210 protein-coding genes and 7 pseudogenes (2 of these 217 running past the window's edge) are annotated in these 226,680 nt (G+C 66.0%); 90 read left to right on the top strand and 127 right to left on the bottom strand.

Features of this window, described 5'->3' with window-relative positions:
* Positions 1 to 203, top strand: partial view of a CBS domain-containing protein gene (locus FXF75_RS16245; protein ID WP_163522898.1) — the 3' end only. Its footprint begins 223 nt before the window's first position; the window shows 203 of its 426 coding nt (coding positions 224–426); its start codon lies beyond the left edge, outside the window; the stop codon is at positions 201 to 203.
* A gap of 82 nt (positions 204 to 285) precedes the next feature.
* Here FXF75_RS16245 and FXF75_RS16240 read toward each other — a convergent pair whose 3' ends face one another.
* The 4 genes and pseudogenes from FXF75_RS16240 to FXF75_RS16225 form a co-directional block, all read right to left on the bottom strand.
* Positions 286 to 456 carry a hypothetical protein gene (locus FXF75_RS16240; protein ID WP_163522897.1) on the bottom strand — a complete coding sequence of 57 codons (171 nt, stop codon included), beginning with the start codon at positions 454 to 456 and terminating at the stop codon, positions 286 to 288.
* Between the two features lie 42 nt (positions 457 to 498).
* The gene (locus FXF75_RS16235; protein ID WP_163522896.1) at positions 499 to 2,061 is read right to left on the bottom strand and encodes a cobyric acid synthase; all 1,563 of its coding nucleotides are present in this window, start codon (positions 2,059 to 2,061) and stop codon (positions 499 to 501) included.
* A gap of 21 nt (positions 2,062 to 2,082) precedes the next feature.
* Positions 2,083 to 2,775 carry a cob(I)yrinic acid a,c-diamide adenosyltransferase gene (locus tag FXF75_RS16230; RefSeq protein WP_163522895.1) on the bottom strand — a complete coding sequence of 231 codons (693 nt, stop codon included), beginning with the start codon at positions 2,773 to 2,775 and terminating at the stop codon, positions 2,083 to 2,085.
* Positions 2,772 to 4,069: pseudogene (locus tag FXF75_RS16225) on the bottom strand (cobyrinic acid a,c-diamide synthase). The gene FXF75_RS16230 and the pseudogene FXF75_RS16225 overlap by 4 nt, the downstream one beginning before the upstream one ends.
* Positions 4,070 to 4,704: 635 nt before the next feature.
* Here FXF75_RS16225 and cobA point away from each other — a divergent pair.
* Positions 4,705 to 5,448 carry a uroporphyrinogen-III C-methyltransferase gene (cobA, locus tag FXF75_RS16220; protein ID WP_309221849.1) on the top strand — a complete coding sequence of 248 codons (744 nt, stop codon included), beginning with the start codon at positions 4,705 to 4,707 and terminating at the stop codon, positions 5,446 to 5,448.
* A gap of 164 nt (positions 5,449 to 5,612) precedes the next feature.
* Positions 5,613 to 6,392: a CbiX/SirB N-terminal domain-containing protein gene (locus tag FXF75_RS16215; protein ID WP_163522893.1), complete on the top strand. Its 780-nt coding sequence runs from the start codon at positions 5,613 to 5,615 to the stop codon at positions 6,390 to 6,392.
* 56 nt (positions 6,393 to 6,448) lie between these two features.
* Here the strand turns inward: FXF75_RS16215 and FXF75_RS16210 are convergent, their stop codons facing one another.
* From FXF75_RS16210 to cobN, 4 genes are all read right to left on the bottom strand, one after another.
* Entirely contained in the window at positions 6,449 to 7,306 is an 858-nt protein-coding gene (locus tag FXF75_RS16210) for a TrmB family transcriptional regulator (protein WP_163522892.1), read from the bottom strand.
* 126 nt (positions 7,307 to 7,432) lie between these two features.
* Positions 7,433 to 8,206: a cobalt-precorrin-7 (C(5))-methyltransferase gene (locus FXF75_RS16205; RefSeq protein WP_163522891.1), complete on the bottom strand. Its 774-nt coding sequence runs from the start codon at positions 8,204 to 8,206 to the stop codon at positions 7,433 to 7,435.
* Complete coding sequence (locus tag FXF75_RS16200; protein ID WP_163522890.1) at positions 8,203 to 8,952, bottom strand: precorrin-8X methylmutase; 750 nt, start codon at positions 8,950 to 8,952, stop codon at positions 8,203 to 8,205. The genes FXF75_RS16205 and FXF75_RS16200 overlap by 4 nt, the downstream gene beginning before the upstream one ends.
* Positions 8,942 to 12,811, bottom strand: a complete 3,870-nt coding sequence (gene cobN, locus FXF75_RS16195; RefSeq protein ID WP_163522889.1) for a cobaltochelatase subunit CobN — start codon at positions 12,809 to 12,811, stop codon at positions 8,942 to 8,944. The genes FXF75_RS16200 and cobN overlap by 11 nt, the downstream gene beginning before the upstream one ends.
* Positions 12,812 to 12,845: 34 nt before the next feature.
* Between cobN and FXF75_RS16190 the strand changes: the two genes are divergently transcribed.
* The 4 genes from FXF75_RS16190 to FXF75_RS16175 are packed head-to-tail and all read left to right on the top strand — an operon-like array spanning position 12,846 to position 16,359.
* Positions 12,846 to 15,020 (top strand): VWA domain-containing protein, encoded by a 2,175-nt coding sequence (locus FXF75_RS16190; protein WP_163522888.1) that lies wholly within the window; start codon positions 12,846 to 12,848, stop codon positions 15,018 to 15,020.
* Between the two features lie 52 nt (positions 15,021 to 15,072).
* Entirely contained in the window at positions 15,073 to 15,261 is a 189-nt protein-coding gene (locus FXF75_RS16185; protein ID WP_163522887.1) for a CbtB domain-containing protein, read from the top strand.
* A gap of 1 nt (position 15,262) precedes the next feature.
* On the top strand, positions 15,263 to 15,991 hold the full coding sequence (locus FXF75_RS16180; RefSeq protein WP_163522886.1) for a CbtA family protein: 729 nt from the start codon (positions 15,263 to 15,265) through the stop codon (positions 15,989 to 15,991).
* Complete coding sequence (locus FXF75_RS16175; protein ID WP_163522885.1) at positions 15,991 to 16,359, top strand: ferredoxin; 369 nt, start codon at positions 15,991 to 15,993, stop codon at positions 16,357 to 16,359. The genes FXF75_RS16180 and FXF75_RS16175 overlap by 1 nt, the downstream gene beginning before the upstream one ends.
* Positions 16,360 to 16,394: 35 nt before the next feature.
* Here the strand turns inward: FXF75_RS16175 and FXF75_RS23160 are convergent, their stop codons facing one another.
* From FXF75_RS23160 to cbiT, 12 genes and pseudogenes are all read right to left on the bottom strand, one after another.
* On the bottom strand, positions 16,395 to 16,517 hold the full coding sequence (locus tag FXF75_RS23160) for a hypothetical protein (protein ID WP_275897427.1): 123 nt from the start codon (positions 16,515 to 16,517) through the stop codon (positions 16,395 to 16,397).
* A 390-nt stretch (positions 16,518 to 16,907) separates the two neighbouring features.
* Positions 16,908 to 18,248, bottom strand: coding sequence for a transcriptional regulator (locus FXF75_RS16170; protein WP_163522884.1), 1,341 nt, complete (start codon positions 18,246 to 18,248; stop codon positions 16,908 to 16,910).
* On the bottom strand, positions 18,245 to 18,619 hold the full coding sequence (locus FXF75_RS16165) for a DUF3209 family protein (protein ID WP_163522883.1): 375 nt from the start codon (positions 18,617 to 18,619) through the stop codon (positions 18,245 to 18,247). The genes FXF75_RS16170 and FXF75_RS16165 overlap by 4 nt, the downstream gene beginning before the upstream one ends.
* A gap of 25 nt (positions 18,620 to 18,644) precedes the next feature.
* Positions 18,645 to 19,868, bottom strand: coding sequence for a CbiX/SirB N-terminal domain-containing protein (locus FXF75_RS16160; protein ID WP_163522882.1), 1,224 nt, complete (start codon positions 19,866 to 19,868; stop codon positions 18,645 to 18,647).
* A pseudogene (locus tag FXF75_RS16155) lies at positions 19,865 to 20,543 on the bottom strand (cobalamin biosynthesis protein). Before FXF75_RS16155 ends, FXF75_RS16160 begins: the two are co-directional and overlap by 4 nt.
* Entirely contained in the window at positions 20,536 to 20,796 is a 261-nt protein-coding gene (locus FXF75_RS16150) for a ferredoxin (RefSeq protein ID WP_163522881.1), read from the bottom strand. The pseudogene FXF75_RS16155 and the gene FXF75_RS16150 overlap by 8 nt, the downstream one beginning before the upstream one ends.
* A complete protein-coding gene (gene cobJ, locus FXF75_RS16145; protein WP_163522880.1) occupies positions 20,796 to 21,839 on the bottom strand; it encodes a precorrin-3B C(17)-methyltransferase in 1,044 nt (347 codons plus the stop codon). Before cobJ ends, FXF75_RS16150 begins: the two co-directional genes overlap by 1 nt.
* Positions 21,840 to 21,842: 3 nt before the next feature.
* Positions 21,843 to 22,727, bottom strand: coding sequence for a precorrin-3B C(17)-methyltransferase (locus FXF75_RS16140; protein WP_163522879.1), 885 nt, complete (start codon positions 22,725 to 22,727; stop codon positions 21,843 to 21,845).
* A 1-nt stretch (position 22,728) separates the two neighbouring features.
* Positions 22,729 to 23,703: a cobalt-precorrin 5A hydrolase gene (cbiG, locus tag FXF75_RS16135; protein ID WP_163522878.1), complete on the bottom strand. Its 975-nt coding sequence runs from the start codon at positions 23,701 to 23,703 to the stop codon at positions 22,729 to 22,731.
* A 1-nt stretch (position 23,704) separates the two neighbouring features.
* The gene (locus FXF75_RS16130) at positions 23,705 to 24,613 is read right to left on the bottom strand and encodes a cobalt-precorrin-4/precorrin-4 C(11)-methyltransferase (RefSeq protein WP_163522877.1); all 909 of its coding nucleotides are present in this window, start codon (positions 24,611 to 24,613) and stop codon (positions 23,705 to 23,707) included.
* A complete protein-coding gene (locus FXF75_RS16125) occupies positions 24,610 to 25,383 on the bottom strand; it encodes a cobalt-factor II C(20)-methyltransferase (RefSeq protein WP_163522876.1) in 774 nt (257 codons plus the stop codon). The genes FXF75_RS16130 and FXF75_RS16125 overlap by 4 nt, the downstream gene beginning before the upstream one ends.
* Positions 25,380 to 25,991 (bottom strand): precorrin-6Y C5,15-methyltransferase (decarboxylating) subunit CbiT, encoded by a 612-nt coding sequence (gene cbiT / locus FXF75_RS16120; RefSeq protein WP_163522875.1) that lies wholly within the window; start codon positions 25,989 to 25,991, stop codon positions 25,380 to 25,382. The genes FXF75_RS16125 and cbiT overlap by 4 nt, the downstream gene beginning before the upstream one ends.
* Before the next feature lie 148 nt (positions 25,992 to 26,139).
* Between cbiT and FXF75_RS16115 the strand changes: the two genes are divergently transcribed.
* The 4 genes from FXF75_RS16115 to FXF75_RS23150 all read left to right on the top strand — a co-directional run bounded on the left by FXF75_RS16115 (position 26,140) and on the right by FXF75_RS23150 (position 30,251).
* Positions 26,140 to 26,949, top strand: a complete 810-nt coding sequence (locus FXF75_RS16115; RefSeq protein ID WP_163522874.1) for a MarR family transcriptional regulator — start codon at positions 26,140 to 26,142, stop codon at positions 26,947 to 26,949.
* Positions 26,950 to 27,167: 218 nt separating this feature from the next.
* Positions 27,168 to 29,762, top strand: a complete 2,595-nt coding sequence (locus tag FXF75_RS16110; protein WP_163522873.1) for a heavy metal translocating P-type ATPase — start codon at positions 27,168 to 27,170, stop codon at positions 29,760 to 29,762.
* A 144-nt stretch (positions 29,763 to 29,906) separates the two neighbouring features.
* Positions 29,907 to 30,029: a hypothetical protein gene (locus FXF75_RS23155; protein ID WP_275897426.1), complete on the top strand. Its 123-nt coding sequence runs from the start codon at positions 29,907 to 29,909 to the stop codon at positions 30,027 to 30,029.
* Positions 30,030 to 30,125: 96 nt separating this feature from the next.
* On the top strand, positions 30,126 to 30,251 hold the full coding sequence (locus tag FXF75_RS23150; protein ID WP_275897425.1) for a hypothetical protein: 126 nt from the start codon (positions 30,126 to 30,128) through the stop codon (positions 30,249 to 30,251).
* 205 nt (positions 30,252 to 30,456) lie between these two features.
* Here FXF75_RS23150 and FXF75_RS16105 read toward each other — a convergent pair whose 3' ends face one another.
* Positions 30,457 to 31,422, bottom strand: coding sequence for a hypothetical protein (locus tag FXF75_RS16105; protein ID WP_163522872.1), 966 nt, complete (start codon positions 31,420 to 31,422; stop codon positions 30,457 to 30,459).
* Between the two features lie 147 nt (positions 31,423 to 31,569).
* On the opposite strand from FXF75_RS16105, the gene FXF75_RS16100 reads away from it, so the two are divergent.
* Positions 31,570 to 31,962, top strand: a complete 393-nt coding sequence (locus FXF75_RS16100) for a CopG family ribbon-helix-helix protein (protein WP_163522871.1) — start codon at positions 31,570 to 31,572, stop codon at positions 31,960 to 31,962.
* A 127-nt stretch (positions 31,963 to 32,089) separates the two neighbouring features.
* On the opposite strand, the gene FXF75_RS16095 is transcribed toward FXF75_RS16100, so the two are convergent.
* Genes FXF75_RS16095 through FXF75_RS23380 form a run of 4 tightly spaced genes read right to left on the bottom strand, consistent with a single transcriptional unit; the run spans position 32,090 to position 36,922 of the window.
* Complete coding sequence (locus FXF75_RS16095; RefSeq protein ID WP_163522870.1) at positions 32,090 to 33,598, bottom strand: hypothetical protein; 1,509 nt, start codon at positions 33,596 to 33,598, stop codon at positions 32,090 to 32,092.
* Positions 33,595 to 35,106 (bottom strand): DUF58 domain-containing protein, encoded by a 1,512-nt coding sequence (locus tag FXF75_RS16090; RefSeq protein WP_240334715.1) that lies wholly within the window; start codon positions 35,104 to 35,106, stop codon positions 33,595 to 33,597. Before FXF75_RS16090 ends, FXF75_RS16095 begins: the two co-directional genes overlap by 4 nt.
* On the bottom strand, positions 35,103 to 35,867 hold the full coding sequence (locus tag FXF75_RS16085) for a hypothetical protein (protein ID WP_163522869.1): 765 nt from the start codon (positions 35,865 to 35,867) through the stop codon (positions 35,103 to 35,105). Before FXF75_RS16085 ends, FXF75_RS16090 begins: the two co-directional genes overlap by 4 nt.
* On the bottom strand, positions 35,864 to 36,922 hold the full coding sequence (locus tag FXF75_RS23380) for a DUF4129 domain-containing protein (protein ID WP_163522868.1): 1,059 nt from the start codon (positions 36,920 to 36,922) through the stop codon (positions 35,864 to 35,866). Before FXF75_RS23380 ends, FXF75_RS16085 begins: the two co-directional genes overlap by 4 nt.
* Before the next feature lie 68 nt (positions 36,923 to 36,990).
* Between FXF75_RS23380 and FXF75_RS16075 the strand changes: the two genes are divergently transcribed.
* Positions 36,991 to 38,118 (top strand): M48 family metallopeptidase, encoded by a 1,128-nt coding sequence (locus tag FXF75_RS16075; protein WP_163522867.1) that lies wholly within the window; start codon positions 36,991 to 36,993, stop codon positions 38,116 to 38,118.
* A 97-nt stretch (positions 38,119 to 38,215) separates the two neighbouring features.
* On the opposite strand, the gene FXF75_RS22770 is transcribed toward FXF75_RS16075, so the two are convergent.
* Both FXF75_RS22770 and FXF75_RS22765 read right to left on the bottom strand, forming a co-directional pair.
* Complete coding sequence (locus tag FXF75_RS22770; protein ID WP_240334714.1) at positions 38,216 to 38,731, bottom strand: transcriptional regulator TrmB; 516 nt, start codon at positions 38,729 to 38,731, stop codon at positions 38,216 to 38,218.
* The gene (locus FXF75_RS22765) at positions 38,668 to 39,012 is read right to left on the bottom strand and encodes a TrmB family transcriptional regulator (RefSeq protein ID WP_240334713.1); all 345 of its coding nucleotides are present in this window, start codon (positions 39,010 to 39,012) and stop codon (positions 38,668 to 38,670) included. The genes FXF75_RS22770 and FXF75_RS22765 overlap by 64 nt, the downstream gene beginning before the upstream one ends.
* Before the next feature lie 525 nt (positions 39,013 to 39,537).
* On the opposite strand from FXF75_RS22765, the gene FXF75_RS16065 reads away from it, so the two are divergent.
* Positions 39,538 to 39,861 carry a hypothetical protein gene (locus FXF75_RS16065; RefSeq protein WP_163522866.1) on the top strand — a complete coding sequence of 108 codons (324 nt, stop codon included), beginning with the start codon at positions 39,538 to 39,540 and terminating at the stop codon, positions 39,859 to 39,861.
* A 99-nt stretch (positions 39,862 to 39,960) separates the two neighbouring features.
* On the opposite strand, the gene FXF75_RS16060 is transcribed toward FXF75_RS16065, so the two are convergent.
* Both FXF75_RS16060 and FXF75_RS16055 read right to left on the bottom strand, forming a co-directional pair.
* The gene (locus FXF75_RS16060; protein ID WP_163522865.1) at positions 39,961 to 40,551 is read right to left on the bottom strand and encodes a halocyanin domain-containing protein; all 591 of its coding nucleotides are present in this window, start codon (positions 40,549 to 40,551) and stop codon (positions 39,961 to 39,963) included.
* Between the two features lie 3 nt (positions 40,552 to 40,554).
* A complete protein-coding gene (locus FXF75_RS16055) occupies positions 40,555 to 41,694 on the bottom strand; it encodes a multicopper oxidase domain-containing protein (protein ID WP_163522864.1) in 1,140 nt (379 codons plus the stop codon).
* Positions 41,695 to 41,873: 179 nt separating this feature from the next.
* On the opposite strand from FXF75_RS16055, the gene FXF75_RS16050 reads away from it, so the two are divergent.
* Entirely contained in the window at positions 41,874 to 42,251 is a 378-nt protein-coding gene (locus FXF75_RS16050) for a helix-turn-helix domain-containing protein (RefSeq protein ID WP_163522863.1), read from the top strand.
* Complete coding sequence (locus FXF75_RS16045) at positions 42,248 to 42,535, top strand: hypothetical protein (RefSeq protein WP_163522862.1); 288 nt, start codon at positions 42,248 to 42,250, stop codon at positions 42,533 to 42,535. Before FXF75_RS16050 ends, FXF75_RS16045 begins: the two co-directional genes overlap by 4 nt.
* 12 nt (positions 42,536 to 42,547) lie before the next feature.
* On the opposite strand, the gene FXF75_RS16040 is transcribed toward FXF75_RS16045, so the two are convergent.
* Positions 42,548 to 42,898 carry a hypothetical protein gene (locus tag FXF75_RS16040; protein WP_163522861.1) on the bottom strand — a complete coding sequence of 117 codons (351 nt, stop codon included), beginning with the start codon at positions 42,896 to 42,898 and terminating at the stop codon, positions 42,548 to 42,550.
* A gap of 80 nt (positions 42,899 to 42,978) precedes the next feature.
* Entirely contained in the window at positions 42,979 to 43,431 is a 453-nt protein-coding gene (locus tag FXF75_RS16035) for a type IV pilin N-terminal domain-containing protein (RefSeq protein WP_163522860.1), read from the bottom strand.
* A gap of 268 nt (positions 43,432 to 43,699) precedes the next feature.
* Here FXF75_RS16035 and FXF75_RS16030 point away from each other — a divergent pair, with 268 nt between their 5' ends.
* Positions 43,700 to 45,484, top strand: a complete 1,785-nt coding sequence (locus FXF75_RS16030) for an ABC transporter substrate-binding protein (protein ID WP_163522859.1) — start codon at positions 43,700 to 43,702, stop codon at positions 45,482 to 45,484.
* 217 nt (positions 45,485 to 45,701) lie between these two features.
* Here FXF75_RS16030 and FXF75_RS16025 read toward each other — a convergent pair whose 3' ends face one another.
* The 3 genes from FXF75_RS16025 to FXF75_RS16015 all read right to left on the bottom strand — a co-directional run bounded on the left by FXF75_RS16025 (position 45,702) and on the right by FXF75_RS16015 (position 51,073).
* The gene (locus FXF75_RS16025; RefSeq protein WP_163522858.1) at positions 45,702 to 46,460 is read right to left on the bottom strand and encodes a hypothetical protein; all 759 of its coding nucleotides are present in this window, start codon (positions 46,458 to 46,460) and stop codon (positions 45,702 to 45,704) included.
* Positions 46,461 to 46,961: 501 nt separating this feature from the next.
* The gene (locus FXF75_RS16020) at positions 46,962 to 49,163 is read right to left on the bottom strand and encodes a hypothetical protein (RefSeq protein ID WP_163522857.1); all 2,202 of its coding nucleotides are present in this window, start codon (positions 49,161 to 49,163) and stop codon (positions 46,962 to 46,964) included.
* 119 nt (positions 49,164 to 49,282) lie between these two features.
* Entirely contained in the window at positions 49,283 to 51,073 is a 1,791-nt protein-coding gene (locus FXF75_RS16015; RefSeq protein ID WP_163522856.1) for an alkaline phosphatase, read from the bottom strand.
* A gap of 132 nt (positions 51,074 to 51,205) precedes the next feature.
* On the opposite strand from FXF75_RS16015, the gene FXF75_RS16010 reads away from it, so the two are divergent.
* Together FXF75_RS16010 and FXF75_RS16005 are read left to right on the top strand one after the other, a co-directional pair.
* Entirely contained in the window at positions 51,206 to 51,652 is a 447-nt protein-coding gene (locus FXF75_RS16010; RefSeq protein ID WP_163522855.1) for a universal stress protein, read from the top strand.
* Positions 51,653 to 51,798: 146 nt separating this feature from the next.
* On the top strand, positions 51,799 to 52,827 hold the full coding sequence (locus tag FXF75_RS16005; RefSeq protein ID WP_163522854.1) for a hypothetical protein: 1,029 nt from the start codon (positions 51,799 to 51,801) through the stop codon (positions 52,825 to 52,827).
* A 2-nt stretch (positions 52,828 to 52,829) separates the two neighbouring features.
* On the opposite strand, the gene FXF75_RS16000 is transcribed toward FXF75_RS16005, so the two are convergent.
* Both FXF75_RS16000 and FXF75_RS15995 read right to left on the bottom strand, forming a co-directional pair.
* Positions 52,830 to 54,362: a PAS domain S-box protein gene (locus FXF75_RS16000; protein ID WP_163522853.1), complete on the bottom strand. Its 1,533-nt coding sequence runs from the start codon at positions 54,360 to 54,362 to the stop codon at positions 52,830 to 52,832.
* A 364-nt stretch (positions 54,363 to 54,726) separates the two neighbouring features.
* Positions 54,727 to 55,245 (bottom strand): macro domain-containing protein, encoded by a 519-nt coding sequence (locus FXF75_RS15995; RefSeq protein ID WP_163522852.1) that lies wholly within the window; start codon positions 55,243 to 55,245, stop codon positions 54,727 to 54,729.
* 169 nt (positions 55,246 to 55,414) lie between these two features.
* On the opposite strand from FXF75_RS15995, the gene FXF75_RS15990 reads away from it, so the two are divergent.
* Positions 55,415 to 56,842 (top strand): aryl-sulfate sulfotransferase, encoded by a 1,428-nt coding sequence (locus FXF75_RS15990; RefSeq protein ID WP_163522851.1) that lies wholly within the window; start codon positions 55,415 to 55,417, stop codon positions 56,840 to 56,842.
* Between the two features lie 44 nt (positions 56,843 to 56,886).
* Here the strand turns inward: FXF75_RS15990 and FXF75_RS15985 are convergent, their stop codons facing one another.
* The gene (locus tag FXF75_RS15985; RefSeq protein ID WP_163522850.1) at positions 56,887 to 57,099 is read right to left on the bottom strand and encodes a hypothetical protein; all 213 of its coding nucleotides are present in this window, start codon (positions 57,097 to 57,099) and stop codon (positions 56,887 to 56,889) included.
* An 83-nt stretch (positions 57,100 to 57,182) separates the two neighbouring features.
* Between FXF75_RS15985 and FXF75_RS15980 the strand changes: the two genes are divergently transcribed.
* On the top strand, positions 57,183 to 57,599 hold the full coding sequence (locus FXF75_RS15980; protein ID WP_309221842.1) for a KTSC domain-containing protein: 417 nt from the start codon (positions 57,183 to 57,185) through the stop codon (positions 57,597 to 57,599).
* Positions 57,600 to 57,684: 85 nt separating this feature from the next.
* Here FXF75_RS15980 and rtcA read toward each other — a convergent pair whose 3' ends face one another.
* Positions 57,685 to 58,740 carry an RNA 3'-terminal phosphate cyclase gene (rtcA, locus tag FXF75_RS15975; RefSeq protein ID WP_240334711.1) on the bottom strand — a complete coding sequence of 352 codons (1,056 nt, stop codon included), beginning with the start codon at positions 58,738 to 58,740 and terminating at the stop codon, positions 57,685 to 57,687.
* Between the two features lie 214 nt (positions 58,741 to 58,954).
* On the opposite strand from rtcA, the gene FXF75_RS15970 reads away from it, so the two are divergent.
* A complete protein-coding gene (locus FXF75_RS15970; RefSeq protein ID WP_163522849.1) occupies positions 58,955 to 59,197 on the top strand; it encodes a hypothetical protein in 243 nt (80 codons plus the stop codon).
* 38 nt (positions 59,198 to 59,235) lie between these two features.
* Here the strand turns inward: FXF75_RS15970 and hflX are convergent, their stop codons facing one another.
* Entirely contained in the window at positions 59,236 to 60,531 is a 1,296-nt protein-coding gene (gene hflX / locus FXF75_RS15965) for a GTPase HflX (RefSeq protein ID WP_163522848.1), read from the bottom strand.
* A gap of 412 nt (positions 60,532 to 60,943) precedes the next feature.
* Here hflX and FXF75_RS15960 point away from each other — a divergent pair.
* The 3 genes and pseudogenes from FXF75_RS15960 (at position 60,944) to FXF75_RS15950 (ending at position 66,924) form a co-directional block, all read left to right on the top strand.
* Positions 60,944 to 62,529, top strand: a pseudogene (locus FXF75_RS15960) (acetolactate synthase large subunit).
* A gap of 98 nt (positions 62,530 to 62,627) precedes the next feature.
* A complete protein-coding gene (locus FXF75_RS15955) occupies positions 62,628 to 66,182 on the top strand; it encodes a PAS domain S-box protein (RefSeq protein WP_163522847.1) in 3,555 nt (1,184 codons plus the stop codon).
* 67 nt (positions 66,183 to 66,249) lie between these two features.
* The gene (locus tag FXF75_RS15950) at positions 66,250 to 66,924 is read left to right on the top strand and encodes a halocyanin domain-containing protein (RefSeq protein WP_163522846.1); all 675 of its coding nucleotides are present in this window, start codon (positions 66,250 to 66,252) and stop codon (positions 66,922 to 66,924) included.
* A 4-nt stretch (positions 66,925 to 66,928) separates the two neighbouring features.
* On the opposite strand, the gene FXF75_RS15945 is transcribed toward FXF75_RS15950, so the two are convergent.
* Complete coding sequence (locus FXF75_RS15945; RefSeq protein WP_163522845.1) at positions 66,929 to 68,332, bottom strand: NAD-dependent succinate-semialdehyde dehydrogenase; 1,404 nt, start codon at positions 68,330 to 68,332, stop codon at positions 66,929 to 66,931.
* Between the two features lie 45 nt (positions 68,333 to 68,377).
* Complete coding sequence (locus FXF75_RS15940) at positions 68,378 to 68,950, bottom strand: DUF998 domain-containing protein (RefSeq protein WP_163522844.1); 573 nt, start codon at positions 68,948 to 68,950, stop codon at positions 68,378 to 68,380.
* Positions 68,951 to 69,431: 481 nt separating this feature from the next.
* On the opposite strand from FXF75_RS15940, the gene FXF75_RS15935 reads away from it, so the two are divergent.
* Complete coding sequence (locus FXF75_RS15935) at positions 69,432 to 71,537, top strand: BGTF surface domain-containing protein (protein WP_163522843.1); 2,106 nt, start codon at positions 69,432 to 69,434, stop codon at positions 71,535 to 71,537.
* Between the two features lie 204 nt (positions 71,538 to 71,741).
* The gene (locus FXF75_RS15930; protein WP_163522842.1) at positions 71,742 to 73,118 is read left to right on the top strand and encodes an MmgE/PrpD family protein; all 1,377 of its coding nucleotides are present in this window, start codon (positions 71,742 to 71,744) and stop codon (positions 73,116 to 73,118) included.
* Positions 73,119 to 73,136: 18 nt separating this feature from the next.
* On the opposite strand, the gene FXF75_RS15925 is transcribed toward FXF75_RS15930, so the two are convergent.
* Positions 73,137 to 75,554 carry a PQQ-binding-like beta-propeller repeat protein gene (locus FXF75_RS15925; protein ID WP_163522841.1) on the bottom strand — a complete coding sequence of 806 codons (2,418 nt, stop codon included), beginning with the start codon at positions 75,552 to 75,554 and terminating at the stop codon, positions 73,137 to 73,139.
* A 178-nt stretch (positions 75,555 to 75,732) separates the two neighbouring features.
* On the opposite strand from FXF75_RS15925, the gene FXF75_RS15920 reads away from it, so the two are divergent.
* Positions 75,733 to 76,065 carry a CGCGG family rSAM-modified RiPP protein gene (locus tag FXF75_RS15920; RefSeq protein WP_163522840.1) on the top strand — a complete coding sequence of 111 codons (333 nt, stop codon included), beginning with the start codon at positions 75,733 to 75,735 and terminating at the stop codon, positions 76,063 to 76,065.
* A gap of 57 nt (positions 76,066 to 76,122) precedes the next feature.
* On the opposite strand, the gene FXF75_RS22190 is transcribed toward FXF75_RS15920, so the two are convergent.
* Complete coding sequence (locus FXF75_RS22190; protein WP_205427794.1) at positions 76,123 to 76,266, bottom strand: hypothetical protein; 144 nt, start codon at positions 76,264 to 76,266, stop codon at positions 76,123 to 76,125.
* 42 nt (positions 76,267 to 76,308) lie between these two features.
* A complete protein-coding gene (locus FXF75_RS15915) occupies positions 76,309 to 77,736 on the bottom strand; it encodes an FAD-dependent oxidoreductase (protein WP_163522839.1) in 1,428 nt (475 codons plus the stop codon).
* 186 nt (positions 77,737 to 77,922) lie between these two features.
* Between FXF75_RS15915 and FXF75_RS15910 the strand changes: the two genes are divergently transcribed.
* The 4 genes and pseudogenes from FXF75_RS15910 to FXF75_RS15895 all read left to right on the top strand — a co-directional run bounded on the left by FXF75_RS15910 (position 77,923) and on the right by FXF75_RS15895 (position 84,117).
* Positions 77,923 to 78,747: a phosphosulfolactate synthase gene (locus FXF75_RS15910; protein WP_163522838.1), complete on the top strand. Its 825-nt coding sequence runs from the start codon at positions 77,923 to 77,925 to the stop codon at positions 78,745 to 78,747.
* 150 nt (positions 78,748 to 78,897) lie between these two features.
* Complete coding sequence (locus tag FXF75_RS15905; RefSeq protein ID WP_163522837.1) at positions 78,898 to 80,640, top strand: MBL fold metallo-hydrolase; 1,743 nt, start codon at positions 78,898 to 78,900, stop codon at positions 80,638 to 80,640.
* 116 nt (positions 80,641 to 80,756) lie between these two features.
* Positions 80,757 to 81,763, top strand: a pseudogene (locus FXF75_RS23520) (Gfo/Idh/MocA family protein).
* 53 nt (positions 81,764 to 81,816) lie between these two features.
* Complete coding sequence (locus FXF75_RS15895) at positions 81,817 to 84,117, top strand: cation-translocating P-type ATPase (protein WP_163522836.1); 2,301 nt, start codon at positions 81,817 to 81,819, stop codon at positions 84,115 to 84,117.
* Positions 84,118 to 84,123: 6 nt separating this feature from the next.
* Here the strand turns inward: FXF75_RS15895 and FXF75_RS15890 are convergent, their stop codons facing one another.
* The 5 genes from FXF75_RS15890 to FXF75_RS15870 all read right to left on the bottom strand — a co-directional run bounded on the left by FXF75_RS15890 (position 84,124) and on the right by FXF75_RS15870 (position 89,232).
* Positions 84,124 to 85,764, bottom strand: a complete 1,641-nt coding sequence (locus FXF75_RS15890; RefSeq protein ID WP_163522835.1) for an alkaline phosphatase family protein — start codon at positions 85,762 to 85,764, stop codon at positions 84,124 to 84,126.
* Between the two features lie 2 nt (positions 85,765 to 85,766).
* On the bottom strand, positions 85,767 to 85,985 hold the full coding sequence (locus FXF75_RS15885) for a hypothetical protein (RefSeq protein ID WP_163522834.1): 219 nt from the start codon (positions 85,983 to 85,985) through the stop codon (positions 85,767 to 85,769).
* A gap of 2 nt (positions 85,986 to 85,987) precedes the next feature.
* Positions 85,988 to 86,761 carry a glycosyltransferase family 2 protein gene (locus FXF75_RS15880; protein WP_163522833.1) on the bottom strand — a complete coding sequence of 258 codons (774 nt, stop codon included), beginning with the start codon at positions 86,759 to 86,761 and terminating at the stop codon, positions 85,988 to 85,990.
* 291 nt (positions 86,762 to 87,052) lie between these two features.
* Positions 87,053 to 87,979, bottom strand: a complete 927-nt coding sequence (locus FXF75_RS15875) for a glycosyltransferase family 4 protein (RefSeq protein WP_309221839.1) — start codon at positions 87,977 to 87,979, stop codon at positions 87,053 to 87,055.
* A complete protein-coding gene (locus FXF75_RS15870) occupies positions 87,976 to 89,232 on the bottom strand; it encodes a DUF354 domain-containing protein (RefSeq protein WP_163522832.1) in 1,257 nt (418 codons plus the stop codon). The genes FXF75_RS15875 and FXF75_RS15870 overlap by 4 nt, the downstream gene beginning before the upstream one ends.
* 245 nt (positions 89,233 to 89,477) lie before the next feature.
* Here FXF75_RS15870 and FXF75_RS15865 point away from each other — a divergent pair, with 245 nt between their 5' ends.
* Positions 89,478 to 89,771, top strand: coding sequence for a PadR family transcriptional regulator (locus FXF75_RS15865; protein ID WP_163522831.1), 294 nt, complete (start codon positions 89,478 to 89,480; stop codon positions 89,769 to 89,771).
* A 168-nt stretch (positions 89,772 to 89,939) separates the two neighbouring features.
* Here FXF75_RS15865 and FXF75_RS15860 read toward each other — a convergent pair whose 3' ends face one another.
* Positions 89,940 to 91,253, bottom strand: coding sequence for an RDD family protein (locus FXF75_RS15860; protein ID WP_163522830.1), 1,314 nt, complete (start codon positions 91,251 to 91,253; stop codon positions 89,940 to 89,942).
* Between the two features lie 157 nt (positions 91,254 to 91,410).
* Between FXF75_RS15860 and FXF75_RS15855 the strand changes: the two genes are divergently transcribed.
* On the top strand, positions 91,411 to 91,953 hold the full coding sequence (locus tag FXF75_RS15855; protein ID WP_163522829.1) for a 20S proteasome subunit A/B: 543 nt from the start codon (positions 91,411 to 91,413) through the stop codon (positions 91,951 to 91,953).
* Positions 91,954 to 92,215: 262 nt separating this feature from the next.
* The gene (locus tag FXF75_RS15850) at positions 92,216 to 92,854 is read left to right on the top strand and encodes a halocin C8-like domain-containing protein (protein ID WP_163522828.1); all 639 of its coding nucleotides are present in this window, start codon (positions 92,216 to 92,218) and stop codon (positions 92,852 to 92,854) included.
* A 337-nt stretch (positions 92,855 to 93,191) separates the two neighbouring features.
* Here FXF75_RS15850 and FXF75_RS15845 read toward each other — a convergent pair whose 3' ends face one another.
* Positions 93,192 to 93,443: a hypothetical protein gene (locus FXF75_RS15845; protein ID WP_163522827.1), complete on the bottom strand. Its 252-nt coding sequence runs from the start codon at positions 93,441 to 93,443 to the stop codon at positions 93,192 to 93,194.
* Between the two features lie 536 nt (positions 93,444 to 93,979).
* On the opposite strand from FXF75_RS15845, the gene FXF75_RS15840 reads away from it, so the two are divergent.
* Complete coding sequence (locus tag FXF75_RS15840) at positions 93,980 to 94,216, top strand: SelT/SelW/SelH family protein (protein ID WP_163522826.1); 237 nt, start codon at positions 93,980 to 93,982, stop codon at positions 94,214 to 94,216.
* 18 nt (positions 94,217 to 94,234) lie between these two features.
* Here FXF75_RS15840 and FXF75_RS15835 read toward each other — a convergent pair whose 3' ends face one another.
* Positions 94,235 to 95,056 (bottom strand): hypothetical protein, encoded by an 822-nt coding sequence (locus FXF75_RS15835; RefSeq protein ID WP_163522825.1) that lies wholly within the window; start codon positions 95,054 to 95,056, stop codon positions 94,235 to 94,237.
* Positions 95,057 to 95,405: 349 nt separating this feature from the next.
* Here FXF75_RS15835 and FXF75_RS15830 point away from each other — a divergent pair, with 349 nt between their 5' ends.
* Complete coding sequence (locus FXF75_RS15830) at positions 95,406 to 96,578, top strand: tubulin/FtsZ family protein (RefSeq protein WP_163522824.1); 1,173 nt, start codon at positions 95,406 to 95,408, stop codon at positions 96,576 to 96,578.
* A gap of 91 nt (positions 96,579 to 96,669) precedes the next feature.
* Here FXF75_RS15830 and FXF75_RS15825 read toward each other — a convergent pair whose 3' ends face one another.
* From FXF75_RS15825 to FXF75_RS15810, 4 genes are all read right to left on the bottom strand, one after another.
* Positions 96,670 to 98,322, bottom strand: coding sequence for a glycosyltransferase family 39 protein (locus tag FXF75_RS15825; RefSeq protein WP_205427718.1), 1,653 nt, complete (start codon positions 98,320 to 98,322; stop codon positions 96,670 to 96,672).
* 245 nt (positions 98,323 to 98,567) lie between these two features.
* The gene (locus FXF75_RS15820) at positions 98,568 to 99,830 is read right to left on the bottom strand and encodes an ABC transporter permease (protein WP_163522823.1); all 1,263 of its coding nucleotides are present in this window, start codon (positions 99,828 to 99,830) and stop codon (positions 98,568 to 98,570) included.
* A 156-nt stretch (positions 99,831 to 99,986) separates the two neighbouring features.
* Positions 99,987 to 101,618, bottom strand: a complete 1,632-nt coding sequence (locus FXF75_RS15815; protein ID WP_163522822.1) for a TrkA family potassium uptake protein — start codon at positions 101,616 to 101,618, stop codon at positions 99,987 to 99,989.
* A gap of 88 nt (positions 101,619 to 101,706) precedes the next feature.
* Positions 101,707 to 102,282: a GbsR/MarR family transcriptional regulator gene (locus FXF75_RS15810; RefSeq protein ID WP_205427716.1), complete on the bottom strand. Its 576-nt coding sequence runs from the start codon at positions 102,280 to 102,282 to the stop codon at positions 101,707 to 101,709.
* Between the two features lie 62 nt (positions 102,283 to 102,344).
* On the opposite strand from FXF75_RS15810, the gene FXF75_RS15805 reads away from it, so the two are divergent.
* The 4 genes from FXF75_RS15805 to thiC all read left to right on the top strand — a co-directional run bounded on the left by FXF75_RS15805 (position 102,345) and on the right by thiC (position 106,183).
* A complete protein-coding gene (locus FXF75_RS15805; protein WP_163522821.1) occupies positions 102,345 to 103,136 on the top strand; it encodes an ABC transporter ATP-binding protein in 792 nt (263 codons plus the stop codon).
* A gap of 106 nt (positions 103,137 to 103,242) precedes the next feature.
* The gene (locus FXF75_RS15800; RefSeq protein WP_163522820.1) at positions 103,243 to 103,917 is read left to right on the top strand and encodes a hypothetical protein; all 675 of its coding nucleotides are present in this window, start codon (positions 103,243 to 103,245) and stop codon (positions 103,915 to 103,917) included.
* Positions 103,914 to 104,666: an ABC transporter permease gene (locus tag FXF75_RS15795; protein WP_163522819.1), complete on the top strand. Its 753-nt coding sequence runs from the start codon at positions 103,914 to 103,916 to the stop codon at positions 104,664 to 104,666. Before FXF75_RS15800 ends, FXF75_RS15795 begins: the two co-directional genes overlap by 4 nt.
* Before the next feature lie 86 nt (positions 104,667 to 104,752).
* Entirely contained in the window at positions 104,753 to 106,183 is a 1,431-nt protein-coding gene (thiC, locus tag FXF75_RS15790) for a phosphomethylpyrimidine synthase ThiC (RefSeq protein WP_163522818.1), read from the top strand.
* Positions 106,184 to 106,261: 78 nt separating this feature from the next.
* Here the strand turns inward: thiC and FXF75_RS15785 are convergent, their stop codons facing one another.
* From FXF75_RS15785 to FXF75_RS15775, 3 genes and pseudogenes are all read right to left on the bottom strand, one after another.
* A complete protein-coding gene (locus tag FXF75_RS15785) occupies positions 106,262 to 106,867 on the bottom strand; it encodes a hypothetical protein (RefSeq protein WP_163522817.1) in 606 nt (201 codons plus the stop codon).
* A gap of 85 nt (positions 106,868 to 106,952) precedes the next feature.
* Positions 106,953 to 107,260 (bottom strand): annotated as a pseudogene (locus tag FXF75_RS15780) (hypothetical protein).
* Between the two features lie 39 nt (positions 107,261 to 107,299).
* The gene (locus tag FXF75_RS15775; RefSeq protein ID WP_163522816.1) at positions 107,300 to 107,581 is read right to left on the bottom strand and encodes a winged helix-turn-helix transcriptional regulator; all 282 of its coding nucleotides are present in this window, start codon (positions 107,579 to 107,581) and stop codon (positions 107,300 to 107,302) included.
* Positions 107,582 to 107,762: 181 nt separating this feature from the next.
* On the opposite strand from FXF75_RS15775, the gene FXF75_RS15770 reads away from it, so the two are divergent.
* The 4 genes from FXF75_RS15770 (at position 107,763) to FXF75_RS15755 (ending at position 110,180) form a co-directional block, all read left to right on the top strand.
* Positions 107,763 to 108,557 carry a creatininase family protein gene (locus tag FXF75_RS15770; RefSeq protein ID WP_163522815.1) on the top strand — a complete coding sequence of 265 codons (795 nt, stop codon included), beginning with the start codon at positions 107,763 to 107,765 and terminating at the stop codon, positions 108,555 to 108,557.
* Positions 108,558 to 108,621: 64 nt separating this feature from the next.
* A complete protein-coding gene (locus tag FXF75_RS15765) occupies positions 108,622 to 108,885 on the top strand; it encodes a hypothetical protein (RefSeq protein WP_163522814.1) in 264 nt (87 codons plus the stop codon).
* 47 nt (positions 108,886 to 108,932) lie between these two features.
* Positions 108,933 to 109,334, top strand: coding sequence for a hypothetical protein (locus FXF75_RS15760; RefSeq protein WP_163522671.1), 402 nt, complete (start codon positions 108,933 to 108,935; stop codon positions 109,332 to 109,334).
* 63 nt (positions 109,335 to 109,397) lie between these two features.
* Positions 109,398 to 110,180, top strand: a complete 783-nt coding sequence (locus FXF75_RS15755) for an SDR family NAD(P)-dependent oxidoreductase (RefSeq protein WP_163522813.1) — start codon at positions 109,398 to 109,400, stop codon at positions 110,178 to 110,180.
* Positions 110,181 to 110,209: 29 nt separating this feature from the next.
* Here the strand turns inward: FXF75_RS15755 and FXF75_RS15750 are convergent, their stop codons facing one another.
* From FXF75_RS15750 to FXF75_RS15740, 3 genes are all read right to left on the bottom strand, one after another.
* Positions 110,210 to 110,956, bottom strand: a complete 747-nt coding sequence (locus FXF75_RS15750) for a hypothetical protein (RefSeq protein WP_163522812.1) — start codon at positions 110,954 to 110,956, stop codon at positions 110,210 to 110,212.
* A 71-nt stretch (positions 110,957 to 111,027) separates the two neighbouring features.
* Positions 111,028 to 111,699 carry an O-methyltransferase gene (locus tag FXF75_RS15745; RefSeq protein WP_163522811.1) on the bottom strand — a complete coding sequence of 224 codons (672 nt, stop codon included), beginning with the start codon at positions 111,697 to 111,699 and terminating at the stop codon, positions 111,028 to 111,030.
* A 120-nt stretch (positions 111,700 to 111,819) separates the two neighbouring features.
* Positions 111,820 to 112,395 (bottom strand): hypothetical protein, encoded by a 576-nt coding sequence (locus FXF75_RS15740; protein ID WP_163522810.1) that lies wholly within the window; start codon positions 112,393 to 112,395, stop codon positions 111,820 to 111,822.
* 259 nt (positions 112,396 to 112,654) lie between these two features.
* On the opposite strand from FXF75_RS15740, the gene radA reads away from it, so the two are divergent.
* A complete protein-coding gene (radA, locus tag FXF75_RS15735) occupies positions 112,655 to 113,668 on the top strand; it encodes a DNA repair and recombination protein RadA (protein WP_163522809.1) in 1,014 nt (337 codons plus the stop codon).
* A gap of 369 nt (positions 113,669 to 114,037) precedes the next feature.
* Complete coding sequence (locus FXF75_RS15730; protein ID WP_163522808.1) at positions 114,038 to 115,858, top strand: sorbosone dehydrogenase family protein; 1,821 nt, start codon at positions 114,038 to 114,040, stop codon at positions 115,856 to 115,858.
* 123 nt (positions 115,859 to 115,981) lie between these two features.
* Here the strand turns inward: FXF75_RS15730 and FXF75_RS15725 are convergent, their stop codons facing one another.
* The 4 genes from FXF75_RS15725 to FXF75_RS15710 form a co-directional block, all read right to left on the bottom strand.
* Complete coding sequence (locus tag FXF75_RS15725) at positions 115,982 to 117,232, bottom strand: Zn-dependent hydrolase (protein ID WP_163522807.1); 1,251 nt, start codon at positions 117,230 to 117,232, stop codon at positions 115,982 to 115,984.
* A 22-nt stretch (positions 117,233 to 117,254) separates the two neighbouring features.
* Positions 117,255 to 118,382 (bottom strand): CNNM domain-containing protein, encoded by a 1,128-nt coding sequence (locus FXF75_RS15720; protein ID WP_163522806.1) that lies wholly within the window; start codon positions 118,380 to 118,382, stop codon positions 117,255 to 117,257.
* A gap of 100 nt (positions 118,383 to 118,482) precedes the next feature.
* Positions 118,483 to 118,779 (bottom strand): HalOD1 output domain-containing protein, encoded by a 297-nt coding sequence (locus FXF75_RS15715; protein ID WP_205427714.1) that lies wholly within the window; start codon positions 118,777 to 118,779, stop codon positions 118,483 to 118,485.
* A 188-nt stretch (positions 118,780 to 118,967) separates the two neighbouring features.
* Positions 118,968 to 119,462 carry a hypothetical protein gene (locus tag FXF75_RS15710; RefSeq protein ID WP_163522804.1) on the bottom strand — a complete coding sequence of 165 codons (495 nt, stop codon included), beginning with the start codon at positions 119,460 to 119,462 and terminating at the stop codon, positions 118,968 to 118,970.
* A 249-nt stretch (positions 119,463 to 119,711) separates the two neighbouring features.
* Between FXF75_RS15710 and FXF75_RS15705 the strand changes: the two genes are divergently transcribed.
* Positions 119,712 to 121,091, top strand: coding sequence for a tryptophanase (locus tag FXF75_RS15705; RefSeq protein ID WP_163522803.1), 1,380 nt, complete (start codon positions 119,712 to 119,714; stop codon positions 121,089 to 121,091).
* Positions 121,092 to 121,165: 74 nt separating this feature from the next.
* Here the strand turns inward: FXF75_RS15705 and FXF75_RS15700 are convergent, their stop codons facing one another.
* Positions 121,166 to 121,444: a hypothetical protein gene (locus FXF75_RS15700; RefSeq protein ID WP_163522802.1), complete on the bottom strand. Its 279-nt coding sequence runs from the start codon at positions 121,442 to 121,444 to the stop codon at positions 121,166 to 121,168.
* Positions 121,445 to 121,561: 117 nt separating this feature from the next.
* On the opposite strand from FXF75_RS15700, the gene FXF75_RS22185 reads away from it, so the two are divergent.
* On the top strand, positions 121,562 to 121,717 hold the full coding sequence (locus FXF75_RS22185) for a hypothetical protein (protein ID WP_205427712.1): 156 nt from the start codon (positions 121,562 to 121,564) through the stop codon (positions 121,715 to 121,717).
* A gap of 181 nt (positions 121,718 to 121,898) precedes the next feature.
* Here FXF75_RS22185 and FXF75_RS15695 read toward each other — a convergent pair whose 3' ends face one another.
* The 7 genes from FXF75_RS15695 to FXF75_RS15665 all read right to left on the bottom strand — a co-directional run bounded on the left by FXF75_RS15695 (position 121,899) and on the right by FXF75_RS15665 (position 130,451).
* Positions 121,899 to 124,226 (bottom strand): pentapeptide repeat-containing protein, encoded by a 2,328-nt coding sequence (locus tag FXF75_RS15695; RefSeq protein WP_163522801.1) that lies wholly within the window; start codon positions 124,224 to 124,226, stop codon positions 121,899 to 121,901.
* A 146-nt stretch (positions 124,227 to 124,372) separates the two neighbouring features.
* On the bottom strand, positions 124,373 to 125,329 hold the full coding sequence (locus FXF75_RS15690) for a hypothetical protein (protein WP_163522800.1): 957 nt from the start codon (positions 125,327 to 125,329) through the stop codon (positions 124,373 to 124,375).
* A complete protein-coding gene (locus tag FXF75_RS15685; protein ID WP_163522799.1) occupies positions 125,326 to 125,937 on the bottom strand; it encodes a DUF2617 family protein in 612 nt (203 codons plus the stop codon). The genes FXF75_RS15690 and FXF75_RS15685 overlap by 4 nt, the downstream gene beginning before the upstream one ends.
* 32 nt (positions 125,938 to 125,969) lie before the next feature.
* Positions 125,970 to 127,739 (bottom strand): spermidine synthase, encoded by a 1,770-nt coding sequence (locus FXF75_RS15680; RefSeq protein WP_163522798.1) that lies wholly within the window; start codon positions 127,737 to 127,739, stop codon positions 125,970 to 125,972.
* A 20-nt stretch (positions 127,740 to 127,759) separates the two neighbouring features.
* A complete protein-coding gene (locus FXF75_RS15675) occupies positions 127,760 to 128,389 on the bottom strand; it encodes a hypothetical protein (protein WP_163522797.1) in 630 nt (209 codons plus the stop codon).
* 173 nt (positions 128,390 to 128,562) lie between these two features.
* Positions 128,563 to 129,261: a hypothetical protein gene (locus FXF75_RS15670; protein ID WP_163522796.1), complete on the bottom strand. Its 699-nt coding sequence runs from the start codon at positions 129,259 to 129,261 to the stop codon at positions 128,563 to 128,565.
* Between the two features lie 215 nt (positions 129,262 to 129,476).
* Complete coding sequence (locus FXF75_RS15665) at positions 129,477 to 130,451, bottom strand: aldo/keto reductase (RefSeq protein WP_163522795.1); 975 nt, start codon at positions 130,449 to 130,451, stop codon at positions 129,477 to 129,479.
* Between the two features lie 221 nt (positions 130,452 to 130,672).
* On the opposite strand from FXF75_RS15665, the gene FXF75_RS15660 reads away from it, so the two are divergent.
* Genes FXF75_RS15660 through FXF75_RS15650 form a run of 3 tightly spaced genes read left to right on the top strand, consistent with a single transcriptional unit; the run spans position 130,673 to position 133,197 of the window.
* On the top strand, positions 130,673 to 130,951 hold the full coding sequence (locus FXF75_RS15660; protein ID WP_163522794.1) for a hypothetical protein: 279 nt from the start codon (positions 130,673 to 130,675) through the stop codon (positions 130,949 to 130,951).
* On the top strand, positions 130,948 to 132,153 hold the full coding sequence (locus tag FXF75_RS15655) for a DUF4350 domain-containing protein (protein WP_163522793.1): 1,206 nt from the start codon (positions 130,948 to 130,950) through the stop codon (positions 132,151 to 132,153). The genes FXF75_RS15660 and FXF75_RS15655 overlap by 4 nt, the downstream gene beginning before the upstream one ends.
* Before the next feature lie 51 nt (positions 132,154 to 132,204).
* Complete coding sequence (locus tag FXF75_RS15650) at positions 132,205 to 133,197, top strand: MoxR family ATPase (protein ID WP_163522792.1); 993 nt, start codon at positions 132,205 to 132,207, stop codon at positions 133,195 to 133,197.
* A 56-nt stretch (positions 133,198 to 133,253) separates the two neighbouring features.
* On the opposite strand, the gene FXF75_RS15645 is transcribed toward FXF75_RS15650, so the two are convergent.
* The 3 genes from FXF75_RS15645 to FXF75_RS23365 are packed head-to-tail and all read right to left on the bottom strand — an operon-like array spanning position 133,254 to position 136,159.
* Entirely contained in the window at positions 133,254 to 134,213 is a 960-nt protein-coding gene (locus FXF75_RS15645) for a hypothetical protein (protein ID WP_205427710.1), read from the bottom strand.
* Entirely contained in the window at positions 134,210 to 134,698 is a 489-nt protein-coding gene (locus FXF75_RS15640; RefSeq protein ID WP_163522791.1) for a hypothetical protein, read from the bottom strand. Before FXF75_RS15640 ends, FXF75_RS15645 begins: the two co-directional genes overlap by 4 nt.
* A gap of 9 nt (positions 134,699 to 134,707) precedes the next feature.
* Positions 134,708 to 136,159, bottom strand: a complete 1,452-nt coding sequence (locus FXF75_RS23365; protein WP_163522790.1) for a DUF58 domain-containing protein — start codon at positions 136,157 to 136,159, stop codon at positions 134,708 to 134,710.
* Between the two features lie 378 nt (positions 136,160 to 136,537).
* On the opposite strand from FXF75_RS23365, the gene FXF75_RS15630 reads away from it, so the two are divergent.
* Both FXF75_RS15630 and FXF75_RS15625 read left to right on the top strand, forming a co-directional pair.
* Complete coding sequence (locus FXF75_RS15630) at positions 136,538 to 138,739, top strand: hypothetical protein (RefSeq protein WP_163522789.1); 2,202 nt, start codon at positions 136,538 to 136,540, stop codon at positions 138,737 to 138,739.
* 2 nt (positions 138,740 to 138,741) lie between these two features.
* The gene (locus tag FXF75_RS15625; protein WP_163522788.1) at positions 138,742 to 139,866 is read left to right on the top strand and encodes a DUF1616 domain-containing protein; all 1,125 of its coding nucleotides are present in this window, start codon (positions 138,742 to 138,744) and stop codon (positions 139,864 to 139,866) included.
* 10 nt (positions 139,867 to 139,876) lie between these two features.
* On the opposite strand, the gene FXF75_RS15620 is transcribed toward FXF75_RS15625, so the two are convergent.
* From FXF75_RS15620 to FXF75_RS15610, 3 genes are all read right to left on the bottom strand, one after another.
* Positions 139,877 to 141,220: an aminotransferase class III-fold pyridoxal phosphate-dependent enzyme gene (locus FXF75_RS15620; RefSeq protein ID WP_163522787.1), complete on the bottom strand. Its 1,344-nt coding sequence runs from the start codon at positions 141,218 to 141,220 to the stop codon at positions 139,877 to 139,879.
* A 49-nt stretch (positions 141,221 to 141,269) separates the two neighbouring features.
* Positions 141,270 to 142,013 (bottom strand): cytidylyltransferase domain-containing protein, encoded by a 744-nt coding sequence (locus FXF75_RS15615; protein ID WP_163522786.1) that lies wholly within the window; start codon positions 142,011 to 142,013, stop codon positions 141,270 to 141,272.
* Between the two features lie 98 nt (positions 142,014 to 142,111).
* Complete coding sequence (locus tag FXF75_RS15610; protein WP_163522785.1) at positions 142,112 to 143,128, bottom strand: Gfo/Idh/MocA family protein; 1,017 nt, start codon at positions 143,126 to 143,128, stop codon at positions 142,112 to 142,114.
* 270 nt (positions 143,129 to 143,398) lie between these two features.
* Between FXF75_RS15610 and FXF75_RS15605 the strand changes: the two genes are divergently transcribed.
* A complete protein-coding gene (locus FXF75_RS15605; protein WP_163522784.1) occupies positions 143,399 to 144,364 on the top strand; it encodes a hypothetical protein in 966 nt (321 codons plus the stop codon).
* A 42-nt stretch (positions 144,365 to 144,406) separates the two neighbouring features.
* On the opposite strand, the gene FXF75_RS15600 is transcribed toward FXF75_RS15605, so the two are convergent.
* A complete protein-coding gene (locus FXF75_RS15600; protein ID WP_163522783.1) occupies positions 144,407 to 145,099 on the bottom strand; it encodes a bifunctional 2-polyprenyl-6-hydroxyphenol methylase/3-demethylubiquinol 3-O-methyltransferase UbiG in 693 nt (230 codons plus the stop codon).
* A gap of 281 nt (positions 145,100 to 145,380) precedes the next feature.
* Between FXF75_RS15600 and FXF75_RS15595 the strand changes: the two genes are divergently transcribed.
* A complete protein-coding gene (locus tag FXF75_RS15595; RefSeq protein WP_163522782.1) occupies positions 145,381 to 146,463 on the top strand; it encodes a GNAT family N-acetyltransferase in 1,083 nt (360 codons plus the stop codon).
* A 65-nt stretch (positions 146,464 to 146,528) separates the two neighbouring features.
* On the opposite strand, the gene FXF75_RS15590 is transcribed toward FXF75_RS15595, so the two are convergent.
* On the bottom strand, positions 146,529 to 147,545 hold the full coding sequence (locus FXF75_RS15590; RefSeq protein WP_163522781.1) for an SDR family NAD(P)-dependent oxidoreductase: 1,017 nt from the start codon (positions 147,543 to 147,545) through the stop codon (positions 146,529 to 146,531).
* Between the two features lie 241 nt (positions 147,546 to 147,786).
* Between FXF75_RS15590 and FXF75_RS15585 the strand changes: the two genes are divergently transcribed.
* From FXF75_RS15585 to FXF75_RS15575, 3 genes are read left to right on the top strand one after another with little or no spacing between them, the layout of a single operon-like run.
* Positions 147,787 to 148,740, top strand: a complete 954-nt coding sequence (locus FXF75_RS15585) for a dTDP-glucose 4,6-dehydratase (protein WP_163522780.1) — start codon at positions 147,787 to 147,789, stop codon at positions 148,738 to 148,740.
* Entirely contained in the window at positions 148,737 to 149,924 is a 1,188-nt protein-coding gene (locus FXF75_RS15580) for a DegT/DnrJ/EryC1/StrS aminotransferase family protein (protein WP_163522779.1), read from the top strand. Before FXF75_RS15585 ends, FXF75_RS15580 begins: the two co-directional genes overlap by 4 nt.
* 45 nt (positions 149,925 to 149,969) lie before the next feature.
* Positions 149,970 to 151,019 carry an N-acetylneuraminate synthase family protein gene (locus tag FXF75_RS15575; RefSeq protein ID WP_163522778.1) on the top strand — a complete coding sequence of 350 codons (1,050 nt, stop codon included), beginning with the start codon at positions 149,970 to 149,972 and terminating at the stop codon, positions 151,017 to 151,019.
* A gap of 29 nt (positions 151,020 to 151,048) precedes the next feature.
* On the opposite strand, the gene FXF75_RS15570 is transcribed toward FXF75_RS15575, so the two are convergent.
* The 4 genes from FXF75_RS15570 to FXF75_RS15555 all read right to left on the bottom strand — a co-directional run bounded on the left by FXF75_RS15570 (position 151,049) and on the right by FXF75_RS15555 (position 154,618).
* A complete protein-coding gene (locus tag FXF75_RS15570) occupies positions 151,049 to 152,071 on the bottom strand; it encodes a PseG/SpsG family protein (protein ID WP_163522777.1) in 1,023 nt (340 codons plus the stop codon).
* Positions 152,071 to 152,256 (bottom strand): winged helix-turn-helix domain-containing protein, encoded by a 186-nt coding sequence (locus FXF75_RS15565; protein ID WP_375335545.1) that lies wholly within the window; start codon positions 152,254 to 152,256, stop codon positions 152,071 to 152,073. Before FXF75_RS15565 ends, FXF75_RS15570 begins: the two co-directional genes overlap by 1 nt.
* A 5-nt stretch (positions 152,257 to 152,261) precedes the next feature.
* Positions 152,262 to 153,446: a DUF4910 domain-containing protein gene (locus tag FXF75_RS15560; RefSeq protein WP_163522776.1), complete on the bottom strand. Its 1,185-nt coding sequence runs from the start codon at positions 153,444 to 153,446 to the stop codon at positions 152,262 to 152,264.
* 80 nt (positions 153,447 to 153,526) lie between these two features.
* Complete coding sequence (locus FXF75_RS15555) at positions 153,527 to 154,618, bottom strand: polysialyltransferase family glycosyltransferase (protein ID WP_163522775.1); 1,092 nt, start codon at positions 154,616 to 154,618, stop codon at positions 153,527 to 153,529.
* Between the two features lie 615 nt (positions 154,619 to 155,233).
* Here FXF75_RS15555 and FXF75_RS15550 point away from each other — a divergent pair.
* Positions 155,234 to 156,535: a glycosyltransferase family 2 protein gene (locus FXF75_RS15550; protein ID WP_163522774.1), complete on the top strand. Its 1,302-nt coding sequence runs from the start codon at positions 155,234 to 155,236 to the stop codon at positions 156,533 to 156,535.
* Here the strand turns inward: FXF75_RS15550 and FXF75_RS15545 are convergent.
* Positions 156,501 to 158,351 carry a hypothetical protein gene (locus tag FXF75_RS15545; RefSeq protein WP_163522773.1) on the bottom strand — a complete coding sequence of 617 codons (1,851 nt, stop codon included), beginning with the start codon at positions 158,349 to 158,351 and terminating at the stop codon, positions 156,501 to 156,503. The genes FXF75_RS15550 and FXF75_RS15545 overlap by 35 nt on opposite strands.
* A 554-nt stretch (positions 158,352 to 158,905) precedes the next feature.
* Here FXF75_RS15545 and FXF75_RS15540 point away from each other — a divergent pair.
* Positions 158,906 to 160,630 (top strand): hypothetical protein, encoded by a 1,725-nt coding sequence (locus FXF75_RS15540; RefSeq protein WP_163522772.1) that lies wholly within the window; start codon positions 158,906 to 158,908, stop codon positions 160,628 to 160,630.
* A 28-nt stretch (positions 160,631 to 160,658) separates the two neighbouring features.
* On the opposite strand, the gene FXF75_RS15535 is transcribed toward FXF75_RS15540, so the two are convergent.
* The 9 genes from FXF75_RS15535 to FXF75_RS15495 form a co-directional block, all read right to left on the bottom strand.
* Entirely contained in the window at positions 160,659 to 161,864 is a 1,206-nt protein-coding gene (locus FXF75_RS15535) for a glycosyltransferase (protein ID WP_163522771.1), read from the bottom strand.
* Between the two features lie 44 nt (positions 161,865 to 161,908).
* Entirely contained in the window at positions 161,909 to 163,198 is a 1,290-nt protein-coding gene (locus tag FXF75_RS15530; RefSeq protein WP_163522770.1) for a glycosyltransferase family 2 protein, read from the bottom strand.
* A gap of 126 nt (positions 163,199 to 163,324) precedes the next feature.
* A complete protein-coding gene (locus tag FXF75_RS15525) occupies positions 163,325 to 164,599 on the bottom strand; it encodes a polysaccharide lyase (RefSeq protein ID WP_163522769.1) in 1,275 nt (424 codons plus the stop codon).
* A 113-nt stretch (positions 164,600 to 164,712) separates the two neighbouring features.
* The gene (locus FXF75_RS15520) at positions 164,713 to 166,509 is read right to left on the bottom strand and encodes an ABC transporter ATP-binding protein (RefSeq protein ID WP_163522768.1); all 1,797 of its coding nucleotides are present in this window, start codon (positions 166,507 to 166,509) and stop codon (positions 164,713 to 164,715) included.
* A 162-nt stretch (positions 166,510 to 166,671) separates the two neighbouring features.
* Complete coding sequence (locus FXF75_RS15515) at positions 166,672 to 167,943, bottom strand: CDP-glycerol glycerophosphotransferase family protein (RefSeq protein WP_163522767.1); 1,272 nt, start codon at positions 167,941 to 167,943, stop codon at positions 166,672 to 166,674.
* Positions 167,944 to 167,952: 9 nt separating this feature from the next.
* Complete coding sequence (locus FXF75_RS15510; RefSeq protein ID WP_275897435.1) at positions 167,953 to 168,708, bottom strand: NTP transferase domain-containing protein; 756 nt, start codon at positions 168,706 to 168,708, stop codon at positions 167,953 to 167,955.
* Positions 168,709 to 168,951: 243 nt separating this feature from the next.
* Positions 168,952 to 170,172: a glycosyltransferase family 4 protein gene (locus FXF75_RS15505; RefSeq protein ID WP_163522765.1), complete on the bottom strand. Its 1,221-nt coding sequence runs from the start codon at positions 170,170 to 170,172 to the stop codon at positions 168,952 to 168,954.
* Positions 170,165 to 171,067, bottom strand: coding sequence for an ABC transporter ATP-binding protein (locus FXF75_RS15500; protein ID WP_163522764.1), 903 nt, complete (start codon positions 171,065 to 171,067; stop codon positions 170,165 to 170,167). The genes FXF75_RS15505 and FXF75_RS15500 overlap by 8 nt, the downstream gene beginning before the upstream one ends.
* A gap of 138 nt (positions 171,068 to 171,205) precedes the next feature.
* Positions 171,206 to 171,925, bottom strand: coding sequence for a class I SAM-dependent methyltransferase (locus FXF75_RS15495; protein WP_163522763.1), 720 nt, complete (start codon positions 171,923 to 171,925; stop codon positions 171,206 to 171,208).
* 373 nt (positions 171,926 to 172,298) lie between these two features.
* On the opposite strand from FXF75_RS15495, the gene FXF75_RS23515 reads away from it, so the two are divergent.
* Complete coding sequence (locus FXF75_RS23515; protein ID WP_375335544.1) at positions 172,299 to 173,789, top strand: polysaccharide lyase; 1,491 nt, start codon at positions 172,299 to 172,301, stop codon at positions 173,787 to 173,789.
* Here FXF75_RS23515 and FXF75_RS15485 read toward each other — a convergent pair.
* The 5 genes from FXF75_RS15485 to FXF75_RS15465 all read right to left on the bottom strand — a co-directional run bounded on the left by FXF75_RS15485 (position 173,786) and on the right by FXF75_RS15465 (position 178,290).
* On the bottom strand, positions 173,786 to 174,436 hold the full coding sequence (locus FXF75_RS15485) for an SIMPL domain-containing protein (RefSeq protein ID WP_163522761.1): 651 nt from the start codon (positions 174,434 to 174,436) through the stop codon (positions 173,786 to 173,788). The two genes, FXF75_RS23515 and FXF75_RS15485, sit on opposite strands and share 4 nt — an antisense overlap.
* A 52-nt stretch (positions 174,437 to 174,488) precedes the next feature.
* Entirely contained in the window at positions 174,489 to 175,700 is a 1,212-nt protein-coding gene (locus FXF75_RS23360) for an ABC transporter permease (protein ID WP_163522760.1), read from the bottom strand.
* Positions 175,701 to 175,799: 99 nt separating this feature from the next.
* On the bottom strand, positions 175,800 to 177,038 hold the full coding sequence (locus FXF75_RS15475; protein WP_163522759.1) for an ABC transporter permease: 1,239 nt from the start codon (positions 177,036 to 177,038) through the stop codon (positions 175,800 to 175,802).
* A 58-nt stretch (positions 177,039 to 177,096) separates the two neighbouring features.
* On the bottom strand, positions 177,097 to 177,855 hold the full coding sequence (locus tag FXF75_RS15470) for an ABC transporter ATP-binding protein (RefSeq protein ID WP_163522758.1): 759 nt from the start codon (positions 177,853 to 177,855) through the stop codon (positions 177,097 to 177,099).
* A 117-nt stretch (positions 177,856 to 177,972) separates the two neighbouring features.
* Positions 177,973 to 178,290 (bottom strand): HalOD1 output domain-containing protein, encoded by a 318-nt coding sequence (locus FXF75_RS15465; protein WP_163522757.1) that lies wholly within the window; start codon positions 178,288 to 178,290, stop codon positions 177,973 to 177,975.
* A 355-nt stretch (positions 178,291 to 178,645) separates the two neighbouring features.
* Here FXF75_RS15465 and FXF75_RS15460 point away from each other — a divergent pair, with 355 nt between their 5' ends.
* A complete protein-coding gene (locus FXF75_RS15460) occupies positions 178,646 to 180,382 on the top strand; it encodes an alpha-amylase family protein (protein WP_163522756.1) in 1,737 nt (578 codons plus the stop codon).
* A gap of 102 nt (positions 180,383 to 180,484) precedes the next feature.
* Here the strand turns inward: FXF75_RS15460 and FXF75_RS15455 are convergent, their stop codons facing one another.
* Complete coding sequence (locus FXF75_RS15455) at positions 180,485 to 180,874, bottom strand: DUF4112 domain-containing protein (protein ID WP_240334709.1); 390 nt, start codon at positions 180,872 to 180,874, stop codon at positions 180,485 to 180,487.
* Between the two features lie 165 nt (positions 180,875 to 181,039).
* Here FXF75_RS15455 and FXF75_RS15450 point away from each other — a divergent pair, with 165 nt between their 5' ends.
* A complete protein-coding gene (locus FXF75_RS15450) occupies positions 181,040 to 182,497 on the top strand; it encodes a sulfatase (RefSeq protein ID WP_163522755.1) in 1,458 nt (485 codons plus the stop codon).
* A 119-nt stretch (positions 182,498 to 182,616) separates the two neighbouring features.
* Here the strand turns inward: FXF75_RS15450 and FXF75_RS22180 are convergent, their stop codons facing one another.
* Both FXF75_RS22180 and FXF75_RS15440 read right to left on the bottom strand, forming a co-directional pair.
* A complete protein-coding gene (locus FXF75_RS22180) occupies positions 182,617 to 184,392 on the bottom strand; it encodes a hypothetical protein (RefSeq protein ID WP_205427708.1) in 1,776 nt (591 codons plus the stop codon).
* 141 nt (positions 184,393 to 184,533) lie between these two features.
* Positions 184,534 to 185,091 carry a metal-dependent hydrolase gene (locus FXF75_RS15440; RefSeq protein WP_163522754.1) on the bottom strand — a complete coding sequence of 186 codons (558 nt, stop codon included), beginning with the start codon at positions 185,089 to 185,091 and terminating at the stop codon, positions 184,534 to 184,536.
* Between the two features lie 198 nt (positions 185,092 to 185,289).
* Here FXF75_RS15440 and aglF point away from each other — a divergent pair, with 198 nt between their 5' ends.
* Positions 185,290 to 186,045, top strand: a complete 756-nt coding sequence (gene aglF / locus FXF75_RS15435; RefSeq protein ID WP_163523010.1) for a UTP--glucose-1-phosphate uridylyltransferase AglF — start codon at positions 185,290 to 185,292, stop codon at positions 186,043 to 186,045.
* A 40-nt stretch (positions 186,046 to 186,085) separates the two neighbouring features.
* On the opposite strand, the gene FXF75_RS23135 is transcribed toward aglF, so the two are convergent.
* On the bottom strand, positions 186,086 to 186,217 hold the full coding sequence (locus tag FXF75_RS23135) for a hypothetical protein (RefSeq protein ID WP_275897424.1): 132 nt from the start codon (positions 186,215 to 186,217) through the stop codon (positions 186,086 to 186,088).
* Positions 186,218 to 186,355: 138 nt separating this feature from the next.
* Between FXF75_RS23135 and FXF75_RS15430 the strand changes: the two genes are divergently transcribed.
* Positions 186,356 to 187,054, top strand: coding sequence for a hypothetical protein (locus FXF75_RS15430; RefSeq protein ID WP_163522753.1), 699 nt, complete (start codon positions 186,356 to 186,358; stop codon positions 187,052 to 187,054).
* A gap of 40 nt (positions 187,055 to 187,094) precedes the next feature.
* Here FXF75_RS15430 and FXF75_RS15425 read toward each other — a convergent pair whose 3' ends face one another.
* Complete coding sequence (locus FXF75_RS15425) at positions 187,095 to 187,655, bottom strand: D-lyxose/D-mannose family sugar isomerase (protein ID WP_309221837.1); 561 nt, start codon at positions 187,653 to 187,655, stop codon at positions 187,095 to 187,097.
* Positions 187,656 to 187,699: 44 nt separating this feature from the next.
* Positions 187,700 to 188,023, bottom strand: a complete 324-nt coding sequence (locus FXF75_RS15420; protein WP_163522752.1) for a HalOD1 output domain-containing protein — start codon at positions 188,021 to 188,023, stop codon at positions 187,700 to 187,702.
* A gap of 173 nt (positions 188,024 to 188,196) precedes the next feature.
* Here FXF75_RS15420 and FXF75_RS22175 point away from each other — a divergent pair, with 173 nt between their 5' ends.
* The 4 genes from FXF75_RS22175 (at position 188,197) to FXF75_RS15405 (ending at position 190,764) form a co-directional block, all read left to right on the top strand.
* Positions 188,197 to 188,367: a hypothetical protein gene (locus FXF75_RS22175; RefSeq protein ID WP_205427706.1), complete on the top strand. Its 171-nt coding sequence runs from the start codon at positions 188,197 to 188,199 to the stop codon at positions 188,365 to 188,367.
* Between the two features lie 241 nt (positions 188,368 to 188,608).
* On the top strand, positions 188,609 to 188,794 hold the full coding sequence (locus FXF75_RS15415; protein ID WP_163522670.1) for a hypothetical protein: 186 nt from the start codon (positions 188,609 to 188,611) through the stop codon (positions 188,792 to 188,794).
* 63 nt (positions 188,795 to 188,857) lie between these two features.
* On the top strand, positions 188,858 to 189,481 hold the full coding sequence (locus FXF75_RS15410; protein ID WP_163522751.1) for a phosphoribosyltransferase: 624 nt from the start codon (positions 188,858 to 188,860) through the stop codon (positions 189,479 to 189,481).
* A gap of 284 nt (positions 189,482 to 189,765) precedes the next feature.
* Positions 189,766 to 190,764, top strand: a complete 999-nt coding sequence (locus FXF75_RS15405; RefSeq protein WP_163522750.1) for a transcription initiation factor IIB family protein — start codon at positions 189,766 to 189,768, stop codon at positions 190,762 to 190,764.
* Between the two features lie 61 nt (positions 190,765 to 190,825).
* On the opposite strand, the gene FXF75_RS15400 is transcribed toward FXF75_RS15405, so the two are convergent.
* Positions 190,826 to 192,448: an ATP-binding protein gene (locus FXF75_RS15400; protein ID WP_275897423.1), complete on the bottom strand. Its 1,623-nt coding sequence runs from the start codon at positions 192,446 to 192,448 to the stop codon at positions 190,826 to 190,828.
* 158 nt (positions 192,449 to 192,606) lie between these two features.
* Between FXF75_RS15400 and FXF75_RS15395 the strand changes: the two genes are divergently transcribed.
* Positions 192,607 to 193,209: a DJ-1/PfpI family protein gene (locus tag FXF75_RS15395; RefSeq protein WP_163522748.1), complete on the top strand. Its 603-nt coding sequence runs from the start codon at positions 192,607 to 192,609 to the stop codon at positions 193,207 to 193,209.
* 74 nt (positions 193,210 to 193,283) lie between these two features.
* Positions 193,284 to 193,679 (top strand): DUF2267 domain-containing protein, encoded by a 396-nt coding sequence (locus FXF75_RS15390; protein WP_163522747.1) that lies wholly within the window; start codon positions 193,284 to 193,286, stop codon positions 193,677 to 193,679.
* Positions 193,680 to 193,727: 48 nt separating this feature from the next.
* On the opposite strand, the gene FXF75_RS15385 is transcribed toward FXF75_RS15390, so the two are convergent.
* The 3 genes from FXF75_RS15385 to FXF75_RS15375 all read right to left on the bottom strand — a co-directional run bounded on the left by FXF75_RS15385 (position 193,728) and on the right by FXF75_RS15375 (position 195,891).
* On the bottom strand, positions 193,728 to 194,786 hold the full coding sequence (locus FXF75_RS15385) for an iron transporter (RefSeq protein ID WP_163522746.1): 1,059 nt from the start codon (positions 194,784 to 194,786) through the stop codon (positions 193,728 to 193,730).
* A 73-nt stretch (positions 194,787 to 194,859) separates the two neighbouring features.
* Entirely contained in the window at positions 194,860 to 195,096 is a 237-nt protein-coding gene (locus FXF75_RS15380; RefSeq protein ID WP_163522745.1) for a hypothetical protein, read from the bottom strand.
* A gap of 63 nt (positions 195,097 to 195,159) precedes the next feature.
* Positions 195,160 to 195,891 carry a fumarylacetoacetate hydrolase family protein gene (locus FXF75_RS15375; protein WP_163522744.1) on the bottom strand — a complete coding sequence of 244 codons (732 nt, stop codon included), beginning with the start codon at positions 195,889 to 195,891 and terminating at the stop codon, positions 195,160 to 195,162.
* Between the two features lie 183 nt (positions 195,892 to 196,074).
* Between FXF75_RS15375 and FXF75_RS15370 the strand changes: the two are divergent.
* Positions 196,075 to 197,108 (top strand): annotated as a pseudogene (locus FXF75_RS15370) (sodium:calcium antiporter).
* A gap of 85 nt (positions 197,109 to 197,193) precedes the next feature.
* On the opposite strand, the gene FXF75_RS15365 reads toward FXF75_RS15370, so the two are convergent.
* Positions 197,194 to 198,546, bottom strand: coding sequence for a Tat pathway signal protein (locus tag FXF75_RS15365; RefSeq protein WP_240334708.1), 1,353 nt, complete (start codon positions 198,544 to 198,546; stop codon positions 197,194 to 197,196).
* Positions 198,547 to 198,738: 192 nt separating this feature from the next.
* Here FXF75_RS15365 and FXF75_RS23355 point away from each other — a divergent pair, with 192 nt between their 5' ends.
* Positions 198,739 to 199,425, top strand: a complete 687-nt coding sequence (locus FXF75_RS23355; protein WP_163522743.1) for a bacterio-opsin activator domain-containing protein — start codon at positions 198,739 to 198,741, stop codon at positions 199,423 to 199,425.
* A gap of 95 nt (positions 199,426 to 199,520) precedes the next feature.
* Here FXF75_RS23355 and FXF75_RS15355 read toward each other — a convergent pair whose 3' ends face one another.
* The 3 genes from FXF75_RS15355 to FXF75_RS15345 form a co-directional block, all read right to left on the bottom strand.
* Positions 199,521 to 200,033, bottom strand: coding sequence for a winged helix-turn-helix transcriptional regulator (locus tag FXF75_RS15355; protein WP_163522742.1), 513 nt, complete (start codon positions 200,031 to 200,033; stop codon positions 199,521 to 199,523).
* Entirely contained in the window at positions 200,030 to 200,434 is a 405-nt protein-coding gene (locus tag FXF75_RS22170) for a hypothetical protein (RefSeq protein ID WP_205427702.1), read from the bottom strand. Before FXF75_RS22170 ends, FXF75_RS15355 begins: the two co-directional genes overlap by 4 nt.
* Before the next feature lie 144 nt (positions 200,435 to 200,578).
* Complete coding sequence (locus FXF75_RS15345) at positions 200,579 to 200,719, bottom strand: hypothetical protein (RefSeq protein WP_163522741.1); 141 nt, start codon at positions 200,717 to 200,719, stop codon at positions 200,579 to 200,581.
* 261 nt (positions 200,720 to 200,980) lie between these two features.
* On the opposite strand from FXF75_RS15345, the gene FXF75_RS15340 reads away from it, so the two are divergent.
* Positions 200,981 to 202,042, top strand: coding sequence for an mRNA 3'-end processing factor (locus FXF75_RS15340; protein WP_205427700.1), 1,062 nt, complete (start codon positions 200,981 to 200,983; stop codon positions 202,040 to 202,042).
* 68 nt (positions 202,043 to 202,110) lie between these two features.
* On the top strand, positions 202,111 to 202,665 hold the full coding sequence (locus FXF75_RS15335) for an NAD(P)/FAD-dependent oxidoreductase (RefSeq protein WP_163522740.1): 555 nt from the start codon (positions 202,111 to 202,113) through the stop codon (positions 202,663 to 202,665).
* Positions 202,666 to 202,688: 23 nt separating this feature from the next.
* Here FXF75_RS15335 and FXF75_RS15330 read toward each other — a convergent pair whose 3' ends face one another.
* Together FXF75_RS15330 and FXF75_RS22745 are read right to left on the bottom strand one after the other, a co-directional pair.
* The gene (locus FXF75_RS15330; protein WP_163522739.1) at positions 202,689 to 203,099 is read right to left on the bottom strand and encodes a hypothetical protein; all 411 of its coding nucleotides are present in this window, start codon (positions 203,097 to 203,099) and stop codon (positions 202,689 to 202,691) included.
* 50 nt (positions 203,100 to 203,149) lie between these two features.
* The gene (locus FXF75_RS22745) at positions 203,150 to 204,469 is read right to left on the bottom strand and encodes a hypothetical protein (RefSeq protein WP_163522738.1); all 1,320 of its coding nucleotides are present in this window, start codon (positions 204,467 to 204,469) and stop codon (positions 203,150 to 203,152) included.
* 263 nt (positions 204,470 to 204,732) lie between these two features.
* Here FXF75_RS22745 and FXF75_RS15320 point away from each other — a divergent pair, with 263 nt between their 5' ends.
* Positions 204,733 to 204,933, top strand: a complete 201-nt coding sequence (locus tag FXF75_RS15320; protein WP_163522737.1) for a hypothetical protein — start codon at positions 204,733 to 204,735, stop codon at positions 204,931 to 204,933.
* An 88-nt stretch (positions 204,934 to 205,021) separates the two neighbouring features.
* On the opposite strand, the gene FXF75_RS15315 is transcribed toward FXF75_RS15320, so the two are convergent.
* Entirely contained in the window at positions 205,022 to 206,290 is a 1,269-nt protein-coding gene (locus tag FXF75_RS15315) for a hypothetical protein (protein ID WP_163522736.1), read from the bottom strand.
* A gap of 1,111 nt (positions 206,291 to 207,401) precedes the next feature.
* On the opposite strand from FXF75_RS15315, the gene FXF75_RS15310 reads away from it, so the two are divergent.
* Positions 207,402 to 209,189 carry a cbb3-type cytochrome c oxidase subunit I gene (locus FXF75_RS15310; protein ID WP_163522735.1) on the top strand — a complete coding sequence of 596 codons (1,788 nt, stop codon included), beginning with the start codon at positions 207,402 to 207,404 and terminating at the stop codon, positions 209,187 to 209,189.
* Positions 209,190 to 209,220: 31 nt separating this feature from the next.
* Here FXF75_RS15310 and FXF75_RS15305 read toward each other — a convergent pair whose 3' ends face one another.
* On the bottom strand, positions 209,221 to 209,370 hold the full coding sequence (locus FXF75_RS15305) for a hypothetical protein (protein ID WP_163522734.1): 150 nt from the start codon (positions 209,368 to 209,370) through the stop codon (positions 209,221 to 209,223).
* A 156-nt stretch (positions 209,371 to 209,526) separates the two neighbouring features.
* Complete coding sequence (locus FXF75_RS15300) at positions 209,527 to 210,057, bottom strand: DUF6789 family protein (RefSeq protein ID WP_163522733.1); 531 nt, start codon at positions 210,055 to 210,057, stop codon at positions 209,527 to 209,529.
* Between the two features lie 96 nt (positions 210,058 to 210,153).
* Here FXF75_RS15300 and coxB point away from each other — a divergent pair, with 96 nt between their 5' ends.
* From coxB to FXF75_RS15280, 4 genes and pseudogenes are all read left to right on the top strand, one after another.
* Positions 210,154 to 210,975: a cytochrome c oxidase subunit II gene (gene coxB / locus FXF75_RS15295; protein WP_163522732.1), complete on the top strand. Its 822-nt coding sequence runs from the start codon at positions 210,154 to 210,156 to the stop codon at positions 210,973 to 210,975.
* Positions 210,972 to 213,568: pseudogene (locus FXF75_RS15290) on the top strand (cbb3-type cytochrome c oxidase subunit I). The gene coxB and the pseudogene FXF75_RS15290 overlap by 4 nt, the downstream one beginning before the upstream one ends.
* A gap of 52 nt (positions 213,569 to 213,620) precedes the next feature.
* Positions 213,621 to 213,884 (top strand): cytochrome C oxidase subunit IV family protein, encoded by a 264-nt coding sequence (locus FXF75_RS15285; protein WP_163522731.1) that lies wholly within the window; start codon positions 213,621 to 213,623, stop codon positions 213,882 to 213,884.
* Positions 213,885 to 214,009: 125 nt separating this feature from the next.
* Complete coding sequence (locus FXF75_RS15280; RefSeq protein WP_163522730.1) at positions 214,010 to 214,180, top strand: hypothetical protein; 171 nt, start codon at positions 214,010 to 214,012, stop codon at positions 214,178 to 214,180.
* Between the two features lie 39 nt (positions 214,181 to 214,219).
* Here FXF75_RS15280 and FXF75_RS15275 read toward each other — a convergent pair whose 3' ends face one another.
* The gene (locus tag FXF75_RS15275) at positions 214,220 to 214,507 is read right to left on the bottom strand and encodes a hypothetical protein (RefSeq protein ID WP_205427698.1); all 288 of its coding nucleotides are present in this window, start codon (positions 214,505 to 214,507) and stop codon (positions 214,220 to 214,222) included.
* 2 nt (positions 214,508 to 214,509) lie between these two features.
* Positions 214,510 to 214,944, bottom strand: coding sequence for a hypothetical protein (locus FXF75_RS15270; protein ID WP_163522728.1), 435 nt, complete (start codon positions 214,942 to 214,944; stop codon positions 214,510 to 214,512).
* A 175-nt stretch (positions 214,945 to 215,119) separates the two neighbouring features.
* On the opposite strand from FXF75_RS15270, the gene FXF75_RS15265 reads away from it, so the two are divergent.
* The 5 genes from FXF75_RS15265 (at position 215,120) to FXF75_RS15245 (ending at position 218,238) form a co-directional block, all read left to right on the top strand.
* Positions 215,120 to 215,299 carry a hypothetical protein gene (locus FXF75_RS15265; RefSeq protein WP_163522727.1) on the top strand — a complete coding sequence of 60 codons (180 nt, stop codon included), beginning with the start codon at positions 215,120 to 215,122 and terminating at the stop codon, positions 215,297 to 215,299.
* A 389-nt stretch (positions 215,300 to 215,688) separates the two neighbouring features.
* Complete coding sequence (locus FXF75_RS15260) at positions 215,689 to 215,994, top strand: hypothetical protein (protein ID WP_163522726.1); 306 nt, start codon at positions 215,689 to 215,691, stop codon at positions 215,992 to 215,994.
* Between the two features lie 107 nt (positions 215,995 to 216,101).
* Positions 216,102 to 216,410 (top strand): hypothetical protein, encoded by a 309-nt coding sequence (locus FXF75_RS15255; protein ID WP_163522725.1) that lies wholly within the window; start codon positions 216,102 to 216,104, stop codon positions 216,408 to 216,410.
* A gap of 182 nt (positions 216,411 to 216,592) precedes the next feature.
* A complete protein-coding gene (locus tag FXF75_RS15250; RefSeq protein WP_163522724.1) occupies positions 216,593 to 216,916 on the top strand; it encodes a hypothetical protein in 324 nt (107 codons plus the stop codon).
* Positions 216,917 to 217,023: 107 nt separating this feature from the next.
* Complete coding sequence (locus FXF75_RS15245) at positions 217,024 to 218,238, top strand: glycoside hydrolase (protein WP_240334706.1); 1,215 nt, start codon at positions 217,024 to 217,026, stop codon at positions 218,236 to 218,238.
* Here the strand turns inward: FXF75_RS15245 and FXF75_RS15240 are convergent.
* Positions 218,235 to 219,563, bottom strand: a complete 1,329-nt coding sequence (locus FXF75_RS15240; RefSeq protein ID WP_163522723.1) for an arylsulfotransferase family protein — start codon at positions 219,561 to 219,563, stop codon at positions 218,235 to 218,237. The genes FXF75_RS15245 and FXF75_RS15240 overlap by 4 nt on opposite strands.
* A 530-nt stretch (positions 219,564 to 220,093) precedes the next feature.
* Here FXF75_RS15240 and FXF75_RS15235 point away from each other — a divergent pair.
* Complete coding sequence (locus FXF75_RS15235; RefSeq protein ID WP_163522722.1) at positions 220,094 to 220,978, top strand: DUF6498-containing protein; 885 nt, start codon at positions 220,094 to 220,096, stop codon at positions 220,976 to 220,978.
* A gap of 128 nt (positions 220,979 to 221,106) precedes the next feature.
* On the opposite strand, the gene FXF75_RS15230 is transcribed toward FXF75_RS15235, so the two are convergent.
* Positions 221,107 to 222,003, bottom strand: coding sequence for a hypothetical protein (locus FXF75_RS15230; protein WP_163522721.1), 897 nt, complete (start codon positions 222,001 to 222,003; stop codon positions 221,107 to 221,109).
* A 419-nt stretch (positions 222,004 to 222,422) separates the two neighbouring features.
* Between FXF75_RS15230 and FXF75_RS15225 the strand changes: the two genes are divergently transcribed.
* Positions 222,423 to 224,846 (top strand): alkaline phosphatase D family protein, encoded by a 2,424-nt coding sequence (locus tag FXF75_RS15225; RefSeq protein ID WP_163522720.1) that lies wholly within the window; start codon positions 222,423 to 222,425, stop codon positions 224,844 to 224,846.
* 19 nt (positions 224,847 to 224,865) lie between these two features.
* Here FXF75_RS15225 and FXF75_RS15220 read toward each other — a convergent pair whose 3' ends face one another.
* From FXF75_RS15220 to FXF75_RS15210, 3 genes are all read right to left on the bottom strand, one after another.
* Complete coding sequence (locus FXF75_RS15220; protein WP_163522719.1) at positions 224,866 to 225,189, bottom strand: tRNA-binding protein; 324 nt, start codon at positions 225,187 to 225,189, stop codon at positions 224,866 to 224,868.
* Between the two features lie 56 nt (positions 225,190 to 225,245).
* Positions 225,246 to 225,824, bottom strand: a complete 579-nt coding sequence (locus tag FXF75_RS15215; protein WP_163522718.1) for a right-handed parallel beta-helix repeat-containing protein — start codon at positions 225,822 to 225,824, stop codon at positions 225,246 to 225,248.
* Positions 225,825 to 226,102: 278 nt separating this feature from the next.
* Positions 226,103 to 226,246 carry a hypothetical protein gene (locus tag FXF75_RS15210; protein WP_163522717.1) on the bottom strand — a complete coding sequence of 48 codons (144 nt, stop codon included), beginning with the start codon at positions 226,244 to 226,246 and terminating at the stop codon, positions 226,103 to 226,105.
* Positions 226,247 to 226,407: 161 nt separating this feature from the next.
* Here FXF75_RS15210 and FXF75_RS15205 point away from each other — a divergent pair, with 161 nt between their 5' ends.
* A protein-coding gene (locus FXF75_RS15205; RefSeq protein ID WP_163522716.1) for a DEAD/DEAH box helicase crosses the window boundary here: on the top strand, positions 226,408 to 226,680 show its 5' end (the start). 1,653 nt of this gene lie beyond the right edge of the window; 273 of the gene's 1,926 nt are visible here — the first part of the coding sequence; its start codon is at positions 226,408 to 226,410; its stop codon lies off the right edge, out of view.

The raw sequence follows: 226,680 nt of genomic DNA, 5'->3' as shown, positions 1-226,680 counted from the left end.
CCGCCACGATTCGGGAAGACGCCGAAGCGATGGAGATATCCCGGACAATCGACGAACAGAACGTCCGGCGCATCCCGGTCGTGGACGAGAACGACCAGCTGACCGGCATCGTCACGCTCGACGACCTCGTCGCCACGATAGGCGAACAGCTAGACCACGTCTCGGAGACCATCGAGTCCCAGTCGCCGGACTACCGACCGTAAATTCTCGTCTCGACCCCGCAGACCCTCTTTCCGACCCCTTCTTCCCAACGTCCGGTCTCCGGAGCACGCCGCAACCCCGCCGCTACTCGTCCGACGCGAAGACGAGCAGTATCGTCATTCCGTTCCCGTCCAGCGATATCTCTTGGTCCACGAGGTCGTAGCCGTCGGCCTCGAACTCCTCGATGCGGTTGTTGGCCGAACTCTCGACCTGCTGTCTGCTCCCCGACTGAACGAGTTCTATCTGCCTGTTCACGCTGTCCGTATCGTCGTTCTGGACTGTAAGTAGCGCGGCCCGCTACGCCTCGGGCACCCCGAGCGCCGACAGGTCCACGTGGTCTCGGAGCAACTCCGCCGCGGCGTCGTAGGGCGATTCGTCGGTCGCCTCGCGCTCCGGAGGCGTCTTCCCGGCGGACTCGAACGCGCGGGCGACGAACGCCGACCTGACCGTCTCGTTCTCGAAGAGACCGTGGAGGTAGGTCCCCAGCGCCTCCTCGGTCGCCGCGCTCCCCTCGCCGAGGGGCCGGGCCACCTCCTCGGTGGGTTCCGAGTCGCCCATGTGAATCTCGTAGCCCGAGACCTCTCCCGTCGCGTCGGCGATGGGGCCGACGCCCTCGACCGCTCGGACGACCTGCTCGACGCGCTTGTCGGTCGAGAACCGCGTCTCCACCGGGAGCAGGCCGAATCCCGCCACCTCGTCGCGGTCGCCCGTGCTCTCGACTCCGGCGTTCGTGATTCGCTCGCCGAGCATCTGATAGCCGCCGCAGAGGCCGACCACCGGCCCGTCGAACGCCGCCAGCGCGTCGCCGAACCCCGTGTCGCGGAGCGCGAGCAGGTCGTCCACGGTGTTCTTGGTACCCGGGAGGACCACGGCGTCGGCGTCCGCGATGGCGGCGTCGGGCGAGACGTAGGCCACCTTGACGCCCGCCTCGCGTTCCAGCGGTCCGAGGTCGGTGAAGTTCGACACGCGCGGGAGTCGGGGCACCGCGACCGTGACCGACCGGTCGTCGGGTGCGTCGTCGCCCCGAACCGCGCGTTCGCCGGGGGCCGGGAGTGAGACGCTGTCCTCTTCGGGGAGTCCCGGGTCGTCGTAGGGCAGGACGCCGAGTATCGGGACGCTCGTCCTGTCCTCGAACTCCGCGACTCCGGGTTCGAGGATGGACTCGTCGCCCCGGAACTTCGTGATTACCGCCCCGACGACTCGCTGGCGCACGTCTTCGGGCATCAGTTCGAGGGTCCCGTAGAGACTGGCGAAGGCTCCGCCGCGCTCGATGTCGGCGACGAGCAGCACGTCGGCGTCCGCGAACCGCGCGGTCTCGACGTTGGCGAGGTCGCGGTCGTGGAGGTTGATTTCGGCGATGCTCCCCGCGCCCTCCGCGACGACGACGTCGTGGTCGTCGGCGAGTCGCCGGTAGGACTCGACCGCTGCTTCGCGCGCCGCCTCCCAGTGGTCGTCGTAGTACGACCCCGCCTCGAAGTGACCGACGGCCTCGCCCTGTACGACGAGTTGGCTCTCTCCTTCGCCGCGGGGCTTGAGGAGGACCGGGTTCGTGTCGGTTGTCGGCGTCACTCGGGCGGACTCCGCCTGCACGTACTGGGAGACGCCGATTTCGCCCCACTCGGCACGCTGCGCGTCTGAATCATCCCCGTCTGCTCCCTCGCCCGATTCCTCGCCCCTCCCCGACTTCCTGTCACTCCCCGACCCCGGCGAGAGGACCGCTCGCGCGTTGTTACTCATGTTCTGGGCTTTGTACGGCGCGACCGAGACCCCCGCGTCGGCGAGCAGTCGGCAGAGTCCGGCGGCCACGGTGCTCTTGCCGACGTGGCTCGCGGTTCCGGCGACGAGTAGGCTCCGGGTCACTGGTCGGTCGTTCGGGCCATCTCAGTACTCGGTCCCCTTCCGCGCGCCGTGGCCCGCGTCCATCGGATGGGTCTCCTTCTCGACGTGCGTGACGAGGTCCGCGAGGTCGCAGGCGAACGCCGGGCGGTCGTGGCCGCCGGTCAGGACCAGTTCGAGGTCGTCGGGCTTGGACTCGACGAGGTCACGGACCGCCTCGGCGTCGAGCAGGTCGCGGTTGACCGCGTAGAGGATTTCGTCGAGTATCAGCATGTGGACGCCCTCCTCCGGGGGCGCGTCGAGGGCCACGGGGCCGGGGTCCGCCGAGGCCGCGACTATCTCCTCGGCGCGGGCGAGACCGCCGCTGGCCTTGGCCGCGTGTTCGTCGTCGTCGGAGCCGTCCAGAAAGCCGTGCCAGCCGTAGTGGCCGGTGTTCTCGTAGCTGAACCCCGGGAAGTTCTCGATGGCGTTGTACTCGCCGCGCACGTCCTCGACGCTCCCCGCGCCGCCCTTCATGAACTGGACCATGTGGACGCGGTAGCCGTGCCCCGCGGCCCGGAAGCCCATGCCCATCGCGGCGGTGGTCTTGCCCTTCCCGTCGCCCCACCAGACCTGCACCAGTCCGAACTCCTCGGGGGCCGCTGGTTCTATCGCACTGGCAGTCGGTGCGGTGGCGTCCTCGTCGGTCTCGCTCTCGATTCCTCGCTCGCTCGAATCGTCGGTGGTGTCGTCGGTCATAGATTCTCGATGAAGGCGTCGAACGCGCCGCTCTCCGCGTGGACGTGGCAGTAGGTGCCGAGCGTCCGGTACTCGGTCAGTCCGTCGCGGTCGCCGTCGATGCCGTCGCCCCGCTCGACGTCGAAGGCGAACCGGGCGTCGGTGTCGGGGTCGGCCTCTGAGTAGTGGAACTCGTGGCCCCGTAGCCGACCGCCCGCGGGGGCGGTGAGCGTCCCGTCGCGTGCCCGGAGTTCCACGTGGTCGAGCGCCTGATACCGGTTGCGCATCTCCACGTCGGCGGGGAGGACGCCCGCCATCTCGCGGGTCTCGCCCTCGGTGGTGGTCAGCGACTCGCAGAGCGCCATCAGACCGCCGCACTCCCCGAGGACCGGCAGGCCCTCGCTCGCGCGGTCGGACAGCGTCGCGAGCGCCGGACTCGATTCGAGTTCGTCGGCGCGGAGTTCCGGGTAGCCGCCGGGGAGGTAGACGCCGTCGCAGTCGGGCAGGTCGTCGCCCGCGACCGGCGAAAACGTCGTCACGTCGGCGCGCGCCCGGAGTCGCTCGGTCGTGGCGGGGTAGCAGAACCGGAAGGCGGCGTCGCGGGCGACCGCGATTCGCGCCTCGGTCCGCCCCCAATCGTCGTCGTCGGCCGGTCGGGGCGGTTCGCGCGCGGCGTCCAGCAGTCGGTCGGTCCGGACGTTCTCGGCCGCCGCGGCGAGCGCCTCGTCGCTCAGCGGGCGCTCCTCGCCCATCTCCAGACCGAGGTGGCGGTCCGGGATTTCGAGGTCGGAGTTCGGCGCGATTCGACCGAAGTACGTCAGGTCCTCGGGCAGGGCCTCGCGGATGCCCTCGGCGTGTCGGCCGCCGTGGGCGCGCTGGACGAGGACGCCAGCCACGTCGATGTCCCGGCCCGCACGCTCGGCGTACTCCCGGAAGCCGAGGGCCGTCGCGGCCACGCTCTCCATCCCGGCGCTCGCGTCCGCGACGAGAACGACCGGGAGGTCGAGCGCCTCCGCGACCATCGCGGTGCTGGACCCGTCGCCGTCGTAGAGACCCATCACGCCCTCGACCACGCAGATATCGCCCTCTCCGCGGTCGTAGTTGCGCCGCAGGCCGTCGGTCCCTTCGAGCCACAGGTCCAGCGTCCGGGAGGGCCGTCCCGCGACTTGCTCGTGGTGGCTCGGGTCGATGAAGTCGGGACCGCCTTCGCGGGTTGGACCTCCCTCCCGGCGTCCTGTAGCGCCCGCGTCACGGCGAGGGCGGCCACGGTCTTGCCGACGCCGGAACTCGTCCCGCCGAGAACGAACCCCCTCACGTCTCGGCCCTCCGTGTTCGGCCGTCGTCTGCGCGTTCAATAGCTCTCTCGCGGGCGAGTTCGTCCGACCCGCCCCACCGCGGCCGGTCGCTCGGCGACCGCGGCGGTCCCGCACTCGGGTTGCTCCGCGCCGAAGTACCATCGTCCCGTAGTTAACACAAGCTAAGTTTAATTAACTGCCGCTTCGCGGTCCCCGGCCGTCGGCGCGGCACAGTTCTGCCCTCTCGGTGGCGTCGTCGCGCCTCGTTCGAGTTCACACCCTCCGGTAGTAGCCACTGACCACAGCACGTCGCCGTCTCACCTCGACGAGAGTACAAGCCAAGTAGTACAAGCAAGATTGAAGTAAATCAAAACTCGTTGTAGTAACGATGGACGAAGACAGCGGTGACCGCTACAGGGCCGACGCCGAGGAGGGCCAACGCTCCGACCGCCCGTTGGGAGACTCGATACCGGGAGCTACCCGGCCGAGCGACGGGTTCGAGACGCTCGCCGCCGACTCGACCGCGGGGACCGACCCCGGCGGGGTCTCTCGGCAGGGGGACTCGGTCGGCGGTCGCGCTCCCGGCGACTCCGACCCCGAGGGCGACCCGGCCGCGGCGTCGGGGTCGGTCGCGGATTCGGCCGCGGGCGGCAAGGTGTTCCTCGTCGGGTCGGGACCGGGCGACCCCGAACTGCTCACCCGGAAGGCGTGGCGACTCCTCACGGACGCGGATTTCGTCCTCCACGACTCGCTGGTGGACGACGCGCTCCTCGACCAACTCCCCGCCTCGGTCGAGGTCGTGGACGTGGGCAAGCGTCCGCCCGACCGGACCTCGCAGGCCGACATCAACGACATGCTGGTGGACCTCTCGCGCGACGGCGCGGCGGTCGTCCGCCTGAAGGGCGGGGACCCCCACGTCTTCGGCCGGGGCGGCGAGGAGGCCCAGCACCTCGCGGCCGCCGACGTGCCCTTCGAGGTCGTCCCCGGCGTGTCAAGCGCGGTCGGGGCACCCGGCGTCGCGGGCATCCCCCTGACCCACCGCGACTGCGCGTCGAGCGTGACCGTCGTCACGGGCCACGAGACCCCCGACAAGGACGAGAGCGCACTCGACTGGGACGCCCTCGCCGACACGATAGTCAGCGGCGGCACCTTGGTCGTACTGATGGGAGTCCGACGACTCTCGAACAACGTCGCCGCGCTCCGCGACCACGGCGTCCCGGCCGAGACCCCGGTGGCGATGGTCCAGAAGGCGACGTGGCGCGAGGAACAGACGGTGTCCGGGACGCTCGCGACCATCGAAGCCGAGAAGGAGGCGGCGGGAATCGAACCGCCCGCGGTCACCGTCGTCGGCGACGTGGTGGACGTGAGAGCCGACACGCGAGAGTGGCTCGACCGGTGACCCGGCCGTTTCGCCCGCTTTCCAGTAGATTTTCTCCTCGCCTCTCGTTCGACTGACCTCTCTCCTCCGGTGTCAAAACATATTTGGGGGACGCTCGCGTTGACGGAATCAAGCCCAATTGTAGTAACTAAAGCAAAGTTGATTGGGCGGTGCGAGGTCCACTAATGACAGAGGAAGCAATCGTACTCGTCGGCACGGACACCCCGGACGCACGCGAGGTACTCCGAACGCACGCCCGCCGTCTCCGCGACCGAGCGGTAACGGACGCAGTTCACACCGGTTTCTACGGTTCGGAACCGATTCGTGACCTGCGCGACACTCTCGAATCGGTCGCGGCCGACGCGGCCTACGTCGTCCCGATGCGGGCCGCCCACACTCACGAGACGACCGACGACGTTCCCGCGGCGCTCTCGTATCTCCCGTGTGACGCCCGGTACTGCGAACCGGTCGGCCGGAGTTCGGCGACCACCGGCGTCCTCGCGGAGCGGGCCGCCGCCCGCGTCACGCCCGGCGAGGACGCCACCCTCGTCCTCGTCGCCTTCGGGAGCAGTTCGCTGCCCTATCAGCGACAGACCGCGGAGTACCACGCCGCTCGACTCCGCGAGCAGTCCGACTACGGCGAAGTCGTTACCAGTTTCCTCGTCCAGAACCCCGCCGTCGAGTGCGCCCGCTACAACGTCTCGAACGACCGCGCGGTGGCGGTCCCGCTGTTCGTCCACCGCAGCGAGGCGACCGACGAGCGGATTCCCGCCAAACTCGAACTCGACCGCGGCGGCGTCGAGTACGCCGACCCCCTCGGCGCGCATCCCCGAATCACCCGGGCGATTCGGGCCGAGGTCGAGAAGCAACGAATTCTGGCGACCGACGACGGTCCCGCCTCGTTCGAAGCCTCGCTCGCGCAGGCCCGGCGTCCGGTAGCGACCGACGGACACGGCGCGCTCTGACGGGGTCGGTCCTCCAACCGAGAGAATCGAAGCCCTCTCGTGATACACCGGGCAAATCAGTCGGAATCCCCCGACTCGGAATCCCCCGACTCGGAATCCCCCGACTCGGAACTGCCCCGCGAGTAGACCTCCTCGACGTTCTCCTGCAATTCGTACGTCAACACTCGCTCCGTAAAGGTCGCCATCCCGTGGTTGATACCGTCGCTCCACGCCGCCGTCTCGTTGGGCACGCCCGGCAGTCGCTCGTCGTGAAGCGCGCTCACCAACACCGGTCCCCGGTCCACCATCAGCAACCGCCCGACTCGCGGGGCACCGCTCATCTCTTGGAACCACTCGATTAGCCCGGTCGAGAAGACGCTGGCATCGAACTCGGCGTCCGCGACGCGCTCCCGGACGGAATCGACGACCGTCCCGACGTTGATGGCGACGCCGCGTTCGTCTGCCTCCGTGAGATACGCGAGGAGTTCGTCGTCGAGGAGCGCGTCGTCCAGCACGACTAGCACTATCTCGTCGCTCGCCTCGGAGACGAGGTCCACGACGCGCTCGGTGACCTGCTCGTGGTCGCTGAGCGCCCAGACCGCCTGTTGGACTTCTTTGTATATCGGCTCCATGCGACGGAGCGACCGCTCCATGGTCTCGAAGTGCGAGTCGTACTCCTTCCGAAGCACCCGGACGGCGGTGTCGATGGAGACGCTCTGGAACGTCCGGGGTTCGCCTTCCTGTATCTCCACCAGTCCCCGCTCCTGAAGGCGGTCCATCGTCTCGTACACCCGCGAACGGGGGATGTCGGCCACCTGTCCGACCTCCTTGGCCGTCGCGTGGGGCAGTCGCGTGAGCGCCACGAAGCACCGCGCCTCGTATTCGGTCAGACCGAGTTGCTCCAGCGAGTCGATTGCGGTCTCCGCGTCGTCCATACCCGCACCGAAGTTCCGAGAAAATATGACATTGTGGATGTTCGCTATGTGTGAACTTTAGGCAGAATCCGACGGGTTGCCGCCGAATCGTAACCTATCGGGAAGCTCGGGTGGGGCGACGAGAGTTCAGTCCGCCCGGACGACCAGCACCGAGAGGTCAGAGAACGGCGTGTCCTCCCGTCCGGTCCCGCCCGATTCCTCGGCGAGGTCGCCGAGCGTCGTCCGCGTAATCGCCTCGTCGTCGTGGGTCAAGCGCTCGCAGACGATTGCCTCCAGCGACGCGGACGCGCCCGCGTCGAGCAGGTCCGCCGCGACGTCGCCCGGCATCCAGTCGAACGGTCGGGGCAGCACGAGCAGGTGTCGCTCGCCCGCCGCCGACCGGAGTCGGTCGAGGTCGGCCGACACGTCGCCGCTCTTGTGGAGGGTGACGAACGCCGAGTCCTCCATCGGCGTCCGCGCCCTGCTCGCGGCCATCTGGAGCGACGAGATGCCCGGAACTACGCGGACCGGACGGTCGATTGCCCGCTCGACCTTGCCGACGAACTGGTAGCCCGAGTGGTTCGGGTCGCCCATCAGCACCGCGGTCCCGGTCTCGCCGTCGGCCACGCGCTCGGCGAACCGCTCCAGCGTCTCGCCCTCGTCGGCGTAGCCGCAGGTCAGCAGGTCGGCCTCGGTCCGGTCGGCGACGAACTCCACGACCGTCTCGAAGCCGACGACCACGTCGGCCTCCCGAATCGCGCGCTCGCCCCGCGGCGTCAGGTAGTCGAGGTTCCCCGGTCCGATGCCGACCGCGCGGAACGACCGCGCGGCGTCGTCCGCGCTCTCGGAGGCCGACTCCGGTTCCGCCGCCGCGAACGACGCGGGGTCTGGTCCCGAATCGAGGTCGTAGTCGTCGCTCATTCGAGGTCTACTCCGTCGTCCCGCCGCCGTTCGCTCGACTTCTCGGCGGTCTCGCCGAGGTCGACCTCGCCGTCCCGCACGTCGCTGGCGACGTGAATCAACTCGTTCGTCAGTCCGGCCGCGAGACCGCTCCCGCCGCGCCGACCGACGTTGGTGACGACCGGCACGCCGTGGTCCGCCGCGACCTCGCGCAGTCGTTCGCGGCTCTCGGCGGCCTTCACGAAGCCGACAGGGGTGGCGACCACGACCGCGGGGCGAGTCCCGTCTTCGATGCAGTCGGCCAGCGCGAGCGCCGCGGTCGGCGCGTTGCCCACCGTGGCGATGGCGCCGTCGTAGACGCCGCGCTTGTCGAGTTCGAGCACCGACGCGGCGGTCCGGGTCATCCCGGTCTCGGCCGCCAGTTCCGCGCCGTTGCCGATGGCCTTCCGGACCTCGCAGTCGTGTCCGCGGCCGGTGATTCCCTCCTTGACCATCGTGATGTCGGTCACGATGGGTCGCTCGTCGAGGACGGCCCGCGCTCCCGCGCGGACGGGTTCGCTCTCGTCCGTGCCCGTGAACCGCAGCAGGTGCTGGAACTCGGGGTCACCCGTGGCGTGGACCGACTTCTGGCGGACTCGGTCGGCCAGCGTCTCGTCGGGCACGAGTTCCCGCACCCGGTCCATGCTGGTCTCGGCTATCTCCATGGCGTTCGACGTTGTCGCGCCGAGGTCGGCGTACTCCTCGAAGTCGCCGTCCTTAGTCGTCATCGCCGGTCACCTCCGCGGGAGTCGCCTCGCTAGCACGCGCTTCCAAGTCACCGTCCACGTCGAGATTGAGGTCCCGCAGGCGGTCGGCGGTCTCCTCGTCGGCGTCCCAGAGACCGCGCTCGATGGCCTCCAAGAGGGTGTCGGTGATGCTGTCGAGCGCCCACGGGTTCACGTCCCGGAGCCACTCCTGTCGCTCCTCGTCGAACGCGTACTTCTCGGCGACGTCCTCCCAGAGGGTGTCGCTGACGACGCCCGTGGTCGCGTCCCACCCGAGGGCCACGTCCACCGCGGACGAGAGGTCGCCCGCGCCCTTGTAGCCGTGGTCTTCCATGCTGTCGAGCCATTCGGGGTTCAGAACCCGGGCGCGCATCGCCTTCCGGACCTTCTCCTCGTTGGTGTAGACGTCCACGTTGTCCGGGTCGCTGGAGTCGCCGACGTAGGAGGCCGGTTCCTCCCCGGCGGTCTCCGCGACAGCCGTGATGAATCCGCCGTGGAAGGCGTACCAGTCCGAGGAGTCGAACTCGTCCTGCTCGGCGGTGTCCTCGATTTTCACGGTGGCCTCGACGTTGCCGAGTCGCCGCTCGAACGCGTCGTGGGCGTCCGAGACCGTGCCGCGCGACCCCATGGCGTAGCCGCCCCACTGCTTGTACACCTCCGCGAGGTCGGCGCGGTCGTCCCAGTTGCCCTCGTCCACGGCCTTGTTCGTCCCCGCGCCGTAGCCGCCGGGCCGGGTGGTGAACACGCGGTGTTTGGCGGCCTTCTCGGGGTTCTCGACTCCCTCCTCGGCCAGTTCTTCGGCCTCCTCCTCGACGTGCTTCTTCACGTAGTTCATCTCGTGAGGTTCGTCCAACTCGACCACGGCGTCCACCGCGTCGTGAATCACGCCCGCGGCCTGCGGGAAGGCGTCCCGGAAGAGTCCCGATACGCGGGTCGTCACGTCGATTCGCGGCCGGTCGAGTTCGTCCAGCGGAATCGGAGCCACGTCGTCCACGCGCCCGGCGTCGGTCCACTCGGGTTCGACGCCCATCAGCGCGAGGACCTGCGCGATGGTCTCCCCGCGCGTCCGGACCGTCGGGGTGCCCCACGCCACGACGCCGACCTCCTCGGGGTACTCGCCCGCTTCGGAGCGGTGGCGTTCGGCCACTCCGTCTCCGACTTCCCGCCCGACGCGCCACGCCGACTTCGCGGGCACCTTCCGCGGGTCGAGCGTGTAGAAGTTCCGCGCGGTCGGGAGCAGGTCCACCCCGCCGCGGGTCGGCGCGCCGCTCCCGCCCGGCGGGACGTACTCGCCCGACAGCGCCTCCGCGGTCCGAGGAATCTCGTCCTCGGCACCCGCGACCCGCGGGGCGGCCTCCTCGCAGATGTATTTCAGGGCCTCGCGCAGGTCGTCGTGTGCGCCGCTCTTCGCGCGCCCGTCGCCGAGTTGGTCGATGTCTACCACGAGCAGGTTCCAGTTGATGGACTCGGCGTCGAAGTCGTTCTCCGCGAGGTGCGTGACCAGTTCGAGGCTGGTCTCGTACACCTCGTCGGCGGCCTCGGCGTAGGTCATCCCGAGGTCGTCGTCGTACGCGCCCGGTTCGTCGAGCATCCGCTGGTACTCGACGCCGAGCACGCCCGCCACGCTCTCGCGGAGACTCGGTGCGCCCGGATTTTCGAGACGGGTGAGCGCGACGAGGTACTCGACCAGTCGCTCGTCCGCTGGCGGTTCGCCCATGGTGTGGAGACCCAGCCGAATCTGGGTCGTCTTCACGTCGGTCACGTACTCGTGGACGCGCTCGACCAGTTCGTCGATGTCAACCTTGTCGCCCGCAACGTCGCCCTCGGCGAGCGTGGTCCCGGCTTCCTCGGGACCCCGCACGTCGGCCGTCTCGTCTATCTGCCCCTCGATGCCGAGTTCGACCGCGAGGTCCAACTCGTCCACCAGCGCCCGAATCTCGTCGGCCAACTTCTCGCCGTCGTCGGCGCGGGCGTCCTCCATCCCGGCCTCTCGGTACTGGCGGGCGAGTTCTTCGAGTTCGCCGATTTCGTCGTAGGTGCCCGCGTTGGACATGACCGGCGTGAGGTAGTCCACGATGGCGGCGTACGACCGGCGCTTGGCCTGCGTCCCTTCACCGGGGTTGTTGACGATGTAGGGGTAGACGTTCGGGATGTCCTCGATTAGCTGGTCGGGCGCACTCTCGCCGTCCAGTCCGACCGTCTTGCCCGGGAGCCACTCCAGACTGCCGTGAGTGCCCAAGTGGACCACCGCGTCGGTCTCGAACTCGTCGCGGAGCCACGAGTAGAACGCCACGTAGTCGTGGGGCGGTTGGAGGTCAGAGTCGTGGTACACCTTCGAGGGGTCCATGCCGAACCCGCGCGGCGGTTGGACCGTGACGAGGACGTTGCCGAACTCGACGCCGGGGATGGCGAACGGTCGCTCGGGCGGGTCGCCCCACTCCTCGACGACGTTCTCGCGGAAGCGCTCGTCCTTGGCCTCGAACCAGTCGCGGTACTGGTCGGAATCGACCACGTCCACGCTCAGGTCGCGCACGTCCTCGGGCGCGACCCAGCGGTCGTCCAGCGTGAGCTGAGCGGTCAGCTTCTCCACGAGCTTCTGGCCGCTCTCGGGCGTCTCGCCGCCCGTATCGTACCCTCTCCCGTCGAGTTCTTCGAGCAGGTTGACCGTGCTCTCGGGGCTGTCGAGTCCGAACGCCGTCCCGATGCCGTCGTCGCTCGGCGGGTAGTTGTGGAGGACCACCGCGACCCGCTTGTCGTCGTTCGGGGTGTGGCGCAACTCGGCCCAGTTGACCGCGAGGGAGACGGCGTGTTCGACCCGGTCCTCGATGGGGAAGTGCTGTTTCGGGGCGCTGCCGATGTCGGCCTCGTCGTCGGTGCGCTCCTTGCCCGAGATGGGATGAGTAATCACGTTCCCGTCGAACTCCGGCAGGGCGACCGAGAGCGCGAGTTCGAAGCCCATGACGCCCGTGTCCGACGACTGGTAGCGCGAGCGCGAGCGCATCGTCGTGACCGTCTGGAGGACGGGGACGCCGAGTCTGTCGAGGAACACCTCCTCGGCCCCGTCGCCCTCGTCCGCGGCGCTCCGGCCGCGCTCGTCCATCGACAGCGAGAACATGAACGACGAGAGGACCGCGTCCACGACCGGTTCCCCGTTCCCGTCGGTGAACCACTCGTCGGTGACCCACTCGGCGTCCTCCTGCTCGTCGCTGTCGGTCGCCGGGTTGCAGAACACCGGGAGGGCGTTCGCGCCCTCGGATTCGATTTCCCGGACGAGCGCGTCCACGTACCGGGTGTTCTCGTGGGTCCAGTGGGACTCGTAGAACCAGACGCCCACGGTCGGTTTCCCGTCGTCCAGTTCGGCCCGGAGGTCGTCGTACGTCGCGCCGGGGTAGTCGGGGTGGTAGACGCCCTCGGTCGGAAGTTCGACCGGGTCCTCGGGGTCGAACGCCTCGCCCGTGTCGCCACCGGCGTACTCCGCGACGAGGAACCGACAGAGGTTGGCGACGTTGACCGCACCGCCTCGCTCCAGATACTCGTAGGCCCGGTCACGGTCGGCGTCGGCCACGCTGGTGTCCTCGAACGCGAAGGCGTCACCGGTGGACTTCACGACGAGGGGGACGCCCGCCTGTCGCAATCGTTCGACCGCGTGGTCGTAGCCCGGCATGCTGTCTTCCGCGCCGTGGAGCCAGAACACCGCGGCCGTCGCGTCTTCGATTTCGTCCACGAACGCGTCCACGTCGGTCCCGTCGTCGAAGTCGCTCTCCGACCGGGCGACGAGGTCGATGCCCTCTAGTCTGTCGGCGGCCCGCTGTACTGCCCCGAGTTCGTTCTCGGTGGCGGTGTAGAGTCCGATGGTTGGCATAACGTTGTTAAACCTCCATTGTAGTAGTACAAGTATGATTGAATTACGCGGCTCCAAAAAGGCTTCGACCGTCCCCTTTCCGGCGATAGTCGGACAGGAACGCCTGAAGCGGGCGTTGCTCGCGGTCGCAACGGACGACGGTCTCGGCGGGTTACTGGTCTGCGGCGAGAAGGGGACGGCCAAATCGACCGCAGTACGGGCGCTGGTGGACCTCCTCCCCGACCAGCGGGCGGTCGCTGACTGCCCGTACGGGTGTCCGCCGGACGACCCCGGAGCGCAGTGCGCGGACTGCCGGACACGGACCGACCCGCCGGTCGAGACCCGGGGCGTTCCGCTCGTGACCCTCCCGCTGGGCGCGACCCGCGAGCGCGTGGTCGGCACGCTCTCGGTGGCCGACGCGCTCGATGGCGAGGCGGAGTTCGACCCCGGACTGCTCGCCCGGGCGAACCGCGGCATCCTCTACGTGGACGAGGTGAACCTGCTGGACGACCACCTCGTGGACGTGCTCCTCGACGCGGCGGCGTCCGGGGTCAACCGCGTCGAGCGCGACGGCGTCAGCGTCTCCCACCCCGCGAACTTCACGCTGGTCGGGACGATGAACCCAGAGGAGGGCGACCTGCGACCGCAACTGAAGGACCGCTTCGCCCTGCAGACCACCGTCACCGGGTGCGAGGACATCGAGGACCGCGTGACGATTCTCGACCGGGCGCTGGGCGAGACGGGCGACCTCCGCGAGGGGTTCGCCGACGAGACGGCCGACCTCGCCGACCGCCTCGCGGACGCCCGCGAGACCCTCGGGGGCGTGACCCTCCCCGAACAGTTCAAGGCCGACATCGCCGAACTCTGCCGAGACGCGGGCGTCGAGGGCCACCGCGCGGACATCTCGGTCGCCCGCGCGGCCCGGACCGTCGCGGCGCTCGACGGGCGGGCGAAGGTCGTCGAGTCCGACGTCCGGGAGGCCGCCGAACTCGCGCTCCCCCACCGCCTCCGGAGTCGCCCGTTCGAGGACGCGCCCGACCCCGACGACGTTCTCGACGACCACTTCGACGACGAGGCGGACGCCGCGGAGGACGAAGGAGACGAGCCACAGGGAGACTCGGACGCCGAGGACTCCGCCACCGAGGGCGGGCCGAACGACGACTCCGGCAACGCCGACGATTCCGGTCCTCACGCCGAGGCGGACTCCGAGGATTCCGACAGCCCCGAATCCCAATCGGGGAACTCGGACGCCGAGGACTCGACGAGCGACGATGACGACTCCCACCGCGGCGACCGACCCGGCGCGGAGTCGCCCGCCGACGTGAAGACCGGAGACGGCGACGAGCCTGACGCCGCAGACGAGGACCGCGAGAACTCGGAGTCGGGGGGCGACTCTGAGGGTGGCTTCGACGAGTCCGAGGAGGGAGTACCGCTGGTGCCCGGACAGGCCCGTCGCGGCGTCGGCGAGGCCGAACGCCCGGACATCGACAGTGTGGAGGCCGACGCAACTTCGACCGCGACCCGCAACGGGGACGGTTCGCGGGCGGCCGCGACGCCGAGTTCCGAAGGCCGGGGTGCGCAGGTCAGAACCGAGCGCGCCGAGGCGGGCGACGCCGTGGACGCCGCCGCGTCGGTCCGCGCCGCGGCGAGTCGCGGCGCGGACGCGGTGGCCGAGCGCGACCTCCGCACGTCCGTCCGGACGCGCGAGCAGTCGGCGCTGGTCGTCTTCGCGGTGGACGCCAGCGTCTCGATGCGGTCGGCGATGCGGACCGCGAAGGGAGTCGTGCTGGAACTGCTGCGGGACGCCTACGAGCGCCGCGACGAGGTCGCCTTCGTCGCGTTCGCGGGCGAGGACGCCGAGGTGTTGCTCCCGCCGACCGACAGCACCGACCTCGCCGCCCGCCACCTCAAGGACCTGCCGGTCGGCGACCGGACGCCGCTCCCCGCGGGACTCCGGACCGCGGGCGAGGTGGTCGAGCGGGCCGACGCGGCGGCGAGCGTCGTCGTGGTCGTCACCGACGGCCGGGCCAACGTGGCGTCGGGGAGTCCGACCGAGGCGACCCGACGGGCCGCCCGCGGACTCGCCGAACGGGACGCCCACGTCGTGGTGGTGGACGCGGGCGATAGCGACCGCGGACTGGTCGGCGAGATAGCTACGGCCGCGGACGGCGAGCGAATCCCCTTGGAGTCGCTGTCGCCCGAGCGAGTTCTCGCCGCCACCGACCGATAGCGCAGACGGAAGTTTTACAAACATACTTGTATAATAAGCAAATGAATTTGCAATGACGACTGCAAACGACACCGTCTACGGTCGAATCGAACGTGCGCGAGTCGAACTCACACCGTTGAAGGCGGCGCTCGGAATCGCTCTCCTCGCGGCCGTGGGGTTCGCGCTCCTGTTCGGACAGGACCCGATGCTCCACGATTCGATGCACAACTTCCGACACGCCGCGGGAATCACCTGCCACTGACATGTTCGCGGACTACGTCCTCCGCGGGCTGAAGGCCGGTCTGGTCGCGGGACTCGCCTTCGGGCTGTTCGTCGCTCTCGTCGGCAATCCCATGGTGGGGTTCGCGGAGACGGCGGGCCACGACCACGCCGAGCACGACCATGCCGACGCGGCCGTCTCGGAACACGCCACCGAACTGGTCAGCGTCGCCGCCGGTGTCTGCTTCGGGGGGCTGCTCGGTGCCGTGTTCGGACTGGCGTACTACTTCCTCGAACCCGGTCTTCCGGGCGGGGACGCCGCGAGCTACGTGCTGGCGGCCGCGGGATTCGTCACCGTCTCGGGCGCACCGTGGCTCGTCCTGCCTCCGCGACCCGCGGGCGTCGAGCAGACGCTCGGGGCCGACGCTCGACTGTCGTGGTACGCGGCGATGATGGTCGCTGGCGCACTGACGTGCGCGTTCTCCGGATACGCGTATCGGCGACTCGAATCCCGTTCCGGTCGCCCGGCCGCGGTGGCGGGGGCCGCTGTACCGCTCGCACTGCTCGCCGTGTCGGCCGGGTTCGCGCCCGCGAACCCGACCCACGGTGCGGTTCCAGCGGGCCTCGCGGCCTCGTTCAGCGGTCTCGTCGTCTTCGGTCAGGTCGGTCTCTGGTCAGTCCTCGCGAGCGGGCACGCGTGGTTGCTCCGCCGCGACCGGCGGTCACCCGACGTGGATTCTCGCTCGGTCGGAGCGGGGCGTCACGCCGACTGATGCGCGAACGCACCGAGGAAGTCCGTGTGAACGGGTTCACCGACCATGTGCTGGTTTGCACGCACGCCCGCGACTCCGAACACGCCTGCTGTGGGGACGCTCACGGTCCCTCGGTCTTCGAGGCGACGACGGCGTGGCTCCGAGAGCGCGACGTGCTCTGGTCGCGGGTCCACCTCGTCGAGACGAGTTGCCTCGGTCTCTGTAGCGCCGACGGGACCGCAGTGGCCGTCCAGCCCCGCGGTCGGTGGTTCTCGGGAGTGACGCCCGACGAGGTGCCGGAGGTACTCGCCGACGTGTTCGGCCCAGACGCGACTCGGTTGGGTGTCGGCCCGTCTGACTCCGACGGGTCGCCGTCTGACGGGTGCTGAAGGCGGGACGCTTCCAACTCCTTTTCGCAGTCGAACTACTCGCAGTCGGTCTCGCGGAACTGCGAGAGGCAGTCGAAGTCCGCGCCGCAGTCCTCGCACTCCCAGCGGTCGTTGACGCGATGGTCGCCGATTTCTCGCGGCCAGTTCTCCGTGGACATGTTCGGTGGTTGGCGGTCAGAGGGGGTAAAGATTCGGCGTCGAACGCGCGTTCCGCGATGGAATTTCTACAGCGTCGCTGTGCGGGCGGTCGAAGCGGTCGCCGACTGCTACCTGTTCGAAGCCCCGAGAGACCGGCCTGTGCGTATCGAACGCCGATTCTCCGACGATAGCGTACGAAGCGGACGTGGAGCGAACGAGGACACTGGCTCTCCGAATCACGCCACTCGTGGGATAGGAGTATCGTCGCACTGCGAACGTCGGTATCGTTCGGTTCGGTAGCGAAGTGAAAGTTCGACCGAGAAGCGGGGGCTTCGCGTCGAGCGGACCGTGGCGGGACCTCTCGGTAGGAAAAACTGATACGAGGAGAGTCAGACGGGTCAGTCTGCTGCTCAGACCGCTTCGATTCGCAGTCGGTACTCCCCGCGAACCTCGCCCTCGTCGTGGTACTCCACTGGCTCCTCGACGAAGGCGACGCGGTCGCCCGAGAGCGCGGCGGCGGTCACGATGCCCTCCGCAGCGACTTCTCTGGCGGGTCCCTCTCGGGCGTCGAACACCCGCAGCGCGTGGGCCTCGGCGTCGCGGTCTCGGAAGTGCTGTGCGCAGGGCACCGCGACGCGCCCGTCAGATGCCGACAACTCCGCGACGAACCCGCCGACGGGGGCCGTCCAGAGGCGCTCGCCACCCTCGCGTCCGAGCGCGGCGATGGTGTGTTCGTTCGGGTGGCGTCCCTCGGCCTCGCGGCCCTCCTCGGGGAAGGTGTTGCCCGTGACGAACAGCGCGACCTCGTCCGCGAGGTGGACGTGGTTCGGGTAGGCGTACAGCGTCTCCTCGCCGACCTCGCGTTCGACGCCGAGGTCCGCGGCCCACCGCTGTTCGGCGCGCTCCGCATCGAGCGCGTACCCACGGTAGTCGCCGTGACTCGCCGCCGCGACGACGCCGCCGGAGAGCGACGCGTCCCCGACGCGACGCTCGCCGTCGGTCTCCGGGTCCCAGTCCGAGACGGGGGTACCGGACTCGGCGTCCAGCACGACGAGACCCCGGTCGTGGTCGCCGCCGCAGCGGTTGTAAGCCACCGCGAGACGCTTCGCGCGGTCATCGTCGTCGGACGACGACTGTCGGTCGCCGAGCGAGAGCGCGATGGGAGAGGCGTCGGTCTCGTACCGCCAGCGGACCCCGCCGTCGGGGCCGAACGCGTACACGGCGCTGTTCCAGACGCGCTCGTCGCCGTCGCGCTCGTACCGCCGGGCCGCGACGTAGAGTCGGCCCTCTGCGGTCCCGTCGGACGCGTCGTCGCCCTCGACCGGCCCGTCGGCGACCATATCGACCACGAAGGGGTACCAGAACAGGCTCTCCTTCGCGGGACCCCCGAGGTCGTCCGCGGTGTCGTAGCGCCACCGCTCGCTCCCGTCGCCGTCGAGCAGTCGAATCCGGCCGCGGTCGCCCCGGGTGCCGACGGCGACGCCGCCGTCGGACCGACGGTCCGACGAGGTTCGCGAACCGTCGGTCCTCTCACCGCCCGCGAACTCGGTGAGCGCGACGGCCATCTCCTCGCCGGGCGCTCGCCACCGCTCCCGTCCGTCGGCGTCCAGCGACCGGATGGTCCCGTCGGCGGTCCCGACAGCGAAGCCACCGTCTCCGAGCGCGGTCACGCTGGACCGCCGCCACTGCTGGCGACTTCCGCGAGCCGTCGCCTCGCCCAGACCGACCGAGACGCTTCGGTCGAGGCTCATTCGTCTTCGACCGGGAACGCCTCGTGGAGCACGTCGTGGGCCTCGCCGAGACCGTCCAGTACGCTCTCGCCCTGCGTCGTCAGGCGCTGGACCGCGCGCTCGGCGTCACGGACCGCGACCAGTCGCCCGCGGAGGTAGTCGTACTCCGGGGCGTCGTCGCTGGTCTCGGCGATTTCCGCTTCGAGGTCCACCAGCGCGGCGTCGAGGTGGCGCTCGATTTCGGCCAGCGTCTCGGCCGCCGCGAGCGCGCCGACCGGCCCGTCGAGGTGGCCCTCCAGTTCCTTCTGTGCGTGTCGGCGCGCGCTCTCGTCTTCGGTTCCCAGTACGTTCATCAGTCCGAGTCGTAGTGCTTCGATTTCGTAACAGCTCATGGTTGAATGGTTTCGGAATCCGTTTTCAGAGCGTCTGGTCCACGATGTCGCTCACGATGCGGTCCCTGTCGAGGTGGGACGAGACGATTCGCTCGGCGTCGTCCTCGCCGACGCCGCCGTACCAGACGCCGTCGGGGTAGACGGCGACCATCGGGCCTTCGCCGCACTGGCCGAGACACGACGACCGGGTGATGCGGGCGTCGGCCTCCTCGGAGTCGCGTACTTCCTGTCGCAGGCGTTCCAGCACGGCGGCCGACCCGTCCGCGGCGCAGGTCTGGTTCGTGCAGACCGCGACGTGCTTGTCCGGCGCGTCGTGGACGTGCGGGTCGTCGTCCACGTCCTCGCGGTCGGCGTGGGTCTCCTGATGGGTCAGCGCCCGGAGCATCGCCCGCGCACCGCCTTGGTCTTCCTCGTAGCCGTCGAGTTCGACCTTGTACTTGCAGGTGTCACAGGACATCTCCACGCTGCCGGTCCGGGCCTCCTGCCAGCGGTCGGCCAGCACGTCGAGCAGGCGCGAGTCGGTCCCGAGCGGGTCGCCCGCCGCGGCGTCGACGTAGGGGTACTCCTCGGCGAACTCGTCGGTCCAGTCGCGGACCCGCTGGGTCAGCACCCCGTCGCCGAGCATGTACGGCAGCGCGACCACGGCGTCGGGTCGCTCCTTGGCGACGCCGTGGAGCGTCTCGTCGAGCGTCGGTTCCGTGACGCCGATGAACGTCGCTTCCACCGACGAGAACTCCCGGCCCTCGTAGAGCAGGCGAGCGAGTTTGTGCACGTCGGCGTTGGCGTCGGGGTCGCTGGACCCGCGGGCGCAGAGCGCGACCGCCACGTCGTCGTCCTCGCGGTCCACGCCGAGTTCCGCTTCGACTTCGGCCGCCCGGTCGTCCAACAGGTCGAGCAGCGCCGGGTGGACCCCGAGGTGCGACCCGACGTCGAACGTCGTCTCGGGGTGGTCCCGGCGGGCCTGCTCCACCGCCAGCGGCACGTCGTTCTTGACGTGACTGGCGGCGAACAGCGACAACTGGACGACCGACACCTCCTCGACGGCGGGCGCGAGGGCGTCTATCGCATCCGGTATCGACGGCTCCGCGAGTTCGAGGAACGCCGCATCGACCGCCACGCCGATGCGCTCCTCCAGCGCGGCCGCGAGTTCGCGAACCTGCTCGTTAGATTTCTCGCGCCGGGACCCGTGGCCGACCAGCAGGACGGCCTCGCCCGCGAACTCCGTCGCGGTCCCTTTAGCGCGACTCATCCCTCGGCCCGTTCGAGGCTCTTCCGCAGTTTCCGCCGCCGGGACGGCGAGAACAGCCCCGATTCCTCGGTTCCCTCGTAGAGCCATTCCCCGAATCGGCCCGCGGCGTCGTCGTCCACGCCGAACCAGTACCGCCCCGACGAGGCTTCGGCCACCTCGCCGGTGGGGGGCGTCCGGCTCCGAACGCTCGACGAGACCCCGAACGGTCTCCACCAGCGTCCGGTCATCGTGGACGAACGAGATTCCGACGGTCCCGCTGGAACTCTTGAGGCAGATGGTGCCGCATCCCTCCGAGAGTCCCCGGAGCAGTTGGCGGTCGTGGTCGGCGAACGCGCCGAACCGGTAGCCGCCGGGTTGGTCTTCGACCGGGAGACCGAGGGCGGCGCTCGCGCGGTCGGCGAGCGTGCGTCCGACGACCTGTACCGTGAACTCGTCCTCTGTCCGGGTGACGGCGGTGTCGTGCGCGTAGTCGCGCTCGGAGATGCGGTGGTCCACGCGCTCGGCCCCGGCGATAGCGGCCAGTCGTCGGGCCGCGGTCTCGTCGCTGGTTCTCACCTCAACGGCGTCCCGTGTCACGTCGCCGTTCCCGGCGACCCGGCCCCAGAAGTAGGCCAGTTCCGGGTGGCTCGCCAGCACGTCGTCGGGCGCGCTCGCGCCGACCTCGGCGTCACTCATTCCCGCCACCTCCCGCTTCGCCCACGGTCTCGACGCGAATCGCGCTCGGGGGACAGGCCGCGGCGGCCTGCTCGGCGTCCGCGCGCCGGTCGTCGTCGAACTCCGCGACGACGCGGCCGTCTTCCCGGCGGACGTTCTCCCCGTCCGCCTCGATGGTCGCGAGACCGTCCTCGCCCTCGGCGAACCGGTCGTCGCGGGTCAGGCACGCGAAGATACCGTCGCACGCGTCGGTGTCGATGGTCACTCTGTACATCAGTAGTCGTACTTGGTCTCGTACCCGCGCGGGGTGACCATCCGGTCGTCCCACACGTACGTCTCCTCGTTGCCGACGAGGAGGGTGGTCGTCATGTCTATCAGGTCGGTCTCGCCGAGTTCCGGGAGGTCGCCGAGCGTGGTGATTTCGACCTGCTCGTCGTCTCTGCCCGCGCCGTGGACGACGCCGACAGGGGTGTCCGCGTCGCGGTGTTCCAGCAGAATCTCGCAGCACTTCTCGAAGTTCTCCCGGCGCTTGCGACTCCACGGGTTGTAGATGGCGATGGTGAACCCCTCCTTCGCGGTGGCGTGAAGCCGCGACTCGATGGTCGGCATGTCGGTGAGGTGGTCCGAGAGGCTGATGCTCACGGTGTCGTTGACCAGCGGCGCGCCGACCCGCGCCGCGCACGACTGGGCGGCCGGGACGCCGGGCACGACCTCGAAATCGACCATCGAGGCCGTCCCGCCCTTGGATTCGAGGATTTCGAGCGCGAGGCCCGCCAGCGCGTAGACGTTGGGGTCGCCGCTCCCGATGATGGCCACGTCGTTGCCCGCCAGCGCCCGGTCGATGGCTTCCTCGGTCCGGGACACCTCGCCGCACATCGGCGTCGAGTAGATGTCCTCGGCGTCGTCGGTGATGTCGTCGGGCAGGAGGTCCACGTAGGTCGTGTAGCCGACGATTTGCTCGACCTCCGCGAGCGCGGTCTTCGCGCGAGTGGTCATCCCCTCGGCCTCGCCGGGTCCGAGACCCACCGCCACGAGGCGGCCGGGGTCGCCGTCGAAGTCCTCGACGGTCGAACCGACCTCCTGCTCGTCGTCGTCGCTACTCGCACCGCACTTCGAACTCGAAGACGACGAACTGCTCGACGCGCCGCACTTCGATTCGGAACTCGTCTCGGTCTTGGTCGCGCTCGCGGCTTCGCCGCTTGCGTTCGAGGCGCTACGCGCCTCGCTAGCGCCGCACTTCGATTCGGCCGTTTCCGTCTCGGTACTCGATTCGCCGGTCGATGCGCCACACTTCGATTCAGTATTATCCGTACTCATGGTTCAGAAGTCGTCTACGTCACGCCCGCCGCGCGGGGTGACGAGGAAGTCTCGGTCGTCGTTGCTCCACACCTTCGTCTCGTGGTTGCCGACGAGGATGGAGGTGCCCATTCCGCCGACCTTCTCGTCGTGGTCGGTCGCTTCGCCGAGCGTCGTGATGGTGTGGGTCTCGTCGTCGAGGTTCCGCCCGGACTCGCCCCGGCCCGCGTCGTTGAAGATGCCGACCGGCACGTGGTCGGCCCGCTCCTCGCGGACGACCTCGATTGCGCGCTCGTAGTCGCGCCAGCAGTTGTAGAGGACGATGACGAAGCCGCTGATGGCGGCCGCCCGTAGCTTCTCCTCGATTTCGTCCCAGCCTCGCCACTTGTCCGACAGCGAGACCGTGCAGAAGTCGTTGCTGAGCGGCGCGCCGAGGTTGGCCGCTCCGCCGAGCGCCGCCGTGACGCCCGGCACGATTTCGATGGGAACGTCGGTGGCGTCCTCCTCCTCGGCCATCGTGAACACGAGGTCGCTCTTGCCGTACACGTTCGGGTCGCCGCCCGAGACGTGGGCCACGTCCTGCCCGTCGCGGACGCGCTCGAACGCCTCGCGTGCGAGTTCGACCTGCTGGCCCATCGAGGAGCGGACGATTTCCTGCTCGCTCCCGTCGGACTTGGTCGCGACTCCGCCGTCCGTCGCCGTCTCCGGGGGAATGGTGCCGTCCTTCCGCAGGAACTCCTGATACAGGTTCGAGGCGACCACGCAGTCGGCGGTCGAAATGACGTCCTTCGCCTCTTGGGTCATCGCGTGGGGCAGGCCGGGTCCGATGCCGACGACGTAGAGGGTGCCGGTCCCCTCGCCGTCGTCGGTCGCTCCCCCGGTGTCGTCAGTCGCTCGGTCGCCCGCCATGCTACCGCCCCACCGCCACGGTCACGGCGTCGTCGTACCGCGTCTTCTCGGCTTCGAGTTCGTGGTTGCGTCCGCCAGCGATGGCCGATGCCTCGGAGATGCCGGGCCACCCGATGAGTTCCTTGGACTTGGACGGGGAGGGTCCCTCGAACTCCTCCAGCGTCTCCTTCTCGAAGGCGACCACGCCGAGGTCCAGCGCCTCGGCCGCCGCGAGCAGGCCCTCCTCGTCCTCCTTGCGGGTCGCGGTGGCGACGAACTCCACGTCGCCGAGGTCGTACTCGGTCGATTCGAGGGCCTGCTCCCACGCCGAGACGAACTGGTCTTCGGTCGCGCCGGAGACGCTCCCGGTCCCGAGGACGACGCCCTCTTCCCCGTTACGCTTGAGGACCGTCACGTCGTCGCCAACGAGGACCGCCTTCGGCCCGTCGAGTCGCTCGACGGGGCCGAGTTCGTCGTCCAGCACCGCGAGGTTGGTCGCGACCGTCGAGTCGCCGTTGACGACGTGGGCGTCCAGCGCCTTGGCCTGCTTCTCGACGCCCTGCTTGTCGGCGGCCTCCGAGGCGGTCGTCATCGCGGGCACCGCGCCCATCGTGGCGAGGTCGTCGGCGACCTGATTCGCGCCGTGGTGGCCGCCCGTGATGGGGATGGCCCACGTCAGTTCCTCGTCCACGACGCAGATGGCGGGGTCGTCCCACTTGTCGTCGAGCAGGTGGGCGGTCTTGCGCATGGCGATGCCGCTGGCCATCAACCCGACGAAGCAGTCGTACTCGCCCCAGTACTCCTCGAACACGTCGCCGTGGTACTCGATGATGTCGATAGTGTCGTATCGGTCGCCGATGCCCTCGACTATCTCCTCGGCGGTGTCGAGTTTTCGCTCAAAACTGATTATCGCTATCTCCTCTGCCACTTCGCCGTCCGAATCCGGCGTGCTGCAGTGGCTTCCGTCGGAACTGTTGGTATCGTTGTCAGTGCTCATATCAATCGTCTGCCTCCGTCTCGCCGTCGTTCGGTCCGCGGTTCGCCCAGTCGCCGTAGAGGTACGACCGCTCGTAACCCGCACCGGTGCCCGCCTGCCCGATGATGACCATCGCCGAGGCCCGGTATCCGGCGTCGTCGAGTCGCTCGCCGATGGTCTCGATGGTGCCCTCGATAATCTCCTCGTCGGGCCACGAGGCGTGGTAGACGACCGTGACGGGCGTCTCGGGGTCGTGGCCCTCCGCCAGCAGGCGGTCCATCGTGTCGCCGACCGCGTGGGTCCCGAGGTAGATGCAGGTCGTCACGTCGCCCATCTCCACGAACTCGGAGATGTGGTCGTCCTCGGGGTCCAGCGTCTTGCCCTGCGGCCGGGTGAACGCGACGTGGTTCGCGGTCTCGTTGAGCGTGAGTTGGGTCCGCAGGGTCGCGCTCGCGGCGAACGCCGAGGTGACGCCCGGCACGAAGTAGGTCGGCACGCCCTCGTGTTCCAGCGCGTCCATCTGTTCGAGCGCCGCGCCGTAGATAGCGGGGTCGCCGCTGTGGAGTCGCACCACGTCGCGGCCCTCCTCGTACGCGTCCCGCATCAGCGGAACCAGTTCTTCGAGGTCCTTGCCGACCGAGTTGACCAGTTCCGCGTCGGCGCAGTACTCCTCTAAGAGTTCGCTGTTGACCAGCGACCCCGCGTGGACCACGAGGTCGGCGGCCTCGACGAGCCCCTTCCCGGTCACCGTGAGCAGGCCGGGGTCGCCCGGTCCCGCGCCGATGAAGGGGACGCCCTCCTGCACGTCGCCCGCAGTGTGGTCGTAGACGCGGTCGTCGCGTTCCCGCCTCCGGCCCTCGGTCTGGGCGTCGATGGCGGTCTGTGGGTCGGTTGCGGTCTTGGCGTCCGTATCGCTCGGGGAGTCGGTCACGCCGACCCCTCCTCGGTCTCCGCAGTCGGACCGTCGGTCTCTCCGGCCTCTGCTCCGCCGTCCTCTCCCGCCTCCGCACCGTCGTCCACGTCGAACTTCGCCGTCGCGCGGTCCTTCTCGATACCTCGTTTCTCGGCGTAGGCGAGGGTGTAGTAGTCGCGCTCGGCGACCTCTTCGGGGTCGCCGGTCACGGCCGTCTCGCCCTGCTCCATGTAGAGGCGGCGGCCGTAGGTCACGTCGTAGCCCGCGGCGTCGAGACCCTCGTGGGTCGCGGGCGCGTCGGTCACCTTGAACAGCACCATCCTGTCGGGACCGGTCGGGGACGCGCCGCCGGACGCCTCCCGCAGCGCGAGTCCCGCCCCGGCGTCGATTTCCACGTCCAGCGCGGTGGTGAACGCGGTGACCGCGCTCACGCCGGGGACGATTTCGAGGTCCACGTTGGGGTGGAAGGCGTCCATCGTCCGCCGGAGGTGGCCGAACGTCGAGTAGACGTTGGGGTCGCCCAGCGTGACGAACGCGGCGTCGCCCTCCCGCGCTTGAGGGGCGATTTCGTCGGCGGCCTCCTTCCACGCGGTCCGCAGCGTCTCCGGGTCGCGTGTCATCGGGAAGTCGAGGTCGCCGACCTTCGACTCGGGGACGTGGTGGGTCGCCACGGTCCGGGAGAGTCGCCCCGGCGAGTAGACCACGTCGGCGGTCTCGAGGACGCGCTGGCCCCGGACCGTCACGAGGTCTGCCTCGCCCGGTCCGAGTCCGACGCCGTAGAGGGTCACGCCGACACCTCCTCGGTCTCCGGCGTCGTCTCGCCGGAGTCGGTGCCGCCGACGAGCATGTAGACGGGGTTCTGCGAGTCGAAACTCGTCGCCCCGGCGAGTTCGTACCCGTGACTCACCTGAAACTGGACGACTTCGTCCAGTAGGTCGCGCTCGCGGAACGCCTCGACCGCCCGCCCGGCGACCTCCAACCGCGAGACGTTCATGACCACTCGCTCGACGCCCGTCTCGACCGCGCGGTCGAGTACCGCCTCGTAGTTCCGACTCCCGCCGATGAACAGCGCGTCGGCGTCCTCGGGGATTCCGTCGGGGGCCTCGGTCTCGCGTAACTCCACCGTCGCGGACGTGTCGTCGGTCGCGGTGTCGTCGGTCTCGATATCGTTGGCCGCGAGGTTCTCGCGGGTGACTTCGAGTCGGTCCGCCTTCCGTTCGAGGGCAGTGACCCGTCCGGCCCGTCGCGCCGCCTCGACGGTGACGGCACCCGTGCAGGACCCTACCTCGACGAAGTGGTCGTCGGGATTCAGGTCGAGTTTGCCCAGTAACACGGCCCGAACCTCGGATTTCGTCGGGCCTGCTTTCGCGTCTCGTGGGAGCGCAATCCTCGCCATCACCGAATACAACCTCGACTGGGAATAAAACAATTTTGGTTGTATTAGGGAAAGTCTGGTTTCAGGAACGGCCGATATCGGCGCGGATAGCGAAAATGGACCGGAACTAAAGCAAAGATACTTTCACTTCCAATCCGAAGCCGGGACCATGTCGGAGCGTTCGGAGGGCGAGGACGGAAACGTGCTTCGCAGCAAGCGAGACGCCACGCGGTACCAGATACTCGCCGAAATCGCGGAACGTCAGCCAGCGGTGAGTCAGCGCGAAATCGCCGACGCCATCGGCGTCACTTCGCAGGCGGTCAGCAACTACCTCCGGGACCTCGTCGAACAGGAGTACGTCCGGAAGCACGGCCGGGGTCGGTACGAAGTGACCAAACAGGGCGTGGACTGGCTCATCTGCCGGACCGACGAACTCCGGGAGTTCGTCCGGCACGTTTCGGACGACATCGTCGGCGGGGTCGAAGTCGAAACCGCCATCGCCGCCGCCGACGTGTCCGAGGGCGACGCCGTGTCGCTGTCGATGCGCGAGGGCGCACTCCACGCGACCCCCGGTCGGTCGGGGAGTACAACCGCGGTTGCGGTCACGGACGCCGACGAGGGGACCGACGTGGGCGTCACCGACTTCGAGGGCGTCCTCGACTACGACCTCGGGAAGGTCACCGCGATTTCGGTTCCGGCGGTCCGGGAGGGCGGAAGCGACGCGGTCGAGTCCGACGTGGTCGCCGACTGCGCCGCTTCCCACGACCTGCTCGCGGTCGCGGGGACCGAGGCGCTGGCCGCGGCCCGAACCGCGGAACTCGACCCCGACGTTCGATTCGGGACCGTCGAGGCGGTCCGGGAGGCCGCCACGAAGGGTCTCGACGTTCTCCTCGTCGCGGTGACGGACGAACTCACCGCTCACACCGACGCGCTCCGCGAACAGAACGTGCGGTACGAGGTCATCGACGTGCGGGCCTGACGAGTTTCGGAGGCCAGCCCGCGTCGCCGTCCTCGATATCGAGGGCGTGCACTCGATTTCGCTGACACCGAAACAGCCGACCCTCCCCGACAGTTTTGAAACTAAGATACTCGCTCTTAACTGCTCCAGTCAGTAAAACAAACGACACACAGACATTCGATTGATAAGGCACAAACCGCATTAACGTGGGTCCCCTACCTTCTATCAAGGAGGAAACTATGGCGCGAACCGCACACCTCGACGTACGAGGCATGAGTTGCGCCAACTGCTCGGGCACGGTCGAGGACGCCCTGAGCGAGTTGGCGGGCGTCGAGTCGGCGAACGTCAACTTCGCCACCGACGAGGGCACCGTCGAGTACGACCCGGAGGTCGTCTCGCTCGCCGATATTTACCGGGCCATCGAAGACGCTGGCTACGACCCGGTCGCCCAGCAGGTGACCATCGGCATCACCGGGATGTCCTGCGCGAACTGCTCGGAGGCGAACGAGGAGGCGCTCGAAGAGACGCCGGGCGTCGTGGACGCCGAGGTCAACTACGCCACCGACGAGGGGACGGTCCGGTACAACCCCAACGACGCCGACTTGGAGGACCTCTACAACGCCATCGAGCGGGCGGGCTACGAACCCATCCGCGAGAACGAGTCCGACGAGGACGGCCAGACCGCGGGCGACAGACGCGAGGACGCTCGCGACGCCGAGATTCGACGCCAGCGCAACCTGACGATTCTCGGCGCGGTCCTCTCGGCCCCGCTGGTGTTCTTCCTGCTCGAACACTACCTGTTCGACTTCCTGCTGGGCGACGCCATCCTCGGCGTTCCGCTCGAGTGGCTCATGTTCGGTCTGGCGACGCCCGTCCAGTTCTTCCTCGGCAAGGAGTTCTACGAGAACTCGTACAACGCGGTTGTCAGGAACCGGACCGCGAACATGGACGTGCTCATCGCGCTCGGGTCCTCGACCGCGTACGTCTACAGCGTGGCGGTCCTGCTCGGGTTCACGGGGAGCCTCTACTTCGACACCGCCGCGCTCATCCTCGTGTTCATCACGCTGGGCAACTACCTCGAAGCCCGGTCGAAGGGCCAAGCCAGCGACGCCCTCCGGAAACTGCTGGAGATGGAGGCCGATACGGCCACCATCGTCGAGGACGGCGAGGAGAAGGACGTCCCGGTCGAGGACGTGGACGTCGGCGACCTGATGGTCGTCCGGCCCGGCGAGAAGATTCCGACCGACGGCGTCGTCCGCGAGGGCGACAGCGCGGTGGACGAGTCGATGGTCACGGGCGAGTCGGTCCCCGTCGAGAAGTCGCCCGGCGACGAGGTGGTCGGGGCCACCGTCAACGAGAACGGCGTCCTCCGCGTCGAGGCCACCAAGGTCGGGTCGGAGACCGCCCTCCAGCAGATAGTCCAGTTGGTCAAGGAGGCCCAGAGCCGCCAGCCGGAGATTCAGCAGGTGGCCGACCGCATCTCGGCGTACTTCGTGCCCGCGGTCATCACGAACGCCCTGCTGTGGGGGACGCTCTGGTTCCTGTTCCCCGAGGCGCTGGCCGGGTTCGTCCAGTCGCTCCCGCTCTGGGGACTCGTCGCGGGCGGTCCGATAGCGGCCGGGGGAACCGTCTCGACGTTCGAGTTCGCGGTGGTCGTGTTCGCCTCCGCGGTCCTCATCGCCTGTCCCTGCGCGCTCGGACTCGCGACTCCGGCCGCGACGATGGTCGGTACTTCCATCGGCGCGCAGAACGGCGTGCTGTTCAAGGGCGGTGACGTCCTCGAACGCGTCCGCGACGTGGACACCGTGGTCTTCGACAAGACCGGTACCCTGACCGAGGGCGAGATGCGCCTGACCGACGTGGTTGCGCTCGGTCCTCGGGCGGACGGCGGTGCCGAGGTCGATACCGCTTCGGACGGTGGCGCAGTGGCCCGAGAAGAACCCGACGAGGAGTTCGTCCTCTCGGCCGCCGCGAGCGCCGAGAAGGGGAGCGAACATCCCCTCGCGGAGGCCATCGTCGAGGGCGCGCGCGACCGTGGCATCACTGTCGAGGACCCCACGGACTTCGAGAACGTTCCCGGTCACGGCGTCGAAGCCGAGACCTCTCACGGCGAGGTCTTAGTCGGCAACCGGAAACTGCTGACGGACCGGGGCATCGACGTCTCGCGCGCCGAAGAGACCATGGAGCGCCTCGAACGCGAGGGCAAGACCGCAATGCTCGTTGCAGTCGGTGGCGAGTTAGTCGGTGTGGTGGCGGACGCCGACACCGTCAAGGAGAGCGCCAGAGCGGCGGTCGCCGACCTCCGCGAGTCGGGCCGCGAGGTCATGATGATTACCGGCGACAACGAGCGCACCGCCCGCGCCGTCGCCGAGCAGGTCGGTATCGACCCCGACAACGTCCGCGCGGAGGTACTGCCCGAGGACAAGGCCGACGCGGTCGAGTCCATCCAGTCGGCGGGCCGCGAGGCGATGATGGTCGGCGACGGCGTGAACGACGCGCCCGCGCTGGCCGCGGCCTACGTCGGCGCGGCCATCGGGTCGGGGACCGACGTGGCCATCGAGGCCGCCGACGTGACGCTGATGCGCGACGACCCGGCCGACGTGCTGAAGGCCATCCGCGTCTCGGAGGGGACCCTCGCCAAGATAAAGCAGAACCTCTTCTGGGCGCTGGGCTACAACACCGCGATGATTCCGCTGGCCAGCCTCGGCCTGCTCCAACCCGTGCTGGCGGCGGGCGCGATGGCGTTCTCCAGCGTGAGCGTCCTCACTAACAGCATGCTGTTTCGCAGGTACACGCCGGACGAGGACTATCGCCTCCTCTATCGGTGGCGGTAGTCCGAGGAGGCGTGTACCTCGAAGCGGCTTTTCCGCTTCGGCGGTACACGCCGGACCACGACTACGAACTGCTCGGGTTCCTACGGTAGTGGCCCGTTCTCTTCTACGGAAAGGTTGACGTTCAGACGACTCGACTTCGCTCTCGTGCAGTTCCTCCCGCTCCACGTTCCCGGCACGCCGTGGTGGTCGTTCCTGCTCGTCGCGTTCGCCGTCGCGGGTCTCTGGCGGACCGTCCGCTGGCTCTCGACGCGTCTGCGAGCGCGGTGACTGTTCCAGGAGGACGTCGGTCGTCGTTGAGTCCGACTCCGCCCACTCCCGACCGAGACAGAAATATTGACTATCGCCCCGACCGTACGTCCCCACATGTCGCTCCTGCCGCTTCACGCCGGTCACGGCGGACTGGAACCGACGCCGATTCTCGTCGGACTACTGGCCGGGGTCGCCATCTGGTATCTGATTCGGCTGGCCGCCCGCCGGAGCGCCAGTTAACCGCTGACGGCGGTGCCGTACGTGTAGTGCGGTTCTCAGTTGTTCAAGGACTGACCCTCACTAGATTCTAGGCCGTCATCGCTGCGCTGGAGCAGTGCAGTACGAATACTATCGGCCAGTCGCGGTTCAGTCACCTCTCGATTCGAGCAGCGAGAGGCGACTTCACTCGACAATCTCCCGACGCAGGAGAGAACGGGACTGCGCCTCAGAACAGTCCCGTCACGAATCCGAGACCCATCAGTATCAGCACGGCCGCCGAGAACGCCGGGAGGTAGTCGGTGTACCGCTCGACGCGCTCCTCGTAGTGCTGGTAGCCTGCGACGAGCAGGAGCGTGAGCGCCACGATGCCGAGAATGACCGTCAGCGCGTAGACGGTCATCAGCGAGAGGCAGTAGTCCGACCCGGCGCACATCGCGATAATCTCGAACTCCTCCTCGTGGGCGAACCCGAGGACGAAGGCGAACCCCGCGATTCCCCACAGGCCGCGCTCGGCGGCGTCGTCCGCCGACCCGTGGCTGTGTCCCCCGACGAAGGGAATAGCCAGTTTGATGCTGCCGAGAAGGCCGGGTTCCTCTGGCTCCGGATGGTCGTGGTCGTGCGAATGGCCGTGGTCGTGCGAATGGTCGTCTGCGTCTCGACCAGCCTCGGATTTGTCCATCCGGTATGCAGTTGCGTTATCAGCGACGTGATACCGCTGGTCGTCGTGAGCGACGTGGCCGTCGTGACTGTGCCCGGACTCGCCGTGGCCGTGCGAGTGGTCACCGTGGTCGTGACTGCTTCCGTCGTGACCGTGCGAATGGTCGTCGCCGCCTCCGCCGTGGGAGTGGCTGTGGCCGTGGTAGTACTCCCGAACCCCGAGCAGGACGAGAACCACTCCGGCGACGATGCCGACTGGGCCGCCCAACTGGACCCCGAGCAGTTCGATTGGCTCGTTGATTTGAGTGAGTTCGAAGTGGCGCTTGGCGAAGAAGAAGACGACCACCATGGCGATACTGCTGACGAGGTGGCCGAACCCGAGGAGGAAACTCGCCGCGAAGCCGTAGAGCCACTGGTTCGACTGGTCCATGGCGTAACTGGCCGCGACCGGCCATCCGTGGCCCGGTTCGATGCCGTGCGCCACGCCGAGCGCGACGGCCCCGGCGAACAACCCGACTGCGTCACCCGGTATCATTTGCGTCGGGACGTTGGCGAACCGCCCGTAAACGGGTTGTTATTACCGAATCGGGGTTCGCGTAATACGCCGAGAGACTCCTACGGGAGCGACGTTCCTCTCGCCGCGAACGAAATACCCAACCGCCCCGACGACCCACTCCCCCACATGCGAACCAGCCTCAACGTTCCCGACGACGTACTCGCGGCCTTCGACGAGACGTGGCAGGCCGAGGGTCTCGACTCGCGCTCGCGCGCCGTCCGCGAGGCCATGCGCGAGTACGTCGAGTCTCACGCCGAACTCGAATCCGCCGAGGGCGACGTGATGGCCGTCCTCGCCTACGACTACGAACACGACGCGGTGATTCACGACCTCCACGCGGTCCAGCACGAGTTCGGCGAGGTCATCACCGCGACCAACCACGTCCACCGCGGCGACTGGTGCATGGAGACCGCCTTCTGTGAGGGTCCGGCCTCCGAGGTCCGCGAACTGGTCTACCGCCTCCGGGACTTCGACGCCGTGGCGCGGGTGAAAGTGATGGTGCTGGAGGCGGACAGATAGGTCACGAATCCGGTACCGTCGCCACTGGCGACCTCCGAAACGCGTTTCCGTGACGTCGTCTTCTCCATCACGCATCGAAGACGCGGCCGACCGTCAAGGTGAACCAGACGACTCCGGAGGGAGACTCCTACTCCCCCCGCTCGAACAGCACCGCGAAGCACAGCACCGCGACCAGCAGGAGCGCCACCGCGAGTCTCGCGCGCCACGCGGGCGGCGTGAGCGGGACCGACCCCATGACGAACGCGGTCAGTCCAGCGAACGCGACTCCGCCGGTGCCGACCAGCAGCGACCCGACCGCGTGGGTCGCCTCACCGGCGCGCGTCTCGGCTTCGGACCCGACCTGTGCGCCGAGTTCCACCGCGTGGGTCCCGAGGTCGTGGACCAGCAGCGCCGCGGCGACGCCGGCGAACACCGCCAGTGCCGACCCGCCGCCGTCGGCCACGACCAGCGACGCGACGAACAGCGCCCCGCCGGACACCGCGAACCCGCTCGCCGAGTCGGTGATAGCCCACGGCGCGACCGCCGTGGCGAGGACGCGGCGGGCGGCGGCGACCACGAACAGCGTTGCCGACATCGTTCCGGCGACCGTCGCCGTCAGACCGACCGCTTCGACAGTCTCCGCCCAGTCCGGCCCAGCGAGGCCCGCGAGCGCGTCGACGGTCTGCGGGAACGCGACCGCGAGCAGGGCAGGCGCGACGAGCGTCACGATTCCGCCCGCGGCGTGGGCCACCGACTGCGGCGGGTCGCTGCCCGCCCACGCGACGAACACGGCCTGCAGGCCCCGCGCGAGCAGGACGGAAACGAGGAAGCCGATGAGTGCTGCCAGCGGAACGTGCAAGACGCCCGAGAACAACAGCAGCGCGACCGCGTCCCCGAAGACCGACAGCGAGTCGAGAAACGCCCCGAACCAGCGCGGCCCCCACGAACTGAGCGCCAGAATCACCTGTAGCGCGAAGACGGCCCAGTAGGCCCGCGGCAGGTCCTCGGCCCGGAAGCCGAACCGCTCTACAGTCGCGGCCCGGAGGTCCCGGCTCTCGGGGAGCCACCGGTCCAGCACGGGCACCGCGACGTGGACTAACTCCACGACCAGTAGTAACTCGATTTGAAGCACGACCAACAGGGCGAGCGCGCTCGACGCGACGACCGGGACGGCGTCGGTCCCGACGCGGAACAGGGCGACGAACACGCCCGTGTAGAGCAGGACTCCGAGAACGGCCCCGACCGCCAGTACCGTCGCCGAGCGCCAGACGGCCCTGACGGCGGGCCGCTCGACTCGCTCGTCGAACGAGATGGTCGCGTTGACAGTGACCGCGGCGACCGCCGCGCCGACCAGCGGGGCGACCGCGCCGCCGCCGAGCAGTGCGACGCCCGCGAACCCGGCCGCACCCGCGACGATGCAGACGCTCCCGACCGCCCGCCGCGCGTTCGTCTCCGACTGCGCGGCCCGGACCCCGAGCGAGGCAACGATAGCCCCGGCCGCAGTTCCGAGGACCGACCTGAGACTCCCGTCGGCGGCCCCGAGCGCGAGTCCCGCCAGAACCGCGACCAGCACGGCGAGCGTCCCGCTGAACGGCGTGGCCCGAATCTCCGGGAGCAGTCCGGTCTCGGCGTCCTCGGCCCACTCGCGCCGCGTCATCCGGACCACCTCGCGGTCGCGGCGGACACGGCGGTACGAATCGGTTCGTCGGGCGACCAATCGACGACTCGCACGCTCCCCCGTAGCGCGGTAAGTCGTTCGTCGCGTTCGATTCGGTCGATGGCTCCGCCCACCGTCCCCGACCCCGTCACGTCCGGGCTGACGACCGTCACTGCGTGGCCGTACGCCCGGAATCGCTCGGCGACGTCGACGGCGTAGTCGTCGGCCATCGGCGACAGGAAGACGACTTGGGCCGCGTCCGGCATCCGCTTCCGGAGTGTGTCGAACCGGTCCTCGTTTGCGCGGTTCCGACGCCTCTCGGAGAAGATGCCTTCGAGGTGGTCGGTCGGCGGCGCGGTCGATTCGAGTTCCGCCCGGACCCGGGCGACCTGCTCGTCACCGCCCGCCGGGGCGAGGTACCGCTCGTCCGGCCCGAATATCGCGAGACCGACGCGGTCGTTCCGACGGACGAACGCCTCCGCGAGTCGTTCGGCGGCGTACTCGCCGAGTTCCACGGCGTCGGGTTCGCCCGCCCGGCGTGCGACGAGCGCGGGCGTCCGGGCGTCCACGACCACCATCACGGTCGCGGCCCGCGTCTCGCGGAAATCGACAGTGGTCAGTTCGCGGCTCTTGGCGTACCGCTTCCAGTCGATTCGGCTCATCGGGTCCGACGACTGGTACTCGCGCGTGGCGTAGAACTCCACGCCCTCGCCGCCCGAGTCGGTCGTGACCTGCCCCGGATGGGACGAGGTGTCGGCCGGGAGCGGAACGTCGTCGGCGCGGGTCTCGCAGGTAATCGTCGTCGCGGCGTCGGCCGCATCGCCCGGCGCGCGAGCGTTCCGCTCGGTCCGGCGCTCGGCGCTCCCGCTGACGTTCCGCGCCACGAGACCGGTCCGGCCGAACTCGTGGGTGCCGCGGCGCGCACGGACCTCGTAGGTGAACGTCGCCTCCTCGCCGGGGCGGAGGCTGGTGCAGTGGCGCGGCGACCCCGAGACGACGCCGAGTCGCTCTGGCACCCCGTCCACGATTCGGAGGTCCGAAATCGGTTCGTCGCCCTCGTTTCGCACCGTCAGGGCGATTTCCACGTCGCTGCTCGGCAGGGGCGACCGTTCGGCGATGGCGCGCTCGACCGACACGTCGAGGTCGGGCGGCCGAGTGCCGTACCGGTAGGCGGCGTAGGCGAACCCCACGACCCCGGCGAGGAACACGGTCGTGTTCTTCGTGAGGATGCCGCCCGCTCCCGCGAGCAGGGCGACGGTGGTGCCCGGGTCCCACTGCGGGCCGATTCTAGTGGCGGGCGGAAGACCGTCAGTTGGTTCGTCTTCGCCGCCGGCAGCCGACACTTCGTCGGCGTCGCCGTCCGCCGTGTCGTCGTCGGTGGTCGTCTCCGCGTCCGTCGCTCGGCGCTCCTCTCGCTCGGATTTGTTGTTGGCGACGCGGAACGCCGCGACGTAGATGCCTCCGAGGAGGCCCATCATGAGGACTGCGACGAGGGCCGTTTCACTCATCGCTCGGCCACCTCCAGTCGTGCGTCGCGGTTCCGCTCGCGGACGTCGCCGCTCGCAGTCGTCGAACCGCGAGACCCGGCGTCGATATTTGGCCCGCTCGCTTCACCGCCTTCGATGGTCTCTATCTCGGCGACGGCGCGAGTCGCCCATCGCTCGAACCGCTCGCCGCTGGCCCAGTCCCGGATGCGGGTCCGGAGCGGCGCGAGGTGTCGGCCGCCGAGAAAGGCGGCCGCTCGGGGGTCATCGGTCCACGACCCCGCAGAGATTCGGTCGGCGGCGGTCTCCGAGTCGATGCGTTCGGCGTCGGCGACCACGGAAATCGCGGTTTCGCGGATTCGACCGCGCACGTTCCGTCGTCGCGCGTAGAGGTCGTCGGTCTCGTCGGGGTTCGCGCCCAGCACCGAATCGACCGTCTCTCCGGTCGTCCGATGTTCGTCGTAGTAGCCGCGCTCGGGCACTCGGTCTCGCGTTCGGCGGTCGAACCCGACCGCGTGCGGGCCGGACTCACTGTCCCCGCTGGACGCGCCCGTCGCGCTCTCGCGGAACGCGTTCGCACCGAGCAGTCCCGCGGCGACGCCGAACAGCAGAATCGAGATGGGCGAGGCGACCACGGTCGAAATCGGCCGGAACACCCCTGGGGGGAACAGCCACGGGAGGAAGGCGACGCCCAGCGCGAACGCCAGCGACACCCCGCCCACGACTGCGAGGGTCTGGGGTTGCTGGACTCGGGCGCTCGCTCGGCCGAGGAGTCGCGGAATCACTGCTCACCCCTCCAGTAGTCGCGGAGTCGGTCGAGCGCCGACCGGGCCGAGTCGGTCCGGTCGTCTCGCGGCAGGTCGCCGTACCGGACTTCCCGGAAGGCTTCGGTGAGGCGGCGGACCGCCTCGTCGGGGTAGCCCCGCCGGGCGGCGGCCCGGGCGACTTCGCCGGGCGTCCGGGCGTCCCGGTTCCGGACCGCGACCCGGTCGCGCATCGTCCGCCACGCCTCCTCGACGGAGGGCGGCGAGGTGTCCTCGGGTCCGTCTCTCGGTGTCCCCCCGGAGTTTCCGCTGTCTTCGCTTCGACTCCGCCCGCCGAAACTCGGCACGCTGACGTTCCCGAGACTCGTGAGGACGCCCGCTCCGGCACCGAGACCCGCGAGCGCCCGTGGAACCGCGGTGAACGTCACGGCGAGTCCCCGTGCGCCGATTCGCAGGGCGTCTGCGGTTCCGCGTCCGGCGGCCGAGAGGACGGTCCCGAAGCTCCGTCCGACCTCGCGGGACAGGGCGGCGGCGTCGTCCAGCAGACGGGGGACCGACGCCGAGAGACCGACGACCAGCGTCATGGTCCGGGTCGGGATGCCACCGATTAGTTCGCCGAGCGGGGTATCGCCGACGACGAGGGTGAACGGGAGGGGTCCGGCGGCCCGACTCAGAGAGAGCGCGCCGGTCCAGAACCCGACGAGACCGAGGACGCCGACCAGCGCCAGCGGGACGCCCACGAGCGCACCGAGGAGGTCGCCGCCTCCGCCGGTGTCGCCGCCGCTGGCGGCGGTCGTGGTCGCCGTCGTGGTCGTCGTCTCGGTCGTCGTGTCACCACCGTCTCCGGAGTCGGCGTCCGACGTGGTCGTGTCGGGTTGCGGGGTCGATTCGGCGGTCGTCTGCACGTCAGCGTCGGGACCGCCTCCGCCACCGAGCGATGCGTCGGCACCGCCGCCACCGACGCCGACGCCAGCGGGTTGACTCCCGAATCCGCTGGCGGGCAGGAGGGTAGCGGCGACGGCGACGGCGAAGACGCAGAGGGCGGCGAGGGCGGCGCGGCGGCGTTCGTGTGCCACGAGTGATGCGAAAACTTTCAGTCAAATATATCTTCCTCTCCGTCATAGCCCCAACCAGTCCGCCCTCCATGTCACGACACTCCGCATCGAACGACGGTCCGCCCGACAACTCCGCCCTCACGTACCGAATCGCGGTCACGTTGGCGCTGGTGCTGGCCGCCGACGCGCTGTTCGTCGCGGTCGTCGCGTACCTCCTCAGGCCGTGGCTCCTCCCGCTGCTCGGCGGTCGGTCGGCCGCCGGGCAGTCGCTCGGCGGACTGCCCGTCGCGTGGGTCGCGCTCGTCGCACCCGTCACGCTCGCGCTCGCGTGGGCACAACTCCGGTACACGCGTCGAGAGGCGCTCGCGGCGGCCGACGCCCGGCCCGTCGGCGAATCGGCGTACCCCGACCTCCACGCTCGCCTGCGCCGACTCGCCCAGTCCGCCGACGTGACGCCACCGACGCTCGCCGTCGCGGAGACCGACGCGGCGAACAGTTTCACGGTCGGCGACCTGCGCGGCGGGACCGTCGCGGTCTCGACCGGCCTGCTCGACGCGCTCTCCGACGACGAACTCGACGCCGTGCTGGCCCACGAACTCGCGCACCTCCAGAACCGGGACGCCGCGGTGATGACGCTGGCGACGTTCCTCCCGGCGCTCGCCAACGACGAGTACTCGCTGTTCGAGGAGGTCTCCGGTCCCGTCCGGACGCTCGCCCTCGGCGTCGCCCTCGTCGGTGGGTACGCGGTCAGTACCGCGCTGGTCGCCGCCCCGCCGTTCGGTGTCGAATCGCTGCTCGCGTTCGCCGGGTTCGTCGCCTTCACGGTCCTGTTCGGCGGCGTCGCGCTCGGCCTGCTGGCGCTCCCGGTGGCCGTCCTGAGCGGTCGCCTCTCCCGATACCGGGAGTTCGCCGCGGACCGGGCCGGGGCGCTGCTCGCGGGCGACCCCGCGGCGATGGCCGGTGCGCTGGAGACGCTGGCAGACGACGCTCCCTCGCGGCCGACCGACGACGCGAGAGCGAGCGACGGTGGGTCTCCCGGCGTTCGCTCCGGCGTCCGCGAACTCTGTTTTCTGCCACACAGTATCGCGGACGCAGACGAGGAGGGGGACGCTCCGCTCGCGGACCTGCCGGTCGAAGTGGAGACGCATCCGCCGACCGAGGAGCGAATCGCACGACTGCGCGACCTCGCGGCGGAGGGACCGGAGAGCTATCGATAGCTCATCGTCTCGTCTGCGGGGCTACGCGGTCGCAATCGAATCAGTGTCACATCCAACGGTTGCGGAGTCTACGCCGGAACCGCTCGTAATCGGTGAGTCACGTCCCGGGGTCCCGGGAGAGGAGTCCGGTCGCCATCAGTCGTCGCGTGATGACCACGAGTCCGTTCTCGAACCCGCGACCGAAAATCGCCCGTTCGGTCCGCGCTTGCTCGTTCATCGAACTCAGGAGAATCGTACTCTCGTCCACCAACAGCATCCGGCCGATGGCGGTGTCGTCACCGGCCGTGCCGTGGAGCCAATCGAGTTCGGACACGAGCACCTCCGCGTCCGGGATGGCGTCTCGGAGTTCGTCGCTCCGGCCCGGCACGGCCGTCCCGATTAGCACGTCGAGGCCTCGCTCGGTGGCGTCGTCGAGTTTCTTCACGGTGTTGTCGGTGTCGATGGATGGCGAACCCACGGCGAAGATGACCTCTTCGTCGGCGTCGTCGAGGAGTTGTAACATTCGGCTGGTGGTGCCCTCGGTGCCCGACAGCGACCACACCTCGTGGGTCACCTTGCTGTCGCTCTCGTTCGCCGGTTCGATGTCGTCGAGAACCCCCTGCAGTTCGTCCACGCGGGACTCGTACTGCCGACGGGGGTCCGGGTGGCCTCTTCGAGGGGGACTGCCCGGTACTGGCGGGGGTTCGTGTGCTGAATTTCGACCAGTCCCTGCGCTTCCGACACCCGAATCGCGTCGTAGACCCGCGTCCGGGGAACGTCCGTGATTTCGCTTATCTGTTTGGCCGTCGCCGTCCCTTTCCGCGTCAGGACGACGAAACACTTCGCCTCGTACTCTTTCAGGCCGAGTTGTTGGAGCAGTCTAGCGGCCCGCGTTTGTCTGTCGGTCTCGACCATGGTGTCCCAACCACCACCGGGTGGACCCCGGAGATACCTTCATTTGGTGTTCCCGTATCTTCGTCATTGTCGTACTGTTCTCACACCAACTCCGTCCCTCGTAGACTCTCACTCCGTTATACCACTGTCTTTCGTCCGTCGGCGCTCCGTCGAACCCCTTCACTCACTTAGTCACCCAAACTGCATAGGACGCGATACCGAACGAGAGAGTAGCACGCAGTCCGTAGTGTCCCAACCACTCGTCAACTGCGTGCTACGTCTGCCACACCGTGGCAGGATTCGAGTGAGATGTGGCCCGACTTCACCGAGAGACGCTGAACGTCGTGACGGATTTCGGAGTTAACTCTGGGTGGCTCTGTCGTGAGGAACTGGGTGAACGCTGTTTACAACAGCCTCAGGCTCTGCCGTTTGTATGCGTGAAATAATAGGTTGGATAATGAGCCTCTGAGTTTGGAATAACCGCGGACTTATCCGTCTTCCGACCGACTATCATCGTATCACCTATCAGCGAAAGGACACGCTACAATGAACGACGAACCGGGACAAATCGACCGCATTCTGAAGGTCCTCCGGAACAAGGAGCGCCGGAAGATAGTCGAATACTTCGCCGACAGCGATACCGACACCGCTTCCATGGAAGTTCTCGCCGCCCAACTCGCACGGCTAGCGGTCGAGGCAGACGGCACCGTGGAGGCGTCCACGGACGCGACCCGGACCCAACTCCACCACGTTCACCTCCCGAAACTGGAGGAGTTCGGCATCGTCGAGTACGACTCGCGGACCGGCGACGTGCGATATCACTCCGACGACCGAGTCGAATCGATTGTAGCGTCCCTCGCGGACCCGTAGCGCGAATCGTTCTCCGGTAGTCGAGCAGTGTGGAAGTGTGAGTCCTCCGACCGCTGTAACGAGCGAGGAGAGAAACGCCGACCGAACAACCGAACCAAGTTACCGTCCTCGAAGGTCCCTGTCGGGGTCGCGCCCGAACAGGACCAGCGCGAACGCTATCGGCGACAGCAGGCCGAGCAGGACGCTCCCGCCGACCGCGTACTCGTCCGCCGACAGCGAGAAGCCACCCGAGGCGGCCCCCGATGCGGCCTCGGAACCGACGACGATAGCGCCCTTCATGCCCATGGCCTTGTGGGGCACGCAGGCGTATTTGACGACGCCCGTCTCCTCGAACGTCTGGCTGAAGGTGTGACCCTTTTTATCGGTCATCTCGCTCTTGAACGACCCGTCTTCGGCGGCCACGTTGTGACTGCCGCCGTTGCCGGTCCACTTCCAGACGACCTTCGTGCCGGGGTCCACCCGAACGGCGGCCGGGCCGAACGCGAAGTTGCCGTTGTTCCCCTTCGTGCCCACCTCGACGGTGACCTCGGATTTCCCGGTCTCGTCCACCACGCCGTCGTAGTTCGACACGTTCTCGAACCACGACGACAGGCCGCTCTGGGCGGCAGCAGTCCCGGAGAGTCCGGCCGCGGCGGCTGTCCCCGCGGGGACACCCTTCATCACGTCGCGTCGCGTGCATCGTGGCGTCATGGCTTATCCCTCGTATCCGGCGTACTCCATCAGTTGGGCGAAGATGTCGGTGTCCATCGCCGACTCGTAGACGACGCCGTTGAGCATCCCGCCGGGGTAACTCCGGCCGTTCATCACGTGGTTGACCTTGTGACAGTGCATCAGGTAGATGCCGGGTTCGGCGTCGGCCGTGAACTCGATGGTGTGGCGCTCGGCGGGCGCGATGTTGGTCACGTCCATGTCGTGGCGCGCGGCCTCCGGGACGACCCCGCCGTCCTTCTCGACCCGCTGGAAGCGGTGGTTGTGGATGTGCATCGGGTGAGACATGTACCCGCCGTTGACCATGTGGAGGCGGACCGACTCGCCCTGCTTGACGATTATCGGCGACCCGTCCTCGGGGTGGAGCGTCCGGGGCGCGGACTTGCCGTTGACGGTGAACACGTCCGGGTTACGCTTGCGCGGGTTGTAACTCGCGCTCTCGCCCGCCATCATCCGCGAGAGCGAAGAGTCCCACTCCTTGACCGTCATGAAGTACTCCCTGTCGGCGGGTTCGTACCCCTTGGGGTCCACGCGGAAGATTCCGAACATCCCCATCTCGATGTGGCGCGGCGTTTGGAAGTGACAGTGGTAGAGGTGGGTGCCGGGGACGTTGGCGGGTATCTGGTAGGTGTGCTTCTCGCCCGGTTTGACCGTGATTCCCGTCGTCGTGGGCACGCCGTCGTTCTTCCACGTCTTCTGGACGCCGTGGAAGTGGACGGTGTGAGGGCGCTTCCCGCCGGTGTTGTCGAGCGTGACCTCCATGTCCTCGCCCTCGGTCGTCCGCAGGATGGGACCGGGGACGCTCGGGTCGCGGTCGTCGGCCTGAAACGCCCAGACCTTGGGGAGTTCGACCGGGCCGCCCATGGTGTCGAGGGGGTGGACCTCGTGCTTCGCGGGTTGGGTCTTGAGGGTCACCTTCCCGCCCTGTTCGTTCACGTTCACTACTTCCGGGGGACTCGTCGTGGGGAGCGCGTTCTGAGATTGCATGGCTCGCTGTCGGGTCGTCGGTTGGTCGCGTCCGCTCGGTGCCGTACATCCCGCCGCGGCGGCCAGCCCGCCAGCGCCGGTCGCTTTCAGAAAGTCGCGTCGAGACGGACCGTCTCCGGGTGCTCCGATGTCGGTCATTGGTACAGTTCCATCTTGGATGGGCTACTTAAAGAGCGCCGACGGTGATTCCCACTGGGTGGGAGACGATTCGAACGTGTTCGGTGTGTCGTGCGTTCCCTCCCTTCGATGGGCGTCCGCGGGCCTGTCGTCACCGAAGTCGAACGAATTATGTGCGGGCTTTCGGAACGTTCGACTAGATGGTTCGAAATCCGGTGGGCGTGGAGGACGCGCCCGACCTGCAGGCTATCCTCGATGCCCTCGACGACCCGGACTGCCGGGCCATCGTCAAGCAACTCGACGAACCCATGACAGCGAGCGAAATCTCGGACGCGACCGACATCCCGCTCTCGACGGTCTACCGGAAACTCGACGCGCTGACCGAGGCGTCCCTCCTCTCGGAACTGACCGAAGTCCGGAGCGACGGCCACCACACGACGCGCTACGACTTGGACTTCGAGGAGGTGTCGTTCTCGTTGACCGAGGACAAGGAGTTCGAGGTATCGGTCTCGCGGCCCTCGCGCACGGCCGAGGAACGACTCGCGGACATGTGGTCGGAGGTGCGCAAGGAGACATGAACGGAGACCTCGTCAGCGTCACGTCGCTCGTCGTGGCGCTCAAGACCATCACGCTCACGCTCGGCGGTCTCATCACCTACTTCACGTACCGGGCCTATCGGCGTACCGACTCGCCCGCGCTCCGGGCGCTCGCGCTCGGATTCGGCGTCGTCACGCTCGGCGCGTTCTTGGCGGGCATCGCCGACCAGATAGTCGGCGTGGACCGAACGACAGTCCTCGTCATCGAGAGCACGCTGACCGCGGCCGGGTTCGGCGTCATCACCTACTCGGTGTACGTGGAGTGACGGCGGCCGTCGTCACTCCGCGCCCGACTCCCGGACGAAGAGGTAGACCGCGAGACCGAGGAAAGCGGTGCTTATCGCGCCCGTGACGAGACCGACGCGCTCGTACTCCGTCCCGCCCAGTAGCCAGAGAACTCCCAGCGTCGCGACGTAGACCGCCGCGAGCAGGTAGACCGTCGCGCGCCAGTACTCCGTGAAGAACAGCAGGATGCCCACGACGAACACCCCGGCGACGACGAAGAACTGTCGTTCGTCGGCGACGACGCCCAAGTAGACGTGAATTCCAGCGAGAGCGACCGCGAGAAGTAAGACTAGCCAGTCGAACACGGTCTCGGTCTCGCCGTGAGTCCCACGCCCGATGCTCATGCGTCGGACGTACGTGACGTACGGCCAAGTCCCTGTTCACGGGACCACACTCTGTTGTGAGTCCACTCTCACTCGCGGAGTCACACCGTCGCGCTCCGGTCGGCGACGACGACGCTCTCGCCGTTCTTCACCGCGAGGACCGTCACCGTCACGCGGTCGCCGTCCGAAATCGTGGGTGACTTCCACTGCCCGACCGACCCGGAACTCACGGTCACGCCGTCGCCGTCCACGACGACCCGGTCTCCCACGCCGTCGAGTCCGACGACTCGTCGCTCGTCACCGACCAGAATCTCGACCTTCAGTCGTTCCGCCCCGGCGGTCGCCAACCACGTCACCGCCACGCGGTCCTCGCCCGGCGAGTAATCGACCGTCGCGCTGGCGAACGTCCCCTGCTGGCTTCCGGCGAGACCGAACAACTGACTCCCCGCCGCCGTCGCCAGCAGGACCGTGATGCCGACCAGCAGTACCGCGCCGATAGTGGGTGACGTGCCACGGTCTCCGGACAGCACGTCGGCTAGTCGGTTCCGTCTCATGGAGTCTTGGTCTCTCGGGAGGACGACCGAGCATCACTTTGTTATGCACGAACTGTCGCGAGACAGCGTGCGACTGTCGGGACTCGGTCCGAACTCGTTCTGAAGTACGCAGACCGTACTCGCTCGCTGACTATCGATTCCGCGCTTCTCTCTTCTATTCGATAGGTTCTAGTCAAACACGCGATAGAAGCCTTCGTTTTACCAACGTGTCGCGTACCACATTATAAATAATTAACTACATATGCGATAGCGTGGTCCATCTATTCGCATGTCCGAGAAATCCAACATGTCACGGCGGTCGTTCCTCAAAGCGACCGGTGGGGCGGCATCGGCTAGCGTAATTACGGGTACCGCGGCCGGACAGGAGACGACCACGCAGGAAGACGGGGACGGTGGCGCTAGTGGGACGCTCAACCTCATCAACACCGGCACGATGAGTACGCTCGACCCCATCAAGGCGACGGACACCGCCTCCGGACGAGTCATCCAGCAGATGTTCGACGCGCTGATGAACTATCCCGACGGAGCGATAGAGGTCCAGACGCAACTCGCGAAGGGGTACGAGCGGTCCGACGACTTCACGACCTACACGTTCAACCTCAAACAGGGCGCGCAGTTCCACGGGGACTTCGGCGAGGTCACGGCGCAGGACTTCATCTACTCGTGGGAGCGATTGGCCGCCTCGGACAACTCCCGACGAGCGTACTTCATCCTCGATTCCATCGGCGTCCAGCACGAGACCGACAGCGAGGGCAACTACAAGCCGGGGACGCTCGCGGTCGAAGCGGTAGACGACTACACGCTCCGGGTGTCGCTCGAGGAACCGTTCCACGCCACGCTTCCGATACTGGCGTACACGTCGTTCGCGGCGCTCCCGGAGGGCGTCGTCGGTGACATTCAGGGGTACGACGGCGAGATGCAGTATCAGACGTTCGCCACCGAGAACCCGGTCGGGGCCGGTCCGTTCCAGTTTGAGACGTGGCAGTCCAACGACCAAGCCGAGGTCTCGCGGTTCCCGAACTACCACGGACAGACCGCGCAGGTCGAGGCCGTCAACTGGCGCATCATCGAGGACGACAACGCCATCTACACCTACGCGATGAATCGGAACGCGGACTACTTCCCGATTCCGACGCCGTTCTACGACCCCAACAAGGTCACCGTGGAGAACACCGACGACAAGGGGCGCGAGACCGGTACGTACGGACCGGTCCGGAACGGCGCGACGGTGAACTATCTCGGCGTCGCCACCATCAACGCCTTCTACATCGGGTTCAACACGGCCCAGGTCGACAAACCCGCGCGACAGGCCGCGGCGTACGTCATGAATCAACAGCAGGTCATCGAGCAGATATTCAAAGGCCGCGGGCAGGCCGCGTACCACTTCACACCGCCGAACATCTACCCCGGCGGCCCGGACGCCTACACCCAACACGCCGAGCAGAACTACCCGTACGGCTACAACCAGACCCAGATTCAGCAGGCCCGGCAGGTGATGGAGGACGCGGGCTACGGCCCGAACAACCAGTACGAGTTCACCTTCACCATCTACTCCGGGTCGGACACGTGGAACCAGACGGCTCAACTCCTGCGCGACCAGTTGGCCAGCGCGCACATCTCGATGAACATCGAGAGCGCGCCGTTCTCGACGCTGCTCCAGCGGGGCCGTGAGGGGAACCTGCAGGCGTACTCGCTGGGGTGGGTCATGGACTGGCCCGCGCCCGACAACTTCCTGCAGTTGCTCAACCCGCCACAGACCGACACCTCGAAGGACGCGCCCATCTCGTACGTCAACTGGTCGGGGACGCAGGCGGCCAAACAGGCGACCCAAGCGTACCAGAAGGTGCAGAACAACACCGCACCGACCGACGAGGCCGAGCAGGCGCGCAACGAGGCGTACATCCAGATAGAGGAGGCCAACTGGGAGGACGTGGTGTTCCTGCCGGTCTATCACGAGACCGACGAGCGGTTCTGGTACCAGAACGTGGACATCTCGAAGTTCGGTGCTGCGGGACCGAGTCGCCAGATGTACAATACGACCTCGATAAACTGACCTGACCCGCCGTTACTCGTTTTTTGGACGCGACGCTGACCCTTCCGCCGAGCGATAGCTAGATTCCCCTCGTAGACGGAGAGTCGCCGAGAACGGCACGCTACGTGACGATACCGACTCGATGCGGGCGAAAAGACCGCGGCGACGAATCGACCCACGGGCGGGGCGACGGACGGGACTCGAACGATGGGCGACAGACCGATTCGGGCGGTGGGGATTACAACGGCGTCCACTCGGTCGTGATGTCCCGACCGGGGACGTGCCACCGCTGTTGGGCGTCGTGCCCTTGGTCGCCGGGGTCCACCGCCCGGAGTTCGATGATGGCGTCGGTCTGCGCGCCGAGCGACCGCACCCGGTCGCTCTCGTATGCGTCCGGGAGCACGTAGTGGGCCATCCCGCGGTGGTCGCGGACGTGGCCGCCGACCATCTCCAGACATCGCCGGACGACGTCCACGCCGTGGTGTTCGAGGAGCGGAACGAGCGAATCGACGCCGACCCGGAGGTCGGCCGGGGAGAGGACGTCGGCCGAGTTCGCGCTGGCCTCGATGGCCTCCACGAGCGCGGACTGCAGGCCGCGGAGTTCTGGGTCGGCGATACAGGTCTCCTGAATCCCGGCGAGTTCGGGGACGGTCGTCGGGTCGGCCGCGGCCGTAATCGACCGCGGCGCGCTCGCGTGATTCAGCAGTCGGGTCGTCTCGGCCAACGGACGCGGTGTCACGTCCGAGTCCGGAAGCCTGTCGGCGATACTCTCCGGTGTGGCGTCGGTGACGGCCAGAACGCGGTGGCGAAGCACCTCGGAGTCGCCGAGGAGTTGGGCGCTCGCGCGGGCGAACAACTCCCGCGGCGCGTCGCCGACGACCAGCAGGGTACAGCCGGTCGCCTTCAGTTCGTTCAAGAGACCAAGAAACGTCGTGAATTCGTCCTCGGATGGCGCGTCGTCCGGCGGCCCTCGTGAGGTGTATTCGTCCGTCGCCATGGTTTTGTTTATCACGTGTTCCACCCGTTGGGTTATAAATTTTCCCACCGATGATAGAATATATAAATCAGAGGCGGCGATATTTACGATTCTATTGCGTCGGTCTAGCGATTTGCGTCGGGGAAATTAGGTCGGTTTGCGGCAGTCCAAACTGCGTCGTGAAACGACACTGGGGTCAGTTCCGACTTCGATTAATTTCCGATATCGGTTCGATTCACTCACGTCAGAATCTGCAATCTGAGACCGTGGAAATAAGTATCGCCAAAACGACTTCATTCTGTAATCGCATCTCACAGCCTTCGTATTTGTATATTACTATAGGTAAAATATAGAAAACTAGATAGTAACGGCGGTTGGAAGTGAAGATGCAATGTCGAAAATGTCAGAGGTAACAGATTGGCTCGCAGAGAATCCGAGAATAATAGGTGCGCTATGGATGGCTATGCTCTTGCTCGCAGAAGTCGGACCAGTTCTCGCTAGCGGTGATGCAAGAATGGGTCCCTAAGTATTTAACCACGTATCGGTCCACTTCAATTCACCGTTGACAATCAACGGTTCTGAGATTGGCTGAAACTCTGCTCGAAGTCCGTCAAGTGTTGTTTCCCATTCCTGCCCTGCTCCGACTGCAATGTGTTGGTGGCTAACTTCTGGTAGATGTGTTCGGAAGGTAGAACCGATACCACAGTTCCGTATCGGATATGAATAGGCTTCGACGGCCAGTTCACTGGTCTCAGAACAACATCCTGTTTCTTGATTGATGTGGTACATGCAAGGGAGAATATTTTCGCTATAAGTGAGCGTCTCACCGGGGTCGCCGACGACCACGTAGTCTTTCCCAATCGAGGTGTATTCGCGCACTATCGTCATCGCGTGGCCGATGCTGAAACCATGGAAGAACAACTTCGCCAGCGTCTCGCCGACTTCTACCGCGCCCTCGTTCCACAGGTCGCCGAGGCTAACAACTGCGGCGCTCGCGCCCGCCCGGACGAGTTCGACGCCTTGGTCGTGTGAGCGACACCCGTTCAGAAGGACCGTCTTGGCGTTCGTCTCGTCGAGCGTCGCGGCGTCGAGGATTCCGTCCGAACACTGGAATCCCAGTCCGTCGATGTGGCCGACGAAGTGGAACATGTCGCTCTCCTCGGCGAACAGGTCGCGGAGTTCGTCGGTGGTGACGTCGAACTCGCTGCTCACGTCCGCGCGCAGGTCGTCTCGGTCGTCGTAGATTTCGGCGGCCGACTCCAACTCCGCGCGCATCTCCGCGTCGTTACAGACCACCGTTATCTCGACGCTCCCGTCTTCGGAGTCGGGCGTGTCGTGTTCGAAGGCTTCCTTCAGCAACTTCGTCCCCTCGACCGGCGTGCGGTCGCCTATCCACGCCTGTTCGAGCGCGTCCACGTCCGGGAGCGGCATGTAACCGCCTTCGCCGGGCACGCCGCGGGCGGTGTTCTCGTTTTCGCGAGGGGATTCAGAAGCCTCCATCCCGTCGTTGCGGCGAACCGAACGACGGAGACTCGCGGACCGCAGGAAGTCCCCCTCGCCGTCCGCCGGTGTCGGACTCCGGACGAACGATTCCAACGCCTCGCCGGTCTGTCGCTGGGACTCCGTCGGCGACCACTGGTCGTCGCTGGACTGCTTCACGCGGACCAGCGACAGGTCGTTGACGACGTACGGCAGGAGTTCGACCGGGTCCGGGCCGGGGTCTTCCTCGACGTGTGTGATGCGATGCCACGGCGAGTCGATGGCCGCCATCGCCTCGTCGGACACCGCGAGGTACGCCCCGAGGCGGTCGGCGGGCGGGGCGTCGTACAGCGCGGCGAAGTCGAGGTCCGTGTGGGTCTCCAGCACGTCGCGCTCGTGGAGGTCGTCCGGATACAACCCCTCGGTTCTGGTCACGCAGTCCAGCAGTAAGACGCGCTTGAGTATCTCCTCGACCGATTCGCCGACCGACGCCACGTCGTCGCCGAGGTGTCGAATCTCTTCGGAGTCGGCCGTGAGACTCGCCGTCTCGCCGGGGAGGACCTCCGCGCCGAGATAGTAGGCCAGCGGTGCGACGGTGTAGACGTACCCGTACTCCGGCGGGACGGAAATCGTGATGCCGGTTTCCGGCACGTCCAACTCGTCAGGTATCACCAGTTCGTCTCCGCGCTCGACCCGCGGCGGGTGTCCCCGCAGAGTCGGCCACGCGCGCTCGGGCGAGGTCGTCTTGAGTGCGGAGGGGAACGCCGACACCGCCTCCATCATCGCCTCCGGGTCGTCCGGAACGGTAATCGTCGCGGCGGGGGAACTGTGGTAGGACCGCGCGCCGACCGTCACGGTCACCTCGTCGCCGAACTCGATGACCACGCCGTCGTCGGTGGCGTCGATACTCATCGCGCCGTCCACTCGGAGGTAGATTTTTATCGGCGAGTGAAGTTCCAGCAGGTACTCGTCCGCCGGGAACTCGGTCGTCATCGGGAGGTCGATGGAGGAACGGTGGTCGCCCTCGGGCGTCCGAACGTCCATCGGAACCGCGTAGGAGAACGAGAGCCGCCCGGTCCGAATCCGGCAGGCGGTCGCGACGGGGAACGCGAACTCGTCGGGGTCGGTCTCGGACGGACTCACCGGCGAGTCCGTGGACAACGAGAAGTGCCGCGTCTCTATCGGGTCGATGACGTCGAGGCCGGTCGCGCCGGTGAGCGAACGGAACCTCGGATGCGTGGACATAGCTTGGCGGCCCCCTGAACTGTACGAGTAAACTCAGCCACCCCCTAAAAATCCTCGGTCACGTTTCACGTTTCGCCGAGTCCGTTTCTTTCACCCGGCTTACGTTTCGGGTCCGTCAGTTACGCTTCGTCGATGTCGCTCGTTTCGTCGGTCTCCACGCGCTCCATCTCGTGGGTTCCGGCCGGAACTCGATACCGGCGCAAGAGGCGTTCGCGCGCGTCGGCCGAGTCTACGCCCCGGTCCACGGCGTAGGCCGAGTAGACCAACTGGTCACGCTCGACTTCCACGACCGCGTACCCCCAGTGACTGCTGTCGAACCACTCAACGTGGGGGTTCTGGGCCTCCACTGCCGCCACGATGGTCTCCGTCGAGGAGTCCGAGAACGCCCCCTTTGCCGCGAGATTGTCGCTACTGACTGCGGGGGCCATGAACTCCACGCCTACACGTTCGCCCGTCTCGGCGTCAGACCGGTCACCCGACTCGGAGTCGGACCGGTCGCCCGCGGCCGAAGTCAGGCGATACTCGGCGAGCAGATAGGCCGCGAGGTAACTGTGCATGTCGCCGGTCAGCGCGACCACGTTGTCCACGTCGGCGTCCGCGAGGTGCGCGAGGACTCGCTCGCGTTCGGTCGCGTAGCCGTCCCACGCGTCGGCGTTGACCGTCACGTCGTCGCCGTCTACGAACCGGAAGGCGGCCGCCAGTACCTCGTTCGCCCAGAGTTTCCAGCGAGCGTCGGAGTCGGTCATCCCGCCGAGGAGCCACTCCCGTTGGTCGGTACCGAGCATCGTCCGACCGGGGTTCTCCGCCGCGACTTCGGCGGGGACCGCCGGACCGGGACCGTCGGTGTCCGGCGGCGTCGAACGATACAGGCGCTCGTCGGTCACGAACAGGTCTACGAGGTCCCCGAACTGGAACGACCGAAAGAGTCTGAAGCCCTCCCGAATCTCGTCGGGTGCGAGTTCGCGCCCGCCTTCGCCGGAGGGGTCGTACTCGGCGCGCACCGGGACGTACTCGGTGTACGCCCGGATACCGGCGACGTACAACCGGCGCATGAACTCGGGGTCGTGGCCGCGGGGATGACTGTTCGTCTGCGGGGCGTCGGCCTCGTAACTCCACCATCGGTCGTTGACGATTTCGTGGTCGTCCCACGTGTGAATCAGGGTGTGTCGCCGGAGTGCGCGCTGGAGGAGTTCGTCCGAGCGGTACGTCCGGTAGAGGTGTCTGTAGTCGGCCAGTTCGGCGGCTTTCTCGCGCCCGCTGGGGAGGTCGATGGAGCGGTCGCCCGGTCCGTCGCCGGCGTACTCGTAGATGAAGTCCCCGAGGTGGACGAGGAAATCGACCTCCGACTCGGCGATGCGACCGAATGCGCCGAAGTAGCCGTGGAGGTAGTTGTTGCACGAGGCAACCGCGAACTCGACCGAGTCGGGACTCGCGTCGGGGGTCGGCAGGGTGCGACACCGTCCGACTTCGCTGGCGTCCTCGCCGTAGACGAAGCGGTAGAAGTACCGACCGTCTGGACCTAACTCGCCGTCTACGTCCACGGTCACCGTGTAGTCGGACGCCTCCCCGAACTCGCTCGCCGGGACCCGTCCCTCGTAGACGGTCCGTTCGAACTCCTCGTCGTCGGCCACCTCGACGACCAGCGGCGTCTCCCCGTCGGCCGCGTCGGGGTCGATGCGCGTCCAGAGCAGGACGCCGCTCGGAGTGGGACCGCCGCTCGCGACCGACTGGGGAAAGACCGACGTGGCTCGTTCGCGTTCGACTTCGATACCCTCGTCCGCCGCGGGCGACTCCGGGACGACTCTGGCGGCCGCCGCGTCCGAAGCGGAGAGCGCCGATAGCGTCCCGCCGAGCGTTGCGGCACTGGCCGCTTCTAGCACGTCGCGGCGCGTCGGTTCTCGTTCTGGCACGGACCCGCTAACGACATCCGACGCTAAATAGGTAGTGAACAACTATCGCACCGCTGACCCGACGCCCGAACCCGTGCTAATACTTACTATATAATCGGGTTATTTATCTACCCGTCCCTTCATGCCCCTTATATGGAACGCGCACTCGCCGTCGTCGACGCGGAAGAGTCCACCAAGGCCCTCGTGCGTGAGGCGGGCGAACTCGCCGCCGCGGTAGACGCCTCGCTGGTGTTGCTCCACGTCACGACGGACGACGAGTACGAGGAGAAGCGCCAGACGATGGAATCGATTCCCAACGACGCGGTGGGCTACTCGGAGGAGAAGGCCCGCGAAGGTGCCGAGGCGTTCGCCGCCGACATCGGTCGCGAGGCGCTGGACGGCATCGACGTGTCGTGGGAGGCGGTGGGTGCGCTCGGGAACGAACAGACCGAAATTCTCGACGCCGCCGAACGGTACGACTGCGACCACCTCTTCATCGCCGGCAAGAAGCGTTCGCCCGCGGGGAAGGCGCTGTTCGGCGACCTCACCCAGTCCATCATCCTCAACTTCACCGGGCCGGTGACCGTGGTGACCGAGTAAGCGTCGTCTGCGGGTTCTTCTGTCGGATTTCGAGGAGTTCGTCCGCGTACAGACCACCGCGATAGTCTCACCACGTCCGGACGCCAGCGGAGGAGACGCCAGCGGTGGTGCCAACGATTTTCCGGTCCGGAGTCCTTTGACCGTGCATGAGCCTCTACGAGCGAGTCGCCGACCTGCCGCTCTCGGTCGAGTCCGTCGAGTACGACCGCCGGGAGCGAGAGACGAAGAAGTTCACGCGGGCCACGACCGTGGTCTCGCTCCACGGTGACGGCGAGGTCGGCAAGGGCGAGGACGTGACCTACGACGCCGACCGCCACCCGATTCCGGACCGGTTCGACCTAGCGGGCGAGTTCACGCTCGACTCGTTCTCCGCGTCGCTGGCCGAGCGCGACCTCTTTCCGGACGCCGAGCGCGAGGTAGACGACCACTTCCGTCACTACCGGCAGTGGGCGTTCGAGAGCGCGGCGCTCGACCTCGCGCTTCGGCAGGCCGAGACCCACCTCGGGGCCGAACTGGACCGCGAGTACGACCCAGTGAACTTCGTCGCCAGCCCTGTCCTCGGCGACCCGGCCAGCGCGGACCCGATTCGGCGCTGGCGCGAGCGCGACCCCGAACTGGGGTTCAAACTGGACGCGGACGACGACTGGACCGACGACCTCGTGTCGGACCTCGCGGACGCGGGCGTTCGCGTGGTGGACTTCAAGGCGCTCTACGAGGACGCCGACGTGGCCGGGAGCGCCGACCCAGCCCTCTACCGTCGGGTGGTCGAGGCGTTCCCCGACGCGATTCTGGAGGACCCGGCGTGGACCGACGAGACCGAGTCCGCGCTCGAACCGGCCCGCGACCGGGTGTCGTGGGACTACCCGATTACCGGCGTCGAGAGCGTGCGCGACCTCCCCTTCGAACCGTCGTGGCTCAACGTCAAACCCTCGCGGTTCGGGTCGGTCGAGTCGGTGCTCGATACCATCGAACACTGTGAGGAGCGAGGGATTCGGATGTACGGCGGCGGCCAGTTCGAACTCGACGTGGGCCGACGCCACCTCCACCTGCTCGCGTCGCTGTTCTACCCCGATTCGCCCAACGACGTCGCTCCCTCGGCCTACAACGACCCAGACCCGCCCGCGGACCTCCCTACGAGTCCCCTGCCGATTTCCGACGTCCGCGGTTTCCGATAACGTTACGCCGTCGAAATCTCGAACCGGGCACCGCCCTCGTCGCTCTCGCCGACCGAGACGGTCCACCCGTGGGCGTCCGCGATGCTACTGACGATGGAGAGTCCGAGACCGGACCCCTCGTCGGCCGTAGTGTGGCCGTGTTCGAAGACCTTCTCCCGCCTGTCGGCCGGGATGCCCGGCCCGTCGTCCTCGACGTAGAACCCATCACTGGCGGTGAACGCACCGGTCTTCGCGTCGGCGTCGCCCGCCCCTTCGAAGTCACTCTCGCCTCGGTCTAACGCACCGACGCGGACGATTACGTCGCCGCCGTGTTGCACTGCGTTTCGAAACAGGTTCTCGAACAGTTCTTGGAGACGGCCGTCGTCGGCCTCGACGTCGCCCAGTTCGTCCGTCACGTCGAGGGTCGCGCCCCCGGTCGAGACGGTGGACCACGCCCGCCGGACGACGGCTTCGAGGTCCACGGGCGCGGTATCGCTGACGGCCTGTCCCTCTCGGGCGAGCGTGAGCAGGTCCTCGATGAGCGACTCCATCCGGTGCAGCGCCGACTCCGTCTTCTCGAAGTGGTGGTCTTCGCCGGTCTCGGCGGCGAGTTCGAGGTGTCCTTGCGCGACGTTGAGAGGGTTTCGCAGGTCGTGACTGACCACGCTGGCGAACTCCTTGAGGCGGTCGTTCTGGCGCTCCAATTTCTGTTTGCGCCTCCTTCGCTGGGTCACGTCGCGGGCCGACCCGAGGTGGCCGACTTCGCCGTTGTACGAGATGCCCTGCACGCTGAGTTCGACGTAGCGAACGTCGTCCGACTTCGTCCGGATGCGCAACTGGTAGTGGTTGCTCTCGTCGTCGGTATCCCGTTCCTCGACGAGTGCCTTGACGCGCTCGCGGTCCTCCTCGTGGACGACTTCCCATATCGACGTTCCCAGCAACTCCTCGCGGCTGTACCCCGTGAGTTCGCCGACGCGGTCGTTGACGAACTGGAACGTCTCCTCGCTGTGGATGAAGATGGCGTCGTGGCTCCCCTCCACGAGCGTTCGGTACTTCTCCTCGCTCTCGCGGAGCGCCGACTGGGAGTCGATTCGGGAGATGACCTCCGTGACGTGGCTCGTCAGCAGTTCCGCGAGTTCGAGGTCGTCCTCGTCGAACGCGTTGGTCTCTCGCGACCCGGCCTGAAACACGCCGTAGTCGCCCAGCGGGACGCTGAGGATGGACCGGTACTGGTTTTGAATCGGTTCGGCTTCCTCCATCGTGCGCACGTCTGAAATCAGGAACGACTTCCCGTTCTGATACGTGCGACCCGCGAGTCCCTCGTCGGCCCCGAGCGCGTCGTAGCCGTCGTTCGGCATCTCCGTCGAGGTCGCTTGGGGGACGAGGAGGCCGTTCTCCGCCACGTCGATACCGCAGATGTCGAACTCCAGAATCCCCTCTGCGGCGTCCACGCCCAGACGATACACCTCCTCCTTGTCGTGGCAGGCCTCCATCTCGGAGGCGACCTCGTGTAGCTCTTCTATCTTCCGTTTCTCTTCGCGTAACTGTTCGCTCATATTCGTGTTCGGGTCTGTTTGGACCGGCGACGCTCCCGACTGGCGTCGCCGAATCCGCGTGGCTCGGCGGTCCGCGGCGGGACCCAGTTCGGATTGTCCGCTCGTTCGGCGACCGTCGTAGAAACGTCTTCCGCCACGTTGCTATCGGGGACTTCTCGCCGACTCGCCGATTGAGAACGCGGCCCTCCGCCTTTCTCGGGCAACTCCGGACGACGCCTCGGTAACGCGAGACCGGTTCGGGTCACCGGACCGACGCTACCTATCGGTTCCACGTCGATTGCCAAACGCGTCGAACTCATACCGGTATCTCGTCAATCTGATGTTACGCTCCACGCTTAAAAAACAGGTGGCATACACTGTCGAACTACGCCCGTGAACCCGCTGTTACGTCGTCAGCGACGGCACGGACCGTCTCGAACTCCTCGTCGGCGTACGCGACGAACCGCACGTCCGTCAGCGAGTCGGGTTCGAACGCCGCGAGTTCCTCACAGATGATTTGCGCGCCGTCCCGGAGTTCGAATCCGGCGACGCCGCACCCGAGCGCCGGTATCACGAGCGACTCCGCACCGCGTTCGTCGGCCGCTTCGAGGCTGTTGCGGGTGGCCTCGCGGATGCTCTCGGCGGTCGCCAGTCCGTCGCCGTAGTGGGGCATGGCCGCCGCGTGGACCACGTAGTCGGCGTCTAACCCGTAGGCGTCGGTGACGGCTACGTCCCCGAGGTCTATCGGACCCTTCGCTCTGGCCGCCTCGTCGATTTTCTCGCCCGCTCTCCGGCGGAGCGCGCCCGCTACACCGCTCCCCATCCGGAGACTCGTCCCCGCGGCGTTGACCAGCACGTCCGCCTGCTGTTCGGCGATGTCGCCCTGAATCACGGTGAACTCCATGCCTGTGCGGTTCGTCCTGTGATACCAAGGAATTGCCGGTGGCACCGTTTCAGGGTCGCCTCCCGGTTCCGTGAGCGCCCGACAGTTCGAAGGGACGGGTTAGTTTACCGACCCCGCCTGACGGAAAGAGGACAAAACCCATATATCTCGGCTGGATGTAACCGGGTGTATGCTGAACGAGTGGAAGACGCGACTCTCACGGCCGTGGGTAGTCCGCGCCGTGGTGTTGCTGGTCATCGTGTCGCTGCTTGCCCCCTCCGCAGTCTCCGCCCTCACGTACGAACCCTCCGATACGGACCTCCAGCGGGGGACCATCGAGTCCCCGGCCGAGGGTACGACGGTCATCTCGATTCAGGGGTTCAAGTTCAAGGGGACGGCCAACGGGAAGAAACCCGCACGCCTCGTCGGCGTCGGGCCTCGCGGTAACGTGAAGTGGATTCACGAGGGTTCCGACCTCGACGTGACGTGGTTCTACGACGTGGACCCCGTCAACGGGAGTAACCTCCTCGTCAGCGGGACTCGAAGGGGTGGCACCACCATCTACGAGTACAACCCGCAGACCGACGAAATCGTCTGGCGCGAGCGGTTCGACGATATTCACGACACCCACGACGCGGACCTCATCAACGGCGACCAACTCCTCGTCGCCAACATGCGCAACTACAACACCGAGAAACAGGTCAACGAGGACCGCATCTTCATCTACGACCGCAGTAAAGACGAGACCGTCTGGGAGTGGCAGTTCCGCAACCACACCGACTGGGCCAAGAGTCAGGGCGGCCAGTACGCCTCCGAAGACGGCAGCGGTGACGACTGGACCCACGTCAACGACGTGGACAAGATAGCCGAGGGTCAGTATCTCATGTCGCCCCGGAACATGGACCAAGTCATGGTCGTCAACCGCTCCACGAAGAACATCGACATGCGCCTCGGGAGCGACAACAACTACGAGGTGATGAACGAACAGCACAACCCGACCTACTTGGAGAGTCAGAACGGGACCCCGACCATCCTCGTCGCCGACAGTCACGGTGACCGAGTCGTCGAGTACGCCAAGCGGGGCGGTGACTGGAAGCGCACGTGGGAAGTCGGGTCCCGCCAGAGTTTCAACTGGCCGCGGGACGCCGACCGCTTGCCGAACGGGAACACCCTTATCGTGGACTCGAACAACCACCGCGTCGTCGAGGTGAATTCGCAGGGCGAAATCGTCTGGGAGTTCTACGCGCCGTGGGCACCCTACGACGCCGAACGCATCACCTACGGTGACGAAGCGGGCGGACCGACAATCGCCGACCAGAACGCCGAGGGGAAGTACCCGCTCACCGGAAGCGCAGGTCTCACTCCCGGCACCGGCGAGAAACTGACCTTCTCGCAGTGGCTCTCGGCCGCGTTCGCCGGGACGCCCATCAGCGAACCCGTCGCTGAGTTCGCCAACCAGTGGTCGAAGATAGCGCCGTGGGTCCGTCCGGTCTGGATGGGTCCGTGGGACTTCGTCGGTGCCGTGGTCGCCGGACTCCTGCTCGTCGGATGGCTGTTCGGCGAAGTCGTCTACAACCGCAAGCGAATCACCAGCGGCGTACGGCGACGCATCGCCTAAAAACCGACTTCGTTCGCCGTTTCGTTACCCGGTCGCCCGCGTTCTCATTCTCCGGCGTCTCGCTTGCGCCGCCACTGCTGGCGGCAGTCGTCGCTACAGAAGTGGTAGGTCCGAGCGACCACGTCGCCGACTTCCGAGACGTCCTCGTCGCGGAACATCGGGTGCGGGTCGAACAGGTCGAGGAGGTCGCCGCAGACGACGCAGGCGACGTACTGCGTCTCGGCGTCGCCCTCGTACTCGCCGTAGATTTCGGGCATAGGCTCGGATACGTCGCCGAGGGAAGTAGGTATATCGCCTCGTTCCGTACTTCTGCGCGGACGAAGGACCGACGCATCCTGCAGTGGGTGGCAGTTCGCGGAACGGACTCTCGACCGGCCGATGGCTTGAGTGGCCGGTCGGTCGTACGCCCGCCATGAAGGCCATCACGGTGTCCGGCGAGCGAATCGAGTGCGACCAACTCGACGAGGGCCGCGAAGGTCTCCTCCTCTATCACGGCGAACGGGTCGTCGGCTACGTCCCCTACGAGCGACTGGAGTGCGTCACCGAGACCAGAAGCCCCGTCGCGTCGAGTTCCATCCGGTCCATCGGCTACGACGACGAGGACGAGACGCTCGAAATCGAGTTCCAGAGCGGCGGGGTCTATCGCTACGACGACGTCTCGCGGGAGACGTACGAGTCGTTCCTCGGGGCGCGCTCTCACGGGACGTACTTCCACGAGAACGTCCGCGGTCAGTACGACTACCACCGGATACGGTGACGGCGGCTAGTCGGGACCGGCCGAGCGTAGCGAAGCGCGCGGCTAGTCGGTTCGGGGGAGGCCGCCTCGGACGACCCAGTCCGGGCTACTCCGCTCCCGGAGCGGTCAGCACGGGCGAATCCTGCGAGTCGCCGTCCTCGATTTCGACCGGGAACCCGAACTCGGTGACGAGGTCCGCCCCGGTTCGGACGTGGTCGGACACCTCGGGAATCGCCACTCGCCCGCCCGCTAGCGCGAGGAAGACGACGAGTTGGTCGGCGGTGTGAGCGTCCACCGCGCAGCCTCGGTCGTCCCAGTAGAACGCCAGCGCCGACTCGGCCGCTTCCGAACCCACCTCCTCGGCCGGTTTCCCGCGCTCGCCGAGGGCGTCGAACCCCGCGGTCGTCTCCTCGTAGTCGAGCGCCACCGCGAGCGCCGACCCCGGGGAGTCGGACTCGACCGTCGAGACCGTCCGCTCGGTGACCGACACCTCGTCGTGCAACTCTTCCCGCAGGCGCTCGGCGGCGGTCGTCGCCTGTCGCTCGGCCACCTCCCCCTCCGCGAGGTCGGCCGACGCTTTCGAGTGGACGCGCACGCCTTCGAGCGACCCGCGGTCGGTCAGGTCGAGCGCGGACAGCGAGGAGGGGGCGAGCCACAGGGTCGCCCGACCGCCGCCGACCGGGTAGAACCCGGACCGATGGCAGTCCACCGCCGCGAAGACGCCCGCCCGCCGGACGAGCGGGAGTTTCACCCGCCTGTAGTAGGCCATCGTCGGCGACCACTTCACGTCGGTCCCGCCGGTCGCGGTGACCGAGAGCGGTCGGTCGAGTCGGGGCGCGACCGGCAGGAGCGCGTCGAACAACAGGGCCACGCTCCCTGCGGTTCCGACGTCGATTTCGACTCGCCCGCCGGTAGGCGTCCCCGGCCGGAACTCCAGTTGCTCGGACCCCAGTTCCGCGCCATCGACCGTTGCGTCGCAGACCTCGGCCGCGGCCCTGACCGCCGCGAGGTGCTGGGGCTTGAGACCCGGCGTCGGCCGGTCGCCCCTGACGCTCTCCATCCGAAACGGCCGGTCGGTCACCATCGACAGCGCGAGCGCGGTCCGGAGCAGTTGGCCGCCGCCCGCCGACCCGTCGAGTTCGAGCAGTTCGTCGTCGGTCATCGGTGCCTCGTTCGCGGAAGATACGCCGACCCGCGGCAAAGTCTTTTCTTCGAATGGGCGAGAGAGGGGTCTGATGTCCCAGCGTCCCGTGTTGGCTCTCCCGGGCTATCGTCCCAGTCCGTTCGGTCCGAACGCCGTCCGCGACCTCCCCGATAAATTGCAGTTGTGGGAACTGTTAGGACCGCCGAGCGCGTAACGAGAGGGTGAGAGTATCATGACGAACGAACGCGTCAGAGAGCGTCCGGCCCGACGGCGAGTAGACCGAGTGCGCGAACTGGAGCGACGGACCGAGCGACTCGAAGCCGAAGTCAGGTGGCTCCGCCGAGCGGTCGTCGCGACCGGGAAGCGAACCGGCGCGATGCCGGTCGGGCAGTGTCCGGAGTGCGGGCGCGGGGTCCTCCTGCGCCGCGAGAGCGAACTCGTCTGTTCGGCCTGCGAGTACCGCCGATATCTCTGAAGCGTGGCCGCTGGAAGATGGGCGGGGGATTCACGGTCTCAGCGTACGACTCCGAGCGACTCGGCCTTCGAGCTCGCACGCTCGGCCACGGAATCTGTCGCCGAGAACTCGATTCTCACCTCGTCGTCGCGATACGTCACGTCCGAGACGGACGCGCGGTCGTAGAGCCACGACACGAGGCTCATCGCGTCACCGTCGTTGGGCAGGACGAGTTCGACCTCGCGGCGGTCGGACAGGCACTCGGCGATTCGCTCGCGGAGCGCGCCGAGGTTTCGCCCTTCGGTCGCGCTGACCGGGACGGGGTCCGCGGAGTCGGTTCCGAACTCGTCCGCGACCGCCGCCACGACCGCCTCGCGCTCGGCGAGTTCATCCGCGTCGAGTACGTCGGCCTTGTTCAGGACCGGGAGGAGTTCGCCTTCGGCGTCCGCCAGCAACTCGAAACTGGTTTCGAGCTTTTCGCGGAGTTCCGCGGGCGGGTCGCCGGCGTCGGTGACCAACACCACGCAGTCGGCGGACGCGGTCTCCGAGAGCGTCCCGTGGAACGACGCCACGAGTTCGTGGGGGAGGTCGCTGACGAATCCCACGGTGTCGGTGACCAGCGTCCGGCGACCGTCGATGGTGGCCCGCCGAGTGGTCGTCTCGAGCGTCTCGAACAGTCGGTCCTCGATTTCGGCGGTCGCGTCGAGGTCCGAGTGGTCGGTCCCGCTGGTCTCGTAGTCGAGGTCGTCGGCGAGGCGGTGCAGGAGCGTCGATTTCCCGGCGTTGGTGTACCCCGCCAGCGCCACGAACTCGAACCCCTCCTCCCGGCGTCGCTCGCGCCGGGCCGTCGCCTCGTCGCCGAGCGACGAGAGTTTGCGGTCCAACTCGTCGATGCGGTCCAGCACGTCGTAGTATCGGGTTCCCGACTCGGTGAACTTGTTCATCGCCTGTTCCTCGGTTCGCTCCTTGATGCGGGGTAGAGTCCATGCTAACGTGGCGCGCTCGACCTGTAGTTCCGCGCGCTTGCTCCCGGCTTGCTCCTCGAAGATAGCGAGAACGAGGCGGTGTCTGTCGATGATTTCGGTTCCCTCCGGGCACAGTTCGGCGAGTTCGACAGTCTGGGTCGGCGTGAGGTCGTTGTCGAACACCACGACTCCGGTGCCGGTCTCGGCGACCGTCTCGGCCAACTCCTCGGCCTTGCCGCGACCGAACTGGAGCGAGGAGTCCGGCGGGCGGGTCTGGGTCAGTTCGGCGACGACCTCGTAGCCGGCGCTCTCTGCTAACCGTCGTATCTCCTCGGTGTCCGGACTGTCGTCTGCTGTGCGCTTGGCGATAACTGCGTCCTGAGATTGCATGGGCGATGTAGTGGTCTGGTGGTGGCGTTCGTCCGTCGCTTCCCCGACTGCGCTCGGTACGACGCGCGAGGCGAGACGACCCGCACGTTCGGCCCGGCGTTCGCTCCAATCGAGACCGTACGGCCTCGTAGCGACTGCATCACGGACGGACCGGACGGCGCCCTGCGGAGTCGATGGCGGCGATTACGAACTCGGTGACGCGTGGGCTACCGAATCCCGCGTGACGACTCGGCCGCGGACGTTCGTCCGGTCAGCGGCGAAGGAGAGAGAGCTTCATTCGACTGTCGGCATAGTTATCCGGTATTATTGATAAATATTTGGGTGGGGTGAAACTCGTTCGCACAGATGTAACAGTCGGTAGTCGCGAACTCGGCAACCGAACCTATGGGGACCCACGTCGTACGCCGGACTCATGAACACCGCAGAGGTTCTCGTGGCCGGACTCGAAGCGGAAGGAGTCGAGTACGTGTTCGGCCTCCCGGGCGAGGAGAACGAGGCGACGTTGTTCGCCCTCCGAGATTCGGACATCACCTTCGTCCCGGTGCGTCACGAACAGGGCGCAGCCTTCATGGCCGACGTGTGGGGGCGACTGACCGGCGACGCGGGGGTCTGCCTCTCGACGCTGGGGCCGGGCGCGACCAACCTCCTGACCGGCGTCGCCGACGCCAACCTCGACAAGGCCCCGCTGGTGGCGATTACCGGGCAGGGCGGACTGGAGAGCCTCCACGTCGAGAGCCACCAGACCCTCGACGTGGTGGACATGTTCGCGCCCGTGACCAAGTGGAACGCCCAGATTTCCGACCCCGGAATCGTCCACGAATCCGTCCGGAAGGCGTTCAAGACCGCCGAGTACGAGAAACCCGGCGCGACCCACCTCGAACTCCCCGAGGACGTCGCGTACGAGGACTGCGAGGTCCGGCCGATGGCCGAGCGGAGTCGCGTGCGGCGACCGGAACCCGACGCGCCGTCTCTCGACAGAGTGCGGGACTTGCTGGCCGACGCCGAGCGCCCAATCGTCATCGCGGGCAACGGCGCGGTCCGGACGACGCCAGCGAGGAGTTGCGCAAGTTCGTCCGCGACTACGACCTGCCCGTGGCGGCGACCTACATGGGGAAAGGGGCGGTCTCCGACGACGACGACCACTCCCTGCTCACGCTCGACTCCGGCGACCACGAGGAGGCGTCCGACGCCATCGCCTCGGCCGACCTCGTGCTAACCGTGGGGTACGACATCGCCGAGCACGACCCGGCGGACTGGAACCCGAGCGTCGATACCACCATCGTCCACGTGGACAGCGAACCCGCGGAGGTGTACGAACACTACAACCCGGACGTGGAGGTGGTTTCGGACATCGCTGCCGCGATTCGCGAACTGAGCGCCTGTTGCGAGGAAATCGACGCGGACTTCGAGACCGACTGGTACGACGACCTGCGCGACCACATCGTCGCTGACGTGACCCCGGACCACGAGGCGGGCGACCCCTTCACCGTCGAGACGGTCCTGCCGGTCCTCCGCGACGCGATGGACGCCGAGGACGTGCTGCTCTCGGACGTGGGGAGCCACAAGATGGCCATCGCGCAGAACTTCGTCACCTACGAACCCAACACCTGTATCGTCTCGAACGGTCTCGCGTCGATGGGCATCTCGGTGCCGGGCGGTCTCGCGGCGGACCTCGCGGTCGATTCGAACGTCGTCGCCGCGACGGGCGACGGCGGGTTCCTGATGAACGCCGCCGAAATCGAGACCGCGAACCGAGTCGGGTGCGGGTACACGATTCTGCTCTTCCGCGACGACGAGTACCGACTCATCACCGAGGAGCAGGTCGAACACCGCGGGGAACACTTCGGCACGGAACTGGGGAATCCGGACTTCCAGACGTTCGCCGAGAGCTTCGGCATCGAGGCGTACCGCCCGGACGACTGGCAGGAGTTAGCGGACGCGCTCGCGGCGGCGATTCCGAGCGACGAGATGTCGCTCGTTGAGGTCGTGTTAGGGTAGCGAACGTTCGACCAGCCGACGGGGCGGGCGACGGAGACCGGGAAGCGTTCCGGGCCGAGACAACGGACTCATTACGGTGCGTAGTCCACTGTTGAACCGTGCAGTCCCCGGGCTACTCGCGCAGTCTCACGCCGCAGTCACAGGTTCTCTACGTCGGTGACGGCAGTCACGCCGCCGTGCGAGCGATTGCGGCCCTCCGGGAACAGACGACGTTCGAAGTAAGCACGGTGACGACCGCGACCGCGGTACTCGACCACCTCGAAGGGGGGACGGTGTCGTGCATCGTCTGTGCGACTCCGCTCGCCGACATGGACGTTCTCACGCTACTCGACGGTGTCCGAGACGTTTCGCCGGACGTCCCCTTCGTCATCGTGAGCGAAACCGACGACCCCGACGTAGCGTCGGCGGTGCTTGCGTACGAGAACACAGATTTCGTCCGCTGGGACGGGGAGTCGTATCGACCTCGTCAACTCGCCCGGCGCGTCGAGAACGCCGTCGACCGCTACCGAGCGAATCGGACGGCGAACCGGACGACCGCCTACTTCGACGCGCTGGTCAATCAGGCACCGGACGCGGTTCTCACCATCGACGCCGCCAACAGAATCGTCTTCGCAAATCCCGCGGTCGAATCGGTGTTCGGGTACGCGCCCGGGGAACTCGTCGGCGAACCGCTGACGATGCTCGTCCCCGAACACCTCCGCCAGTCCCACATCGACGCCTTCCGACGCTATCAGGGGACCGGCGAGCGGACCATCGACTGGGACTACGTCGAACTGCCCGGGCGTCACCGCGAGGGCCACGAGGTCCCGCTGGCGCTCTCGTTCCGGGAGGTGACCTACGACGGTCGGCGGTTGTACTCCGCCATCGTCCGCGACGTGACCGAGCGCAAGCGCGCCGAGGACGAGCGCCGCCTCCTCCACGCGACGACTCGCTCGGTCGCGGCGGCCGATACGTTCCTCGACGGTCTCGAAGCGACGATTGCGGAGGTGTGCGACGCGACGGAGTGGGCGTACGGCGAGGCGTGGGTCCCCTCGAAGGACCGGACCCACCTCGAACGAACCGACGCGGCCTACGCCGTCTCGGCCGCCTACGAACCGTTCAAGCGAGTCTCGAAACGGACCTCGTTCGCCGCGGGAGAGGGTCTCCCGGGTCGCGTCTGGGAGCGCAGCGACCCCGTCTGGATGGCGAACGTGGCCGCACTCACTCCCGACGTGTTCCCCCGAACCAACGAGGCCGAGGACGTCGGGTTGAAGGCGGCGCTCGGCGTGCCCGTCCTCGACGGTGACGACATCGTCGCCGTCCTCGCGTTCTACATGCCCGAAGCCAAACCGACCGACGACCGACTCGTCGATATCGTCACCACGGTCGCGACGGAACTCGGCGAACTGATGGTCCGAAAGCGAGCGGAAGACCAACTCAAGCGCGAGAAGGAGTTCACCGAGGGCGCGCTCAACGCGCTCCCGGATATCTTCTTCACGCTCGGTCTCGACGGTCGGATAGTACGCTGGAACGACGAGGCGAACGCGGTGACGGGGTACGGCGACGACGAACTCGACGGTCTGGCCCCGACCGAACTGTTCTCGGACGACGGGGCCGAGCGCATCACCGACGCCATCGAACGCATCTACGACAGCGGTTCGGCGCGGGTCGAGGCCGACCTCCGGACCAGAGACGGTCGCGAAATCGCCTACGAGTTCACCGGCGCGCTACTGCGGGACGACGAGGGCGACCCGCTCGGCATCGCCGGTATCGGTCGGGACGTGACCGACCGGAAACGCCGGGAGACCCAACTCGAAGCGTCGCGGGAGAAGTACCGCAAACTGGTCGAGACGGCACCCGACGCGGTCTTCCTCGTGGACGCGGAGACCGGGACGATTATCGACACGAACGACGCCGCCGAGCAACTCCTCGGCAAGCGCCGCGAGGACATCGTGGGGATGCACCAGACGGCCCTCCACCCGCCTGAGGAGACCGACCGCTACCGACGACTTTTCGAAGCACACGTCGAATCGGGCGGCGTGATTCGGGAGTACGAGGACTACTACGTCGTCCGCGACGACGGCACGGAGGTACCGGTCGAGATAAGCGCCAGCATCGCGGAGATAGACGGCCGGACGATAAATCAGGCGGTGTTCCGGGACATCACCGACCGGAAGCAGTACGAGGAGACGCTGGCAGGACTTCGGGCGGTCACCCGCGACCTCATGGCCGCGGAGACCAAGACCGATATCTGCGACGTCGCGGTCTCGACGGTGCGCGACATCCTCGACCTGCACGTCTGCGGCGTCCACCTCCTCGACGCCGACGAGCGGGTGCTTCGCCCCGCCGAGACGACGGCCGAGGCCGAGGAACTGTTCGACGGCGTTCCGAGTTTCGCGGAGGGTGAAGGACTCGCGTGGCGCGTCTACGGGTCCCAGACGCCCGAACGCTACGACGCGCTCCCCGAGCGCGACGACGTTTACAACGCCGACACGCCGGTGCGAACCGAGATGATTCTCCCGCTGGGCGAACACGGCGTCCTCACGGCGGGTTCGACCGCGACCGAGGAGATACCCGAGGCGAAGTTCGACCTCGCCAAGATACTGGCGGCGAACACCGAGGCCGCTCTCGACAGGGCCGACCGCGAACGGACCATCGAACGCCAGCGCGACCAATTACAGGCGGAACTCGACGAGGTGTTCGAGCGCATCGACGACGGGTTCTTCGCGCTCGATGCGGAGTGGCGGTTCACGTACGTCAACGAACAGGCCGAACGACTGCTCGGCGCGGACCGGTCGGCCCTGTTCGACGGCACCGTCTGGGAGGTCCTCCCCGAGATTCGGGAGACGGAAGCCTACGACGCGTTCCACCGGGCGGTCGAGACCCAGAACAACGTCTCCCACGAGGAGTACGTCGCGGCGCTCGACGCGTGGTTCGAGTATCACGCGTACCCCTCCGAGAGCGGACTGTCGGTATACGTGAGGGACGTCTCCGACCGGAAACGCCGGGAACAGCGACTCGAACGGCAGAACGAGCGCCTCGAATCGTTCGCGAGCATGCTCGCCCACGAACTCCGCAACCCCCTCTCCATCGCCCAGATTTACCTCCCGACGGACGGGGACGAGGACGAGACGGCGCTCGAACGGGTCGCCGATGCACTCGACCGGATGGAGGACATGATAGATATCCTGTTGGTGATGACCCGCGGGGTCGAGGCGTCCATCGACCCGGAACTCGTCTCTCTGCGCGAGACCGCGAACGAGGCGTGGGCGGACGTCGCCTCCGAGGGCGGCAGACTCGACGTGGAGACTGACGTTCAGGTCGAGGTCGAACGCCACCACCTCCGACACCTGCTCCAGAACTTGCTCCAAAATGCAGTGGAACACGGTTCGGAGGACGATTCGGCGGCGGACGACGGCGTGACGATTCGAATCGGCGCTCTGGAGGACGGGTTCTACGTCGAGGACGACGGGGACGGAATCCCGGAGGCCGACAGGGAGCGAGTGTTCGAGGCCGGGTACACGACCGACGACGTCGGAATCGGTCTCGGACTGACGTTCATCACGCAACTGGCCGAGATTTACGGCTGGGAGCGTACCCTGACCGAGAGCGACGAGGGTGGCGCTCGGTTCGAGTTCTCGAACGTGACCGTCGTCCCGGCCGCGGACTCGTAGTCCCGTTTTCACTCCTTGGGAACCAGAGGGGGTTTATATCGTCCTCTCCGCGCAACCTCCAATTACGATGAACTCCGATACTTCCCGCTCGAATGGCGCAGTGGACCGACGAACGTTCCTGAAGGGCGCGGCGGGCGTCGCGGGCGTGACGGCCGCGGGTGTCGGCGCGAGCGCGCCCGCGGCGGCCCAGTCGTCCTTCGACGGGTGGTTCGAGAACGTGTCGAACTACGACGGCGTGGTGGACGAGACCGGGAAATCCGAAGTGACGGTCGAGGTGGGCGCGAAAGGGAACGACGGTTCCTTCGCGTTCGGCCCGGCCGCCGTCCGGGTGGACCCCGGCACGAAGGTCGTCTGGAAGTGGACCGGCAACGGCGGCAGCCACAACGTGGTGGCTGAGGACGGGTCGTTCGAGAGCAAGATGACCGATAAACAGGGTCACACCTTCAGCCAGACGTTCGACTCGAAAGGCGTCGTCAAGTACGCCTGCGTGCCCCACAAAGCCATGGGCATGAAGGGCGCTGTCGTCGTCGGAGACGTGGAGGTCAGCGGGTCCTCCTCGTCGGGCGGCGGGTCCAGTGCGAACGGTTCGAGCGAACCCGGCGCTACCGGCGGGGCGGGCGCACCTTCGGGGTCCGGCGGGTCGGGCCTCTCGGACACCCTCACGCTCGGATTCGGCGGGGCGCTGGTCGTCGGCCTGCTCGGTCTCCCGCTGGCCGAGATACGGAGTCGGCGACGGGAGTAGTCCGCTACTCTATCGTCACGTCCACGTCTTCCTCGTTCCCGTCGGCGTCCTGCACCCACACCGTCTTCTTGTTCACGAACTCCTCGATGCCGTGGACGGCCAACTCGCGACCGTAGCCCGAGTCCTTCACGCCGCCGAAGGGGACTCTGGGGTCGGACTTCACGAGTTCGTTGACGAAGGTCATCCCGGCGTCGATGCGGTGGGCGACGTCCTCCCCCCTATCCAAGTCCCGCGTCCATATCGACGCGCCGAGTCCGAGGTGGTGGTCGTTGGCGACTTCGACGGCCTCCTGTTCGTCTTCGACTTCGAAGACGGCCGCGGCGGGACCGAACACCTCCTCGGTGGCCGCCACCGAGTCGCGGGGCACGTCGGTCAGCACGGTCGGCGGGTAGTAGAACCCGTCTCTGTCGAGCGGTTCGCCCCCGAGTTCGAGGGTCGCACCCTCCTCGACCGTCTGCTGGACCTGCTCGTGGACGCCCTCCAGCAGGTCCTCGCGGGCCTGCGGACCGATGTCGGTGTCCTCGTCGGTCGGGTCGCCCACGGTCACGTCGTCCATCGCCGAGACGAACCTGTCGAGGAACTCGTCGTAGACGTCGGTGTGGACGACGAACCGCTTGGCGGCGATACAGGACTGTCCCGCGTTGAGGGTTCGGGCCTGTGCCCCGGTCTCCGCCGCAGCGTCGAGGTCCGCGTCGTCCAGCACGACGAAGGGGTCCGACCCGCCGAGTTCGAGGACGCTCTTCTTCAGGTTCTCGCCCGCGGTCTTGGCCACAGCACGCCCAGCGCGGGCGCTCCCCGTGAGCGTGACCGCCTGCACGCGGTCGTCCTCGATGACTCGTTCGGCCTCGTCGGAGTGGACGACGAGCGACTGGAAGACGCCCTCCGGGTAGCCCGCCTCCTCGAAGACTTCCTGAATCGCCTGCGCGCACCCCGGGACGTTCGAGGCGTGTTTCAGCAGGCCGACGTTGCCCGCGGTGAGGTGCGGGGCCGCGAAGCGGAACACCTGCCAGAACGGGAAGTTCCACGGCATGACCGCCAGAATCGGACCGAGCGGTTCGTAGGACACGGAGGTCTCGGCGTGGGCGGGGCCGGGTCGGCGCTCGGTCTGGAGGTGTTCGGCCGCGTTCTCGGCGTAGTAGTCGCAGACCCACGCGCACTTCTCGACCTCCGAGACGGCCGCCGAGACCGGTTTCCCCATCTCCTTCGTCATCAGTTCGGCGTACTCCTGCTCGTTCTCGCGGAGGACGTCTCCGGCGTTCGCGAGCAACTGCTGGCGCTTCGTGATGGGAACGTCCTTCCACGCCGCGAAGGTCTCCGTGGCGGTATCGAGGGCGGCGTCTACCTCCGCCTCGGAGTCGTCGGGTATCGGTTCGAGCGACTCCCCGGTCGCGGGATTAGTGCGGTCCATGACGGACGAAGTACGTCCGCCAACAGGTTGTAGCTTCGGGCGAGTTCACTCCTCGGTGAGACCCCACGCGAGACCTATCCACGCGACGAAAATCGCGGCCCCGACCGTCTCCGGGACCGCGAGTCCCGGTCCGATTCGCAGGCCCGCGGCCCACACGACCCACGACGTGAGGTGGGCGACTCCGAGCCAGATAGCCGCGAGTCCCGTGTTCGTCGCCCCGTCGCGGACTCGCCCCGACCTGTAGAGGAACAGGCCGTAGGTCACGAAGAGATACAGCGAGATGGCCGCCGGGAAGTGGTTGGCGTGGCCGTCGGGGAACACGCCGACGAGACCCATCGAGACGGCCGCGAGACCGAACGCCGCGACTCCGGCCCGAGTCAGGTGCCGTCGGGCACCGAGACCGACTCGCGCGACGAAGGGGAGCGCCAGTAGCGCCCCGAGGACCAACCCGCCGTTGAAAATCGCCGCGGTCGGTGCGCCGGGCCGTCCGAGGTCCGAGAGCGCGCTCGACGCCCAAGAGAACGACGGCGAGACGAGCGTGGCGACCAGAATCGCACCGAGCGTGACGAGCGGTGCGGCGACTCCGCACCCCCGCGAGAGCGTATCGAAACGTGTCACGTCACCGGGTTCGAAGCAACGATATATAAAATGTCTTGGAGTTCGCCGCCGGCGTGGACTCTGGTGTAGTGTCGACGGTTTTCGACGCCGTTAGTTACTGCTTAACCCGCAGTTGTACGTACTGGACTGCAACCGCCGCAACGCTGCGATAGCAACCGTGTCGCGTCGTCGGACAGTCGATACTGCCGAGCCAATTAGGCCCTAACAGCACATCACAGCCTGAAATCCCGGGGTCTTCACACTACCTCGTCCCTCCTCGGCAGGTGGACGCTTCGGCGCATTTCGAGACGACGACAGTTCGGCGTCTCCGGGGGAGGAGGCGTACCGCGACCCGGTTCGATTGTCGGGAGTTCGCCGGGCTAGGCAGTCTTTGTTCGGACCCAAAGCCGACCCTACCGTCACAAGATACTTATCGGATTTCGCCGAATTCCCCACGAGACCCGCACGACGGTCGAGTCTGCGGGGGGGAGATGGGGAACTCATGACACGAACACGTACGAGTGTATTACTGATAGCACTGCTCGTCGTCAGCGCGGCGACGGCGGGCGTGACCGGAGCGGCGATGACCAGTACGGAGAGTACGTCTCAGGCCCAAGACCCGGGTCTGGACGAGGTGCCGGCCGACTCGGGCGAGGTGTTCTGGCAGGGGCAGTTCCTGCGGTTCACCGCCGGTGACGGGAACGCGAGCGAAGTCTGGGCGATACGCCGGGTCCAGAACGGGCAGGTCGGCGGACTCGCCACTGAAGTGTTGCTCGGGGGTAACGGGACGGCGGTGTTCGCCACGAGCAACCTCGACGGCCGGTACGTCGTCGTCGACGAGAACGGGCAACCGGTCGTCATCCGGGACGGCAACGTCGTGGGCGTGGGCAGCGTCGGCGAGGCGAGTTTCGAAATCGCCCAGCAGTCGCTCAACGCGACCTTCGGCGACACGGTGGTCCAGAACGACGACAGTCCCGAGTCACAGACCGACCTCCGAATCCAGTCGAACCGAGCGGGATACGGTCTCACTCTCCTCTCGGAGCAACTGAGCGCGTCCCAGTTGGCGGACGTGTTCCAGTCTGTCGAGGTCCGTGACGGCAGCGCGGTCGTCACTCGTAACATAAGCAATGAGGCCGTGCTCGACGCCAACTTCACCGGCGTCGAACCCGGGACGTACAACATCACGTTGGTAACCGCCGACGGAACGGCGCGCGTCGAAACCGCGATAACCGTGGTCGAACCCGCCGACGGAACCGCGTCCCTGTCGAACCGGACCGTCACCGAACAGCGCGGTGACGTGGCCCGGTTCAACGTCACGTTCGACGGGACCGACCGAGCGACGGTGACGATAGGCTCTCGGCAGGTCGGCTACCTCTCGCGGTTCACGGTCGTCGACGCGAACGGCGACGGCACCGCGACCGTGGCTCTCGACACCTTCCGGGCCGGTATCGCGCCCAACGGGACCGGGGTCTCGGTCGTCGGCGAGGACGAGTTGACCGACTTCCAGATGGTGACCGACCCGATTCCCGGCCGACTTGACGCCGCGACGTACCCGGTCGAGGTGTTCGTCGGAGCGACGCGGAGCGACGTGGGGTCGATACGGCTGACCGAACGCTCGACGCAGGGCATTCAGGTCTGGACCGCGCCCGACCGCGCGAACGTCCGGTCCGTGGCCCAACTGACCGAGGTCGCCACGCAGAACCAGACCGTGGCGAATCAGGACTGGGCCATCGTGCGGGTGCAGGCGTCCGGCCTGTACAGTTACGTCCAGAACATCTCGGACCTCAACAACGAGACGACGGGGCTATCGATGAACCTGACCCGCGTCAGTGAGATAAACCAACCGGCTCAGGAGGTCCCGCTCGACGAGGCCAGACTCATCGTGGACGAGTCGGGCAACCAGTTCTTCCTGCTCGTTGACTCGAACACGCTGGAACCCAACAGGACCTACCGAGCGAACTTCACGATTTCGGCGGCGAACCCCTACGTCTCGGCCGGGAACCAGACCTCGCTCGTGGCGAACTTCACGGTCGTCGAGCGCGACATCTCGTTCGACCGGCCCATCGAAGTTCCCTCGGCGAGCGGTGCGACCATCTCGGGCACCAGCACCGCCGCGCCGGGCACGGAACTGACCGTCGAGGTCGCCAACACCGACCAGAACCCGTTCCTCAAGCGCCAGACCGTGACTATCTCCGAGGACGGAACGTGGGAGGCGACGTTCGACTTCTCGGACGTGCCGCCGGGTACCAACTTCACTGTCTCGACGAACGACCCCGAGTCCAACGCGACCGGCGTCGTCGTCAGCGGCGGTGCGGCCGAGGCACAGGCCACTACGACGACCACCACCGCGGCCGAGGAAGAGACGACTCCGGTCGGTGAGGAGACGACGGAGGCCGCCGGCGAAGGCGGCGACGAGACCACGACCGAGACCGGTGGTGCGACGGACGCGGAGACCGAGACGCCCGCGGCCGAGGGCGACACGACTACGACGACCGAGGAGACGACGGTCGAGGCGAGCGCTCCCGCGCCCGGGTTCGGGCCGGTGTCGGCGCTGGCCGGACTCGTCGCCCTGCTCGCGGGCGGTGCGTTCGTGGCCCGGCGACGCTGACGCATCGCCGTCGGCCAGACGCACCGCTTTCGGCCCGACGCATCGCCATCACACTGACGCACCAGTTCCGGCACGAAGCACCGATTTCGGTACCACGCCCTGCCGCCGACCGAACTATCAGCCACGCGTAATCCGACCTTACTACCGATAGGTTCGACTGAACGCACGGTCCGTTTTTTGCCGGGGTGCGACGCACCCTCGCCTATGACAACGACTGACGCCATCGCCGACTTCGCGCTCGGTCTCGACTTCGAGGACCTGAGCGACGACACCGTAGACGAACTCCAGAAGCGCGTCCTCGACTCCATCGGCATCGCGGTCGCCGCGATGGAGGAGGAACCGGTCGGCGTCGTCGGCGACACCGTCGCCGAGTTCGGCGGCGAGGGCTGTTCGCTCTGGGGCGGCGGTTCGTCAGGGGGCGACTCCACCCCGGACGCCACGACCGCGTCGCCGCCGGACGCGACGATGTACAACACCGCTCTCGTGCGCTACCTCGACTACATGGACTCGTTTCTCGCGCCGGGCGAGACGCCCCATCCGAGCGACAACATCGCCGGTATCGTGGCCTGCGGGGAGTACGCCGACGCGTCGGGCGAGGACCTGATTACCGCTATCGGGGTGGCGTACGAAGTGCAGGCCGCGCTGGCGTGGAACGCGCCGGTCCGCGAACGCGGGTGGGACCACGTCACCCACACCGTGATTTCCGCTGCTACCGGGGCGGGCAAGATACTCGGACTGGACCGCGAACAGTTGCGCTCGGCCATCGGCATCGCTGGCACCGCACACAACGCGCTCCGCGTGACCCGAACCGAGGGTATCTCCGAGTGGAAGGGCATCGCGTCGGCCAACGCCGCCCGAAACGCGGTCTACGCCGCGTTCCTCGCCAAGAACGGGATGGGCGGCCCCAAGAACCTCTTCGAGGGCCAGAAGGGGTGGAAGCAGACGGTCTCCGGCGAGTTCGAGGCCGAGTTCACGCCCGCCGAGCGCGTCCACGACGTGATGACGAAGAAGTACGTCGCCGAGACGTACGCCCAGTCGGCGGTCGAGGGCGTTGTCGAACTCGCCGAGCGCGAGGACATCGACCACGAGGACGTCGAGAAGATACGCCTCGACACCTTCGCCGGAGCGAAACTCATCATCGGCGGCGGCGAGGGGAGTCGCTACGAGGTCGAGACGAAAGCGGAGGCCGACCACTCGCTGCCGTACATGCTCGCTGCCGCGCTCGTGGACCGCGAGATGACCAACGACCAGTACGACCCCGAGCGCATCCGCCGCGACGACGTGCAGGAACTCCTCCGAAAGGTGGAGGTCTCGGAGGACCCCGAACTCACGACCCGGTTCGAGAACGGCGAGATGCCCGCGGTCGTGGCGGTCGAGATGGCGGACGGCACGACCTACCTCGTCGAGAAAGACCAGTTCGAGGGCCACCCCAACGACCCGATGTCGTGGGAACAGATACGCCGGAAGTTCCACGAGACAGCGGGAGAGCGATACGACGAGGCGAAGCGCGAGCAGATAATCGAGGCGGTGACGGAGTTGGAGGACCGCGACGTCGCGGACTTGGTGGAACTCCTGGACTGAGCGACCCGTCGAGACGGACTACTCGTCGCCGCCAGTCAGGAGACTCGTCGCGGCCTTCCCGACTCCGCCGAGGACGGCGAGGCCGCCAACGACGTGTTCCGCGCCGAGTCGAGTGAACGCGCCACCGGACAGTCCCGACTCGCCGGTCGGTTTCTCCGCGCCGGGTGTCGTCGCGTCCGTCGATTGCCCTCCTGTTCGGGGGGAGTTCGTCGTCGCTCCCGCTCGGCCGTCAGCAGCCGTTTCGGTGGTCTTCGTTTCGTCGCGGGCCGTGCCGGTGGTCGTGCTTTCGCTGGTCGTCGGCCGGTCCGTAGTCGTTTCGCTGGTCGCGGTCTCTGTGGGCGTCTCCGTCGTCGTGGTCGCGGTTTCAGAGGTCGTGGTCTCTGCGGTCGTCGTTTCGTCGGTGGCTCTCCCGGTGCCGCCGGTGTTTCCACCAGTGCCGCCGGTCTCGCCTCCGCCGGTCGAACTTCCCGACTTATCGGTCCGTTCGGTCGTCTCTGATGACATCGCCTCCTCGGTGGTATTGGTCCTCCCGTTTGTCGTCGTCGCCTCCTCGTCGGTAGTCGTCGGAGTTCCCTCTGTCGTGGTGGACTCCGCAGTCGTTTGCGTTTCGCTATCGCCGGGGGCAGTGGTCGTCTTGGCGTCTTCGTCGCCGGAGTCGGGGACCACTACCTCTCGGGACTGTCGCGCCGCGATGCTGTCGCCGTCGGCGGCGTCGGCACCGACCAGCGTCACCTCGTACGTCCCGTCGCTCGGGAGGGTAATCGGGACCGAGGTGTAGCTCCGACCCGAGACCCGGAATCGGCTGTCGGCGGTCGCCTCCCCGTCAGAGAAGTTCCCCATCACCATCTCGACGATGCCCTCCTCCTCGGTCTCGAAGTCCACCCGGCAGTGTTTCAAGATGCGGTCCGATTCGAACGAGACGACGACCCTCCGACCACCGACGGTCCTCACTCGGAAGTTCTCGATGGCTTCGGTCATCTCCTGTATTCGAATCGTCCGAGTCACGGTGTCGGTCGCGCCGTCGTCGTCTGTCACTGTCAGGTCCACCTCGTACTCGCCGGTCTCACCGTAGCTGTGAGTGACCCGCTGACCCGATTCGTCCGGCGGCCCGGAGCCGAAGTTCCACGCGTACTCCTCGACCGCCCCGTCGGGGTCGTTCGACCGCGACCCGTCGAACACGATTGGCTCGGCCACGTTCGGAACGTCGGGCGAGTGGTCGAACCGAGCGTCGGGCGAACGGTTGTCGGTCTCGGCTATCGCGTAGACGCACCCGTCGTCCGACCCGACGTAGACCGTCCCATCGACGACCGCCGGCGACGAGCGAATCCACGTTCCGACGGCGATTCGGCCGACCTCCTCGCCGGACCCGGCGTCGAGCGCGTAGAGAACGCCGTCTCCGCTGCCGACGTAGACCACCCCGTCGGCGACGGCCGGCGACGAGAGAACCTCGCCCCCGGTCCGGTAGGTCCACCGTATCGTCCCGTCCGTGGCGTCCAGCGCGTACACGTTTTCGTCGTAGCTGCCGACGTAGACGGTCCCGTCGGCGACCGCTGGCGACGAATCCACGGGACCGTCGGTGTCGGTTCGCCACCTGACCGACCCGTCTGCCGCGGAGAGCGCGACGACCTGCCCGTCGCCTCGGCCGACGTAGACCGCGTCTCCGGCGACCGCCGGCGACGAGGTCCCGCCGTAGCGAGCGTCTTGCGGCTCCCCGGCGCGTTCGACCCAACGCCGCTCCCCGGTAGCCGCGTCGAGTGCCAGAATCTCCCGGCCGTTGATGCTCGCGGCGTAGACGGTGTCGCCCACGACGGCGGGCGTCGACCGGACGCCTCTCGGCACCCAGCGCGCCAGCCACCGCTCTTCGCCCGTCTCGGCGTCGATGCCGTTCACGCTACCGCCGGAGTTGCCGACGTAGACTGTCCCGTCCGCCACGGTCGGCCCGTGAACGTAGTAGTCGGTGTGCATCGGGCCGATGGAGTAGCGCCACCTCTCGTCGCCGGTCTCCGCGTCGAGCGCGACGACGCTTCCCCCGTTCTGACTCGGGACGAACACCGTCCCGTCTGCGACGGCGGGCGAGCCGTATCCCACGCTCTTCCCGGTATCGAAGCGCCACAATTCGTCGCCGGTCGTGGCGTCGACGGCGTAGGCACGGCCGTCGTCGCTTCCGACGAAGACGGTCCCGTCGGCGACGGCGGGCGAGGACCAGACCTCCCCGCCGGTTTCGAGCGTCCACCTCAACGAGAGGTCGCCGGTCGGACCCGGTTGGGCGGTCGCGGACGAATTCCGAGTATCGCCGCCGAACATCGACCAGCGACCGTCCGGCGACGAGGGGGACTGCGCCGAAGCGACTCCGGTTCGTCCGAGGACGAACGAGCCACCGGCGACTCCGAGAAACGCTCGGCGGGTGACTCCCGCCGAACTGCTCGGTCCTGTCATACAGCCGAGAGGGATTTGTAACTACTTTGTTACGAACGCTCTGCACCGGCGGCTAACCGACGACTATCGAGATTTGAAACGCGTTATCGGAGGGGTACGACCGGCTTAGCTCCGCCGGTTCCTCTACCCGAACACGTTCGGGACAACCCCTTCGCACGGACGCGCCCTCCGTTCGAACATGGGAACCACCAGCGACGACCGCGAACACGACGCCGACCTCGACAGCGACGTGGAACCGATAACTGACCGCGTCCACGACAACTCGTGGTCGGCGAACCTCGAAAAGCCCCACCACGCCGAGAGCCGGGACCTCGTGGTCGAACAGGCCGAGACCGCGGTCGAACACACCGCGGGCGGGAACCACGTCAACCTCGTGACCCACGGCGACCACGGCCACCCGGAAACGTACCTCTACGACGCGCTCGACGCGGCCTTCGGTGACGACGTCTCGTGGGAGTACGTCGAACAGTGTGGCTGTGGCGGGCACGTCACCCGCGTCCACGTCGAATAGCGTCCGCCGCCGCGCTTCTCCTCCTTTTTTCGCTCCTCTTCTGTTGCCCCACTCGCGCTACTGTCGGACGTACAGCATCGCGACGCCCGCGACGAGGAAGAGGACGCCCCACCACAGCGAGTCGCCGGGCAGGGCCTTCAGCAGGAGCGTGACGATACCGGACGTGACGAGCGACCAGCCCATCGTGGTTTGATAGGTCACGGCGGACGTACGGTGCTAAGACGGATAGGTCCGTGGGTGGGGTCACTCCATCTCGTCGCCGAGCGCCTTCGCCGCGAGGAGCACCGGGTCCCAGACCGGACCGAACGGCGGCGCGTAGCCGAAGTCGAGGTTCCCGACTTCCCGGACCGTCAGTCCAGCGTGGAGCGACGCCGCGACCGAGTTGATGCGGTGGGCCGCCCCTTCCGCGCCGACCATGCTCGCGCCGAGGAGTCTGACCGAGTCGGCGTCGGCCGTCGCGTGGACGACGATGCGCGACCACCCGGGGTAGTAGTGAGCGCGGGTGATGGTCGTGATAGTGGTCGAGACCGGGTCGAACCCGGCCTCGCGGGCCTGCTCGTCGTCGAGACCCGTTCGCGCGACTTCGCGGTCGAACGCCTTCATCACGTTGGTTCCGACGATGCCACCGGTCGGCGTCGGTCGGCCCGCGACCGTTCGCCCGACGGCGCGGCCCGCGCGGTTGGCCGCGAGCGCGTACGGCCAGTGGACGCGGTCGCCAGTGAGCAGGTGGCGCGTCTCGGCGCAGTCGCCCGCGGCGTAGACGCGGTCCGCGTCGGTCCGCCCGAACTCGTCGGTGCGAATCGCGTCGTTCGCGCCGAGTTCCAGCCCCGCTGACGCCCCGAGTTCGGTGTCGGGTTCGACGCCCACGTCGCTGAGAACCGCGTCCACTGCGATTCGTTCGGTCTCAGTCTCCACCGCCGCGACCCGTCCGTCCTTGCCGTCGAGTCGCTGGACGGTGGTGTCGAGGTGGAGCGTCACGCCGCGCTCGCGGAGGTGGTCGGCGACGACGCCCGCCACGTCCGGCCCGAACATCGGGAGGACGCGGGGACCCTCCTCGAAGACGTGGACATCGAACCCGCGGGCGACGAACGCCTCGGCCATCTCCAGCCCGATTTTGTTGGCCCCGACGACCGCGACGACTTCGGTGTCGGCCTCGGAGAGGTGGGCGCGGAACGCCGCGCCGTACTCCGAGTCGGCGGCCGGAACCGTCGCCGCCTCGCCGTCGTCTTCGTGGAGGACGTAACTCCGGAGCGCCCGGCCCGCTTCGAGGTTCCGCACCGCGAAGACGCCGTCGAGGTCCGTCCCGGGCGCGTCCGGGAGCGCGGCCCGTCCGCCGGTGGCCAGCAGCAGGTCGTCGTACGACTCCTCGTAGCACTCGCCGTCGTGTTCGACGGTGACGGTCCCACGTTCGGGGTCGATTCCGACCACCTCCTGCTGGCGGCGCAGGTCGATGCCGCGTTCCTCCACGATTTTTTGCGGTTCGACCACCACGAGGTCGCTCACCTCGGCTATCTCGCCCTTGACGTAGTAGGGGAGACCGCAGGCCCCGTAGGACACCCAGTCGCCGCGCTCGAAGACCACGACCTCACGGTCCGGGTCGTCTCGCTTTGCCTTCCCGGCCGCGCTCATCCCCGCGGCGTCTCCCCCGACGACGAGAAATCGTTCGCTCATGAGTTGGGAAGGCTTCCACGGCGGAGCACATATCCGTTTGCCCGGTTCGAAGCTGGGGATTCAGAGCGTCGTTCGGGGGCAGTCGAACCCTGTCGGCCGGGTCTGCGAGCGTGACCGATTCGGCGTCGTCGCATCGCTGGCGAACAGTGAAGTGGCGGTTCGTCGTATCTCGTTCGGGGGGTTCCGATGGACAGAGCATTCGACTTCTTGCACATCAACGAGCGCGAATCGAAACCGCGCGAGAAGGGTATCACCGAGATTCGAGGCCCGTACTACGACCCGATGGGACCGCGCGAGTTGCGCGACATCCTTGACACGATGGGCGAGTACGTGGACATCTACAAGTTCTCCGGCGGGTCGTTCGCGCTGATGCCAGAGGACGCCGTGACCGAACTCGTCGAGACCTGCCACGAGTACGACGTTCAAGTCTCGACGGGCGGATTCGTGGAGAACGTCCTCGTCAGGGACCACGACAAGGTCGAGCAGTACGTCGAGGAGGCCGGAAATCTAGGGTTCGACATCGTGGAGATATCGTCGGGGTTCATCGCCATCGACACCGACGACCTCGTGGCGCTCACCGAACTGGTGCAGGACCACGGCCTGAAGCCCAAACCGGAGATAAACGTCCAGTTCGGCGCGGGCGGTGCGTCGTCGGTCGAGGAGTTGGAGAGCGAGGAGGCCATCGACCCGGCGAGCGCCGTCCGGGAGGCCCAGCGCCACCTCGACGCCGGCGCGTACAAGATTATGGTCGAGTCGGAGGGCATCACCGAGCGAGTTCGGGAGTGGCGCACCGACGTGGCCTTCGAAATCGCCAACGAGGTCGGCATCGAGAACTGCGTGTTCGAGGCGGCCGACCCGGCGGTGTTCGAGTGGTACATCAAGAACTTCGGCCCGGAGGTCAACCTGTTCGTGGACAACTCACAGATAGTCGAACTGGAGTGCATGCGCTCGGGTCTCTGGGGGAAGAAGAGTTCGTGGGGTCGGGTCACGTCTTACGACCGGGAGACCTGAGACGGCCTCGTAGTGCAGACCCCGGAGCCCAAAATCTATCTATCATTGACACGAGGCAACGGTTAACAAAGCGTTTAGGTTCCCTCGGTCCGTTACTCAAGATATGTTCCGTGTCGGGACAGCGAGCGTCGGAGGCGGGTTCTGCCACAGATGAGACTCAGCTATCAGCACGCGAACCCATCTACCGGCGGCGGTTCCTACCTCCTCCGATTCCGAGACGCGACCCGCGAGCGGACGGCCTGCGTCCTCGTCGACTCGGGCGTCGGCGTCGATATCGACTCGCTGTTGGCCGACGACGAGTATCTCGTGGCGGTTCTGCTCACGCACGCTCACCTCGACCACTACGCGTCGCTCGCCGACTCCCTTCGCGACGGTGCCCGGGTGTACGCCGCCGAACCGACGGCGAACGTCCTCGAACACGTGCTGACCGAAGGCGAGAAGAACTACGAAATCGGGACCACCGACGGCGTTCTCGACGCCGTCGAACCACTCGACGGGTGGGAGACGCTCGTCGCGGACGTTGCGGTTTCTCCGGTTCCCGCGGGCCACGCGCCCGGCGCGTCCGGGTTCGTCGTGCGATTCGGTGACGGGTCGCGGACCAACCACCTCCTGTTCACCGGCGACTTCACGACGCGCCGAGTCGCGGGCTATCCCGGTTTCCGGACCGAACTGCCGGTCGATATCGACGCGCTGTTCGTCAACGTCTCGACCGCCGACGACTTCGAGAAGACGCTCTCGGAGTCGCTGTTCACCCTCGTGGAGCGCGCACAGGCCGGGTCGTCGGTCCTCGCGACCGCCAGCGCGCTGACGGCGGTCCACTACGCCTACCTGCTCGGCCACCTCGGCGAGCGGTTGGGCGACCCGATTCCGGTCACGCTCGCGGGCCAGTGTGCCAAACTCTACGCCGACCTCGGCTACGACGTGCCGAACGTCGAGGCGGTCCCGGTGTTCGACTCGGCCAGCGACCTGCTCGAACGCGGCACCGTCACGTTCGCGGGACCGGAGGTTCCCACGGAGGGGAGCGCCCGCCGCCTGTTCGGCGTCGTCGAAGGCGATTCGGCGGCGACGCTCGTCCAACTGACCGGCGGGGCGACTACCCCGGTAGACACGGCGACTTGCACCGTCTACGACTTCGAGGTGGTCAACCACCCCTCGCTCTCGGCCATCGACGAACTGGTCGAGGAGTTCGACCCCATCCACGTCGTCGCGGGGCACGGGCCGCGCCACGCCCTCCGGAACTTCAGAGGGCGCTACGACGAGCGATTCGTCTGGGCCAGCGACGACGAACGCGAGCAAATCCTCTACGAGGGCGGTCGGTGGTCGCCGCCGCCGTGGCTGAGCGAGACCGCGGTCCAGTCCATCCGCGCCCGCGACTGGCGGGCGAACGGCGCGCGGTTCGGCGATCTCGCGGAACGCGACGAGTCGCTCCCCGCCGTGGTTCGGGTCGCCGACCCCGAACTCGGGGCCGAAGGCGTCGAAGTCGAGCGGTTGGAGGACCGGTTCGGCGAGCGCGACGACTCGACGCACTCGACCGCTCGCTCGACCCAAACCGAGGGTAAAGAGGCCGCGTCGAAAGCGGCGGACACCGAAGCGGGCGAGCGACGACCGGACGAGTCGGAGACGAGCGAACCGGAGGCAATCGAACCGGAGGCGGCCGAGTCAGGGCTATCAGATTCGTCGGTCCCGGACGCGGCCGTCACCGAGACCGAGCGGTTCCGACGCGAAGTTCTCGGCCGACTCGACGACCTCGAACCGAGGGCCACCGGCGCGCGCCTCCGCGCCCGCGTCGTGGACGGCGGCGACGACGTTACGCTGCTGCGTCTACTGGACGAGACTGACCTCGAACACGGTGAGGAGGTCACCGTGGTCCTCACTGAGAGCGAGGACGAGTGAGTGACGCGGTGCTGCGGAGGGCCTCGGACGCGAAGCGGACACGGTTCCGCGAACGGTCGGCGACTGCGGAACGGCCGCACGAATCAAGAGACCCCTCGTGGTGGGGACGTACAGGGATGTCTCAGGCCGAGAAACTCAGGGTCGGCGTCATCGGCGGCGGCTACATCGGAACCACGGTCGGACGGCTCTTCGAACAGGACCCGCGCTCGACGGTGACGGCGTTGGCGGACCTCAGCCCGGAGACCCGTCGAACTGCGGGCGAGACGCTCTACGTCGGCGACGGCTCACAGTACGAGGACTACCGCGAGATGCTCGACGCGGAGTCGTTAGACGCGGTTCTCGTCGGAACGCCACACACCCTCCACCACGAGATGGTGACGGCGGCGCTCGACCGTGACCTTCACGTCTTCTGCGACAAACCGCTGACGACCGACCTCGGCGAGGCCCGGGACCTCGCGACCGCGCCGAGTCGAGCGAGCAGGTGCTGATGGTGGGCTACCAGCGCCACCTGAACCCGGCGTTCCAGACCGCCCGCGAGCGCTGGCAGGGCGACCGCTCGCCGGACTTCCTCAGCGCAGAAATCACCCAGAACTGGATATCCCGGTTCGAGGACACGTGGCGGACCGACCCCGACCTCTCGGGCGGCGGGAACCTCTACGACACCGGCAGTCACCTCATCGACGCGGTGCTGTGGACCACGGGTCTGGTCCCGGAGGAGGTGAGCGCCGAGATGGTGTTCGCCGACGAGGAGGGCCGCGTGGACCAACGGGCCATCCTCACCGTGGAGTTCGCCGGCGGCGCGCACGGCACCATCTCGGTCCACAGCGACGCGCCCTGCGTCCGCGAACATATCCACATCTGGGACCCCGAGGGTGCGGTCTACCTCGAAGGCCGCCAATGGGAGGAGCGAGAACTCGAAACTATCGAGTCCGACTCCACGACGGTCATCCCCTTCATCGACCGCGACGAGCAGCGCAACAAGGCCGAGGCGTTCATCGATTGCGTCGAGACGGGCGAGCGACCGCCTGCCACCGCGAGGGACGCGCTGGCGGTGACCGCGCTGACCGAGGCGGCCTACGAGTCGGCACGCACCGGCGAGCGGGTGGCGGTGGAGTTGGAGTAGTCGCCGTCTGGAGTCGCGTAACGCTTTTTCGGCTCTCGCCCCACGATAGCGACGTGGCTCACAGCGAGGTCCAGTACCACGTCGGCGGGATGAGTTGCTCGTTCTGCACCGAGAGCATCCGGAAGGCCTACGACCGGACCGACGGGGTCGAAGACGCGAGCGTCAGCCTCGCTCACGAGGAAGTCCGAGTCCAGTACGACGACGCGGCGGTGTCGGAGGTCGAACTGAAGGACGCGCTCCGGGACCTCGGATTCACGATTCGGGACCCGGACAAGGAGGCGCGCTTCGAGGAACAGCGGGCGGAGTTGGACCGCGGGAAACGCCGCCTCGCGCTCGCCGGGGCGCTCTCGGGAATCACCGCGGCCCTGATGCTGTTCATGGTGTTCGTCCGCGGGAGCTTCGAATCGACGTCGGTCGGGATGGACCTCGCAGCGTTCGGACTCGCGCTCGTCACGATGCTCGGCCCGGGTCGGTACATCCTCTCGAAGGCGTACAACAGCCTCCGGCGCGGTATCTTGAACCAGCACGTCCTGCTGGAAGCCGGGGCGCTCGCGGGACTCGCGGGCGGTCTGCTCGGCCTGTTCGCCTTCCCGTCGTTCCCGACGGTCCACTTCTTCGCGGTCTCGGTGTTCGTCACTGCGTACCACGTCCTCTCCGAGTATACCAGCCTGCTCGTCCGAACGCGCGCTTCGCGGGCCGTACAGGGTCTGCTCGACCTCCGACCGGACACCGCCCGGCGCGTCCGCGAGTCTGGCGACCGAGACGACGGTGATAGCGAGGTCGAGGAGGTCGAAGACGGCGAAACCGAAATCGAAGAAGTCGCTGTCGAAGCCCTCTCGGTCGGCGACCGCGTGCGCGTCGAACCCGGCGAGAGGGTGCCGGTAGACGGCCGCGTCCTCGACGGTGAGAGCGCAGTGGACGAGAGCGTGGCGACGGGCGAGTCGGCCCCGGTGGACAAGTCGCCGGACGACGAGGTGGTCGGCGGAAGCATCAACCGGACCGGCACCCTGCTCGCGGAGGTGACCGCGACCGGCGAGGACGCCTTCCTGAACCGCGTCGCCAGAGAGGTCGAGGCCGCGCGGGCGATGAAACCGGGCGTGGTCGCGCTGGCCGACCGGGTGCTGAAGTACTTCGTTCCCGGCGTGTTCGTCGTCGCCGCGGCCTCGGCGCTGTTCTGGACGGTCGGGCCGCTGCTCCTCGGCGGCGCGCCCGACGTTCAGCGCGGCGCGTTCGCCGCGCTCGCGGTCCTCGTCCTCGGGTACCCCTGCGCGCTCGGGATGGCGACGCCGCTCGCGCTGGTCCGGGGCGGCGGCGTCGCGGCCGAGCGCGGCCTGCTCATGCGGAGCGCCGACGCCTTCCACGCCTTCCGCGAGGTCGAGACGGTCGTCCTCGACAAGACGGGGACCGTCACGAAGGGCGAACCCGCCGTCGCGGCGGTCCTCGCGGTCGGCGATGCGGACGAGACCGAGGTGGTCCGCCGGGCCGCGACCGCGGAGGTGTACAGCGAACACCCCCTCGCGGACGCGGTCATGGACCACGCCGCCGAACGTAGCGTCGAGTTCCCCACGCCCGAGGAGTTCGACAGCGAGACCGGCAAGGGCGTCCGCGCGACGGCGGCCGGGGCGGAGATTCGCGTCGGGAAACCGTCGTGGGCCGCCGACGGCGGCCTGCCGGCGGAACTGTCCGACGACGCCGACGAGTTACGGAACCGTGGTCTCACCGTCGTCGCAGTCGCAGTCGACGGAGCGGTTCTCGGTCTCCTCGCGTTCGGCGACCCGGTGAAAGACGACGCCGCGGACGCGGTCGCCCGCATTCGCGAGTGGGGTGCGACTCCAGTGATGCTCACCGGCGACGACGAGCGAACCGCCCGCACGGTGGCCGACCGGGTCGGCATCGACCGCGTGACGGCCGAGGTACTCCCCGAGGACAAGCGCGAGGAGATACGACGGTTTCAGGCCGAGGGCGACCGCGTGGCGATGGTCGGTGACGGCATCAACGACGCCCCGGCGCTGACGCAGGCCGACGTCGGCATCGCGGTCGGTGCGGGCACCGACATCGCCATCGAGAGCGCCGACGTCGTCCTCGTCACCGACCGACTCGGCGGTGTCGCGGACGCCTACGAAATCGCCGACCGGAGCTATCGGAAGACCAGACAGAATTTGGCCGCGGCGTTCGCGTTCAACGGGGTGGGCGTCGCCGCGGCGACGACCGGACTCGTCCACCCGGTCTTCGCCATGATAGCGATGGTGCTGTCGGTCTCGGTCGTCCTGCTCAACAGTTTCGGCGGGCAGTTGCTCCGCGGGGAGCGACCGACGACGGACTTCGCGGGCGCGACGGACGCCGAGTCGGCGTGACCGCGCTCAGTCCACCGAGAGACCGTCGGCGACTTCTCTGACTGCCCGCTTGGCCTCGACCTTCCCGTCGTAGTGGGCGCGCTCCGGCGTGACCGCCACCACGTCGTCGCGCACGTCGCCGTCCATCGCCTCGGGAACCGGCACGTCCAACAGCGAACACGCCGTCGGCGCGAAATCCGTCAGGTTCACCGTCACGCCGGTCTCCTGTTTGACCGGGCCGCCCCACGCGTAGAAGACGCCGTGCATCTCGTTCATCGAGGTGTGCGACCCGGTCTTGGGCGGGTCGGCGAACACGCGCTTGGTCTTCATCGTCTGGGGGTACTGAATCTGGTAGCCCGGCGCGGGCATGCAGACGAGGTCCGGGCGGGTGTCGGCGTACTCGTCGCCGTACACGTCCTCGCCGTAGAGGACCGAATCGATGACTCGCTCGCCGCGCTCGGGGTGTTCGATGGCGAGCAGTCGCTCGCGGAGGCGCTCGCGCACCTCGTCGTACTTGTGGTCGGGAATGGCTCCCTCGGCGTGGTCGTCGGTGTTGAGATAAATCTGGCCCCCGCTCGCGACCGTGAACGCGGCGGTCCGACTCCAGTCGATGTCCTTCCGGGAGATGGTGAGCAGTTCCGCGAGGTCCGGTCCCGACCCGTCTCCGTTGGTCCGGGCCACGCCCATCTTGAGCTTCGAGAACAGGTTGAGTTCGCTCATCACCGTCTCGACGGCGTCGTAGACGTGGTTGTAGCCGAACTGCTTCAGGCGCGTCCACGGTCGGGACTCCAGTTCGAGGTAGCCCGCCGAGTAGAGCCACGAGTTGAGGTTGATTGTCTGGTAGACCGGCCCGTGACCGTGGTCCGAGAGGACCAGCATCGTGTCCTCGTCGTCCATTCGTTCCATCACCCATCCGAGGAATTCGTCGTAGAGTTCCAGCAGTTCGAGGGGCTTGTCGTCGTACTTGCGGGCCACCTCGGGGTCGTGCTTGGGGTGGGTCTCGTCCAGCACGTGGCCGAGGACGTGGAGGACGTTGTCCGGTCCCGAGAACACCAGCGAGTGGAAGTCGCAGGGGTACTCCTCGACGAGCAACTTGGCGACCTCGATGCGGTTGCGCTCGATTTCGAAGAAGTTGTCCAACAACCCGTGCAGGTTCGCCTCGTCGGTACCGTCGTCGTACCCCTCGTAGGGGTCCACGTCGTACTCGCCGACCCGCTCCTCGATGTCGGCCTGCAACTCGTCGGGGAAGGCGTACGACCCCGAGGAGGGCGTCGTGATGTTGTCCGAGATGTGGAACCCCGAGGTCCGGGACGGTGGGTACCCCGGCATGACGTTCATCACGCCCGAGCGGTGACCCTCGGCGTCGAGGTACTCCCAGACCGGGACCGACTGCTCGCGGAGGGTCTCGGCGTTGACGAAGTCGGTGGCGTACCCGCCCTCCTCCTTGAGCATGAAGTTGTAGACGCCGTGGTTGCCGGGGTTGCGGCCCGTGGCGAACGAACTCCACGCTATCATCGACAGCGGCGGCACCGTCGAGCGCGTCGTGCCGTCGGTGCCCTCGGCGCGCATCCGTCCGAAGTTGGGGAGCCGTCCGGCGTCGATGCCCCTATCGACGAGTTCGGGCGGAACGCCGTCCAACCCGAACACGTAAACTGAGCCGTCGCTCATCGTCACTTTTCGAGGTACCCCAGTTGTTCGAGGCGGTCCTCCACCACGTCGTCGTCGGCGCTGTCCGCGCCGCCGTCGGCCGCGTCGCCGCGCTCGATTTCGGCGGCGGTCGATTCGAGGACGTACGCGGCGAGTTCGTCGGCGTCGTCGAAGCCGTCGAGTCGGTCGGCGAGCAGTTCGTAGCGGTCGCTGAGGTCGGTCGGTAGCTGTATCGTCGACATGGTTATCGGTTCCTGCTGGAGAACGAGGGAATCGGTCGGCGGCGTTTCAGGAGGCGAACCAGGAAGAGCATGACCGCGAGTCCGTGCTTCACGGGATTGTGGGTCTGGCCTTCGAGGTTTTCGTACCGGGCGTCGATGGCCCGTTCGGTGATGGTCAGTCCCTCGTTGGTCGCCGAGTCTATCATCTCGCTCTCGACGCCCATCCCGTCGGTCGTGATGGAGAGCCGTTCGAGCGATTCGGGCGAGAACGCCCGGAACCCGCTCTGGGTGTCGGTGAGGTCCGACCCGGTCACGCGCGAGGTGCAGTAGTCGAGGACTACCTGCCCGACCCTGCGGTAGGCCGGCGTCTCGTCGCGAGCGTCGTCGGTGAGATACCGACTCCCGATGACCATGTCGGCCTCGCCTTCGACCACCGGTTCGGCGAGCGCGGGGATGTCCGTCGGGTCGTGCTGCCCGTCGGCGTCGAGCATGACGAGCGCGTCGCAGTCCGTGTGCCGGGTGTGAGCGAAGAGGGTGCGGACCGCGGCCCCTTTCCCCCGGTTGGACTCGTGGCGTAACACGGTCACGTCCGCCTGCGCCAGAATCGCGGGAGTCCGGTCGGTGCTCCCGTCGTCAACGACCACCACTTCGTCGGCCCACCGCTGGACGCCGAGGACGGTACTCCCGATGGCGCTCTCCTCGTTGTACGCCGGAATGCCCACGACGAGGTGAGCGTTGCCGAGTGACTCCGCGACGGTTCGGGCGGTTCGACCGCCCTCCGCGACCTGTAAGCTCATGGTTCCTTCGGCGTATCCATCCGTTTCCCGGCACTTTGTTGTCCAGCGACTATACCGGGATAGTGGGTGTCTTCCCGAGTATAAGTCGGCCGTACGGCGGTTCGTGCGATTACCGCTTGGTACTCGTTGCCTAGCCTTCGAGAAACCGGATATTTCCCACCTGTGGGTCGGGGGACCTTACGACTCTCAAAGTCACGTTAGCGCGTGACTTCGAAACTTCCACGAACCGAGAAAATCAGGTCGGGGTGGACTCGGTAATTTCGGGGTGTCGAGTCACCGTGACACCGTGGGTCAGACGACTGACTCGTAGACGCCTTCGATTCGCTCGGCCATCCGGTCGAGGCTGAGGTGCCGAACGGTCTCCCGACCGTTCGACCGACGGGGGTCGGCGAGAACGTCCGTCAGTGCCTCGACGAGTTCGTCGTCGTCGTCCGAGACGGCGGACGGCGAGACGCCGTCGAGTCGGTCGGCGACGTCGCCGACGTCGGTGGAGACGACCGGGAGGTTACAACTCAGCGCCTCCTTGACGGAGTTGGGCGACCCCTCTCGCTTCGAGGTGAGCAGGAGCGCGTCGGCGGCGTTCATGTACGCGGCCACCTCGGCGTGGGGGACGCCGTAGACGACCTGTAACTCCACGTCGGTCTCGATTCGTTCGCTCGCTCGCTCGACGATTCGACGCGCGCGGGAGTGATTCTTCACGTCCTGCGAGGGCGGATACGGGAACAGGACGTGGCGCGCGTCCGGGTCCCAACCCACCTCGGCGCGGGCCTCGTCCTTCGGCCGGGGTGCGAATCGGTCCATGTCGATACCGTGTGGGATAACGTGGCAGGGTTCGCCGAGTTCGCGCGCCATCTCGTCGGACATCACGATGACGGCGTCGCAGTAGCGCGCGCACTGTTTAGACAGCCACCCGTACTCGCCCATCAGGTCGGTGCCCCACAGCGAGAGGACCACCGGCAGTCTGACCTGCGCGAGCGCGGCCGGGGCGGTCAGACCGTAGTTGGCGTGGACCACGTCGTACCCCTCCAGCGACTCGTTGATGACCTGCGGGACGAACCGGAGGTAGTCGCCGACCGACCGCTCGGTCACGTCCTCGCGGGCGACGTGGTCGCCGGGCGGTTTCATCGTGGCGCAGTTCACGCCGCGGCGCTCCAGCACCTTCGTCTGTTGCTCGAAGAACCGGGCGTCCTCGTTCGAGACCAGATTGAGGACGTTCACCGTCTCCCTCCCTCGGTCCGAGCGCCGTCGTCTCGTTGTCGGTCGGTCCGTTCGGGGTCGTCCTGCGACTCGCCGACCCCGCTCGCGTCGTCCGCGACCCGGTCGCCCCGGCCGCCGTCGCTCCGAAGCGTCTCGGGGTCGAGCGCGAGCGCGCGGTCGGGTTCGCGCGGTGAGACGCCGCTGACCCGGTCGATACCGACCGGGGAGACGTCGCCCGTCGCGCCGACCGTCTCGGCCACGTCGAGGACGACTTCGGTGAGATTCACCTTGTCGTCGAGGTAGTCGTCCCGCAGCGTGCCCCAGCGTTTGTCGGCGTCGTCGTCTGCGAGGATGTCGGTCGCGGCGTCGAGTACCGCGTCGAACGCCTCGAGGTTGTATATCAGCCCCGCGCGTTCGAGGTCGAGGAAGTTGCCCATGTCGTCGTCGCCGACGAAGGAGTTCGAGCGAATCGCGGGAGTGCCGAGGAGCGCCGCCTCCGTCACCATCGTCTGGGTGTCGGCGACCAGCAGGGACGCCTCGGCCAGCGCGTCGTGGAGTAGCGCCGGATGGAGGTCGAACGGTCTGGCGGGCGCGTGGTCGAGGTCCATGTCGCCGCCCTCGTCCGAGACGAAGACGGTCGCGTCCTCGGCGAGGCGCTCGACGAGTTCCCGGCGCTTTTCGGGCGTGAACCCGGCTTCGCCGACGTCGTGATGCGACCCGAAGGCGTTCAGTCGGACGATGGCGAACGTCTCGTCCGGGCCGACGCCCAACTCCTCGCGCACGTCGGTCTGTGGCTCCCACTCCTCCGGGTGGAGGTAGGCGCACTCCTTGAACCCCCGAAACTCGTAGTGCTTATCGCCGAGGTCCTTCTCGAAAGTGTGGGGCGTCAGCACCGCGTCGGCCAGCGGGACGGAGATAGCGTGGTCGAAGTCGGTGTTGCCGGAGTCGTCCACCAGCACGACCGGAACCCGTGCGACGGTCCCAGCGAGCGCGGCGTAGGTCCCGCGGCCGAAGACGCAATCGGGGCCGTACCGGAGCGTCCGCTGGACGATGTTGACGGCGTGTTTCGGCAGTTCGCGAACCAGTGAGAACTTCTCGGTCCCGCACCGTCCGTAGAGTTCGTACGGTACCTCGTAGTAGTCGAGCAACGCCTCGGTGCAACCGTAGTCGCGCGCGAGTACGAGGGTCTCGTGCCCGCGTTCCTCCAGTTTCGAGACCGCGCGCCTGTACTGGTGAACCTGTGCTGGCGTGTTGGTGAAGAACAGATACTTCATGGTAATCTCGTTCCGACGGAGACCCGCGCGTGGCTCTGGGGTCAGTAGTGCGACGTTGCGCTCGCACGGCCATTGTTATACGGAGCCTGAAGCCGCGTCGCCGACCGTCGCAGTTCGGTTCAGGACGGCGAACGGACCGGTCGGACCTAGCGTATCGACGTGCTCTACGCCACGAATCCGAATGAATCTGAATTTACCGGCCATCAAGCTTATAATTACAGAGAAACTATCGTCTTTCGTAAGTCATGCACGACCTGACTGGTTTCCAGCGGGACTTGCTGTACGTCATCGCGGGGAAGGACGAACCGCACGGCCTCGCAATCAAGGATGAACTCGAATCGTACTACGAGAAAGAGATTCACCACGGCCGACTCTACCCGAATCTAGACACGCTCGTAGACAAAGGGTTGGTAGACAAGGGGCAGCGCGACCGCAGAACCAACTATTACGCGCTCACCGACCGCGGTAGCCGCGAAATCGAGGCCCGTCGCGAGTGGGAGTCGGGCCACCTCGGCGAGAAGTCCTCGATAACCGCGTAGTCCCGCGTCAGCGACTCCCTTTTCGACGCCCTTCACACGCTCGTCCGACTGGCAGTTCTCCTCGTATCGGTCGAACCGCGAACTTCTGGACAGGCTTCGCAGTCTCGATTTCGAACATCCGTGACGCTGACCGTTCGGCCGACCGAAGCGAGTGCGGTTCTCCGGGCGTCACTCGGCGCGGACGACCACGGTGTCGCCCGCCACGTCACCGAGTCGCTGAGCGCGGTCGGTCGCCAGCATAGCGAGGAAGCCCAGCAAATAAAACGGGACGAAATCCAGCGGACGGAGGAGGTTGCGGACGACGACCGCGCCCGCCGAGGGCGGCGACCCGTCTTCGGCGACGACCACGAGACCGAGGAGCCACTTGCCGGGCGTCCGGCCGAGCGACGCCTCCGAGACGACGAAGTAACAGAACGGACCGACCGCCAGTCCGACGACTAGGCCCGGTCCGAGGGCGGGGTCGCCGAATACGGTGTAGGCGAGAGCGCCCGACACGACCGCGCCCACGAACGCCGCGATAGCCGCGAACGCGAGGTCGAGACCGGCCGCGAGCGTCCGTCTGCCGAACACGTCGCCCTCGGTACCGATGACGGGGTCCGGGCGGGTGAGGCCGAACGCGGTGAGAAACCAGTCGAGACCGACGCCCGCACCCATCGAGTCGGGGTCCGGGCGTTCGGTCGGGTCGTCGGCGGTCCTGAGCCACTTCGAGACGTGCATCCGCGAGACCGACACGTCGGCGTCGGCCGCGAGCGAGACGAGTCCCGCGAGGTGGGCCTTCCCGGTAATCAGACACGGCGACTCGTACCCTTCCCGTTCGGAAATCTCCGTGACGCGTCCGAGCATGTGGCTGTTCCGATGTTCGTTGATAGCTCCGGCGGTGGCGAGATAGAACAGCATCGGGAGCACGGCGGGTCCGGGAGCGAGGTGTACGGACGGGAGCAGTCCCTGCGACGCACCGGCCCAGAGGCTCCCCCACGCGGTCGGAACCGTGACCAGTAGCCAGAGGCGGCGGTCGATTCGGGCCGCCGCGAGCGTGAGACCGAACGCCACCACCAGCACGCCCGCGGTGGTGAGTAGCGACGAGCGAAACAGCCACGCGAGACCCGCCATCGTTAGCCAGTTGACCGCCACCCAGCGCGGTCCCGCTCTGCTCATGACCAGTACCGGGTGGTCGTCGATTTCGTGGACCGGCAGGCCGCGGTCCTCGGCTACTCGACGGGCGGCTATCGCCTCGGCCTCGTCGTAGGCCCGATTCAGGACCGCGTAGAGCGGCAGCAACAGGACGAGGTGGAGGAGCATCCCGAGGAAGAACGTCGGGGTGCGTGCGGCCACCCGACCGAACGTCCGGAGCGTCACTTCCATCTCGGGTTGCTCGATGAACAGGGCGTCGGCGTCGTCGGCGAACGCGTCGAGTTCCCGGCGGACTTTCCCCGGACGGTCCACGTGGACGACGCCGAACAGGCTGAGCGTCGGAGATGTCATCTGGAGTGACTGTACGAGTCTCGACTGATAGCTCCACCGATATATCGAGGGCGGAATCGTCTCCGTCGCACTGACCCGAGGGCATCCCCATCGCCGAGTCTTCGACTCCGCCGACTCGGCAACAACGCACTTCCTCCCGGACGCCCTCCATCCGGACATGGCAACTATCGTCGGCGTCGCGGTTGACGGTGGAGTCGTTCTCGCGGGGGACCGCCGACTCACGCGCGGCGGAACGGTGTCGAGCGAGCGCAAACGCCACGTCTTCGACTTCGGCGCGGTCGGCGCGGCGGCGGTCGGCGAGGCGGGCGGAATCGACGAGTTCCGACGCCAACTCGACTCCGAGGTCCGGTCTCACGAGACCGAACAGGGCGACCCGATGGGAATCGACCGGTTCGCCAGCGTCGCCAGCGACCTCGCCGCCGCGGAGGGCGTCGAGGCGGTCGTCGCGGCGCGCGACGACGGCGTCCCGCGGGTTCGGGGAATCAGCAGCGACGGCGGCGTCATCACCGACGACGCGGTCGCGTTCGGGTCCGGCGCGCAGTTGGCACTCGGCGTCCTAGAGGGCCGTGAGGCCGGTCTCGGCGTGGACGACGCCGAGGAACTAGTGCGCGACGCGGTCGAGACCACGGCCGACCGCGACACCGACACCGGCGCGGAGATAGACACGTATCGGCTGCCCGCCGACGCGGATTCGGCGTGAATCAGAGCCGCCCAATGTAAATTTTACTCTCTAACACCGAAATCTAATGGAAGAAATTAATCATCCATAACTGTTAAAATTTGATAACTTTATATCTATATAACATTATTCCTTAGTGCAATGGCTGGAAATACTGGTCGCAACAAAACTGCTGATGAGACTGATTCGATTAAACGGCGCGGCGTTCTGAAAGCACTCGGAGTTGGCACGGCAGGAATAGCTGGCTCAAGTGCATTTTCAGGACTAACTGCCGCTCGCGAAGATGGAAATCAACTTAAGAGGCTTTCAGGTGAGAGAAAAGGAAGTCGTCAAGAAAGTCAAAAAGAGCAAGAAATTCGAGGTAGTTCGGAATCAACTGGCACAAGCATACTCTGTTCAAGTTCGAGATGAGACTGAGGTCATCGTAAACGCAGATGAAAATGGAGAACCTTTTCAGGTAGTGTCGTTTGAAACGGAGGCTGCGATTCCAAATGGCGAGGTGGAGTTCGTTGCGGTTGTTCAGGGGAAAGTTGTGAAAGCAGAAGGTTCGATACTCCACTATGAAGGTGGTGAATTAAGTAGTGTAGACCAATACGTCTTCTCTGAAGGCGAACTGAAGACCAATAAAGTCCAGGAAATTACGGTTCCAGCACAGAGCAATCAACCATCGATGAGTCCACAAAATTGTGGATGTGGGGATATCCCTGATATCTGCCCGTATTGCAAATCAGCAGTTCCGGTCATCTGTTTCGTGGGATGTGGTTCAAGTCTTAGTGCAATCTGCAATGCGATTAGTGGTGCTGCACCAGGTGCAGCGACATGCTTTGGGGTAGTCAGCACTATCTGCGAAGAGATTAGCGATAAAGGTTGTGCGGGTAAGAATGCGACCCGCATCTGCGAAATGGCCGGACTGTGCCAGTGAGAGATTAGGCAATCTGACGTACGTCTCCTTGCCATAAACATTTTGATATTTGGGACGAACATTAGTATATGAATCGGCAAAGTCTGACCTTGGCTTTTCTTTTCCTATTAGGCACCCTATCGATTGGCCTTTTGATAGATTACTACGTATTAAATTTGCTAACGACACTGTACCTACGAACCGTAGTTATATTCGTTTACTTGCTGCTCGTCTTAATTGGCCTTTCAGCTATAAAGGGTCAAAACTTGTCAGCAGAGTTCCCGCGGTTACTATTATATGCTACAATTATGTCTCTTATATACGCCACATTTGTAAATTAAAAATCCGGAAATTAATGTCAATATATTTTATTTTCCTCCACGTTCGACCTACCATATTTGATTGTGATTACTCCCATGGGTATAAGAAAAGAACCAAATAAAACCAACATCAGTAGAACGAGGGAATCAAAAACATCACTGTGAATATTCAAACCCTTCGTCAAGTCTTCTGGCGCTAGTTGACCGAGGGCGACGCTAGCAAGAGGTGCTGCTCCTATTTTTATCATTAGTAGCCCAAATATGACGTCAACAATACGGTCGCTGTCCATTGAATGAAGTGTTAGTGCTCTACCTATATGATTCTTCGTCAATAGTACTTCAAACCAAGAATAGCGCGTGTCTGACTACTCAGATTCTGAGAATGCGTCTTAACCGTCAACCAGAAACGCAACTTGTAGTCGTAAAGTGGAGGTGGATAGTGGTGACGTTTTCTACGATACACTTTACTAACCACTGCGTTGGCAAGGGATAACTCTACTAATTGGTGTTTTTTGGCGGTGTAGAGTTTGAGAACGAACGATTTAGTAAAGTTCGGTTTTGAACTCGATTTTCCATTTAGGGTGGTGGCTTTATAATTGGCTCGTACATGACACGAACGGCATGACACATTCCCGTAGAATATTGAAAGTAATACCACAGGATTGCAATACGGTATTCCCTGAACCCACTAGATTTTACAATTGTAGGACTCTCGAAATCCCGTTACGGTACCACCGATGGTTCCGCCCTCAACCATAAATTACCTCTCAACGTCCCTCTCCGTACTGTTCTTTTAAGTCACTTCGATTCGTATCGCCGAACGACCATGACGGACGTCGAAATCGAGTACTGCGTCCCCTGCGGGATGCTCGACCGGGCACAGGACGTACAGCACGCACTTCTCAGCGAGTACGGCGAGCGACTCGACTCGGTGGCGCTGGTGACGGGCGACAGCGGCGTGTTCGAGGTCCGCGCCGACGGCGAACAGGTGTTCGACAAGGACGAGGACGAGTTCGACGTGGACGCCATCGTGGAGTCGGTCGGCCAGCGAGCGTCGTCGTAATCGCACCGCCGAGACCGATTATCTCGTCTCGTTCGCCGTCCCGTTAGCCACCGCTTTCTCGTACCAGTCCGGACGTTCGACCGTGGTGTTCCCGAGTCGAGTGAGGCGTATCGTCCGGGAAACGACGGCCGAGCGGTCCTCGAACGTCGTTTGGTAGGTCTGCTGGAGCGTCCGGACGATGCCCTGCGAGTCCACGATGGCCACGAAACTGTAAGACCCGCCGTACATGGGCGCTAACTCCGTTCCCGGTTGTTCGGTCGAGACGACGCGGAACAGCGTGGTTCCGTCGCGTTCGAACCGCTCGACGACGGTAGTGTTCGTCGCGGCGAAGGCGCTGTACAACAGTTCCCACTGGGTGTCCGGTTCGAACGGCGCTCGCTCACGACTGACCTCCCGGTAGGTCGGTTCGCCGCCCCGAACCTGTCGGGCCGTCACCGCGCGGGTCTCGTTCGCCCACGTCGCGAGTTTATATCGCCCGAACCCGAGCGGTCGAGTCGCGTTGCTCTGCGTTTGGGAGGTCACCGCGAAGAACGATTCTCCGCCCGACGAGACCCGCGTCGTCGTGATTCCCTGACTCAACACGGTCCCGTTCGGTCGGCGGAACGCGTACGACGTCGCCACCGTGTACGAGGTGTTTCGGAGCGCCTCCCGGTGGGCGTCCGCGAGCGCGAGCGGGTCCGTCACGCCGTCCGCCGAGAGACCCGGTGGGTACTCGGTCGCGTTGTCCTGTGCGAACGACTGCGGTTGCGACGCGCCCGACGTGACCGTCGCTACCGACGAGACCAGTGGTGCGCTGCTCACTATCCCGAGGACCAGCAAGACGAGGAACGTTCGCTTCATGGTTCCCCGTCTACCTTCGTTCTTGAAGGATAACTAACTACTCCTTTCCGTCAGTATTTTCGGCTCTAAGTTCCGCCTCCCGAGGGGCGGAAACGCTGTTGTCGGTGCGGAGCAACTCTCCGCGTGCGCTTTGGCGGGTCGTCCGACCGCTGGTCGTTACGCTCGCCCTGAGACCGCCGGTTGTCGCCCGGGAGACAAAACCGTGCTGAGGATTTATCACCGTCCCCGTGGTCTACCTCGCCGGGGGTTACGGAATGTCTCACAATCAGCACCGGGCGTCTCTCGGAGTTACAGGCGTCGATGACGCCGACGACAGGCACCGATTGAACGCCGTCACGGAGGGGTCACGATGAAACTCGCGATGATTGGTTTCGGACAGGCGGGCGGGAAGATAGTTGACAAGTTCATCGAGTACGACCAGCGCACCGGCAGTCAGGCCGTGCGGTCGGCCGTGGCGGTCAACACCGCGAAGGCCGACCTCGTGGGTCTCGACTACGTGCCCGAGGAGAATCAGGTCCTCATCGGGCAGTCCCGCGTGAAGGGCCACGGGGTCGGCGCGGACAACGAACTCGGGGCGGAAATCGCCGAGGAGGACATCGACGAGGTACAGGGCGCGGTGGACAACGTCCCCATCCACGACATCGACGCTTTCCTCATCGTCGCCGGGATGGGCGGCGGGACGGGGTCGGGCGGCGCGCCGGTCCTCGCGAAGTACCTCAAGCGCATCTACACCGAACCGGTGTACGGTCTCGGCATCCTGCCGGGCCGCGACGAGGGCGGCATCTACACCCTGAACGCAGCGCGGTCGTTCCAGACGTTCGTCCGCGAGGTGGACAACCTGCTGGTGTTCGACAACGACGCGTGGCGCGAGTCGGGCGAGAGCGTCGGGTCGGGCTATGACCGCATCAACGAGGAGATAGTCCGGCGGTTCGGCATTCTCTTCGGCGCGGGCGAAGTCTCGCGCGGCGACGAGGTCGGCGAGAGCGTCGTGGACTCCAGCGAGATAATCAACACGCTCGACACCGGCGGCGTCTCCACGGTCGGGTACGCCGCCGAGGAGGTGGACAACCCCTCGGGCGGCCTGCTCTCGCGGTTCAAGAGCGACGGCACCGGGGAGGTGGACTCGACCCACGCGACCAACCGAATCACGAGTCTGGTCCGGAAGGCGGCGCTGGGGCGGTTGACCCTGCCCTGCGAAATCGACAGCGCCGAGCGCTCGCTGCTGGTCGCCAGCGGTCCGCCCGAGTACCTGAACCGGAAGGGCGTCGAGAAGGGCCGCAAGTGGTTGGAGAACCAGACCGGGTCGATGGAGGTCCGCGGCGGGGACTACCCGACCGGCGACGCCGACCAAGTCGCTGGCGTCGTCCTGCTGTCGGGCGTCTCGCAGGTCCCCCGGGTCGAGGAGTTACAGGACGTGGCCATCGAGGCCCAAGACAACATCGACGAGATTCGGTCCGAAAGCCAGCAGAACACCACCGACCTCATCGAGGACGACGACGGCGAACTCGACCCGCTGTTCTGAGTCGTTTCTGTCTCGTCGGTTCCTGTCGTTTCACCACACCACGCTGTTCCTGCCGTTTTCGTCGCGTATCGCTGTCGTTTTACGGGTTCAGTCAGCGGTCGCGGGAGTTTCCACCGCCGTCGCTACCGGGTCCCGTCCCGGTCTGGCTCTCGCCCCGCTCGCCGTCCATCACCTCGAAGACGATGACGCCGTCGTTCTCGAAGACGGTGCGGTACTTGGGCGAGAGATGCATCGACATCGCCAGTTTGCTGGTGCGCTGGTACTGCATCCCCCGGACCGTGAACGTCCCCTTCGGCAGGTAGATGTAGTCGGGACTCACCCCGGCCGCCGAGAGGGTCTGGGACATGCAGTGGGCGCTGTTACACGAGGAGATGTCCCGGAAGAGGTTCAACTGGCGGTTGTACGGTTCGTGGCCCTTCCACTCGACGCCCCACGGACCCACGAGCATCGTTCGATGCGTCTGCTGGGGGAACCACTCGGCGGCGTCGCCCTGCACGACGAACGTGGCGCTCGGGTCGGTGTTCGTCTCCACCCACTCCATCGCCTCCACGTCGTCGTGGGTGATGAACTGCGGGAGCGACGGACTCCCGGCGTGGGCGTCCACGTCGCTGGTCGCGTACATCGCGCCCCCGGCGAGACCGACTGTGGCGATTAACACGACAGCGGCGGTGACGACCTCGCGACGACCGACCGGGAGCGGGGTCTCGCGCTTCAGCCACGGGCCGACGCCTTCGAGCAGGAAGACGGCGATGATGAAGGCCCCGACGGTGACGGAGAGTCGGGGCTTACCGAACGCCAGCATCACCGTGACGAACCAGACCGGGAGGAAGTACCGGCGCTCCTTCAGGAGGTACGCGATGCCGAACAACGGGACGACGGCCCACATCTGCCCGACCAGCGCGCCGTGGACGTTGAACTGCACGAGCGCCTGCAGCGACTGGAGACCGCCGCCGATGCCGCCGTGGGTCCCGGCCGCGCTCGTGAACACGTCTACGCCGTGGTAGGACATCACCTGTATCCACCACGGCGCGGCCAGCAGGAGGCCGCCGCCGCCGACCACCGCACCGCGGACGAGACCCCACAGCGTTCGGTCGAACGCGAGGAACAGCAGGAAATACGACAGCGCGAAGAAGGCAGTGTAGAGGGGATGAGTGAGGACGGTGAGCGTGAACAGCGCGAGCGAGGGGACGACCCACCGCTGGTCCCGGTCGCGGTAGAGGCGGAGTCCCGCGTAGATGCCCGACAGCGCGAACAGGAAGCCGGGCGCGCGGACGATTCCGCCGGCCGAGATGTGCCACTGGAGCACGGGCGGACTCACCGCCACGACGAGACTGGTCAGCGCGGCCTCGGGGCGCGACCCGAGCAAGTCTCGGGCCAGCAGGTAGAGCGGAACGAGGTAGAGCATCGTCACCAGTCCCGGCAACACCCGCGTGATGGTGATGGGGTCGAGTCCCGTGAGGTCACGGATTGCGGCCACCGCGTAGAACATCAGCGGCGGGTACGCGAAGGGGACGCCGCCCTCCGTGTAGTAGGGAATCGTCTTCGGGAGCGCGTACCCCATCTCGGAGATGCGCTCGGCGATGAGGAGGTAGAGTCCCGCTCCGAACGACGGGTACGGATGCGAGCGCAGATAGACGGTGAACAGCACCGCCGCCGCGAGGAGCGCGGGTGCGAGCCATAGCAACTCCCGTTTGTACTTCTGAGTGCGTACTGTCGTCTTCTGTGCGAGATTCTGTTCCGTCATAGCGGTCTCCCTGCGCTCAAAACGAGCGCTCTCGTCTCGGCTGCGGTTCGCGTCGGTCCTCCTTTGTTATCCAGTGGCTACTCCGTCCCCCGTCCCGGGCGGCGCGGACCCCGACGGTGTTACGTCGCGGAAATCGTCGTTTACGGTCGCTCGTTACCGAACACAGTACGAATCGAGGGTTACATCTTTCGGCCACACGTGGTCGAGCGGTTCGACGCGCCGCGAGCGAGTTCCGAGCACTGCTCTCACTCGTACCTGAGCGCGTCGATGGGGTCGGTGTGGGCGGCGTCCCACGCGGGATAGAGTCCCGCGAGGACTCCGACCACGACGCCCACCGCGACCGAGGCCACGAACCATATCGGCTGGAACGCCAGCGGGAGTCCGATGGCCTGCGCGCCGGCGTACCCGCCCGCGATGCCCACGACCGCACCGAGCGCCGACCCCAGCACCCCGAGCATGACCGCCTCGACGAGGAACAACTGGAGCACGTCGCGGTTCTGCGCGCCGACCGCTTTCATGATGCCGATTTCGCGGGTGCGCTCGGTCACGCTCACCAGCATGATGTTGGCGATGCCGATGGACCCCACGATGAGCGAGATGACCGCGATTCCCGTGATGTAGGCGGTGAACGTGCTGGTCAACTGCTTTATCTGGCCGATAATCTGACCCTGCGTCGTCACCTCAAACTGGTAGGACTGGGACTTGAGTTGGCGGGCGTCGGACTGCTCGCCGAGGTAGTTGAACACCCGCCCCTGCACCGCATCGACCTGTCCCGGCGACTCGGCCTTGACGAGTATCCGCCCGTAGACCAACTGGCGGGCGCGGAGGCTCGGACTCACCACCGTCCGCTCGTAGTAGGGCTGCGTGGGCGCGTATATTTTCGGTTGCGCCTCGCCCTGTCCGATTCCGAGGACGCTGCCCCCGCTCTGAGTCTCGACGATGCCGACGACCGTGGCGTTCAGTTTCTCGTCGTTGGCCGCCCGCGTGAACGTGATGTTGTCACCGACGGTGACGTTGTCCGCGAACATCTGGGTGGCCGGTCGGTTCAGGACCACCTCGCGTTCCCCCATCCGATACGGTCGTCCCTCCACGAACGAGATGTTCCGCACCCGGAAGTAACCGGGCGACGACACCGTAATCCACTGTCTGCCCACCGTCGAGTTGTTGTACGTGACGGTCGAGGCGGCGATGCCGCTCTCTGGCGCGGCGAGTTCGACGCCCTCTAGTTGCCGTATCTGTTGGACGTCGTACTGGGTGAAGACGACCGACCCGCCGCCCCCGAGCGACGGAAGCCTGCTATCGCCCGGTGACTGAGCCGTCACGTACATCGTCGCGGCGTTGCCGCCGGCGACGGTACTGATGATGTCCTGCTGGAGACTCGCCCCGAGCGTCACGAACGTGATGACCGCCGCGACGCCGATGATGACCCCGAGCGTGGTCAGCGTCGAGCGAAGTTTGTGTTCGCGAATGTTGCGCCAACTGATTCGTGCCCCTTCGATGACGTTCATCGTGTACCCCGGTCCCCCGTGTGGGTTTTCCGCTGACCCGAGTACGTCGGCGAGCGACAAAAACCCCCGAACCGAAACGCGGCGTTACCGTCGGTAGGACCGGCCAAGCGCCGGGGGCGGAACTGTTCCGAACCGACACCGCCCAATCCGGGGGTCTCAGTTCGCCAGCGTCGTGAACCGACCGACGCTCTCGTCGGTGCCCGCGACGATGACGTCGTCGCCCCGCCGGAAGTGGAAGTCCGGTCCCAGTTCCGTGACGACACTGCCGTCGCGTTCGACCGCCACGACCGTACACCCGGTTCGGGCGCGGATGTCGGTCTCGGCGAGACTCTGGCCGACGAACTCCGTGGCCGTCGTCCGGACGATTTCGACCTGCTTGTCCATCGAGATGACCTCCTCGCGCTCCAGAATCGTCGAGGCGAGCATCCGCCCCGAGACGGTGGCCAGCGCCAGCACGTAGTCGGCCCCGGCCCGGTAGAGTTTCTTGACGTTCCCGGTCTCCTCGGCCCGGGCCAACACCTCGATGTCGGGGTTCAGGTCGCGCGCAACCAGCGTCCCGAATCCGGTCAGCGTGTCGTCGGCGACGGTGAACACCACGGTTCGGGCCTGTTCGATGCCCGCCTGCTCCAGCGTTTCGGGGTTGGTCGTGTCGCCCTGCACGTCCACACCGGGTTTGTCCGCGACGTCCACCACGGTGTAGGAGATGTTCGCGGCGGCGAGCGCGTCGGTGACGGTCGAACCGACCTCGCCGTGACCGACCACGAGGACCGTCCCCCGCCGGGGACTCCGGGCGGTCGAACTCGCGAGGTCGTTGAGACGTTCGAGTTGGGCCTGTCGCCCGGCGACCAGCAGGACCGTCCCCGCGGCGAGTTCGGTCTCCGGCGACGGCGGCGTCTCGAACTCGCCGCGAGTCCACGCCCCGATGACGTTCGCTCCCGAGCGCTCGCGGATACCGCTCTCGGCGAGGGTGTGACCGACGAGTTCGCTCCCGCGCTGGACCGAGAGTTCCGCGATTTCGAAGTCCGAACCGATTTCGACCACGTCGCCGAGTTCCGTCGAGACGGCGGTGGTAATCTTGTCCGCCAGACTCTCGCCGACGAGTCGCCGCGGCGAGAGGACCTCGTCCACGCCCGCGAGTTCGTGGTACGCCTCGTGGTCGGGTTCCTCGACGACGCTGACGATGCGCACGTCTTCGGCGGCCTCCCGCGCCGTCAGCACGATACTCACGTCCACTTCGTCGCCGGCGTCGGCGACGAGTGCGGTCGCGGCGTCGAGGTTCGCGTTCTCCAGCGTCTCGACCGACTCGGGGTCGCCGTGAATCACCGAGTAGTCCGACTCGTAGAGGTCCAGTGCGGTCTCGCGGTCGGGTTCGACGACGACGTACTCGACGTCCCACGACTCCAGTTCGGAGATGAGCGTCTCGGCCCGTGGAGTGTGCGTACAGATAACGACGTGGTCCTCGAGGTCCTCGACCGACGTCGGGAGCGTGGTCGAGAGCGCGTCCTCGAACAACGGGACGACGAACACCGGCAAGGCCGCGAAGATGAGGACCACGCCGGTCAGGTCCATGAGCATGACGAACAGGTTCATCTCGGGGGTCTCCCACGGCGCGTCCGACCCGTACCCGGTCGTTGTGAACGTCTCCACCACGACCTGCATGGACTGGTAGAACGGTTGGGTGTGGCCCTCGTGGACGGCCATCCCGTAGTCGTAAATCAGCGCGTACCCGACGAAGACGGCGACGAGCGTCGAGACGTAGTAGAGCGTTCGGCGCTTCCACGTTTCCATCAGGTGGTGATTTTCGGGGGACGGTGTAATGGATTGGGGTTAGCGTCGGTCGCCGACTCCGCGACGGCGACCGCACTTCGTGCGGCCACTACTCCCCGGACCGAAGGCGGCCGAGCAGGTCCGTGATTCTGTCGAGCGAGGAACTCGTCAGGACCGTGAGAGCCTTGTCGGCCTTTTCGTAGACGCCCTGCAACTTCCGGACCTTCCGCAGGTCGCGCTCGGCGCGCTCGGAGTCGGCGTCCCGAAGCGTCTCGGCCGCTTCGTCGAGCGCCCGCGTCATGATGCGGACCTCGCTCCGGACCTCCTGATTGAGCAACTGCTGGAAAACGTGCCAGAGGTCGGTCTCGGCCTCGTAGTAGGCCTTCTTCCCCTCACCGGGTATCGACCGCCGGTGGGCGAAGTGGTAGCGCTCCATCGCGGACATCGCGGTGCTGACCGTGGACTTGGCGTAGTCGCTCTCGTCGGCGAGGCGGTCGAGCGACAGCGGTTCGTCGGCGAAGTAGAGCAGGCCGTAGAGTCGTCCGTAACTCGGCTTGATGCCGTACACCTCCGCCGCGCGGGCCATCGCCTCGATTACTTCCTCGCGGGCGCGGCGAACGGCCGCCTCGTCGGGGTCGCCTTCGTCGGTTGGTTCGTCGGCGGAACCGGCGTCAGAGTCGGTCATTCGGGTCGGTCGAACGTTCGCCGCCGAAACTAATAAATCGTGGTATACAGAATATTCGGTATATGTCGAATATAGAAAATAGAGTTCGGGACGATGCGACTGACGGGGCCGACCTCGGCGACGAACTCGTCGTTCGCGGCCGGAACGTGACGAAGACGTACGACTCACCCCTGCCGTTTACACGCTCGGTCGAAGTCCTCCGCGGCGCGGACCTCGACGTCCGCCGGGGCGAAATCGTCGGCATCGTGGGCGAGAACGGGAGCGGGAAGTCCACGCTGATGAAGATTCTCGTCGGCGCGCTCGACCCCGACGACGGCGACGTCGCCGTGGACGGCACGGCGGGATGGTGCCCGCAGGACCCCCTGCTGTACGACCGCCTCACCGTGGCCGAGACGTTCCGGTTGTTCGGGACCGCTTACGGGATGACCGACGGCGAGATTCGGGACGCCCGGGACCGTCTGGCCGACCGACTGGGCTTCGAGGAGTTCCTCGACTACCGCATCGACCAACTCAGCGGTGGGAACCGACAGAAGGTCAACCTGAGCGTCGCGATACTGGCCGACCCGGACGTGCTGTTTCTGGACGAACCGTACACCGGGTTCGACTGGCAGACCTACCTCGCGTTCTGGGAGTTGACCGAGGAACTGACCGACCGCGGCGTCGCCATCGCGGTCATCTCGCACTTCGTGAGCGAGCGCGAGCGGTTCGACCGCATCCTCGAACTCGAAGGCGGCCGACTGACCGACGTGACCGACGCCGACCTCGCGGACCGCCCGACCGAAGACCCCCGAGACCCCGGTAGTACCGCCGGGGACCCCGAATCGGCCGCCCGGGAGGTCGAGACCGATGCCTGAGAGTGCGAGACCACAGAACCGAGCGAGTGGCGGGCGACAGGCAAGCCGACTCCGCCGCCTCCGAGTCGGGGTGAGTTCTCACGTCCGCGCCTTCGTTCGCACACCTATGAACGTCGCATTGCTCGTCGTCCTCCCGGTCGTGGTCGTGGAGGGCTACGGAACGGCGATGGCGGCGTTCCCCCAGTTTCCGCACCTCGACGGCGGGACGATGGCCGAGATGGGACGAGTCAACGGCGCCATCTACGCCGCCGCGTTCCTCGCCGGAATCCTCGGCCTGTTTCAGATACTCGGAGCGGTGCAGGCCGACGAGCGACTCGGCGTCTGCGGGTACGACCGCGCCGAACTGTTCGCCTCGCGGTTGGTCGCGGTGGTCCTCGGGAGTGCGCTGGTCGCGGGCGTCACGACCGCGGTCCTCTGGTGGCGCGTCGAACCCGAGGCCCCGCTCGCCGCGTTCGGCGCGCTGACGCTCGCGGCGCTGTTGTACGGACTGGTCGGCATGCTCGTGGGCGCGGTCCTGCCGCGGGCGCTCGAAGGGTCGCTCGTCCTCGTCTTCCTCGTGGACTTCGACGACTTCCTCTCCAGCGGACTGCTCGACGTGGATTCGCCCTTCCTCGTTCTCCTGCCGCTTCACTATCCGCACGACCTGTTCCGGTCCGCCGTGTTCGACGGAACGGTCGCAGTCGGGAACGCGCTCGCCGGGACCGCCTACCTCGGGGTCGCGTTCGCGGTGGCGCTGGTCGTCTACGCCCGAGTGACCGGCGACGGGGGTGTATCGGCGTGAGCCGAATCAGTCGGCGAGGTCCCACCGCCACGGCGTTCGAGATGGGTCTCCGCGAGTACGCCCGGACGCCGGTGTTGCTCGCGCTGCTGGTCTTCCTCCCGGCGTACTTCGTCGGCGTCCTCGTCTTCCTCCTGCCCGACTCCCCGGTTCCCGTCGAGGTTGCCGGGAGAGGGACCGTCACGCTCCCGTCTTCGCAACTCTACGGAATCCTGCTCGTCCCGCTGATGTGCGCGCTCGTCGGCGGTATCGCGGGACTCTTTCTGATGCTGACCGCCCGCGACGCGGACGGCCGTCTCGCGGTCGCGGGCTACCGACCGGCGCAGTTACTGTTCGCCCGTGTCGGCCTTCTCGCCGTCGCCGCGGCGGTCGCGGCCGCGGTCTCGCTCGCGGTTCTCTCCGTCGAGGTGGTCCCCGACCGACTCGGGTGGTTCGCGGTCGCGTCGGTGCTGGCGGGTCTCACCTACGGACTCGTCGGGGCGCTCGCCGGACTCGTCCTCTCGCGGTTGGCGGGGGTCTACCTCTTGCTGTTCGCCCCGATGGTGGACGTGTTCTTCTTCCAGAATCCGATAGTTTCGGACCCTCACTGGCTCGCGTCGTCGCTCCCCGGCCACTACGCGACGGCGGTCGCCGTGGACGCCGGACTGTCGGCGTCGGTCGCGTTCGAACCGCTCGGCCGGGCGGTACTCTACCTCGGTGCTGTGAGCGTCGTCACCGCCGTCGCGTACTATCGGACGATACGACTGGGGTAGGTACGACTTCTCGTTCGGTACGGTCCCACCCTGACCAAACACATCGACCGCCGAATTTATTATCCGGTAGTACAACCTAGTAATCCATGACGCAACTCCAGCGTGCCCGCGAAGGAACGGTCACCGATGCGATGGAACGGGTCGCCGAACGCGAACAGGTGGACCCCGAGTTCGTCCGCCAGCAGGTCGCAGACGGACGGGCCGTGATTCCGGCCAACGTCGAGCACGACCGACTCGACCCGATGATTATCGGGCGCGAGTTCGCCACGAAGGTCAACGCCAACATCGGCAACAGCGAGACGGACAGCGGTGTCGAGGAGGAGTTGGAGAAGTTGCACGCCGCGGTCCACTACGGCGCGGACACCGTGATGGACCTCAGTACCGGCGGCGACCTCGACCGGATTCGGACGGCCAACGTCGAACACTCGCCGGTCCCCCTCGGGACCGTACCGATTTACGAGGCGGTCAAGCGCGCCGAGAGCGTCGAGGACATCACTCACGAACTCCTGCTCGATGTCATCGAGAAGCAGGCCCAGCAGGGCGTCGATTACCAGACGATTCACGCCGGCATCCTGATGGAACACCTGCCGCTGACCGACGGCCGCAAGACCGGCATCGTCTCGCGCGGCGGGTCCATCCTCGCCCAGTGGATGGAGGAGAACGGGATGCAGAACCCACTCTACGCCAAGTTCGAGGACATCTGCGAAATCTTCGCGGAGTACGACGTGACGTTCAGTCTCGGGGACGGTCTCCGCCCCGGGTGTCTGGCCGACGCGGGCGACGACGCCCAGTACGCGGAGTTGGAGACGCTCGGCGAACTCACCAGTATCGCGCACGACCACGGCGTGCAGGTGATGGTCGAGGGACCGGGGCACGTCCCGATGGACCAGATTTCGGGGCAGGTCGAGCGCCAGCAGGAGGTCTGCGACGGCGCGCCATTCTACGTCCTCGGTCCCCTCGTGACCGACGTGGCACCGGGCTACGACCACATCACGAGCGCAATCGGCGCGACCGAGGCCGCCCGTGCGGGGGCCGCGATGCTCTGTTACGTCACGCCGAAGGAACACCTCGGACTCCCCGACGCCGAGGACGTGCGCGACGGACTCGCGGCCTACCGCATCGCGGCCCACGCCGCCGACGTGGCGAACGGACGCGAGGGCGCCCGCGACTGGGACGACGCCCTCTCGGAGGCCCGGTACGACTTCGACTGGCGACGCCAGTTCGACCTCGCGCTCGACCCCGAGCGCGCCCGGTCGTACCACGACCAGACGCTCCCCGGCGACAACTACAAAGAAGCCCGCTTCTGTTCGATGTGCGGCGCGGAGTTCTGCTCGATGCGCATCGACCAAGACGCTCGGGACGCAGACGGCGAGATGAGCGAGATAGCCGAGGAGACCGACGTGGATGCCTCCCCCGCGGCGGAAGTCAACCGACCGCCGGTCGGCACTCACGAGGTCGATGGCGCACCGCTCGAAGACGTGAACCTCGACCGCGAGTACCCGTCCGCGGACGACTGACGGGGCGTTCGAGCGACGGGACCCTCGCTGACTGTCCGCTCCGACGGGACCCGCGACCGAAAAAAGGAACCGACCGCGTCAGGGGTCCGTACACTGGTAGTACGAGCAACACGACGCCTGCGTCGCCACGCGGTCACCGTCGTACGTGATGGCACTCGATGCGTAACACGACCCGTCAGCATCGGGCGGACAGGCGTACTGACTGCAACTCTGGGTCGTCACGGTATCCTCGGCGTCGAGCGTTCCGACTTCGGGATTGAACACGGTCACCGAGTCACCGTCGTCGAGGAGGGCGTACGACTGTCCCGTCCCCGGTTCGACCGAGAGCGTGAGCGTCCCCTGCGCGACCTCAGTCACGGTGACGAGTTTGGCCGGTTGAACGTCTGACTCCACGAACGCCGTCCCCGATTCACCGCGCAGCGAGGCGTGGGGTGATGCCGGGCGGTCGGTCGGGAGTTCACTGACATCGGGGGCGTCGAGGACACCTTCTTCGGAGAGCAACGTCAGTAAGTCACTCCCGTACGATTCGAGCAACTGTTCGGACTCGTCTCGGCGCGCGGGGCGACCGGGTTTCTCGGAGTCGGCCGCGGCGGCGCTCCCGGCGGCGAGACCGGTCGTCGCGCCCGCCACCGCGACTCGCTTCAGGAGCGAACGTCGGTCGATGGTCGTGTCGTTTGGTTTCATGGACTGCACATCCACGTTTATAGTTAGAGAGTTAATATTTCTAGCCTAAAATTTTAGGCTATACAAAGCGGTACGTTTCCGGCGTTCACTCCACTCGCTCTAAAACCACGCCGTCGTCGAATCGGCCGCGTTCTTCTGCCTTCTCCTCTCGGAGGCGCTCCAGGTCCCCCGAACCGAACTCGGCCGCGTCTTGAATCGCCGCGACTACCTCCAGCACGTCGGCGAGTTCCTCCGGGTCGCCGCTTTCGCGGAACTCCTCGCTCTCTTCGCAGAGTTTCTCGCGCAGGCGGCGTCGGTACTCCTCGCCGTCTGCGACGTGGGTCACGGGCGTCTCGTCGTTCTCGCGAACGACGCCGGAATCCGGTCGCGGACGAGTTTGTCGTACTCGGTCACGGCGGAACGGTCCTCACGGCAGCACTGAAACCGTTTCGGTCAGACCGCCTCGGCGCTCTCGGGACCGGTCTCTCCTGCCTGCAGACACTCCTGCACCGAGTCGGTGAGGGTGTAGAGTTGCTTGCGGGCGTCGGGGATGTACACGCGCTCCTCGATGACGCCCTGCTCCTTGAGGCGCTTGATGGAACTGCGGACCGTCCGGGGCGAGAGGCGAGTCCGGTCGCTGATTTGTTGCTGGGTCAGCGCCTCGTCGTTGTACTCAAGTACCTTCACGACCAGTTTCGCGCTCGGCGGGGCGTCGTCGTCGAGACAATCAGTCATCGTGTTCGTAGCGTCGGACGCCAACGGATTATACGTTTCCTAACCCCGATGAAACGAGGTTACTGCTCGGTAACTGCCGGGAGTCCCCGGTAGTAAATCCCACGTTTCCGCGGGGAGAACCCGGTGGACACGTCGTCCGCAGCAGGCAAGACCTTTACCCGCTCGCGCCCGGCCTACCGACATGTACCTCGCAGACCAGACGTGGCCGGAGTTGGGCGACTACGTTGCCGAGGAGTCGTTGGCGTTCGTGCCGCTGGGTTCGACCGAACAGCACGGACCGCACCTCCCGCTCTCCACCGACCACGCGATTGCGGAGGGTCTCGCGCGCGAAACGGCCGACCGGACCGGCTACCTCTGCACGCCGACCGTGAACGTCGGCGTCAGCCCCCACCACAAGCAGTTCCACGGAACGATGTGGGTTGACCCGCCGGAGTTCCGCGACTACGTCGAGAGTTTCTCCAGAAACCTCGCGTACCACGGCATCGACCGCATCGTCTTCGTCAACGCCCACGGCGGCAATCAGACCCACCTCCGGGAGGTCGGCCGTCGCCTGCGCGAGGACGAGGTGGCCTACGCCGTGGAGTGGATGTGGGACGAGTCCATCACCGACCTCGTGGACGACCTCTTCGCGGTCAACGGACCCCACGGCGGCCCGAAGGAGACCGCGATGATGATGCACCTCGACCCCGAGAACGTGCGGACGGAGAACCTCGAAGAAGCGCGAGACGGCGGCGCGTCCGACTGGCCGCTCGACGACGCGTTCGTCCACGGCGCGCGCAACTTCTACGACGCCATCGACAACACCGACAACGGCGTCCTCGGCGACCAGACCGACGCCACTCCCGAGAAGGGCCGAAAACTCTTCGAAGCCGCGAGCGACCAGTTGGCACAACTGGCGACGTGGCTCGACGAGCGGCGGTTCGAGGACCTGATGGCGAAGCCCCACGTGGAACCGCGACCCGGCAGTCGGCGGTAGCGTCGTCCTCGAACCTCGACGGGCGGCCCGAATCCCTAACCGGTCGCCACTCCTACGTCCGGACATGAGCAGGTACACGGCCGCGGACGACCCGGACGACGACGTGGAGAACACGGAGCGACTCCGAATCGACGAGAGCGACACGACCGACGAACGCGTCACCGCCGACGAAGGGTCGGGCGACGGGTTCTGGGACGTCGGCGTCGCCGCGGCGCTCGCGGTGGTCGGAGCGGCGCTCGTCCTCTTCCCCGAACCTGCGACCACGGTGACTGGGTTCCTACTGTTGGCGTTCGCCATCAGCCTCGTTGTCCTCGACGCGTTGACGTGACGGGGTCGGCCACAGGCCATAACCATGTCAGGACCCTCTTTTTGCACATGGCGAACGACCCGTACACGGACGACGAGTACGACGACACATACAGAGAAGTCCACGGGGACGAACCGACGCGCGACGAGTACACCGGCGACGGTGCGACCGACGACACCTTCTTCCCGTCGGGCGTCGGCGGGTCGCTCTACCCGACCGGGTGGGGCGTCTGGCCCGGCGGCGACACCGTGGACGCCGACTACGACGGGACCGAAGGTGAGTACGACGAGCGAACCGACCGCGCGGGGACCGACGAGGACGACGGTAGCTGGTGGGACGAGGGACTCATCGGCGCGCTGCTCTTGGTGGGCGTCGTGCTGTTCTTCTTCCCGGAACCCGCTACTTCCGCCATCGGTATCGGTCTCATCACCATCGGCGTGATAGCGTGGATAATCGACTGGATGACGTGAGGCGGCGACCCGGCGATGCGGGCCGGTGCGGTTACGGACTCTCGTCGTGACCGTGAACACGGCATGGGAACACTGAACCCCGACTTCTCTGACTCCACAGTTATCGTCACGGGCGCGAGTGCGGGCATCGGCAGAGCGGGTGCGCTCGCGTTCGGCGACGCGGGCGCGACCGTCGTCGTCGCCGACGTGCGCGAGGACCCGAAGGCCGAGGGCGAATCGGTCCCGACCCACGAGCGAATCCGCGACGGCGGCGGCGACGCCGAGTACGTCGAGACCGACGTCTCGGACCCAGACCAGATTCGGACGCTAATCGAGTCGGCCCGCGAGTTCGGCGGCGTGGACGTGATGGTGAACAACGCTGGCGTCTACACGAAGCGCCGGTTCCGCGAGGTCACGCCCGCGGAGTTCGAGGAAGTCCACGCGGTCAACGCGCGGGGGACCTTCTTCGGGACGCAGTTCGCCGCGAACGACATGATAGACCGCGGCGACCCCGGGGTCGTCATCAACACTTCCTCGGACACGCAGGGCCGAGCGGCGTGGGACCACTCTCACTACGCCGCGACGAAGGGGGCGATTCGAATGATAACGCGGAGCGCGGCCCTCGAACTCGCCACCGAGGGCGTGCGGGTCAACGCCGTCGCGCCCGGTCCCGTCGCCACCGAAATTCGCGAGGGGTGGTCCGAAGAGGCCGAGGAGATGGCACCGGAGGGAGAGACCCCCGACCTCCCCATGCGGGCGGCCGACCCGGCGGAGTTGGCCGGAGCTTACCTCTTTCTGGCGAGCGACGCTGCGTCGTACGTGACCGGCGAGACCGTCTGGGTGGACGGCGGCGGCCACGTCGCCTGACCGACCGGATTCGAGGGGCGACGTCCGAGCTACAACCGGACCCAGTCGGTGGTCAAGTCGCGGCTGGGGACGTGCCACCGCTGTTGGGCGTCGTGACGGTGGGTCGCCGCATCATCTGACCGGATTTCGATGACCGCGTCCACGTCGGGAGCGAGTGCCCGTGTACGCTCGCTGTCGTAGTCGTCCTCTAAGAGGTAGTGGGCCATCGCGTCGTGGTCGCGGACCGAGGCACCGACCTTCCGGAGGCACCGTCGAACCACCTCCCGGCCGTGGTGGTCGAACAGCGTTCCGAGCGAGTCGATACCGACGCGCAACTCCCCGGGGCGGAGACCCTTGGCGTCGCGCGCGAACTCCTCGATGGACTCAACGAGCGCGGATTGAAGTCCGTCGAGTCGTGGGTCGGTGACTCGAGTCTCGGGAATCACCGCCTTCGCCGAGTCGCTCGAACGCGCGGCCGACGTAATCGACCGCGGTGCGTCGGCGTGATTGACGATTTTCGTCGTCTCTGACACCGGACGCGGGGTCGCGTCCGGGTCGGGGAGGCGGTCGGCGATGCTCCGCGCCTCCGCGTCGGTCGCCGCCAGCAGTCGGTACCGCGTGGCCGCCGGGTCGCCGAACAGGTTCGCGCTCGCGCGCGTGAACAGTTCGGGTCGGGCGTCTCCGACGACCAGCAGGGTACAGCCGGTGGCTTTGAGTTCGTTCAACAGCCCGAGGAAATCGGCGAGGTCCTCGGCGGTCGCGTCGGAATCCCGACTGCCGGAGCTATCTGTCGCCATCGCTTGTCTTGTGATAGAATCACACTCTATAAGTTATAAATTTTCCCCATCCACTATAGGGAAATTGAACGTCAGACGGACGACGTTCGATAACTCAGCGAGAGACCTTGACCGAGAGGAACCCCGACCGTCTCGAACGCCGGGTCGTCACGAACGGCCCGGAGGTAGTCGGCGACGCCGCGGGTCTGGTCGTCCACGTCGCCGGGGTCGCGGCCTTCGAGCAGTTCGAGAATCGAGTGGAAATCCTGCGCCCCGCTCTCCATCGCGTTGTCGGCGACGACGACACCGCCCTCGGCCACCTTCTCGCGCACCGCGTCGAAGGCGTCGGGGTAACCGTCTTTGTGGCAATCGACCAGCACCACGTCGAAGGGTCCGTCGTACCGTTCGACGGTCTCGAACGCGTCGCCCTCCTCGAAGATAGCCCGGTCGGCGTACCCGCCGCGAGCAAGATACTCCCGGGCGTCGGCGAGTTCCGCTGGGTCGTGTTCGGTCAGGACGACCTCGCCGTCTTCCGGTAACGCCGCAGCGAACCAGTATGCCGAGTAACCGAATCCCGACCCGAACTCGAAGATTCGTTCGGCGTCCACCATCCGCGCCACGAGACGGAGGAACCCGCCGACCGCCGGGCCGACCGTCGGGAAGCCGATTTCTTCGCCGTGGGTCTCCATCTCCCGCAACGTGTCGTCGCGGTCGGGCACCATCGCGCGGACGAACCGTTCGGTCTCCTCGGGCAGTAGCTCCATGCACGAACGGTTGCGAGGTGGACAGTTAATCCTTGGCAGATGGCGACAACCTGAGCGCGATACCTCCGAACTTCGGTCCGTCGGAACCTCGCGAGGCGAGAAAACTGGTCGAATCTGCAGTTACCGTCCCCTCACTACTCTGCTCGCCGTGGTGGTTCCTCGGCGTGTCTCGTTCCCGACGGTGACGAACGCGACGGCGTTGACCGGGAGTCCGGTCGGTTCGAGGTAGGGCCTGTCGGTGGCGTTCGCCGGCCCTACCGCTTGGGCCTGAGTCGCGTTGAAATCGAACGTCTGATTCTCGTTCGTGTCGAGGTGAGGCGTCGCGATGAGAACCTGCGAGCGACCGATGGGCATCTCCAACGAGACGGTCAGGTTCTCGTGGGTCCCGGGTTCGAGGTAGGTCGTGTTGCCGAGAACGGTGCCGTTCTGGGCGAAGACGACCACGTAACCGCCGGCAGAGAGGTTCACCTCGGCAACCGTGACGGCCGACCCGTTCGAACGCTGGTCCTCGAAAGTGACCGACGCGGACTCGTTCGCGGTCTGGTTGCCTTGCGTCGTGGTCTCCTGTGCGAGCGGTGCAGGCGATGCGTCGGGGGCCGTGCCCGCCGCGGGTACCGCACCGACCGCGCCCGACAGACCGGTCGTAACCAGCAGCAGTGTGAAGACGAGCGCACCGAACGTCGCGTTTCGTGTCATTCTCCCTCGGACTCTCGGTCGCACTACGAATAAACGAGAGCGACCGTTTCGGACCGTTCACGCGCGTAACGCTCTGATACGCCACCACGACGACTGGTCGAGTCCGTTTCGGCCGACGCTAGGTCCGGTTAGGTTCGACTTACGACACGACGACTCCGTCGATTCACGAGCGAAGGCGCCGGGGAACGGTCCGCGACCAGTTTCACTTTCACTCTCCAGTATACGCCACCTTATCTCCCTGCGACGCCAACCACACTCGATGGCAGCAACAGAGAAACTCGACACGCTCCCCGGAGTAGGACCGGCGACGGCCGAGAAACTGCGCGGCGCGGGGTACGACACGTTCGTCTCCATCGCCGTGGCGAGTCCCGGCGAACTCTCGAACACCGCCGACGTCGGCGAGTCCAACGCCGCCGACATCATCCGGGCGGCCCGCGACGAGGCCGACGTTGGTAGTTTCGAGACCGGCGCGGAGGTGCTGAAGCGCAGGGCCGACATCGGCAAGTCGTCGTGGAACGTCCCAGCAGTGGACGAGATGCTCGGCGGCGGCGTGGAGACCCAGTCTATCACCGAGGTGTACGGCGAGTTCGGGGCCGGGAAGTCGCAGGTCACCCACCAACTGTCGGTCAACGCTCAGCTTCCGCGGGACCACGGCGGACTTGAAGGCGGTGTCCTCTTCGTGGATAGCGAGGACACGTTCCGGCCCGAGCGCATCGACGACATGGTTCGGGGCCTCGAAGACGACGCCAAGCGCGCCGCCGCCCAGCGCTACGGCGTTCAGACCGAGGACGAACTGGTCGAGGCGATGCTCGACCGGATTCACGTCGCCAAGGCGTTCAACTCCAACCACCAGATGCTGCTGGCCGAGAAGGCCGAGGAACTCATCAAGGACCGGGCCGACTCCGAGGTACCGATACGGATGGTCTGCGTCGATTCGCTGACGGCTCACTTCCGGGCGGAGTACGTCGGCCGGGGCGAACTCGCCGAGCGCCAGCAGAAACTCAACAAGCACCTCCACGACCTCGTTCGCGTGGCGAGTCTCCACGACGTGGCCGTGGTGGTGACCAATCAGGTCCAGTCGAACCCCGACTCCTACTTCGGCGACCCCACCAAGCCCATCGGCGGCAACATCCTCGGGCACGCCTCGACGTTCCGCATGTACCTCCGGAAGTCGAAGGGGAACAAGCGCATCGTCCGCCTCGTGGACGCGCCCAACCTCGCCGACGGCGAGGCCGTGATGCGGGTCACTAACGACGGACTGAAACCGGAGTGAGGAGGACCCGCCTTCGATTTTGGGTCTCCGAAGCGGACTGGACTACTGTGTTGCCAGTCGAGCAATGACCGGTCGCACCATACGAACGACACGACACTACAGCGAGGGCCAGTCCCGGAACGACGAGTTGTTCCGCTGTCGGTGAGCCGACAGTCGGTCTCGTCGTCGCCGGACGGAGCACGCCGAACGACCCGACGAGGAGGTAACGGGTCAGAAGTTGGAGTAACAGTCTGGGCCAATAGCCTCAGTTATTCCACAACTATCAGCAAATTAACCGACTATCTCCAAAAATACTCATTAACTGTGGCCGACGTGGCCAAATATTTAAACAATACTGGTGTGGTAGCCGGTGGCCGCGGGGGTACAACAATGGGGAACGAACGTGAGACAGGGTCAGAGGAACGAAGCGACGAATCCGAACAGGGGCCGTCCCGACGGAGTGTACTGCAGGCGACCGGGGCCATCGGCGGTTCGGGGTTCGTCGGAGGATTCGCATCACTTCCAGAAAGTGTAATCAGTGGAAAAACCGATGTACGTGACGACGAGCAGGGGACTGGGTACTTCGAGCAGGGAACGGACGTCGGCCTGAAGCAGGTCGCGGGTGGACTCACCGCACCCACCGCCTTCGCCGTCGCAAACGAGGAGCGCGAACGGTGGTTCGTCACCGACCAGACCGGGCAGGCCTACTACAAGGAGGACGGTGAACTCCAGCAGTTCATCAGCGTCAAAGACCAGATGGTGGAACTGGGGAACATGTACGGTCAGTTCCCTCCGGAGAAGCCGGGTCTCCAGTACGACGAGCGCGGACTGCTCGGCATCGTGTTCCACCCGAAGTTTGCAGAAAACCGGAAGTTCTATCTGCATTACAGCGGCGCACCCGACGAGGAACTTCCCGACAGGTGGGACCACTACACCGTCCTTTCGGAGTTCCGGGCGGGCCAAGACCTGAACACCGCCGACCCGGAAACCGAACGGCGGCTGTTGCACGTACCGCATCCGCAGATGAACCACAACGCCGGACCGATGGCGTTCGGTCCCGACGGCTACCTCTACTTCCCTATCGGCGACGGCGGTGGCAAGAACGACACGTTCTACGGTCACGTCGACGACTGGTTCGGTCTCAACGGCGGCGGAAACGGCCAAGACGTGGACGAGAACCTGTACGGCAGTATCCTGCGCCTCGACGTGGACGGCGGGAATCCGCAGGCGGACCCGGTCCGAACGGGTACCTCCGGAAACCAAGACCGACCGTACGGTGTCCCGGACGACAATCCGTTCGCCGGTGGGGACAACACCGGTCTCGACGAGATATACGCCTACGGGTTCCGTAACCCGTTCGGTCTCTCGTTCGACTCCAACGGCAACCTGTTCCAAGCCGACGCCGGCGAGGCGCTGTACGAGGAGGTGAACGTCGTCGTGAAGGGCGGCAACTACGGCTGGAACATCAAGGAGGGAACGCACTGTTTCGACGCGGAGAATCACGACAAGCCGCCGACGAAGTGCCCCGACTACGCCCCGTCGCCGACCGGCGACGGTGTCGAACCCCTAATCGACCCCATCGTGGAGTTCCCGCACGAGTACGAGGGGAACAAAGTCGGTGAAGTCGTCATCGGCGGGCACCGATACGAGGGCGACGCCATCCAGCAATTGCAAGGTAAGTACGTCTACGGGGCGTTCTTCAAGAGTCGGAAGCAATCGAAGGGCCGATTGCTCACGGCCGCGCCGCCCGACGGCGAACTCGGGGAGATTACGCTGAAAGACCTCGAACCGAACTTCCCGGAGGATGCGAACGTCCCATCCGAGTTCATCAATCCGTCCAGCGACGAAGTCCAGAAGGGCCAGAAGTTGAGCGACGCGCTGGTCGACAAGAACAACGCGAAGAACGACTTCCCGTTCGACCAACTCTGGGACATGGCGGAACTGAACGTCGTCGGGACCGAAGACGGAACGCCCAACCACTACGTGCGTCAGTTCGGTCGGGACGGCGACGGCGAACTGTACGTCCTCGTGAACGACAAACTGCTCCCGAGGGGCGAGACGGGGAAGGTCTACAAAATCGTGCCACCGGAGGAGGGCGACCAGCAGGTCAACGTGAACGCTACCGAGAGACCGACCGGGAACGAAACGACCACCGCGAACCGAACCGAGACGCCTGCTACGAATCAAACGACAGGAAACGAGACGTCGTAAGGACGCCTCGAACTCATTTCTTCGTGATGCGACAATCTGGTATCCAGACTGTTCGGCCGCTTCGTTCTGACTCTTCGTCCCGGTCGGAAGATAGAGAAGTCGCCCAACCCCCTTCGTAGTGGTTTACGTGCCCGATAACTTTGCCAACGCGTCTGCCAGCACCCGCGTCGCGGTCGCGCAGTCGTCCCAGTCGGTCCACTCCTTCGGGTTGTGCGAGATGCCGTCCCGCGAGGGCGCGAACAGGAGTCCGGCGTCCGTGACCTCGGCGACGTGCATGGTGTCGTGGGCCGCCCCCGAGTGCAGGTCGAGCGTCTCGATTCCGGCGGCCGCACTCGCGTCGTGAGCGGCCGTGCGAACGCGGTCACTCATGGGCGTGGGCGCGAGGTCGAAGGGACGGCGTAGGTCGGTTTCGACCCCACGCTCGCGTTCGAGGCGCGCGAGACTTCGGCGCGCTCGCTGGACGATTTCGTCAATGGCGTCGCGGTCCACGTCTCGAACGTCCACGCCCGCCGTGACTTCCCCGGGAACCACGTTGGTCGCGTTCGGGCGCACGCCGAAGCTTCCCACGGTCCCCACCGCGGTGTCGCTCTCCCCGGCGACCACCTCGTTCGCGGCCCGTTCGACGTCGAGTACGAACTCGCTTGCCGCCGCGAGCGCGTCGGTCCGGTCGCCCATCGGGGTCGCCCCGGCGTGGTCGGCCTCGCCGCGTATCGTCACCTCGCAGTGGGTGATGCCCGTGATGGCGGTGACGACGCCCACCGGGACGCCCGCGTCCGCCAGTCGCTCGCTCTGCTCGACGTGGAGTTCGAGCCACGCGTCCCAGTCGCCGGCGTCGAGGCGGCCCTCGCCCCGAAAGCCGATGTCGGTCAGGGCGGTCTCCAGCGTGGTCCCGTCGTCCGCTTCGAGCGCGAGCGCGTCCTCTACGGAGCGCTCGCCCGCCGCGACCGACGACCCGAGCAGGCCCGAAGCGAAGCGCTGGCCCTCCTCCTCGGTGAACGAGACGACCTCGACCGGGCGCGTCGGTTCGGCTCCCGCCTCCTGCATCGCCCGGACGGCTTCCAGCGCGGCGTAGACGCCGAGCGGACCGTCGAAGATGCCGCCTTCCGGGACGGAGTCGAGGTGGCTCCCTGCCGCGACCGGGTCGGCGTCGGGGTCGGCGCTTTCGGGGGTCCACCGTCCCGCGACGTTCCCCACCGCGTCGATTCGCACGTCGAGTCCGGCGTCTTCCAGTCGGGAGACCAGATACTCTCGCGCGTGGCGGTTGGCCTCGGTGCCGGTCAGTACGGTGCGTCCGCGCCCTTCGTCGGACTCGACGTCGCCGAACTCGGCGTTTCGCTCGATGTCCGTCCGGAGGCGCTCGGCGTCCACGTTCATGTCTGATGCGTCGGCGGCCCCGCTAATGAGTGGTGGGATGGGGGCAGAACAGACGAGTCGCCTCGGGAGCGCTACACCCCGCCGGCCGCCGCGGAGTGTCCCCGGTCGAGCGGTCCTCGATGTCGCCCGTGACCGCCTCCAACGCGTCGGTCACGGTCACGAGTCCGACGACTTCGCCGTCTTCGACCACTAGCGCGAGTTCCTGAGTCTCGGTCTGGAACTGGTCGATGGCGTCGCTCACGTCGGCGTCCGGCGAGAGCGTCATCGGCGGCGCGGCCAACTCCTCGAAGTCGAGGTCCCCCTCCGACAACCTCTCGCGGTGGCGCAAGAGGACCGGAACGTAGACGATGCCACGGAAGTCGGTCAGTTCCTCGCCGACCAGCGGATACCGGGTCTGGGGTCGGTCCGACATACGCCGGAAGTTCTCCTCGGTATCGGCTTCGGTGGACAGCGCGACGATTTCCTCGGCGGGAATCATCACCTCGCGGACCGACTGCTCGCCGATTCGGAGCGCGTTCATCACCTCGTCCCGTCGCTCGTCCGACAGGTCACCGCGTTCGAGGACGGACCCGAGTCGGTTGCGGAGGTCGGCCCGCGACTCGATGGCCTGCTCCTCGGTTTCGAGCCACGCACCCGTCATCTCGACTCCGAACAGTTTGAGCGTCGCTTTCGCGACCCAGTCGCCGAGGGTGATGAGCGGCGAGATGAGGTAGTTGAACCAGTACAACGGCGTTGCGCCGTACCGGCACACCGTCCGGGAGCGCTCGACGCCGAGATAGGTCGGGGTCTGCTCGCCGTGGGTCAGGTGGACGAGATTGATGAGGAGGAAGGCGAGAATCGCGCCCGAACCGAACGACGCCAGCACCGTGTTCGCGAAGACGGGTTCGAAGATGGCGGCGAGGGCGGGTTCGGCGACGATACCGACGGCGATGCTGGACGCGGTGATTCCGACCTGACAGGTGGTGAGATAGATTTCGAGGTTGTGCGTCATCTCCCACGCCCGCTCCAACGCGGGGGTTCCGTCGACGAACTCGTCCTCGGAGAACTGGCGTGCGCGAGTCAGCGCGAACTCGATAGCGACGAAGAACCCGTTCGCCAGTATGAGCAGTACACCAGCGGCGAGGCGACCCGCAATTCGAAGCGAGTCCATTATCGCGTAACTACGATGCGAAGAACACAAAGAAGTGACGGGGTCCCGACGTAATCTCCAACCCGGGGACGAGACGGCAGACGGTCTCCGTCGAGGAATCTCAGTCCGCGGACTCGATTTCGAGGAGACCGCTGGAGTGGACGGTCACGTCGTAATTCTCGTACGTGAACGACATGTGACCGCCCACGTCGGGCAACCCGCCCGTCCCGACGAAGTCGTCGAGCGTGTCGGGTTCGACGGTCTCGAAGAGCGGTTCCAACTCCAGCGGGTCCGCGTCGGCTATGTCGGCGACGGTTACCACCAGCATCTCGCTGGGCCGTTCGCCGGTCGTCGGGTCGTAGTGAACGTAGCGCGTTCGGTCCTCGGCGGCGTCGTCTCCGGTTTCGTTAGGTTCCATCATACTCGGTGGTGCAGTCGCCTTCGGAAGGAACCGAACGGGGGACTCTCGTCGCCCGTAGTTCGGTCGTCGGTTCCGTCTCCGGTGATGACGAACGAATAGTGTGGCGACGTTGATATACTTATCGGCTACGGTCTCGAATTAGCGTTCCCTCGTCGCGCATCGAACGGGGTCCGTGAGGGACCTCGTTAGGGGTCCTCGACCGACTCTATCAGTTCGAGAAACGCCGTCACTCGCTCGTCGCCGCGGTAACGGACGGTCTTCGAGCGAGGGTCGTAATCGAGAACGGAGGTGCGGTCCAGTTTGGGGAGACAGTTGTGATGGAGTGACACTGCAACGCGCTGGTGGTGTCGTTCGGGGTCGGTGTTGGACCCAGTTTCACAGCGTGGTTTCGCGTCTGCAGACGAGTCGGTCCCGGGGTTGGTTTCGGTCTCTCTGCTGTCCTCCCCTCCCGTGTCACACTCGCCGGTACGCCGTCGCTCGCACTCTACCACGTAATCCACGATGTCGTCGAGTTCGACCACGTCCACCGAGAGCGATTCGAGGTGCGCGAGAACGTCTCGGGTCCGACGGTCCGACACGATGTCGAAGAGGTCGTCGACGCGTTCCCCTTCGGCCGATACGTCACGACTGCACGGCGGAGTCTCGTCGTCACCTCCACCCTCGGAGGTGTCATCACACATGATAACTAGTGTCAGAGCTACGGTGCGCTTATTTCTGTCGGGCGAACGCGACGTGCTCGGTAAATTCAAACCGGGACCGGTTCGGGGTTTACGTTTGCGTAAACGAAAACGACTTGGCGACTGACCGAACTGCCACTCCGACAACTCCGTCGGTGAGTGTCCAGAACCGGATGACAGCGGCCCCATTAGACCACGCTCGTTCAGAGCTGTCTCGCAAGCAATACGTTCGAGGACGCCGACCCCTCCGATATGCGAGCGTACAAATCGAAGATGGTCACGCCGATTCGACTCCCCGACCGCGAGGAACGCGAGGCGAATCTGGAGCGGGCGGGATACAACGTCTTCAATCTCGATTCCGATGGCGTGTTCGTGGACCTGTTGACCGACAGCGGGACCGGGACGATGAGCGAGTCCCAGTGGGCCGCCATGCTGTCGGGCGACGAGGCATACGCCGGGAGTCGGAGTTTCGAACGACTGCAGGAGGCGGTCTCGGACGTCATGGGCTTCGAGCGCATCATCCCCGCCCATCAGGGCCGTGGCGCAGAGAACGTCCTCTACGGCGCGTTGGTCGAGGAGGGCGACTACGTCCCCAACAACACCCACTTCGACACGACTCGGGCACATATCGCCAACAACGGAGCGAAGCCGGTCGATTGCCCACGCGAAGGTGCGCTCGACGACGACCGAGCGTTCGCGGGCGACCTCGACGTGGAAGCGGTTCGGAGTCTGGCCGACGAAGTGGGCGCCGAGAACATTCCGGCGGTCCTGCTCACCATCACTAACAACTCGCTGGCTGGCCAACCGGTGAGCGTCGAGAACGTCCGGGCGGCCCGCGAGGTGGCCGACGAACTGGACGCCACCTTCGTCGTCGACGCCTGCCGCTTCGCCGAGAACGCCTACTTCGTCCGGGAGCGCGAGGCGGAGTTCGAGGACGCCTCGGTCGCGGACGTGGCCCGCGAACAGCTCTCGTACGCCGACGCGCTCGTCATGAGCGGGAAGAAGGACGGATTGGTCAACGTCGGCGGGTTCGTCGCCGTCCGGGACGACGAGGCGTTCGACGACCTCTACGCCGAGGCCCGCGAGCGCGGTATCCTCTACGAGGGGTTCACGACCTACGGCGGGATGGCGGGGCGAGACCTCGAAGCGATGGCGGTCGGTCTCCGCGAGGCGGTCGAGGAATCGTACATCGCCGACCGCGTCGGGCAGGTCCAGCGACTCGGCGACCTGCTCGCCGACCGCAACGTACCGGTCCAGCGACCCACCGGCGGTCACGCGGTGTACGTGAACGCCGCCGAGTTCCTGCCCGACATTCCGGACGACGAGTTCCCCGGTCAGGCGTTGGTCTGCGAACTCTACCGCGAGGGGGCCGTCCGCGGCGTCGAACTCGGGAGCTTCGCCTTCCCCGAGACGGACCGACCGGAACTCGTTCGTCTTTCGCTTCCGCGCCGGACGTACGGTGCGGACCACCTCGACCACGTCGCCGAGACGTTCGAGAAAGTGGCCGAGCGTCGCGACGCGGGCGAAATCACGGGACTCGAAATCGTCGATGAACCCGAGATGGCGGAACTGCGCCACTTCAGTGCGGAACTACGGCCGGTCCGAGAACGAGAGACGACCACGGCCGACTAACCGCGACAGAATCGGCGCGAAGAGTCGCTTCGCTCGTTGCAGTTCGCCTCGTCTCGCAGGAGCAACTTCCGGAGTCAGACGCCCTCTACCGTCTCCCGGTAGGACCGAACGTCTCCGAGCGCAGCCTGTACTCTCTCGGCCTGTTCGTCGTCGAGATTCGATTGCACGTCCTGAAGGTTGTGTTCGAGGCGCGCGAGCTGACCGTGGTCGGGACCGCGCTCGGCGTCGGCCATCGTTCGAAGCCGCTCGGCGAGCGATTCGAGTCGCTCACGGGTCTCGTCGTCCGAACTGTCGTCTCGCACCGAGTCGAGTCGCTCCGCTGCTTCGCGGAGTTCGGTTCTATCGTCGGTCATATCCGTAGCTACGACCGAGACCGGAAAATAATTTCCGTCGAGGTAATTTCCCGCGACGACGGGACGTTCTGACGACCAATCGCAGTTCTCATTTCGAGCGAGTCCCTATCGGAGCACATGGGTTCCAAGCTTCAACGCGGTCTGTACGGGTTCGTCGGACTACTCGCGCTCGGTTTCGCGGTCCACTACGTGCTGTTCGGGTCGCTCCCCGTCGGCAAACCGGAACTGCTGAAGGACGATTCGGAACCCGAGTGGAACGAAGTCGAAGCGTAGCCTCGGCCCGAGGAACCGGGTCAATCGAGAAGTAACCTTTTCGGAGCAAACGGTGATTTCAAAGCGAAACCACGGTCGGTATCGACCGAGAGCAGTGTCGGTGGTCTGACTGGTGGTCACCGACAGAGTCGCTACCGAACGCGTGGCCGCCGACAGGCCAACGAGAACGAGGACCGCCGGCTTAGCTCCCGCCCAGCACTCGCTTGAACAGGGTGAACGTGAGTAGGGTGAAGAACAACCCGTTCAGCATCCCCTGACTCGCGGCCAGAATCTTGGCCGCCCAGCCCACGGGTCCGATGTCGCCGTAACCGATGGTACTGAAGCTGATGTAACTGTAGTACAGTCCGTCGAACAACGTCGTCGCGGGCGCGCTCGCCTCCCAGACGACTCCGGCCCCCGTCTCCAGCGGGCCGCCGAGAACGTAGAAGAGGCCGAACAGCGCGGGGAGCAGGAAGGTGAGCGCGGCGATGCGGGGCAGACGGTTGCCGTAGCCGCAGGTGAACTGCATGAAGAAGTTGAGACCGACGCTGGACGCCTTCTTCGCCCGAGTCCACGCGTCGATTGAGTACTCGTGGAGGACGATGTCGATGTTCTTCCGGCGGTTGTAGAAGTACCGCTTGAACTCGAACTCCCGCATCGCGGGCGTGTCGCCGACGGCGTCGGCGCTGTCTTGGGCCTTCCGGTAGGTCTCCTCGACGACCTCGTTCGACATCTCAACGTCGTACCGGCCGGAGGTCTCGTCGCCGACGAAGTCGTGGAGGTTCCAGTCGTTGCGTTCGAGCGAGGCGTGGTGGTCGCTGAAGTCGAAGCGGTCGAAGTCAGTCAGACAGAACCGGAAGTGGTCGAGGAGTTCGTGTTCGCTCGTCTCGCTCTCCAACTGGAGGTCGCCGAGCGTCGCCTTCGTCAGGTCGTAGATGACGACGTTGCCCGCAGTCACGACGATACTACCGCCGGCGAGCGTCGCCCCCGACAGGTCCACGTAGGTATCGCCTCTCCCGGTCCCGTCTACTCGGAACCGGACCGCGTCGAGGAACTCCGCGCCTCGGAAGTTGCACTCGGCGTCGAACGTCACGTCTCTGAACGACCCGTTCGTGAAACTCGCGGTCTCGAAGTCCGCCAGCGCATCGAACGTCACCTCGTCGAAGCAGGCGTTCTCCTCCAGATGTTTTGCCTCGCCCTCGAAAATCGCACCCCGGAAGACGGCGTCGTCCTCGAACGTCGCTCCCCGGAAACTGGCGTCCTCGCGGAACCGCGCTTCGGTGAACCGGGCGCGGGAGCGGAACGTCACGCCGACGAAGTCGGCGTCGCCGTGGAACTCGGCCTCGACCGCCTCCACGTCGCCCGCGAACGCGCCCTCGTCGAAGGCCACGCCGTCGCGGAACTCCGTGGCCTCGAAGTTGGCGCGTCCCGCCACGTCGATGCGGTGGCAGTCGGCGCGGGCGTCGAAGACCGCCCGGTCGAGATTGAACTCGGCGTCGAAGGTGGCGTCTTTGAAGTCGGCGAATCGGAATCGCGCGAGTTTGAAGTCGGCTTCGTCCTCGAACTGCGCGCTCTCGAAGGTCACGTCGTCGCTGGTGGTCCGACTCCCGCCGTTGAACTCGACGCCCCTGAACTCGGCCACGGCGTTGAACCGGGCGTTCTCGAAGCAGGCGTCGTCGTGGAACTTGGCCTCGTCGAAGTCGGCCATGCGGTCGAACACGACCCCACCGAACTGGCTGTCGCCCTCGAACTCGACGTGTTCGAAGTCGGACTCGGCGTGGAACGCCACGTCGGTGAAGGTGACGTACTGGAACGTCGCTTGCCGGAAGCTCGCGTCGTCGCGGAACGTCGCGCCCCCGAACGAGATGTGGTCGTCGAGGACGTGGCTGGTGCCGGTCGTCTCGACGTTCCGGAAGTGGGCCGGGGCGTGGAACGTCACGTTCTCGAAACTCGTGTCGTCGCGGAACGTCGTCTCGTCGCAGTTCACTTCCCCGTGGAAGCTCGCGTCCGCGAACGATACGTCCTCGCGGAACGTCGCCTCGTACGCCGAGAACGTCCCTTCGACCGAAATCCGGTCGGCTTCGAGGGCACCGCCGACGGTCGCGCCTTCGAACTTGAGCGCGCCCACCGTGGCACCGCGGAGATTGAGTCCCTGTTCGAGATGCCCGTTCGTGATGTCGAACCCGTCGATGTCGGCGTGCTGGAAGTTGAGTGCGTGGTTGTTACCGCCGCTGATGTCCTGATACGTCAGCGAGAGGTGCGGGAGGTCCGCGCCCACGTACTCGTTGGCGCGCACGTCCTCCGATTCGAGGTTCCGTTTGAGTCGCTCGACGATGTCCTCTCCGGACACGTCGTTGCTGGTCCGTTCGTCCCGCGACATGTGGAACGGACAGTAGTCGCTGTCGCCGTACGGTTCGTGCGGGCACTCCCACGTCGTCTGGAGGCGCGCCTCGGTCCGTTTGGACGGGTCGAACGTGTATCGGCAGGTGGCTGTCGAGTCGGCGGCGGTCCGTTCTTCAGTTCGTGCCATGGGTGTGGTCGCGTGGTCGAGCGGCCGGAGGGCGTTTCGCGAGCGATTCGAGGGGGACTGTCACACGTACCGTCATTGTTCACCCCACCGATATATAGATTAGGTGTTTCGAAACCGACGCGAACTCCTCCGTCGGGAATCTGCGCTCACCGCAACACGTCCTTGCGCTCGCTCTCGGTGAGTTCGGCGTCGAAGGCGCTCCGCGAGCAGTGTTCGCACTCCTTGGCGGGGTTCGTGCTGCGCTCGTAGGTCCTGATGGGATGCCCGAACACGAACAGCGCCTCCATCTGGTGGCGCGCCACGATGGCGTCGGCGGGTTCCCCGCAGTTGGGACACCAGTCGTCGTCGGCGGGAACCTGATAGGTCACTTTCCGGCGGCCGAACCCGGCCCGGTCGAACGCCTCCTCCTTCGTCGTCTCGATGAGGTCCTCGACCGGATAGGGTTGGGCATCGACTTCGTTGTCGAATCCGGTGTCCGCGACCACCTCGCTGTCGAGATACGGCCCGACCGTGACGGTGTTGTCGTAGCCCAGCAGGTACACCGAGACGCTGGCGCTGCGTCCCGTAATCTCTATCTCGTGGTCGTGACCCGCGACGTACACGTCGATGTCGGTGCGGGTTCGCTCGACGGTGACCTCGTGGTGCGCGCCCGTGACCCGGACGCCCGCGTCGGGGTCGCTGGAACTGCCGGACTGCTTCCACCCCGTGAGCGACACGTCGTAGTCGCCGGGGTCGCGGGGCGGTTCGACCTCGTCGGCGTAGACGTTCTCCGGGCCGACGACCGAGAGGTGGCCGCCGACCGCCCCGGCCGAGACGAACACGTCCTCCGCGTCGGCGACGGCGGCGTCGCCGGTCACGCCCTCGGGTTCGGCGTAGCCGTCCTCTAAGTCACCTCGGACGACCGTCTCCGGGTCGCCCACGTCCGCGCCGCCGCCTGTCCGATAGTGGGTGAAGACGTACTCGGGGTTCCGGAGTTCGAGGTCGCCCGCCACGCCGTCGGCCCGGATGAACACGTCCTCCGGGTCGCGGACCGCGACGGGAGCGTCTTCGTGGCCGGTGAGCGTTACGTCGCCGTCGTAGGGTTCTGAAGTCTGGTCGGTCATCGTGAGTCTCCGGGGATGGGTCGGTCGCCGGTCGTTCGAACAGCGTCGGTCGAATCGTCGGTCTGCTCGGCAGTCCGAGACTGTTGCTGTTTCTGAGGGTCGGTGGACGCTCGCGTCCGACGGAGCGTCGTCTCCGTGTACACCGCGAGACCGTGTTCGGGGTACGTGTGGTACGTCTCGTACGCCGCGGATTCGGAAGCGGAGGACCGCTCTGAGTCGTCGGACGCGGCGAGTTCGATAGTCGTCCACGCGTCCGGGCCGAATCGGAAGGCGGCGTCGGCCGCCTCCGAACCGGGGAACGCGTCGATAGGTCGCACCTCTGCGCTGGTCTCGACGCGGACGCGGTCGTTCTCGAACGCGAACTCTCGCTCGACGCCACGTCGGAGAGGCGTCTCGGCGGTCGATTCGCCGGAAATCGGCTCGCACGAGCAGACCTCGTGGAAGTTCAGTTCGGGGACGCCGACGTAGTGGGACGCGCCGATGACGGTCAGGGCGGCGGGCGCGCCGAGCAACTGACTCGGGACGACGCGCTTCACGTCGAACGCCGCCAGATTCGGTTCGCTGGCGGCGTACGCGAAGTGGAGTCGGCGAGTTTCGGTGGATGACATGGTCTGATGGTGGTGGTGTTCGGTCGGAGCGGTCAGGTATCGACGAGGATGTCGTAGTTGGGGTGGAACAGCGAGTTCACCCTCACGCCGCGGTAGCGGGGAATCTCGCGCCATCGCAGGTCGCGATAGCGGTCACTGTACGTTCGAACGTAGTCGGTCGCTTCGGCCGAGTCGGGCGCGGGGAACTCCGGGCGCTGGCCGGACGCGAGGACGTAGAACTGCTCGACGCGTTCGGTCTCGCCGTCGCCGTCCACGTCTTCCCACGCCCAGTACGGGACGAACTGGTCGAACCCGGCCGCCCGGACCGTGTTCACGTACGCCTTGTGATGCTCGGGGAACCCGTACTGGGAGTACCCCCACGCGACGACCGTACCGTCGGGTTCGAGGTGCCGCCGGAGCGACCCGTAGAACTCCTTCGAGTAGAGTTTGAGCAGGTCGTCGTCGGTCGCGCCGGGGATGTCGAGCAACACGAGGTCGTAGCTCTCGTCGGTGTTCTGGAGGTACGCGTAGCCGTCGCCCACCGTGGTGTTCAGTCGGTCGTACTGGTAGGCGTCGTCGTGCCAGCGCGAGAAGAACGACTCGTTTCGCGCGTGGCGCATGAACTCGCCGTCGAGGTCCACGTGGTCCACGCTGACGTCGTACTGCCGGAGGTGGTCGATGGCTATCCAGTCGCCGCCGCCGACGACGAGGACGTTCGTCTCGGGCGAGTTCTCGTACATCGACATCGGCACGTCCACCAGTCCCTGATGGTAGGAGTCGGCCCAACTCTCGCAGAGTTGGACCGCGGTGCCGAGACGCAGACACTGCTCGGTCTTCCCCGAGAAGTGCGGGTTCGGTCCCGAACCGGTCCACGTCCGGTCGTACCGGACGACGTGCTGGTACTGAGTGGTCCACTGACTCGTGATTTCGGCGTCCATCGCACCCCTGTCGTACTCGGACTCTATCTGCTGTTCGAGGTAGAGTTCGGTCACGCTCCGGTCCACCTGTCGGTGGTTGGCGACGGCGCCCGCGTACCCGGCGGTCAACAGGAGACAGACCGCCAACAGCGCTCCGGACTCCCGACTCACCAGTCCGCGGCGCTCGTCGGCGAACAGTCCCCACGGGCGCTCGCTGAACCGGACGACGAAGACCAGCGCGGCGACGCAGTTCAGCAGCGCCAGCACGAATATAGTCGGAACCAGTCCGAGCGCGGGGTAGAGTACCTTCGCGTAGACGATAGCGCCGAACAGACCGCCGACGTAGTCCATCGCCAGCACCACCGACAGGCCGCTCCGGTCGCCCGTCGTCCGTTCGACGCTCCAGAACCATGCGAAGACGCCGAGGACGACCCCGTGGACTCGCTCGAAGATGCGGACGACACTCGAAGGGAGTAGCGTGCCCGACTCGTCGGTCCGCTCGACCATCCGGGTCAGCAGCGGGAGTTCGAAGCCCGAAAGGAACCCGACCGCGACGGCGGGAAGTCGGGCCACGACCCAGACGAGTTCGGGCGGGACGGTCTCCGGGATGGCGACGCTGTTCAGACCGACGACGAGCATGAATCCGGCGGGTGCGACCGCGGCGAGGTACACCTCGGTCCGGAAGAAGTTCGACGGCGCCTCGCCCTGCAACTCGTCGGAGAGCGCCGACCCGATGCCGAGACTGAAGAAGTAGAGGCCGACGGTGATGACGTACTGGGTCACGGTGCCGCCGTACATCACCGTCAGTAACTCGGAGTAGACGAACTCGTAGGCGAAGCTACAGAACGAGACGACGTAGGTGATGGCGAGTAGCGTCAGCGTCTTGGTTCGAGAGGGGTTCGGCATGGTTCGGTGTTGAGGAGTCCTCAGATTCGGGGCGAGACCTTCCACGGGTCGGAGACGTAGTACCCCGGCGTGCCGTCTTTGGTCTCGGGTTCGGCCGTGAAATCGACGCACTCCCACCCGAGGTCGCGGCCCGACTCGGTGACGACGTGCGCGCCGACGCGGTACCGGTCCCGAGAGTCGAGGTCGTGAGTCAGCGCGTCGTCGGAGTCGGTGAGTTCACCGACCGCTTCGGGTCCGAAGGTCCGGTCCCAATCGACCGGTCCCGCGCCGGGGAGGGCCGGTTGGTCGAATCTGCCCCAGTGGTTGTAGAAGAACGCGACGCCGACCTCCTCGACGGTCACGTCGCGTTTGGTCACCTCCCCGCGGTGGTCGGTGTACCACTTGGCTGCGTATTCTCCGCCGTGCCACCACGCCCGGCCGTGGCGGGTCTTGGGGGCCGCCTCGAAGTCGTCGGCGTCGCCGGTCCGACCGGTCGCGCCGGGACCGTCGTCGGTCCGGAACCGGTTGTGCTGGGACCGCTCGCGTCCGCTCGGACTCGCACCGACGGCGCGTCCTCGATTCGGATTCGGAGCGTCTTGGCGTCGGTTTCGAGTTCGGGGAGAACGAACGACTTTCGCGGCGGGGGCGTCGGGTCCGCGCCGCCGAGACAACCAGCAAGACCGCCGACGCCGGCGAGGCCGGTTCCGGCGAGAAACTCGCGGCGTCGCATCGCGCCTACGTATTCAGGTATCATTTGTAATCTTCGTGGTATCGGAGGGGCGTCGGTCGAGTCTGCCGAGTGGCCGGGCGAATCGGCCGAGTCGGGCGAGGACGCTACCGGATGTCAGATTCGAGGCGAGACCTTCCACTGCTTTTCGACTTCGTATCCGGCGTCGGAACCGGTCGTCTCGTCCACCTTCAGGTCCACGCACTCCCAATCGAAGTCGTGGCCGTTCTTCTCTCGGAGTTCCGCGCCGACTCGATACCAGCCGTCGGTACCGATTTGGCAGGCCTCCGTGTCGTCGGGGTTATCGACGCGGCAGTCCCACGGGACGGGACCCGCGCCGGGTTTGTCGTCTTCCATCGCCGCGGAACTGCCGAGGTAGGCGACGCCGACGGTGGCGACGGCCACGCCGTACTTCGACACCTCGTCTTGGTGGTTCTCGTACCAGTCGTCGGCGTAGTCGCCGCCGTGCCACCACGCCCGGCCGTGGCCGGTCTTGGGTGCGCTGGCGTAGCCGCCGGTCGCGCGACCCGTGGCTCCGCGGCCGCCGCCACCGCCTTTGCCCTTCGCGCGGGCACCGCCGACCGGACTGAGACCGCCGACATCGTCGGGGTCGGCCAGCGCGTTCTGGCCGCCACCGTCGTAGCGTGACTTGACCCACGTGTTGTCTTCGAGGTCCACTCTCAGTTTCCCGCTTTTCGTCTCGATGGTCTGGAAGACGTTCGACTTTCGAGGCGGCGGGGACTTGCTTCCGGTACAGCCAGCGAGGGCGGAGGCGGCGACGATGCCAGAACCGGCGATGAATTCGCGGCGTCGCATGAGTGCTGTCTTTTCGTGACCGGGTTAAAGAGTTTATTGAATTAGCTGTTCGCCACAGTGTCACCTCTCGGTGCGTACCTTCTCCAAGACCCTATGTGGTCCTAAGTGGCCCTCTCCAGTCCGAATAATCGCCACCGGAAGCCTCGAAACGAACCGTTTTACGGCGGATTGCTCGGCGCCTCCCCGGTCGCCGCTCGGTCGCGTCTCGACACTCCTCAGTCGTGGCCCGACACCTCGACCGGTTCGTACGGTTCCTCCAGATACGCGATATCGCTGGCCGAGAGGTCGATATCGAGGGCCTCCACCGCGTCTTCCAGATGCTCGACGCTCGTGGTGCCGACGATGGGCGCGTCCACCCAGTCCTTGTGGAGGAGCCACGCGAGCGAAATCTGGGCCATCGTCACGCCCTTGTCGGCGGCGAGTTCCTGCACGCGCTCGTTAATCTCCTTTCCGCCGCCCTCGCGGTACGGATGTTCGTACATGTGTTCCTCGGACTCGCCCCGCGTCGTCGCGTCGATGTCCTCGTGCGGGCGGGTGAGGTAGCCGCGAGCGAGCGGACTCCACGGCAGCACGCCGACGTTCTCCTCGTCACAGAGCGGGAGCATCTCGCGCTCCTCCTCGCGGTAGACGAGGTTGTAGTGGTTCTGCATCGTCTGGAAGCGTTCGAGTCCGAGTCGGTCGCTGGTGTAGAGCGCGTCGGCGAACTGTCGAGCCCACATCGAGGACGCCCCGACGTGACGAACCTTCCCCCGGCGCACCGCGTCGTCCAGCGCGCGCAGCGTCTGCTCGATGGGCGTGTCGTAGTCCCATCGGTGAATCTGGTACAGGTCGATGGTGTCCATCCCCAGTCGGTCGAGGCTGTTCTCCAACTCCTGTTCGAGAGCCTTCCGCGACAGCCCCCCGGAGTTGGGGTCGTCCTCGTCCATCTGGAAGTAGGCTTTCGTCGCGACCACGCTCTCGTCGCGGCGGCCGTCGAGGGCGTCGCCGAGGACGCGCTCGCTCTCGCCGTTCGAGTACATGTTGGCGGTGTCGAAGAAGTTGATGCCGAGGTCGATGGCGCGCTCGAGTATCTCCTCGCCCTCCTCGGGGTCGAGTACCCACGGCCGCCAGTCGCTCGACCCGAAACTCATACAGCCGAGACAGATTCGACTGACCTCCATACCCGTGTCGCCGAGCGTCGTGTACTCCATGGACCGATAGTCGCTCGGCGCGCGTAAAAAGGTCCGTCAGGCGGCAGGGAGTTCGGGGTTCGCCGAACCGTCGGGACGACACGCTTTGGGCCGACAAGCGGTGGCTACCCTGTCCCCGCGCTGCGCCCCGGTCGCCGCCGCGGCGAACTCGACAGTCGATTCCGATGACGACACGGAGAACGGGCGGTAGCTTCAATGGAGAAGCCGTAGAAGTGCGTCCAATGGCTACCCCGCGTCGCTGGCGGTTCGTCTACGGGCAGACGGCGTGGATGCTCGCGGCGGTCCTCGTCCTCGCGGTGGTCGATGGGCTATCGCTGCGCGTGTTTCTGGTCGCGTCGCTGGTCGGATTCCTCGTGATGATGGAGTTCACCGCGCCGTTCGACGTGACTCCGGCGTGGCGCAGGCGACTCAAGTGGTTCGTCCTGCTGGGTCTCCTCGTCTTCGCGTACGTCCTCGGCAGGCGCATCCTCGAACTCATGCCGGAGGGAGCGATGCCGTGACCGACGACGGTCCCGACGCGCGGGCGTTCGACCGCTCCGACATCGACTGGCCGCGCGTGCTCCTCGTCGCGCTCGTCGTCGCAGTCGCCGCGGCGGGCGTGACGGGGGCCGCCACCTCGGACGCCGCGTTCGGAGCGTACAACTACGGGTGGGACGGCACGTCGGAACTACGGACGCAAGCCGAGGCGGTCGGCGCGGAGGTCAGCATCGTCCGGGACACTCGGGACTACGATTCCGTCGCGCCGAGCGACTCCGTGGCGGTGGTCCTCTCGCCCGACAGCGCCTACCGGCCCGACGAGACGGCACGCGTCGCCGAGTTCGTGGACCGCGGCGGGACGCTCGTCGTCGCCGCGGACGTCGGTCGCAACGCCAATCCGCTGCTGGCCGCGGTGGGGACCAGCGCCCGCATCGACGGGACGCCGGTCCGCGACGAGCGACACAACTACCGGACGGCGTCGCTCCCGGTGGCGACGAACAGTTCAGACCACCCGCTCGTCGGAAACGTGTCGGCGCTCACGCTGAACTACGGGACCGTCGTGCGACCCGGCGGCGCGACCGTTCTGGTCAACACCTCCGAGTACGCCTACCTCGACCGGAACCGGAACGGGACGCTCGACTCGTCCGAGACGCCCGAGCGCCGTCCCGTGGCGACGGTCGAGCGGGTCGGCGCGGGCCGGGTCGTGGTCGTGAGCGACCCCAGCGTGTTCGTCAACGCGATGCTCGACCGGTCGGACAACCGGGCGTTCGCCCGGTCGCTGCTGGCCACCGGCGACCGCGTCCTCCTCGACTACTCTCACTCGGCGGGGGTGCCGCCGCTCGTCGCGACTGTCCTCGACCTCCGGGCCTCGCCGCTCGCGCAGGTCGCGGTCGGCGCGTTCGGACTGGCGCTCGTCGGCGTCTGGACGCGCTCGGACGAGATGCGCTCGCGCTGGACGCGGGCCGACCAGTCCCGGTCGGGACTGGCGGGTCGGCTTTCCGCCCGTATCCGCGGCGAATCGGCGTCGGACGGTCGGTCGCCGACGCTCTCCACCGACGAGGTGGTGGCCGCGGTCCAGCGTCGCCACCCCGAGTGGAGCGACGACAGGGTGCGCCGGGTCGCCCGCCGACTCGACCGGGGTCCGGGAGAGTCGAATCCCTCCGACCGAGGGTCGGGACCCGACGCATCGGGCGACTCGGCCGAGTCCCGAGACGGTCGGAAATAGGCCGTTACTGGCAAAAGATGTATCATCGGCCGTCTCGACAGTATTCCGAGAATGACTGACCCGGCGGAACTCTATCAGGCGGTCGCCGACGAGACCAGTCGCGTCCTCGTGGCGAACGACGACGCGGTCGAACTACTCACTATCGCGCTCCTGACCGACGGTCACGTCATCCTCGAAGGCGTGCCGGGCGTCGCCAAGACGACTATCGCGCGCCTGTTCGCCTCCGCCATCGACTTGGAGTACAATCGGATTCAGATGATGCCGGACGTCCTCCCCGCCGACGTGACGGGGACTCACGTCTACCGGGAGTCCACCGGCGAGTTCCAACTCCAGCGCGGTCCTGTCTTCGCCAACGTCGTGATGGTGGACGAGATAAACCGCGCGACGCCGAAGACCCAGAGCGCCCTGCTGGAGGCCATGCAAGAGGGCCAAGTCACTATCGAAGGTGACACCCACCAGCTCCCGACGCCGTTCATCGTCGTCGCGACCCAGAACCCCATCGAGATGGAGGGCACCTTCGAACTCCCGAAAGCCCAGCGCGACCGGTTCCAGTTCAAACTCGACATCGACATCCCCGACCGGGACGACGAGCGGACCATCCTCGACCGGTTCGAGCGTGACCCCGACCTCACCGCTGAGGACGTGGAGTCTGTCGTCTCGGTCGAAGAACTCTACGAGGCAGCCGACGCAGTTCGTGACGTTCACGTCGCCGAGCCAGTGCGCGAGTACCTCCTCGACGTGGTGGCCGGGACCCGGTCGAACTCCCAGATTGCGTACGGCGCGTCGCCGCGGGCGACGCTGGCGCTCCTCCACGTGAGCAAGGCGCGGGCCGCCATCCGGGACCGCGACTACGTCATCCCCGACGACGTGAAGGCGCTCGCCCGACCGACGTTGGTCCACCGACTCGTACTGGAGGCCGACACCGAACTCGCGGACGTGTCGCCCGAGCACGTCGTGGACGACGTTCTCGACGGCGTGGAACCGCCGGGGAGCGAGACCGAGGTCGAACCCGCACGACCGCCGAGCACCGACACCACCGACTGACGCGCCCTCCTCGCCGACCGACGCGGTCCGCTCGTATTTGGCGTGCCGAGAACTCGCTACGTCTCGTCGGCCGAACGCCAGCGACACGTCACGAGATACTCGTACTCGTCGTCGTCCGACGCCCGAACCGTCTCGACCTCGACAGGGCGGGCGAGTCCGCGTGCGAGACCGACCGCGAGGACCGACGGAATCGGGTGGTCGAAGCGGTCCACGCCGCCGAACGCGCTCCCCGAGACCCCGAACGTGACTCGCCGCTCGTCCGTGTCGGCGCTCGCGCTCTCCGCGAGTTCGAACTGCTGGACCACGCCGTCCGCGAGTTGGTCGGCCAGCGTCTCGGGGTCGTCGGCCAGCGACGACGACAGCGCGCGCTCGAACGCATCGACCAGTGCCTCGCCGGTGGGGTCGAACGCGACGCCGCGACGGTTCCCCTCGGCGGTGACGAACGTTCGCGAGAGCGCGTCCCGGTCGGGCAGTTCGTAGTCAGCCCGTTGCGGGACGAAGACGCGCGACGAACGCGTCCGTCCTTCGGACGGGGGGACGTAAACGGTAACGTCGGCGAGACCCAACTCCGCGCGAATCGCGCTCCGTGTCTCCGCGAGCGCGTCGTAGACGCTCTCTCCGACGTCCGCCGGGAGGAAGCGCTCGGGCGTCAGAAAGTACGTCAGCACGCCCGCGAACAGTCCCGTGCCGCCGAGCGCGAACAGCACCTCCCTGCTCGGCGGGAGCGCGAGACCGCCGACGATGGCCGCCGCCCCCACGGCGAACAGACCGAGCGCGGTGCGGCGGTGTCGCGCCCGCTTCGAACGGGCGTACTCGCGCCGGAGTCGCTCGTTCTCCTCCTCCAACACCGCGACCCGCGCCCGAAGTCGTTCGGTCCCCGACTCGTCGGCGACTGCCTCGTCGTCCGGGTCAGCGTTCGGCGCGTCGGAAGGCGGTGATTCGGAACTCGACGACCCACCGTTCGGGGACTCGGAACCCGAAAACTCGGAGTCCCGAGAGTTCGTCCGACGGCTCACGCGTCGGCCTCCACGAGGTCGAGTACCACGAGTTCGTAGCGGTGGAGACCGTACGCCACGAGCGCCACCGCCGCGCCGACCGCCAGCGCCGCGGGCCAGAGTTCGCCGGTCGCGTCCCGGACGCCCGCACCGACGCCGACCAGTCCGGCGCTGGCGACGACGAACGCACCCACCGTCCGAAGCGGCGCGTCCCGGTTCACGGGGACTGCGAGCAGGCCGAACAGTCCGGCCTGCGCGACCGCGAGTTCGACGCCGGTCGGAGCGGGCGCGAACGCCGCGAACAGAATCTGTCCGAAGGCGAAGGCGTAGACGGGTCCCGCGAGCGCCCACGTTCCGACGACGAGTGCGCCCGCGGCGATACCCGCGCTCGTCGTCCCGATACCGGCGACCAGTGCGACCCCCGCGAGGAGCGCGGCGACGCCGGTCGCCGTCGTTCGCGATTCGATTGCGCCCGGCCGTTCCGTCGGTGGTAGGTTCGCTGTCATGGTCGTGAACTACGTCTCGGCCCTGCGTCGGCGGTCGTCGAGGATGGCGTCCACCCGGTCGCCCGGTCCGACCTCGAAGGCGGTCACGCGGTCGAGGCGTTCGAGTCTGCGACGGAACTCCTCGAACTCCAGATACCGGGCGTATCCCCGCTCGAAGTCGGCCAACCCGCCCGGTTCGAAGAGGACGCTCGGCGCGAGAAACACCAGTACGCGACTCTCGCCCTGTTGCAGGAGTTTGACGGTCTCGATAGTCTCGACGGGGTCGGCGTCGTCGGTGAACAGCACGTTCAGGTCCGCGGACTTGAACCGCGAGCGAGCGACCCGAACGGTCTCGGCCAGCGGGTGGTCGTCCAACTGCGAGACGTAGCGGTCGGCGGCCTCGAAGTACGGCCGGAGCGTCGTCGCGTACTCGCTCGCGTCGCCGTCGAGGTCGTCGGCCCGACGGCGGGCGGTCGCCGGGGTCACGCTCGGGCCCGAACCGCCGACCGCCGCGGTCGGGGTCGATTCGCGTAGCGCTCGTCGGACCTCCTCGTATCGCCGGTCCTCGACTTCCGGGCCGAGGAGTTCGGTCGGTCCCTCGTCGCCGACCGCGTAGAGTCCGACGGGGTCCCCGCGCTCTCGGGCGTTCCGCGCGACCGCCAGCGCGACCTGCCGGAGGTAGTCGAGTTTGGTCGCGCCGTCGGGTCCCTGCCCGAGCGACGCCCGGTGGTCGAACACCAGCGCGGTCGCATGTCTCGGTTGGCTCTCGTACTCCCGGACGTACGGTTCGCCCATCCGGGCAGTCGTCTTCCAGTCGATGTTCCGGGCGGGGTCGCCGGTGACATACTCGCGCAGTTCCGCGAATTCGAGTCCGCTCTCGCTGCGGCGACCGGAGCGGTCGCCGCCCGTCGCCATCACTCGCTCGCCGCCCTCGCCGACGTGGACGTCGCGCGGTCGGCGGGGTTCCACGGAAATCGTCGCCTCGGGACCGTGAGGGAACCGCTGGCTGAACAGGCCCGCGGGGTCCGCCGCGGTGACCCTCGGCGCGTCGAACGCGTGGTCCCCGGCGACCGGTGACTCGTAGGTGTCGGTCCGCCGTGCGGAGGTTTCGCCGGGCGGGAGCCTGAGGACCGGGCCGTCGGTACGCTCCGCGCTCCGGTCGCCGCCCGCGGCGCGGCGCATCGAGACGGGCGGGCGCGACTCCACGCGGAGCGAGAGCGCCGAGGGACCCGCGAGTCGCGCCCCGAGAGTGACCGGCACCCGCTGGTCCGTGAGCGTCGTCAGGCGGTCGGGGTCCTGCTCGATTTGGAGGTCCGACCGCACCGCGGTCGAGGCCCGGATGAAGTCGAACTGGCGGGAGAGCAACCACGCGCCGATACCCGCGGCTCCCGCGAGGAGCACGGGTCGGTCGAGGGTGACGGCCGAGAGCGCGAGCAACGCGCCGACGACGGCCACCCCCCAGTAGCGTCGCTCGGCTCGCACGACGGAACGTAACTTCGGCGTTAGCATTGAATATATCGGTCGTTCGTTCGGTAACGTCCGGATACGGCGGTCTAAGCGCCGTCTGTTTCACCGACTACTCGTCGGCGTCTTCTCGCTGGCTCGGGGTCGCGATACGGTGCTGTGTGTGAGGAAGCCAGTACAGTCCGACTAATTCGACGATAACGGCGGTCTCGAAGCGGGTCGCAGTGTTCGGAGCGTCCGATAGACGACGACCGGCCCCTCAGGGCCTCTCCCATCCAGCAGTTCTCTCCGGACGGTTCCGCCGGGAGCAAAACAGTCAGCTTCAATAAAACGGTCGTGGTTTTTATTCTATCTGCGGCCCGTTCGTCGGTCCGGAGCAGTCGAACACACGCCGCCATGAGAGACCTACTACAGAGACACGGCGCGAGAGGTGACCGTCTAGCAGTCGCGCTCGTCTCCGCGACGCTGGTCGTCGGTCTGCTCGGCGGTGGCGTCGGAGCCGAGTCGGCTTCGGGCGGCGGAATCGCCGAAACGGGTCCGACGGCGTCAGCGCCGGGTGACTCCGCACCACCGCCCGACGACGGCCAGTCGGGCAACAACTCCACGGTCCGGCAGGTGAACCCGTCGGACATCGAGGAGAACGAGGGTCTCGGGAGCGTGGAGGCGTGGCTGGCCGGTAAACTCGGGAAGCGCTTCGAGCGCAGTTCGAAGCAGTTGGAGAAGGGCGAGTACGAGGCCGCCAAGAAGGTCGTCGGTGAAGAGTACCAAGAGGAGTACGAGCAGTACGCCGATATCACCGACGAGATGGAAGGCAAGTCAGCGAACGTCGATGCGCTCGAACGCGCCCGGAAGCAGCAACAGGCGTTCCTGACGGCGGTGAGGAAGTACGAGCGCACGTACGACCGGTATCGAACCGCCCGCGAGAACGGGAGCGAGCGTCGCGCCCGGCGACTCGCGCGTGAACTCCGGAGCGTCTCGAACCGCGTCCAGCGCCGCGGTGACGCGCTGCTGGCGAGTTACCGGGCGGCCGCGAACGTGACCGACACCAACTTCTCGGAGAGTCGCCGCATCGTCGCCAACCGGACGGCCAACGTCACCGCCCGCCAGCGGGAGGTCGAACGGGAGTCGTTCGTGCGGACCGAACTGACCGTGGGCGCGAACGGCGACCGGACCGCGTCGTTCACCGACCCGCTGGTGGTCACCGGCCGACTCCGGGCGGCCAACGGAACGCCGGTGGCGAACCGGACGGCCACGTTCCGCGTCGGCGAGACCAACGTCACCGCGCGCACCGACGCCACCGGCGAGTTCCGCGTCGCGTACCGACCCACGTATCTCTCGCCGGACGCCTCCGCAGTCAGAGTTCGGTTCGTCCCGGACAATCGGTCGGTCTACCGGACCTCGAACGCGTCGATTCCGGTGGACGTCCGGCGGGTGGAACCGACCGTTCGCCTCACGCAGACGCCCGACAGCGTCGCCTCCAATCGGACTGTCACCGTGCGAGGGAACGTGACGGTGAACGGGACGCCGGTGCCGGGCGTCCCGGTCCGACTCACCGCGAGCGACGAGTACCTCGGCAACGCCAGGACGGGCGAGAACGGCGGATTCGTCGTCTCGGGGCGGTTCCCCACCGCAGTCACCGCCAACCGGAGTACGGTAGCGGTCTCGCTCCCGCTTCGGAACGCCGCGCTCGCTCCCGCGAACGCGACGACGACCGTCCCCGTCGAGCGCGTCGATACCGCGATTTCGCTGAACGCCTCCCGAAACGGGACGACGCTCCGCGCCGCGGGCAGACTCACCACCGCGGACGGCGAACCGCTCGCGGGCCGAGCGATTCACGTCGAGTTGGACGGGAACGAGGCGCTCGTGGTGGCCGAAACTGACGGCGCGGGTCGCTACGACGCGCGAATCGAGATTCCCGAGTCCGCGCGCGAGGACGGGAACGTCACCGCCGCCGCGTCGTTCGACGGTAATCGCGGGTTACTGCCGGCGCGAAGCGCCGAGACGCTCGCCGTTCCCACACCGGGCGGACCCGGTTCGGCGCTGGAGGCCGCGGTCCGGACGGTCACGACCGCGCCGTGGTGGGCGCTCCTGCTCGTCGGATGCGGAGTCGCGCTGTCGGGATACGCGCTCGCCGGGCGGTTCCGGCCGGACCGCGACGAATCGGACGGCGGGAGCGGACGGCCCGAGACCGACCGCGGGAGCGGTTCGACCGCCGAATCAGTCGGCGACCACCGGACGGTACTCCTCCCGCTCGCGCGACAGCAACTCGACCGCGGCGACGCCGACTCCGCGGTCAACACGGCGTACGCCGCGGTCCGTCGGAGATTCGCGAGCGAGTTCGAGGACGACCGCCCGGTCACCCACGCCGAACTCTACGCCCGCTGTCGGAACGCCGGTCTGCCGGACGACCAACTCGACGCGCTCCGCCGCGTGACGCAGGCCTACGAGCGGGCGCGTTTCTCCTCGCGGGGACTCTCGGCCGAGACGGCGGAGGCCGCGCTGAGCGCGGGGTCGTCGCTGGTCGAGCAGACCGAGGCGGACGCCGGGGCAACCAGAACGAACGCGGACGCCGGACCGACCGGGAGGGGCGCGGACTGACCATGGACCGCCGTACCCTCCGACTGCTGGTCCCGCGTCCGGTGCGACGCTTCCCCGCGGACCTCGCGGCGGTCCTCGCGCTCGACGCGGCGACCTGTCTCGTCGTCTTCCTGCCGGTCCTCGCGGACTCGTCGCTCCGCGTCGGTCTCGGACTGGCGTTCGCGCTCCTCGCGCCCGGATACGCGCTCACGGCGGCGCTGTTCCCGGAGCGCGGCCCCGCCGGAAGCGAAGACGCTGGACCGGCGAACCTCGGCTGCGAGGACGCCGACTCCACCGACCCGGAGTCCACCGAGAGCGCGAGGGGGAACGTGACGTTTCTCTCCGGCGTCCGACGACTCCGGGCCATCGGTGGTTGGGAACGCCTCGCGCTGTCGCTGGGCCTGAGTCTCGCCGTCGTCCCGCTGCTCGGGGTGGTACTCAACTTCACGCCGGTCGGCGTCCGACTCGTTCCCATCGTGTTCTCGGTCGGTGCGTTCACGGCCGCTACGGCGGTCGTCGCCGCCGTGCGCCGGTGGAGCCTCCCGCCACGGGACCGATTCCGCGTCCCGTACCGGGAGTGGTACGCCGCGGCCCGGTCCGGTCTCCTCGCCGGGGAGACGCGCACCGACCGACTGCTGAACGTCGCGCTCGCGGTGTCGATGATACTAGCGCTCGGAAGCGTCGGGTACGCGGTCACGTCCGCCGAACGCGGCCAGCAGTACACCGAGTTCTACCTGCTCTCGTCCACCGGCGACGGGCAACTGACCGCGGAGAACTACCCGACCGAGTTCGTCCGCGGGGAGAGCAAGCGACTGACCGTCGGCGTCACCAACCGCGAGGGCGAGCGCACCAACTACACCGTGGTCGTCGAACTCCAGCGCGTCGCGGACAACGGGAGCGGGAACGCCACGGTGGTCGAACGCCGGGACCTCCACCGATTCCGGACAGTCCTCGGGCCGAACGAGACGTGGCAGCACCGCCACACCGTGACGCCGACGATGACCGGGCCGAACCTCCGACTCCAGTACCTGCTGTATCGCGGCGAACCGCCCGCCGACCCACGCGTGGCGAACGCCTACGAGGAGACTCACCTCTGGGTGAACGTCACCGACTCGCGGAACGAGGCCGTCGGGCCGGTCGGCGACTGAGTACCGGCGCTCAGTTCAGTCGCTCGAACTTGGTGTGAGCTACCGGTCCGTTCAGTCGTTCGCGGACGCTCCCCTCCTCCAGCGCGGTTGCCACCGACGCGAACGCGTCGTCCGCCGCGTCCAGATACGCTTCGACCATCGGTTCGGTGTGCGCGTAACTCGTGTAGATGGCGTTCCCCGCGAGGTATCCGCGGTCGAGCATCTCCTGCGTGAACAGGGTCTTGGCCGCCTGCCCCTCGTCGTGTTTCACGACGAACTTCGTGAGCGGGGCCAATCCCTTGGTCGCTATCTCGACGCCGTGGTCCTCGGCGAGGTCCTCCCATCCGCTGGTGACCTGCTCGCCGATGCTCACGAGGTGGTCGTGGACGTTCTCCGAGCGGAACTTCCGGAGCGTGGCGAGGGCGGCGCTCGGCCCGACGCGTTCGGTCCAGTACGTGCTGCTCAGGAAACTCTCCTCGGCCTCGTCCATCACGCGCTCGCGGCCGACGACCGCCGCGATGGGATAGCCGTTCCCCATCGCCTTCCCGTAGACGGCGACGTCGGGGTCGAGGTCCAGCGCGGCGTGGTAGCCGCCGGGAGTGGCCCGGAAGCCCGACGTAATCTCGTCCACCACGAGCGGAGCGTCTTCCTCGTCTGCGATTTCCCTGACGCGCTCCAGAAAGCCGTCTCGGGGTTCCTCGTTCCGTATCGGTTCCATCACTATCGCGCCGAGGTCGTTCTCGCGTGCGATGCGTACCAGTTCCTCGATTTCGTTGTAGTGGAACGGTTTGCTCGTCCCTTCGAGGCTCTCGGGGACGCCGTTCGGGTCGAGACCCGGCAGCAGGTGGCCTTCGAGGTTCTCGTCGGTCTCCAGATTCGCCGCGAGGTACCAGTCGTGCCAGCCGTGATAGCCGCAGAACGCCACGGTCTCCTCGCCCGAGTACGCCCGCGCCAGTCGGACCGCCATCGCCATCGCCTCCCCGCCCGGTCGGCCGAACCGGACCATGTCGGCCCACGGGTGCATCTTCACGAGTTCCTCGGCGAGTTCTACCTCCTGCGGGCAGTTCAGCGTGGCCATCACCCCCTCGTCGATGGCCCGTCTGGCGCTGGCGTCCACGTCTTCGTCTCCGTACCCGAGGACGCACGCTCCGATACCCATGAAACTCATATCGACGTACTCGTTCCCGTCCAAGTCGGTGACGCGCGCCCCCTCGGCCTCGCTGTAGTAGGCGGGCCACTGGTCGGGAGCCATCATCTCCGCCCGCTTCGAGAGGAGTTGGGTCCCGCCGGGGATGAGTTCCTTCGCGCGTTCGTAGCGCTCGTGAGTCTTCTCGCGGCGAGCGCGACTCCCCGAGCTATCAGACCGGTCAGGCATACCGTCAGTATCGACAATGCTCCTAATAACTGTTCGTGCCGGAACCGGGTCAGCGGTCCTCGTTGACCTCACGCAGCGCCGGTTCGCGTTCGAGCAGTTCGAAGACCGACTGCTGGTCGAACAGCCAGTGACCGCGTTCTGTCAGGCGGTCGTACACCGCCCGAACGAACTCCAAGTCCGCCGGATAATCCACCGTCCATCGGAGAATCGTGTCCTCGTCGGTGAACTCGTACATCGACGTGTCCAGTACGTTCTCGACGTTCCGCGAACTGAACTCGTCGGACTCGCGCAGGTAGTAGGTGACGTGTTCGCGCTCCGCCGGGTCGTCGGCCTCGTTCCACGCGCGTTCGAGCGCTTCGTACCCGAACACCTCGACGTCGAGTCCGTCCGGGTGGGTGTACTCCAGCGTGTTGGTCACGTAGTCGGCGTCGCCGTTCTCGTACGTCCGGACGACCCGGTCGATTACGGGCGGCGACAGGAACGGACAGTCGGCCGTGATGCGGACGACGACGTCGGCGTCGTTCCGGGTCGCCGCCTCGTAGTAGCGGTCCAGCACGTCCTCCTCGCTCCCCCGGTGGTACGTGATACCGCGGTCCTCGCAGAACTCCGCGACGGCGTCGTCTTGCGACTCCGTGGACGTGGCGACGACCACGTCGTCCACGAGTGACGCGCTCCGCGCTCGCTCGTGGACGTGCCACAGCATCGGTTCGTCGCCGATGTCCGCCAGAACCTTCTCGGGGAGGCGAGTCGAACCCATCCGCGCTTGGACGATTGCGACGGTCCTCTCTCGCATGTCGGTACCACGACGTAGCGCCCCTTGAGTATTCGCAGCGTACGGTCCCCCATCAGCGTGACCGGAACCGACGCGCAGGATTCGCCTCCGACGTCACCTCACAGTCGGACGTGCCGACCGGTCGCCGCCGACTCCTTCGCCGCGAGCGCCAGTTCGAGGTCGGCACGGCCCTCGGTCAGCGGCGTCCGCGTCTCGCGGTGCTCCGCCGCGCACCGGAGGAAGTGTTCCATCTCGTCGCGGTACATCCGGTTCACCTCCCAGTCGTCGCCCCACGCCGCTTCCTCGACCCACGACTCCCGCCGGGAGTCGTAGCGTCGGACCGCCGACTCCTCCCACTCCCACCTGACGGTCCCGCGCTCGCCGATGACGTGACACGACCGACTGTACGCGCGCTGGACGAAGTCGAGGTGAATCTCGCAGAGCGTGCCGTCCTCGAACCGAGCGACGATGCTCGCGGTGTCCTCGGTCTCTATCTCCAGCGAACTCTCCCGGCCGAGCATCGCCGTGACCGCCTCCGCCTCGCCGAACAGCCATCGAGCGTAATTTAGCTCGTGGACGAAGTCCAGCACCGCTCCGCCGACCCCTTCCTTCGCGGAGTAGAGGTCCCGGTAGTCCTCCTCGGGGTGCCACTCCGGGAGGTACGACCCCGCCTCGATGCGGGCCGAGACGACGTTCCCGACGCGTCCGTCGGTCACAAGTTCGCGAATCGTCTCGATTGCCGGGTGGAACCGGAAGTTCGACCCGACCATCGTCACGAGGTCCCGGTCCCGGACGACGTCGAGGAGTTCGCCGACTCCCTCGGTGTCGTTCGACAGCGGTTTCTCGACGAACAGGTGCGACCCCGCCCGGGCGGCCGCCAGAGCGGGTTCCACGTGGTGGTTCGACGGCGTGGCGACGACGGTCACGTCCGGTCGGGTCTGCAGCGCGGCGTCCAGCGAACTCGGTGCGGACGCGTCCACCTCGGACGCGAGACGCGTCTGGCGCGCCTCGTCGAGGTCGAACACGGAGAGTTCAAGACCCAGTTCGGACAGATTCCGCGCGTGACGCGACCCGATGGACCCGCACCCCACTATCAGTGCCGAGGAACACTCGTCCCCGGCAGGCGGTCCGTTCATCGTTCGCCGTCGGCGATAGACGCCAGCGTGCCTCTCGTGCCGACACGACCCGATGTACTCCCGTTCATTGCCGACGCACCGATATGCCCGCCATCAAGTAATAGCTTGCGCGGGCGAGCAGAACCTCGATACCTGAGACGACGAGTCGGCAGTCGGACTTCGACGATTCGGGCGGGAATCTCGACACCCCTACGTTTTCTACCGGTTTTCTCCCACGAACTTCGACCGGGCAAACGCATAATAGGAAGAAGGTCATCTACAGTAGCGGAAATGGGGATAGAGAAGTTCACGTTCTCGCGGTGGGTGCGGGAGAGATTCGAGAAGTACGACTTGGGGAGTCTCAAGACCGCCGTCCACAAGCCGTGGGCCGTCCGTCGCGAACTCAACAGTCTCGGCGTGAATCTGAACAAACTCTACTACCGGTACGTGGACGACTCGGACGCGCTCGACGTGATGGCCGCCGACTGGGACACGCTCGTCATCTTGGACGCCACGCGATACGACGTGTTCACCCAGACGAACTGGCTCGACGGTGACTTACACCGCGTCAGGTCGGGCGCTTCCCACAGCATCGAGTTCGTCCACCGGAATTTCGAGGGGAGGGAACTCCACGACACGGTGTACGTGACGGCGAACCCGTACGTCAGGGAACTGTCCGAGGGGACGTTCCACAGCGTCAACTCCCTGTTGGAGGCCTACGACACGTTCAGAGCGATTCGCCCGGACAAGATGACCGAGGAGGCTATCGCCGCACACGAGGAGTTCCCGAACAAGCGCCTCGTCGTCCACTACATGCAGCCTCACGCCCCGTTCATCGGGGAGTACGGCCAGTACCTCCAGTCAGAATACCTCGGCGGAAAGGAGGTGGCCGGAGCGAGGTGGATGGAGGAGGTCGTTTGGGACCCCAACCACCCCCTCGACGTCGAGATGGTGAAGAAGGCCTACCGGGAGAATCTGGAGATAGCGCTGGACGAGGCGGAGCGACTCGCGTCGAACCTCGACGGGAAGACGGTGATAACCGCGGACCACGGCGAACTGTTCGGCGAGCGGACGCGTCCGATTCCCGCCAGACTCTACGGCCACGAACCGTTCGTCCACTACGGGAATCTGGTCTCAGTGCCGTGGTTCGAGTTACCAACCGACGAACGGCGGGAGATTCGGGCCGACCCGCCGGAGGAACGCGACCGGACGACCGAGGTGACCGACGACCAACTGGCCGCGCTCGGGTATCTGTGACCGTCTGGTCGATACCGTATCTCGGGCCGACCAGTCCGGTCGTCAGGCCGACTTCTGCCCGACGAACGTGTAGTGGAAGCTCTCCCCGCTGTCGTTGCGGAACCGATAGTTGTAGAATCCGACGTGGACGGGGTCGAACATGTCGAACGTGTCGCGCAGGTCGTCCTCGCTCTCCGTGAAGTTCACGTAGACCGGGTTGTCCGCCTCCGGGAGCGTCACTTTCCGGAGACCGTCCGAGGCGGGTTCCGAGTGGGAGTAGAGACCGTGTCTGTCGCCGCACATCGTCGCGTAGAGGACGCCGCCGTCGTTCAGATTCCGGTACAGGGACCGGAGTCGCGTGTTCAGGTCGCTGTCGCTGTAGTAGTAGAGCGACTGGAGCGCGATTATCACGTCGAACCCGCCGCCGAAGAACTCGTCCGAAGCGCTCGGTTCGGGGTCGACGGTCCGGAACCGGTCCGCGATGTCCGGATACCGCTCTTGGGCGGTGTCGAGTTCGGACTCGCTCACGTCTACGCCGTACACGTCGAACCCGTGTTCGTGGAAGAAGTTCGTAGACGCCGCCTGCCCGCAGCCGAAGTCGAGGAGTCGCTCGCCGTCGTCCCCCCAGTAGCCGAAGTCCGGACCGAGGACGAGACCGTAGAACCGGAACACGTCGTGGTCCACGTTCGGTCGAGTGTACTCCTTCTCCTCCCAATACTCCCGATTGGCGTCGGCGTATTCGGTCGCGTCGGACATTCAGTCCCTGTACGGTCCTCTCCACGTAGTCCTTTGGGGACGGTGGTCGCTCACGTCGTCTCGCGGCCCGATAGCGACCCCGAGCGTCCACGTCGCCGGTCGAGTCTTCGTTGGTCGAGTCCCGCCCGCAAAACCGAGGTGGAGTTTTATTACCGCCTCCGTTGAGGGGGTAACAGACGAAGAAGTATGAGTTACACAGCATATCCTGTGGGGGGTAGTGAGGGGCGTAGCGCCGGGACGGTGGGGCAGCGGACGCGCCGCGGTGGGGGTCGCCGTCGAGTATGAACGTCAGGGACCTCTCAGCCGAGTGGCGCTCGGAGTGGGACGAGTTCTGTCGGGAGAGTCCCGACGCGTGGTTCCGACACACGACCGACTGGCTCGACTACACTCTGAACTACAAGCCCGAGTTCGACCCCGCCTCGGAGTCGTTTATGGTGACCCACAGCAAGGAGATAATCGCCGTCTGTCCGCTGATTCTGGAGACGGTGGACGGCGTGAGGCAGTTCACCTACGCCGGGGGATACGGGCCGACGCCCGCCTTCTCCGCCGACCTCTCGGAGGGCGAGCGCGACACCATCGAGGGGATGATATTCGACGAGGTGGACGAGCGCGCCGCCGAACACGGTGTACAGCGGGTCAAGATGCAACATCCGTCGCTCGCGGAGGAAACACCCACCGGGACGGAGAGCTACAACTACCTCGTCCGACACGGGTTCGTCGATACCTCGATACACACGCAACTGGTGGACCTCGACAGGGATATCGACGACATCAGGGCCGACCTCCGCAGGGACTACCGGCGGTCCATCGACGACGCCGCGGACACCTTCGAAGCAACCGTGTTCGACAGCGAGAACGTCACCGAATCGATACACGACCAGTACAAACAGTGTCACATCAAGGACGCGGGGGGACAGACCAGACCCGACGAGACGTTCGAGATGATGTACGACTGGATTACGGCGGACGAGGCATTCCTCGTCGGAGCGAAGTACGAGGGGGAGTACGTCGGATTCTCGTACTTCCTCGCGTACGACGGCGGGGTCTACTACGCCTCGTCCGCTCGCGACCCCGACTCGGACACCTACGACCTCGGAATCGGGCACCTGCTCCAGTGGGAGGCGATGAAGTGGATGGTCGAGCGGGGTCTCGACACCTACGAACCGGGGTGGCAGTTCTTCGACCGGACGTTCCCCCACCTCGCTTCGGACAAAGAGGTCAACATCAGTCAGTTCAAACGCGGCGTCGGCGGGACCACCCGGCCGCTCTCGCGGGGCGAGAAGTACTACGACGGAGACCTGTTCAGAGAGGAGTACACCGAGAAGGTCGAGCGGTACGCCGAGTATCTCGAAACCGGCGGATAGACCGTCGGAACGAACTCGGGTATCCGGGTCTCTCGTGGTCCAATACCTGACCGACCGGCCGCGAATCAGTCGCCGACAGAGTCGAGTACCATCTGCTCTATCTCCTCGCGGTCTATCTTCTCCGCGCGCTTCGACGAGCGCACGATGCCCTCCGCGGGACTGAAATCGGGGAGACCGTCGTATTCGAGGAACCGATTCTTCTCGGTGGTCTCGGGTTGTATCGCGTAGTACTCGTCGTTCTCCACAGTCCGTTCGACCTCGCGCTCGGTCATTATCTCCTCGTGGAGCGTCTCGCCGACCCGCCGGCCGATGAGTTCGATGTCGATGTCCGCGGGGCGGTGCCCGTACTTCTCCGCCAGCGTGTCTATCATGGTCTCGGCCAAGTCCTCGATGCGGACGGCGGGCATCTTCCGGACGAAGACTTCGCCGCCGCCGGTCTTCTCTATCGCCGTCGTAATCAGGTCGGCCACGTCGCCGTAGGTCAGGAAGAACCGCGTCATCCGTTCGTCAGTCAGGGTCACCGGACCCCCGTTCCGAATCTGCTCTTCGAACACCGGAACGACCGACCGCGAGGAGTTGATGACGTTCCCGAAGCGGACCGACGTCAACCGGAGGTCCGACGACCCGCGGTACTTGTTCCCGGCCGTGGTGAGTTTCTCCCCGAGTAGCTTCGACGTTCCCATGGTGTTCGCCGGAGTGACCGCCTTGTCGCTGCTCGTGAAGACGACCCGGTCAACCCCCGCTTCGGTGGCCGTCTCGACGACGTTCTGGAGACCGAGGACGTTGGTCTTCACCGCCTCGAAGGGGTTGTACTCGGAGATGTCCACGTGTTTGATTCCGGCGGTGTGGATGACGACGTCGATGTCCTCCATCGCTCTGGCTAGCCGCGGCCGCTCCCGGATGTTGCCGAGGAGATACCGGAGGCGCTCGTCGTTGAACTCGCGGTCGGCCTGCACCAGACCGCTCTCGTTGCTGTCGAACAACCGAATCACGTTGGGGTCCTTCGCGAGGAGCGGCGGAACCAGCGACCGGCCGACCGACCCCGCCCCGCCGGTTACGAGCACGTTTTGATTCTCTATCACGCGTAATCAGGTGGCATAGACCGTTCGTCCGTACTTTGTTATTCGTAGGCTTTCCGCTCGCCCGTCCCGGAAATGGTCCATTATCGGCGGAGAAGACCCGCGGAAACGGCCGGAACACGCGGTCGCAGTCGCGTGGACTCAGCCGCGACATCTCCGCGCACGGCCACGAGCGTCGGCGGGGCGTATCGACCGCGAGAAACGCCCAACGTTTCATTAGCGAGGAAGTGGTGGTCGTACAGCGATGGCAACGAATACTGTCGCCGTGACCGGAGCGGCGGGGTTCATCGGGAGGTGGGTCGTCCACGGGTTGCTGGAACGGGGCTATCGCGTTCGCGGTCTCGACAATCTGTCGAACGGGTCGCGCCGAAACGTCCGGGAGTTTCGCTCGGACCCGCACTTCGAACTCGTCGAAGGAGACGTTCGAGACGTCGGTGACGTGGAGACGCTCTTCGATGACACTATCGACAAGTGCATTCACCTCGCGGCGCTGATAGACGTAGAAGACAGCCTGCAGAACCCGGAGGCGCACTTCGACACGAACGTCGTCGGGACCCAGAACGTCCTCACGGCGTGCAAACGGACCGACACCCCGCTGACGCTCGTCGGGACGTGCATGGTCTACGACGTGGCGTCGTCGGACGGCGGGATAGACGAGGACCATCCGACAGACCCGAACTCGCCGTACGCCGGCACGAAACTGGCGGCCGAGGAGATAGCCGAGTCCTACTACCACGGGTTCGACCTGCCGGTGACCGTCGTCCGGCCGTTCAACACCTACGGTCCGTACCAGAAGACCGGGATGGCGGGCGGCGTCGTCTCCATCTTCGTGGACCGCGACCTCTCGGGGGAACCGCTGAAGATTTTCGGGGACGGCACCCAGACGCGCGACCTGCTCTACTGCACTGACTGCGCGCGGTTCATCATCGAGGCCGCCTTCAGCGACGAGGCGACGGGCGAGGTCATCAACGCGGGTACCGGGACCGACATCTCCATCAACGACCTCGCGGCGGTCGTCGCCTCGGAGGGGACCGAGATAACGCACGTCGAACACCACCATCCCCAGAGCGAGGTCCAGCGACTCCGGTGCGACGCCGGCAAGGCCGAGGAGCTGCTCGGGTGGACGCCGGAGGTGTCGCTGGAGGAGGGTGTCGAACGACTCCGCGACTGGCTCCGGGAGCGTGAGGGCGCGTCATGACCGACGAGACGCCGGCGATTCGCGGCGGCGAGCCGGTTCGAACTGAACCCCTCGGGTACGGCGGGCAGAGCATCGGCGAACGGGAGAAGGAGGCAGTCGTCGAGGCGCTCGAATCCGACTACATCACCCGCGGGCCGAGAGTGGACGAGTTCGAGGAGACGGTCGCGGAGTTCGTCGGCGTCGAACACGCCGTGGCGACCACCTCCGGCACGACCGCGCTCCAGTTGGCCGGACGGGCCGCGGGGTTCGGCGCGGGCGACGAGGTTATCACGACGCCCCTGACGTTCGTTGCCTCCGCCTATCCCGCGTGCCACACCGGTGCCGACCCCGTGCTGGCGGACATCGACCCGGAACTCCGGACCCTCGACCCGGACGCGGTTCGGGACGCGATAACCGACGACACGAAGGGACTGGTCCCGATGCATTACGGCGGTCACCCCTGCGACATCGACGCGCTGCTCGACGTGGCGGACGAACACGACCTGACCGTCATCTGGGACGCCAGCCACGCGTTCGGGACGCGAGTCGAGGGGAGACCGGTCGGCGCGGAGCGCGACATGGCGGTCTTCAGTTTCCACCCGGTCAAGAACATCACGACCGGCGAGGGCGGGATGGTCGTCACGGACGACGACGCGCTGGCCGGGCGTCTCCGGTCGCTTCGCTCGTTCGACATGGACTACGAACCCGACGGTCACGAGGATGAACCGTGGTATCAGGTGGCCACGGGACTGGGCTACAACTACAACGTCACCGACATGCAGGCGGCGCTCGGCGTCGTGCAGGTGGACCGACTGGAGGAGTTCAAACGCCGTCGGCAGGAGATTACGGCCCGCTACGACGAAGCCTTCGAGGAAATTCCCGGACTGCGGACCCCGGTCGTCCGCGAGGACGTGGACCCGATGTTACACCTCTACGCCGTCGAAATCGGCGAGGCGTTCGGGTGTTCGCGCGAGGAGTTCGTCGACGCGATGCACGAGGAGAACGTCTACGTGCAGGTCCACTACGTGCCGCTCCACTACCACCCGTTCTTTCAGGAGGAGTACGGCTACGAGCGCGGACAGTTCCCCGAGACCGAGACGGTCTACGAGCGACTCGTCTCGCTACCGCTGTTCCCGGGGATGGACGACGGCGACGTAGACGACGTCGTTCGCGCCGTGACGCGGCTTCACCGACACTACCGATGAGGGGTAGCGGCTAGTTTTAACCGACGCGCCGTCGGTACGTGACCTATGGACGGGTTCAGCATCGGGGGGCGGCCCATCGGGCCGGGTGAGCCGACGTACGTAATCGCGGAAGCCGGGTCGAACCACAACGGGGACCTCGACACCGCCGAGGAGTTGATAGACGTCGCCGCCGACGCCGGGGCCGACGCCGTGAAGTTCCAGACGTTCCGGGCTGAGGACCTCTACGTCGAGGACAGCGGCGAGGTCGAGTACCTGAACGACGACGACTCCATCTACGACATCGTCGAGGCGATGGAGATGCCCTACGAGTGGATTCCGGAACTCCACGACTACTGCCGGGAGCGCGGGGTCCAGTTCCTCTCTACGCCCTTCGACGAGCGGTCCGCGGCGGAACTCGCGGAGTACGTGCCCGCGTGGAAGGTGGCGAGTTACACGAGCAGCCACCACCCGTTCCTCCGCCACCTCGCCGACACCGACAAGCCGATTATCCTGTCCACCGGCGCGCACGAACTGTCGGAGGTGCGCGAGTCGGTCGAGGTCCTTCGGGACGCGGGCGCGACCGACCTCGCGCTCCTCCAGTGCGTCGCCTCCTACCCCACGCCGATTCACGAGGCCAACGTCGGGGTAGTCGAGACGCTCGCCCGAGAGTTCGACGTTCCGACCGGTCTCTCCGACCACACGCTCGACCCCGTGGTCGCGCCGTCCGCCGCCGTCGCCCTCGGCGCGAGCGTCGTCGAGAAACACCTCACGCTCGACAAGACGATGGAAGGACCGGACCACGAGTTCGCGCTCGAACCCGACGAACTCGCCGAGATGGTGACGGCGATTCGCGACACGGAGTTGGCGCTCGGGTCGGGAGAGAAGACCGTGTTAGACGTCGAACGAGAACTCCACGAGAAGGCCCGGCGCGCCGTCCACGCGACGCGGGACATCGCCGCCGACGAAACCATCACCTCGGACGCCGTGAAGGTGCTTCGCCCCGGCGAACGAGAGGCGGGCGTCGAACCGAAACACTACGACGACATCGTGGGACGCACCGCGGCCCGGGACATCTCGAAGGGCGACGGTATCCAGTGGGACGACGTGAACGAGTAGGAATCCGCCTCAGACGTCCGACTCTCTGCTCAGGCGTCCGACTCCCCGTCCGCCAGCGAGAGTACTTCTCGACAGACGCGTTCGGAACCGCGGCCGTCCACGAGTTCGCGGCCGCGCTCACGCCGCTCTCGCCGGAGGTCCGGATTCGACGCGTACTCCGCTATCCCCCGAACGAAGCGTTCCCCGTCGGCATCGCGGCCGAGGACCGTCGCGGCGTCCCGCCGGTCGAGTTCGTCGGCTATCGACTCCTGATTGTCCACGACTGGCGCGCAGACGATGGGCGTCCCCAGCGCGAGCAGTTCGTACGTGGTGCTACTCGCCGTACTCACCGCGAAGTCGGCCCGGAACAGTCGGTCCGCCAAGTCGTCGGGGTCGCGGCGGACCGTCACGTCGGCCGACACGTCGGCGGCGGCGTTCTCGACTGCCACCGCTTGCCTCTCGGAGAACCCCGGCCCGACGACGGCGTCCACGCGGAGGTCGAGTCCGTCGAACGCGCGGACGACGGTCGGCGTCAGGTCGGCCGTGTCGCTCCCGCCCATCGTGACGACGGCGCGCTCGGGCGTCTCTCGCCACGGGGGTTCGCGGCGGGCGCGTTCCGTAATCTCGCTCCGGAGGAGGACGTAGTCGGTCCCGAGACGCAACTCCGGGGCCGAACCGACGAACGTGTACTCGCGCTCAACGGCGTCGAGGTTCCCGTTCACGAACACGTCCGCACAGACGGCGTGTCGGTCGTCGTCCTGCGTGACGACCAGCGGCACCGCCTCTCGGACCCGGCGCTGATACGCCGTGTCCACCGGATAGGCGTCGGTGAACGCCACGTCCGGGTTCGCGGTATCGAGCCACCGGACGAACGGAGCGGGGTCGTCGCGCGCCGGGAGTTCGGCGACTTCGACGGGGTCGGGACAGACGTTCCGGACGGACTCGGGCGTGGTCGTGGCGTACGTGACCGCGTGGCCCCGCGAGAGGACGCGTTCGGCGAGCGCGCCGGTCCGAATCAGGTGTCCGTACCCGATGTCCGGACCGCCGTCCGCTCGGATAGCGAGATGCGCCATTAGCGCTCCTCTGCCGGTAAATCGAACCGGTCGGAGTGGTCGGGCGTGTACGCGGCGGGTTCCAGCAGTCCGACCTCGCGCAGTCGGTCGAGCGGACCGGCGAGCGTCTCCACGGACGCGTCGTATCGCTCGGCTATCTCGACGACCGAGTGGCTCCCGTCGCTGTAGGTGAGGAGTCGCATCATGTCGGTCACGAGGTCGCGGTCGCCGTCGGCGTACCCGTCGGGACGACCCCGTCGGCCTCGGCGGGGTCGTTCACGGTCGGATAGAGGTCCCGTTTGCTCATCATCGGCTCTCCGTGGGGGTTCTGGTTCAGGTAGTAGCCGCCTCGCTCGAAGTTGCGGAGAACGCGTTCGATGGTCTCGGCGCTCTCGACGAGCGGGGCGATGCCCATGAACGACTTGGTGTCCCGGGAGTTGTGATACCCCTCGTACTCGTCGTAAACGGTCCGAGCGAACTGGCCCACCGGGAGGTCGAACCCCGGCGAACAGTACTGGCGCTCGTCGGACCCGGTCGCGTCGAACGTCCGGAACCGGAACTCGGCGTCGGTGTACTCGTCGAGGTGTCGGACGACCTCGTCGAGAAGGGCGTTTCCGCGCCGCGTCCGCTTGTACGAGAGGTCGTCGTTTGGCCCGCCGAGGCAGGTCAGGACGAGACCGCCCACCACCTTCTCCCGCAAGTGTGCGCCGTACCGCGAGAGGTACGCCAGCGACCCGATGGTCTCCGGGACGACGACGAACCGGTAGGTGAACTTCCGGCGGTCCCAGTCCCGGAGTCGCTTGTACAGCGACGTGAGGACGAGCGGTCCGCTCAGTTCGTTGTTGGCGAGCGACGGGTGGCACAGGTACGTACTGAGGAGGACTTCCCTGTCGCTCTCGCCTTCCAGAACCGCGTGGCCGTAGTTCAGTTCCCCGTCCACGAACTCGCTGTCGATGTAGGCGTGGTACTCGCCCTCGGGGAGCGACTCGTACGTGTCGTGGGGGAGACAGAAGCCCCAGTCGCGTTCGTAGTAACTCGTCACGTACGGGGTCGCGTCCGGCAGTCGCGGCAACGTGTGGAGGTGCGGGTCCAGTTCGTCGAGCGTGCGGCGTTCGTCCACCGGTTCCGAGTAGTTCACCACGGCGAGGTTCGTCTCGTCGAAGTCGGCGTACACGTCGCCGTCGGGTCCGGTCAACCGCGCCTCGCGAATCCGCCACTCCGGGGGTATCTCCCAGTCGAAGACCGCCGTCCCGGAGGGGACCCCCTCCACGTCGAGTGGGATGTCCTTCCGAAGAACCGCCAGACTCTCCCGGAACCCGGGTCCAGTGATGCTGCGCGGAATCGGCCAGAGCGCTTCGAAACGCGATTCGAGTCTCGACGGCTCCCCGTCACCCATGGCGGTACAAACGACGAACCCGAGTAAAAATCCGTCGCCCGCCGGTTCGGGGGCGCTGGTGCGGTTTCGACCCCGATAGCTCAGCGCGGCGGCGCTGCGACTTCCGAGAGGCTATCGGTGACGCGTATCCCCAGCGACTCGAACACCGTAATCAGGTGTTCGAAGTCGCTCTGGAACACCCGCGCCAGCGAGAGGACCGTCACGTCCTCGCACAACCATCGCGCCGTCAGCAGCGACGTGGAGACGTTGCCGAGGACGAACCGGATACCGTCGGGGTTGGCGACGAAGATGACCTCCGCCGGGATACCCCGCGGGAGGACCACCGCAGAACTCCCGTCGAGGTTCAGGAACTCATTGGACTCCCGCGGGTGGTACTTGACGCCGATTCGCTCGCCGCGGTCGGCGAACCGCCGGATTACGGACTCGATGGTCTCGACGTACTCGCCGTCGAAGTCCACGTCCTCCGAGAGAGCGACGAAGACGACACCGTCTAGTTCGTCGAGCGTATCCGCGACGTGGCACGCCTCCAAGTATCGCCGGAACCACGAGCGGTCGCCGAGCGCCAGCACCGCCTCGCGCGGGAGCGCGGAGACCGGACGGGTTCTGAGGTCGGGCCGAACGTGGTCGGGGAACGACCCGTAGACCTCGTCCACCCACTTCGAAGAGCCGTGTTCCTCGACCTGCGTCCGCCACCGGCCGTAGAACAGTTTCATCTTCACCGTCTCGAACCAACTCCACTCCCGTCTCATGTAGGTGTACGCGCTGGTGCCGTCCTCGACGTAGACCCTCCGGACGTCGCGGAGCGATTCGTCCCGTGTCACCGCGTCGAACGCCGCTTGGTCCTCGGGTCGCTGGTCGTTGAACGAGTACACCTCGTTCGTGCGGTTGTCGGCGACGTACCGCCGGACCGCGAAGCAGTTGTACCGCGCTCGGACCTGCGTCAATCGGGAGGTGTGGGCGATTCTCGACGCGAAGGTGGCCGCCCCGGCCAGCGTCCGGACCTCGTCGAACGGGTTGTCGTGCGCTCCTCGTATCGACTCCAGCATCGGTTCCATGTCCGAGTCTAGAATCCCGAGCAGGTGCTGGTCGCCCTCCGTTTCGTCGTGCTCCGAAGCGAGCGCGCTCGCTAAGACGACGTGGTACGGCGTGTGTGCGATGTACAACGATGTCATCCGAAGTACCCCCAGTGAGTTTCCCGGACTCGGGTCAGTGCCGGTCGCGGAGACGCTGTGACGGCGATTCTCGCGAGTATGGCGGGGAACTCGCGAGTCCGTGTACCGAGTCCTCCGTCTCGCCCTCGCTACCAGCGAGCGGCTAATAAATTGCCGGGACGGTTCGAGAGCGAGGCGAGCGATTCGTCCGTTTAGGCTCGGCCGTCCGCTCGCCGCGGTTCTCGGCGAACTGCCTCTCGACCCCGGGCCGGAGCGCCAGTAGCCCCAGAACAGGGTGACCGTCACATCCACCTCGTGCGTTCACGGAGTGGCCCGAACAGGTCGTAGTCGGGAACTGCGAAGCTAGGCTCCGTTTGACAATTGTTGTCGCAGTAAAAACGGCTCGTTACGCTCCGGACCTCCGCACAGTCGGGCGGTTTCAGTCGGGACGATACCGACGTCGAACGCCCGTTCAACGGTCTAATACCGGCGCTCCACGCGACGGTAATCGACGTTGCGACGGGAAAGTCGGGATTTCTGGGACGTTACCGTCTGAAACGCCTGTTCTACGAAACACGTAACTAAGTATCTCATGCTGGTACACGCGCAGGAGTCTAGCGGGGGAAAACGACACGCATGAGGAACTTAGAGGACCAACCAGTGTCGGTCGCAGAGACGCAGCGACCGACCGTGGCCATCGACGCCACGAAGGCGACGCCGGGGGATATCGCCCGCACCACCCTGCGGGCGAAGATACGCGACCACCCGGTCTTGGTCAGCCACGACAGGAGCGCGACTCGCGAGTCCATCCGGATAGCCGACGAGGCCGGGGCGCTCGTCCTCGACACGACCGACTCGTCGGATGAGACCCAATCGACGCTCGTGAGGGTGGCGAAGACGTACGGGTTCAGCGGACTAATATGGCACGACACGCCCTCCGAACCCATCGACTACTCCCGGACCATCGACGACTTCGAGACCTCCGAGGAGTACGTCGTGGAGGCCGCAATCGGGGCGGCGGCGTTCGAGGACTGCGCGGACCAGACCGAGGTGTTAGTCGCCATTCCCGCGTACAACGAGGCCGAGACCATCGGCGAAGTCGTCTCCGAGACCGCACAGTTCGCCGACCGCATCGTCGTCGTGGACGACGGCAGCGACGACGACACCGCCGAGCGGGCCGAGAAGGCGGGCGCGACCGTCGTCAAACACCGGCGGAATCAGGGGTACGGCGGCGCGCTCAAGACCGCGTTCGAGGAGGCCGACCGCCTCGGCGTCGAGCATCTGGTGATACTCGACGGCGACGGGCAACACGACCCCGCGGACGTGCCGAACCTCGTCGAGACCCAGCGCGAGAGCGGCGCAGAGATAGTCATCGGGAGTCGGTTCGAGGGCGACAGCGACGTGCCCCTCTATCGCCGGTTCGGTCTCTTCGTCATCAACACGCTGACCAACGTCGGTCTCGGAACCATCGGACACGGGTCGTGGATACGCGACACCCAGAGCGGGTTCCGGGCGTACGACACCGACGCGATTCGGACCATCGCCCGGGACGACGCCATCGGAACCCAAATGAGCGCCAGCACGGACATCATCCACCACGCGCTCAACCGGAACTACGCCATCGAGGAGGTCGGCACTCGTATCACGTACGACTCGGAGAACTCGAACAGTCAGCATCCCCTCTCGCACGGCGTCGTCCTCATCAGGAACATCCTCACGCTCATCGAGCAGGAGCGACCCATCATGCTCATCGGCGTCCCCGGGTTCCTAGCGGCCACCGTCGGGTTCGGACTGGGTTACTGGGCGCTCACCAACCTGTTCCACACCGGCGACTTCCCGGTCGGACTGGCCATCGCGTCGCTGTTCTTCATCCTCTCGGGCGGACTCGCCTGCTTCTCGGCCGTCATCCTCCACTCCATCGAGATTCACCTCGGATAGGACCGACGCGCGTCGCGGGTGCCGCCGTCGCGTTCTGGCCGCCGGGCCTCCCGGGCAGTTCCGAACTCGACAGATAGATGCGGATTCCGCCGTTGGCGTATATCTTGCCGAGACGCTCGTCGCGGTCGAGTCGCCGGAAGTCCCGCGGCGTGAACTGCCAGTGCTGGGGATACTCCGGGTGGAGTGCCGGATAGTACTCCTCCAGACGCTGAGTCACGAGCAGGTAGCTCCCGGCCCGGTTCCGCGTGGCGAACGTCGCGTTCTCGTCGTAACCGAAGTGGGCAGGTATCGGCCGCTCGGCGTACGCTCGCGGGTTCGGACTGACGCCCTCGAAGGCGTGTTCGTATCGGTAGGTGAACCCGAACGCCAACCGGTCGGCGTCGCGGTGGTCGAGGTACCACTCCATCCCCTCGATTCGGGTCTCGGGGACGTGACTGTTCGTCTCTCGCTGGAGGGGCGAGTTGTAAGTCCCGAACACAATGAGCGTGACGAAGACGAGAACGACGCCCACGACGACGACGTCGCGTCTTCCGACCGTCCGCCGAGACCGACCGGCATAGACGTACGCGGCCGTCGCGACGAGGAGAACTGCGAAGAACTCGGCGAATTTCAAAACGCGCGTCCACGTGAGCATGATGGGTTTGACGAGCATTACGGCGGCCACGGCACAGAAGAGACCGAACCCGGCAACCCAGAACAGGTACTCCCAGCGCAGTTCCAAGTCGCGGTACTTGACGTGATAGGCGAGGTAGAGGATTACGAAGACGGTGCCGACAGTGAGCAGAATCTCCGTCCCTTTCCGGAAGACGACGACGCCGAGGAGGTCCGCGAGCGAGAGTGGCACGTTCTGGAGCGCGTTCGAGTACTCGCCCAACTGGGACGTGCCGATTCCCAATACAAGCGACGCGAGCATGCTCACCGTCATCGTCAGAATCTTGAGGAACGAGTAGTACCACGAGACGAAGACGACGCCGACGGCGACGGGAATCGTGACGACCGTGACCGACCGCTTGAGCGGGAGTCGGTCGCCGCGTACCCGGGCGGTCACGAGACGCGACGCCGCCACCAGCGCGATAGTCCCGAGTCCGATGAGCGTCGTGACCGGATGGGTGAAGATGAAGTAGGAGAAGACGAGCGCGACCAGCGTCACGAACCGATTGCGCGAGCGCCGGACGCTGAACAGCGCGTACAGCAGCAGCGGATAGAGGCTGAAACTCAGCACGTTCGGGCCGAAGTACACCTCCGAGCGCTTGAGAATCGGGAGGAGCGCGAAGGGGACGAAGTAGTGGAACGCCGTCGAGTCCTCGGTCACGCGCACCGCCAGCGCCAAGATGCCGAGCCAGTACGCCACCGAGAAGACGGGTGCCAGCACGTTCTTTATCGTGTAGTAGTCCAGCCCCGTTACCTCCATCAGCATCACCGCGTGGAGGTGGATTCCGGGGTAGTAGTTGCCCTCGTTCAGGTGGCCGTTTTCGAGGATTTCGATGACGCGGCCGAGATGAGTGAACATGTCCCCGCCGCCGAAGACGGCGTAGCCCCGCGCGAGCGGCATGAGGAGGAGGAAGGCGTTGGCGAACAGCATGATACCGGTCCCGAGCGCCAAGTATCGTCGCCCGTGGACGACGTCCTTCGAGTGGAGGACGACGACGGTTCCGAGAACGAACGTGGCGACGAGTCCCCACCAGAACCACGAGGGATAGGCGGCGTAGATGGAGATTTCGTATCCTTCGGCACTCGAAGACGCCGCTGTCAGGCCCAACGCCGTGAGTATCGTAAACGCGGCTACGCCGAGTGCTTTGAGTGTTCGTCGCCCCACGTTCTACTCCCCCGTAGTCTCGTCTCGCCCGCAGTCTCGCGGTTTGCCGGTTCGTTCAGTGCCCACTGGTCGCCGAAACGCCGGATAGCAGATGCGGTCCTGCGCTTCCCCACTCCCGGTTTCCCATTCGCGTCCGTGTTCTCTCCTGCGTCCGCATTCCCATCCACCTCCACGCCCGCGCTCGCATCCGCTCCCGCGAACCGGTCGCTTCGTGGAAGCTTCCACGACGACCGTCATAAGTATACTGACCGTGGTACGTCCGGTTCGGAACGCGGCCGAAACCCCGGACGCAGCGGCGGACCACCAGAAGACGCGGTCGGTCTCCGGATACCGAGACGTCGATTCGAAGAGCAGTCGGCGGCCGCGAACGACCATCGACCCCACCTGGTCCGCAACCGGTAATTTCCCGCCGCCGCGGCTGTCAAACTACCGAGAGCTATTTGAGCGCTCGCGCCGTCGTCCCGGCGGGTGAACATGAGAGGGGTCTTTCCAACCGCAGAGAGCACCGAGAGTCGTTTCCGCGCCGCGTCGGCGACCCACGGGGAACCCGCGACATGAGCGAGGACAGTTCGACGCTGGACTTCGGCATCATGTGTACCGGCACGACGTTCGACCACTGGCAGGCCGAGTGTGTTCGACACCTGCTCGACGTGGAGAACGTCCGGCCGAGACTCCTCGTCGTCGACGAGCGACGGGTGAACGACGCGACTCCCGAGTCGGGTCTCGGCCGGGTCGCGGAGATGGCGCGGTCCGTAGTCGAGACGGTGGAGTCCGAGGGGGCGAGGGAGACGGTGAACAAGGTGACGTGGCGACTGTACAAGCACCACGTCGCGGGCGACGGAGAGTCGCGAAAGCCGGTGGACCTGTCCGCCGAACTCGACGGCGTCGAGCGAATCCACTGCGACGTGCGAGAGGAGGGGTACGCCGAGTACTTCTCGGCGTCGGACGTCGACCGAATTCGGTCGTTCGACCTCGACTTCGTTCTGCGGTTCGCCTTCGGAATCATCAAGGGCGAGATTCTCGACGCGTCGCGGTACGGCGTCTGGTCGTTCCACCACGGCGACGAGCAGAAGTACAGGGGCCTGCCGCCGTGTTTCTGGGAGATATACGAGGACGACTCCGTGACAGGGGCGGTGTTACAGCGGTTGACCGAGCGCCTCGACGGCGGCGTCATCCTTCGACGGGGGTACTTCCCCACGGTGCCGTTCTCGTGGAGCACGAACTTGGACCGGACGCTGTCCGGTACCTCGCGGTGGCCCGCGCAGGTCGCCACCGACATCCTGAACGGGGAGGCGGGGTATCTGGAACAGCCCCCCTCGAAGACGGACGCGCCCGTCTATCGGTCGCCGAGTCCGTCCCAGATTCTGCGGTTCGACGCGCGGCGGGCCGCCGCCATGCTCCGGGAGGTGGCGCGCGGGTACGAGAAGTGGAGCATCGGCGTGTCGGACGCGTCGGTCCGGGACTTCGTGGACGACGAGCGGTCGCCCACCGTCCAGTGGTACTCCTCGCCGACCGACACCGAGTTCGTCGCCGACCCCTTCCCCGCGGCGATAGACGGCGACACCTTCGTCTTCTTCGAGAAGTACTCCTACGAGGACGACTCCGGGAACATCTCCTACCTGAACTACGACGACCCCGACCCCACCGTCGGAACCGCACTCGACAGACCCTACCACCTCTCGTACCCGTACCTCTTCAGACACGAGGGCGACCTCTACGCGACGCCCGAGATGCACGAGGCGAACGAGATAGCGTTGTACCGGGTCGAATCGCCCGACGAGTGGGAGCGCGAGCGAACCCTGATACCGGACGTCGCGGGCGTGGACCCGACGCCGGTCCGTCACGACGGCAGGTGGTGGCTCTTCTTCACGAAGCGCGACGACATGGTGAACACGAACCTCTACCTCTGGCACGCCCCCGAACTGACCGGTCCGTGGCGTCCACACGCGAACAACCCGGTCAAGACCGACGTTCGGGCGGCCAGACCGGCGGGCACGCCGTGGGTGACCGACGGCGACCTCTATCGGCCGACGCAGGACTGCGCCGAGTGGTACGGGCACCGAATCGTCGTCAATCGCGTGACCGAACTCACGCCGACAGCGTTCTCGGAGGAGGCGGTCGCCGACATCGCACCGAACGAGGACGGTCCGCTGTCGGCCGGGCGACACACCATCTCGTCGGGCGGCGGTCTCACGCTCCTCGACGGTCACCGATTCGTCTGGAACGCCTACAACCTGCGGCGGACCGCCGACCAGATAGCCCGGAATTTGGGTCCGTAGCGACGGTGGAGGCGAGCGACGACCCCACTCAGCGCGAGTCCAGCAGTTCGGCGTAGGCGGCGGCGGTTCGCTCGGCCACGTCGTCCCACGAGTAGCCGACCGCGGTCTCGTAGTTGCGACGACCCATCCACGCCACGTCCCGGGACAGCGCCTTCCGGATGGCGGTCGGCAGGCCCACAGGGTCGTCGGGGTCGTAGAGGACGCCGCCCGACTCGCCGACCACGTCCGGGAGACACCCCGACTCGGGTGCGACGACCGCCTTTCCGAACGACATGGCGAGCAGGACGCTGCCGGACGTGAAGATATCGCGGAAGGGGAAGACCACGGCGTCGGCCGCGTTCATGTACGTCTGTACCTCGTCGTCGGGGATGTATTCGAGGACCGACCGGACCCGGTCGTCCGCGGCGGCCCGGGAGGCGACCCGCTCGTGCAACTCGTCGTCGGTCGCGTTCCCGGCGACCACGAGGCGCGCGTCGGCAGCGTCGAGTCGGCCGAACGCCTCGACCAGCGCGGGCACCTGCTTGTACGGGCGGATGCGACCGAAGTAGAGGAAGACGAACGCGTCGTCGGAGAGACCGAGTCGGTTTCGGGCCGTCTCGCGGTCGATGTCGTTCTCGTAGTCCTCGACGTAGTGGCCGTGAGGAATCGTCACGAGGTCGGCGCGCTCCTCGCCCGAAAGGCCGTACTCCTCGACCAGTCGGAGTCGCGCGCTCGACCAGTGGACGAACACCCGGTCGAAGACGCGACGCACGAGGAATCGTTTGCAGAATCGCTCGAACGTCGGGTGCCTGCGCTCGTGTTCGACTAGATTGTGGGCGGTCCAGACGATTCGGACGCCGAGGAGTCGCGCGACGAACAGTCCCGCGAGGAACACCGCGGCCTTCGCCGCGCTCCGGAGTCGCCCGTCGCCGACGAGGTACGGCGAAATCCAGTGGAGGTGGAGGACGTCCGGAATCCCCTCGGACGCGACCGTCCGCATCGTCTCCAGCGGATACCCGCTCGCCAGCGTGACCGAGACGCCGCGCGCTTCGAGCGCCTCGGCCAGATTCTTCTGATACGGGTTCGAGTCGAAGTGCGGCAGGTGCAACACCTGCGCCTCGGCGCTCGGTGCATCCCCGGACGTGCGCACGTCGTCGGCCGACGAAACCCCCGGTTCGGACGCCTTCTGTTCGCCACCGGTCGCCGACGACGAAGTCACCCGCGACCCTCCGGTTCGCTCTCGGTTGTCCGGCATCGAGACGGCGTACGACGAACTGACGGTAAAACCATCCGGCTGAGTCAGTCCTGCGGGTCGACCGCGCCGGTCTCGCTGGCTTCGCTCGCGTCGGTCTCGTCGGTCCGCTCGTCGGTGTCCCACGTCACGACGTTGCGACCCCGGAGGAAGTTCGAGAGTCCGACGAGCAGACTGTAGTTGAGCAGCGCGAAGTAGTACGTCGCCTGCAGTGGAAGCGGGACCGACCGACCGCGCCGCTTGGCCCCGGCGGTGACGCCCACCGAGAGCGCGAACGCCCCGAACCCTCCGGCAACGAGGAGGTGGAGCGGCGTCGGTTCGAGGAGCGTTAGCAGGAGCGCCGACGACCCGGCGACGCCGAGGAAGACCGGCGTGAGCCACAGCAGCACCGTCCGCGACCAGAGTTTGACCGAGTACGTGCCGTACTCGGCGGGGTTCAGCAGTTCGGTGAACGACGAGAGCGTGTGCCACGACCGCGTCGTGATTCGGTTCTCGGCGTCGCGCTGGGAGTCGAGGTCGTCGCGAGCGCGTTCGAGCGCCACCGCGTCGGGCGCGAACGTCACCCGCTTGCCCAGCGACCGAATCGCCATCGGTTCGGCGAAGTCGCTCATCAGGTCGGGCGCGAGCGGGACGTAGTCGTCGGCCCGAACCGCGTAGATGGCACCGTTCCCCTTGACGATGGACCCGGTCCGGGACTCCGCGCGCTGGACGAACCGCTCGAACCGCCGGTAGACGGGGATGCCGCCGGTGTTGTCGCCGACGTTATCGTAGTGGAGACCCCCGACCACGCACCCCACGTCGTCGTCGAATCGGGCGACGAGTCGGCGTATCGCGTCGGGTTCGTACATGCTGTTGGCGTCCGAGAAGACGAGGATGTCGCCGTCGGCCCGGTCGGCGACGACGTTCTGGCACTCGGTTTTGCCGACCCGACCCTCGACCCGAATCAGTTCGACGCCTTCGTACGACCGGACAATGTCGTCGGTGGCGTCGCTCGACGCGTCCGAGAAGACGAGTATTTCCAACTTCTCGTCGGGGTAGTCGAGCGCGAGACTGTTCTCTATCTTGTCGGCGATGACGTCCTCCTCGTTGTACGCCGCGACGACGAGCGACACGCTCGGGAGGGATGCTTCCGGCCCGCAGTCAGTCGATTCGGCGCTCGCCGACGACGCGCCCGAGGACTCTCCGCCGGGTGATGCCCCATCCCCCGAGTCACTGGACTCCGGTCCCCGTATCGCGCCGACCAGTCCGACCGACACCGGATAGAGGAGGTTCGTGTACAGTACCGTCAACAGTGACCCCGCCAACGCGGCCCGCAGGAACGCGATTACGGTTCTCATCCGTCGTAACAGCCAACCCGATAGTATAAAAATCTCGGCAGATATTTGAATGCTCTTCCGGCGGTTAAACGGAGTCGCTTCCGAGGGACGAGTCCTCCGTTCCACCACGCGATTCCGCCGAGCGGACTATTTCGTCGTCTGCTCGTCGGCCGTCGTGGTCCGCTCGGCCGTTTCGTTCGTCGTCTCCGCTTCCATCGTCGTCTCCGCTTCCCTCGTCTCCGTCGCCTCCGTGGTCCTCTGGGTGGTCTCCCCGCCGGTCGTGTTCGCAGCGTCAGCGTCGGTCGCTTCGTTCGTTGCAGTGGTCTCAGCGTCCACGGGTCCGGTAGTCCCCTCGGACGTCTCGGGTCTGGGCGTCATCCCCGTCTCGGTCCCGGCCCACTCGTTCGGATGTTGGTGTTCGGAGAACAGCGTCATTCGGTCGAAGTACACCCGATTGTCGGTGGGAGAGGGGGACGACCCGCCCCAGTAGCAGTCGAACCAGTACTGGTTGATTCTGAGCCAACACACGTCGCGGAATCGAAGGTCGGTCACGTCGAGCGTGCGCTCTCCGTTCACCCACCCCCTCAACACGCCGTCGTTCTTGCCGGGAGTGTTCAATCGGATGTAGTTGTCGATTCGGTGCCACTTACCGAGTTCCAGACGCCCCGCCGCCGACTCGTCCCACTCGAAGATGTCGCCGTAGCGACCGTCCATCTCGGCGTGGTAGACGTAGCTCGATAGCTGAATCGGGCGCTCGGGGGCGTCGCTCGGGGTGAAGTACATCCGCGCGGACCACCCGTTCGTTCCGTCCGCTCTACGGCCGCCCCATCCCGCCCGCCCGTACGTCCCGGCCGGGCCGGGTAACTTCCCGCCGGCACCGCGCGGCAGGTCGAACGTCTCCGAGAACCGGAGGTAGTAGCGTGCGTGTAGTTCCTCGGAGTCGGCGTACCCCGCCTCGTCGAACTTGTAGTGGAGCGACGTGCCGTAGTGACTGCCCTTCTGAAACGTCACCTGAAGCGAGTCCGACCCCGAGGAGATACCGCGGTCGTCGATTTCGAGGTTGGACTCGAAGTCGCGCTCCGTGAACTTCCCGAGGGAGTTCCGCCGGTCGAACGAGAACTCGACGAATCGCTCGGGGAAGTCCACGTCGCGCTCGCTCGTCGTCTCGTCCTCGTCTTCGGTGGTGGTCTCGGCCGCGTCTTCGGTCGTCTCCGCCCCGCGCTCGCCCGTCGTCTCCGCCCCTCCTTCGGTGGTCAAGTTCGGACCGCGTCGAGTCGGTCGCATCGTTCGCCTCGTCTTCGGTGCCCGCTCGTGAGGTTCGTCGCTCCCCGTTCGACCGTCGTCGTGCACCGCGTAGGTGAGACCCGCGCCGCCCGCGAGCGCGCCGAGACCGAGAAGCACCCGTCGTCGCGTCGGTTTCATTGACTGTACCCGGGGGACAATCGCCAGCAGGGACTGGCCCGTACGAATCGCTAGCGCACCCGGAGTGCATAAGGACAGTGTAAATATGTGAACGGGTCGTGGCTGATTCCGAGTCAGTCGGAGTACTGACGACTGTAGAGGTCGGCGTAGGTGCCCTCGTTGTCGAGGAGGACGTCGTGGCTCCCCTGCTCGACGATGCGACCGTCTTCGATAGTGTTTATCTCGTCGGCGTTCCGGATGGTCGAGAGTTGGTGGGCTATCGTGATGACCGCGTACTCGCGCTCCATCGACTCGATTCCGGCCTGCACGCGCTGTTCGGTCACCGAGTCGAGGTCGCTGGTCGCCTCGTCCAGTACGAGGACGTCGGCGTCCTCCTTCAACAGCGCACGCGCCAGCGCGATTCGCTGTTTCTGGCCGCCGGACAGTCTGACGCCCTCCTCGCCGAGTTCGGTGTCGTAGCCGTCCGCCAGCGAGTCGAGGAACTCGTTGACCTGCGCGATTTCGCAGGCGCGTTCGACCTCGTCGCGCGACGCCGACCGGTTCCCCACGGTCAGGTTGTACCAGAGGGTGTCGTCGAAGACGTAGGGGTTCTGCCTGACGATGGCGAGTTTCGACCGCCACGTCTCGAGGTCGATGTCGGCGATTGGGAGACCGTCCACGGTTATCTCCCCGTCGTCTGGGAGGTACATCCGACTCAGCAACGAAACGATGGTGGACTTCCCGGCCCCGGACTGGCCCACGAACGCGACGAACTCGCCCTTGGAGACGCTGAACGAGACGCCGTCGAGGACCGGTTCGTCGTTCGCGTACGAGAACGAGACGTCGTCGAACACTATCTCCCGAACCTCGTCGACCTCCGTCTCACTTCCGGTGGTCGGTTCCTGATTCTGTTCGAGTTCCGCCACGAAGTTGTTGGTCCTGATGACGTGCGGGAGGTTCCCCTCCAACTGGTAGACCCGGCGGTTGAGCACGCTCAGGATGGGGGCGAGTCGGAACATGGCGAACAGGAACACGCCCAGCATCCCGAGGGTCATCGACGTGAACGTGACCGCGAGGTATATCAGCACGAATATCGAGATGGCGCTGGCGAACTGGTAGACGTTGTTGACCGCCGACTCGTTCCGCCGGAGTCGCACCGTCGAGTTCACGAACGTATCCACGGCGCTGTGGAAGTTCTGGCGGACCTCCTCGGTCAGGCCGAACAGTTTCACCTCGCGAATGCCCTGCGTCCCGGCCTGTGCCGACTCCTGAATCCGCTCGTTGGCGTCGGTGACGCGGTCACCGACCGAGTACCCCGATTCGAGTCCCTGTCGGATTCCGATGGCGACGGCGGCCAACACCGTCCCAGTCACCAGCGTCAGCACCGGCGCGAGGTAGAGCGCAATAGCCACGTACATCAACGCGAGCAGCGACCGCTCTAGAATCTTCACCATGTAGGAGACGCTCCGGGCCGCGTACTTCGACTGCGTGACGATGGCGTTGAGTATCTCGTCGGAGCCGTTCTGATTGAAGTACGCGATTCGAGCGCCGAGTGCCGAGTCGAACGCCTGCCGTTTCAGGTCGCCCTCGTAGTAGCTCCGGAGCGCCTGTCCGAGCCACAGCACGCCGAACCCCGAGGCGTACCGGACGCCCATCACCACGATGACGCCCGCCACGATGGTTTCGAGCGTGAACGGGATGCCCACGAACGAGTAGACGCGGGCGAACCCGCCCACGATGCCGCCCTCCGCGGCGGGTTCGCCGCCGGACTGGATAATCTCGATTATCGGAATGAGGAAGCTCAAGCCGAGACCTTCGAGGACCGCCGCGACGACTCCCAACGTCATTATCACCCCCATGAGGAGCGGCTTGTAGTAGACGAGTTCTTTGAGTGCTGCTACCTTCTCCCCCCGAGAGATATTCCCGCTCATCGTCCCCCAATCACAGTCCGATTAGAATCCCCGTTCCCTTATATTTGGACCCGACTCGTAAGCATAACGGCCTAGAGGGTCCTGCGAGACGAAACGGTCCGGACGTTCCTCACCGCCGATAGGTGTATCAGTTACGGGGGTTCCCCGTCGCGTCCGGCGCTTTCACAGCGACCGCCCGGGTTCGACACTCCGTTCGGTGTCGCGTCGCGTGCCGTCCTCGACCGAATCGGACCTGTCCGCCGAGAGGTCGAGAACCTCGTCCCGGACGTGGCGGTAGATGCGCTCGGACGCGCCACCGTCCTGATGCCGGAAGAACCGATTTCGGACTCGCGCGCGTTCGTCCTCGAACCCGTCGTCACCCTGAAGGAAGTGCCGTAGCCACTCGTGCAGTTCGTCCGAGGTCTCGGGTTTCGGTCCCGGCGTCACCTCGTCGTAGTCGAAGTAGAACCCGCGGGCGTCGCGGTACGCGTCGAGGTCGTAGGCGTAGAACACCACCGGTCTATCGAGCAGGAGGTAGTCGAAGTAAATCGACGAGTAGTCGGTCACGAGCACGTCCACCAGCGGGAGCACCGGGTAGATGTCGAGGTCGGAGGGGAGCAGAATCACGCGGTCGAACTCGGCTTCGTCGAGTTCCACGTTCGACCACGGATGGGCCTTGAGGAGCAGGTACGCGTCGTGTTCGACCAGCGTCCGGTCGAGTTCCTCGATTCCCAGTTCGCTCCCGTCGATGGTCCCCTGGTCGCCCTCGAACGCGTTGCGGGAGGTCGGCATGTACGATATCAGGGTGGCTTCCTCGCTCAACTCCCGGAGTCGGTCGTACTCGCCGAGACCGACCGTCGCTCCCTCGACCGATTCGAAGAACACGTCGTCGCGGGGGTAGCCGGTCGGAAGCGCCTGCTCGGGAGTGACGTCGAACGCCGAGGTGAACGGCGCGAGTGCGTCGGCGGTGCCGGTCGTCACGAATCTGTCCCAGTTGCGGATGACGTGTTTCCGGTGCGACCGGACGAGCAACGAAGTGCCCGACTCGATGTCGTTGCCGAGTCGCTTCAGCGCGTTCCCGTGCCACATCTGAACGACCGTCGCGCCCCCGATGTACTGCCAGAACGGAACTCCGTGGGACGTGAACACGCATCTGGCACGCAACGCGACGTATTTGCCCGGCCAGTCGTCTACGTGGTAGGTCTCGTAGCCGCGCCCCCGCAGTTCCGTCAACACCTCGCGGTCGCGGGCCAGCCATATCGGACGAATCTCGTCGGACCGCCCGACGGCGTGGAGGAAGAGATACTTACCGTTCTCCGCGAATCGACCGCTCTGGTCAGCGGTGAACGCCCAGACGCGGTCGTTACGCGGCACGAGATGCGACAGGAGGAAGACGAGCGGCCGGAGCAGGTACGAGACGACCGCGCCGACCGCGTCGGTGAGTGGGTCACTCATCAGTGAGCGTCACAGTTCGATTTCGCTCCTGTCCGTCGGTTCGAGCGGGAGACTCCGCACCGCCTCCCGGAAGTGGTCCTCGGTGTTTATCTCGACGTGCTGCCGCGGGTCGATGGTCACGGCCTTCGACGGCACCGCCGGAAAGACGATGGGGAACCAGTCTTCGACCGCGTTCGAACTCAGTACCCGACCGGCAGTCTCGAAGTGGTCGCGGTTCAGGACGAAGATGCCCGCCTCCTGATGACCCTCGATAGCGCCGTAGTCGGTGACGGTTCCGGACTCGTCCCACTGGACGGCGGTCATCTCGTCCTGCACGCCTTCGATGGCCGCGACGGTGCTGTATCCGTCCGGGCGGTGGTCGTCGCGGAATTGCTCGACCACCGTCGAGAGTACTTCCGCCGTCGTGATGACGTCGCCGCAGAGCAACAGCGCGTCGTCGTCCACGACGTTGAGACCCGCGAGCGCCGAGGCGGCGTTCTCCACCGCGTTCCAGTACGGGAGGACGACGACCTCGAACTCGAACCGGTCGTCGATACGGACGTACTCGTCTATCTTCTCGGTTCGACTCCGACCGTCGAGCGTGTCCTCGGTGAACCCGTATCCCAGCACGACGACGACGCGCTCGTCTACCAGTCCCTCCTCGACCAGCGGTGCGAGCGCGTCGAGTTGGCGCTCGAATATCGTCTCCCCGTCCACGTCGAGGAACAGTTTCGGATTACCGTCGGTCCGAGGATGCAAGCGAGACCCCTGCCCAGCCCCTAACATGACTGCTTTCATGAGTACGTCGGAACCCCCCAGACACCGTATCAAATACGCATATATAGAAATACGTTGCGGCGGGGTGCGATACGAACCGCTCTGTTCGTCGTTTCGTTCGGAACTACTCGTCACCTCGTTCGGAAGCGTCAGGAACGGCGGGAGCGCCGAGACCGTCGAGAGAACCGAGGTTACCGAAACGGTCGGAAACACCGAAACGTCGCGGCGGTCCGGGACAACACCGTGTCCCGACTACGACCGCAGAATCCGGGCGACCGCGTCCAACAACTCGCGACCGACGCGCTCGTTCGAGTTCCGCGCCCGGACACGCTCGGTCGCGCTCCGACCCACCCTCGCGCAAAGATTCTCGTCGGTCAGCAGTCGGTCCACCGCGTCGGCGAACGCCGACTGGTCGGCCGCCGAGACGAGCGTCCCGGTCTCGCCGTCGGCGACCTGCTCGTCGATACCGCAGTCCGGATTCGCGACCACGGGGAGTCCGGCGGCCTGAGCCTCCAGAACCACGTTGGGGTAGCCATCGATGTAGGACTTGTAGACGAACACGTCGGCCGCGGCGAACACCGGCGGGACCTCCTCGACGTAGCCCGGGAGGAGGATTCGCTCGGCCACCTCCTCGGGAACGTTCGCCTCGACGTACCGGGCCAACCGCTCGAAGTAAGTTCCGTCACCCGCGACGACGTACACCACGTCCTCGCGTTCGGCGAGGATGTCAGTGACAGCCTCGACGATTTCGACCACGCCGCGATACTTCCCCTCGTAGTTCAGGTTCGTCACGGTCAACAGCACTCGCGTCCCGTCGAGGTCCACGCCGCAGACGGCCTCTCTCCCGTCGCTGTCGGCGAATCGTGACGCATCGACCGGATTGTGCGCACTGACCGCGGTCCGGTCGGGGTAGCTCGATTCGGAATCGAGTCGGTCGCGCAGGTCCTCCGAGACGGTGACGTAACCGCTCGCGGCCAGATACGTCAGTCTCGTCAGGAGGTGGTAGATGAGGAAGACCGCGGTCCGACCGTACCGGTCTGTCTCCCACAGTTCGCGCATCCTGTCTGCGTGCTGCCTGTAGATGTCCCCGTTCACCCGCAACAGGAGGGGGACGCCGAAGAGTCTACTGAGGACGACCGAGACTAGACCCAGCACGCCGGTTCCGTTGTAGAGCAGTATCGCATCGACGTCCGACTCCCGGAGGACGCGGACCCCGCCGACGACCGAGTGAACGAGTTTCGCGGCCGGACCCGCCTCCGGGAACGAGAGGACGCGACTCCCCGAATCGACGGCGTCGAGCGGTCCGACCAGTTCCTCCGGGCGCAGGTCGGTGAACCCGAGGACCGTCGGGTCGCTCTCGGCGGCGTCGGCGGTCGAGACGCCGTCCGGCGCGTCGGTCGTCGAACCGCTGTCAGCCTCATCGGTCGTCGAGACCCCCTCTGACGTGTCGCCCGCCGAAAATTTATCAGACATATCGTCCGTCTAACTCAGCGGGGACTAACGGTTTCTGGGAGACCGTCGGTTCTGGAAGCGTTCGCCGTTCGCTTATCGGGAGTCCCACGGCCTCTCTCCGGCAAATAGCCGAGGTTCCGGAGCGTCTCCCCGGTACGTTCACTCGCGTCGTGGGGTTGCAGGTCCGGGTAGGGCGCGTCCACGGGCGACTCCGCGACGATTTGCTTGTGGGCGTCGTGTCCGCAGACCAACCGCACTTCGAGGAGCGTGTCGATGTGAACGCCGAGATGGCCGTACCCTCTCGGATTGGAACCGACGTCACGACGTCGCCCGAGAGTTGGCCGTGGTCGGCGGTTAGCTTGGCCTTCTCGGGGAAGTACATCCGATTCAGTACCGAGACGACGGACTTGCCATTCGAGAGGTTGCCTTCCGATGGGTAGCCCCGATGGTTGAGCATACTTGAAATCGGGGCGAGTCTGAATATGGCGAACAGGAACACGCCCAGCATCCCGAGGCTCTTCGACGTGAACGTGACTGCGAGGTATATCAGCACGAATATCGAGATGGCGCTGGCGAACTGGTAAACGTTGTTGGCCGCCGTCTCGTTACGCCGGAGTCGGACCGTGGCGTTCACGGACGAATCGACCACACTGCGGAAGTCTCCACTCGTTTCGTCACTCGCGCCGAAGTCGAACGCGTACTTGGCTCCCACCACGACCACGGGACCCACCACGATGATATCGAGCGTGAACGGAACTCCCATCGCCGTGTAAGTGCGGGCGAACATCTCGACTGCGCCGCCCTTGCCCAACGGGTACATGCTAGACTGGATGGCGTCGATTATCGGAACTCGGGAACTCAGTCCGATGCCTTCGAGGAGTCCAGCCGCGACTCCCAGAACAATTATCACTTCCATCGAGAGCGACCTATATGTCAATATTTTTTGAACAGCGCCTATCTTCTCGGGTCGTGAAATGTCTGCGTTCATTCTCCCCCAATTACGAATTAGTCAGGCGTCTCCGCCCGGCGTTTGCCCTATCTCTCCCCGGGAGAGTTACTCGTCCGGGACTCGCACGAACTTTGCGGACAGGACTCCGTACCGGGCCTCGTCGTTCGAAAAATCGTAGGGTTCCCCATCCCGTGCACTCGCGTAGATTCCGTCTTCGGATTTCTCTCGACAGTCCTTCCAGTGAAGTTCGAACTGCGGCGTGAACCTATCGACGACGTCCCACTCATAGGAAACCGGTTCAGTCACAGTCGGGTCGTGGTTCACGTCCGTGATGAGCAGGAAGAGACCACCAGACGCGGTGACGCGTGTTATCTCACTGATGGTCTTTTCTAAGTCGTCGACGTGGTCGAGCGAGTTAAACGAGACGACTACGTCGAAGAAGTCGTCCGAAAACGGTATCTCCTCGGCCCCACTGTCCACGTATTCCATCCCGGAGTCCCGAATCAGACCAGCACGCTGATACTCCTCGGCTAGCGGGTCCAGTCCGACCCGTCGCTTCGTCATCGTCGCCCAGTCGAGCGACCCACGGGGACCACAGCCAATGTCCAGAATCCGTTTCCCCCGGTACTCCTCCTTGTCGATATCGAAGTGAGTAGTGTAAAAGTACTCGTAATGGTCGGCGGACAACTCGCCGCTCTTCGCTTTTTGCAACTGCCAGTAGCCCAACTCCGCCTGTTGTTTCTTCTCGGTTTGATTGGTGACGAATAGCGCGCGCGCTAAATTCAGGCCCGCTTTCATAAAGTAGTAGGACCGGTCGATGACCATAGACCTACCACCATAGCATACTGTATATTCCTTTGGGCTATCACGGTCAGTCGCGGGAGAAGCGTTCTTCGTTCGCCGTTTTAGCAGGAATACGACGACTGCACGTTTGCGGTTTCGCCCCCCGTTCTCTTCACTGATGAAATGATAAATATCACACATAAATTTATTCGGGCAACATAGATGAGATATTATCGAGTTTGATGACCCGATACCGCATTCAACCTCAAATTTCCTACTTGTCACGATGATTCGTCGGGAGACATTGAGTAGAATAATCTAGCAATATAAATTTCTTGCCTAAAGTGTATGTATTTAGTATCTCGGGGAGGGGACCGGTGGTTATTTAAGTAATCGCTAACCCATTGAAATCTGCATGGCACGCGACGAAATGGCAGAAGAGACGAACGCAGACCGTTCGCTACTCGACCGACGAAGTTACCTGCGGCTAGCGGGTGCGGCCGCAGCTTCCGTTGTCGCAACGAGCGCGGGAACCGCGGCTCAGTCGAGCGACACACTCCTCCACGAACCGTTCGAAGACGGTACGTATCGTGAACACTTCACGGACGTCCACGACGAAGGGAATTGGCAGGATTCGGTCGTTGAGTCCCCCTCGAAGGTCGGGAGCAACGCAATGAGAGTGGGCTTCCCCGAGGGCTACTTCGACGGAATGATTGCACGCGTCGACCCCGTAGAAGCGGGGTACCTGTCGGAGAACACGACCGAATTGTACTCGAGCTACTGGGTACGATTCGATCAGGACTTCGAGAACGGTGACCACCGAAAGAAACTGCCGGGTCCGGGGAACATCGAGAGCGGTACGGGTCACGGTGGCGATCCGTCAGACGGGACTGGGTGGAGCGCGCGAGCTACCTTCTACAATAGTACTGCTTCCGGTTCAGAGATTACACTCGGTAATTACGTGTACCACATGGACATGGACGGTACCTACGGCGACACGTTTGGCGCGACTCGCGTGACGAAAGGTGATTGGCACCGTATCGACCAACACCTGAAGCTCAACACGACTTCGGGGGGTTCGGCTAACCGTGACGGCGTCCTCGAACAGTGGATTGACGGTCAGAAGACCACCGACGAGCATTCGATGCGGTTCACCAACCACCCCGAAGACGGCATCAACTACATCTGGCACGTCTGGCACGGCGGGAGCAATCCTGCGCCTCAGGACCAGGCGTGTTACTTCGACAACTGGGCACTCAGCACGACCCAGATGCCGGACATCTCGGGGAGCGGAACGTCCGGTAGCGGCGACCAGACGCAGGGGAAACCGCTCGAACTCGTCGCGGGGTCGAACACCTCGGACGTGCAGTACGAGTTCACCGTCGAGGGGAGCGTCACCAAGAACACGTCGGCGGGCGACAAGGCCGCGGAGACCAACGACTCCATAACCGACAACGGCGACGGCACGGTGACGGTGACCGGAAAGTCGGGCAACGGCTACGGCGACTCCTACTACGTGGACGGGAGTTTCACCTCGATGAGTCTGGACGAGAGCAAGTGGACGATTCGGTACGACGGGACCGAAGTCGGCGTGCAGGAACTCCTGCCGTCGGCCGCGCCGAGCGTCGAGCGGTTCGACGTGTCTACGAGTAACAAGCTCGGCGGCGACCGGATGTTCTCGGTCAAGTGGGCCGCGGCCGACGCCGACGGCGACCTCGACACGGTCGAGGCGGTCGTCAACGACGGCTCCACCGACGTGAACTTCGCAGTGAACGACGTGAGCGGGTCCAGTGCCTCCGGATGGGAACTGTTCCAGTTCCCCGCGGGGACCACCATGGACGTGACCCTCCGCGTGAAGGACGCGGCCGGGAGCGTCACGAAGCGGAACCAGTCCATCTCCCTCTAGGGCGATTCGACCAGTTCGTACTCGACGGTGACACCGACCGTCACGTCGATGGGTCCGCTCGACGGGGCGGTCCCGGACTGCTCGGCCGCCCCCGCGCCGAGCGCGGCACCCGACTGACGGGCGCGCGAGCGGTCCTCGGTCGTCAGCGAGCGCACGCCGCCGACGTCGGCCCCCTCCGCCGCGGCGGCGGCTTCGGCCTTCCGTCGTGCAGTCGTCACCGCGTCAGTGACTGCCTCGCGCTCCAGTTCGCGCTTCGTCTCGGTCCGGAACGTGAACGTCACGTCCTCGATTTCGGCTTCTGCCTCGTCCACTCCGGCCGCGAGGATGTCGCCGAGCGCATCGAGGTCGTCGAGCGTCACGGCCACGGTCTCGGTCGCCTCGAAGGGGCGAGACTCGGGGTCGCGCTCGGCGTCCCCGCCGTGTCCGGGTGGTTGTCGTCTGACCCGGAACCGAGCGGTCCTGACGTTCTCGTCGGTCGCACCGGCGTCGACGACGACGCGACGGAGTTCGGTCGCTCGCCGGGCGACGCTCCGTCGCGCCGCGGTCACCTCGGGTTCGACTACGCGGGTCTCGAACACGAGTTCGACGCGGTCCGGAGGCGCTCGCGTTCGGCCGACGGCGCCGGTCGTAATCGTCGAGTCCGTCATGGGAGTCGAAACGTCGGCTGGGAAAATGTGGTTTCCCCAACTATGTCACTTACTACCGCATGAGCTGGTCCACGCCGACCGTCCGGAGCGTCCGCCACCCCGCCACCGCGGCCGCCAGCGTCCCGATGACCAGCGCGATGGCTCCGCCGAGAACGAGAACCGACCCCGGCGCCTGCACCAGTCCCTCGAAGCCGACGATTTCCGCGGCGACGTAGTTCAGTCCCGCCACGAACGGCGGGGTGACCGCGACGCCGACGAGACCGCCCACAGCGCCGAGCAGGACGCCCTGCGCGGCGACCATCCCGACCACCGTCTTCGAGGAGACCCCGAGCGCGGTCAGCGCGGCGAGTTCCTCCTTCTGCTGGAAGACGACGATTGAGAGGACGTTGAGCGTCAGCGCGAACCCCGCGACCACCGCGAGGACGACCAGCGCACCGCCGACCGCGATGACGACCGCGTTGTGTCGGAGGACCGAGCGCATCTGCTCGTCGTTCGTCCGAATCGTGTAGTCCGGGTAGGCCCGCTGAAGTTCGCGCTCCACCGCACTCGTGTTCGCGCCCTCCTTCAGATTGACGGTGATGAACGTCGCCTTGTCGGTGCCCGTCGTGCCCGTGACCTCCTGCAGTTCGCTGAGGTAGGTCGTCACCGTCGGCGCGCCGAGGAAACTGGAGAACGTCGAGGAGATGCCGGTGACCTCGAACTCGTGTTCGCGGGCGCTCTCGACCGACCCGCCGACGTAGATGGTGTCGCCGACCCCGACATCGAGCATCTCGGCGGTCCGCGGGTCGATGACTATGTCGTAGTGCATCGTCCCGTTGTACGTGCCGTTCTGGTAGTGACCGTCGCCGTGGGGGAGTTCGCCCTTCTCGTAGGAGACGAACGGCCCGCCGCCGGGGACGCCGACCCCGACCAGCGTCTGCATCTCTCCGGAGCCGTTGCCCACGTAAACCGCCTGAAACGCCATCGGTACCGCAGATTCTACCCGTTCGCGCGACTCGATGTCGCGCGACACGTTGTGTGCGTCGAGGATGGACGTGCCGAACCCGCCGGGACCCTTCGAGAGCGACCCGCCGGTGACCCAGAGGTCCCGGCCCGACGCGTCGAACTTCTGCTGGCCCGTCTCGAAGACGCCGTAGCCGAGGCTGGCGAGCAGGGTGGTCGAGAGGACCGCGACCGCGATGCCGACCACCGCGAGGACGGTCCGCGCGCGGTCGTGGCGGAGTTGGGCCGCCGCGACCGAGGCCGCGACGCGGAGTCTGCTCACGCGACCACCTCCAGAACCGAGTTCTGGCGTACCCGCGCTCGCTCGTTGCGCCCGCTCACGCGACCACCTCCGGAGTCCGGTGACGACGCGAACGGCGAGTCACCGAATCACCTCCGCGACGCCCTCGGTCCGGCTCTCCATCGCCAGCAGGTACGGCGCGACCAGCACGCCGATGAGCAACGACACGCCGAACCCGTAGGCCACCAGCAGCGGGTGGAAGTTGGCGATGGGAACGGGAGCGATGGCGCGAACCGCGGCGTAGTTCGTGACCGCGGTCGTGAGATACGCGAGGACGATTCCGAGCGCGCCCCCGACCAGCGTGAGCGCGAGCGCCTGCACCACGAGCAGGACCGCGCGAGCGCGCCGCGAGAACCCGACGGCGGTGAGCGTCGCCAACTGCTCGCTGTCGGCCTCGACCTGCAGTCCCTGCGTAGTCGCCACGAACAGCGTCCCGACGACGACGGCGATGAGCAGGGCCGCGACCCCCATCGCCAGCGGGAGGTCGGAGTCAGTCGAGTTCTGTGCGGTGAACCCAGAGCGGGTGACGGCGTTCGCAGTCGGGAATCGGTCTTCGAGAGACGACTGGAGGCCACCCGCGTTCGACTGGACGAGAATCTGGTCGGCCAAGTCGCCCGACTGCGCGCCGGTGACGGTCTGGAGTTCGCTCAGGTGGACGACCATTACGGGCATGCCAGAGAGGCCCGACTGGACCGCGGCGCTCTCGACGGCCGTGACCCGCAGGTCGCGGTTCGCCGACCCGGAGACGGCCCCGCTGACCGAGATGTTTGCGGTCCGGTTCACGCCGAGACGCCGGGCCGCGCCCGTCGAGAGGACGGCTTGACCGGTCCACTCGCCGTCGTAGCTCCCGTTCGCGTAGTGGGGGTCGCCCGGCGACAGCGGCGCTGTCGGGAGTCCGGCCACCCGGTCGAGTTTCGGGTCCGGGACGACGCCGACCCCGAGGACGTACTCGGTCGTACCGCCGGACCGGACCTTCAGCACCGAAATCTGCACTGGCGTCGCGTACTCGACTCGTCCGTCGTCGTTGAGCGCGGCGCTCTTGGCGTGAACGTCGCCGAGTTGCGCCGACTCGGTGGAGACGACCATCGTGGACGCGCCCCCGCCCTCCGGGACGACCCAGTAGTCCACGGCGTCCCCGCGGACGGTCGTGCCCTGAACCAGACCGAGACCGGTCGCGGTGACGACCAGCATGAGCGCCACCGCGACGGCCACGCCGAGGACGCTGACCGCGGTCTGGCGCGGTGCGGTCCGGGTCGCCTTGGTGGCGGTCCGGCGGAGCGCGACCCCGACGAGACCGACCCAGCGCGTGAACCTACTCATGGCTGCTCCTCGGCGTCTCGGACGCATCGCTCCCCCTCACCATCGCAGACGACCCCCTTCACGCATCTTTCACCCGTCCGTCGCGGAGTCGAATCACCCGGTCGGTCCGGTCGAGCGCTCGCTCGTCGTGGGACGCCAGCACCACCGCGCGGTCCTCGGCGAGGTCCGCGAGCAGGTCGAGGATGACCGCGCCGGTGTCGGTGTCGAGTTCGCCGGTGGGTTCGTCGGCGAACACGACGAGGGGGTCCCCGGCGAGCGCGCGGGCCACCGCGACCCGCTGTTGCTCGCCGCCGGACAGTTCTCCGGGGCGGTGGCCCAGTCGGTCGCCCAGTCCGACGCGTTCGAGCAGGTCGGCGGCCTGTTCGCGGCGCTCGGACTTCCTCATCCCGCGCTCGACCAGCGGAAGCGCGACGTTGGTCCGGGCCGACAGCGAGGGTAGGAGGTGGAATCGCTGGAAGACGATGCCGACCTGCTCCAGTCGCAGGCGGGTCAACTCCCCCTGCGAGAGCGCCGACACGTCCTCGCCCGCGAGCGTGACGGTGCCCTCCGTCGGCACGTCCAACCCCGAGAGCAGGTGGATGAGCGTGGACTTGCCGCTCCCGCTCGGTCCCGACAGGCCGACGAACTCGCCGCGCTCGACGGTCAGCGACACGTCTTCGAGCGCGGTGACCGTCGGGCGGTCGTCGCGGTCGTCGCCGCCGAACGAGAACCACCCGCCGCTGCCCCCGCGTGCGTACGTCCGCGTGACCCTCGTACACTCCACCACGGCCTCTCTCCGGTCCGATTCCTCCGTCGCTGTTCGCGTACTCGCGTCCATCAGTCCCCCACCAGAACGAGAGTGTAAACGACGCCGACACACTTAGCGTTTCAGGCCGTTCACCGCTGAGAGGGTGTTAAATCAAGGGTTCGCGGCGTTCCGAGTCGGTTCGACCGGTTACTGGAACACCGTCTCGCGGATGACGATACGGCCGTAACTCTTGACGGTGACTTCGTAGCCGTGATACCGAAACGTCACGTTACACTCGCGGACGGCACCGCTCGCGGTCGGCCGGAAGAGGTCGTCGAGCGCGTCGGGGTCCACCTCGGTGGCCTCGTAGAGCGGTCGCAGGTCCATCACGTCGGAGTCGGTCATCTCCACGATGGCGAGCGGAACGGCGATGCTCGGCGGGTCCGACGGGTACGAGTAGGTCACGCGGTAGGTCCCGTCTTCGGGGTCCGTGGCGAGTATCTGTACGGTGTTGTCCTCGTTCATGGACTCGATTGGCGAAGAACGCTATTGAATGGCCGAGTTCGTGCGAATCCTCCCACCATATAACGGGTAGATTGCGGTCACCCGGTCCGGCGTTTCGACTCGTACGTGGACGTTAGTTCGGCCCCCACACTGGAAAGTTCGGCCCCCACGCTGGAAACCTCTCGTTAGGAGCGCGACAGGACGGCGCGACTGAGCGTCACCGCCGATTTCGACCGCCCGTTCCGGCGCTCACGGCGCATCATTGCGGGGTTCGGCCGACCCACTCTGCGGTGCCTCCCCACGGTCGCCGCGTCACGACCGCCACACGACTTTTTCTACTCGGAACCGACAGACGTGGTGAGAGGGTGTGTTCTACATGGGAACGAAAGACCACTGGTACGAGAACGCGACGTTCTACGCCATCGACGTGGAGGCGTTCGCGGACGGCGACGACGACGGCGTCGGCGACTTCGAGGGGATGGCCGACCGACTCGACTACCTCGAGAGTCTCGGCATCGACTGTATCTGGCTCCTCCCGTTCTACCCGTCGCCGAACCGGGACAACGGCTACGACGTGACCGACTACTACGGCGTGGACGACCGCCACGGGACGCTCGGCGACTTCGTGGAGTTCGTCCGCGAGACCGACCGCAGGGGACTTCGAGTCATCGTCGACCTCGTGGTCAACCACACGTCCGACCAGCATCCGTGGTTCCAGAAGGCCCGGAAGGACCCTGACTCGAAGTACCGCGACTACTACGTCTGGCAGGAGGACCCGCCCGATGACCCGGACCCGCACCGCGGCCCGGTGTTCCCCGGCGAAGAGGACACCGTCTGGAGTTACGACCAAGCGGCCGAGGCGTTCTACTACCACCGATTCTACCACTTCCAACCCGACCTCAACACCGCCAACCCGGACGTCCGCGAGGAGATTCGCAAGATTATGGGGTTCTGGCTCGAACTCGGCGTCTCGGGGTTCCGGGTGGACGCCGCCACGCTGATGATAGACAACAAGGGCGGTCTCGAATCCACGCGACTCGACGACCCGCACGGCGTCCTCCGAGACATGCGCCACTTCGTGGAGCGGCGCGGCGACGACGCCATCCTGTTCGCCGAGGCCGACGACGCGCCCGACCGACTCGGCGACTACTTCGGGAGCACTCGCGGCCGACGCTCGCCCGACGCCGACTCGGGGTCCGACGTCGAACACGACGAGGGCGACGAGATAAACGTCATGCTCAACTTCCTGCTCGACGCCTACCTCGTGTTGGCGCTGGCCGAGCGGGAGGCCGAACCGATTCGAGAGGTGCTTGACATCCTGCCCGTCCCGCCCGAGGGCGGCCAGTGGGCCAACTTCCTCCGGAACTACGACGAACTCAACATCGGTCGCCTCCCCGAGGCGGACCAGCAGCGAGTGTTCGAGGCGTTCGCGCCAGACGAGGAGATGCGCATCTACGGCCGGGGCATCCGGCGACGCCTCGCGCCGATGCTGGACGGCGACCCCGACCGCATCCGACTCGCCTACAGCCTCCTGTTCTCGCTCCCCGGCGCGCCGCTGCTGGTCTACGGCGACGAAATCGGCATGGGCGACGACCTGAGTCTCCCCGGCCGAAACGCGGTCCGGACCCCGATGCAGTGGTCCAGCGGGAAGAACGGCGGGTTCTCGTCGGCCGACCGCGAGCAACTCGTGCGGCCGGTCGTCTCCGGCGGCGAGTACGGCTACGAGACGGTCAACGTCGCCGACCAGCGCGGCGACCCCGACTCGCTGTTCCAGTGGTTCTCGCGCCTCAACCGCCTCCGTTCGGAATGTCCGGAAATCGGTCACGGCGACTGCGAAGTCCTCGACGCCGACGACCCGGCGGTCTTCGCCCACCGCATGACCAGCGACCACGGGCAGGTGGTCGCGGTCCACAATCTCGGCGAGGAGCGCGCCGAAGCGACGCTGGAACTGGACGACGAACCCGTCCGCCTGTTCGGCGACGCGGCCTTCGAGCGCGTCGCCGATAGAGTCGCCGTCGAGAGCGATGGCGGGGAGGACGGGAGCGCCGACGAGTGGCGCTTCGAGTTGGGTCGGTACGGGTTCTGCTGGGTACGAGTCGAGGAGTCCGTGTAATCGCGGAGTGGCGACAATTCGAAGTCCGTGCGATAGCCGAGTGGGAATCGAGGTATCCGTGAGACGGCCGAGAATAGTGACCGTCGATTCGACGACTCCGGCTTACACCGAGTCGCTGAACTCCTCTTCCAACAGCGCGACGTTGCGCTCGTTTGCCTTCCAGACCGCGTCCACGATGGTCCCGAGGACCGGAACCGAACCGATGACCGCGTCAACGCCGACGTTGAACAGCATCTTCAGCAGGGTATCGCGCGACGCCCCCATCTGGGCACCCTCGGCGACGATGTACAGCGAGATGGCCGCCGACACCGCGTCGCCGCCCACCGGCAGGATGCCCAGAATCGGATCGAGTCCGATTTTGTAGTTGACGACCGGGAGTTCGATGGCCTCGTCGAGTAACCTCGCGACGGTTCGGACGCGCTCCATCGCGGGCGGTTCGTCCGTGACGGTGACTTCGATGGGTTGGCCTTGTTCGTCGGGTCCGAGGTCCATGACGAACCGGTGGACGCGCGAGACGAAAGGCTTGCTGGCCTCGCGAGTCGTGGCTCGGAGTTTCGTCGGTCGTCCCGGGGAGAACACGGTCTATCCGCGCTGTGGCCCGCGGTTTCGCTCGTCTAGCCGAAACAGCTATCCATCGGTCTACCGAGTGCTGGTTGCATGAACGACGCTCCGAACGTCGTGTGGCTTACGCTGGAGAGTGTCAGGGCCGACCACACGCCGATGGGTGGGTACGAGCGGAACACGACGCCCGCAATCGCGCAGTTGGCGGCCGAGTCCGACGCGACCGCGTTCGAGAACTGCTTCGCGCACTCGATGTGGACGCCCGCCTCCAGCGCGTCGATTTTCACGGGGACGTACCTCTCGGACCACGGGGTCGGAAAGGAGGGGACCGGGATGCGGAAGTTACCGCCGAACCTGACGACGCTGCCCGCACTCCTCTCGAACGAGGGGTATCGGACCGCCTGCCTCTCGCCGAACGGCTACTTGAGTTCCGCGAACGGACTCGACCGCGGGTTTCAGGACTTCTACTGGCTCTCGAAGAATCTGGCCGACGGCGGCGTTGCGGACTTGGTGAAGTACGGCCTGAACCTCGGGCCCCACGAGGGGAGTCCGCTCAACGAGAAGACCCGGGGACTCCTGAAGTACGCGCTGAACGTCAGGTCCCACGGGCCGGGACTGACACTCGACAAGGACCGCCACAACCTCGCGTACCTCACCACCGACATCGCAAAGCAGTGGGTCTCGGACGTCACGAAGGGCGAGGACCCCTTCTTCCTCTACGCGCACGTCGGGAACCCGCACCACCCGTACTGCCCGCCGCGGCGGGCGCGGGAGAGGTTCCGCGACGAACTCCCGACCTCGATGGAGGACGCGATAGACCTCTCGCTGGACACCTACGCGGGCAGCGACGAGATACGACGACTCAACGCGAACGGGAGTCCGCTGGACGACGACCAGTGGGACGCCATCGAGACGCTGTACGACACCGAAATCACCTACGCCGACGACTGCGTTCGCGAAATCGTGAATCAGGTCCGGGCGCTCGACGACGGAAACACGATTTTCGTCGTCACGGCCGACCACGGTGAACTCTTCGGGGAGTACGGACTCGTCGGCCACAACCTCGTCCTCCACGACGCGCTGACACACGTTCCGCTCGTCGTCGCCGGGGCGGACCTCGACTGCGACGGCGACGAACTCGTCCAGCACGTGGACGTGACCCGGACCGTCGCAAGCATCGCGGGGGTAGACCACGAGCAGTTCCGCGGGTACGACCTCCGGACCGAGGAGCGAGCGTACTGTCTCAGCCAGCGCGGGCGCGCCGATTTAGACGAGTTCTTCGAGATAAACTCCGCGTTCGACACCGAACTCCTCCACGAACACCCGGTCAGCGCGATTCGGACGCGCGAGTTCAAGTATCTCGAAAGCGCCGCGGACTCCCACCTCTTCGCGTTGCCCGACGAGACTACGGACGTGAGCGACGACTACCCGGAGGTCGTCGAGACGCTCTCGGGCGTCGCCGACGAGTGGGTCGATTGGACCGCGGCCGAGACCGACGAGGCGGAGTTCACCGACGACATGAGAGAGCAGTTAGCGGACTTAGGATATCTGTAGCCTCCCTGCTCGGGGTCGGGAGTCGGACCAGTCACTTCTCGTTCAGTTCTGTCGCCCGTCCCTCGTTTCTACGCAGTCGGACGAACTGCCGAGTCAGTCGAAAAGAAAGCGGCGTCGCGTTACGCTTCGGCGGTCGTGGTTTCCGAGTCGGCCTGTCGGTCCTCGACCGTGATGGTGATGGACTTGCCGAAGTCCGTGGTGAGAACTTCGAGGAACGCCTCGCCCGGTTCGAGACCGAGGTCGGTTTTGTCCACCTTGAACTGTACCTGCAGCGACTCGCCGGGTTCTGCCGTCACGGTTTGTTCCGCGATAACCGTCCCGTCGATTCGGAGTTCCACCGTCTCGGTCACGGATTGGTCGGTGGGATTACTGACCCTCGCGTTCACGACCAGTTGGCCGTCGTTCAAGACCAACGTGTCGGGTGCACTGAGTTCGGGGACCTGGAGCGATGGTTCGGCAGTGGTCGTCGTCTCGGTGGTGGTCGTTTCTGTCGGCGTCTCAGTCTCTGTCGGCGTCTCGGTTTCCGTTTCGGTCGTCGTCGTGGTCTCGGTCGGCGTTTCGGTCGTGGTCGTAGTCGTCTCCGTCGTAGTCGTCGTTTCGTCGGGCAGTTGCGATTTCACGTCCTCCGGCAGGTTGACGACGAACGTGACGTTCTCGATGGTCACGTCGCGGACGACGAACCTCACGCTCTGGAGGTCGGACTTCGAAATCTCGGTCTTGTCGGCCGCGGCATCGCCGAGACTCTCCTTGAGCGACGCACCGCTCAGGAGTTTCGTGAGGTCGAGGTGGACCGTTCGGTCACTTATCGAGATGTTGTCCACGACGACCGTCCGGTCTACCTCGTCGGCGTCTCCGACGACGAACGAGAAGTTCTCGATGTGAACCCTCTCGATTGTGAAGGTAATCTTCCGTTCTTCGACCGGTTGTTCGACCGGCGTGGTAGTCTCCGTCGTCGTCTCGGTCGTAGTCGTGGTGGTCTCTGTCGGCGTTTCGGTCGTAGTCGTGGTCGTTGTAGTGGTTTCCGTGGGCGTCTCAGTCGTCGTCGTAGTCGTTTCGGTTGGCGTCTCCGTCGTCGTGGTCGTGGTCGTGGTCGTCTCTGTCGGTGTTTCTGTCGTAGTTGTCGTGGTATCAGTCGGCGTTTCCGTTGTCGTTGTCGTCGTTTCCGTCGGCGTCTCCGTCGTCGTGGTCGTGGTCGTCTCTGTCGGTGTTTCTGTCGTGGTCGTCGTCGTTTCCGTCGGCGTCTCCGTCGTCGTTGTCGTCGTTTCGGTTGTGGTGGTTTCTGTGGTCGTGGTTGTCGTCTCAGTTGTCGTAGTCGTCTCCGTCGGCGTTTCGGTAGTCGTGGTTGTCGTTTCAGTAGTGGTCTCGGTCGTCGTCTCCGTCGTGGTCGTCGTCTCCGTCGTGGTCGTTGTCGTTTCAGCAGCCTCCTCGACGGTGACGAACGCCTCGTCCACGACGACCTGATTGTCTACCGTGTACGCGCCGTCCTCCTGTCCTTGGGTCTCCACGAAGTCGAACTCCTGATTAGCGTTGGTGTCCCGGTAGGCCACCGCGAGGAGGCGCTGGGACTCGTTTATCGGTTCGTCGAGTCTCACCTGCACGTTCTCGTGAGTCCCGGCTTCGAGGTACTGCGAGGTCCCGAGAATGCTGTCGAGGACCGACCCGTTCAGGAGACTCCGGTTGTGTATCGCCACGAATCCCCCTTCTTCGAGCGTCACCTGCGAGATGGTGACGACCGTCCCGTTACTGGTCTGATTTTCGAAAGTTATCGTGGTGTTCGCCTGCGTCTGAACGTCTCGTACCGCGTCGCTCGGTGGCGACTGGACGTCACCGGCGTCGGGACCTGTGGCCCCGAGCGTGGTGGCCACTCCCCCGAAAATCATCGCTGTCACTAACATTATCGCTAAAGATGTGTGCTTTCGGCTCATCGATTTTCTCCCCCGCCGGACAGTATACGACGATTGGGATAAATCCGCTGGCGGACGATACACGGGTTCTCAGCCCCCTGAGAGAGGAGTCGCCCGCCCGCCGGGTCCGGATTACACCGTAATCTTCCGTCCGACCCATCGCGGAATCGCCGCGAGGACTCGGAGACCGGGGGCACCGTCCAAGAGCCACAGTGCGAAGACACACACGCCGAACACGACTTCGAACACGACGAGCGAATCGAGCGACAACTGGTCGAGGTGCGCGATGAAACTCTGTCCGGTCGAGTACTCTATCGGCGGGAGGAGCGGCCACACGAGGAAGCGCAGCGAAGAGAAGGTCCCGTCCAGCACGGGGTAGAGCGCGTCGCCGAAGAGGTGTGAACCGTAGCCGACCGCGAACGCCGTGGCCACGGTACCGTGGTCGCGCCTGCGGAGCAGGAGTTCGAGGACTATGACGAGGACGACGGCGGTGAGCAGCGAGTGGGTCAGCGAGCGCCCGGTCGGGAGAACGTCGAGCGTCCACGCTAACGGCTTGTCCACGAGGTCCGGGAACTGCGTGCCGAACGCGAGCGCGACGGTCGGCGGGCCGTCGGGCGCTCGGCGGTGCCAGAGGTGGACGAAAGCGGTATACAGGAGATACCCCACCGCGAGATGCCCCCAAGGCCACATGGCGTTCCCTTCGGAGTGCGTCGGGTTATTCCTTCGGGCGAGACGCCCTCCGGCGACGATTCCGGCGGCAGTTCGGACGAGTCAGTTCCTGCGCCGGTCACTACAGCGGTCCCAGCGGAGTAAGTTCCGAGCGCCGAACCGATTCAATTGAACAGGAGATATTTCAAAGAACGGGTGGTCGTCTCGCTGGGGATGGGAATGAAAGCCGTCATCTTAGCTGCAGGAGAGGGGAGCCGTTTACGCCCGTTGACAGAGGACAAGCCGAAGGGGATGGTGGAGGTAGACGGGAGACCGATTCTGAGCCACTGCTTCGAGGAACTGTCGGCGCTGGACGCCGACGAGTTCGTCGTCGTGGTCGGCTACCGGAAACAGGACATCATCGACTACTACGGCGACGAGTTCGACGGGATTCCGATTACGTACGCTCACCAGCGCGAACAGCAGGGTCTCGCCCACGCGCTGTTGACCGTCGAGGAGTACATCGAGGACGACTTCATGCTGATGCTGGGCGACAACATCTTCGACGCGAATCTGGGCGACGTGGTCAAGCGCCAGCGGGAGGACCGGGCCGACGCCGCCTTCCTGACCGAGGAGGTTCCCTACGAGGAGGCCGACCGCTACGGCGTCTGTGACACCAACGACTACGGCGAAATCACCGACGTGGTCGAGAAGCCCGAGGACCCGCCGTCGAACCTCGTGATGACCGGGTTCTACACCTTCACGCCCGCCATCTTCCACGCCTGCCACCTCGTCCAGCCTTCGAACCGCGGCGAGTACGAAATCAGCGAGGCCATCGACCTCCTGATTCGGAGCGGCCGGACCATCGACGCGATTCGGATGGACGGATGGCGCGTGGACGTGGGATACCCCGAAGACCGCGACAGGGCCGAGCGTCTGCTCGACGGTCGAAGCGCGGACGCCGAACCGACCGAAACGTCGGCAGAGAGCGACTGATTCCCCTTCCTCCGTACATCGCAGTGTTCGGCGAACGGAATCATTCGGGGAGAACCTCCGACTGGGTGAACCCGCGGTCGCAGTTCGAGCAGTAGTACCGACCGAGACCGCGTTTTCTCACGCCGCGTCGCCGGCCGCAGTCCGGACACGGAATGTCGATGAGTAGGGTCATTCGATTCTCTATACACGAGGCGGACCGACTTCAGCGTACTCCCGGGGTGCTAGCGAGACCGGGGACGAACGTCGCGCGGGCGACCTGTCGGACGGCAGTTACGCCGCCTTTATGCACGGTCCTCGGACTCCAGTACCCATGGGTCGTTGGGGTGAACTCGCACGACAGGGACGCGCCGAGACCGGGGACGAGCGACCGCCCTCGATGGAGGCGTTCCTCGAATCAAACCACCAGTTGTTCACCGTCATCGGTATCTTCGGTGCGCTCTCGGTCTACCTGATGAAGTTCCGGCAATCGACCGCCACGAGGACCGGCGCTGTCGGCGCGGTCCTGCTCCTGTTCCTGCTCACGTCGTTCGTGGCGGTCAAGAACTCCTACCGCTGCACCGAGCGAGCGCGACGCCACGGCGACTACCTGCTGCTATTCGGCTTCGCCGTCTTCATGTACGCGTTCGTCACCCTGGTGGTCTCGGTCCTCCTCGTCATCCTCAGCGGGTACGCGCAGGGGGCCGAGAGCGTCCTCGGGTCGAGTTTCGTCTACGCGCTCGTGTTCGTCTACGTGCCGTTCGTCTTTCGGGCCGACGCCCTCCGGGAGTTCTCCGGGAGGACCCCGGTGGCGTCCGGGATTCGGTACGCGCCGCACCTCGCCGCGGTCGCGCTGGCGGGATGGTACGGGACCCGGTGGCTGAGGGGGTCGCCGCCGACGCTGGAACTCGACAGTGCGGCCTACTCCATCGGTATCTCCCTCAGCCTCGTCGCCAACCACTTCCTCATCACCGCGGGTCTGGTCGCGGTGCTGTGGGTCGCCGAGAGGGGTGTGACGAGAGTACAGCAGTGAGATGAGGTTAGGTGAGGTGAGTTGACATCGCCGAAAACTGTCAGTAACTGCCGGCCATTCGGTCGATTTTCGGGTCGGTGAACACGTCCTTCTCGTCGTAACTCGGCGACGAGAACTCCGAGACGACCGCGCCCTCCTCGCCCGCTTTAAACCAGTGGCGAGTGTCGGGCGGAATCGTGTACTGCTCGCCGGGTTCGAGGTGAATTTCCTGCTCGGCGGTGTAGAACTCCTCGCGCCCGGGCGGTTCGACCGACCAGTCCTCGCGTCGGGTCGCGTCGGCGTCCCCGTCGTCGCTCTCCACGAAGAGGAACACCTCCCCGGCGCGACACCGGAAGGTCTCGCGCTTGCCGGGGTAGTCGTCGAAGGGCGGGTGGCGATGCTCGGGACAGGTCTGGTCGGGGAACAACACGAGTTCCTTCGCGCAGTATCGGTCGTCGTTGACGTAGACGACGATTTCGGTCCCGACCGATTCGAGGTCGCCGAGACCGTAGTCCACGACCTCCATCTCCGTTCGCTCCTCGTCGGTAAGAACGACGCCCGCGTCCGCGAGCATCTCGGCCGCACGCTCGCGGGCGCGCTCTCGCTCGGATGCGCTGGTCACGGCGGGGATACGTCGCCGCGGAACAAAACCGTTGGCGACTGGAGTCACTCCGGGGATTCGGAGTCGTCGGCGAGTTTCATGAGCGAGACGTTACCGCTCTGGTCGAGTTCGATGCGGTACCCGTAGTACGAGAACTCGACTTCGACCTGTGCCTCGGGCGGCGGCGGACTGCTGAAGAGGTGTTCGACGAGATGGTCTATCTGGTCGTAGAGCGGCGGTAAGTCGGTCACCTCGCAGTTCTCCAGATTCGCGACGAGTCGGAGGAGACTCTGGTTCGCCTCTTCGACTTCCGGCGTGACCTTGCGGTGGTATATCTTGCTCTCGCGCTCAGACGTGTCTCGCTCGTCGTTTTCGTTCCCACTCGGCATCACGCAGAATGTAGACCCGAAACGTCGAAAGTTTCACCCCCAGTTTCCTCGCGGGCGAGTCGGAATAAATCGGCGGCGAACGGGTTATGGCGTCGCGCAGTCGAGGGACTTCGGGCGGCGCTCGGAGACCCGCCGACAATCATTTGCCGGTCGGCGTTGGCGATACGCCACGGATGTTCAAGGCCCAAATCTCCGACGGCGAGCAGATAGAGTGCGACAGCTACGAGGTCGGCGAGCGAGGCGTGGAACTCTACGACGGTGACGACGAGTTCATCGCGTTCGTTCCGTTCGCACACCTGCTCTACGTCGGGAGCGTCACCAAAGACGGGCAGATGGTCTGGTAGCGGTCAGTCCGACCGAGAGGTGGACGCGCCGTCTCGACCGCGTTCCGACGGTTCAATAGCTCGTTGAACCCGTCCGAGTAGTTCGAGTCGCTCTGCGAGAAGAGTGTCCGAGAATCGCCGGTACTCGGTCGATATGCGGCGTCCCACGACACGTTACGGGCCTTAATTCCGGTTAATCGGGGTCGACTGAGACCAAGAATCGCGACCGCCTTTCTGCGTCGAGACCGAACCGCCGCTACCGATGAGTTCCGAACTGAGCGACGACGAACGGGAGCGCATCGAGACCTACTGCGAGACGCCGCCGTACGACCGTTCGCCCGAGGACCTGCTGCCGAACGGAGAGTACGACGACGTTCCACGCCCGCGTGAGGAGTCCGAAGGGTCGCTCTTCAGGACGGTCTGGGACCGCCTCCGAAGTCGATTTTGACCCCTTTCCGGGGGCCGCGGCTAGGTTTAAGCCAACTGCTACCGGCGCTACACTCGGGGGACCATGTTTCAAGACCGTACCGACGCCGGACGACAGTTAGCCGACCTTCTGGACCACCACGACGTGGAGGCCGACGTGGTACTGGGGATACCGCGCGGCGGCCTGCCGGTCGCGCGGCCGGTCGCGGACGGGCTCGACGTGCCACTGGACGTCGTGGTCGCGTCGAAAATCGGCGCGCCGGACAATCCGGAACTCGCAATCGGTGCCGTGGCGAGCGACGGGTCGGTCTGGCGAAACGACGACCTCTTGGACCGACTCGGCGTCGAGGAATCGTACGTCGAGCGAGAGCGCGAATCCGAAGTCGAGGCGGCGCGCCGGAAACTCGAACGTTACCGCGGTACGACCGACTTGCCGGACCTAGACGGCAAACGCGTACTCGTCGTGGACGATGGACTCGCCACTGGCGCGACCACCATCGCGGCGCTCCGACAGGTCCGCGCTGCGGGGGCGAGTCACGTCGTCCTCGCGGTGCCAGTCGGTTCGCCGAGTGCCATCGAGCGACTCCTCGCCGAGGCCGACGACGTGGTCGCGGTCGAGACGCCGCCCCACTTCGACGCGGTCGGCCAGTTCTACCGGTCGTTCGGTCAGGTCACGGACGACGAGGCGATGTCGTACCTCGAACGGTGAGATACTCACGGCCGACGATAGTATTGTAAAAATTGAGCACGACAGTTCTCGGTCATTCCTCTTCTGGGTTCTCGTATTATCGGTATACAAGAGGCCTATGGTCCAGATTTTCCGGACTCAGAACCGCTCCGAAACGCGGCCTAAATTGCCGGGTTTGAGTGTGTCAATAGCACACTTCAACGAAATCTTTAAGTACTTGACGGGCTAACTGTTGGTTAGGAAGCGAGGCCCCGGAGATTATTTAGGTTTTCTCCCCTCCCCGCGCCTCACCCAATCAATCAACCATGACGAGTACACGCATCCAGAGCTACGACGAACAGACCGGCGTAACCGAACGAACGGACGAGGACGAACGGACCGAAGAGACCCAACGCGAGGACGAGCAGGTCTGTCCCGAGTGCGGCGGGAACGTCACCGCCGACGAGGAACACGGCGAGACAGTCTGTGCGGAGTGCGGTCTCGTCGTCGAGGAGGACAACGTGGACCGCGGGCCGGAGTGGCGCGCGTTCGACGCCAGCGAGAAGGACGAGAAGAGCCGCGTCGGTGCCCCGACGACCAAGATGATGCACGACAAGGGACTCTCGACCAACATCGGCTGGCAGGACAAGGACGCCTACGGTCGGTCGCTCGGTAGCCGACAGCGCCAGAAGATGCAGCGTCTCCGCAAGTGGAACGAGCGCTTCCGCACCCGCGACTCCAAGGAGCGCAACCTCAAACAGGCGCTCGGCGAAATCGACCGGATGGGTAGCGCGCTCGGTCTCCCCGAGGAAGTCCGCGAGACCGCGTCGGTCATCTACCGCCGCGCGCTCGACGAGGACCTCCTCCCCGGCCGCTCCATCGAGGGCGTCGCCACCGCGGCAGTGTACGCGGCGGCCCGCCAGACCGGGACGCCCCGGTCCATCGACGAGGTCGCGAACGTCAGCCGAATCGACGAGATGGAGTTCAAGCGGACCTACCGCTACATCGTCCGCGAACTCAGCCTCCAGATTCAGCCCGCCGACCCCGAGGACTACGTCGCGCGGTTCGCCAGCGAACTCGGCATCTCCGACGAGTCCGAGCGCCGCGCCCGGGAACTCCTCCGGAACGCGAAGCGGCAGGGCATCCACAGCGGCAAGTCGCCGGTCGGTCTCGCGGCCGCCGCGGTGTACGCCGGACCGCTCCTGACCAACGAGAAGGTCACGCAGGCCGAGGTCAGCGACGTCGCGCAGGTCAGCGAGGTCACGATTCGGAACCGCTACCACGAACTGCTCGAAGCCTCCGAGAGCGGCGCTGTTCCGGCCTAAAACGTCTCTTCTTCGGCGTCGAACCGACGAGTAGCCCCGGCTACGTGACGGGTGCGGTCGTTCAGACGAACTCGACGTTCTCGAACCGGAACCGGGTCCCGCCGTCGGTCTCGTCGGTGATATCGACGGTCCAACCGTGAGCCTCGGCGATGCGGGCGACGATAGCTAGTCCCAGTCCCGTTCCGGACTCGGACGTCGTGTAGCCCGGGTCGAACACAGCCTCGCGTTCGTCCTCCGGGATGCCCGGCCCGTCGTCCTCGACGTAGAAACCGCGTCCGTCGAGTCGGCCGACCCTGACGGTCGTGACCCCGGCGTCCCCCTCCTCCTCGGCGAACACCGACCGGCGTTCACCGGGAGCGCCGTGTTCCGCGGTATTTTCGAGCACTTCGCGACCCACCGGCGTGGCGTGTTCGACGGCATCCTCGTGAGCGTGCGAACGAGGACACGTGGAGCCATGCTCCACGGCGTTTCGAAAGAGATTCTCGAAGACCCGTCGCAAGCGGTCGGGGGCGGCCCTGATTCGACCGTTGTCGAGGACGGTGAAATCGACGTCCTCGGACTCGACCATCCCCCAACATTCCGTCGCGAGGTCGCCGAGAGAGACCGACTGCGGGTCCGAAACGGTCCGCCCCTCGCGGGCCAGCGTCAGCGTGTCCTCCACGATGGTCTCGATTCGGCCGAGCGCGTCGGCCACCACGTCGAGGTGGTCGCTATCGTGCTCCTCGCGGGCCAGCGACAGTCGCCCCTCGGCCACGTTGAGGGGGTTGCGCAGGTCGTGGGAGATGACGTCCGCAAACTCCTCGAATCGGTCGCGCTGTCGGGAGAGTTCGGTCTCGCGGCGCTCGCGCTCCAGTTCGTAGCTGACCCAGTTGCCCATGAGTTCGACGAGCGTGACCTCCCAGTCGGAGAACGGGTCGCGCCGGGGGTCGTCGTTGTAGAAGCAGAAGGTTCCGTACACGTCTCCATCGACCAGTACCGGCGTCCCGACGTAACACTCGATTCCCTGCTCGGTGTAGCCCGCCCGGTCCGTGAGGTCCGGCGCGTCCACGGCGATGTCCGAGGCGACCAGCGTCTCTTCGGTGGCGATTGCCCGTTCGCAGTGGGTCTCGTCCAACGGTTGGGTGTCGCCCGGTCGGGCGTCCCCGTCGATGGGATGGACGAACTCGAACACGTACTCGTCGTCCGCAACGCGCGAGAGCGCGCCGTAATCGGTGTCCAGCGCGTCGCTACCGATGGCAAGAAGCGACTCGATTTTCTCGTCGAACGACGCGGACTTGTCCGCGATAATCCGGTAGACGCGCTGGAACACCTCGTCGCGTCGCCGCAAGTCGGCTTCGAGTCGCTTCCGCTCGCTGATATCCCGGAAGTAGACCGAGAGACCCGTCTCGGAGGGGTACGCGTGGACGTCGAACCACGCGTCGAGCGGTTCGTAGCGCTCCTCGAAACTGACTGCTTGCTGGGTCGCCATCGCTTCGCGGTACTTGTCGTGGAACCGCGTATCGACCGCCTCCGGGATGGCCTCCCAGATGGACTCGCCCCGGAGGTCGTCCTTGACAACTCCGGAAGCGGTGGCCGGACGGAGAATCCCTTCGGCGCGTTCGTTGACGTAGGTGAACCGCCACTCGTCGTCAAGTGCGAAGAAGGCGTCCGTCATTCTGTTGAGTATTTCTTCGTGTTCTTTCATCCTGTGAGATTGCTCGTTGTCTCCCTTCTCATGCCCCACCCCTTTGTGGCTTTCGCGTAGATGTAACAACCTCGCCATCTCTGGCGTCCGAGAAGCGACCGGCCGCCGGTCGGCGATACCTACTTTTCGACTCCCGTCGTAGCTCCACGGGGAGAGCCATGCCCGGCAAACAACTGCTGATGATAGTCGGTGACTTCGGCGAGGACTACGAGATAATGGTACCGTTTCAGGCCTTGCAGGCCGTGGGCCACGAGGTGGACGCGGTCTGTCCCGAGAAGGAGGACGGCGATACCGTCAAGACCGCGGTCCACGACTTCCGAGGCGACCAGACCTACGTCGAATCGCGGGGCCACGACTTCCAGTTGACCGCCTCGCTCGACGAGGTGGACCCGGCGGACTACGACGGACTCGTGCTGCCCGGCGGGCGCGCGCCGGAGTACCTCCGGACCTACGACGAGGTACTCTCGACGGTCCGGCACTTCTTCGAGGCGGACAAACCGGTCGCGGCCATCTGTCACGCGGCCCAGATTCTGGCGGCCGCGGACGTAATCGAGGGCCGGACTTGCTCTGCGTACTCCGCGCTCGAACACGACGTGGAGGACGCGGGCGGCACGTACCACGACGGCGTGACCACCGACGGGAACCTCGTGACGGGCCGCGACTGGAGCGACCACGTGGAGTGGCTCTCGCAGTTCCTCGACGTGCTGGGGACTGACGTCCAGCACGGTGAATCCGCGGCGGCGGAACCGGCAGAGGACTGAACCACGCTCTACGTATTCGGCCCGGCCGGGACCCCGCCGTTACGTATTTTCCGGCGTCTGTAGTACCCCCGGACATGAAGTACGACGACTTCATGGGGCAGGTCCAGAACCGACTCGAACTGCCGGACACCGGCCGGGCGGTCCGCGCGACGCGCGCGGTCCTCCAGACGCTCGGCGAGCGCTTGCAGGGAGGCGAAGCCACGGACCTCGCGGGACCCCTGCCGATGGAGGTCGATTACTACCTCGAGTCGGCCGACTCGGGCCAGCGGTTCGACTACGACGAGTTCGTGGGGCGCGTCGCGGACCGGGCCGAAATCGAGCGCTCGGACGCGGTCTACTACGGCAAGGTCGTGGTCGGACTCGTGAGCGAGTTGGTTCCGGCGAGCGAACTCGAACAGGTCCGGGCGCAACTCCCGGACGACTACGAGGACCTTTTCGCGTTGGTGGACGCCGAGGAAGTCGAGGAGTGACGACCGGAGTTCGGTCGGCCGATTGCGGCGGTTTCGACGCCGCGGAACTCAGACGGTCATCTCCATCTTCGGCATCCGGATGAAGGCGGTCTCGTAGCCCTCGTGTCTGGCGACCTGCGGCGGCGCGTCCACCGTCACCGTCAGCGAGTCGCCCGACTGGAGTCCGTCCACGCCAGCGCCGTAGTGATAGCCGAGGTTGGGGTCGAGCGCGGGACGGAGGATGTCGTCGTACACCGTCTCGCCGTCCCGGGTCAGTGTCGCCGACAGCGACATGAACGGGAGCGGGTAGCGGTTGTACGGCGTCCGGGCAGACACCCCGAGGTAGCGCTTCCCGTCGGCGACGAAGTGGGGGTTCTGCTCGGGCGAGAACGCGACGAAGTCGGCGTCGCCGCTGACGCCCGTCGCGAGGGCACCCGGCAGGTCCGTGCGTTTCGGGACCTGTGAGATTGGCATCTTCATGTCGGCCGGTGCGATAGCGCCGGCGTCGCCCTTCTTGTCGGGCAACTTCTCGTAGGCGACGCTCCCGAGTTTGCTCCGAGTGTGTTCGAACTCCACGTCGATGCTCGTCTGCTCGCCGAACGCGCCGCGCAACTCGCCCATCCGGCGGGCCTGCATCGCCCCGACGGAGAGCTTCGCGGTGTAGGTGCCGCCGCCGGAGAGTTCCACGTTGTCGCCGAAGTGGTAGCCCATGTTCTGCGAGAGCATCGGCCAGAGGGGCCTCGAATCGACCTCCTCGCCGTCCTTCAGAATCCTCGCTTCGACGTTGGCGGTCGGGAGGACGGTCCCGGTCTTCTTGTCCCATATCGTCGCCATCAGGTGGGCCGTCGACTTCTCGGGGACCTGCGAAAGGTTGGTGTCGGTGTCGGTTATCGTCCAGAACGCGTGGGGCCTGCTGTACATCAGGCCGACCTTGTAGCGCCCCGTGCCGCCCATCCCGACCATCTTCATCCCGTCGATGTGCGTCGGATAGTAGACCTTCTCCTTCCGGTTGGCGACCGTGGTGAACTGACGAGAGGCCGACGAACGAGTCTGGAAGTTGCCGATGCATCCGGCGATACCGGCCAGTCCCAGCGGCGCACTGGCGCGGAGGAAGTCGCGTCGTCTCATTGCCGGAAGCTAGCCGGGTGGCACGAATACCGATTCTGGTTCACGCGTCGAAAAGGCGGGAGACGCCGGGCGGTCACAGGTCGTCCCGGAAGAGTGGCGAGTCCTCGTCCGTGCACTCCGGGCGACCGCACACCCCCGCCTCGTCCCCGGCCCGTTCGACCCCCGAATCGAGTCGGTGGAGTTCCCACTCGGCCTCGTGACCGGTCTCCGTCCGGTGGTCCTCGATGCGGGTCCGAGCAGTTCGGAGTTTCTCGAACGTCTCGTCGAGACCGCAGTCGGGACACGTCACCGTCACGCGCTCGTCTGGCATCGTCCGGACGGACGGCCGCGGTCCGTAAAACGCTCTCGCTCCGGCCGACCGTCGAGAGGTCTCTCAGTCCTCCCGGACGCCGTGGCGGAGCACACCCACGCCCTCGACTTCGACTTCGACCTCGTCGCCGCCTTCGAGCGGGGCCACGCCCGCGGGCGTCCCGGTCGAGATGACGTCGCCGGGTTCGAGCGTGAGGTACGTCGTTATCTCCTCGATTAGTTCCGGTACCGACCAGATGAACTCGTCGCGCGAGGACCGCTGGCGGGTCTCGCCGTTCACGCGGAGTTCGACCGACGCGTCGTCGGGCACCTCGTCGGGAGTGGCCAGCACCGGGCCGAGGGGTGCGGAGTTGTCGAACGCCTTCCCCCGAACCCAGTTCTGCTCGCGGTCTTGGTCGTCGCGGTTCGACACGTCGTCCATGCAGGTGAACCCGGCGACGTACTCCATGGCCTCGTCGGCCGAGACGTTCCGGGCCTGCTCGCCGACGACGACGGCGAGTTCGGCCTCGTGGTCCACGCGCTCCTTTCCGGCCGGGAGCGTCACGGTGTCGCCGTGGGCCGAGAGGGCGTTCGGCGGCTTGAGGAACAACAGCGGACGCTCCGGGGGTTCCTTGTCGCGCTCGGCGGCGTGGTCGGCGTAGTTCAGCCCCACGCAGACGATTTTGGAGGGGTCGGCTGGCGGGAGGACGTCCACCTCGCGCTCGTCGTAGGTCTGTCCGGCCGCTTCGATGCCCTCGTCGGTCCACTCGCCGACTCTGGTGGAGCCTGCGGGGTCGCGGAATCGTACCTGTCGCATGGTATCGGGTGTGTCGGGGCGGGGTAAAGAGGTTCGCGGTGCGGCGAATGCTTCGGGTTCTTCGCCGTGACGACGGACTCGGTCCCCCGGAGACTGGCCGACGAACTACCGGGCGGTTCGATACCGACGCGATTCGAGTCAGTTACCGTACTTATTTACACGCCGAATCGGTTGGTCCGAACGATGGTACTCGGTGGACTCCTCCCGGACTCGCCGGTCGTCTACGCGTTCGTCGTCGCGGCGCGACGGGTCTCATCTGGTTCGGTAGCGGGTGGCTCGAAAGCTCCGCGGAACACCTCGCGACCCACTACGGTCTCCCGGCGGTCGTGCAGGGTTCCATCGTCGTCGCGGTCGGGTCGAGCTTTCCGGAACTGGCGAGCGTCGTCTTCACCGCGCTCGCGGGGTCGTTCGACATGGGCGTCGGCGCTATCGTCGGGTCGGCGATATTCAACATCCTCGTCATCCCCGGGTTGGCCGGGACCACGACCGACGAGGACGTCGAGTCGAGTCGCACTATCGTGTACAAGGAGGCCCAGTTCTACATGATAGCGGTCTCCGTGCTACTGGTCACGTTCGCGCTCGCGGTCATCTACTATCCGACGGACGGCGCGAGTCTCGGGGGGACCCTGACCCGCCCGCTGGCGGTCATCCCCATTCTGCTGTACGGTCTCTACCTCTTCATCCAGTGGCAGGACGTGCGCGACCACGAGAGCGAAGATGACGCTGGCGACATCGCTGTGCTGCGCCAGTGGGGGAAACTGGCCGCCGGACTCCTCGTCATCCTCGTCGCGGTCGAGCAGTTGGTCGGCGCAGTCGAGGGACTCAACCACACGTTCGGCATCCCGCAGTTCCTCGCCGGGGTCACCATCATCGCCGCGGCGACGAGTCTCCCGGACACGCTGGTGAGCGTCCGGGCGGCCCGTACCGGGAGCGGTGCCACGAGTCTCGGAAACGTGCTGGGGTCGAACACGTTCGACCTGCTCGTCGCCATCCCACTCGGGGTCCTCATCGTGGGCACCGCGCCGGTCAACTTCGCCGTCGCCGTCCCGATGATGGGCGTGCTGACGCTCGCGACGATTCTGCTCTTCGTCGTCCTTCGGACCGACCTCTCGCTGACCGGGGCCGAGGCGTACGGCCTGCTGGCGGCGTACCTTCTGTTCGTCGCGTGGGTCGTCAGCGAGACCGTCGGTCTCACCGACGTGATTCGGGGCGCGTAATCGGCACCGGACGCCTCGATACGGAGGTCGAGACGCTAATCGGCGGAGAACGACGGTGACGGGGCGGAAGCACGCAGGAGAATCGTCACGACGGATTCGGCGCTGGAAGCGACCGATGCTTCCGAGGCGGGAGCAGGAAGTTGCCGCGCCGGAGGACTTCCATGTACTGGAGGATGCCGTTGTTGTTCTTCTGGCCCACTGCAGAGCGCTCGGCGAGGTCCTCGCCGTTCATCGCGTCGCGGGTGTCCACGAAGTCCGAGACGGTGCGCTGGAGCGAGACGAAGTGAAGACCCGCCCGGTCGCCGTCGGTCGAGTCGAAGTCACGCCGAATCATCAGCGGGGAGCCGTCGCTGTCGCGTGCGCGCGCGGACTTCTGTGAGTGGCCGACCACGCCCTTCGTGCGGGCGTGGTCCTCCGCGTGGGCGGGACAGCCGCGTTCCGCCATCTGAGCCGAGTCGCCGAGGTTGTCGCCCGCGCCCTCCACGAGGTCCTCCTCGGCGTGGACCGGGCAGAACATCTTGCTCACGCGCTGGGACCTGCTGTCCTGGTCGTACCACTGCTCCAGATTCAGCGCAATCTTCGATAGCTGGTGGGTCGTCCCGCCCGCGAACGGTCCGTTTCGAATCGTCACGCGGTCCTCGCTCGCCTGATTCTTGCGGAACCCGGACTTGAATCCCATGTAGAGGGGCGCGTCGTCCGAGACCGGCTTCGAGTCGGGAATCCCCGCCACGTCCTGATGGTCGGCGGGCAGACCGTCGCCGACGAATCCCGTCCGGCGGTCGGCCCGGTCGAAGACCCCCGAGAGGTCGGTCGCTACTTCGACGCCGTTGAGTTTCGACTGCTCGCCCAGCAGGGCCTGCTCGGCCGCCAACACGACCGACGCGTGGTCGCTGGCGAGGTGGACCACCGCGTCCTGCCGGTCGAGTTTCGGGTCCTCGAACGGCGCGAGGGGCTTCGGCTGTTGCAAGTCCACGGAGTCGGGAAGCGCCTCGTCGTATCGCTCGAAGTAGGACGGCGAGTAACCGACCGTGAACAGCAGTCCGTCGTTACCCCGGCGGTACGCGCGTTCGAGGCTCCGGAACGCCGACTCGACCGTCTCGCGCTCGGCGTCGCTCGGCGTCCCCTCGCCGCGGTAGTTCAGCAGGAGGAGGACGCGGTGGCGCGGCGCGACGTGGTTCCCGTGGTCGTCGGTCGCCAGAAACTCGTTCCACGCGTGCTGGCGCGCGGGGAGCGTCGAGAGGTCGTCCGGTCCCGTCGGCACGTCGGGGTCGCCGTTTCGCCCCAGACACGCCGACAGCGCGGAGCCACCCCCGATAGCGACCGCGGCCTTGGCGAACTGGCGACGGGAGAGTCCGCCGGCCCGGCCGCCCTCGGCGGGACCACCGTCGGCACCTTCGGCCGGTCGCCGTTCGGCGTCGCTTCGTTGGGTGTCGTCCATCGGCGGTGAGTACGAACGGGACGCGAAAGGGGGTTCTGGTTCGGGCGTCGAAAACGACCGCGGACCGTCCACCGGACTCGACGGGTAACTCGTTCGGCAGTGTAATCGCAAACACGTCGCTGTTGGGCGAGTTCATCTCAGTCATCCAAACACTCAACTGCGTTCGTGGACTGGGTTTCACGAGAGCGTCCCGTGTCCGAGACACCGACCGACTCGGTAGTCGAACTCGAGTTCCGAATCACCGACTCCCGGTATCCGCTCGTCTCGATACCGGAACGGACCGGTTGTCGAGCGAACGTCGAGGAGATAGTGCCACGGGGAAACGACACCTACGCGGTGTTCTACCAGATTGTGGGGGCGACGCAGGACGTCGTGGAACTCGTGAACGAACACGAGAACATCGAGGCCCGACGCGTCAGCGGTCGGGAGAGCGACGGCGTCGTCGAGGTTCTGGTGACGAGTCCCGACGAGCACTTCGTGGTCGCGCTGACCGACGCCGGAGCGATACCGCGGGAGATTCGAAGCGCGGACGGCGTGGCGAAAATCGTAGCTGAGGTGCCCGCGATGTATCAGGTCTCGACGGTCGTGGACCGGTTCCTCTCGGTTCACCCGACGGTCGAAGTCGTCGCGTGTCGCCAGAAGGACCGGACGAGTCCGATGTTCACCCGGCGAGAGTTCGAGACGATAGTCGAGGAGCGATTGACGCCCCGCCAGCGTGAGGTGCTGCGGGCGGCCTTCGACGAGGGGTACTTCGACTGGCCGCGGGGGAAGTCGGGCGAGGAGATAGCCGAGGACCTCGGCATCGCCAACACCACGTTCTCCCAGCACCTCCGGACGGCCGAGCGAAAACTGCTCTCTATCTTTTTCGACGAGAAGTGACAGTCTGGACCGACGATGGGTGACACGCCGGAGTCGGGGCGGAGCCGAACCCGGTCCCCGGCCGGACTCGAAATCGGCCGCCGGGGTCGCCGAGACTACCGCTCTTCGACGAGTCCGTCCACGAGTTTCGTGAACCGGTCGACCATGCGCTCGGGGAGCGACGGGGTTATCTTGGCCAGTAGGTCGGCGGTGGCCTCCGGGCGGGCGGGTTCGAGGTAGACGCGGTTGCCCTCCCGGCGCTTGTCCACGAGGTCGTAGTCGGTCAAGTTGTCGAGGTGCCACTCGACCGTACTCCGGGCCAGACCCAGTTCGTCGGTCAGTTCGGCGGGCGTCGTCTCCCCGGCGTCGAGGAGGACGGCCAGCACGTCGCGGGCCGTCTCGCGCCGGAACATGGCGAGCGCCGAGCGCTCCCAGTCGTCGAACCGCGGCGGGTAGAGGTGGGTCCGGCCCTGCACCTCGTCGGTCACGACCGTCCCGTCGTCGCGGAGTCGTCGGAGGTGGTACTGGACCTGCCCTGGGGCCACGTCGAGCGCCCGGACGACCGCGTTGAAGTGGACGCCCGGATTGGCCCGGACGTGGTCGGCGATAGTGCGGCGAGTCGCGTTCATCGCTCCTCACCCCCGCCGTCGTCGGTGGGCACGCCCGTACGCGGGTCGCGCGAGTCGTCACTGCGGGCCGACTGGCGGACCGACCGAGCGTCGAGGACGGCCGCGACGACCAGCGCCGCCATGGCGGCGTCGAGTCCGTGTTCGAGCAGGTGGTGTGACCCCTCGGCGACCGACCCGGTGAGCGACAGCACCGCGACCGCGGTCCGGGCCAGCAGGGTCGCCAGCGCCAGCGTCACCAGCAGATACGAGCGCGAGCGCCGCCGGACCAGCGCGGCGAGCGCGAGTCCGAGGACGACCGCCGACCCCAGCCCCGCGAGCGCCAGCAACGCGAGGAAGGCCGGGTCCGCGCTCCCGCCGTGACCGGCGTGGAGGAGCGTCCACCCCGAAGGTGAGAGTTGCACACTCGTCCGGTACGCGCCGGGACGATTTACGGATTCGGATTGGAGACGGCGCATCCGGTCTCCCGTTTCCCGACTGGCAACGGGATATCCGCGTCGGGCACCGGCGGTGTCCGACGAGAGACAGCGGAAATCGTGGTGTGGCCGTCAGTTGAGTCGCGGGTCCGGTCGCTCGACTTCGCGGCCACAGCGCGGGCAGCGATAGCGGGCGCTCTCGCCCGCGGCGAACTTCCGCGTCGGGCCGACGTACCAGCAGTTCGGACACCGACGAATCGGGAGGCGAATCACGTCCGTAGAGAGTAGCCGACGAACCAAAAGCGAGTCGGCGACCGCCGCGGCGGCGGGAATCGCGAGCCGAGTCCGACGGTGGACCGCAGGAGAGACAGCGGAAACGTCGGTGTCGGCGGAACGACCGGTGAGAGAAGACAGCGGAAACCGCGGGGTTCGCGCCGGTGTAGAGTATCGCGGAGAACGGCGCGCCGTCGTACAAGAACGTCCATCCGGTTCGGGAGCGCGACACTGATTACTCTGCGGTTCCGAGGTCCGTCGATGGCGGTTCGACGCGACGACGGTATCCACATCGAGGTCTCCGCGAGCAGTTCCGGTAGAGACTCGTCCGGAGACGCACGGACGTTCGTCGCCGACGCCTCCAGTGCGGTCGGCGACGTGAACGTCGTGAGCCACGCCCACGCCGACCACACTTTCCGGCGGACGCCCGAGACCGTGGTCTGTTCGGCCGCGACGGCGGCGCTGGTCGAGGCCCGGACCGGCGCGACGGTCCCCGAGTTCCGCGAGGAAACCGACGAGGTGACGCTGCTCCCGTCGGGCCACGTCGTCGGGTCGCGGGCCGCGCTGGTCGAACCCGGCGCGGCCGGAGCGACCGACGGCGGTGAGTCGGAGGACTCCGGCGACCACCGGCGCTACCTCTACACCGGCGACTTCTCGGTCCGCGACCGCCTCTACCTCGACGGATTCGAACCCGTGGACGCCGATGTGCTGGTGATGGAGACGACGTACGGCGTGCCGGACTACCGCTTCCCGCCCGAACCGGAACTACAGGGCCGGATTCGGGACTGGTTGATGGACAACTCCGAAGTGCCGCTGTTCCTGTTCGGGTACTCGCTGGGTCGCGCCCAGAAACTCCAGCGACTCGCGCGGAAGGCGACGAATCGGCCGCTCGTCGTCCACGACGCGATTCGGACCGTCAACGACGCCGTGGAGTCGGCGACCGACCTCTCGTTTCCGGCCGAGTCGCTGGCCGACCGAGAGGACGGTGCCCTCTCGGGCGACGAAATCGTGGTTCTGCCGACCCACCTCGCGCGGACCGACTGGGTCGAGGACCTCGTGGACGACCACGACGGCCTGAAGGCCGGGTTCTCGGGGTGGGCCGTGGACGAGTCGTTCCGCTACCGGGGCGGCTACGACGCCACCTTCCCGCTGACCGACCACTGCGACTTCGACGAACTGGTCGAGACCGTCGAGGCGGTAGACCCCGACACGGTCTACACTCACCACGGGTTCGACGAGGAATTCGCCGACCACCTCTCGACACACCTCGGCTACGACGCCCGGCCGCTGCTGGGCGACCAGACGCGACTGGACGACTTCTGACCCTGAAACCGGCAGTACCGGCCGTCCGCGAAAATACTTACCCGCCAAGAGGTCGAAGAAGGTTCCGTATGCCAAAAGTCGCAATCGTCGGCGGCGGACCCGCCGGACTCAGCGCCGGACTGTTCACCGCAAAAAACGACCTCAGGACCGTCGTCTTCGACACCGACGAGACGTGGATGCACAAGGCGCACGTGTACAACTACCTCGGCATCGACGAGATACGCGGGACCGAGTTCATGGAGGACGCCCGCGAGCAGGTCGAGAACTTCGACGCCGACCTCCGCGTCGGCGAGGAGGTCACCGACGTCGAGGACGCCGGGGACGCGTTCATCGTCACCACCGATGACGACGAGTACGACGCGAAGTACGTCGTCTTCGCCACGGGGACCGACACCGAACTCCCCGAGCAGTTGGGTTGCGAGACGACCGACGACGGTCTGGTGGACGTGGACCTCAACATGCGGACCAGCGTCGAGAACGCCTACGCGGTCGGGTCGATGATACGCGACCAGAAGTGGGAGGCCGTCATCTCGGCGGGCGACGGCGGCGCGGCCGCGCTCCAGATTATGAGCGAGGAGGCGGGCGAACCGGTCCACGACTTCGACGTGCCGGACGACGAGTAGTCGGCGAAATCGGACCGACTCTTCTACACGTCCTGCCCGTAGAGCGGCGGTTGGCTGGCGGTATCGACCACGACGAGCGGTTCCGTTCCGTCGGCCAGCATCTCCTCGACGGACGCTCGCTCGTCGCGCTCCTCGGCCGACGCCACCATCTTGCGACGGTGGACCTCGCGCGCGGCCTCGGCGACAGTCTCGGACAGTGAGAGTTCCCCGCGGAGCGTCTCCCAGATGCCGTCGCCGTAGAGGTAGTACGCCTCCTCGTCGCGCCACCCGTAGTTGTGTTGGGAGGAGTACTCGTACTCGTCGTCGCCGGTGGTGCGGGAGATGGCGTCCTGCACGGCGGCCAGCGCGCTGTCGAGGTCGGTCTCGTCAACGCCGCGTTCGTCGGCGACGGCCGCGATTCGGTCGTCCGAGAACGGGTGCTGAACGTCGGTCATAGGTGTTCCACGTTCTACGGCGACGGGGTATAGAGAACTACTGGCAGGACTCACTCCGACTCGCCGTCGGCGGCGAATCGGTCGGCCAGCGAGCGCGAGACCCCGGCGAGGTACGCCCCGCCCCAGACCGCGACCACGACCGCCCCGAAGCAGTCGAACACGAGGTCGGTCATCGTGTTGGCGAGACCGTGCTGAGCGAGGATGCTCTCCACGCCAGTCTGGGACGCGAATCCGTCGATGCCGAACTCCAGCAGTTCCCAGAGGACGCCGAACGCCATCGTGAAGACGAGGATGAACGCGGCGACGAACTTCCGGGGGAAGTAGACGTCGGCGTCGTGAACGTCGAAGGCGCGCACCGTCGCGTACCCCGCGGCCGCGACCAGCGACGACGAGAGCGTGTGGGTGAGGTTGTCCCAGAGTCCGATGGCGTCGTAGAGACCGAACGACCCGAGCGCGTGGAGAAACACCGGGACGACTATCCAGAGCGTGAGTCCGGCGTCGATGGGCAATCCGTAGTCGCGTTCGAGCAGACCGGGGAGTTCCATCACCGCGAGTGCGACGGCGGCGTTGACCACGACGCCGACGCTCCGCCGGACGAGACCAACGACGAGGACGACGACCAACGCGAGTTGCAACCCCCGGACGACCTGTCGCTGGCGGCGGTCGGACAGTCGAAGCCGTCCGGAGGATTCGGAAGCACTCTCCCCGGATTCGGACCGAGCGTCGCGTGAAGACCGAGGTCGGGCCACACTCGACGCGCCGACCGCGGAGCGTTTGCGCGGATGGCCGGTCGCGAAGCCGAGTCGCTCGCGGTCCACGCGACGGAAGTACGCGGCGAAGGCGACGCCGGCGACGACCCCGACCCCGGTCGCGGCGGCTAACGACCACATCACGCGGTAGAGACCCCGCAGATTTCGCGTCCCGAACGCGAGGTCGGCGACCCACCGGACCACCGCCCACGTACCTGCGGCGGCCATCGTCGCCGTGACAACGAAGACGACGGCGAACTCGGGCGACATCTCGACCGCAGTGAAGGCGTCGAACTCGACCGCGACCGCCAGCGCGAGCGCCGGGACGACGAGGTACGTCGCGACCGAACGCGGCAGGAGCAGGTCGAGCGACTGGAGCGCGTAGGGCGACGCCACGAACAACGAGACCTCCCACGGGAGCGTCGCCGTCCACCGACGGTAGGCGACGGCCGGAACGACAGTCACGACTATCGCAGCGAGTCCGAGTCCGGCCCAGAGCAGGTCGCCGGCGCTCGCGCTCACCCCCGCAGCGATGATGAGACAAGCTACCAATACCCACGAAAGGAGCGCGTTCCGTCGCCGCGCGACGATGCCGTCCGCGATTTCTCTCCCCCCGGACACCACGCGAACTACGACAGGGGGTCCTAAAAACGTGGAGTCCGGCGGGGTCGTTACCCGACCGTTACTGTGAGGCGTTGCGATAGTTCGGTCGGTTCGAGTCGGTGAAACGTTTGAACGATTCGTGAACCGTCCGTCGAACGCGGAACGACGAGTTCAAACCCGCGTTGTCACGTCCCGAAACCGTTCGAACCCGTGAAACGTCGCTCAACCGAGTTACCACTTCATGGGCCTGTGACCCGAGGTGTTAGTCGGGGGAAGAGAAAATGACAGCACAACGTTCAGCGTTCTCGGAGACCGTCGAATCGTGCGAGGACTGCGGTGAATCGACGCCTCACGACGTGCGTATCGAAATCCAGACCGAGAGCAAGAAGTCCGAGAACACCGAGTTCTCGCGCGAACCGTACCGGGTCGCCGAGTGTCTAGAGTGTGGGGAGACGACGAGCAAGCGGATGAACAACGCGTAATTCGGATTTTTCTCGTCGAGCCGTTTCGTCGATAGCCCGAGAGAGAGCGACTACTTCTCCGAAGTTCAATATAGCAAAATAGGATTTATTACTCCGTCTCGAACACCTCGGACAGCTCTTGGCGCATGAACTCGCGGCGAACCTTCCGCGAGCGCTCCGCGGAGAGGTAGTTCGAGAGGACGACGCGGGGGTCGTCGCTGCCCTGTTCGGCGGCGATGTCCTCCAGTCCCTCCATCACGGACTCGAGAACGGACGTGTAGGTGTCGTACCAGAACCGACGACAGAGCTGCGGACTCGGGCGCTCGCCGTCGATTTCCTCGGGCAGGTCCGCGCGCTCGGCCAACTCGCGAAACCACGACCAGACCGTCTCGCGGGTCACGTGAGCAGTAGCGCCTTGATTGGACGGGAAGAGGTAGCCGGACCACTCGTCACCAACGAGGTCGTCGAGTCTAGCGTCCAGCGCGCCGAGTCCGTAGACGAGGTTCACCTCGCCCGGTCCGTTCTTGCGCTCCTCGAACGTGACGTAGGCTGTCTCGTCGTCGGCCACGTCGCGTTCGATTTGGGAGACGTGGAGGCTGGCGACCTCGTTCGCGCGCAGACCCCACGCCGCGAGCGCGACGACCAGCAAACGTTCGCGAGGCGACTCGGCCGCGCGGACGAGCGCGCGGACGTGGTCCGGAGAGAACTGCGACGGGTCGGACTCCTCGACCTGCCACTTGAACTCGTCGTAGAGTCCGGTCGCGGGATTGACCGCGGCGAGGCGGCGACCGACGAGGTGCTGGTACCAGTCGTCCACGACGCTCCGGACTCGAAGCTTCGTACGGGCACCGTACTCGCGGTCGTTGAGCCAGTCGAACGCGGCGTAGCAGGCGTGAACCGCCTCGTGAGTCGGCACGTCCGAATCGCGAACCACGGGCGAGAGCAGGTCGTCGGTGTCGTTGGCCTCGCGGTAGGCTTCGACGTAGCGGTTGAGACGACGCCGCTTGGCGGCGATAGAGGACTCCCGAAGCGAGTGGCGCGAGCGCCGACTTTCGAGGAACGCCTGCAGGGCGTCGAGCGTCTCGTCGTGGTCAGTCGCCCAGTCGTAGCCGGTGTCGTCGCCGAGTCCGAGGTCCTCGCGCCAGAAATCCCCGAACGAGCGGTCGTGGTGGCGTCGGAGCGCCGCGAGGAACCCCCGAAGCCCCTCGTCTCGGAACCACTGGTGGCTGGGACGGTGGGTCTCGGGGTCTCGGCCGTCGGCTTCGAGGCGGGGCGCGACGCTCTCCCAGTAGAGTTCGCAGAAGTCCTCCAGCGAACACGTCGTCCAGCGCACGTCGGCGAAGGGGTCCCCTGACGCTTTCCGGACGGTCTCACTCACGGACGAACACCTCCCGTGGCGTCGTTCGAGGGGGAAAGGCGGTCGCGTTCGGGGTGCAGTATTCTAAGGTCGGCATTTTCGGGTGGTCGAGCGTTTCTCACGCTTTGCTTATAATTTTGTGGGTATAACCGACTGGTGGAGTCCGTTAAACCCACGGGAAATTGCCGGCGGTCGCCGGCCGAACGTATAAATTGTATTTCGATATATGGAAATGGTGTTCTGGGACGAGTTCAGAGACGGCCGGACGAGACCCTGACGAGACCTTCCGTGGCCGGTTCACGGTCGAACGGGCTTGGTGGAGCGAACCACCGTCGCTTAGTAGAGACCTTCCCGGCAGTTGTACGCCGAGTCCGAACCGTAGTAACGCATAGTTACGTCGAAGAACACCAAGTCGCCACCACAGTTGGCGGTCACTAGCGAGACGACGCGGTCGTCGGTCGAAAGCGATGACGACTATCGTCGGATTCTCGGAGAGATTACCGGCGGAACTCCGACGGGAGCGAGCGTGTACCTGCGTAGGGGCGCGACGGTTCCGGTAATTCGACCGACGTAACGGTCTCGTAGTCATTACCGAATTCGTACGTACTCAACCCCTCCCCGGGCGACGTCGAATCGACGGTCCCGTTACGCTTCCGAATGGTCACGCCTATCGACGGTCCTTCGACGACCGAAACTTCGAAGGTGTGAGGTCGTTCGCCGAGTTGTTTACCGCAACGGAACGGGTCCCTCTCGACCGGACGGGCCGACCGTACACCCCGCCGAGACGAGGAGAATCCCGAGACCCACCAACTGCAGGGCACGCGCGGAAACGTAATCGGCCGAATCGGGAGTAGGTGCGTTCATAGTTTCGGATTGATGGCACCGCTCATCAGAGCGACGGAAATAGCGGAGACGATACTACGCGCTGACCAGAGAACAGTCACTACAGACGGACGATTGCTGATAGTAATCGTACTATTTGGAGGTGGGAAGTCGGGCTAAACGGAATCACCGGAGAGGACGCACTCACGGTCAGAACGGAGGGCTACGCTCACCACCGAAGGGACAGTAAAACACCCGACCGAACATGTGCCCGACAATTTCCATATCGGTTCGCCGGCAATCGGCCCACATGGCAACGGTACGACCGGCCCTGACAGTACTGATGGGCCTCTTGCTTCTCGGCGTCGGGTGGTGGCTGACGAGGATAGAAGACTGGCAGTCGTACACCCCCGCCGTCGGCGGGGCGGCAGGCCACGAATCGGGGCACGGGACCGCCGAGAAACCGTCGGGTATCGTGCGATGGTTGACCACCGTGGACCACAAGGACGTCGGTATCCTCTACGGGACGTTCGGCCTGCTCTCGTTCGCGTGGGGCGGCGTGGCCGTCCTGCTGATGCGGACCGAACTTGTGACGCCGCCGGTGGACCTGCTCGGCGCGACGTTCTACAACGCGCTCATGACCACCCACGGCATCACGATGCTGTTCCTGTTCGGGACGCCGATTCTGGCGGCCGTCTCGAACTACCTCATCCCGCTGCTCATCGGCGCGGACGACATGGCGTTCCCGCGCATCAACGCCATCGCGTTCTGGTTGCTGCCGATAGCCGCGTTACTCATCTGGGGCGGCGTCCTGTTGGAACCGTTCGTCGGCGATATCTCGGGCGCGCAGACGGCGTGGACGATGTATCCCCCGCTCTCTGTCGAACAGGCGAACCCGGGCATCGACCTGATGCTGCTCGGGTTACACCTCTCGGGCGTCTCGGCGACGATGGGAGCCATCAACTTCATCGCGACCATCTTCACCCAGCGCGACGAGGACGTGTCGTGGGCGACGCTCGACCTGTTCTCGTGGACCGTGCTGGTCCAGTCCGGACAGATTCTGTTCTCGTTCCCGCTGCTCGGGAGCGCGCTCGTGATGCTCCTGCTCGACCGGAACTTCGGGACCCAGTTCTTCGCACAGGCGGGCGGTGGGCCGCTGCTGTGGCAACACTTGTTCTGGTTCTTCGGCCATCCGGAGGTGTACATCCTCGTGCTGCCGCCGATGGGTCTAGTGAGTCTCATCCTGCCGCGATTCTCGGGCCGGAAGCTGTTCGGGTTCAAGTTCGTGGTCTACTCCACACTCGCGCTGGGCGTCCTGAGTTTCGGCGTCTGGGCGCACCACATGTTCGCCACCGGCATCGACCCCCGGATTCGGGCGAGTTTCATGGCGGTCTCTATCGCCATCGCGCTCCCGAGCGCGGTCAAGGTGTTCAACTGGATAACGACAATGTGGAACGGCAGAGTTCGGCTGACCGCGCCGATGCTGTTCTGCGTCGGATTCGTCGCCAACTTCATCGTCGGCGGCGTCACGGGCGTGTTCGAGGCCGCGATTCCGGTGGACCTCGTCCTCCACGACACGTACCACGTCGTCGCGCACTTCCACTACGTCATCATGGGCGCTATCGCGTTCGCGGTCTTCGCGGCGGTCTACTACTGGTTCCCGCTGTACACCGGTCGGATGTACCAGCGAACGCTCGCCAAGGCGCACTTCTGGCTGTCGATGGTCGGGACGAACGTCACGTTCTTCCCGATGATTCTGCTGGGGTACGGCGGGATGCCCCGTCGGTACGCGGGGTACGACCTCACGGTCGGCCCCGTTTCGTACTTCGCGAACCTCCACCAGATAGCGACTGTCGGCGTCTACCTGCTGGCGCTGGGCCAACTAATCTTCGTCTGGAACGTGGTCCAGTCGTGGCTCGAAGGCCCGGAGGTCGAGGACGGCGACCCGTGGGACCTCGCCGACGACGGACTGCTGACCCACGAGTGGGCGTGGTTCGAGCGCAAGCGCGAGACCGCGCTCGCCGCCACCGACGGCGGCGAGACGACGGCGGCCGACGACGGTGAGAAACCGCTCCCCGACGGCGGCGAGCGGGAGTGAAACGAGGGCGACCGAACCCTCGCTCGACTCCTCACCCGACCGTCTTCGTCAGACTATCCGTCACTTTTCCGAGGAAGAACCCGAACAGCGCCACGAGAACCGCCGTCTGCGTTCCGCCGACGTAGTAGCCGAGCGCCAGTCCACCGACCGCGAGGACGACGCCGAGGGAGTCGCTGTGCATATCGGCGGAAGGGAGGCTCCCGTCGGATAGCTTCCGCCGAACGTCTTCGGGCGCGGTCGGAGAGCGTCGGTATCGGAATCGCTGGTATCGGTATCAGTACCGTCGGTATCGGTCGATATTCCCTCGTTACTGCCCGTCGAAAATAGCGTCTCGAGGTCAGACCAGCGTCTCCGGGCGGTCCCCGAGGTAGTCGAACACGGCTCCGAGCGTGAACCCGTACGAGAAGTGCGCACCGAGCGTCAGCACGAGGTAGAGCGCCATCGCCAGTCCGGTGTACCCCTCGTAGAAGGCGGGCGCGAACCCGGTCCAGAGGACGAATCCGAACGGGATTCCCTTCGTCGCGTACTTCTCGCCCGGCAGATACGCCCCGATAGACGCGAACAGGAGCGGCCACATGACCATCCCGGTCAACAGGAACAGCACGTACCCGACCGCGGTCGGGTCGAGCGGTAGAATCGCGTTGAACCCCGTGAGTTCGGCCAGCGTTCCGAAGCTCTCTATCTGGAACGCATCCAGCGACGCCGCGATGAGCAGTCCGACCGTCAGCGCGCCGGTGCCGACCAACCCGCCGACCGCGCCGATGAAGCCGTCGGTCACGATTCCCCACAGGTGGTCGAAGTCGGGTTCCGTCCCCTCGGTCACGTCCTCGTGCAGGTCCGTCGATAGCTCCGGTTCGTCCCCCTCCATGGTGTACGATACCGTTCGACAATCCAAAAGCGTTCTCCCTCTTTCACGAATATTCGTGGGAAACCGATAAGTACACGTACGATGTTATCAACTGTCATGGTATCGTCGGCCGGAGCGCTACTCCTCGCCGCCAGCGAGTTCCTCCCGGCCCAGTCCGGGATAGTACCGAAGGGAACCAGAGTGGAGGTGTTCCAGCGCATATTCACGGTGTTCTTGGTACTCGGGACGCTGGTCGGTGTGGTCGTCATCGGCTACATGGTGTACAACGCGTACAAGTACCGCGACGGGGACGGGCGGGCGACCGAGGACGAGGGACCCCGCCTCGGCGAACTCCCCACGGGCGGGGGCGGCGGTCGGAAACTGTTCTTCTCGTTCGGACTGAGTACGATAATCGTGGTCTCGCTCATCGCGTGGACCTACGGGACGCTGCTCTACGTCGAAGAGAATCCGCCCGGCGAGGGCGAGGAGGGCCTCGAAATCGACGTGGTGGGCTATCGGTTCGGGTGGGACTTCGTCTACCCGAACGGACACACGTCCAGTACGCTGCGCGTCCCCGAGAACGAGACGGTCCACCTCCGAGTCACGTCCGAGGACGTGTTCCACACGTTCGGGGTGCCGGAGTTACGGGTGAAGACCGACGCCATCCCGGGCCAGAGGACCGACACGTGGTTCCGCACGAACGAGACGGGGACCTACGAGGCGAGGTGTTTCGAACTCTGCGGGGCGGGCCACTCCTACATGACCGCGGACGTGGTGGTGATGGACGCCGAGGCGTACGAGTCGTGGTACGCCAACACCACGAGTGCGAACGGGTCGGCGTCGAACAGTTCGGCGCTCCTCGGTCCGGGCGACGCCGTCGCTCCGGGTGATGGGGCAACCTCGCTCGCGAACGCGAACGCGCTGGAGGTGGGCGCATGACCGACGGGAACGCCGACGGTGACGCGGAGACCGACGACGGTGTGAAGACGGACGGCGGGACGGAGACGGACGGCGGCGTGGCGAACGCCTCACACGGGACCGACCATCACCACGACCTGCCCGACCCCGGCCGCGTGAAGCGGTGGCTGGTCACGACCAACCACAAGGACGTGGGCATCCTCTACACCGTCACGGCGCTGTTCTTCCTCGTGTTCGGCGGCGTGCTGGCGCTGTTGATGCGCCTCCAGTTGTGGACGCCGGGCGTGAGCCTGCTCGAACCACTCCAGTACAATCAGGCCGTCTCGGCCCACGGTCTCATCATGGTGTTCTGGTTCCTCTCGCCGTTCGCGTTCGGGTTCGCCAACTACGTGGTGCCCCTGCAAATCGGCGCGAAAGACCTCGCGTTCCCCCGGTTGAACGCGCTGTCGTACTGGCTCTACCTCTTCTCGGGGGTTCTGATGGGCGTCTCGTTCTTCCAAGGCGGCACCTTCGGGGGCGGGTGGACGATGTACGCGCCGCTGAACCTCCCGGTGTACACTCCGAACATCGGCGCGAGCACCGCGGTGCTGGCGCTGGTGATGTTCACCGCGTCGGTGACTGTCGGGTCGGTGAACTTCCTGACGACGATGCACCGGATGCGCGCCGAGGGGTTGACTCTCCGGCGGATGCCGCTGTTCACGTGGACCATCCTGCTCACGACGTGGATGATGCTGTTCGCGTTCGCGGCGCTGTTGGCAGCGCTGATGATTCTCTCGGCCGACCGCCTGCTGGGGACCCAGTACTTCGCGGCGACGGGTCACGCCGGGTCGCTGCTGTGGGCGCACCTGTTCTGGTTCTTCGGCCACCCGGAGGTGTACATCGTCTTCTTCCCGGCGCTCGGCGTGATGGCCGAGACGTTCCAGACGTTCACGGGGCGGCGTCTCGTCGGCCGGAAGTGGTTCATCGCGGCGATGGTGCTGGTGGCGCTCCAGAGCTTCCTCGTCTGGATGCACCACATGTTCCTGACGAGCATCAACCTCCAGATAAAGACGCTGTTCATGGCGACCACCATCGGCATCTCGCTGCCGTTCGACCTGATGGTGTTCGCGCTCATCTACACCACCGTCAAGGGGAAGGTCCGGTTCGCCACGCCGTTCCTGTTCTCGTTCGGCGCGCTGATACTGTTCATCCTCGGGGGCATCACCGGAGTCTTCCTCGGCGCAGTCGTCCTCGACTACGAGTTCCGAGGCACCTACTGGGTCGTCGCGCACTTCCACTACGTGATGGTCGGGGGCGTGACCGCGCTGGTGGGCGGTCTCTACTACTGGTACCCCAAGATGACGGGCAAGATGTACGACGAGTTCCTCGGGAAGGTCCACTTCGCGCTCTACTTCGTCGGGTTCAACCTGTTGTACTTCCCGATGTTCCTCGCGTGGGAGACCCCGCGCCGGGACTTCGTCTATCCGGAGGCGTTCCTCCAGTGGCACCAGCTATCGACCGTCGGCGGGTTCCTGCTGGGCGCGTCGTTCCTCGTGATGTTCTACAACCTGTTCGCCAGTCTCTGGCGGGGCGAGGACGCCGACGACAATCCGTGGCGCTACTCGACCACGACGGAGTGGGCGCTTCCATCGCCGCCGCCCCTCGAGAACTTCCCCGGCAAGCCGTCGTTCTCCAGCGGGTCGCTGGAGTTCCGACGCGGCGCGGGCGGCGTGGCCGACGGCGGCGAGTTAGCGGGCAAAGAGGCGACCGACGGCGGCGTCGCGCGGGACGCACAGGGGCAACTCGCGGACACGCACGCGGGAGACGAAAACGAAGAGAGCCACGCCAGCATCTGGCCGTTCGTAATCGGACTCGCGTCGTTCGTCCTGCTGTTGGGGCTGTCAGGCCTGCAGAAAGCGAGCTACCCCGACGGACTCGAAGGCGGGTTCTACGTCGCCCTCACGGTCGGCGGTCTGCTCGGCGGACTGTGGGCGCTGGTCAGGATGGCCCGCGAGGAGTTCCACGCCCTGACCGGTCCGTTCGGCGAGAGTTGGCCGTTCGAAGACGTCGGGAACACGAAGCTCGGCGTCTGGATATTCCTCGCCAGCGACGTGGTACTGTTCGGCGCGTTCATCGGGTCGTACGCCTTCATCCGGGTCGCGGAGGGGTGGACCGACTGGCACCACCTGATACCGGCCGCCCACGTTCCGCTCCCGGGACTCATCAACACGTACATCCTGTTGACGAGCAGTTTCACGGTCGTGCTGGCACTCGTCGCGGCCGAGCGGGGAAGTCGCTGGGGACTGGTCGGGTCGCTCGTGACGACGTTCGTCCTCGGTATCGCGTTCCTCGTCAACAAGGCGCTGGAGTGGCTCCACCTGTTCCACGTCCACACCGAGGCGTTCCCGCACGGGTGGGACATCGGGACAACGTCGCGTCCTCGACGTTCTACCTGACCACCGGCTTACACGGCCTGCACGTCGTCGCGGGGTTGATAGTCACGCTGTATCTCATCGTGCGGGCGTGGAACGGCGCGTACCTCGACGACGACCGGCCGGTCGAGTACTTCGGCCTGTACTGGCACTTCGTGGACATCGTGTGGCTGTTCCTGTTCCCGCTGTTCTACATCCTGTGACCATGACCGGCAACATCCCAATTACCACCGAACCGACATCACGAACCCGACCATGACAAGACTCAAGCTCTATACCGCGATTTACGTCGTGTTGTTCGTCTTCGCGACCGCGCAGGTCCTCGTGGAGCAGTCGGGCGGACTGCCCTACTGGACCGCGTTCTGGGTCATCATCGCGCTCTCGTTCGTGAAGGCGCTCATGGTGGCGTGGTACTACCAGCACCTCAAGTGGGAACCCCGGTCGGTGGCGTTCACCATGTTCGTCGGCCTGCTCGCGGCGCTGGCGCTGACGACTGCGGCGGCGTACTCGATACTGTAGGACGGCGGCGACGGTCTGTCCGCCGCGCTGTCGAGAGACCGACGCAGCGGGACGAGTTGGCGACCGCGCGGAACAGAAATTACCATACCTCAAAACTTTTCAGGACGGCCGAGACCACGTAGCGTATGGCGGAGAAAGGTGTTCGGGTGACTTGTCCGCACTGCGAAGAGAAAACGGGAGCGACGATACCGGCGCGACGCTCGGTCCGACGCGTCCACGAGGAGTACGACGGTCGGAAGGTCCGTGACGGGTTCTGCAATCGGTGTGGCGAAGAGTTCGCGGTCAGGTACGAGTAATCGGGCCGCGCGGTCGAACGCCGAGCGACCGGGAGCGGTTCATCCCGGTGCCTGCGCCATCGAGACCGCGAGATACGTCAGGAAGAAGAACGCGTACACCCCGACCAGCGCCGCGACGACCTTGAGGTGGTAGAGGAACAGGTCCTCGCGCTCGGCCTCCAGCGCGTCCTCGTAGGCCTCGCGCTGGTCGGTCGAGCAGTCCTCGCCGTGGAAGTCGCCGAGGTGGAGCGCGCGGAGTCGCTCGCTGCGAAACGGACGGCGGCAGTGGGGGCACCGCGCGGGCGTCTCGTCGTCGGGGACCCGGACCTCGGAGTCTGTGACGCTCACGGTCACCCACCGAGGACGAGTTTGACCGCGACGGCCGCCACGAACAGCGACCCAAACAGCCACGCGCTCAGAAGCGCCGCCTGCGCGCTCCGGAGACCGCGGAACCGGGCGGAGCTGTAGGTACCCCAGAGCAGGAATCCGAGGAGTGACACCCCCAAGACCGACCCCACTGCGACCCAGTCGCCGACCGCGGACGCCACCCCGACGTCGCTGACGAGCAGGACCGCCCCGCCGCCCGCGACCAGAACCAGCGCGAAGAAGGCCGCGGCCCACGTCCCGACCGAGTCGGTCGCGTCTGGCGACCGTGACGTGTGCGCGCCCTCGGCGTTCGCGGCGTCGTAGTGCCGCCAGTCCTCCATCCGTGTGACGAACGCCCAGACCGCGAGTACGGCGATTCCAGTCACGGCGGCGCTCGCCAGGTAGGCTGTTTCGGCCATGAGAGTCGTCCCTGTACGGTTGTTAGATAGTAACAGGCATAAAGATTGACCCGGTGTCCGTCGGTCGCTAGTTTGGTGACTGTTAACAGTGTTCAGTCAGCTTTAATAGATAACCGATAATAGCAGGAAACACTTCAGCCGCCCAGAACGACTGGGCGCGCGAGGTGATACACCCATGAACTGTCCACCACTCCGGGCGAGCGCTTTCGGCACGGAAGCCGACAGCATCGCGTCCGGAGGTTCGGTGTCCGCGGGTCCGACCGGAGTGATTCCGGTGATGCCCTGCGATGCCGGACAGGTGGACCACATGGGCAATAGTACGTATTGCCTCGAACGGACCACCCCGACCGCGTAGGGCGTTCGCGGACGCCGACGTTCCGTCGGCACTGCGACGCCGGGTCGGCTCGCTTCCTCTCGAACTCACAACTCGGAAGCGAGCGGCGTGCGTCGGGAGCGTGGTCCGTTCGGCCACGTCCTTCTCCGGCGCATCGACCCGGTAGTCGCGACTCGTCCGCGCGAGTCGGTCTCCGAACGAAGAGACACATCTGCGCTCCCGATAGCGCCGCGTCTCGCGGCCGCGAGCGAAGGCTCGCAGGGAGACACCGACCGAGACCGCCGCGTCCGCACCGGGCCACGCCGACCGACCGGAACGCATCGACCGCACTCGCGACAAACACGCCCACTTCGAACCGAATCGCACCGAACCCGACCTGACGACCACACCACCACACAATCCGCACTACCATGACCGCACCGACAATCGACGCGACCGCAGACCTCGAAATCCACGTCCCGCGCGGCGACGACGGTACGTTACAGGACGGCATCGTCACCGTCCTCGGCCGGAGCGCCGCGGTCGACCACACGGAGGTCGTCGATATCTCGGGCGTCACCCCGACGCTCAACGACCTCCGCGTGGACGCCTCGGTCCGCCTGCACCTCAGACTCGACGACTCGGTCGAGGACGAGCGGGCGGCCGTCCGCGAGACCGTCGCCGACCAGTTCGGCGTCCGGACCGTCACGGCCGTCGAGACCGACCGGTCGGCGTGACCGGGCCGCTCCGGGTCGGTCTCGGCGACTCCGCGACGACCCACCGACCTCGACGCCGTGCGGAGGCGACGCATCGCTCGACTACCGACAAGACCAGACCCAGACCAATGCGATACACGCAGTACACGCCCGAACGACCAACGAGAACGACCTTGCGGAACGCGGTCTCGCGAACGCGCTACGTCGCGGACCGCTACGCCAAGATGACGGCCGTCTTCGCCGTCGCCGCCGCGGCCTTCGCGGTCGGGACGGCGGCCGTCGCGTTCGCGCTCGGCGTCGTCTTGGCGACCCTGCCCGGCCACCCCTTCGCCCTGCTCGCGGCCGCCGCGGCGACGGTCGCCGCGGCCTCTGCGGTCCCCGTGCTGGCGCTGTTCGCGGCCCGCGTCGCGCTCCGCGCGCTCGACCGCCTCGCGTGACGCGGTGCGCGACGAGAACGCACGCGGTAGGACCCGATTCAGTCGGCCCAGCGGCGACGACCGTCGGCCCAACGAACGCTTCTTTCGCGCGGTTCATCCGCGGCGACCGACGACCGCCGTCGGACAGGTCCGACCTGTGCGGTCCTAGGAGCCTCCTACGGCGGATAAGGCGCGCCATAACAATGGAACCGTGGCCCAGACGACTCAACAAGATGGACCTGAGAGAGATAACCAGCGGACTGCGAGGAGGCGACGAACGCACGCGACGAGACGACGAGTCCGGGGTGACGGCCGGGCCGGAGTGCGAGGACGACTCGCGTTCGACGACCAGCGAGTCGTGCGACGCTACTCCGAACCGGTCGGAGACGACGAGCGACGACTCGGCGTCAGCCGAACGGGACCGGAGTGGCGACCACCTCTGCCCGTTCTGCGAGACCGAGTTCGACGCCGACCGGGGTGCCTGTCCGGAGTGCGACGCCGAAATCGTGCTCCGAGGGACGCGATAGGAGTTCGTCCGACGCCCGGGAAACTGGGCGTTGTCCAGCGCGGAAATCGCAACCTATCGCGCAACGTAAGTACACTTTTACACGAGATGCTGTCGTGGCGGGCTTCAATGACCCAGCGGTACACTCGTCGGCGGTTTCTGGGAGCTAGCGTCTCGGCCGGACTCGTCGGGGGAGCGGGGTGCACCGGTCCGACCGGGAGTCGGCCGCGACGGAACAGTTCCGCCCACGACGAGGAGAGCGGCCACGGGTCCTCGTCTACCGACGCGGCGACGGAGACGACGACTCAGATTGCCGCCGACCCCATCGACGTTCGGGGTGCGCTCTACGTCCCCTCGCGGGCGTGGAATACCTTCCAGATGTGGGACGACTACGACGAACAGGTCGTCGAGCGCGACCTCGGATACGCCGAGCGCGTGAACCTCAACGCCATCCGGACGTGGGTGAGTTACGAAAAGTGGCTCGAAAGCCCCGACGAGTTGGAGCGGTCCATCGACCACTTCCTGACGGTGGCCGACGACCGAGGGATGGAAGTACTGTTCGGCCTGTTCGAGAGCGTCGGCAGGGAACCGACCGAACGCAACCTCCACGATACCGACCCGCGGACCGCGCCGCCGGTCCAGTCGCCGTCGAGCGAGGTCGTCCAGTACAGCAGTCTGTGGAACGACCCGCGGGAGTACGTACGGTGGTTCATGGACCGGTGGCGAGACGACGACCGCCTGTTCGCCGTCGAAGTGATGAACGAACCGGGGTGGCTCCCGACCATGAAGCGGTTCGCGAGCGCCATGTTCGAGACCATGGCGGAGAACCGCGGGTCGGTCCCGCTGACCGTGGGTTCGACCAGCCTCTCCAACAACGCGGAGTACGTCGATTGGGGCGTCGATATCCTCCAGTTCCACTACAACTTCCCGAACAGCACCGACGTGTTTCACGACCTGCTCCCGAACGCAGTCGAACTCGGCGAGGACCTCGACATGCCGGTCTACCTGACCGAGTGGCAGCGCGTCGCCGACTACGGATGGGGTAGCAGCGGCAAGGTCGAGCAGTGGCAACCCGACTACGCCTCCATCGCGCCGACGATTCACCAGTACGGCGTCGGCAACTTCTTCTGGTCGCTGATGGTGAAACCGGCCTACGTCCGGTACATGCGCAAGCGCGGCATCATCAACGGACTGTTCCACGAGGACGGGGCGGTCTGGAACCGCGCGGACGCGAAGGCCATCAAGGCAATGTCGGGCGACGCGGACGTGAGCGGATTCGAACAGCGCCGCGAATGGCCGGAGTGGGCCTCGGAACTGAAACCGAAGCGGAACGCCAGCGATTAGACGGGGAGGAGTCGCCGCCAGTCCACCCGCCAGTACAACTCGATACCGGACCAACTGACGAGCGTCGTTCCGGCGACACCGAGCGGGAGGAACTGGACGGGGTCTATCCACGGCGGGAGGACGAACAGGATGCTGTTGAGTATGTAGGGCGGCGCGTTGTCGCTGAACAACTGCCAGACTTCGAGCGTGAACCGCGAGTACTTCGACCCCGACGGACCGCCTGCGGTAGTGTGTGACGGCAGTCCGAGCGCCGCGGCGCTCTGCCCGCCCCGACTCTCGTCGCCGGTTCCCAGTCGCTCGGCCTCGTACGCCTTGGTGGTCTCGACGAGCCAGACGACCTCCCCGCGTTCGTTCACCTCGAACACCCGGTCGCCGTTCGTGTCCGTGATGAGGGTGTGACCGTTGGGCATGCGGTCGCCGTCGCGCGTCCACTGCATCTTGGCGTCCTTCCAGACCCACGACTGACGCCACTGGTCGTTCACTCGCTGGAACTCCACGATGCGATTGTTGTGACTGTCGGAGACGATAACCGCCGGACCACCCCGGTCGCGGGGGATGTAGTCCATGTTGTGCTGTTCGTACAGCACGTCGTAGTTGTCGTTCGAACCCAGCGTCCAGTCGTCGATGACGCCGCGCCCCGGGCGGATGAACACCACCTCGTCCATGTTCCGGACGCTGGCCATGACGCGGCCGTCGTCCAGCACCTCGACGTCGTTGAGGTGCGTCCAGTCGTACTGGCCTCTACCGATGTCGCGGGGATACCGCTCGGAGGCGTGCCACTGCCACGTGATTCGGTCGCTCTCGACGTCGGCGAAGAACACGCGGTCCTTGCGGATTCCGGCCACGGCCACGTGGGTCCCGTTGACGCGGTCGGCGTCGTGCCACTCGTTGCTCCCCCGGTCCGAGTAGATGCGCGAGAACAGTTCGGTGTGTTCGCCGGTCGTGAGATTCAGTCGCCCGACGACGTTACGTCGGCAGCGCTTCCAGTCGCACTCGGTCTTCGGGACCCACTTAGTCGCGGTGTAGAGCAGGGTTCGACTCCCGACCGGACTCTCGTCTACGTCCCAGTAGCGCGCGTAGCGTTCGTACTCGTTCAGTTCGGTCTCGTTCGGTCCGTACACCTCCAGCGGACCGGTCTGTTCGGTGAGTACGGTCACCCCGTTACCGGCCAGCGACGCCGCGTTTCGGTCCGACGTTCCCAGCGCGGTGGTCACGTAGTTCCCGGCGAGCAGGAGAACGGAGAGCAGAAGCAGAACCGCGAACACGGAGCGAACCGCGGTGGTCCTCGACGGCCGCCCGATAGTCGGAAGTGTCGGTCGGACCATGAATTCTAGGCAACCCCGAAACACTATACTCTTCGGGCCATCTTTTCGATTGGGAACCCAACAGTGGGCCAGCGCGTTACGCAGTGCCAAATCCGAGACAATAGCGTCCCAGACGGGCGTTTCTCGTCAGTGAAGGTTGTGGCTACTGTCGGTGACGACGGACAGAGACGGACCGAAATCGGTCCGATTAGGGACGAGATAACTCGGGTACGACGGTGTCGTTCCAGTCCGCGTGCTGACATTCGCCCGTCGAGTGGTCGGTGCGGTCGTCGGTACGAGTCGTCGGCATCGGAACGGTGACCTCGACGACACCCCCACCGAGGAACTGGTCACGTGCTTCGGGGAACTCCAATGGAGAAGCCCAATCGAGTGATTCGTAAACCGACGTGAGGAGACGTCCAAGTGGACAGCGGTTGCCCCCTCTCGAAAGGTAGCCCCGACGAACCGCCGCTCTCCGGTGGGTCTTCTCGCAGGGAAAGACGGACCACCGGAGCTATTAGCAGTGGGTGATTACTACGAAGCGATACGCGATGAACAGAAACGATGCTATCGACTTCGGACTGGTGGGACTCGCCAATCTCCTGCCGCTTGTCGGGTTCTTTCTGTTCGACTGGGAGTTACTCGTCATCGGACTACTCTATTGGTGCGACGCAGTGGCGTTGATGCTCGTCTACAGCGGCTACGCGATGTTCGCACAACCCGAGAGCCGCGTCGAAGAACGGGAGTACACGGTGCTCCCCGGGACAGTTGCAAACGGATACTGGAGTCAGACGCCACGGACTCTCAGCCGGTTCCTCCCCCCGATATACACTCGGAACCTGCGGGTCATCCTTCCGACGCTGATTTTCGTGGTGTTCGTGATACTGTTCACCGCCGGTGCGGACTGGATGGCGGGCACTCTGGAGAGCAACATCGGCAGTCCGGGGAATCCGGTGGAGTTCCTATCGATGTTTTCGGTGTTCGCCTCACCACTCGTGCTCGGAGTCGGAGCGGTCATACTCGGCGTACACGTCGTTACTCTCTACCGTCGGTACGTTCGTCGGGGAAAACACGAAGAGCTGTCGGCGTACATGACCCTCGAACCGCCGGTACGGTTCATCCTCGTGTACCTCGCATTCGTTCCGCCGTTCTTCCTCTACGCGCTACTAGTTGGCGCGCTCCTGAACGGTGTCCTTCCGCACTGGGGAGTTTACTTGCTATGGGCCGGGTCGTTCCTCGCGTTGAAGCTGTTCCTCGAATGGGGGCGCTTTCGTGCCGAACGGCTCCCCGACCCCGATAGCTACGCCGCGTGGTTCTCGCCTTCGACCCCATCGGAGACCGTTACACTGTCGGGACGGGCGGCTCTCACGTACGTCGTAACGTTCGGCATCCTCCTCTCGTCGTTCTTGTTCGTCGTTTTCCAAAGCTCCGGCTGAGTCGGGGAGTTCCGATTCGCTCGACCGGACGAAGGACGGACACGCACACTCGTTCGATTACGCGCCGAAAAAAAGGTCTCGGACGGAGCGTTTATACGGGGAGTTACCCGTTACCGAACCCGACAACCCTACATGAAGGCGCCCGGGTCGAACCGTGGAGTCGTGAGACCGACGGACCCCGACAGAACCGACGCACAGACGGGACAGTTGATTCCCGGACACGGGTCTGCACAGACGTCGAGTCCCTTGAGCGAGACCTTCAGGCTAATCTCGCCGTTGGAATGCGTCAGGACTTGTAGGGCACCGCACAACTCGACTTCTCCTCCGGGCAGGTTCGCCCAATCGAACTTCACCGGACCGATACAGTAACCGTCTTTCTCACTGGGTCCTGCGGAAACGCCGAAACTCGCGGGGGTCACCGTGAGGCTCGCTCCGCCGACTGTGAGCGTGATGTCGCACGAGAGGGTAGCGCCCACTTGGAGGTCCGAAGTTATCAGGTCGATTTTGAGACCAGCACCGACTTTGACACCGACGTCGATGCTGTGTCCAGCTTCCTTGATGGTATGGGTACCGAGGTTCTTCTCCATGTAGAAGAGGTCGCTGACCTGCGGTTCGACGACGGCACCGTCCGTTACGAGACGGTTTTGGGAGTCGCTTTCGAGGGCTAGTGGACCGTCGTTCTGCTGGACCTCAAGGGGACTTCCCAACTCGGCGAACCTACCCGACGGCGGTTTCGCGTTTTTATACTTCCCGAAGTAGATTTCGACGTCGTCGGGAGTGGCGGACGGGGGAAGGGACTCGGGAGATATCGACTGCTCCTTGACCCGATGGTACGCTTCTGGCTTCGCGACGAAGTGTTCGGAGTTTTCGACTATCTCCGTGACCTTTGCCGGAGTCTGTGCGTGAGAGTCGTCGTTACTCTTCGACTGACCTACTACGACGGATGGAATTCCTACTATCGCACCGCTAAGTCCGGCGGAAGCCGAGAGGGCCTTCCGACGTGTCAGTTCGTTCTTCTCCGACATTGCAGTAGTGGATTGAACATCGACTTATTATGAACCTTTCTTATTATAGTCATATTTTTTGTTATTTATTGTATGAAATATCATCGGGACGTGAGCGTTCGAACAACACCACTGTCGTGACGGCGACGTTCACTGCCGGCCGCTCCGTTACGACTCCCGGTGCTGCCGACGCCCGCGACGACGAGCAGGCGAAGCGGTGCCAGCGGTGCGAAAGGTTTTCCTATCGAGACGATGCGACGAAAGTGGAAACCGCGAGTCGCTGAGACCATCGGAAATAGGTTTACGCGTCGTTCCTGTACAGGCGGTGTCATGCTGACTGGAACAGGAGACATCGCCACCGTGGAGACGTGTCACCGCCGACCCGACCGGCCGCCGAGAGCGCCACCCGCTCGGTCCGCGACTCGCGTTCGGGACGACGGATGACGAGGGACGGACTCCGTTCGCGGGTGACCCGCCGCGGACTGCTGGTCGGTACCGCATCGCTCGTCGGGACGATGGCTATCGGCGGTGGACTGCTCGTCTCCGGGGACGGACGGATTCTGTCCGACCCGCGAATCTTCGAGGAGAGTGCGACAGTCACGCCACAACCGACCGACGGGGCGCGCCACTGGCTCGGCCCGGAGTTGTGGGGCAACCGGCTGCAGGACTGGCGCAACGACGGCGGTCGAATCGAGTGCCTCCGGGGGGAGTCCGGTTTCGAACTCCGAACGGTCGCGCTGCTCACCCGCGAGATAGTCTCGGGCGACCGACCGGCCCACCTGCGGGTCCGCGCCGGCATCGCCGACGGGGCCGGGAAGGACGGGTTCTGCGGATTCCTCGTCGGAACGGGCACCGGGAACCTGAATCCACGCGCCGGAGCGCTGGTACAACGCGGGTCGGGAGTCGGTGGCGGACTCCTCTGTACCTACGAGTCCGACGGGCGGGTCCGGTTCCGCGACCACACCGACGAGGGGAGTCCGGTCGAGTACCGCGAACTCCCCGCGGCGCGTTCGACGAAGACGGACGACGCCGAACCGACGAGCGACGGGAGCGTTCGCCTCTCGGTGGACGTCGTACCGCGCGGCGACGGGTCGTTCGACCTCCGCGTCGAAGCGTTCGACGGCGAGGACGGGCGCTCGCTGGCGAGCGCGGTCCGGGAGGACGTCGCCGAGGAGACGTTACTCGGCGGAATCTCGCTGGTCTCCTCGCCACTGCCGGGACGGGACGGGCCGCGATGGTGGTTCGAAGACATCGAGACCGCAGGAGAGAAAGTCGAGACTCGTCCGGAGCGGTCCTTCGGTCCCATCGCCGGCACCCTCTACTCGGTGAACGATTCGGTGATGAAACTCTCGGCCCACCTGCTTCCGATGGGCGAGTCCGACCCGGACGAGGTGACGCTTCGCTATCGACCCGCGGGGAGTTCCGAGTCGTGGCGAACTCGGCGCGCGACGATGGGGAAGGGGTACGTGGCGCTGTTCAGAGTCGAGGACTGGGACGCGACCCGCGACTGGGAGTATCAGGTTCGCTATCGAGACGGGAGCGGCGAGACGTGGCGGTACGGGGGTCGCGTCCGGAAGGACCCGGCCGACGCCGACGAGTTGACCGTCGGCCTGCTGAGTTGCACCGCACCGTCGGGCCGCGCGCTCGACAGCGCGAAGGCCCGCGATAGCGACTCGGGCGCGGGCACGCCTCCGGGCCGGTACACGCCCGGGAACGTCTACTTCCCCTACGAGACGCTGGCGGCGAATCTGGGGAGACAGGACCCCGACCTGCTCGTCTGCGTCGGCGACCAAGTGTACGAACCGAAACCCACCTCGGTCGCGGGTCGAGACGAACCGACCCTCGACTACCTCTACAAGTGGTACCTGTGGCTCTGGTCGTTCCGCGGTCTGACGCGCGACCGGCCGTCGATACTGCTGGTTGACGACCACGACGTCTATCAACCGAATGTCTGGGGGTCGGGCGGCGAGGAGACGGCGATGGACGGTCTCAAGCGCGGCGGATACGTCGCGGACACGGAGTTCGTCAATCGAGTCCAGCGGATTCAGTGCGGTCACAACCCCGACCCCTACGACCCGACGCCTATCGAACGCGGAATCGACGTGTACTACGGGAAGTTCACGTACGGCGGCGCGCGGTTCGCCATGCTCGAAGACCGAAAGTTCAAGACCGGTCCCGAAGAGGACGGCGAAGCGTTGCTCGGCGACCGCCAAGCGCGGTTCCTCAGCGAGTGGGCCGAGCAGTCCGACGGCGAGTCGGTCGAACTCTGCCTGACCCAGACGGCGTTCGCCAACGCGCTCACCGACGCCGACGGGGAACTGATGACGCCGGGCGAGAACGCCGCCCAGAGCTACGACACGAACGCGTACCCGAAGGCGGGTCGGGACCGCGCGATAGAACTGTTCCGCGAGGCGGGCGCGCTCGTCCTCTCGGGGGACCTGCACCTCCCGATGCTGCTACGGCACGGTCTCGACGCCCACACCGACGGTGTCGTCCAGTTCGTCGGTCCGGGCGGGTCCGCGAACTACCCACGGTGGTTCGAACCGAAGCGGTCGCTCCCGAACGGGAGAGAGTACCCCCACACGGGGAACTTCACCGACGCGCTGGGGAACAAGTGCCGGATGCTCGCGGTCGATAACCCCGACATCTCCCACAGACAGTACGAGAAGAGTCACGACGGGCTACTCTTCGACCGGGAGGTTCGGCCCGACGGGTACGGTATCGTCAAGGTGAAATTCGACGAGGAGGCGTTCGTCGTGGAGTGCTGGCCGTGGTCCGCGAACCCGAACGGCGGTGACGCCGAACAGTACCGGGGATGGCCCTATCGCCTCGGATTCGGCGAGGTGAACGGGAAGCAGTCGTGAAGTGGGACAGGCGGCGAAGTCAGTAGAGTTCCCCGCCGAGGGGCACGTCGTCGTCGGGCGCGACGAGAACCGGGTGGCCGTCTTCGTCGGGGACGCCGACAGTCAGCGCCTCGGACTTCTCGCCCGCGATGCGGACCGACCCGAGGTCGGTCGCGCAGAGGACCTGTCGGCCCACGAGGTCCTCCGGGTCGTAGTTGTAGCCGGTCTGAGCGACCGACTGGACCGCCTCGTCGCCGAGGTCGATTCGGAGTTTCGCCATCTCGGGTTTGTTCGTCTCGGGGAACGACTCGGCCTCGACGACTTCGCCGACGCGGAACGTGGTCTCGAAGGGACCGCCTGACATGAGAGGGCGTACGCAGTCGGCCGACTTAAATGTCCAGTCGAGACCGAGGTTCGCGCTCAGTCGGCGCGCTGGACGCGGATTTCGTTGCCCGAGAACTCGTTGTTCGAGAGCGACACGTCCACGCCTATCGCGGAGACGCCGACGAGGTTGTCCGAGATGGTGCTGTTCTCGACGGTGCCGCCGGTGGCGTTCTCCAGTCGGACCCCGTAGGCGTTCGAGAACGTCGAGACGTTCCGGACCGTGGCCGACCCGCCCGTGACGAGGACGCCGGAGTGCCAGTCGTTGACGGAGACGTTCGTTATGGTAACGCCCTCGGCGTCCGCGACCGCGACACCCTTGGTGTGACTCTCGCCTCTGCCGTCGATGGTGTGACCGCCGCCGTCGAAGGTCACGTTGTCGGCGGTGATTTTCATGCAGGGCTGAGAGATAGCCGTCTTGCCCGCGTTCTCGATGTCGGTCGTCAGGACGTAGGTACCGGGTTCGTCGATGGTCGTGCAGGAACCGATTTCCGTCGGGGTCGCGTCGGTCGCCGTCGCCGCGTCGAACGGGGTCGTCGTCAGGACGCCGCCAGCGCCGAGCGCCAATCCGAGCGCGGTGAGAAGAACGACGAGCGTTCGGACCTCTCGAAATGTCATGGACTCTGCCACGATAGACGAGTAGTTATACCTACGGTGCAGTTCGACCGCTAACGGTCGTAAACGAAACGGTAAGCGGGGACTAATCCGGCGGCGAGGACTGGAGCGCGACCGGTGGTAAAGACGGAGAAACTGCTGACGGTCGGCAGTGCCACCGTGAGGACATCGCTTACTGCGGCGAGGGCGCCCGGACGGATTCTAGCTGATGCTATCGGCGCGCCTCGGCCGGACCGCGACGGTCGAGGCGTCTCCGTCCACCGACAGCGCGGGCAAAGCCGTCAGCGTCCGTCGGTTCGGCACGCCTCGCAGACGGCCACCTCGGCCGAAATCGGCCCGTCCTCCGGGCCGACGGGCAAGACCGTTATCGGAACGTACTCCCGGCAGTACGCACAGCGTTCGATGGCCGCGATTCCCGTGTCCATATCTCTCGGTCAAACCCCCACTACTCAAATTTTACTCTGGCTGTCAACGAATAGGAATAAATCTTGTGGCCATCTGTTGGAAAACCAAGGACGGACTCAAGGTAACTATTGCATTTTTTGTAGCGCAAATCGTTTATTCGCGATGCTCCTACGACGACCCGATGACCGACTCCGAGAACGATGTCGCCGACGCCGGCCCTCCCGACGAGAGCGACACTCGCCCGGACGAAGCGACCGACGCAGTCGAATCCGCCAGCGAAGTGGCCGACGACGAGGCGGTGGACGTCGAGTCGTTCCACGACGCCGTCGAGCAGTTCGGCCGCCCCGTCGTCACCGCCGAGGAAGTCGCGCGCGCACTCGACCGGTCGCAGGCCGAGACCGACGACGCGCTCGCCGGTCTCGCGGAGGGCGAGGGCGTCGAGCGTCTCGACGTC

Source organism: Halorussus sp. MSC15.2, from assembly GCF_010747475.1.
Taxonomy (GTDB): Archaea; Halobacteriota; Halobacteria; order Halobacteriales; family Haladaptataceae; genus Halorussus.
The sequence above is the reverse complement of the archived record's forward strand: the minus strand, read 5'-3'. Positions and strand labels throughout refer to the sequence as shown.

Coding starts and splice junctions, on each gene's coding strand:
- FXF75_RS15810 (WP_205427716.1), bottom strand. CDS start 102,282: ATGACCGACTCTGACGCCGGTTCCGCCGACGAACCAACCGACGAAGGC.
- FXF75_RS15690 (WP_163522800.1), bottom strand. CDS start 125,329: ATGACCGACCAGACTTCAGAACCCTACGACGGCGACGTAACGCTCACC.
- FXF75_RS15230 (WP_163522721.1), bottom strand. CDS start 222,003: ATGTCGGAGAAGAACGAACTGACACGTCGGAAGGCCCTCTCGGCTTCC.
- cbiG (WP_163522878.1), bottom strand. CDS start 23,703: ATGAGCACTGACAACGATACCAACAGTTCCGACGGAAGCCACTGCAGC.
- FXF75_RS15855 (WP_163522829.1), top strand. CDS start 91,411: ATGGCAACTATCGTCGGCGTCGCGGTTGACGGTGGAGTCGTTCTCGCG.
- FXF75_RS16170 (WP_163522884.1), bottom strand. CDS start 18,248: ATGAGCCTCGACCGAAGCGTCTCGGTCGGTCTGGGCGAGGCGACGGCT.
- FXF75_RS15815 (WP_163522822.1), bottom strand. CDS start 101,618: ATGGAAACGTGGAAGCGCCGAACGCTCTACTACGTCTCGACGCTCGTC.
- FXF75_RS15395 (WP_163522748.1), top strand. CDS start 192,607: ATGCCCGGCAAACAACTGCTGATGATAGTCGGTGACTTCGGCGAGGAC.
- FXF75_RS15770 (WP_163522815.1), top strand. CDS start 107,763: ATGTACCTCGCAGACCAGACGTGGCCGGAGTTGGGCGACTACGTTGCC.
- FXF75_RS15725 (WP_163522807.1), bottom strand. CDS start 117,232: ATGAACGTGGACGCCGAGCGCCTCCGGACGGACATCGAGCGAAACGCC.
- FXF75_RS16075 (WP_163522867.1), top strand. CDS start 36,991: ATGTCACGACACTCCGCATCGAACGACGGTCCGCCCGACAACTCCGCC.
- FXF75_RS15880 (WP_163522833.1), bottom strand. CDS start 86,761: ATGAGCTTACAGGTCGCGGAGGGCGGTCGAACCGCCCGAACCGTCGCG.
- FXF75_RS15575 (WP_163522778.1), top strand. CDS start 149,970: ATGGACGGGTTCAGCATCGGGGGGCGGCCCATCGGGCCGGGTGAGCCG.
- FXF75_RS15305 (WP_163522734.1), bottom strand. CDS start 209,370: ATGCACAGCGACTCCCTCGGCGTCGTCCTCGCGGTCGGTGGACTGGCG.
- FXF75_RS15685 (WP_163522799.1), bottom strand. CDS start 125,937: ATGTCATCCACCGAAACTCGCCGACTCCACTTCGCGTACGCCGCCAGC.
- FXF75_RS15680 (WP_163522798.1), bottom strand. CDS start 127,739: ATGCCGAACCCCTCTCGAACCAAGACGCTGACGCTACTCGCCATCACC.
- FXF75_RS15845 (WP_163522827.1), bottom strand. CDS start 93,443: ATGGACAGCGACCGTATTGTTGACGTCATATTTGGGCTACTAATGATA.
- FXF75_RS16185 (WP_163522887.1), top strand. CDS start 15,073: ATGACGACTGCAAACGACACCGTCTACGGTCGAATCGAACGTGCGCGA.
- FXF75_RS15925 (WP_163522841.1), bottom strand. CDS start 75,554: ATGACAGGACCGAGCAGTTCGGCGGGAGTCACCCGCCGAGCGTTTCTC.
- FXF75_RS16040 (WP_163522861.1), bottom strand. CDS start 42,898: ATGAGCATCGGGCGTGGGACTCACGGCGAGACCGAGACCGTGTTCGAC.
- FXF75_RS16210 (WP_163522892.1), bottom strand. CDS start 7,306: ATGGACGACGCGGAGACCGCAATCGACTCGCTGGAGCAACTCGGTCTG.
- FXF75_RS15670 (WP_163522796.1), bottom strand. CDS start 129,261: ATGCGACGCCGCGAATTCATCGCCGGTTCTGGCATCGTCGCCGCCTCC.
- FXF75_RS16175 (WP_163522885.1), top strand. CDS start 15,991: ATGCGCGAACGCACCGAGGAAGTCCGTGTGAACGGGTTCACCGACCAT.
- FXF75_RS15695 (WP_163522801.1), bottom strand. CDS start 124,226: ATGGCACGAACTGAAGAACGGACCGCCGCCGACTCGACAGCCACCTGC.
- FXF75_RS15605 (WP_163522784.1), top strand. CDS start 143,399: ATGGGGATAGAGAAGTTCACGTTCTCGCGGTGGGTGCGGGAGAGATTC.
- FXF75_RS15505 (WP_163522765.1), bottom strand. CDS start 170,172: ATGTCTGATAAATTTTCGGCGGGCGACACGTCAGAGGGGGTCTCGACG.
- FXF75_RS15260 (WP_163522726.1), top strand. CDS start 215,689: ATGACCGCACCGACAATCGACGCGACCGCAGACCTCGAAATCCACGTC.
- FXF75_RS16190 (WP_163522888.1), top strand. CDS start 12,846: ATGATTGAATTACGCGGCTCCAAAAAGGCTTCGACCGTCCCCTTTCCG.
- FXF75_RS15515 (WP_163522767.1), bottom strand. CDS start 167,943: ATGAGTGACCCACTCACCGACGCGGTCGGCGCGGTCGTCTCGTACCTG.
- FXF75_RS15365 (WP_240334708.1), bottom strand. CDS start 198,546: ATGGACGACACCCAACGAAGCGACGCCGAACGGCGACCGGCCGAAGGT.
- FXF75_RS15710 (WP_163522804.1), bottom strand. CDS start 119,462: ATGTGTGATGACACCTCCGAGGGTGGAGGTGACGACGAGACTCCGCCG.
- thiC (WP_163522818.1), top strand. CDS start 104,753: ATGACGCAACTCCAGCGTGCCCGCGAAGGAACGGTCACCGATGCGATG.
- FXF75_RS15760 (WP_163522671.1), top strand. CDS start 108,933: ATGGCGAACGACCCGTACACGGACGACGAGTACGACGACACATACAGA.
- FXF75_RS15280 (WP_163522730.1), top strand. CDS start 214,010: ATGGCGGAGAAAGGTGTTCGGGTGACTTGTCCGCACTGCGAAGAGAAA.
- FXF75_RS15460 (WP_163522756.1), top strand. CDS start 178,646: ATGGGAACGAAAGACCACTGGTACGAGAACGCGACGTTCTACGCCATC.
- FXF75_RS15565 (WP_375335545.1), bottom strand. CDS start 152,256: ATGATGCGACTCCTCACCTACAGCGACGGGAGCCACTCGGTCGTCGAG.
- aglF (WP_163523010.1), top strand. CDS start 185,290: ATGAAAGCCGTCATCTTAGCTGCAGGAGAGGGGAGCCGTTTACGCCCG.
- FXF75_RS15840 (WP_163522826.1), top strand. CDS start 93,980: ATGACGGACGTCGAAATCGAGTACTGCGTCCCCTGCGGGATGCTCGAC.
- FXF75_RS15630 (WP_163522789.1), top strand. CDS start 136,538: ATGAGAGACCTACTACAGAGACACGGCGCGAGAGGTGACCGTCTAGCA.
- FXF75_RS16115 (WP_163522874.1), top strand. CDS start 26,140: ATGTCGGAGCGTTCGGAGGGCGAGGACGGAAACGTGCTTCGCAGCAAG.
- FXF75_RS16100 (WP_163522871.1), top strand. CDS start 31,570: ATGCGAACCAGCCTCAACGTTCCCGACGACGTACTCGCGGCCTTCGAC.
- FXF75_RS15905 (WP_163522837.1), top strand. CDS start 78,898: ATGAGACTCAGCTATCAGCACGCGAACCCATCTACCGGCGGCGGTTCC.
- FXF75_RS15615 (WP_163522786.1), bottom strand. CDS start 142,013: ATGCGAGAGAGGACCGTCGCAATCGTCCAAGCGCGGATGGGTTCGACT.
- FXF75_RS16065 (WP_163522866.1), top strand. CDS start 39,538: ATGAACGACGAACCGGGACAAATCGACCGCATTCTGAAGGTCCTCCGG.
- FXF75_RS16020 (WP_163522857.1), bottom strand. CDS start 49,163: ATGTCCACGCATCCGAGGTTCCGTTCGCTCACCGGCGCGACCGGCCTC.
- FXF75_RS15330 (WP_163522739.1), bottom strand. CDS start 203,099: ATGACCGACGTTCAGCACCCGTTCTCGGACGACCGAATCGCGGCCGTC.
- FXF75_RS15665 (WP_163522795.1), bottom strand. CDS start 130,451: ATGGAGTACACGACGCTCGGCGACACGGGTATGGAGGTCAGTCGAATC.
- FXF75_RS15530 (WP_163522770.1), bottom strand. CDS start 163,198: ATGAGAACCGTAATCGCGTTCCTGCGGGCCGCGTTGGCGGGGTCACTG.
- FXF75_RS15970 (WP_163522849.1), top strand. CDS start 58,955: ATGACGAACGAACGCGTCAGAGAGCGTCCGGCCCGACGGCGAGTAGAC.
- cbiT (WP_163522875.1), bottom strand. CDS start 25,991: ATGGCGAGGATTGCGCTCCCACGAGACGCGAAAGCAGGCCCGACGAAA.
- FXF75_RS15210 (WP_163522717.1), bottom strand. CDS start 226,246: ATGGACACGGGAATCGCGGCCATCGAACGCTGTGCGTACTGCCGGGAG.
- FXF75_RS16140 (WP_163522879.1), bottom strand. CDS start 22,727: ATGGCGGGCGACCGAGCGACTGACGACACCGGGGGAGCGACCGACGAC.
- FXF75_RS15890 (WP_163522835.1), bottom strand. CDS start 85,764: ATGAGCGACGGCTCAGTTTACGTGTTCGGGTTGGACGGCGTTCCGCCC.
- FXF75_RS15410 (WP_163522751.1), top strand. CDS start 188,858: ATGTTTCAAGACCGTACCGACGCCGGACGACAGTTAGCCGACCTTCTG.
- FXF75_RS16000 (WP_163522853.1), bottom strand. CDS start 54,362: ATGAGCGAACAGTTACGCGAAGAGAAACGGAAGATAGAAGAGCTACAC.
- FXF75_RS15440 (WP_163522754.1), bottom strand. CDS start 185,091: ATGTGGCCTTGGGGGCATCTCGCGGTGGGGTATCTCCTGTATACCGCT.
- rtcA (WP_240334711.1), bottom strand. CDS start 58,740: ATGACCGACGACGAACTGCTCGAACTCGACGGGTCGGCGGGCGGCGGC.
- FXF75_RS16045 (WP_163522862.1), top strand. CDS start 42,248: ATGAACGGAGACCTCGTCAGCGTCACGTCGCTCGTCGTGGCGCTCAAG.
- FXF75_RS15910 (WP_163522838.1), top strand. CDS start 77,923: ATGGACAGAGCATTCGACTTCTTGCACATCAACGAGCGCGAATCGAAA.
- FXF75_RS16090 (WP_240334715.1), bottom strand. CDS start 35,106: ATGAGTGAAACGGCCCTCGTCGCAGTCCTCATGATGGGCCTCCTCGGA.
- FXF75_RS15255 (WP_163522725.1), top strand. CDS start 216,102: ATGCGATACACGCAGTACACGCCCGAACGACCAACGAGAACGACCTTG.
- FXF75_RS15310 (WP_163522735.1), top strand. CDS start 207,402: ATGGCAACGGTACGACCGGCCCTGACAGTACTGATGGGCCTCTTGCTT.
- FXF75_RS15595 (WP_163522782.1), top strand. CDS start 145,381: ATGAACGTCAGGGACCTCTCAGCCGAGTGGCGCTCGGAGTGGGACGAG.
- FXF75_RS15470 (WP_163522758.1), bottom strand. CDS start 177,855: ATGGACGCGAGTACGCGAACAGCGACGGAGGAATCGGACCGGAGAGAG.
- FXF75_RS15610 (WP_163522785.1), bottom strand. CDS start 143,128: ATGAACGGACCGCCTGCCGGGGACGAGTGTTCCTCGGCACTGATAGTG.
- FXF75_RS23515 (WP_375335544.1), top strand. CDS start 172,299: ATGGCACGCGACGAAATGGCAGAAGAGACGAACGCAGACCGTTCGCTA.
- FXF75_RS15995 (WP_163522852.1), bottom strand. CDS start 55,245: ATGGAGTTCACCGTGATTCAGGGCGACATCGCCGAACAGCAGGCGGAC.
- FXF75_RS15355 (WP_163522742.1), bottom strand. CDS start 200,033: ATGAACGCGACTCGCCGCACTATCGCCGACCACGTCCGGGCCAATCCG.
- FXF75_RS16200 (WP_163522890.1), bottom strand. CDS start 8,952: ATGACGACTAAGGACGGCGACTTCGAGGAGTACGCCGACCTCGGCGCG.
- FXF75_RS22765 (WP_240334713.1), bottom strand. CDS start 39,012: ATGGTCGAGACCGACAGACAAACGCGGGCCGCTAGACTGCTCCAACAA.
- FXF75_RS15580 (WP_163522779.1), top strand. CDS start 148,737: ATGACCGACGAGACGCCGGCGATTCGCGGCGGCGAGCCGGTTCGAACT.
- FXF75_RS16150 (WP_163522881.1), bottom strand. CDS start 20,796: ATGTACAGAGTGACCATCGACACCGACGCGTGCGACGGTATCTTCGCG.
- FXF75_RS15500 (WP_163522764.1), bottom strand. CDS start 171,067: ATGGAAGTGATAATTGTTCTGGGAGTCGCGGCTGGACTCCTCGAAGGC.
- FXF75_RS15420 (WP_163522752.1), bottom strand. CDS start 188,023: ATGCCGAGTGGGAACGAAAACGACGAGCGAGACACGTCTGAGCGCGAG.
- FXF75_RS15740 (WP_163522810.1), bottom strand. CDS start 112,395: ATGACACGAAACGCGACGTTCGGTGCGCTCGTCTTCACACTGCTGCTG.
- FXF75_RS15265 (WP_163522727.1), top strand. CDS start 215,120: ATGAACTGTCCACCACTCCGGGCGAGCGCTTTCGGCACGGAAGCCGAC.
- FXF75_RS16215 (WP_163522893.1), top strand. CDS start 5,613: ATGACAGAGGAAGCAATCGTACTCGTCGGCACGGACACCCCGGACGCA.
- FXF75_RS15270 (WP_163522728.1), bottom strand. CDS start 214,944: ATGGCCGAAACAGCCTACCTGGCGAGCGCCGCCGTGACTGGAATCGCC.
- FXF75_RS16025 (WP_163522858.1), bottom strand. CDS start 46,460: ATGGCGACGGACGAATACACCTCACGAGGGCCGCCGGACGACGCGCCA.
- FXF75_RS15285 (WP_163522731.1), top strand. CDS start 213,621: ATGACAAGACTCAAGCTCTATACCGCGATTTACGTCGTGTTGTTCGTC.
- FXF75_RS23160 (WP_275897427.1), bottom strand. CDS start 16,517: ATGTCCACGGAGAACTGGCCGCGAGAAATCGGCGACCATCGCGTCAAC.
- FXF75_RS15385 (WP_163522746.1), bottom strand. CDS start 194,786: ATGAGACGACGCGACTTCCTCCGCGCCAGTGCGCCGCTGGGACTGGCC.
- FXF75_RS15245 (WP_240334706.1), top strand. CDS start 217,024: ATGACCCAGCGGTACACTCGTCGGCGGTTTCTGGGAGCTAGCGTCTCG.
- FXF75_RS15225 (WP_163522720.1), top strand. CDS start 222,423: ATGACGAGGGACGGACTCCGTTCGCGGGTGACCCGCCGCGGACTGCTG.
- FXF75_RS15950 (WP_163522846.1), top strand. CDS start 66,250: ATGAACTCCGATACTTCCCGCTCGAATGGCGCAGTGGACCGACGAACG.
- FXF75_RS15870 (WP_163522832.1), bottom strand. CDS start 89,232: ATGAAGTATCTGTTCTTCACCAACACGCCAGCACAGGTTCACCAGTAC.
- FXF75_RS15450 (WP_163522755.1), top strand. CDS start 181,040: ATGAACGACGCTCCGAACGTCGTGTGGCTTACGCTGGAGAGTGTCAGG.
- FXF75_RS15935 (WP_163522843.1), top strand. CDS start 69,432: ATGACACGAACACGTACGAGTGTATTACTGATAGCACTGCTCGTCGTC.
- FXF75_RS15600 (WP_163522783.1), bottom strand. CDS start 145,099: ATGTCCGACGCGACCGAATACGCCGACGCCAATCGGGAGTATTGGGAG.
- FXF75_RS23135 (WP_275897424.1), bottom strand. CDS start 186,217: ATGACCCTACTCATCGACATTCCGTGTCCGGACTGCGGCCGGCGACGC.
- FXF75_RS22185 (WP_205427712.1), top strand. CDS start 121,562: ATGGGTTCCAAGCTTCAACGCGGTCTGTACGGGTTCGTCGGACTACTC.
- FXF75_RS15885 (WP_163522834.1), bottom strand. CDS start 85,985: ATGTCGACGATACAGCTACCGACCGACCTCAGCGACCGCTACGAACTG.
- FXF75_RS15865 (WP_163522831.1), top strand. CDS start 89,478: ATGCACGACCTGACTGGTTTCCAGCGGGACTTGCTGTACGTCATCGCG.
- FXF75_RS15920 (WP_163522840.1), top strand. CDS start 75,733: ATGGGAACCACCAGCGACGACCGCGAACACGACGCCGACCTCGACAGC.
- FXF75_RS15510 (WP_275897435.1), bottom strand. CDS start 168,708: ATGTTAGGGGCTGGGCAGGGGTCTCGCTTGCATCCTCGGACCGACGGT.
- FXF75_RS15215 (WP_163522718.1), bottom strand. CDS start 225,824: ATGACATTTCGAGAGGTCCGAACGCTCGTCGTTCTTCTCACCGCGCTC.
- FXF75_RS15550 (WP_163522774.1), top strand. CDS start 155,234: ATGAGGAACTTAGAGGACCAACCAGTGTCGGTCGCAGAGACGCAGCGA.
- FXF75_RS15830 (WP_163522824.1), top strand. CDS start 95,406: ATGAAACTCGCGATGATTGGTTTCGGACAGGCGGGCGGGAAGATAGTT.
- FXF75_RS15320 (WP_163522737.1), top strand. CDS start 204,733: ATGACAGCACAACGTTCAGCGTTCTCGGAGACCGTCGAATCGTGCGAG.
- FXF75_RS15750 (WP_163522812.1), bottom strand. CDS start 110,956: ATGGCGACAGATAGCTCCGGCAGTCGGGATTCCGACGCGACCGCCGAG.
- FXF75_RS15555 (WP_163522775.1), bottom strand. CDS start 154,618: ATGACATCGTTGTACATCGCACACACGCCGTACCACGTCGTCTTAGCG.
- FXF75_RS15375 (WP_163522744.1), bottom strand. CDS start 195,891: ATGCGACAGGTACGATTCCGCGACCCCGCAGGCTCCACCAGAGTCGGC.
- FXF75_RS15390 (WP_163522747.1), top strand. CDS start 193,284: ATGAAGTACGACGACTTCATGGGGCAGGTCCAGAACCGACTCGAACTG.
- FXF75_RS15650 (WP_163522792.1), top strand. CDS start 132,205: ATGACTGACCCGGCGGAACTCTATCAGGCGGTCGCCGACGAGACCAGT.
- FXF75_RS15805 (WP_163522821.1), top strand. CDS start 102,345: ATGTCGAATATAGAAAATAGAGTTCGGGACGATGCGACTGACGGGGCC.
- FXF75_RS16055 (WP_163522864.1), bottom strand. CDS start 41,694: ATGACCGACATCGGAGCACCCGGAGACGGTCCGTCTCGACGCGACTTT.
- FXF75_RS15495 (WP_163522763.1), bottom strand. CDS start 171,925: ATGGTCATCGACCGGTCCTACTACTTTATGAAAGCGGGCCTGAATTTA.
- FXF75_RS15660 (WP_163522794.1), top strand. CDS start 130,673: ATGGCTACCCCGCGTCGCTGGCGGTTCGTCTACGGGCAGACGGCGTGG.
- FXF75_RS15785 (WP_163522817.1), bottom strand. CDS start 106,867: ATGAAACCAAACGACACGACCATCGACCGACGTTCGCTCCTGAAGCGA.
- FXF75_RS15835 (WP_163522825.1), bottom strand. CDS start 95,056: ATGAAGCGAACGTTCCTCGTCTTGCTGGTCCTCGGGATAGTGAGCAGC.
- FXF75_RS15820 (WP_163522823.1), bottom strand. CDS start 99,830: ATGAACGTCATCGAAGGGGCACGAATCAGTTGGCGCAACATTCGCGAA.
- FXF75_RS16030 (WP_163522859.1), top strand. CDS start 43,700: ATGTCCGAGAAATCCAACATGTCACGGCGGTCGTTCCTCAAAGCGACC.
- FXF75_RS15465 (WP_163522757.1), bottom strand. CDS start 178,290: ATGAACGAGGACAACACCGTACAGATACTCGCCACGGACCCCGAAGAC.
- FXF75_RS15535 (WP_163522771.1), bottom strand. CDS start 161,864: ATGCCGGACAACCGAGAGCGAACCGGAGGGTCGCGGGTGACTTCGTCG.
- FXF75_RS15620 (WP_163522787.1), bottom strand. CDS start 141,220: ATGCCTGACCGGTCTGATAGCTCGGGGAGTCGCGCTCGCCGCGAGAAG.
- coxB (WP_163522732.1), top strand. CDS start 210,154: ATGGTATCGTCGGCCGGAGCGCTACTCCTCGCCGCCAGCGAGTTCCTC.
- FXF75_RS15400 (WP_275897423.1), bottom strand. CDS start 192,448: ATGAAAGAACACGAAGAAATACTCAACAGAATGACGGACGCCTTCTTC.
- FXF75_RS15415 (WP_163522670.1), top strand. CDS start 188,609: ATGAGTTCCGAACTGAGCGACGACGAACGGGAGCGCATCGAGACCTAC.
- radA (WP_163522809.1), top strand. CDS start 112,655: ATGGCAGCAACAGAGAAACTCGACACGCTCCCCGGAGTAGGACCGGCG.
- FXF75_RS15700 (WP_163522802.1), bottom strand. CDS start 121,444: ATGACCGACGATAGAACCGAACTCCGCGAAGCAGCGGAGCGACTCGAC.
- FXF75_RS15560 (WP_163522776.1), bottom strand. CDS start 153,446: ATGGGTGACGGGGAGCCGTCGAGACTCGAATCGCGTTTCGAAGCGCTC.
- FXF75_RS15585 (WP_163522780.1), top strand. CDS start 147,787: ATGGCAACGAATACTGTCGCCGTGACCGGAGCGGCGGGGTTCATCGGG.
- FXF75_RS15485 (WP_163522761.1), bottom strand. CDS start 174,436: ATGACGGACTCGACGATTACGACCGGCGCCGTCGGCCGAACGCGAGCG.
- FXF75_RS15525 (WP_163522769.1), bottom strand. CDS start 164,599: ATGAAACCGACGCGACGACGGGTGCTTCTCGGTCTCGGCGCGCTCGCG.
- FXF75_RS15860 (WP_163522830.1), bottom strand. CDS start 91,253: ATGACATCTCCGACGCTCAGCCTGTTCGGCGTCGTCCACGTGGACCGT.
- FXF75_RS22175 (WP_205427706.1), top strand. CDS start 188,197: ATGTTCAAGGCCCAAATCTCCGACGGCGAGCAGATAGAGTGCGACAGC.
- FXF75_RS15730 (WP_163522808.1), top strand. CDS start 114,038: ATGGGGAACGAACGTGAGACAGGGTCAGAGGAACGAAGCGACGAATCC.
- FXF75_RS16180 (WP_163522886.1), top strand. CDS start 15,263: ATGTTCGCGGACTACGTCCTCCGCGGGCTGAAGGCCGGTCTGGTCGCG.
- FXF75_RS15705 (WP_163522803.1), top strand. CDS start 119,712: ATGCGAGCGTACAAATCGAAGATGGTCACGCCGATTCGACTCCCCGAC.
- FXF75_RS16005 (WP_163522854.1), top strand. CDS start 51,799: ATGAGCCTCTACGAGCGAGTCGCCGACCTGCCGCTCTCGGTCGAGTCC.
- FXF75_RS15755 (WP_163522813.1), top strand. CDS start 109,398: ATGGGAACACTGAACCCCGACTTCTCTGACTCCACAGTTATCGTCACG.
- FXF75_RS15455 (WP_240334709.1), bottom strand. CDS start 180,874: ATGGACCTCGGACCCGACGAACAAGGCCAACCCATCGAAGTCACCGTC.
- FXF75_RS15765 (WP_163522814.1), top strand. CDS start 108,622: ATGAGCAGGTACACGGCCGCGGACGACCCGGACGACGACGTGGAGAAC.
- FXF75_RS16095 (WP_163522870.1), bottom strand. CDS start 33,598: ATGACGCGGCGCGAGTGGGCCGAGGACGCCGAGACCGGACTGCTCCCG.
- FXF75_RS15430 (WP_163522753.1), top strand. CDS start 186,356: ATGGGTCGTTGGGGTGAACTCGCACGACAGGGACGCGCCGAGACCGGG.
- FXF75_RS15625 (WP_163522788.1), top strand. CDS start 138,742: ATGGACCGCCGTACCCTCCGACTGCTGGTCCCGCGTCCGGTGCGACGC.
- FXF75_RS15825 (WP_205427718.1), bottom strand. CDS start 98,322: ATGACGGAACAGAATCTCGCACAGAAGACGACAGTACGCACTCAGAAG.
- FXF75_RS16205 (WP_163522891.1), bottom strand. CDS start 8,206: ATGAGCGACGACTACGACCTCGATTCGGGACCAGACCCCGCGTCGTTC.
- FXF75_RS15915 (WP_163522839.1), bottom strand. CDS start 77,736: ATGAGCGAACGATTTCTCGTCGTCGGGGGAGACGCCGCGGGGATGAGC.
- FXF75_RS15990 (WP_163522851.1), top strand. CDS start 55,415: ATGCTGAACGAGTGGAAGACGCGACTCTCACGGCCGTGGGTAGTCCGC.
- cobJ (WP_163522880.1), bottom strand. CDS start 21,839: ATGAGTACGGATAATACTGAATCGAAGTGTGGCGCATCGACCGGCGAA.
- FXF75_RS15540 (WP_163522772.1), top strand. CDS start 158,906: ATGAGCGAGGACAGTTCGACGCTGGACTTCGGCATCATGTGTACCGGC.
- FXF75_RS16105 (WP_163522872.1), bottom strand. CDS start 31,422: ATGATACCGGGTGACGCAGTCGGGTTGTTCGCCGGGGCCGTCGCGCTC.
- FXF75_RS22180 (WP_205427708.1), bottom strand. CDS start 184,392: ATGTTAGTGACAGCGATGATTTTCGGGGGAGTGGCCACCACGCTCGGG.
- cobN (WP_163522889.1), bottom strand. CDS start 12,811: ATGCCAACCATCGGACTCTACACCGCCACCGAGAACGAACTCGGGGCA.
- FXF75_RS16165 (WP_163522883.1), bottom strand. CDS start 18,619: ATGAGCTGTTACGAAATCGAAGCACTACGACTCGGACTGATGAACGTA.
- FXF75_RS16230 (WP_163522895.1), bottom strand. CDS start 2,775: ATGACCGACGACACCACCGACGATTCGAGCGAGCGAGGAATCGAGAGC.
- FXF75_RS15640 (WP_163522791.1), bottom strand. CDS start 134,698: ATGACAGCGAACCTACCACCGACGGAACGGCCGGGCGCAATCGAATCG.
- FXF75_RS15405 (WP_163522750.1), top strand. CDS start 189,766: ATGACGAGTACACGCATCCAGAGCTACGACGAACAGACCGGCGTAACC.
- FXF75_RS16035 (WP_163522860.1), bottom strand. CDS start 43,431: ATGAGACGGAACCGACTAGCCGACGTGCTGTCCGGAGACCGTGGCACG.
- FXF75_RS15985 (WP_163522850.1), bottom strand. CDS start 57,099: ATGCCCGAAATCTACGGCGAGTACGAGGGCGACGCCGAGACGCAGTAC.
- FXF75_RS15380 (WP_163522745.1), bottom strand. CDS start 195,096: ATGCCAGACGAGCGCGTGACGGTGACGTGTCCCGACTGCGGTCTCGAC.
- FXF75_RS15570 (WP_163522777.1), bottom strand. CDS start 152,071: ATGGCGCATCTCGCTATCCGAGCGGACGGCGGTCCGGACATCGGGTAC.
- FXF75_RS16110 (WP_163522873.1), top strand. CDS start 27,168: ATGGCGCGAACCGCACACCTCGACGTACGAGGCATGAGTTGCGCCAAC.
- FXF75_RS15335 (WP_163522740.1), top strand. CDS start 202,111: ATGCCAAAAGTCGCAATCGTCGGCGGCGGACCCGCCGGACTCAGCGCC.
- FXF75_RS15240 (WP_163522723.1), bottom strand. CDS start 219,563: ATGGTCCGACCGACACTTCCGACTATCGGGCGGCCGTCGAGGACCACC.
- FXF75_RS15220 (WP_163522719.1), bottom strand. CDS start 225,189: ATGTCAGGCGGTCCCTTCGAGACCACGTTCCGCGTCGGCGAAGTCGTC.
- FXF75_RS15300 (WP_163522733.1), bottom strand. CDS start 210,057: ATGGAGGGGGACGAACCGGAGCTATCGACGGACCTGCACGAGGACGTG.
- FXF75_RS15340 (WP_205427700.1), top strand. CDS start 200,981: ATGGCGGTTCGACGCGACGACGGTATCCACATCGAGGTCTCCGCGAGC.
- FXF75_RS15800 (WP_163522820.1), top strand. CDS start 103,243: ATGAACGTCGCATTGCTCGTCGTCCTCCCGGTCGTGGTCGTGGAGGGC.
- FXF75_RS15745 (WP_163522811.1), bottom strand. CDS start 111,699: ATGGAGCTACTGCCCGAGGAGACCGAACGGTTCGTCCGCGCGATGGTG.
- FXF75_RS16010 (WP_163522855.1), top strand. CDS start 51,206: ATGGAACGCGCACTCGCCGTCGTCGACGCGGAAGAGTCCACCAAGGCC.
- FXF75_RS16160 (WP_163522882.1), bottom strand. CDS start 19,868: ATGAGTCGCGCTAAAGGGACCGCGACGGAGTTCGCGGGCGAGGCCGTC.
- FXF75_RS23150 (WP_275897425.1), top strand. CDS start 30,126: ATGTCGCTCCTGCCGCTTCACGCCGGTCACGGCGGACTGGAACCGACG.
- FXF75_RS15250 (WP_163522724.1), top strand. CDS start 216,593: ATGGAACCGTGGCCCAGACGACTCAACAAGATGGACCTGAGAGAGATA.
- FXF75_RS16050 (WP_163522863.1), top strand. CDS start 41,874: ATGGTTCGAAATCCGGTGGGCGTGGAGGACGCGCCCGACCTGCAGGCT.
- FXF75_RS15850 (WP_163522828.1), top strand. CDS start 92,216: ATGGAAATCAACTTAAGAGGCTTTCAGGTGAGAGAAAAGGAAGTCGTC.
- FXF75_RS15775 (WP_163522816.1), bottom strand. CDS start 107,581: ATGACTGATTGTCTCGACGACGACGCCCCGCCGAGCGCGAAACTGGTC.
- FXF75_RS15475 (WP_163522759.1), bottom strand. CDS start 177,038: ATGAGTAGGTTCACGCGCTGGGTCGGTCTCGTCGGGGTCGCGCTCCGC.
- FXF75_RS15520 (WP_163522768.1), bottom strand. CDS start 166,509: ATGAGCGGGAATATCTCTCGGGGGGAGAAGGTAGCAGCACTCAAAGAA.
- FXF75_RS15945 (WP_163522845.1), bottom strand. CDS start 68,332: ATGGACCGCACTAATCCCGCGACCGGGGAGTCGCTCGAACCGATACCC.
- FXF75_RS15715 (WP_205427714.1), bottom strand. CDS start 118,779: ATGGAACCTAACGAAACCGGAGACGACGCCGCCGAGGACCGAACGCGC.
- hflX (WP_163522848.1), bottom strand. CDS start 60,531: ATGCAATCTCAGGACGCAGTTATCGCCAAGCGCACAGCAGACGACAGT.
- FXF75_RS15930 (WP_163522842.1), top strand. CDS start 71,742: ATGACAACGACTGACGCCATCGCCGACTTCGCGCTCGGTCTCGACTTC.
- FXF75_RS16060 (WP_163522865.1), bottom strand. CDS start 40,551: ATGACGCCACGATGCACGCGACGCGACGTGATGAAGGGTGTCCCCGCG.
- FXF75_RS15235 (WP_163522722.1), top strand. CDS start 220,094: ATGAACAGAAACGATGCTATCGACTTCGGACTGGTGGGACTCGCCAAT.
- FXF75_RS15720 (WP_163522806.1), bottom strand. CDS start 118,382: ATGGACTCGCTTCGAATTGCGGGTCGCCTCGCCGCTGGTGTACTGCTC.